This window comes from Metabacillus idriensis (assembly GCF_050483325.1).
Taxonomy (GTDB): domain Bacteria; phylum Bacillota; class Bacilli; order Bacillales; family Bacillaceae; genus Bacillus_P; species Bacillus_P idriensis_A.
In genome coordinates, this window is the sequence record NZ_JBCMYF010000011.1 from 57,672 (window position 1) to 288,357 (window position 230,686).

Consider the following 230,686-nt stretch of genomic DNA (forward strand, 5'->3'; position numbering starts at 1 on the left):
ATTGCTTCGATGGTTGTACTGGAAATACGTTTCTGTGCGGTAAAAGTTTCACATATTCAAGTTGCTGAACCTTTAAAATGTTCTGGTTTTCAGGTTGGGATATCCCGCTGTCACTAGTATAATTATGGTAAAGAGGTGAGCGGGTCTATGAAGAAGAACTACACAGTTATGTTTCTTATGCTTTTTTCAGCATCCATTACGGGCGGAATAGCAGCAAAGAATCTTTTTGATTATTCAGCGATAGCGGGATGGGGACTGGGAATACTATTCCTTTTATGTGCAGCATATTTTGCAGGAGAGAATGAAAAGAATCGAAAGTCACAGTAATATAAATTGCTGTGACTTTTTTGTTGTTCGGTCCGAACTTTGATGTGAAGCCATTTAAGGTTAACAGTGGCTAAAAAAAAGACCGGCCCAATTTGGTCCAGTCTCACTAAATCACTATAAAGACGTACACTAGCGGTTTTCCCGTCAATACACACTGCATTCCCTATTCACATGATGGCGTCCAATCGGCACCACAGAGGGAGAGCCGGAGACCGGGTCCGGTATGACGGTGCAGTTGAGGCCGAAGATGTCTTTGATCAGTGTGCTTGTGATGACCTCTGACGGTGTGCCTTCTGCGACAAGCCTTCCCTGTTGAAGCGCAAAGATGTGATCGGCATAGCGGGCGGACAGGTTGATGTCATGAAGGACCATGACGATTGTCGTGCCGTGCTTCCTGTTCAGGTCTGTCAGCAGGTCAAGAATTTCAATTTGATAGGTGATATCCAGATAAGTTGTCGGTTCATCGAGAAACAGGATGTCTGTTTGTTGTGCAAGAGCCATCGCAATCCAGACACGCTGTCTTTGGCCGCCTGAAAGCTCGTCAATACTGCGGTCGGCAAATTCCGTGATGTTCATGATTTCCATGGCTTCGGCAACCGCTTCATAGTCCTTTTTTGTCCAGCCTTTCAGAAACGTCTGATGAGGGTACCTTCCGCGACCTACCAAGTCTGCAACCGTTATACCCTCAGGAACAATCGGGGATTGCGGCAATAGCCCGAGAACCCTTGCAAGCTGTTTTGGCGGGATTTTGCTGATGGGTTTTCCGTTAAGGGTCACTTGGCCGGAAGCAGGTTTAATGAGCCTTGCCATTGTTTTAAGCAGGGTTGATTTTCCGCAGCCGTTTGCTCCGATCATAATGCTGATTTTATTGCTCGGAATGGAGAGGCTTACATCATGCAGAATGAGGTTGTTCTCATATCCAGCTGTGATTCGTTCGGATTGAAAAGTAAGTGCCGGTTTCATTATAAATCTCCTTTTCGATTCATTCGGATCAGCAGGTAAATCAAGTAGGGCGCTCCAAGAATGCCGGTAATGACCCCTACAGGGTACCTTGCAGTAAAGGTAAACTGTCCAACAAGGTCAGATGCAAGCACCAGGATAATGCCGGTGAGACCTGCCGGAATGATCGGTGAAAACCCTGCACCCGCCAGTCTTTTTGCGATAGGGCCTGAAAGGAATGCGACAAATGCGATCGGGCCTGTTGCAGCGGTTGCAAGAGCGATGATCAGAACAGAACTGATGATCAGGGCGAGTCTGGTTTTATCTGTATCCACACCGAGAGACGAGGCTGCCTCCTCTCCAAGCTCCAGCATATCCAGCCGTTTTGCAAGTCCGATAAGGACAGGAGTGAAGATAAGAACGGTGATCATCAGAGGATACAGGTTCTCCATCTTCGATCCATTCAGGCTGCCGCTCAGCCACCTGATGGCTGTGGGAATATCGTGCTCCTGACCGATTAGCAATAGATAGGAAATGACAGCGTCAAGCATGGCCTGAATGCCTATTCCGATTAAGATCAGCCGGCCGATTGAAAAAGAAGATCCTTTTGATAATAGGAAAATAACCAGCACTGCAGCAAGTCCTCCAAAAATAGAAGCAATGGAAACTACCGTATTGCTTGCGTGAAGGACAATGATGCAAAAAACGGCGGCTGCACTTGAGCCGGCGGTTATTCCGATGACATTCGGGTTTGCTAAAGGATTGCGCAGCATGGTCTGGAAGACAGCTCCTGCAGCTCCAAAAGCAAATCCGGCAAACAAGCCCGCAACCATCCTTGGGAAGCGGATTGTGCCCACTGCAAACGTGGCCCCTTTTACTTTTTCGCCCATGAGGACACTTATGACATCCTGAACGGGATAAATAGTGTTTCCAAGCATGAGCATAGCGCAGCAAAGGGCGAACGCTATGACTGCGAGGAAGGAAGTCACAAGGATAAATCGGAGCCGTCTCTTTTTTCTGCCTGACATAATAAGGTTGATCGTTTCATTCATCATAACGCACGCATTTTCGCTTTCATAGTTAGTAAGATTAAGATAGGAGCCCCAATAAAGGCTGTAACGACGCCGACTTCAAGCTCACCTGGTCTTCCGGCAAGTCTGCCGCACACATCGGATATGGTTAAGATAATGGCGCCGGAAAGAGCTGACATCGGAATCACATACCGCAAATCAGGTCCGATGACGAGCCGTATCACGTGGGTGGATAATAAGCCGATAAAGCCGATCGGGCCTGCCAGTGCCGTTGCAGCACCGCACAGCAGAACGCCGCCAAAAGCAGCAATCAGCCTGAGTGTGCCTGTCCGCACTCCTAAACCTGACGCAGCCTCGTCGCCTAAAGCCAATGCATTTAGAGCAGGGGCGGACAAAATGGCAATAAGGACTCCTGTGAGAAGAAAAGGAACAAACAGAGAAATAGAATCCCAGTTTCCTGCCCCGACACTCCCTACCTGCCAATATCGGAATTGATCCATCACGTTTGAACGGGGAATCATAATCGCCATCACAAGCGATGATAAGGCCGCACTTGTGGCAGCACCCGCTAAAACGAGTTTAAGGGGCGTGGCTCCGCCACTCCCCATAGAACCGATTCCGAATACAAAAATGGCCGTTATGATTGCCCCCGCAAGTGCAAGCCAGATATAGTGGCCCGCTGTACTGATATCTAAAAAGGTAATGCCGCAGACGACAAAGAGAGCCGCCCCTGTGTTAACTCCCAATATGCTCGGATCTGCAATCGGATTGCGCGTGACGGACTGCATCAGGGCGCCGGAAACGCCCAGTGCAGCACCGCACATAAGGCTGAACACCGTACGTGCCATTCTTTGGCGGACAACATTTGCTCCGTGGGACTGTACATCAGGATGGAACAGACCGTCCATGAGTTCCTTCCATCCAACAGTACGGGACCCAAAGATAAGAGAAGCCGCTGCGCATATGCCGAGCAAAATGATTGAAAGAATGAAAACCTTTATGAAATTCCTGGGTATCATCAGCTGCTTCTTTTCTGTAACGGACTGATTCATCATTTAGTTTAATTTGCTTGCAGCTTCTGAGAGTAATTTTAAGTATTCGTCAAGAGAATATTCAATCGCAAGCGGATTTGGAGTTCCAGCGGCTGCAAGCGGTGTGTTGTCTCCAATGATGACAACAGACCCTTTTTGAACGGCCGGAATTTTCCCAAGGATTGGATCAGCCTGCAATGCTTTTAACGTATTTTCATTGCCATAAGAGACAAGGATTTCAGCATCGTTAAGCATATCAGCATTCTCTGCGCTTAATTCCAGGTAGAAGCTTTCTTCGTCTTTTAACTGGCTTGTAATGCTTTCAGGGTATTCCATTCCAAGCTCACTAAGGAACTCTCCGCGCGGGTCTGCTGGAGTGTAAATGTAAAATTTAGAAAGATCATCAGCTGAAATGCTGACGAATGCCGCTTTTTTTCCTTTAAGTTCAGGGTGTTCACTTGCTTTATCCTGAATGAATTTCTCTGTATCGGCAATCAGCTTTTTGCCTTCTTCTTCCATTCCCATACCCATTGAATTGTAGGTAATTTGTTCACGCCATGAAGCAACCCAAGGAGCAGATTGGAAGGCAATAACCGGAGCGATTTCACTTAATGTATCGTATTCTTCTTGTGTGATGCCTGAGTAGGCAGCGAGAATCACATCTGGTTCAGCATCTGAGATGGCTTCAAAATCTAATCCGTCCGTATCCTGGAAGATATTCGGGTTTTCTTCACCAAGTTCTTTCACTTTATCTTTCGTCCAAGGCAGCATTCCGCTATCATCCTGAATGCCGTAGTTTGCTGCTGAAAAACCTACAGGCACCACACCTAAAGCAAGAGCAACGTCATGGTTCGCCCATGCAATCGTCGCAATGCGCTCAGGCTTCTCTTCAATGACTGTTTCGCCAAATGCATGCTTAATTGTGATCGGATATTGTGTGTTTGACTCTTCTGAATCAGCTTTCTTGGCAGAAGCTTTTTCCGAAGTGGCTGATTCCTCACTTGAGCAGCCTGCAAGTGCAATCATGAGCACAGCCATGAGAGAAAATGCCAATATTGAAAATCTGCGTCTTGTATTCATTTGTATTTCCTTCCTTAGCACTAGTTTATTTGATAATAATTATCATTATCATTAATTTATCCTCAATTTGACGGGTTGTCAATGAAAATATGAATCATTTAAATCTTGCTGAAACGGCGCGCTGAAGGTATTGGAAAGCTTTTAATTGAAGCGTTTTCGTGTTCCTGTTTATAAATGGAAAGTATTTTTTTGCAGAAAAAAGGGAAGAAATGCCGAAACACATAAATGAAAGGAAGCAAAAGAGATTTATGAAAATTCGTGAATCGTTCCACATGAAACAGTGATGTGGAACATTCTTCGTTTCTTCCTTAAAGCAGATGAATGGTTGACAAGGAATGCAGGACCCCCTACAATTAATCATTATTCAGAAATACTCAAATTTAATATAAAGCAAGCTATGATGGCTGTGGATCACACTACAGCTGGAGCAGCTTCTGGAGAGACCGCTTTGTTAGCGGCGCCGAAGGGTTCACAATCTCAGGCAAAAGGACAGGAGAGTATGGAAATTGGATTTGTTGTGCTCGTTATTTGCAGCCCAGCATATGCTATTTTAGTATTCTTCCAGAGAGATTGGGATTCTTCCAGTCTCTTTTTTTATTGGGTTTTTTTACATCTCAGAAGGAGGAGTTCAGAATGGCACAGCAGGAATTGAAGAGAGAGTTGGCGAACCGCCATGTGCAGCTGATTGCAATTGGCGGGACGATTGGTACGGGGTTGTTTTTAGGGTCGGGCAAGGCGATTCAGCTTGCGGGACCGTCGATAATATTCGCTTATTTGATTGTGGGAGTTGCGCTGTTTTTTATGATGAGGGCGCTTGGTGAGCTGCTGCTGTCCAAGGCAGGATATGAGTCGTTTACAGATATTTCCGAGGATTATCTTGGGCCGCGGGCGGCGTTTGTGACAGGATGGACGTATTGGTTCTGCTGGATCATGACGGCGATGGCCGATGTGATTGCGGTCGGTGTGTACGTGCAATATTGGTATGACATTCCGCAGTGGGTTCCGGCGCTTGTCTGTTTGCTTCTTTTACTTGGGCTCAATCTTTTAACAGTGAAGCTCTTTGGTGAATTGGAGTTTTGGTTTGCTTTGATCAAGGTGGTTACGATTCTTGCGTTGATTGTGATTGGGGCTGTTATGCTTGTAGTCGGCTTTCAGACAGATGCGGGAGCCGTTTCGGTGAACAATCTGTGGGGGCATGGCGGCCTGTTTCCTAATGGGATGACCGGATTTTTGCTTTCATTCCAGATGGTCGTATTTGCGTTTGTCGGAGTAGAATTGGTCGGGGTTTCTGCGGCGGAAACGTCCAATCCGAGAAAAAACATTCCGTCTGCCATTAATAAAATTCCGCTCCGCATTTTGTTTTTCTACGTCGGCGCTCTGATTGTCCTGCTCAGCATTAATCCGTGGACGGAATTGAATGCGGCGGAAAGTCCTTTTGTGAAGACATTCAGCTTAATCGGCATTCCGCTTGCTGCGGGAATCATTAATTTTGTTGTTCTGACGTCTGCTGCATCTGCCTGCAACAGCGGGCTGTTCTCGACAAGCCGGATCCTGTTTACGCTAAGCAAACGCGATCAGGCGCCGGCCTCCATGAGGAAGCTGACGAAGCAGCATGTGCCGGGAAATGCGCTGTGGCTGTCAGCTGCCGTCGTGTCAGCTGGTGCGCTTCTCAGCAAGCTGATTCCCGAGCAGGCTTTCGGCATTGTGACGACAATCAGCGCCATCTGCTTTATCTGGGTGTGGAGCGTGATTCTGATCTGTCATATAAAATACCGGAAAACCCGTCCGGATCTGCACGCAAAGTCAGCTTTTAAAGCTCCGTTTGCACCGTTCATCAACTATGCGGTTCTGGCGCTGTTTGGGCTGATACTGATTGTGATGCTCATGGCGGATGCGACCCGTCCTGCGTTAGTGCTGACGCCTGTGTGGTTTAGTTTGCTGTATGTTCTGTATGCATCTGGAAGAAAGTCCCCGTCTTCACACATGTGAAATAACAGGCAGCATTGAGGACCGTAAAATAAAGAGGCTGTCTGACAGTGGGGTTTCCCGCTGCAGGCGGCCTCTTTAAATAGAGCGGGTGTCTGTTTCTTCTTCATTTCTTTATAGAATGGTCATTCTTGAAATGTCCCTTCAATCCCTTCACCGCCTTCAAGCTCCATCAGTATTCTATCCCGATTATCTATTTTCTTTTTAACAAGTATCTTCAGCCTTTTATCAGAACCATCTGCTCTTTTTGCGTTTATGATCCATTCATCCCCATTCCGTTTTAGCTGGACAGCAGCGGGCTGATTTGTGCTGATAGTGATATCATCAGCGGTTTTAAGTGTATCTGCTTTCCAGAATACAGCTTCTGTTACCGCGAGTTTTGTGTTTTCAGCCGCTTGAACGCCGCCATGATTGCTAATGATTTTAATGAGGGATTCTCCTTTTATCTTTTCGAATTCCTCTTTAGTGGCACCAGGGGCGACAATATATTGGTACTGATTGTTTTCTGGATTTTTTCCGTGATTGATCCACATGCCAAGGACTTTTTCTTTGACATGGGATTCTCCTTCGTACCGCTGATTGATTTTTTCCCAGCTTGCTTCCCGTTTGTTGAGCATAAGATGAATGCGGTCATTGTTTCCGGGAAAGATGTAGCCAATGCCGTTGTGGTAGACCCAGCCTGGCTTAGAGATTGTTTTGTGGGTGGAATCGTCCAGTTTGGGTGTTTCGGACGTTTCAACCGGCTGATTCCAGATCCGCTGGTCGATGGTTGTGACAATCGGATCCTTGCTCTCAGACGTTATGCCTGCTCCAAGTGCTGCAATGGTGTCCCCGAAAAAGAACCATGCTTTCTTGGCAGATAGGTTCTGGTTATTCAAGTTCATTGCCGTTATCCCGTTTTTACCGTCACTGAACATGAGTGTTTCATTGTTATCACCGGAAATCCGTTCTTTTTTTTCATCATTGTGCACAACAGTTGTTCCGGGGATTTTGCGCCAATCCCACACCGGGAAAATTCCTGCATACCCGTCGCCTTTTAAATAGAAAAGACTGGCTCCATCTGCCATATGGCGATTATTGAGTCCTTCGCCGTTGTAATACGGTTCACTTGAGTTCATTCCCTCAGGAAGGATTCGAACGGAGCTATAAGAATTCTTTTGATGATGAACCATCAGTCCGGAACTCTCATAAGCCCGATTGCCCGCAAACGGGGGACGTTTCCCTTCTAAACGTTCAATCATACGCTTGTAATCATCTTTCCGGCTTGTCGGAAGCTCTTCCATCATCTTTGCAGCGGCCATAACATCCTGAATTTGATTGTTTTTGCGGGTAATGCCTCTGCCCAATGAGGTATAGTCAATCGTGTTATCTGCTATAAACCACTGAATGCCATCCAGGATAAAGTGGGACAGCATTTGATAATCGTCACTTGAGAACGAGTAGGCCGTACCGTGAACTAAAGTAAACATGCCTGCTGTCTCGAGTGCGTACCGTATCCCGTATGTACCGGTTTGAACGGATTGTTCATGCTGATGAAAGGTCATATCCGGCTGTATACCGACGCTGCTCACGTTTAAAGTGGATTGCATGGAAGATACGGCGTGTTTAATCATGGAAGGATCCTCCTGGATCAACCCGCTGATATAGCTGATTTTCTCACTTTCGATTAAATTCACTCCATGGAGGGGAGGAGAGTCCGACTCAGTATATTCCTCCAGCATTTTGACAGAAGCCTGCGCTGTTTTTTCAGGGAGTTTTTCATCCATCAGAAACAAGATATTAACCAGGATCATCGGGATCCTCAGTCTGTTCCACCACCAATTTTCAGCCTGCACAGGATTTTGATTCCAATAGTCCAGCCCTGCCGTGATATCGTTTTTCAGTTTCTTATCCTGATAGCTTATGTGATTTTTAGATTGGTAGGCTTTGGCCATAGTCTCTAGCCGTTCAAGGTGACTGACTGTTTCCCTTGGATTTTCATCCTTGACTGTGTATGAAATGTCTGTGAATTTGCCTTCGCTGTTTTGTTTTTTCTGCAGGGAAAAGACGCTTTCAGTCATGCCGTCCGTTAAATAGGTCATATACCGTTCCTTTAGCTCTTGCAGAGGGTCTTCCTTAGGTGGAGTATCCCTGTCCAGCATGACAATCATAAAAATGGCCGCAGCCAGTATGATTGTCAGTGATATGATCATGTTCTTGTTGAATATGTGCAAATGCCTCACCTGTCACTTTAAGAAATGTAGTTCAACCATATCATATTGACGGGCTTTGCTGAGGGTATAAGACGAATTGAAAAGAGGATGTAAAAGAGCGGGAGAATTGTTACATTTGCAATAGATTCTTTACATGAAACCAAACCGCTTTTCATCCTGAATTAACAAAAATATCCTCCTGATAGCAGCTGCTTTCCTATTCAGCCTTAATCCCTGGACTTGTAGATTTGTCCAAGCTGTGATAGGTGTTTCCAGAAAGAGAAAGACCTTTGACATATGCGACCACATTAATGCCGTAACGGCCGTTTTTCAGAGAATTATCCCGGATGGAAATGTTGGAAAATCTGCTTGTGCCGTCATAGCCTTTATTGATGCGAATGACATCGGAGGACGGGGAAGCTGCACGATTGGCTATCTTGTTGCGGGTGACGCTCACATTATTTCCTCCAGCAATGTCAATTGCTGCCGAAAAACGGCCAGTTCCATCAATTGTATTGCCGGTGATGTCCACGTTATCACTGTAAACGGAGACAGCAGACCACATATCGTACTCGTTCGTTTCTTTGTATGTGTCATAAAAATTATTCTGATAAAAACTGTTCTGTATGTGATTATTAGCAATGACAGCACCGGGTGACTGAATTTTGACAGCCCGTTTATGATTTTTCTCAAATGTATTGTGCTTGATTGTGACTCCTACATTCTCTTTAAAACCCTGAACGACGATTCCGTCACCATCATCCTTTGGCCCGATTTCTGTTATCAGGGAATGCTGGATCGTGATGTTTTTGCTCGGCGGCTGGGATGATATGGCTGGGCTTATCAGAATTCCCCGCGCAACTAAATGATCCCAGCCGGAATTGAAGGTTTTGTTTTTGGCATAGACGTCCCGGATGGTGAGCTGGTCAAACAGCACATCTTGCACCCCGCCTTCGACACGGATGGCAATTGGCACGGATTCCGCCCACTTCGGATGTTCAGGCTGGCTGAAATGCTGCAGTTTAAGCTTGCTTGCTTGAAAGCCGATTGTGCCATTCATCACAGTCATACCGCGCAAAAACGTTTTATTTCCATCAATCGTCAAGTCATGGATGGAAATACCGCTGCCGTAAATTCGAAGCATAGATTCACCCGGTCCGTCAGCTTTTATGACAGCGTTCGATCCGTAAACTTCAGTCTTTTCCTTTACCGTCAGTGCCTCCTTAATCAGGTAGGTGCCTTCGGGAAAATAAACACTCTTTCCTTTCCCGCTGTAGAGTGCTTTTTTTATGGCCGCGGTATCATTTGTTGCACCATCGCCCGCAGCTCCAAAATCTTTGACATTTAGAATATCACTTTCTGCAGGAACAAAGCCTCCTGCAATCCAGACAGAACATATCAGCATAGCAGCAATAATCAGTCCTTTTCTTTTTCTCACACTTATTCCCCTTCTTTTGTGTAAAATGAAAAACACTATCCATCAAAAGTATCGGACGGATCTGGATTTTTTACACAAAAAAAGGAATTTATTAAATAGATTTTCCTGTTCCTAAAGACCTTTATATTTTATAAAGAAAGAGAGCAGCCATCTTGACTGCTCACATGTTTTACGCTGATGCTTTATGCTCCGGACGCACATCAGACTGCCGTTTCGAATTCTTTGTTTTCGGTACAGGAATAACAAATCCGCTGAGCGGGATAAACTGCAGGATCCGGATAAATAAGGATGCAATCAGCATGACCGCAAGGAACATCAGAGGGACATACTGTACCTGCCAGTACGTCTCTGGCAGATGACGGGCAAATAAGTAAAGAATCATCGGATGAATGAGATAGATACCCATGGAATATTGCCCAATGACCGTTAATGTTTTTTTCACGATGCTGAGCTTCGCAAGCAGCGGGTAGATTCCGATGATCGCAATGCTGAGTGCAGGGATGTTGAACAAGTTCGTCAATCTGCGGTTTGATACGTATCCTTTCGTCTGATACTCAACTACTGCCCCGGCTGAAACCAACAGAATCACAGCGAGCATTTTCCATGGCCGCTTCGTCGCAAACCGGACAATTTCATCCCAGAAGTACGCCATAAATCCGCCGAAGGCAAAATAGAAGATCCAGATGGGCATAAATGATTTGCCTGCGAGAAACTCGCCAAGCTTTCCTTCGATTCCGGGGTTGAAGCCGTAGAGATTAAAACTAATGATAAAAGAAAGAGCTGTAAAAATCAGCAGAGTAGTCTGCGTCTTGAAAATTTTCTGCAGAAATGGAAAAATGAGATAAAATTGCACGACAATTGCAACAAAATACAAATGATAGAAAGAATCCCCCATTAGAAATGTTGTCAGTTCTTCCGCAGGGTTTCCTAGAGCCTTGTTGTCGTAATAATAGAGAAGCAGGCGGTAGGCAGCACTCCAGATCAGAAATGGCAGGAGAATCTTTGAAAATCTTGACTGCAGAAATCGGTCAAGCTCAAATCCTTTTCTTTTTACTTGGTAAAAAAGGAGAAATCCGCTGATGACGGCAAAAATGGTGGTGCCAAACCGGCCATATTGATTCATGAAATAAGTGAACCAGTTCCATGTTTCATCATTCATTCCGTAATTAGTAGCCGAAACATGGACGCCTACAACCAGCAGGCAGGCAAATGCGCGCAAAAAATGAATTTCGAAAATGTACGTTTTCTGTTTAGGCTCTTGCTTAGTATGAGCTGTCATTGTAACTCCTCCTGCATGTTAGAAGTCGGGGCTGACTAGATGATGCTGATGACGCCAGCGGGTTTAACACATGATAGAATAGGAAAATAAATAACAAAAAGCGGGTACGTCTATGACTTATTTTTTTGAAATTTTCAGGTCAGTCTATCATTTCATCTATTTTTGCATCATGGTTACAGGCTGCTTTTTTATTTACTATCAGCTGTTTAAAAAGCGGTAGCTACAGATTCTGGTAAACTTTTAAAAAGGCATCATCAAGAAACCGGACGTTCGGATCATCGGTCAGGCAGCTTTCGGCAATTGTGTCCGCAAGCTCTCTGCACGATGGGATTTCAATGTTTTTTAAGAAGTGATACCGTGCCTTTTTCATCAAAAATTGAAGCTTCTCATCCTTCAATGCGGACAGGAGCTGCTGATCAATCGGCCGTTTCGGGTCAAGCCTGCGCGCCAGTCCTTCTGTTTCCAGATACTCCATGTTCTTTTCTTCCTGACCGGGAAGCACGGAATGAACAAAAACCGGAAGAGATTTTTTGATTGCTTCCCCAACCGTTATTCCTCCTGGCTTCGTAATCAGGGCGTCTGCCCAGTTATACAGTCTGTTCATTTGCTCTGCTTCTGTAATGTAGGAAATGCCGGTCATATTCGGCCTCCCTAAATCCATGATCTGCTGCAGCAATTCCTGATTGTGTCCGCAAAGGATTTTATACTTGATTTTGCTTGAAGCGGTCGTTTTGAGCAAAGATTGCAGGGAATCCCCAAGACCGAGACTTCCCCCGCTGACAAGAATATGAAGGGTGCCGTCTTCCGCTTCCGGCTTGCGTTTTTTATACTGATCATTCGTGACAATGCCGGAAACTTTGACAGAAGCGGGATCAGTACCTGCTTCGATTAAATGCTGCTTCATACCGGCTGTTGAAACAATGTGCATATCAATATGATCCCTGCCCCAGACGCCGTTAAGAAAGAAGTCGGTGTACACATTCACAACAGGCGCTGTTATCATGCCGTATCTTTTCAGCTTATCTGCTAAAAAAGAGGGGAAGCTGTGCGTGCAAATGATGACGTCCGGCTGTTTTTCACGGATAAGCTGCTCCATTTTTTCAAGAAAAAGAGTTTCATAAATAGAATGCAGCAAGCTTTTGTTTTTCTGGAAAAAAGACGAATACAGCCAGCTGTAGGCAGACGGAAATGCGGTGATCCAGTTTACGTAAAGCTGTGAGATGAATTTTTCCAGTGAAGAGCTTGCATAGTCAAGAATATCTACTTTTTCACACATAGTGGACGGGTCCTGGTGTGAAAAAGCTTCAATTAGTGCATCAGCAGTACGATGATGACCTGATTCCATCTGAAAAAGCGGCAAAACGAGTACTCGTTTCATTAATCAACCCCCCAAAAAAATCGTTACAAGATTTCATTTATTCTTTTCCTGAGCGTTCTTTTAACGGGCACGATGCCTGATGCGGCACCGATCAGAATACTTGCAGCAAGCAAAAGGAAGCTTCCTTCCTTTGACAGGCCTGGCTGTAAGGAGAAGTGCAGCAGCGAGTCACCGATTTCCCTCCCAAGCAGATCGCTTAAGGGCCATGAAAGTATACAAGCTAGTGCCCACCCAAGAAGAGCTGTGAGGATGCTTTCCCCGATAAACAGCCCGTAAATCCTGGTGTTCGAGGCTCCAAGGCTTCGTAAAATACCAATCTCTTTCGTTCGTTCAAAAATGGAGATGCTTGACGCAATCATGAGATTCGCCGTTCCGACGGCTGCAAAGAGAATTCCGGTGCAGGCAATCGTCCAAACGATAAGGCCGATCATTTCCTTTGGCCTCGAGGTGATGTCCTCCGCAGTTTCCGATCCTTCAATCAGAACGCCTGATGAAGACAGTTTCTGTTCCCCTTCCGCGAGGAGAGACCGGGTACTTTCCGATTTATGCTTGACTGCCAGAAGCCTGTTGACAGATTCCTGTCCGAGCCATTGCTGATAAGCGTCCTGATCCATATAGACAGCAGGTCCGGTCAGTGAATGTTTCATAATGCCTGCAATCTTCCACTCTCTGCTGTCCTTCCCGATCCTCAGTTTTACTGTATCCCCGGGCTTGAGCGGCCCAAGTCTTTCTACAAGCTCTGTATTAATCACGATGCCATCCGGCTGTGAGGCTTTCAGCCAGCTTCCATTCACTGTCCCGGGCTTAATTAAATCAGATGATGCCGGCAGCGAGTACAGCAGCGCATTTTGTTGATCAGAGGATGTGATAATCTCTGTATTTCTTTTTGTCCACCCTTCAACCGCACGGATGCCTTCCACTTTTCCGGCAAGTGATGTGATTTCATCTGCAGGAAGCGGGCTTTTTACAGACCACTCTACATCGTGCTGCCAGAAATTCTCCGTCTGGTTCATTTCCTGCTGCAGGGACTGATGAAGGGAATAGCATGCAAGAATGACCGCGCCGCCGAAAGAGAGCATCACAATGTTCATAATGGATTGCGCTTTTTTGGCAGAAAGGTTCCGGAATGACAGAAGAGACAGATGAAAGAATCGCCTGCGGCTTCTTCCCGCTTTTTTCATGTTCAGCTGTCCGGACCGCATAAGTCCCTCTCCAATTGGAGAAGAAATCAGCCTTCTTACAGGGAAAACGGCTCCTGCGAGCGGAAGAATAAAGGAAAAGATAACGAGCGTCAGCGCAACCTTTGGAGAGAGCCAGCCGGTTATGGTGCTGCCGAAATTCAGCTCTTCAAAAAGGACAGATACCAAATATCTTGAGAAAAGACTGATAACCGGCAGAGAGATTATACTGACAGTCATTCCAATAACGAAGATTAAGAGAGCATACTGCCGCCAAAGATGGGAAGTCCCTGCCCCGGTAACCTTCTGAATGCTGAGCGAATAAGCATCCTCAGACAAAATGCGGTAGAAAAGGTGTACGATCAGAATAAAACCGAGAACAGATCCAAACAAACCGAGTAGAAGAAGGATTGTAAAGAGCGTGTTCATCAAGGTTTCTCTCATAAAAAACGTATCAGAAGACATTTCGCTTCTATATACGGTAATACCGTTATCTTCAAGGTGCTTTCGGATGTTCCGGAGCGCCTCGTTCCTGTCTGTCCCATCCTCAAGCACAACATGAATCATGTTCTTAGATAGAGGAATATCAAGCTTCTTTGCTGCTGCCGCTGAAAGATACCCGTAGCCTGATCCGCTGTACTTCGCCGGAATTTTGGAGGGATCCCGAACGGTTTTGGTTACGGAAAGAACGGTGCTTTTTTGGTTTTGAGGCAGGATGATTTCCATTTTTTCACCAGAATCAAGCCCCGTGTGCCCGGCGGTTGTCGCTTCGATCCATATCTCGTGATCATCTGGCAATGAACTCCCGGCTTTCTCCATTTTATTAATAGCAAAGGGAGATTCGGGTAAGATCTGTACTTGCAGATTCATATAGGTGCCATCAAGCTTGGCCCGGCTTCTGATCTGCGTTTTTGCTTCTGCGATTTTGACTTCCGGCATAGAAGCGGCAAAATCTATATTCTTATCAAAAAGACCGGTGTAGTAAGTAATATCAGCAATGGAGGCTTCCTGCCGGCTTTTTTGCACCAGCTGTTCAAACAAATCATTTGAGTTTAGCAGTGTTCCCACTGATATAAAGCAAAAAAGGAAGGCGCCGATCATTAAAAACGCTTTTCCCTTTTGATGAAAAAAGCTTCTAAGTGCAAGTCTCAAATATAATGGCATCCGGTCACACTCCATTAAACGACTTCAAGTACAGATCCATCTTGAACCTGAAGTCTTTTTGAGACTTTATCGCAGAACTCAAGATCATGGGTAACGAAAAGAACGGTTTTTCCAGTACGGGCCAGCATCTGAAAGAGACTGAAAATGTCACTTGAGGTCTGTGAGTCCAAGTTACCGGTCGGTTCATCCGCTGCAATGATCGGAGGGTCATTTGCAAGAGCCCTGGCAATGGCTGTTCGCTGTCTTTCCCCGCCTGAGACAGTATCCGGAAACATATTCGCCTTCTTCAAGATGCCGGTCTGGTCTAAAAGCTCCAATGCACGCTGCCTCTTCCGTTTCCGGTTTGCCGAAAATTCCATCGGCAGCATCACATTTTCAACTAACGTCAGTGTTGGAATCAGATGAAAGGATTGAAACACGATCCCGACATGCGCGCCTCTCCATTTTGTGAGAGCCCGGTCTGATAATCCGGCAATGTTCACGCCATCGATCCTCACTGTTCCGGATGCAGGAGCCTCAATCCCTGAAAGAATGTTCAAAAGGGTGGATTTTCCGCTGCCGGATTTTCCGAAGATCCCAAGCAATTCACCTTTTTTCAGCTCAAAGTGAACGTCCTTTAATACGTATTCAAGCTCTTCTCCATTCGGAAATGTTTTTGACAAATCGCTTACTTCTATCATTAGGAGACTCCTTTCAAGGAAAAGTTCATCCCATATATAGCACTCCATTCATATACCATGCAACAAGGGCAGAATGCATGCACAAGAAACAATAGCCCTTTTTGCATAAGGCATATGCTTCAAAACTAGATAGAAATCTACAGGAAGTCTGCTGATCTATTTTCAAAAGGGGAGTTATATCACAATAGTTTTGGAAATAAATAGAATTGTAAGCGGATTAATAAAGAAGCACTTAGCCCTGATGTCTTATTTTTTTACAAAATGTGCGAAAAAATCTGCCAATAATGTTGAAAAAGCTCAAATTTTAAAAAATAGAAAAAAATTCAACTCCGCTGAGGCATTAAATATTACAAAAAGATAGAGTTTGTAAAGATGGGAGCTGACCGTTTGCGGTATAAAGGCATTTCATGAGAGAAAAGACTGGTTTAAAGACGTTCTGCGACAAATGTTTCAAATGTGTAACATCGTAAATGAAACATAAATCTTATTTTTGACATCGCTTCCAATCCTTGTGCACATAGGGTCATCGCTATTCTGGAAAACTAACAAGGAGGATAGTCGCAGGGAAGAAAGATAGATTGCAAGGCTTCATCACCTTTCATACACTCATTTGTGTGAACCACATCGTCACATTCATTCAGATTGGAGGAGCAGACAGCATTCAGTCGAATTACCATTTGAGAGGAGAATTAAAATGGCCAAAATGGAACAGGATCTTTCAAGCGGAATGGCATCCGTATCCCTTCAGACACAGAAAAAGCTATCGATGAAGGAGAAAACATTTGTTATTACACTGTTTTTGCTGACGGTATCAGCCCTTTTCTATGTAAACTGGACAGCTTCAGACAAACTGAATTTAACAATAGGCATATACGGGGCCGTGATGATCAGTTACTTATTAGGAAAAATGCTTTTATCTTTTAAATACCAGGAAATTATGGAAGACCCGCCTGACGTCAAGGTTTCGGTGATTATCCCTTCCTACAACGAAGAGCCAAACGCCGTGCTTGGAACGATTGAGAGTATTCTGAAGCAGGACTATCCGGTTCATGAAGTGTTTGTCATCGATGATGGAAGCAAAGATGTCTCTGCTTATCATGCTGCGCTTAAACTTCAGGATAACTTAAGAGCGGGAATTGGATCTGTACTGTCTGAACTTAAAAAAGACAATCCTTCTTTTCAGATGCCAAATCTTATCGTGCACCGCCTCCCGAAAAACCAGGGGAAACGCCATGCTCAAATCTGGGCATTTGAACGGGCTACCGGAGACATTTTCATTACGGTTGATTCTGACTGCACAGTCTTCCCAAATGCGGTAAGAGAGCTGCTTAAGCCTCTTAATGACAGTGAAGTGATGGCAACGACAGGCCACGTCAATATCAGAAACCGCACAGATAATATCCTGACACGTTTAATTGACATGCGCTATGACAATGCCTTCCGTGTTGAACGCGCAGCGCATTCTGTCACGAATAATGTCTTAGTGTGCAGCGGGCCACTCAGCGCTTACCGCCGCGAAGTTGTCATGAAAAATCTGGATCACTACGGCACTCAAACCTTCCTTGGACAGCAAGTGCAGCTCGGAGATGACCGCTGCCTGACGAACTATGCGATCAGAGAAGGAAAAACATTATATCAATCAACTGCAAGATGCATCACAGATGCCCCTACAAGTCTGAAAACATTAATTAAACAGCAAAATCGCTGGAATAAGTCTTTTTTCAGAGAAAGCATGATTGCCCTTAAGATTGGTTTGCAAAAGCCGAATGTATTCATCTGGGTTATGCTCGAAATGTTCTTATGGCTTGCTTTTGGAGTGTCTCTCATTTTTGCCATTTACTATACATCCACAACTATGGGATTGGTTATGCTTGTTTATTACCTGGCTTACGTTGTGATATCGGCTTATGCGCGAAACGTATTCTATGCCTACAAAAGGCCGTTTACATTCTTGCTGGCACCGGTCTATGGCATTCTTTTTCTAGTTATTCTTTGCCCGATGCGTTTCTGGGCACTGCTGACTCTCCGCTCTACTTCATGGGGAACTCGCGGCTAAAACCGAGCTTAACATATGATACGAATTTCTAAGGAGATGTTTATATGAGGGTCCGTAAAGCTATTATTCCTGCAGCAGGTTTAGGTACAAGGTTTCTTCCGGCTACAAAAGCACAGCCGAAGGAAATGCTTCCGATTGTCGACAAGCCGACCATTCAGTATATTGTCGAGGAAGCAGTAGCTTCAGGCATTGAAGATATTCTGATTATAAGCGGCAGAGGCAAACGTGCCATTGAAGATCATTTTGACAAATCCTATGAACTTGAAGAAACTCTCCTTAAAAAGGGAAAGCTGAGCAAACTGGATGAAATTCAGGACATTTCACGCCTTGCGAATATCCACTATGTCCGTCAGAAGGAACCAATGGGACTTGGTCACGCCATCAGCTGTGCGAGCCGTTTTATCGGAAATGAGCCGTTTGCTGTGCTGCTCGGAGACGATATCGTCCAATCCGACACACCTTGTCTGCAGCAGCTGATTAACGTTTTTGACAACTATCAGAATTCGGTTCTCGGCGTTCAGGAGGTGCCGGCCGATGAGGTATCCAAATACGGCATTATCGCACCTTTTGAAAGCATTCGGGAAGATCAGCTTGTCTCCATCACATCTGTTGTAGAAAAGCCTGAAATGCACCTTGCGCCATCGAATTTTGCCATTATGGGGCGCTACGTGCTGACTCCTGAAATTCTGCCGATTTTAGAGACTCTGCCGCCAGGGTCAGGGAACGAAATTCAGCTGACAGATGCCATCAAGATTTTAAACGAAACACAAAATGTCCTGGCTTATAACTTCTCGGGAAAACGGTATGATGTCGGAGATAAATTCGGCTTCATCAAAGCAACCATTGATTTTTCACTGAACCGGCGGGATCTGAGCCCGAATGTAAGAAGTTATTTGAAGGAGCTTCTTTCAGAACAAGAGCCCGTTGCAAGCTCTTGATTCATGGCTGACCTAAAGCAGGTGTGAGACAGCGATCATATTAGGAGGAATTTCAATGAAAATTGCTATTATTGGAACAGGTTATGTCGGTCTTGTAACAGGTGTCTGCCTTGCAGAAATCGGACATGAGGTAACTTGCATTGATTTGAATACCGAAAAGATTGAACAGCTTAAACGCGGCATGTCCCCTATTTATGAACCGGGGCTTGAAGAGCTGATGGAAAAAAATTATTCAGCAGGCCGCCTTGGGTTTACGACAAACAGCATCATCGGCCTAAAGGATAAGGATGCGGTCTACATTGCGGTTGGAACGCCTCAAAGCGAGGATGGCGCAGCTGATTTAACGTATGTTCTAAACGCTGCCAGAAGTATCGGTGAAAACATTACACGAGACGCAGTCATCGTGACAAAAAGTACAGTCCCGATCGGAACGAACGAAAAAGTGCGTCAGATTGTCCTGTCCAACCTTCAATTCAATGTAGGCGCGGAGGTTATTTCAAACCCTGAGTTCCTTCGTGAAGGATCGGCCATTTTTGATTCCTTTAACGGAGACCGCATCGTTATTGGGTCTGACCACAAAGAAGCGGGAGACCTCGTAGAAGAAATCAACAAGCCGTTCGGATTACCAATTCTGAGGACAAGCCTTCACAGCGCGGAAATGATCAAATATGCATCCAATGCATTTTTGGCTACTAAAATTTCATTCATCAATGAAATTGCCAATCTATCTGAAAAAACGAATGCCAGCATCGAAGAGGTAGCAAGAGGAATTGGTATGGATTCAAGAATCGGAAATAAATTTCTAAATGCCGGAATCGGCTATGGAGGCTCGTGCTTCCCTAAGGATACCCAGGCTCTGCTGAAAATCTCCGAAGACAACGATCATGATTTTCATCTCCTGAAGTCTGTGATTTCCATCAACGAAAAACAAAAAACGCTTCTTGTACGGAAAGCAAAAGAACGCTTTGGATCGCTAGAGGGCATGAAAATTGCCCTGCTCGGACTTGCCTTTAAACCTGAAACAGATGACATGAGAGAGGCAGCAAGCATTTCCATCGCTAATGAACTTGTGGAAGAAGGAGCAGAAGTCGCAGGTTTTGATCCAATTGCGGCAGAGAATGCAAAGAAAGTGCTCCCTGAGTGCGTGATGTATGCTGAACAAATTGAAGAAGCCATCAAATGGGCAGATGCTGTTTTCATTGTAACCGAGTGGAAAGAAATCGTGGAAAAAGCCCTTTTTATGACCAACCTGTTCATGGAAAAACCGATCATTTTTGATGGCCGGAACTGCTATACGGATGAAGACTTCTCCCATCTGGAGGTTGAATACATTTCCGTAGGCAGAGAAAAGGTTTCAAAAACATGGAAAACCAAGGTCGCAGCGGTCATCTGAACTGATTACTGGAAAAAGACTCATTCACAGATGAGTCTTTTTTCTTTGTGAGATAAGAAAATAATAAATCTTGCACACTGATGGCGAGCAGAAGCGCCTAGATCCCCCATCAGAATGAATCGTAAAATGCCAGCCCATGACTTTTCTGCCTGTCGGATCTGACAAAGGAGCTTTCGCTTTTCTGATGAAAACCCATAGATTTAATAGGTAATTACATACCGGTAGAGAAGTTCTCCTTTTTTACCAATTAAAAATAGTTTATAATTATCAGATAATAGTAAAATTTAATCTATTCATAATAGACTGTGATAAACTTATAAGAGAAAAAGAAAAGTGTATGTTCCAAGGTGGTGCCGGCTTTTTGAAACACCTAAGCAGGCGCCTGCTCGTTTTTGCAAATTTAGGGGATAAGGATGGGTAGCATGAGCAGCTTACAGAACAAAACAGACGTGATCTTGATTGGGGCAGGAGTCATGAGTGCGACTTTGGGCTCGTTATTGAAAGAGTTAGCACCGGAATGGGAAATCAAAGTGTTTGAGAAGCTCGAAAGCGCAGGAGAAGAAAGCTCGAATGAATGGAATAATGCGGGTACGGGCCATGCTGCACTGTGTGAGCTTAACTATACTTCAGAGAACTCAGACGGATCGGTAGATATTAGCAAAGCTGTAAAGATTAATGAACAGTTTCAGCTTTCCAGACAGTTTTGGTCTTATCTTGTAAACAGCAATCTGATTCGTAATCCGCAGGACTTTATCATGCCAATTCCTCATATGAGTTTTGTTGAAGGGGAAAAAAATGCCGCGTTTTTGAAAAAGCGTTTGGAAGCGTTGTCAGAGAATCCGCTGTTTCAGGGGATGGAATTTTCCGATAATCCAGAAAAACTGAAGGAATGGATTCCGCTTATGATGGAAGGCCGGACATCGAATGAACCGATAGCGGCAACAAAAATTGATTCTGGAACAGATGTTAACTTTGGTGCTTTAACACGCATGCTGTTTGATCACTTAAAGACTAAAAACGTTGAGATCAACTATAAGCATAGTGTTGAGGATATGAACCGTACGAGCGACGGCTCGTGGGAATTGAAAGTGCGGAATGTCGACAGTGGTACTGTTGAACGCCATACTGCCAAATTCGTCTTTATCGGAGGCGGAGGCGGAAGTCTTCCATTGCTGCAGAAAACCGGTATTCCTGAATCAAAACATATTGGAGGATTCCCGGTAAGCGGACTATTTTTAGTGTGCAAAAATCCGGAAGTTATCGCGCAGCATCATGCAAAAGTATACGGTAAAGCCAAAGTTGGCGCGCCTCCAATGTCTGTTCCGCATCTTGATACAAGATATATCGACAACAAAAAAACATTGCTGTTCGGACCGTTTGCCGGGTTCTCGCCAAAGTTTTTAAAAACAGGTTCGAATTTGGATTTGATCGGTTCAGTCAAACCGAATAATGTCGTTACGATGCTCGCAGCAGGCGTTAAAGAGATGGCTTTAACAAAATACCTGATTCAGCAAGTCCTGTTATCGAATGAAAAACGCATGGAAGAATTACGCGAATTTATCCCGAGCGCCAAAAGCGAGGATTGGGATATTGTGGTAGCGGGTCAACGTGTACAAGTTATCAAAGATACAGAGGCCGGCAAAGGAACCCTTCAATTCGGAACGGAAGTTGTCAGTGCCGCAGATGGTTCGGTTGCTGCATTACTCGGTGCTTCTCCGGGTGCTTCCACAGCTGTTCACGTAATGCTTGAAGTATTTAAAAAATGCTTCCCGCAGCATATGAACGAGTGGGAACCGAAAATAAAAGAAATGATTCCTTCTTATGGCGTGTCACTAGTGGACAACCCAAAGCTTTTCAATGAAATTGATGCTTCAACCGCGCAGACACTGGGTCTAAGTAAAAAAGAACTGGTCTATAGTTAACTCTTTGGCTGTTAGATACAAACGTATTTAATGAACACATTAAACATAAAATATTTGAAATAAAACGCAAAGCCTTTGATCTAATATTGGATTGAAGGTTCTTTTTTCAATATTCGCAGGTAGTATTAGAAAAATGAAACAGGTGGATAACGATGTCTAAAACAATTGTAGAAAAGTTAAACTTACAAAAATATAAAAAGGCTGCTGTCCTGCACTTGCCAAATGGTGCAGATTATTTAGCTGAATTAACGGAATATGATACAGAATTAGCTGATCAAGCTTATGACCTTATTTTTGCATTCGTATTAGATATAGACGCATTAAAGAAACTTGTAAAAACGGTTATCGATGGAAATCATTTAAAAGAAAACGGTTATCTCTTTTTGGCTTATCCTAAAAAGGGAAATAAAAAATATCCTACCTACATCCATCGGGATACGTTATTAGATGGATTGGGTGCAGATGAAAACGGCTATATTGGAACAAGCCGTATAAAATTTGCCCGGATGGTCGGATTGGATGATGTCTTTACGGTTGTTGGTCTAAAAGAAGACTCGAAAAGCAAAAATCAGACATCTGCAAAAGCAAGTCAATGTGTCGATGATTATATCGGATTTATGGCAGAAATAGAAAAAGATTTGCAGGATACTCCTGATTTTCTTGCCTTCTATCAATCACTCACCCAAGGATACCGTAAAGATTGGGCCCGATATGTGTATAGCGCTAAACAAGAGGAGACAAGAGCGAAACGGAAAGATGAAATGAAAATGATTCTTGGAAAAGGGTTCAAGAGCAGGGATTTATATCGCAGGAATAAATAATGATAGGAAAAGACGGCGCCTGCACTCCTGAATATATTTTTTTTAATAAAAAAAACGAGAACGGGTATTCTCGTCTAATCTTACTGATAACGCTGAACCGAAACTAATTAAAGTTCGGTTCATTCTCTTTTTATTTACCATTCTTTCGGCTCGTAATTTAATTCGCTGAATAGCTGAGTGCGCTCTTTTTTCGAGAGATCTCTCCATTGTCCTGGAGGAAGATTCCCTAGATGGATATTCATGATTCGGACTCTCTGCAGTCTTAAAACTTGGTATCCAAGCTCTTCGCACATGCGGCGGATTTGGCGGTTCAGTCCTTGCTTTAAAATGATTTTAAAATCATATTTTGAAAGCTGTTCTACTTCGCAAGGTAGGGTTTTTGTCCCTAGGATTTTTACGCCGCTTGCCATTTTCTCCAGAAATTCAGGCGTGATCGGCTTGTCTACCGAAACGTTATATTCTTTTTCATGAGCATTTTCGACACGCAGAATTTCATTTACAATATCTCCGTCATTTGTGAGGAGGATTAAGCCATCTGAATCCTTATCAAGACGTCCGATATTATAAATTCGCAAGGGGTGATTAACTAGATCAATAATATTTCCCTTTACGTTTTTTTCTGTTGTACTGGTAATGCCTACGGGTTTATTCAGTGCTATATAAACATTATTTCTAGAAACTTGGATCGCGCTCCCGCTGACACGGACATCGTCCCCGGGCTCAACCCGGTCCCCTATTTTTGCTTTTTTTCCATTGATCGTGACTCTTCCTTCTTCAATCAATTTATCGGCGCCTCGTCTGGAAGCTTTTCCAGATTCACTAATAAATTTATTAATACGCATGCTTATCACAGCCTTAAGTGAGAATTGTATAGTTAAGAATACCTTAAGTATTGCCTTGTTCTCAAGTGCTATTTATAACCCCGCTGTCTCAGATAACTGCAAAATACTATCTGTTTTCATTGAATGATTGATGATATGTTGAAATTCCCCATTAATAATGACATCATATAAAAGTTCCTTCCCAATAAATCATTTCCCAAAGGATAACTCTGTAAAAGGACTGATTTATTTGCACTAAGAATAGATTTTCGAGTAAATACTTTAAATGCAGCTTTGCATTTTGCGTCTGCTTTTTAATAGAAAGGGGTTAATTGCGTATGAAATACTTTAAATCACAAATGAAACAGCTGATTAAAGAAAACCAGGAATTGCAGCATAAGCTGAATGGATTGATGAATGAACATAGCCTTGAGAAAAACTTTGCCCTCAAAGCCCTATATCATTCAGAGGTTGCGGAAGGCGGTAAATATCAGCTTGCCTATCAAGCGCTGGACTTGCCTAAAAGGTAGGTCTTTTTTTAAGGCTCTTTTCTTAAGGATTGTTGTTTGTAGTGAGGGAATTGGTTGATTCCATTTTACAGCTGCCATTCTATAATTTTGTTCTCATAGCGTGAGGTTGATTCCACTATTTAGTGTAAAAACCAAAATGGTTGAAACAAAGCATGCGTTTGATTCCCCCTTACAGTGCAAAAACCAAAATGGTGGAAACAAAGCGTGCATTTGATTCTGAACAATAACTAAATTTATAGAGATAATCAAAAACAACAATCTATACGAAAACAGCCTTTTTAAAGAAGAAAATAATCAAATTGCTGTGATGCATTCGTCCAGCTCTTCAGGAGTCCAATGACATATGCATCACCGGATTTCGTTGTGGCTTCTCCATTAAAGATGATCTGCATCAGTAGATGAAAAGAATAATAAAACGATTTGCCTGAGACTCCATTTTTTATGGTTAAAATCGTAAAAATCTATATAATATAGGAAAAGATCTTTTCGAAAGGAGGGAGACATATGCAAGTCATTTGCGAAAAAAGAACTTATTCAAGAGAATTTCACTCACATCAGCACGATTTTGGGCAGTTTCTCTTTCCGTTACAGGGTTCTTTGGAAATCCATACAGACCTGCAGAAGCTCAATCTTAGAGAAGATTCATGCTTTTACATACCGCCCGACTTCACACATCTCTATCGTTCCAAAGACAGAAATGAATTTCTGATTTTGGACATTCCAACTCTTTATTTGCAAGGCAAAACAGAGAGTATGTATTTAAAGCTGGATCAGCAATGGTCCTCCATCCGGTTTTTGCTGCTGGAAGAAGCGGGCAGCAAGCGTGCAGGATTGAACGATCTCACAAGATATGTTGCTCAAAAACTGCAGAAGTCTCTTTCTCCTTCCATTGCTTATCTACATGAGCATTATAAGCGGCCTATCAAAATGGAAACCCTGGCGGGGATCGAACACTATCATCCGGTCTACTATTCATCCTGGTTTAAAGAGAAAACAGGAAAAAGCCTGAAAGCCTATATCTCTGAGCTGCGGATGAAGGAAGCGAAACGGCTGCTGATGGGTACTTCCTGGTCAATATCAGCCATAAGCGAAGAAGTCGGGTTTGAGAATGTTTCCTCTTTTACAAGATGGTTTACATGCTGCGAGGGCATTTCTCCAAAAGCTTGCAGAAAAATGAATAAAGGATAAAAAGAACCTTGAATTTGGTAAAGAAAAACAGTCTGTTTTTCTTTATGATAATGATATAGGTTCTTTTTTAAGAGATAAGAAAGTATAAAATTTCGCGTTTCGATGTCTAGCTCCATCGCCCAACTCCTCGGCCAGAACGTCTCAGCCTGAAAAGTCAAACCCGGACTTTCCAGTCTGAGCCTTATCTGTCTGTCGGAGCTAAACGGGCGCTTGCGCTTTTCTTATTGAGGTGAAAACGATGAAGCAAAAACTGGCTCCATTGTGGGTCCTGCTCGCAGGGGTATTATGGGGAACAACCGGAACGGCACAGACGTATGCTCCAGAAGCTGCACATCCAATTGCAGTCGGCGCGGCGCGTCTTGCGGTTGGAGGTATCTCCTTATTGATTATTGTTCTGCTGCTCGGTCAGTTAAATTTGCGTAAATGGCCAATCAAAGTGACATTCGCGGCAGCTTTATGCATGGCTGCCTATCAGCCGTTATTTTTCACAGCGGTTCAACTAACAGGAGTGGCAGTCGGCACGGTTATCGCTATTGGAAGCGCCCCTCTTCTATCGGGTGCACTGGAGTGGCTGGTTCAAAAGAAAAGTCCATCAAGAGGCTGGTGGTACGCAACGTTTCTATCCATCTTTGGATGCATCTTGCTATTTTCGAATAGTGACTCAATGAATGTTGCCCCATCCGGTATTGTCATGGCTCTCGGGGCCGGTTTATCCTTTGCTGTGTATACGCTGGTCAGCAGGAGGCTTGTGCAGAATTATCCTTCTTTACCGGTTGTAGCCGTTGTTTTTACTCTTAGTGCGGTCTTTTTATCTCCGTTTCTCTTTCTATATGATATGAGTTGGATTGCAGAGCCTGAGGGGCTGGCGGTAAGTCTCCATTTAGGCATTATGGCGACGGGTGTTGCCTACCTTCTTTTTGCTAAAGCCCTTTACTACGTTCCCTCCTCAACAGCGGTCACGCTCGCATTGGCAGAACCTTTAACTGCTGCTTTTCTGGGTGTGCTTCTCGTTGGGGAGCAGCTGGATTTGGTTTCTTGGGCAGGGGTATCATGTTTGTTGGCGGGGATTGGGTTTTTAATGTTTTTAAGAGCTAAGAAAGAAGCAGAAGTATCTGTAAGCTGATGATTGACCGCCTCAAAATGAATGATAAGAACAGGAAAAACTCCAGCCAGCCGGCTGGAGTTTTCTCTTATAAAGCCTCTTTAATCACTTTTTTAGAATACAGCACAGACAGCACTCCAAAGATCGAATAAAGCACCGTATACAAGCCCATCACAATAATCATCGGAGTCCAAACTTCAGCTCCAAATAAAAACCATCCAGACTGCACGGCGAAATAACTGTGGAGCAGCCCAATTACTAGTGGAATTCCAAAACTGAAGAGCTGTTTGGCCTGTATGCCTTTCAGCAAGTCACCCTGTGTAAAGCCAAGTTTCCGCAGGATGGTGTAATTCGGTTTTTCTTCTTCACTCTCGCCCATTTGTTTAAAGTAAAGGATGCATCCTGATGTGACCAGGAAGGACAACCCAAGGAAGCCGACGATGAACATGGCCATTCCCATGTTGCGTTTCTGGCTGTTCAAAACTTCAAGCTGGGAATCGTTTGGGGCGTTTTCACCTAGTTTTAAGGAGGTGAAAATGGTGTTAGCTTCTTTTACTTCTTCCTGGTCCGCTAATTCAACAGCAGTATAGGTAGATGTCGGCAGCTGAACATCAGGATTCATATCCTTCTTCAGCTGCTTAAAGACAGAATCATCGACAATGGCTGTCGGCATTCCCCCGGATGTGAAATACCAGGAGACTGGAGAATCTTTTTCCATACCCAAGTAAGTTTGCGGGAATTTTGTTGTTTTTCCAAGAAGAGTAACGGTTCCGCTCTCATCTAGCGGCATGAATTTTTGCAGCAGGTCGCTGTACCCTGTAAAAATCGTGTCGTCTTTAGAAACCTCCTTACCCACTGCTTTTTCACTGATGACAGGAAGAGTCATCTTGCTCGGGTCATAATTCAGTCCTTCTAGTTTCGCGCTGAATATGTCGCTGATATCCACTTCAGCCATGACAATGTCAATGGAGTCCGCTTCGTACGCTATCCCAGCAGAATCCAAAGCTTTTTCAAAGTGTGCAGCATCTTTGCTTTCAGTGAATGCAAAGTCAGCAGGCACTTGATTCTGTGCGGTTTTTTCCGCTGAATAATAAGAGATGTAGCTCAAGGAAAGCAACCCGATCGCGAGTGCTGAGACTGTCGTAATGATTGTCAGCAGCAGGGCATTTGATTTCATCCTGAACATGATGGATGAAAGTGATAGAACCTCGCCAACTTTCAAACATCCATCTTTTTTCTTTCTGATGAGATGGAAAATAAAGCTCACGGATCCTTTGTAAAAAAGATAGGTTCCAAGGATAACAGAACCGAGAATAAACAGCATGGCGCCATATAGGGCCATCATGGATTTAAAGTCGCCGCCAAAAAGCTTAGAGGATATATAATAGCCAGCGGCAATCATAATGATGCCGAGGATGCCAATGGCCATTTCGAAAAAGGACATCTTTTTCACTTTCTCTTCTGCTGATGAGAGCACTCTGAACAGAGAGAGGATGCTCTGTCTTTTAATAAACAGATAGTTCATCAGCATGATGAGCAGGTATATGACGATGAAGACAATCAGTGTCTGTATAAAGGCCTGGGCGGAAAAGTGTAATTTAGCTACGTCATCAACCCCGGTTATTTTGAATAAAATCATCATCACTAATTTTGATGCTGCAAAACCTGCGAAAATACCAAGAACAAGAGATCCAAAGTACAGCAGGAAGTTTTCTGCCGTTAAAAGGCGGAAAATCTTATGCTTTGTCATTCCAATCAGCTGAAACAGCCCAATCTCTTTGCTGCGGCGTTTAATGAAAATATTATTGGCGTAGAGCAAAAAAATCGTCACGATCGCAATCAGCAGGACAGATGCTGCCCGGATGCCGGCGCCGCCTTTGATGGAACCTTCTATCGCGTCCATAGAAGGATCATATTGCAGGGTGACAAAAGCAAAATACAGCACCACGCTGAAAATGAGGGCGAAAATATAGAGATAGTAGTTCTTTATATTCTTTTTCAGGTTTTTGATAATCAGCTGATTAACGTTCATCCTGAACACCGCCCAGAACGCCCTGCGTTTTCATGATGTCTTTAAAGAATTCCTGCCTTGTCTGTCCGCCTTTATTCAACTGAGTATAGATCTGTCCGTCTTTTATAAAAATGACTCTGCTGCAGTAGCTTGCAGCAGCAGGGTCATGGGTGACCATGACAATGGTTGCTCTTCGTTTTTTATTAAGCTCGGTCAATTTATTCAGCAGATCAGCAGCAGATTTAGAGTCGAGTGCGCCTGTCGGTTCATCGGCAAAAATAATGCTCGGTTCATGAATAAAGGCCCGTGCCGCAGAAGTACGCTGTTTCTGTCCGCCGGAAATTTCGTTTGGATACTTGTCTTTTAACTCGCTGATGCCGAGTTCATTTGCCAATGTCTGAAATTTTTGGTCCGCTTCTTTTTTAGGAACCTTTGAAATGGAAAGCGGCAGCAGAATATTTTCTTTTACTGTCAGTGTGTCCAGAAGGTTATAATCCTGAAAAATAAAGCCGAGATGATGCTTTCTGAATTCAGCAAGCTCCTTTTCCTTCATGCCCGTCATTTCTTTCTTTTCAATTTGAATGGTCCCGCCGCTCACTTTATCGATCGAAGACAGGACGTTCAGCAGTGTTGTTTTGCCTGAACCGGATGCACCCATGATGCTGACAAATTCGCCTTCTTGTATTGAAAGGTCAATCCCTTTAAGGACTTCCTGTTTATTAAATTTATTTCCGTAGCTTTTATGGAGCTTTGATGCTTCTAATATCGCCATACTTGTTTCCTCCTCTTCATTCATTACCTTTATTATAAAAAGGAGAAAGGTCCTTTTCCTTTTATTGTGCGAACAAAATAGAAAAGCATGTGACATTCTTGTCACACGCTAATGACGGCCGCAAAATCATTTCTTTTTGGAAAAGTTAACGTAAATGCTGTTTCTGCGTTGACGATTGACTGGGCGTGAATATCGATCAGAAGGGGATTGGCTGCTTTTTTAGCGAGATACAGCCCCATCCCTGTAGCAGCATGATCTTGATGGTTGACGGTCGATGTGAAGCCTTTATCGAATATGCGGGGCAGGTCTTTTTGATCAATGCCCCGGCCGCAGTCTTTCACCTCAAGCCTTGTTTGATCATCCTGCATCCAGCTTTTAATAGAAATGTCAGAGGCCTCGCTGTACTTCACTGCATTCGTTAATATCTGTCTAATCATAAATGCCAGCCATTTCGCATCACTGAGGACTTCCGTTTGATCAAGCTGGATGTCAAAGCCAATCCCTTTTTGAATACACCATGACTGCAGCGTCTTTATCTCATTAAAAACCACAATTTCCAAGTCGACTGTTTCAATATACAAATCGTTTTCTATAAACGGAATTCGTTTTTGATGCAGCTGCTGATCAAGCAGAAGGTGAATCCGCAGCCATTCATACGTTAATTGCGTTTTCATTGCATCGTCTTCCATGCGCTCGATCATTAAATGCATGGCAGTCAGCGGGGTCTTCACTTCATGAATCCAAGATAACAGTTCATCTTTTTCCTGTTCAAGCGAAATTCTGCTGTGCATGGCATCTTTTTTCAGCATCTCTGCCTGTTCGATGAGGGTCTTTTCAACCAGCTGTTCAAATGGACTATCCGGAGCTTTGATGCTTGATAAATCAAGGTTGTTTTCCCGGTCCTCAAGGCTTTTATAAAAAGCTGTTTCTTTATTGTACCGAACCGTTAAGAAAACAAAGAATGAGAGCATGGAAAGGAAAACAATATACAATACAGGCTTAAAGGGAATGGCTGAGTCGATGAAAGACACAAAGAGAATCAGGACATGGATAAAAATAAAAAAGAAAATCCAGCTGCACCGTTCTTTTAAGAAACGGCGGATCATAGCGTTTCCTCTTCAGCCGCAAGATAGCCCTGTCCTACTTTTGTCTCGATAAATCGGCCAAGTTCAATCTCCTCGAGCCGTTTTCGCAGGCGGTTCACATTCACTGTCAGCGTATTGTCGCTTATGAAGCGTTTATCATCCCAGAGACTGTTCATGAGTTTGTCTCTGCTGACAATCTTATTTTTTTGCTCAATCAAAAGTTTGAGAATGAACATTTCATTCTTTGTCAGTTCAACAGAGCCTGCATCATTCGTCACCGTATTTCGCTCATAATCAACTGCAGCATTGCACCATGTTTTCAGGCTTACCTGCTCTGTATTGTAGTTATAAACACGGCGGAGTATGGCCTGAATTTTTGCGATCAGCACATCAAAGTGAAAAGGCTTTTGGACAAAATCATCGGCCCCAAGCTGCATGGACATGACCATATCAGTCGGATGATCCCGCGAGGACAGAAAGATGATCGGCACATTTGAATGGGTCCGGATCATCCGGCACCAATGAAAGCCGTCAAACTTCGGCAGCTGAATATCAATGATGACCAAATCAGGTTTAATTTCTGAAAACTCCTGCATCACTTTATTAAAATCATTGATTCCATAAACATCATATGACCATTGGTTTAATCTTTCTTTCATTTCATTAAACAGGGTTAAATCATCTTCAATTAAAAGGAGTTTGAACAAGAACTTCACCACACTATAAGATTTCTTTTACAATTATTGTATAGGAAAACAGATTTGTATGCTATAGAGCGCATTGCACGGAATATTCATACTAATCTTGACATTGTTTCAATAGATTGCTATTGTAATAAAAAAATAATTTCTTATCCAGAGAGGTGGAGGGACTGGCCCTTTGAAACCTCAGCAGCAGGTCTATGAAGACACTGTGCTAATTCCAGCGGGTGAATGAACCTGATAGATAAGCATACCTTTATTTGTCAGCAGCGCACTCTTTTTAAAGAGTGCGTTTTTCATTTTTTTGGATTTGAAAAAAGGGGAGTAGAAATGGAAGGTCAGCAGCAATTTCAGAGGAAAATGCAATCTCGTCATTTAGTTATGTTATCGCTTGGAGGTGTCATTGGAACAGGTTTATTTTTAAGTACAGGCTATACGATTCAGCAGGCTGGGCCGTTTGGCACCATTCTGTCGTATCTAGTTGGGGCGCTGGTCGTTTATCTCGTTATGCTTTGTTTAGGGGAATTATCAGTACATATGCCGGAGACTGGCGCATTTCACAGCTATGCCGCTAAATATATCGGTCCAGGAACAGGGTACACAGTAGCCTGGCTGTATTGGCTTACATGGACGGTTGCGTTAGGTTCAGAATTCACGGCAGCAGGGCTGCTGATGCAAAGGTGGTTTCCATCCATTAACGTCTGGATTTGGAGCGCGGTATTTGCCTTGATCATTTTCTTATTAAATGCTGTGACGGTTAAGTTTTTTGCGGAGTCTGAGTTTTGGTTTGCATCAATTAAAGTCGTTGCCATAGTGATTTTTATTCTTTTAGGAGGAGCCGCAATTGTTGGCTTTATTCCGCTGACGGATTCGAGTTCTGCTCCATTTTTTACGAATCTTACAAGTGGGGGGTTATTTCCGAATGGTGCGTTTGCCGTGATCATGACGATGCTTGCTGTGAACTTTGCCTATTCGGGAACAGAATTAATAGGTGTTGCAGCCGGAGAAACGGCAGAGCCTCAAAAAACAATACCCATCGCGATTCGAACAACATTATGGAGATTGATCCTCTTTTTTGTAGGAACGATTGTTGTTTTATCGGCGCTGCTGCCTGCATCGGATTCAGGGGTTTTAAAGAGCCCTTTTGTTGCTGTTCTTGAACGGATTGGTCTTCCGTTTGCAGCAGATATCATGAATTTCGTTATCTTAACGGCTATTTTATCAGCAGCAAACTCAGGTTTATATGCTGCTTCCAGAATGCTCTGGTCTCTTTCAAATAAGAAAACCATAGCACCTATTTTTGCAAGAGTGACAAAACAGGGTGTACCTATATATGCTGTGATATTCAGCATGCTGGGCGGTACTTTGGCTTTATTCTCAAGTATCATTGCACCAGATACAGTGTATATCGTCCTTGTCTCCATTTCAGGTTTAGCTGTGGTTGTTGTCTGGATGAGTATTAGTGCGTCACAGTTTTTCTTCCGCAGACAATATATCAAAGAAGGTCATTCCGTAAAGGATCTGGTTTACCGGACCCCTTTCTATCCCCTGGTACCGATCGCATCTTTTGTGCTGTGTCTCGCATCATTAGTTGGAATTGCATTTGACCCCGCACAGCGAATTGCACTTTATTGCGGCATTCCATTTATTTTGATTTGTTATGGAAGCTACTATTTAACTCAGTATGTAAAGGAAAGAGGAGAAGGATATGCAGCAGAAAATCAATCCAATTGACGCTATATTACATGACCATTCTATTATGATTCTTGATGGAGCACTTGCTACAGAGCTTGAGCAGCATGGCTGTGATTTGGACGATCCCCTTTGGTCAGCCCGAATATTGCTTGAAAACCCGGAATTGATTTATCAGGTTCATTCAGACTATTTCCGTGCGGGAGCGGACTGTGCAATAACGGCAAGCTACCAAGCAACAATTGATGGGTTCTTAAAGCAGGGAATCGAAGAAATAGAAGCTTTGCAATTAATGAAAAAAACGGTGCTGCTTGCCAAAAAAGCTAGAGATGATTTTTGGAAGGAAGAAATGGGGGCTGTTAGACCAAAACCATTGGTTGCGGCATCAATCGGGCCTTATGGCGCTTATCTTGCAGATGGTTCAGAGTATACAGGCAGCTATGGTGTTACGGATAAAACATTAGAAGATTTTCATCGTCCTAGAATGTCAGCTTTGATTGGTGCAGGTGCTGATTTACTTGCATTTGAAACGATTCCTTCCCTTCAAGAAGCAAACGTATTAAGTTCTTTATTGAATGAATTTCCGAATACATATGCATGGCTGTCCTTTACCTTGAAAAATGAGAAAGCGATTAGTGATGGCACCCTCCTCGAGGTGTGTGCAAATACCTTCGGGTACAACGGGCAAATTGCCGCAATTGGCATTAACTGTGCACCACTGGAATTGGTGAATGAAGCCATAAAAGTGATCAGCAGCCATACAAAAAAACCGGTTATTGTATACCCGAATTCTGGAGAAGCCTATCATCCAGATACTAAAACATGGCATGGGCAAAAATCTTGCCTTGAACTGGATCAACAGTCAGAAGAATGGTACAAATCAGGGGCCCGCTTAATAGGGGGATGCTGCCGGACAGCACCTCGCCATATTGAGAAGATTACAAAAAAATGGCGGACGGGTGAAAAGTCAATTCTGAAGTTTAATAAATAGAACAGAAAAGGACATCCTCATTTGGAATGTCCTTTTTCTCACTGCTCTCATCTCATCATGCTGATGCAGAAGCATGAACTTTTGCCCACGCAGTCTTTTCTCTCTTCCCATGCAGATAATAATAAAGAAGTGAACTGGCAAGAACCGCAATTCCCAAAATCACATACAAGGTACTGTAGCCTGTCACCGGAATGACAAAACCAAGCAGATAGGGTCCAAAGCCTAAACCAGCGTCAAGAAAGATAAAGAAAGTCGAAGTGGCGAGCCCCATACGGTGAGGCGGCGTTAATTTTACGGCAATCGCCTGTGTCGCTGATTGCATGTTTCCAAATCCAAGACCGATCAGAACACCTGAAAGCAAGAAAATGAAGCTGATGCCTGCTGTGCTCAAAAGGAACATTCCCGCTCCAAATAAGAGGAAGGCTGGATACATAATGAAATTTGCTCCTTTTTTGTCCATTAAACGGCCGGTGAAGGGGCGTGATGCCAGAACAGCTGCCGCATAGACGATGAAAAAGAAGCTTGCTGTGCTGACAAGGTTAATGTCCATTGCGTAAAAATGAATAAAAGAAAGGACACTTGAATAACAAAACGCCACTGCAAGGGTGATAAATGCGATCGGCAAAGCTTTTGGCTCTACAAAATTTGAAAGTTTGAATCCTCGTACATCTGCTTTTTTTGCCGAAACATCAAGCGGGGGCAAATACAGGAAAAAGGCAATGATTAAACTGCTGACGCCTAATGCAACGCAGAAGGTAAAGATTGTTTGAAAGCTTGCGTTCTGGCTCAAGTACAGTCCGATGAATGGTCCAATGGCTGTTGCAAGAGTTGCACTCATGCTGTAGTACCCGATGCCTTCCCCTTTTCGCGAAGCGGGGATAATCTGTGCTACTATGGTGCCTGTAGCTGTACTGGCCATCCCCAGTGTGATTCCATGAATCAGACGATTGAAAAGAAGGAAGCCCAGGCCGAATTCAAAGAAATAAAAGGCTGTTGTCAGAGTAAACAGGATAAGCCCGGTATACAGGATTTTTTTTCGGCTGAACGTTACGATAAGCCTTCCTATTAAAAGTCTGCCAATCAGTGCGCCTATTATGAAAATTCCGGTTACAAGTCCCGCCGCGCTTGTAGAGGCACTGTACTCATCTACTGCAAAGACGGCAATGGTCACCATTAATAAGTAAAAGATTAACGTTAAGAAAAAATTGATGGACGACACGACAATAAAGTCTTTCGTCCATAGTTTGGATGCTGGCTGATTCACGTTTGTAACCACCTTACTCTCTGATATTGTTCCGGATATCTCCCATAATCCGGATAACTTCAAGCTGTTCTTCTTTTGAAATACCTTTTAAAATTTCCTGCTCATATTCATCAATTGTTATGCGGACATCTCCGTAAACCTTTCTACCAAGGTCTGTAAGCTGCATTCTCTTTTCACGCTTATCCTTTCCGGGAACATGTTCGACATAGCCCAGTTCCTCGAGGCGGCTGATCGTTCTTGTCACGGTAGGCTTTTCAACACTTTGATAATCAGCAAGCTCAACAAGCGTAGCTGTTCCGTAATTGGATAAGTAATGCAAAACGGACCATTGCGCTCTGTACAAATCGTGTTTGGCGAGCTCGATATTCAGTCTGTTTTCAAAAGGACGGTATAACAGCAGAAGCTGCTGAAAAAACTTTTGGTATGTTTTTATAGGAAACACCTCATTAAATAAATAGTTACCTTAGATAATAGTTACTCTAGGTAACTAATATAACAAAATCAGTCTGTATTTGTCTACCTGCTGAATTCCTAAGGTTATTTTCGTATAGATTGTTTTTGATTATAAATGTGTTCGTTTCTTTCCGCGGGGAGCGTTGAAGCCTCCTCGGCGAGCCTGCGGGGTCTTCCATTTCCCTCTATTTTTCCGCAGGAGTCAAGTTCCTGCAGCGGTGATCCACAAGTGGTTTTACCTATCTAGTCTTAAAGCAACAATGTTTACGAAAAGAGCCATTCCTCAAGATGATTATTGACACAAAACGGGAATATATGTTATTAAATTAGGGGTTGGCACTCTCATAAAAAGAGTGCTAAAAAGAAGTTTGAAAGGAGAATGACAATGGAAAAAATGCAGTTCAAAGCAGAGTCTAAAAGACTATTGGAAATGATGATCAATTCAATTTATTCTCAAAAAGAAATCTTTTTAAGAGAGCTGATTTCAAATGCGAGTGATGCGATTGATAAAATTTATTACAAAGCTTTAACAGACGACAGTCTATCATTCGACCAAAATCATTACTACATAAAAGTAAGTGCAGACAAGGAAAATAGAACATTAACAATCTCAGATACGGGGATTGGGATGACAAAAGAAGAGCTTGAAAATAATCTTGGCATTATTGCGAAAAGCGGCTCATTGGCTTTTAAAAGCGAAAATGAGCTGAAGGATGGCCATGACATTATCGGTCAGTTTGGGGTAGGTTTCTACTCAGCCTTTATGGTAGCTGATGCCATTACGGTCACAACGAAAACAATCGGCAGCGAAGAAGCTTACAGATGGCATTCTGGGGGAGCAGACGGCTATACGATTGAGCTTTGTGAGAAGGAAGAGGTTGGAACAGAGATTGTTCTCACCATTAAAGAAAACACAGAAGACGATTCGTACGATGAATATTTAGAAGAATACCGCTTAAAAGCCATCATTAAAAAGTACTCTGATTTCATCCGCTATCCAATTAAGATGGATGTAACGGAGCGAAAACGCAAAGACGGCAGCGAAACAGAATTTGAAGAAATTCAAGAAGAGCAGACAATCAACAGCATGGTTCCAATTTGGAGAAAGAATAAAAATGAACTCACCCCGGAAGATTACGAGAATTTCTATGCAGAAAAGCATTACGGGTTTGATAAGCCGTTAAAACATATCCATATCAGTGTGGACGGTGCCGTCAGATACAATGCGATTCTCTACATCCCTGAGCAGATTCCGTATGATTTCTACTCTAAAGAGTTTGAAAAAGGGCTTGAGCTGTACTCAAATGGCGTGCTGATTATGGAAAAATGCTCAGACCTGCTTCCTGACTATTTCAGTTTTGTAAAAGGAATGGCAGATTCTGAGGACTTGTCTCTTAACATCTCAAGAGAGATCCTGCAGCATGACCGCCAGCTGAAGCTGATTGCAAAAAACATCAAAAACAAAATTAAAAGCCAGCTGCAGAGCTTATTAAAAGATGAGAGAGAAAAGTATGAAACATTCTATCGCTCTTTCGGAAGACAGCTTAAATATGGCGTGTACAGTGATTTTGGAGCTAATAAAGAAGATCTTCAGAACCTGCTTATGTTCTATTCATCAAAAGAGAAAAAGCTGATCACCCTTGATGAATATGTTTCAGGCATGCCTGAAGATCAGAAGTACATTTACTATGCTGCAGGAGAAAGCTATGAACGAATTGAAAAGCTTCCGCAGACAGAGGTTGTGGCTGATAAAGGCTATGATATCTTATATTTCACGGATGAAGTGGATGAATTTGCGATCAGAATGCTGATGAATTATCAGGAAAAAGAATTCAAATCGATTTCAAGCGGTGATTTAGGCATAGAAGCAGGCGAGTCTGAATTGGGTGCAGAATCAGAAGAGAAAGATAACACAGAACTCTTTGAAGAAATGAAGACGATTCTTGCAGGCAAAGTGAAGGATGTAAGAATGTCAAAACGCCTCAAATCTCACCCAGTCTGCATCGCAACTGAAGGTGAAGTAACAACGGAAATGGAAAAAATCCTGAAGGCGATGCCGAACAGCCAGAACATTAAGGCGGAGAAAATCCTTGAGATCAACAGCAGCCACGAGGTCTTTGCTTCCCTAAAAGATGCATTGGCAAACGACAAGGAAAAACTTGCGCTGTACACGAACCTTTTATTTAACCAGGCCCTTCTAATTGAAGGACTGACAATTGAGGATCCGGTTGAGTTTACGAACGATATTTGCAAGATTATGGTGTGAAAAATGAAAGCCGGCAGAAACCAATTGGTTCCTGCCGGTTTTTTTTGGCTTGAAGCCTGTTGATGATAGTTTAAATGCAGCGGGATTATGGCATTGTCTGAATCGTCCCCCGCGAACCTGTTATTCGATATGGGAGGGTAAGAAAGCGTCCGCATCAAACGGTAAAGAACGGATCCCCAAAAAAGAGGCGGCATCCCGGGGAAAGCCGCCTCTTTTCACTGCCATTTTATTTTGGATGCATCTTAAATTTCAAAAACAGCTCGTTATAGTAAGCCAAATTCTTTTTGCCGAGGTTTTCATACACTTCAAGCTTTTCCGTCAGTTGGGGCGGCGGATAGAAGCGTTCATCGTTTACCATCTCTTCAGGCATGTACTTTAAAGCTTCTTTGTTCGGTGTTGAGTAGCTGACATATTCGGTGTTTTCTGCAGCGACCTCAGCATCCAGCATGAAGTTGATGAACTGATGGGCGGCCTCCACATTTTTGGCTGTTTTAGGGATCACCATGTTGTCGAACCATAAATTTGAGCCTTCCTCTGGAACGACATACTCGAGATCCTCATTTTCATACATGATCTCTGATGCAACTCCGGACCATACAAGGCCGATTGATGCTTCCTGATTTTCAAGCAGCATCCTGCTCTCGTCTCCAACTACTGCTTTGACGTTTGGGGTGAGAGAATCAAGCTTTCGTTTTGCTTCCTCTAAATGATCCTTATTTGTATCGTTAAGAGAATAGCCGAGGCTGTTGAGCCCCATTCCCATCACTTCTCTTGCGCCGTCAATCAGCAGGATTTCATTGCGCAGATCAGGATCCCAAAGGTCATTCCAGCTCGTGATTTTTTTTCCGTCTATCATCGAGGGATTATAGACGATGCCGACCGTACCCCAGAAATAAGGAATGGAATATCTATTTTCAGGGTCAAAAGGCAAATCCATAAACCGGTCATCAATATTTTTCAAGTTCGGAAGTTTTGAATGATCTAAAGGGATCAGCAACTCTTCCTGTCTCATTTTATCAATCATATATTCAGAAGGAACGGCAATATCATAAGTTGTTCCGCCCTGTTCAATCTTTGTCATCATCGCCTCGTTGGAATCAAAGGTCTCATAGATGACCTTAATGCCTGTTTCTTTTTCAAAGCGGTCAACGAGATCGGAATTGATGTAGTCTCCCCAGTTAAAGATTGTAAGCGTGTTTCCGCTTGAGTAGCCCTGTGAAGAGTTTAGTTCGGATACTGCATATAAAAGAATGCCTGACACGAGAATAATCGCGAAGAAAACGCGGACGAGCTTCTTCATTTTCTAACCCCCAATCCGCTTTGTTTATTTCGCTGCGTGATGAAGTAATAAACAATCACAAGCAGGACGGTGAAAAGGAAAAGCAGGGTTGATAAAGCGTTAATATTCAATGAAATTCCCCGGCGTGCGAGGGAATAAATCTCTACTGACAGGGTGGTGAATCCATTGCCTGTTACGAAAAAGGTAACAGCAAAATCATCAAGAGAGAACGTAAGCGCCATAAAGAATCCTGCAAAAATACCCGGTGTGATAAAGGGCAAGGTCACTTTAGTCAGGACATTCCAGCTGCTTGCGCCTAAATCTCTTGCTGCATCAAGCAAGGTAGGGCTCATCTCCATCAGCTTCGGCAGCACCATCAAGACAACAATCGGTACGCTGAATGCAATGTGAGACAAGAGAACCGAATAAAATCCAAGCTTGATTCCCGCCATCGTAAACAGGATTAAAAACGAAGCTCCAATAATAACGTCAGGGCTGACAATCAGCACGTTATTTAACGACAATAGTGTGTTTTTGGTTTGTCTGCTTTTAAACGAATGTATGGCAAGAGCTCCAAGGACCCCGATAATAGTCGAAATAAGAGCTGAAAGCAAGGCAATAACAAGGGTGTTAAGCACGATAATCAGCAGTCTTGTATCTGTGAAAAGCTCCTTGTACCAGTCAAGTGTAAATCCTTCGAAGTTGTACATCGTACCGCCGCTGTTGAATGAATAAAACACAAGGAAAAAAATCGGCGTATAAAGGATGAGAAAGATCAACATTAAAAAGATTCTGGATAGTGGGGATATTTTTTTATCCAACTTACATACCCCGCTTTCGATTTCCGGTAAGGAAGATAATCAGAAACATAAAAATAATCAAGAAGACAGCAATGGTAGAGCCCATACCCCAGTCCTGCGTCACAAGGAAATGCTGTTCAATCGCAGTGCCGAGAGTAATGACCCGGTTTCCAGCAATCAATCTTGTCAGCATGAAAAGAGATAGAGCAGGGATAAAGACCAGCTGGCAGCCGGATTTAACGCCGTCAATCGTCAGCGGAAAAATCACTCTGCGAAAAGCAGTCCAGCTTGATGCCCCCAAATCACGCGCTGCATCTAATAGGGTCGGATTTAATTCATTCAGTGAATTGAATATAGGCAAAATCATAAACGGTATAAAGATATAAACCGATACAAAAATAAAACTGAAATCGGTGAACAATAATTGCTGTGAACCAATGCCGATTGCGTCTAAAAAGCTGTTCGCAACACCGTATGTGCCGAAAATACCAAGAAAAGCATAGGCTTTTAACAGTAAATTAATCCAGGATGGGACGATAATCAGCAGCAGCCAAAGATGCTTATGCTTTGTATAAGTCAGTAAATAAGCCGTCGGATAGGCAATCAGCAGTGAAAGAGCTGTTATCAAAAAGGCATACCAAAATGAACTCAAGGTCATTTTCATGTAGACAGGTGTAAAGAAATTCTGGTAATTGGCAAGCGATAAATTTCCTTCAATATCAATAAACGAATAATAAAGAACAAGAACGATCGGCGCAATGACAAAGAGAGCAATCCAAAGAGCGTAAGGAATCATATACAAGTTTCGGGTCAGCTTAGTTTCCATGCTCTTCTCCATCTGCATAGGCTTCTAGGCGACGGTCAAATTCCTCTTCGGTCTCCCCGAATCTCATAACGTGTATCGCTTCCGGGTCGAAATAAAGGCCAATTTCATTTCCGACAGTGGCTTTCTTTGTAGAATGAACGAGCCATTCGTTGCCATCCTTGTCATAGCTGCTTATTTCATAATGAACGCCGCGGAACAATTGGGAATCAACGCGCACCTGGAGTTTTCCCCGTTCAAGTGATGTGATTTCCAAATCCTCAGGGCGAATGACGATCTCGATTGGTTCATTTGGGTTCAGACCCTGATCGACACATTCAAATTGTCTGCCTGTGAATTCCACAAGGTAATCCTCAAGCATCGTTCCTTTTACAATATTGGATTCACCAATGAAATCAGCAACAAACCGGTTGATCGGCTCATCATAGATATCCGTTGGCGTCCCGCTTTGCTGTATTTTCCCTTTGTCCAGAACGAAAATTTCATCTGACATCGCGAGTGCTTCTTCCTGGTCATGGGTGACAAAGATAAAGGTAATGCCAAGTCGCTGCTGAAGCTCGCGAAGCTCATACTGCATTTCAGTCCGAAGCTTTAAGTCAAGAGCTGACAAAGGTTCATCAAGCAGAATGACTTCCGGCTCATTGACAATCGCACGTGCAATCGCGACCCGCTGGCGCTGGCCTCCGGACATCTCCCTGATTTCCCGCTTTTCATATCCGTCAAGGTTTACAAAGCTTAAGGCTTCTTTTACTTTTGATTCAATCTCTTTATTGTTCATTTTTTTAATGCGCAGTCCGAATGCCACATTTTCAAACACGTTCAAATGAGGAAACAGGGCATAATCCTGAAAAACCGTATTTACTTGGCGCTTGTTTGCCGGAACATCGTTTATTTTTTTTCCGTTAAAGAGGATATCTCCTTCAGACGCTTCCGTGAATCCGGCAATCAGCCGCAGGATCGTTGTCTTGCCGCAGCCTGAAGGACCAAGAAGGGTATAAAATTTGCCGCGCTCGATTTCAAAACTGACATGATTGAGGACGGCAGGATCATTGTCGTATTGTTTCGTAACCTGCTTAAATTGAATAATTGTGTTAGTCATATCATTCTCCCTCTTAATTTGCTCGGATTTGAACAAAGAATTATTTATAAAATCGGTCTATTTTTCCATATTTAACATGAATAATTATACATGAAAGAAAGCAGGAATACGAAATGAATTGAAACCGCGGCAAGGCAAAAAAGTGTTTTTGTATAGACAGTAAAAAAAGCCTCCGCACCATTCGGAGGCTTTTAGGCATTCTATTCTCTTCCTACAGAAATCTTCTCAGTTTGGTTAGCTGGAACAGTTATTTCGACTTCGATATACTGCTGATCTCCTGCCTGATAGTTTTGAATGACATTCCCTGCAGAAGCGCTGTAATTCCCTGCAGTCATATAAAATGGAACTGTCACTGTGACAGGTTTATTTAAGCGGTTTGTAACCGTTGCTTCCTGAGTTGATGCCTGTCCGTTATTTGATGTTTGATATGTGGCTTCATAGGACATGGTTCCGCTTTTTGTATCTCCATTTTGATAGACCGGGGTAGAGTGACCGAGGTCATCATACTGATAGGAGCTTATTTCCCCGTCTTTCATTGTGAACTGTCTGAATCCAACCCATGGTTTTCCGGTCAGCTCAACAGCAGTTGTCGTTGTATAGAGAATACCGTCTTCTTTTGTAACATTGTCAATATGTGTATGGCCATGAAGGCTGAGGTTAACATGATTCTGTTTCATGATGTCAATGAGCTCATGAGCATTTTCCCCATGCCATTGCTGATCATATTTAATGCCGAGCTTTTCGCCAAGTAATAAGGTATCCAGGTTTTGCGGATTATTCTGGGCATCATATTCTTTCCAGTATTTTTGTACTTCTGCATCATTTTGCGGCCAGATATCACGATCGCGCCATAGCGGATTATGATGTGAAAACAGCCCTTTTACTTGTCCTGCAGGAGCATTGGCCGCATTGTCAGCCAGGTCCTTTTTAATCCAATCCAGTTGTTCTTTTCGGATCTGTCCTCCCCATGTCGGAACTGAAACCGTTCCATGGCCGCTGCGGTCAAATTCATGCCAGTCAAATGAATTGTATCCGATGAAATGTGCGAGTGGTCCGTAATTAAATGAAAAATATTGCGGACCGAAGTATTGCTCCCAATATTTTGCTCCGTCGGCAAGTGTTGCATCCTGGGCGTAATAATCATGGTTGCCAGGTACTAAATAGACAGGAACATTGAGTTTTTGAAGCATTTTATAGGTTTCTTCGTATTCATAAATATATTCTTGCGGATTCATCTGTCCATACATTAAATCACCTGTTACGACCACAAAATCAGGGTTGGCAAGATTCACTTCTTTAATGGCTTTTTGAAGGTATGCCCAGCGTTTTTCCGGGTCAGCATCCCACATTCCGGCTTCTTTTGCAATGGCCGGATCAACTCCTGAAGGATCTTCCGGGTCGCCAAGGTTTCTTGGTGAACCAATATGTGTATCTGTTAAATGAATGAAGGTAAAATCTTTCTTAAAATCATCTACTATTTTTACGGAGTGAGGCTGTTTGTCTGTGATGCGCTTTCCGTTCGCTGTGAAGGATATTTCTAAATCGTATAATTTTTCAGGCACGTCTGCCGGAATCTGAACAGTCACATCATAGATGGAAGAGCTTTTTTTCCAATGAGACTGTCCTGATACTGCCTTTTGAACGGGCAGATCATATTCTTTAGTAAGTGAAGAATGGTTGGTTTGTTTTAGTTTGACATTCCATTCTCCGGCTTCTTTTCCCTGGCTATCCACTTTCACTGTCAGGGTCTTGCCTTTCTTTTCGATAGCTGGTGTTCCAAAAAGAGGGGAAATGATTTGGTTTACTTTTGGATCTGCAGCAATCGTTGGTGCGCTGTCCAAGTAATGCGTGCTGTTGCCTATACCCCCGTCTCTTACACCAGAGGAGCTTGGCTGTGTATCAATTGCATATGCTGCAACCGGCATAAGCGTAAGTGCAAGTACTGCCAGAATAAATCGGTTAACCCTTTTCTTCATTTGTTAAGCCTCCTTTTCAAGGCAAGAATAGCAGGTGAATGTAAAGGGCATATGGATTTTTAATAACAAGATTAAGTATGAATAATTTACCAGCTTGCTAGGTATAAAAAAAGCTAACCCAATTCAGGTCAGCTTCTAAATCAATTATTCAGCCTCATTTTCAAATAATCTTGCTATCTCTACAATAACCTGTATGGCTTTTTGCATATTATCAACTGAAATATATTCAAATTTGCCATGGAAGTTCTCTCCGCCGGTGAAGATATTCGGTGTAGGAAGGCCCATGTAGGAGAGCTGAGATCCATCTGTGCCGCCGCGGATCGGTTCAACGATTGGCTGAATGTCCAGGTTTTCCATCGCACTGTATGCAATGTCGACGATTTGTTTAACAGGCTCGATTTTTTCGCGCATGTTGTAATATTGATCGTTCATCTCAAGGATGATGCGTTCGCTTCCGTATTTCTCTTTCAATTCATCAACAGCAGCGGCCATCATTTGTTTTTTCTGCTGGAACGTTTCCTTATCAAAATCTCTGATAATGTAGCTTAGCTTCGTTTGTTCAACATCTCCGCTGAAAGAGAGAAGATGGAAGAAGCCTTCATAGCCTTCTGTTAGCTCAGGAGCTTGTTCAGCAGGCAGCTTGTTTTGGAGTTCCATTGCGATTTTAATAGAATTCACCATTTTCCCTTTAGCAGTTCCAGGATGGATGTTGGTTCCTTTAATGGTTATAGAGGCTCCGGCTGCGCTGAAGCTTTCGTACTGCAGCTCGCCGAGAGGACCGCCATCCACTGTGTAGGCGTATTTTGCATCAAAGGCAGCAACATCAAATTTATGCGGTCCGCGGCCGATTTCCTCATCAGGAGTGAAAGCAACTCTGATTTTCCCATGTTTGATTTCAGGGTGCTTGATCAAATAATCCATTGCTGTCATGATTTCAGCAATTCCTGCTTTATTGTCGGCGCCTAAAAGAGTGGTGCCGTCTGTTGTAATCAATGTATGTCCTTTATAGTTTAAAAGGTTAGGAAAGTCCTTTGGAGACAGGGTTACTTGCCTTGCTTCATTCAGCTGGATGTCCTGTCCGTCATAGTTTTCATGAATCTGCGGATTCACATTTTTTCCGGTAAAATCGGTTGCTGTGTCAATGTGTGCGAGAAAGCCGATTGTTGGAACCTGTTTTTTTGTGTTAGATGGGAGAGTGGCCATTACATAACCAAACTCATCCATGCTCACATCCTCTAAACCTATTGCTGTAAGTTCTTTTACAAGGTGATGTGCAAGTGTCAGCTGACCTTCAGTAGATGGACATGTTTCGCTGCTGTCATTTGATTGTGTATCGATTTTTACATAGGAAGTAAATCGTTCAATGATTTCATTTTTCATTTTTATCAACCTTTCTTACCCTCTTAATTTTTCCAAAACATCCTGTGCCTGAAAACCTGCCTCAAAGTCAATAATCTCAGCTTCTTCGCCTTTCAGCGCTTTTACAAGCTCATCAATTAAAGATTTGGCAAGTGAGCTGTCTGCATCAATCTGTTGAATAGACTCTCCATGCCTGCCCCCTTCAAGGGCGGACCAGTTCAGCAAGGACAGAGTTCCTTCTGTTCCATAAGCCGTAAATCTGATTTCTTCTGTTCCTGCAATTTGGCTCAAGCCATCGAATATGACAGGCGTGCCGTCCTGCAGCTCCAGTTGAGCGAGAATGCCAATTTCAGAAGCTGCTGGATCTTCGGGATACTGAACCGATTTATTCATAACATGAACAGGTCCAAAGAGTTTTTGAATTTGCTGAATGTAGTGTACACCGACTTCGAGTACAAATCCGCCTTGCTCACGGCTTGCGACCCAGTCATTTTGCTGCCACAGCCGCGGCCATTCCGGAAAATGCATCTTTAACTCAATCCGTTTAAACTTTCCAACATACCCCTCTTTAATAAGGGAAGCAAAGGTGTTGCATCCGGCACTATAATTCAAAGGGAAATTCATTGCATGGATGATTCCAGTTTCTTTTGCCTGTATGTAAAGACTTTCGGCTTCTTCCAAGGTGTTGGCCAAAGGTTTTTCGCATAAGACATGCTTGTCCTTTGCAATCACATCCGTCACTATTTGATGGTGAAATTTGGGTGGAACGGCCACATAAACAAGATCGATTTCTGCTTCTTCAAGCATTTTTTTATGGTCAGTAAAAGAATCTGCATTTCCAAGTCTTTCAGATGTTTCACGTGTAACTTCAGCATTTCGGTCACATATAGCTGAAATCATAATATCCGGATGGTCTGTGAAATTCGTTATTAATCGCTGTCCAATTGCACCTAATCCGATTATGGCTGCCTTGATCATTTAATATCCGCCTTTCTGAAAATAAAACTGATAATTAATTATATTAAGAAATCTAGTATATTCATAGTATTCGTTTGAAAAAGAGAAAGACTGAGACCACACATAATCTGGTATCCTGAATAGGAGACAATTAAAAAGAAAAGTATTGGAGTTAAGAGCATGACTGAATATAACCGTGAGCAGCGCACCCATATCTCAAGAGTTCAAACTTATATCGAAGAAAATTTGCATTTGAAATTAACATTGGCTCATTTAGCAAAGGTTTCTACCTATTCTCCCTATCATTTTCATCGTCTTTTTACGGAATTTACAGGGGAAACACCTGCAGATTACGTAAAGCGGCACAGGCTTGAAAAGGCTGCACATACGTTAATCTATGAACCGGAAAAGCCTGTAACAGAAATTGCGATCGACTGCGGTTTTTCATCCCTGTCTTATTTTACATACTCATTTCATGAAGTCTTTCAGCACAGCCCAAAAGCCTGGCGTGAGGGTGCATACTTAGAGAAATTTCCAAGAGTCTATCTGGACAGCAAGAAATCTAAACAAGATAGCAGTAAAAGAAAAGAAGAAAATCAAAAAAGAGAGTACACTGAATTTCAATGGGTCGACCTGTCAAAAGTAAAAACAGTGGTATTGCCGGAACGTGCCATTGTATTGAAACATCGTCTTGGGGAATATTCAAAAGAGATTGAACAGACGTGGGAGAGCATCTACCGGTTTTGCCATGCAAGAGATCTGCTGCATGAGAAAACCATGATGATTGGTGTCCCAAGGAACAACCCCTATATCACTCCTGCAGAAAAGTGCCGCTATGACTGCTGTATTTCTATTGATGATTTTGGCAGTATTGGAGATGGGGATGAGAAGTCAGCCTTTCACGGCGGAAAATATGCGGTGTATGAGTTTGAGGAACCGGTTGATTACAGCAATCGGAAACTGCTGATTGAATCTTATTCAGAACTGTACAGCTTCTGGCTGCCAAAAAGCGGCTACCGTTATTTGGGCAATCCCATCGAGCTTGTTCAGATCGTACCAAGAGCGGGAACCTTTGAACTGGACTGTAAAATTACAGCCATTGCACTTGAAATTGAGCCAAAATAAATACGAGAGTGAGGTTTTATTGTGATCATCAATTTAATGGATTTGAACTTTTTAGCTGTCATTGCAGGAGGATTCTTGTATATGGCATTTGGAGCTTTATACTATTCTCCATTTTTATTTGGAAAGACATGGACGCGAATGAATCCAAGTGAAGTAAAAGATTCCGCAAAGTATGCGGGATCTGCTGCTGTTGCATTTCTAAGCTCATTTTTAATCGCAATCATCATTCATTCAATTGGAGCGGACGATGTGATGTCAGGTCTGATGACTGGATTAATCATTGGCATTCTGCTTGCGCTGGCCTATTTAAAAAATGCGCTCTTCGGATTAACAGGTTTAAAGGTTTATGGAATAGCTGTGCTGGATCATGTCATTGCGTTTTCGCTGCTGGGAATCCTGCATGCTATTTGGGGTTGAAAAATAGAGGGAGAGCGCATAGAGCGCTCTCCCTTTTTCTTTATGAAAGATAGGTTTGAAGCGGCTGCCAGTAGTTTGCGTGCCAGCCTGCATCAAGATGTTCACGCTGCTCTTCAGGGAAGGCAGTATGGTCAAACATTAAAATCGTTTCTGATCCTTTTTCAATGAATTCTATTTTGACGATTGAATAGAGACCCTCTTCCCAATTTCCTGGACGCCATGCTTGTACAATTCTCTTATTTGGAATGAGTTCAATATTTCTGCCGCTTATCATGCCGCCAAATAAGGAGAATGAACCGCCAGCCTCTGGGTGGATCTCTGCAGGAGCTCCTCCGGATAATTCACTGAATTGTTTAGAATCTGTAAGAGCTTCATATATTTTTTTTGCATCTGTATTGAATTTGATCTCTTGATGAATGACAGTATTATTCATTTTTTTGTTCCTCCATTTTCATTAATTTTTGTCAAGGATAGACCAAGGATCTATTCCTGGATCATGACCTTCAGCAAGTGATAAAAGTCTAGTCATGTAATGGACCCATCCTTCTATATGAGTAGGGATTTTTTCATCCGGCAGGTCATAATGCGTCAGCACCAGCAGTGTGCCGTTATTTTTAGGAATCAGTTTAAATTCCAGTGTGCTCGATCCTGGCGGGAGAACTTTGAGATTTTCCCATCCCCACGACATGACGATTTTCTCATAAGGACTAATTTCTAAATATTCTCCCATTGCTATGTCTGTGCCATTTATGTCAATCCGGTATTTTCCGCCAATACTGGGATCCAGCAAAATGTGGCTGCCCATCCAGCGAACCATTTTATCTGGGTCTGTAAAAAACGAGAATAAAGTTTCGGGGCGACATTTAATAAAGATTTCTTTTCGAATGGATTCATTCATCTGAACGCTCATTATTTCTCCTTTCTTCTTCTTCGGCAGCCTCTTTTAAAAGAAGCAGTCGATCATCCCAAAAACGGTCGATGTAATGCTTGATATCCTTAAATCCTTCCCTTCTGATTCCATAGTACCGTTTTGTTCCTGCTCTTCGGACATGAACGAGCCCGGATTTCTCAAGAACTTTGAGGTGCTGTGAAATAGCTGGTGCAGAAATATTAAATTTCGATGCAATTTCACTTGAAGTAAGTTCTTTTTCATGAACGAGATGTAAAATTTCTCTGCGGTTTGGTTCTGAAATGGCATGAATTATTTTTTCGATCATGCAATTAATTTAGCACAAACTTAATTAAGTGTAAACTTAAATTTAAATTTTTCTATGATTCGTCTAAAATAAAGGTAGAAAAAACTGAGTATGAACAGAGGTGATTACCATATGAATAAGCCTGTCCATTCGTCCTTTTTCAATATGCCCACAATTGAACTAGCTCAAGCTTTGCTTGGAAAGATTTTAGTTAAAGAAACAGCCGAGGGTATTGCTGCAGGAATCATTGTTGAAACAGAAGCCTATATAGGACCAGGCGATCAGGCTGCCCACAGCTTCAACAACCGGAGAACGGCAAGAACAGAAGTCATGTTTGGACCGGCCGGCTATACCTATACATATGTCATGCATACACACTGTCTTGTAAATGTTGTCAGCGGAGCGATTGATTCTCCTGAAGCAATTTTAATAAGAGGGGTAGAGCCGGTAGAAGGGCTGGAACTGATGTACCAAAGGCGCGGTCCAGTCAAAAGAGAGCAGGAACTGACAAATGGTCCCGGGAAACTGACGAAAGCATTGGGGATTGTAAAAGAAGATTATGGACGTCCTTTATGGGAGGCGCCCCTGTATATAGCAGAAGGCAATGAGCCTGAATTTACAGCTGCAGGACCGCGAATTGGAATCGACAACAGCGGTGAAGCCAGAGAATATCCATGGAGATTCTGGGTAAGCGGGAACCGGTTTGTGTCGGGTACGAAGAAGAACAACATAATAAAATAGTTTCTTTGAATAGCCCTTTAAAGTAAGGGTTATTTTTTATGAAAGGCTCTTTTCGTAAATATTGTTGCTATTGGATTAAATGTTAAAAATCATAAGTGGATTGCAGCGGAAGGAACTTGACTCCTGCGGGAAATAGAGCAAATTGGGAGACCCCACAGGCAAAAAGCCGAGGAGGCTCCCATGCTCCCCGCGGAAAGCAAGTTCCTGCAGCGGAAAGGAACGGACAACATTTAAATGGAAAATAACAATCTATGCGAAAAAAGCCTTATGAAAAGACTAGAAGTTGGCATATTGAAGCTGAACAGCCGTTTCCGCTTTTCTTACAAGATAAGAAAGTATAAAATTTTGCGCTTCGATGTCTAGCTCCATCGCCCAACTCCTCGGCCAGAACGGATCCGCCAGTAAAGGCAAAAAGCGCCTTTACTGGCGGATCCTTATCTGTCTGCCTGCGCTAAACGGGCGTTTCCGCTTTTCTTTTAAAAATTAAGAAATTCTTAAACATTACACAGACAAGGAGTTAAGAATTTCCTATTAGACTATAGATATCAGCCCGAGTCAGATATACTTTTGAAAGGAGTGTGAGCAAATGACAACTTATAACGTTTTAGTAGTAGATGATGATAAAGAAATCCGCGATGCGATTGAAATCTATTTAAAGAATGAAAATATAACTGTGATAAAAGCGAAAGACGGAATAGAAGCTCTTGAAAAACTGAATGAGCACGCTGTTCATTTAATTCTGCTTGATATCATGATGCCCCGTCTTGACGGCATCTCAACCACTTTTAAAATCCGTGAGAAAAAGAACATCCCAATTATTATCCTGAGTGCAAAGAGTGAAGATACAGACAAAATACTGGGCCTTCAGGTCGGCGCAGATGATTATGTGACAAAGCCGTTCAATCCGATGGAGCTGATTGCCAGAGTGAAATCCCAGCTTAGGAGATATGTGACGCTTGGTACATACGAAGGCGTGAAAAAGACCGTAGATCTGAATGGTCTTACCCTTGATCAAACAGCGAAAGAAGTGACGGTGCATGGCGAGAGCGTAAAACTGACACGCATTGAATACAGCATTGTCGAGCTGCTGATGCTGAACGCTGGCCGCGTGTTTTCAATCAATGAAATCTATGAAAGGGTATGGAACGAGCCCGGCTACAACGCAGAAAAAACCGTTGCCGTCCATATTCGCAAAATCAGAGAAAAAATTGAGATTGATCCTAAAAATCCGAGATATTTAAAGGTGGTATGGGGTATTGGGTACAAAATGGAAAAGTAGTCTGACGTTTTTTCTCATCATGATGCTGCTGACGTATGGCATCAGCGGTCTCTTTTCAGGTGCTGCCAATGGAGACAGGTACTTATTTAAAAATTATTTTCAGTCTGTCGAATTTCAAGAACGGCTAAATTACTTTACGAATCTTTTAAGCTTATATGAATTGAACGGCATGACTAAAGAAGAAGCCAAGGAAAAGATAACCGTATCAGCAGAGGAAATTGAAGAACACCGATATAGATACGGAAGATTATCCGACCAGATCATGAACATAGAAAGTCAGTATGAAGAAGAAATTTTCGCTGCTAAGGAAAATGGAAACAGCGAAGTTGAAAAAGTGCTGACGGAAGAAAAGAATAAAAAAATTGCAGACATCACGTTGAATTTTAAAGATGATGAGCATGTCCGAAAAAAGGTTATCGCAGAAAAAGAAAAGAAAATTGATGAATTCTTTGAAGAAACCTATAAGTATCCTAAGTCTGAATATGAAGCAAATAAAAATGAGTTTGTTTATTACTTGAAAAGCACCGATTCCAAAGAAGTTCATACCAACTTGCAAATGTCTGAGAAAGATGATCCAAAGGAGTTTATCAATCAAAAGGACATGTACTATATAGAAAATTATTCGGGGTCAAGAGGCTATATCTATTCAACTGATGGTTTTCATTATTTTGGAAGCAGTGATATCACCGAGGATCTTATCAGCGGAGAGGAAATAAGATTCACCGGACAAATCGCCCTGTCAAAAAATGCACCAGCAGACAGCGAAACCATGATTGAATTCCGGGATTTTCAAAAATCACAGGCTCTCTATTACGGACATTCACTCAGCGGCCTTGCAGCTCTTTTCATCAGTGTTTTCCTTCTAAGAAGACGTCCGAGGTTTGAACCTGTTTTGAAAAGCAAGTGGGCGCAAGTGTACATCCGCCTGCCTCTGGATGTGAGAATACTCTTCACCGGCATATCGTTTATAGGAAGCATTATCTGCATGTTCGGAGTGATCGACTATTATCCGTTCCGGTATGGATACGAATGGCTCTATTCGTTTATCTTTTTAATGATTGGAACGCTGTTTATCGCAGCACTCATCGTTCAGGCAGTCCTTCTCATACACCTATTTAAAACAGAGGGCCATTTCAAGGCAGAATGGAAAACAACAGTCCTTTACAAGATTGCTAAGGCTGTGGCAGACGCTTTTCTGATTCAGAAGGTAGGCATTCAGCTTTTGATATTGCTCGGCATTGTTTTCTGCTTTGGGGTTGGAGCGGCAGCAGCGATTGTTCAGCCCGCGTTCCTGCTCATCTACTTTCCTGCTTTTTTGCTCATTGGCCTTCCGGTTGTCCTGTTTATGTTCAAACGAATTGGCTATTTTAATAAAATTGTGGCGAATTCAAATGACATCATGCTCGGCAATCTGGAAACAGACCTGCCGGTAAAAGGGAAAACGGCCCTTTCCACACTGGCTTCGAATATGAATGCTCTGAAGCATGGGGTGAAAACCTCACAGCAAAAGCAGGTGAAAAGCGAACGCCTGAAAACGGAGCTGATCACAAATGTCAGCCATGATCTTAGAACACCGCTTACCTCTATAATCAGCTACACAGAATTACTGAAAAATCCTGCTCTCTCAGAAGAGGAAAGAGCTTCCTATGTGGAAATTGTCGACCGAAAATCACAGCGTTTGAAAATCCTGATTGATGATTTGTTTGAAGCTTCAAAAATGGCGAGCGGCAATATTGAGTTAATGAAACAAAACGCAGATATTGCCCAGCTCCTGCAGCAGGCGCTAGCTGAATACAATGAAGCCATCAGCCAGTCTTCCCTGCAGTTCAGGGTGACTCATGTGGATGAACCTGTTATTGCAGTCGTAGACGGACAAAAAATGTGGAGAGTGTTTGAGAATTTGATTGGCAATATTCTTAAGTATTCTTTAGAGAATACGAGAGTGTACCTTTCCGTTAAAAAAATCGGGGAGCAAGTCATGATCTCTTTTAAAAATGTCACCAAGTATGAGCTCAGCGAAAATACAGATGAACTATTTGAACGGTTTAAACGCGGAGACTCCTCGCGTCATACAGAAGGTTCCGGGCTCGGTCTTACAATTGCCAAATCGATTGTTGAGCTTCACGGAGGGCGGCTTGAGATTGATGTGGACGGAGATTTATTTAAAGTAACCATCATCCTGGACGCTGATTAAAAAAAGCAGGTTTCCGTACCAAGGGAACCTGCTTTTAGTATTTGCTTATTCAACATCTTCATCCGGACGGGCCCAGACAGAAACGCTCTGGCCGTTTACAGGGAACGTCGCAAAACCATCATCTTCAATGGTAATATGCTCTTCGCGGGTACCGGTTAAATCCACCCATACCTTACCTGCATGATGTTCGCCGACACACATCCGTTTTTCTCCTTCGTCGCCATTTGAAATGACAACAGCACAGCCGGAACGCTCAAACTCATCCACTCCGCGTCTTACCCAGCCGATTGTATTCGGATGGTCAAAGTAGTCTTCCTGCTCACCATAGGCTCTTGTCTGTCTTGCATAAAGGAGGGGATCAATCGCTTCTCTTTTACCGTCAATTGGATTGTCTCCGTCAATGCCGTAGTAATCGCCATAGAATACACATGGATATCCCTGCTTTCTCAGAAGAATCAGGGCATAGGCACTTTGCTTAAAGCAGTCCTCTACCCATGATTCGAGGGCCTCATCAGGCTGGGAATCATGATTATCAACAAATGTGACGGCATGCTCGGGATGGGAGCCGACAAGGGTATCCTCAAAGATTGTGGAGAGATCAAAATCATTTCCTTCCATGGATGCTTCATGAAGCTTGTAGTGAAGGGACACATCAAATAAACTCATTTTGTAGTCAATCTTATCAAGGAAACTCTGGCATTCTTTTAAATCAGACTTCCAGAACTCGCCTACAAAAAAGAAATCTTCTCCGCGGTCTTCATAAAGCTCTTCAGCAAATCTCTGTACAAACTCATGATTGATATGTTTAATGGCATCAAGGCGGTATCCGTCACACTGCAGCGTGTCTGCAAGCCACTTGCCCCATGAAATCATTTCATCCTGAACTTCTTCATTATCATAGTCAATGTTCGCAAACATTAAGTAATCATAATTTCCAAATTCCGCGTCAACATTCTCATTCCAGTCTTTATTGTCACCGACAATTTTAAAGACGCCGATTTTATCGTTTTTCGCATCGTAATCTGTCCCGTTGAAATGCTCAAAATTCCATTCAAAGGATGAATACTTTCCTTTTCGTCCCGGGAAGTTGAATTTTGTCCAGCCTTCAATATTAATCGGCTCGGATAATTCTTCCGTCCGGTCCTCGCGGTCTACTTCAATCACTTTAAATAATTCCGTCTCATCTGCTCCTGCTTTATGGTTCATGACCAGATCCACATAAACGGCAATGCCGTTGTCGTGACAGGCTTTAATAGCAGCAAGTAATTCCTTCTTCAAACCGTATTTAGTGCGGACAGAACCCTTTTGATTGAACTCTCCAAGATCATATAAGTCATACACACCATATCCGACATCATCTCCGGACTGGCCTTTTGTAACGGGAGGAATCCAAATGGAATCAATGCCTCTTTCCTTAAGCTCCGGCGCTACCTTTTTCAGCCTGTTCCAATGTGTTCCAGTAGGTCTTACATGCCATTCAAAAAACTGCATCATTGTGTGATTCTTTTCCATCCCGATTTCCCCTTTTCAGTGTGTTCTTTCTGTTATCCTACTTTCTACCCTTAATAACAGAAATTGAAGCGGAATTTTTAAAAAATTCAACACTTTATAAGTTTAAGCGTTTTCATTAAAGAATGACGGGTTGCGAAATAAACAGAACTCTTTATAATGAGAAATATTAAAAAATTCAGTTAAAGGAGATGAGAATGTCTATGGAACCAAACACAGCAGCAGCCGCAAACAGGAAAAACAGGGGATTATTTAATCGCATGCTTGACGGTGTAGAGAAAGCAGGAAATAAACTGCCTGATCCCGTTACCTTATTTATTCTGTTCGCCGTCATCGTCATTCTTGCATCTCATATTGCTTCCTTGTTTGAAGTGAAGGTTGAGAACCCGGCAACGAAAGAAAGTGTTGAAGCTGTAAGCCTGCTGACAAAGGATGGATTTCAGCAGATCATGACGAATATGGTGAAGAATTTCGCGGAATTTCCTCCGCTCGGACTAGTGCTTGTTACCATGATTGGTGTAGGGCTTGCTGAGGGAGTGGGGCTGATTTCTGCTTTGCTTAGAAAGCTTGTTCTTGGAGCCCCAAAAGGGATTATTACCTTTTCAATTGTTTTTGCAGGACTTCTTGCAAATATGGCAGGAGATGCCGGCTTTATCGTACTGCCTCCTATCGCGGCACTTGTATTTATGAGTGTTGGCAGACACCCGATTGCGGGGATGGTTGTCGCATATGCTTCTGTTGCAGGCGGATTCAGTGCCAATCTGATCGTCAATATGCTTGATGCTCTTTTAGCAGGATTTACACAATCCGCAGCAGAAATTGTCGATCCTGATTTTCAGACCAATCCTGCAATGAACTGGTATTTTTTAGCTGGGTCCTGTGTGTTTTTTGTGCCGCTTGCCATATGGGTCACGGAAAAGATCGTTGAACCAAGGCTGCCTGAATATAAAGGTCCCCGCATGCCGATGGAAAAGCTTGGACCTGAAGAATCCAAAGGACTTAGATGGGCTGGAATAGCAACACTCTCATTCCTAATCTTAATAGCACTAACGATTGTTCCAGAGAATGGCTGGCTCCGCGGCGAAGACGGCGCAATCATTACTTCACCATTCATGAACTCACTTGTTCCTATTATTATGGGCCTGTTTCTATTTCCCGGACTTGCATATGGGATTGCAGTTAAATCGATCCGTTCAGATAAGGATGTCGCCCAGGAAATCGCAAAGTCGCTTGGAACGATGGGGATGTACATGGCAATTGCCTTTTTTGCGGCCCAGTTTATTGCCTATTTTAACTGGAGTAATTTAGGGATTATAATGGCCATCTCTGGAGCGGATCTGCTTAAAGGTCTTGGACTCACAGGCTTGCCTCTATTAATAGGATTTATCTTATTCTGCGGAACTCTCAATCTCTTTATCGCAAGTGCTTCCGCTAAATGGGCCATTGTAGGTCCGGTCTTTGTTCCAATGTTCATGCTTCTCGGGTATGACCCGGCATTTACGCAAGTTGCCTATCGGATTGGTGATTCAATTACAAATCCAATTACGCCGATGTTTGCGTATTTTGCTATTTTGCTTGCAGGAGCTAAGAAGTTTGATAAGAATATGGGACTTGGCTCACTGATTTCCGTCATGCTTCCATACACCATTTTCTTTGGCATTGCATGGATTTTGTTCTTTATCGCCTGGTATTATCTCGGAATCCCGCTCGGTCCTGGAGCAGATATCCACTTAGACTAGAAGGAGGCAGCTTATGGGTGCTGTATTTTCAAAAGAACGATTGATTGAAGAACTGGATCAATGTCCTTCTTATGAAGGAATTGATCCGACAGAACTGGCTGATAAACTATCCGTCCTTTTTGAAATAGGAAAAACGCCTGAAGGCGGAATCACAAGGTTTCCTTATACAAAGGAAGAGAAAGAAGCAAAAGAAGTTTTTAAAGCCTGGATGATTGAAGCTGGTCTTGAAGTCAGAGAAGATGCAATCGGCAATTTATTTGGCACACTTCAAGGAACATCGAGAGAGCTTCCTGTCGTCATGACAGGCTCTCATTTGGACAGTGTTCCAAATGGAGGTGCATTTGACGGCCCGCTCGGATGCTTAAGCAGTCTGCTTGCCATCAAGGCCATTGCCTCTAAGGAAGAGAATCCGAAGCGTTCCATTGAGCTTGCCGTTTTTGTGGACGAAGAAGGAGCACGGTTTAAAAACGGCATTTTTGGAAGCCGCGTTATGATGGGTGAAGTTGGTGCAGCAGATTTCAAATTGTTTAATGATGATCAGGACAACGTTCTGTACGATGAAATGGTACGCTGCGGGCATGATCCGGAGCGAGTGCAGGATTCATTCAGAAAACCAGAGGATATTTATGCTTTTCTTGAACTTCACATAGAACAGGGCAGGCGCCTTGAATCGGAAGGGAAAGATATCGGTATTGTGAGCGGGATTGCAGGACCTTCCTGGACGTCCTATACGTTTATCGGTGAAACGGATCACGCAGGCAACACGCCGATGAAATTCCGGCAAGATACACTGGCTGCCGCAGCAGAGTTTATTCTAAAAGTGGAGCAGGCACCTTCAAGGTTCAGCCCAACAGCTGTTGCAACGGTTGGGAAAATAAATGTTTTTCCAAATGGAACGAACGTTATTTCCGGCAAAACAGAGGTCATTGTCGATGCAAGGGATATTGACCTGAAAGCAAGAGATGCCTTGATTGCCTCCTTAAAAGATGAAGCAGTGAACCTTTCAAAGGAAAGAGGAGTTGCGGTCGATATAAAAGCCGGCATTAATATCGCGCCTGTGATTGTTCCGGACCATATCCGGGAAGTTATCCAAACCTCTGCCGAAGCGAGTGGACTGACGTCGCTCTCTCTCCCAAGCGGAGCCGGTCATGATGCAATGACACTCGGAAAATACGTGCCATCAGGCATGGTATTTGTGCCAAGTTTGAACGGAAAAAGCCATTCACCTGAAGAATGGACGTCTCTTCCGGACTGCATCAAAGGGGTGCAGGTGATGAAAGATTCGCTTGAACAGCTTGCAAATAGGTAGTCAGGAAATCAATGACCCAAATCCAAGAATCCTCTCCCGCAAAATGGGGAGAGGATCTTTTATTGTCTGAATCAAATAGAAAAGGTCATACCTGTTATTTAAGAAAAGATAAAACAACAACATCGCTCGAAATTTAGAAATTGTTTAAAAGTAAATGAGTAATTACTCTCATGTATTTAGTAGTGATTTTTTTATTATTCTGGTTTCATATTGAACATCGGTGGGAAAATGTGGTAGTAATAAGGTGGATTACATATGAGATATCCGAAAGGAGCCTATCCATTGAAAAAAATAATACAGCTTGGTCTGGTTTTTATGCTGATCTTTACTGGGGGTTGCGGAATGAGCAAAGAAAAAGGAAACGGTAAAATAGATGCTTCAACTCTGCCGGAAACAGAAGCCTTTAAAGATGAATTTACACGGGAATTTATGGCTTCAAGCGAAGAGGTTGAAGAAGGGTATTATACATTTGAATCAAAGACAAAGGGCTATACGATGCTGTTTCCTGTGAATGCAGCTATATCATCCACATCCTATGACTCTCAAGAAGACTTTTTTGAAACATTTAACTTTGGCGAAGGCGTAAAGGAAAACAACCTATCAAGATATGTAACTATTACCTATGAAGACAAACCTACCACTAAAAATATTGAATTTAACTTAGATATGTTATCAGAGCATGCAGGATATGAAACATCTTTTGAAAAGATTCATAATGGAGAAAACCTTATCTATTACGGTAAAGGTTCTCAAACAATAAATGATACAGAGATAAAAAAGAAAGCAGATTTTTATGGGTATTTTGGATACATCCAATCACAAAAGAACGAAAAAGGAATTCAATTCTTTTATGAGGTTACATGTATGGACGCAGATCAATCTTGTAAAATTGATGTGAAGAGTGAAGAAGAAAATGCATTGTTGATCATGAAGTCAATTGATTTTACAAAGTAGGTTTTAGAGGTGAAACCAATGCAAAACGAAGAAGTTCTGAATAGTGACATTCTCCGGGTTAGGCTGACTGAGCTTGAATATTGCGGTGAAAAAAAATTCACTGTAGAAGAAGTTAGAAAAATCATAATAGAGGAAACGGGTAAAAGTCCACCTAGTAACATTGAAATCTTCCGTACAGATTCTCTTAAAGAATTTAAGGAACTAAAAAATGAAGGCAAAGATTCTGGTTTTGATGGTACAGCTATTCATTTTTATGATGCGGAAAAAGGAATTAATCAGACATACGTTATTACTAGAGGAAGCGAGAATGGAGAAAGTTTAGATGATAATGAAGAAAAAGGCGATCCATTAGACTGGATTTACAATTCGTTAGGTATTTATGCGGGTAAAGAGAGTAATCAATACAGGGATGCGAAGTTATTTGATTCATTAGTAAGTAAATATGTGGAAGAAAATGTTAAGTCGCATCATATAGAAATTGAAAATAAAAAATATGGACTTGGTCACTCATTAGGTGGAAATTTAATTCAGATGATTTCTTTAATGAATAGATCATTTGAAAAGGTATATGCTTTTAACGATGCACCACCAAGTGCCTATCAACTAGCTTTAATTGATAGCAGCTTTAGAAGAAAACTATTTTTAAGATTTGATCTTAATCCAAATTCATTTGATGAAATCTACACTATCCCCCCAGCAGAACTAAAAGCATTTGCCGAAAACTACTACAAAGAAAAAGGCCAAAACATTCACCACCTCACCAATGAAGAAGACATGCTGTTTGCAGCCTCAGATATCCGTGGTTTTCTTGATTTAGGAAGCCGGACAGTGCTGGATTCAGATCCGGATTTTGAGAGCATACGTGAAAGAATCAACAATCTATCAGATGAAGATTTGTATGAGATGCAAAAGTTCCTGGTGAAGTATGCGCCCGCGTATAAAACGGGAGGTTATAACGGCTTAATCAAAGCGATGACTGGCATTGATTTGGTGTTTTTACAGGAACTAAAAGACACTTGGACCAATATCAGCATAACGGATCATCCAGTTGAAGCTGCTGAAGCTGTTTTTGAGACGGTCAAAAAGTTTGACGAGATTGCTGTTAATCTTAAAGACTTTGCGATGCAGCTGCCGCAGTTGATCAAAAATCTTCCAGTCCTGTTGAGTATTTTTACTGATCTGACGAGTGGGGAAATTGACCTTATCGTGCATGAACTTAAAGGTATGGAGAAGGATGTAAAGGAAATCCAGAGCTTGATTGGAAGTTTTGCAGATTTGACAGCGATGGATGGGCTTCTCACACTTAATCCTATAGACTTTGTTCAAAAATTGTTTGCTCTTAAAGATCAATTTGATGCAATCGATGCTAAAATCAAGCAGCTTTTCGGGCGTTTCGATACCATCAAAGCCATCATCGGGGAGGCAAAGCTGGAATTTGGCGAGGCTGTAGAGGGGCACAGTCTTCAGCAGGTTTCCAATGCACTTGCTAAAAAAGGCAGGCGTTATGAAGGCGGAAGTCTCTTAATCTTTAAAACCGGCGGGCATGGACAGAAAATTGAAGTGAATCTCTCTTCAGCCGTGAGAATTTATCAATCAGGAATGGATTCATATGATGAGCAGGAGGCTGTTCTGAGAAGATATCAGAGAGCTTTTGAGACTGCTTTTTTTGAAGATTATGAGAGAAGAAAAGGAAATCTTCTGAGCCGGATTCATGATATGGAATCTAATCCGCGTTCTTATCACAAGCTGCTTGACATAGGAAACGGATATGAAGTGAAAAGCATTCATGTTCATGAACAAATTCAAGCGCTGCCTTCAGCCTTCCCAGACCGTTTAAATGAAACGGTTCATCATTTTCAGGATCAGTTCGATAAAGGGAGAAAACTCATTTCTTCCATAAAGACGTCCATTGAAAAGATGTTTCAAGAAGAAAAGGACATTGCTTCTATATTTGATCTCAGATAAGGAGGAATGAGTGTGAACCAGCTTTATAAGGAGCACGTGTTTGATTCTGCCAAGGATTTAAGATACAAAGCGGATCATCTCAATTTCCAGCTTGAATCGCTTGGTTCAGCAGGTGTTGAGCTTTCTAATATGATCAGAATGGAGCTTGCGGGCAGTACGGCAGAGTTTATTGATCAAATCTCCACCCAGCTGACCAAGCTTCTGTCTGAAAATGAAGCAGTCATCAGCCAGCAGACTTACAGCAATCATATGCTTGCGAATCAATATTCCAATTTTGTAAATGACATGAATGCTCAATATTTGACCATTCGATATGAGAAGAAGGAATCGATTGGATAAGAAAAATTCACGGAGACAATCACTATTCTACAAAAATCACTGTTTTTCATCATAAATATAACATATCCTCCAAAATTCACCTGGATGGTCCATTACAAATAACCCGGGAATCAAGAACGGGACTATCACCTTAAATGTATGGTAAATTTTATTAAAAATTTCCTTATTATAGGTTTTGTGGATAAATTAAATGGGTAAATATTAACGGGATCGAGAAATCTAGTAATAATCTTCCTCTATTGCATATATGTAGATAGAATGTACCATTTTACTAGTATTCTAGAAGTAACAATTGACCTTCATGGTCTTTGTTTATACAATTAATGTAAATTCGTGTAAAAGGAGAGATGAAAATGTCAGGAATTATTCGCGTTACCCCTGCTGAACTTGTCGATATGTCAAAACGTTATAACAATGAGGGTGGAGAGCTTGGTCTTTTGATCGGCCGCCTTGACAGCATGATCGGCCAATTGCAGGCTATGTGGGAAGGGGAAGCAAGCAACGCTTTCAGAGATCAATACGAACAGCTTAAGCCTTCTTTCGTTGACATGCAGCATTTAGTAGAAGATATTTCAAGACAATTAGAGAAGACAGCACACGCTCTTCAAGAGGCTGATGCAAACATTGCAGGCCAAATCCGCGGTTAATAGGATCTGACAATCTAATGAAGTGCAGAAAGGAGCGCCCATTCTAAATCAGATGACGGCGCTTCTTCATTTTTGAGGTGAAAAGGCATGTATATTGAAGTGACAATCGATTTGAAGCATTACACAGGAGAAACATTTGATCTGCGTCTATCAAATTATCACTCTGTGAAAAAAGTAATAGATATCGTATGGCAGGCAAGATGCATTTCTGACCCACCTCGAGAAGGGTATTGGGTGCGCGTTCCCAATAAGCAGATTGTCCTATCAGGCAGCCATAAGCTTGTAGAATGCGGAATTACAACAGGAGATCGTTTTGAAATCCTATGAAGGAGTCTTTCTCAATGTCAGAAAAAAAACAGACCTATTTAGAACAGCAGCTTGAGGCTGTCATAATGAAGGAAGATGGCTATACCTTCATCTTCCAAACAGAAAAAGTGAAACTGGATCAAGCAGCAGAAATCGAAATGCTGAAAGAAATGGATTCATCCATTAAACGGGAAATTACTCTGACTGAAGATGAATTAAGGGTTCATGTTCAGCCGCCTGAAACTTATTTGGGTTTTTCCAGTTTAAATAAAAAAGAAGAGCGAAGCAAGTGGAATTTTTCCTACCAGCTGGTAAAAAAGGTGAAAAACCATTCCTTTTCGAGGCTTCATCTGATTGTGTGTCCTGAAAACATTTCTTTTGATCAAAGCCTTACGCCCTATTTTCTTCATTACGGCGTAATGGAAAGCATTCCTCCTTATGAACAGGACAGTGACAGGCTTTTGCAGGAACTGAAAGCCTGTGTTGCAGCTGCTGTCGATTCCAACTATTCATTTGAACAGTATTTGAAATTCAGCGAAACGTTAGATATTTCTCAAGTATCCCGGGAATTGCTTTCAGCAGCAACTTATTCTGAATTGTTGACCCTGATTGAAACGAACATGAGGGAAGTCGATAACAAGAATGCATCCCTGGTATCCATTCCGGAAAAGAAATGGAAGCTTACACGGTACATAGCTCTCGGATTTCTTGTGCTGCTTGTTCCCGCACTTGTTTATACAGCCTATTCCCTTTTCTCCCTGCACCCTAAACAAGAAGCGTTTGTAGAGACAAATGAGTACTACCTGGGAAATGATTACAGTGAAGTGGTCAGCACCCTTTCAAGCTACAGCACAGGTGAAATGCCGAACGTTGTGAAATTTCAATTAGCATCGTCATACATAGTGAATGAATCTTTAACTGAAGACCAAAAAGAAAGCGTTCAAAACACGCTGACCCTCCAATCAGATCCCCAGTACCTTGAGTATTGGATTCATATTGGCAGAGGAGAGGCCAAAGAAGCTCTCGATCTTGCAAGAAATCTTGAGGATCGGGATCTGATTGTTTTTGGACTGATTAAATACCAGGATCAAATAAAAGCGGATACTGAAATGAACAGTGAAGAAAAACAGCAGGAACTTCAAAAAACAGATGCAGAAATTAAACAGTTTAAAGAAGAACAAGAAGCCCAGAAGAAAGAAGAAGAACAGAAGCTAGAGGAAGAACAGAAAGCGAAAGAGCAAGTGGAAGAACAGCAGAAAGCAGAAGAAGCGGCTAATGAAGCAGCTGAGCAGGCGAAAGCTGCAGAGAAAAAGCCAGCCGCTCCTGCAAAATCCGGTTCTGACTGAATGATTGGCAACAGGAGGTGATTTGATGAGTATTTTATGGATTTTTCACGGTGAATCCTATCAGCAATATCAGGCGGACGGAGAGGAGTTCCGCCCGATTTCGATCGGTTCTGAGGTTCAGCACACGCTGACAGTCAGGAATTTCCCTTTTTCTGAAGGAGCGCTTACCGTTGTAAAAACAGAGGAACCAGGCGAGTTTGTCATTATGCAAATTGACAGATCTATTGGAAAGGCATCAGAAAAAGAGCCTTTTCGGCTTTTGGATGATTCAGATCAGCTGACGATTTATTTAACACCAGCGCCTAAAAAGGCAGAGACGTACTATATTGGCTTTCAAAAAGAAATATCTATTTCAGCAGTCATTAAAGAAGCACATATTTACAAAGATAAGAGTGCCCTCCAGCTTCTGGGAAAGGGATCTGTCAGCCTGCTGAAAACAGACGCTCACTGGATGGTTTCTCCTGGGGATGAAACGGTCTATGTGAATGGCAGGAAGGCAGATGGCCTCACGGAACTGCAGATTGGAGACATTCTCTTCTGGCCGTTTATGACCGCCCGTCTTATTGAAGAAGATTTGCTGCAGGTTATGAGTATTGAAGAATTTCATTCAAATCTGCCGCATACGGAAAAACCAAGATCGGAAATGAGCAAAAAATATCCAATTTACCGCCGCACACCGCGGATGATTTATGAGCTGCCGAAAGAGAAAATATCTCTCACTTTCCCCGCACAGGAAGGGGACGACCAATCACGGAGCCTGTGGCTGATTATTCTGCCGCCTCTAGTCATGATGATTGCGATGGGAATCGTCGCTCTTATTGCTCCCCGGGGCATTTTTATTATCGTATCAATGGTTATGTTTGTGATGACGCTGATTACGTCAACCGCCCAATATTTCAGAGAAAAAGGCAATTACAAGAAGCGGAAAGAACGAAGGCTCAGGGTTTATACTCAATACCTTGAAAACAAGCGCCATGAACTTCAGGAAGTAGCTGAAAAACAGCGTCAGGTTCTGTCTTTCCATTTTCCTTCCTTTGAACAAATGAAGTATATGACACGGGAAATATCTGACCGGATTTGGGAAAGAACACCGGAAAGCAATGACTTTCTTGAGCTTAGAATCGGAACAGGCACCGTTAAATCAAGCTATGAAATTTCACTAAGCTCAAACGATATGGCGAACAGAGAAGTCGACGATCTTCTCGAACAGTCACAGCAAATGGAAAAAGTCTACCGGGAGATTCACTCTGTTCCAATCAGTGTAAACCTTGCACAGGGTGCAATGGGACTGATCGGGAAAGAAGCGATCATGAAAAATGAACTTCATCAATTAATTGGTCAGCTTGCTTTTTCCCACAGTTATCATGATGTCCGTTTTGTGTTTATTTTTAATGAAAAAGAATACAAGAGCTGGGAATGGCTTAAATGGCTTCCGCACTTTCAGCTTCCGCATGCCTTTGCAAAAGGCATGATTTATAACGAGCAGACGAGAGACCAGCTGCTTACGTCAATTTATGAAATGCTGCGTGAGCGGGATCTTGATGAAAAGAAGGAAAACACAAGGTTTGCGCCGCACATTATTTTTGTGATTACAAATCAGCAGCTTATTTCCGATCATGTCATTTTAGAATATTTAGAAGGCGAGTTTTCCCATTTAGGCATTTCCGTTATTTTTGCAGCAGAAGCGAAGGAAAGTCTGTCTGATAACATCCATACGCTTGTGAGATATGTAAATGATCAAGAAGGGGATATTCTCATTCAAGAGAAAAAAGCTGTTTCTGTTCCTTTTAAGCTTGATATACACAGGCATGAGGGAAATGAACCGTTTGCCCGGATGCTCCGCACGCTTGATCACCAAGTGGGGATGACAAATTCGATTCCAAAAAGTGTTTCCTTCTTAGAAATGGTGAATGTAAAAGAAGTGGATGATCTGCCGATTGAACAGAACTGGCTTACGCGGGAATCGGCAAAGTCTCTTGCCGTACCAGTAGGACTGAAAGGCAAGGAAGATGTAGTGGAGTTGAACCTTCATGAAAAAGCTCATGGGCCCCACGGTTTATTAGCCGGTACAACCGGTTCAGGTAAAAGTGAATTTTTACAGACATATATTCTGTCACTAGCCGTTCACTTCCACCCGCATGAGGTGGCTTTCCTTCTCATTGATTATAAGGGCGGAGGCATGGCGCAGCCGTTTAAAAATATGCCGCATTTGCTTGGCACCATTACTAACATTGAAGGCAGCAAAAACTTCAGTGCCCGTGCTCTTGCATCAATCAAAAGCGAATTAAAGCGGCGCCAGCGTCTGTTCGATCAGTATCAGGTGAATCACATAAATGATTATACAACTCTTTATAAACGCAATCAGGCCGAAGAACCGCTGCCGCACTTATTTTTAATTTCCGATGAATTTGCGGAATTGAAAAGCGAAGAGCCTGATTTTATCAGGGAACTTGTGAGTGCAGCGCGCATAGGACGAAGCTTAGGCGTGCATCTTATCCTGGCAACACAAAAGCCCGGCGGAGTCATCGATGACCAAATCTGGAGCAATGCGAGGTTCAGAGTGGCCCTTAAGGTCCAGGATGCAAGCGACAGCAAAGAGATTTTGAAAAATGCAGATGCGGCCTCTATTACCATTACAGGACGGGGTTATCTGCAAGTTGGCAATAATGAGGTGTACGAGCTCTTCCAATCAGCCTGGAGCGGAGCGCCTTATTTAGAAGAAACATCAGAGTCGGAGGATGAGGTCGCAATCGTAACGGATCTTGGCCTGCAGCCGTTATCTAATGTTGCGTCTTCTAAACAGCATAAAAAAGATGCGGAATCAGAGATTGAAGTGATTGTCGATAAAATTGAGGAACTGCAGGCTTCCATGGGCATCCGGAAGCTGAACAGCCCATGGCTGCCGCCGCTTGAAAACAGAATTTCACGCCATCAATATGCTGCTCAGCAGCCAGAGGAAATCTATCTCGGCCTAATTGATGAGCCTGAAAAACAAAGCCAGACTCCATATTCGTATCAGCTGATGGATGACGGAAACATCGCCATTTTCGGTTCGTCCGGATACGGAAAATCACATACTGTGATGCTCCTGCTTTTAAGCATCGCATCCAGACTAAGTCCTGAAGAAGCACACTATTACGTAATTGATTACGGAAATGGCACACTGCTGCCGATCAGACAGCTGCCGCATACAGCGGATTATTTCCAGCTGGATCAAGAGCTGAAAATTGATAAGTTTATGAGAATCGTTAAAGATGAAATTTCGCGAAGAAAACAATTGTTCCAGCATCAAGAGGTCAGCAGCATCAAGATGTTCAACTCACTGAGCAAAACCAAGCTGCCTCTAATGTATATCACCATCGATAATTTTGATCTCGTGAAAGAAGAAATGCAGGAACTTGAAACGCAGCTGATTCAATTTGCGCGTGATGGCCAGTCTCTTGGCATCTATATGGTTTTTACAGCGACAAGAGTACAGTCTGTCCGTCAATCTTTGATGAACAGCATGAAAACGAAAATTCTTCATTACCTTATGGATACGACTGAAACATATATGGCTATTGGAAAGGTTCCGTTTGCACCTGAACCTATTCCGGGACGCGCCATCATCAAGAAGGATCAGGCCTATTTCTCTCAAGTTTTCCTTCCCGCTGACGGCGGCGATGATTACGAGCTGCTTGATTCCATCAAAGATGATATTGGAATGCTGAAGGAGAAGTATAAAGGTGCCAAGCTTCCTCGTCCGGTCCCAATGCTTCCTGCTGAACTGACCATGATCAACTTTACACAGTTCACAGATGACGCCCAGAAAACAGGGGTTATCCCAATCGGACTCGATGAAGAGCATGTACAGCCTGTCAGTGTAAATCTGGCCAAAACGAAGCACTGTCTCGTACTCGGCCAGACTCAAAAAGGAAAGACAAATGTACTTAAAGTCATCCTGAACACAGCCCTGCTTCAGCCGGCCGAATCAATCGGCGTATTCGATTCGATTGACCGCGGCCTGTCAAGCTATGCTTCAGAAGAAAAGGTTGCCTATCTTGATACGAAAGAACAAATATCGTCGTGGCTCGATACAACAGAAGAACTTCTTAAAGACAGAGAACAAACTTATCTTACAGCTATTCAGCAAGGGGTTGTAAATAATCTCGCATTCTCCCCGGTCATGCTTGTCGTTGATGGATATTCAAGGTTCCAGCAGTCTCTTGACAGTATGCTGCAGGAGCGATTGACGAGATTCATGAAAAATTACAGCCACCTTGGCTTTAACGTGATTGTTTCAGGAAATAACAATGAGCTGACAAAAGGATTTGATGCATTCACAAGTGAAATCAAGCAAATCCGCCAGGCGCTCATCTTAATGAAAAAATCAGAGCAAACTCTGTACACCTTGCCATACAGCAGAAAAGAAAGCGATATACACCCTGGCTTTGGATATTATGTGGAAAATGGCAAAGAAACGAAAATACAAATTCCTCTTTGTGCCATTGAAAGGAAGATCTACACATGACAGATCAAAGAAAGCATACGATTAAAATGATAGCTGCGGTGCTGCTTATCTTGGCAGTGCCCGCTCTGTTCTTTCAATTCATCGGGGACAACCCGCTTGAAATAAAAGAGAAAGCTACGAGAAATATTGCTGTCGTTAATGAGGACATCGGAACGGAAAAAGCAGAAGGAGAAAATATAAAAGCTGAACCTGTTCAATTCGGCAAGGAAGTTGCAGCGATTCTTGATAAGGATTCCCAGTATGACTGGACAATCTTAAGCAGAAGTGCAGCAGTTAACGGGCTGAAAAACGGGCAGTATGACGCTGTTATTTATATTCCTTCCAATTTTTCTGCCAACATCTTAACATATGATGAACAGCAGCCTTCAAAAGCAGAATTTGAATATGTGGTCCAAAATCAGCTGAATGCTGAAAACAGACAAAGAGTGCTCCGGGCGCTTGAAGATGCGACAGGCCGCGTAAATAAGCAAATGTCATCCCTTTACTGGAGCTATGTCTCGCAGGACATGGAGAATGTCAGAGAAGAGTTTGACCGCATTCTTGAAAAGGAAATTGCCTTTCAAAATGCCATGCTGAATTTCTATAAACCAAGCTCTAAAGATTTGGCAGGGGAATTAAATCAGCAAAAACAAATGCTTGAGCAGCTCCAAACGACAATGAAACAGGCTGAAGAAAAGTCGCCGGAACGAAAAAACACGGTTCAGCAATTCGAGAAAAATTTAGCCTCATTTGTCAAGTATGTTGAAGAATATCAGGCCTATCAGGAAGATCAGCAGCAGCTATTGACGCTTGCTCAGCAGGAAAGCATTACAGCCATACAGGGCGGCAGTGCACAAGTCGATCAAATGCAGAATGAAACACAGCAGCAATTTAACGAACGAGGAAGCATGCTTGCTTCAAAAATGACGGACATTCAGCAGCAGCTTGATCAGAATCAGGAAACAGCTAAAGCATATGGGAATGTAAGGCTCAGCCAGACAGAACGCCAGGCAAGAGAGCTTGAAGCAGTTCATCGTAATTATGTAGATATGTATATTATGAAGGATAATCAGGATGCACTGAACCGTCTTGAAGGTGAACTTATTCCTCTCAGGGAAAGCCTTAAGCAAGGGAATCCAGGTGAGGAACCAGGCAACGGGGAGGAAGGACCGCCTGAAGATGGCGGAGATGTCACTCAGCCAGAAGCTCCAGGTGAAAATGAAAGTCCGGCTAACATGGAAGAGGAGCGGGCTAAGATTCTTGCTGTTTCAGAACAGCTTAAAAATCTCAAGGCCATTCTAGAAACGATTCCGGAGCCTAAACCAGAACAAGTAACACAAGCTTTAACTGAATTAGAAGACATGTCAGGAAAGCTTGCTGCAATCGAAGAATCAATAAAGTCAAAAGAAAATCAGAATTCATGGAAAGGCGAGTATGATAAATTGCTTGTTCTCTATGAAAAGCTGACAGAAGAAAATGCAAATCTATTAGAAGAAAATCAGCTTCTAAAAGATGAAATCAGCAAACTGGCAGAAAAGATAAACGTGCTGACAGATAATATGAACTCAGGTTCAGCATCCATCATTGAACAGGAACAAACGATACTTAACTTGCTCAGTCCTGAAAGAAAGCAAAGACTTGAGAGTGTGTTCAGCGGGCCGATCGGAACTGCATCAATGAACGATGTGCTGAAATACCATACGGTTTTATCTCAGTACGAGGCAGCCGCCAAGCGTATGAATACGACTTCAGATCCAGCCAAAGATGCTGTCCTTGCAGATGAGATGCAAAAAACAAAAGTAAAAACTATTCTATCTATCAATGAAACAGAACAAGGCGCATGGGACAAGCTGAATCAGGAGCTGCCGGCAACGGAAGAAGAAATGAAAGAAGTCCAGGCTTCCGCTCTTGCATTCATGGATGAATACAGCAAGGAGCTGGATGCTCAGCAGGCAGCTATACTAGAGGATCTTTCATCTATGGAAGAGAGCGCAAATAGCGTACTGAGCCAAGTTCAGGAATCAGAAAATACAGCTTCGGGAATGCCGCTTGAAAACTCGGACGGTACTGTCCTTGTAGTCAATCAGCAAAATATCAGCCAGGAATTAGTCATGATTACAGACTTGATGAATTCACTTGGAGAAAGACAGGAGACGGTTGTAAGCAGTACAGATGTCCTCCAGCAAAAAGTGAATGAAGTTCAATCTGAAGCAGACGTTTTAAATGATAAATGGGCGACAAATGTAGCCTCAACACAGCTTGTAAGAGATGACGTCTTCAGTATACTCGGCAATACGTTTGTAGACGGTCAGAACAACGGGTATGTTTATGAACATCTTGCCAATCCGCTGCAAATTAGCGGAGAAGCACCTGCTGCACAGGCTAAAGCGGTGCCGCCGGTCGTGATTCTTGTTATCATCCTTATCAGCAGCTTGCTGATCGGATTCTTCAGTCATTACTTCAAAGCAGCGCCGTTATTAGTAAGAGGCTCTATGTTTGGTCTATTAAACTTAATTGTCGGGCTCATCATCAGCGTGTTCGGTTTAAATATTTACACTCTCACTGATGAACGCGCGATACAATGGTCAATCTTTACTGTGCTGCTGTTACTTGCAGCATCAACAATCGTAAGAGTTTCGTTTTTGCTCGGCAATTTCGCAGGCTGGCTTGCAAGTGTAGGCCTCGTTGCCTTCTTTGTCAGTCCGCTGCTTGCTTTAGCCGCGCCAAACTTCACATACGAAGATCCGATGTCAGAGGTGTACATCTCGATTCAGTATGATGCAAATAATTTATTTACTCAGGGAGTGATGGTGCTTATCGGCATTATCCTTGTTCTGACCATCCTGCCGTTTGTTGTGAATGCTCTTAAAAACTCAAACGAAAAGGCCAATCAGGAACATGCCCATGAAGCGTAAAGCAGTCATATGGTTCTCCTTATTCCTGCTCATCTTTGTCTTTACAAGCTGGAGGCCGGGACATGCGGAGACAGTAACAAACCTTGAGGAGCTGGATCCTAATGTTTATGAGGAAAAAGAGCTTAAGGAAAACACGGAATATCTGCATGAGGAATCACTGTATGAAAAAAGAACCACTATACCGGAGGAGCAAAAAGATCTAACCTTTGAAAAGCCGTCCAGTGACCAAAAGGACGAGTTGCAGGAACAGCTCTTCACTGATTACACAAAAGAGAAAAACACGATTAAATCCAAAGCTGAACAACTGGATTTATTCTCAGGCAGTGCAGAACCATCATTGAGTATGACAGAAACGGTAAATTCTGATACAACCCAAAACTCGGGCTTAATGATGACGTATATTCTCCTGATTGCCATTGGCGTCATCCTGATGCTCGGACTTTTGATTCCAAAGATGACACAAAGTAAAAAACAGATTAAGAATTGAGGCAGCTTTATATAAGCTGTCTTTTTTTTCACGCTTCTTTGTCTAGGCACGCGATGGACAATTTTCGCAAAAAGACCTTTTTACTGCTTGTTGTATTCCCTTACTTATTTTGGATGTAGAGCAAAAAACATCCTTCGTGCTATGATGATAGGAATCTTAGAATATGAAAGTGAAACGATCCTATGAGAATAAATAAATATATAAGTGAAACAGGCTATTGCTCAAGACGTGAAACCGATCGGCTAATTGCCAACTGCCGGATTTCCATCAATGGAGTCACCTGTGAGGCCGGAGACACAGTAGCTGAAGGAGATATCGTTTTAATCGACGGCAGTCCTATCCCGTCTAAAGCCGCGCCAGTTTATTTGGCTTTAAATAAACCAGTGGGTATTACTTGTACAGCAGCAAAGGAGGTTAAGGGAAATATCATTGATTTTATGGCTTTCCCGGAACGAATCTTTCCTGTAGGCCGGCTGGATAAAGCGTCAGAAGGGTTAATTTTACTCACAAATGATGGATCGATCGTAAATAAAATCATGCGGTCTGAACATGGCCATGAAAAAGAATATCTCGTCAAAGTAGATAAGCCATTTGACCATGACTTTATTCTTGGAATGTCAGGGGGAGTAGAAATACTCGGAGTGACAACCAAACCGTGTACAGTTGAGAAAATCAGTGATTCTGAATTCCGCATTATTTTAACGCAGGGACTTAATCGTCAGATCCGCAGAATGTGCAAGGTGTTTGGCTATAAGGTAGAGAGGCTTGAAAGAAAGCGAATCATGAATCTTTCTGTAGAAGGTTTAAAGAGCGGAGAGTGGCGCAAGTTGACATCGGGTGAGATCGAAGAGCTGATGAGCAGCCTGGTTTAAAGAAAAAACCGCGGGACACATCACATGTGCTCCGCTGTTTTTTTATGCTCTGAAGCCTTCTTCATGCAGATAATTTGCAGCTTCTTTATAAGTGGTAAATGTGCCATCAAGGTTTAATCCGGCATACACATTCCACATATCATCTTCTTGGATCAAAATAAGAGTCTGTCCATCCTCATTTGTCCATGTTTCTTCTTCAAATTCTTCTGCTTGCGCGTCTTCCTGCACAGAAAGCGAATGAATGGATTTTTTGATAATGCTGCGTAATTCTTCTTCCGAGAAATCACGGATGTTAACCATGCCTTTATCATTCACGGCATATCCTTTTACAGATTCAGCGTATACGAATCCATTTCCATTTGGATGAAGATGATAGACCACATTTTTCTTATCGTAAATGCTATCTTCAAACTGAAAGTTGATTCTTCCAAGGGAAACGTTCTTTCTTTGCAATTCGTTAAATGTTTCAATAACAGCAAGCTTTTGTTCAAAAGTAAGCATATCTTTCCTCCGATAATCGATTCAATTTGCTTATTATATCACAAGCAGGCGAAAACCATTTATTTGCCTGGAATGAGTGAAGAAAATTATAGTAAAAGAAAGAAAGCAATATTAGGCAGCCTTTTCTGATAAACTAAATGCATAAAAATAGCTTGAGAGGAATGTTCAAATGAGAGCACTTGTATTCAATCAATTCGGCGGACCTGAAGTATTGACTTCAGCAGAGATTAAAAAGCCTGTTCCGGGACCGAAAGAGGTTTTAATCAGAATGAAAGCAGTAGGGCTCAATTTTGCGGATGTGTACCGCCGAAAAGGAAACTATCACTTAGAGGGAGAGCCTCCCTACATACTTGGATATGAGGGAGCAGGAATTGTTGAAGAAATCGGCAGTGAAGTAAGCGGCATTAAACCAGGTGACCGGGTTGGTTTTGCGGATGTTCCTCATTCTAATGCAGAGTTTACTGCAGCGCCCGTTGATAAGGTGATTCCTCTGCCAGATGAGATTTCATTTGAAACAGCAGCTTCAGTGCTTTTGCAGGGGCTGACAGCTCAATATCTTACGTCTGACAGCTACAAGATTAAAGCGGGTGATACGGCTCTCGTTCACGCTGCAGCCGGGGGTGTAGGCCAGTTGCTCGTTCAGATCATTCGCTTTTTGGGCGGCAGAGTCATCGCGCTTGTCTCTACTGATGAAAAAGCAAACATTGCAAAAGCAGCAGGTGCAGAAAAAGCCATTGTCTATACAGAAGACTGGAAACAGAAGGTCCTTGGGGCAACAGCAGGAAAAGGAGCTGATGTCGTTTATGATTCAGTAGGCTCAACGCTTATGGACAGCTTTGCTGCAGCCCGCATTGGCGGAACCGTCGTATTCTACGGTATGGCAGGGGGAGATCCGGTGCATATTGACCCGAGAATGCTGATGGATACGTCAAAAACACTGACTGGCGGTGATCTCTGGAATGTACTTACGTCCAGAGAAGAGCGCATCTCAAGATCGAATCAGCTATTCGGCTGGATCCAGGAAGGCTCACTGCGGATCGCTGAACCTGCCCGTTTTCCTTTAGAAGATGGAGCAAAAGCGCACCGTTATCTTGAGAGCAGAAAAAGCACGGGGAAAATTGTGCTAATTCCATAAGGGGGAGGCTGCTTTTTCAGCAGCCTCTTTTTTTATCTGCATATCATAAACAGGCACTTCCGCTTTTCTTGTTGCCCAGCTCCATCACCCAACTCCCCGGCCAGAACGTCTCCGCCTGTAATGGCAAAAAGCGCCTTTTCAGGCGGACCCTTATCTGTCTGTCGGAGCTAAACGGGTTCTTATTCCCACCTCACTTTCGCTCCAATCCCACAGCCTGGAGGCAAGCTCAATATCTCGGGCGCGCTCAGTCGGAAGCTCCATTTTTCTTTTATAAAAGTATTGCCCGGTTATATGTTCCACTTCAGAACTTTCTGCTAAGTAAATAGCTGTTTGTGCTCCTTGTTCTGGAGTGAGAAAGAAGGGTTTTAAAAGAGCAAAAACACCTTTTCCGAATCCTGTCTTTCGATTAACACCCAAACTTGTTGCTACTGCACCGGGGTGAAGTGCATTAACCGTTACTCCTGTACCCTGCAGTTTCTTTGCAAGTTCCGCGGTAAATAAAAGATTGGCAAGCTTCGATTGAGCGTACCCCTTCCAAACTGTAAAACCCTTAGTTAAATATGGGTCATCAAAATGAATGTTTCCGATTTTATGGGCACCTGATGAGACATTTATGATCCTGCCCTGCGGTGATCGTGTTAAAGCAGGGAGCAATAGGTTGGTCAAAAGAAAATGACCAAGATGGTTTACGCCCATCATGCTTTCAAATCCATCTTCAGTAAGCTCCCGTTTTATCGTCACAACACCGGCATTATTGATTAATACGTCCAAAGAATGATAGGCATCATCATATTGCCTTGCAAATTCCCTTATGCTTAAAAGAGATCCAAGATCACACTTCATAAGTTCAATTGCATTCGACTTGCTTTCTCTTTTGGCCTGATCAAGTGCGGCCTGTCCGCGTTCTAGACTCCTGCACACCATGATGACATGTGCGCCCTTCTTAGCCATCTCAATTGCAGCAGCTAGCCCCATACCTGAATTTGCACCTGTAATCATCACTTTTTTACCTTTCAAACTCTTCTCTCCTTTTCGCTTTCCACAAATGCTGTTATTTTACGCTCAGATGCCTCTGTAAGCTTTCATTTCGTTCCGGCTATAGGGAAACCAGATCCTCTATATATCCGCGCATGCAGCCCTGTTTCTGAAACATTTTGATGAACGTCCGTATTTATGCTTCGAATATATGAAATTTAAGGCCGAACGGATCCGTCACCATGACACTTTTTTCACTTATTTCCTTGGTTACTGTACAGCCTGCCTGCAGCAAAGAAGCTTTAGATTCTGAAAAAGAATCAACGGCAAATTCAAAAAAGACTCCATCAGATTTTTTGTTTTCGACATAAAAAAAGTTTCCATTCATGCTGAATTTTGTTTCTGATTCATTTGAGTACTCGGCGGTCATGCCAATTACTTTTTCATAGAACGAAATTGCTTTTTCATAATCCTCCGCAGCAAAAGCAATGTTGCCGGTCAATTGAAACGGGGTATGTTCATTCATTTTTTTAGATGGACGATAAGTATCCGATCCTGATGGGAGAAGGTCAAATAGGTGCCATACAGAACAAAAATCATCGCCTGGTCCAAAAGGAGCCTGTGAAACATGATATATGGCCCCATCAGCCTCTTTTTTGAAGGCTGAGACACCCGGATAATAAAGTCCGTCTTTTTCAAAACCGAAATCTTGTTTAAAAGAAGTGCCGGAAGTGGAAATGACAGGGAACTGCCATCTTCTTTCAGCGGCGAATGCATCTTGTATATGAGGTTCATCAGGTGTGGAAAGAACAAAAGCAGCTTTTTTTGCGATATGGGGATAGACACCATTGAAACCGTCTGCCCACATCGTACAGTAAGAACAGTTTTTCCCCATGTTGTGAACAACGAGAAGTTCATCTTTCTCTTTAAAAAGCTCGCTTAATGTGACAGAATGTCCATTAGAAGACGTAAACACATAATTTTCCGCCTTTTTCACCGTCTCTTTTTTCCTGAGTGCTGCAAGAAGCTGTTTTTTTTCAAGAAGTTCTTTTTCTAGAGAAGAAATCTCTTTCGCTAACGTATTTTGATTCATTTCCATACCTCCTTTGCTGTCTAAGTAGATACTTCGGGCGGTAAGGGTCTTTATCCTTTAAATAAATGCTATTTTAGAATGGAGTGTGCGTTTAATGACTGTTAAAGGAGTGGCGCTTGATGCAAATACAAGATGCCGTCACTATGGAACTGACAAAGACATTATTGCGATTAAATTTAAATGCTGTGAGACATTTTATGCTTGCTATGAATGCCATGAGCAGCTTGCGGATCACAGTCCGGAAGGATGGGATAAATCAGAGCGGGATATGCCTGCTGTGCTATGCGGTTCATGCCGCCATGTACTTGCCATTCAAGAATATATGGACAGCGGAAGCTGCTGTCCGAAGTGCGGTTCTGCCTTCAATCCGGGCTGTAAAACACATTACCACCTGTACTTTGGTTCTTAAGGTGTTTAGTATTCTTGCTTTGTGGGAAAATAAAAAGAAAAGAGGAGGAGTTTACCGTGAAAAAACTGATTCGAAAAGCGATAAAATATGCTCCAATCGTCTATCCTATTGTAAAGAAAATGCTTAATAAACGAAAAAGCGGCGGACGTACAACTTATTAATAAATGTAAGATTGCAGCTCAAAAGGCTGCGGTCTTTTTTTGCTGTTTTTTCAAAAAAACGCCTGCTGAATGTCAGCAGGCGTTCCGTTCTATTAATTAAGTTCTTTTGCGCATTGAACGCAATACAAGGCTTAATAAGAAAACAAAGATGATAGCTCCAAGCAATGCAGGGATAATAGCGATGCCTGCTAAGGTTGGTCCGAAAGTGCCAAGAAGCTCCCCGCCGATCCAAGCTCCAATAATACCTGCAATGATGTTTCCTATAATGCCTCCAGGTACGTTTTTACCAAGAATAACTCCCGCTAACCAGCCTATTAAACCGCCGACGATAAGATATAAAATAAAGCCCATTTTAATTTCCGCCTTTCTTAAGATAGTGTTAGGTATTTGTATCTTATCGTTGTTATTCCCCCGCCTATTAGAAAAGAAACATCTTGCTGTAAATTTTTTTATCTGCATCTCAAAAATAGCTGTCCATACCTCAATAAATCGTTTTGAACAAGGTGATTTCTAGAAACTGCAAGTTGTTTCATGTAGTATGGGTACTATAAGATAACGAAATTTTTTAAAGATGGGACGTAACTATGAAAACTGAGACAACGCTCACGATTAAATCTAAATACGTAAAGGAAATGAAAAACGGCAGCCCGCTGATTCAAAAGGATTCGGTCGTTAATCTTTCAGGCTTAAAGCATGAAGGCGAGCTCATCAGACTGGTTGATGAGCAGCAGCGGTTTATTGGAAGAGGATATTACGGGAAGCAGAATAAAGGGATTGGCTGGATTCTTACTTCAAGTGAAAGAGAAGAAATGAATCAAGCCTTCTTTGATCAGAAAATTCAAGCTGCCTTCCAGTTCCGCAACAACCTTTTCAGAAGCGGTGCTACGACAGCCTTCCGGGTTTTCAACGGTGAAGGGGACGGCATCGGCGGATTAACAATCGATTATTTTGACGGCTACTATCTGGTGACATGGTACAGCAAAGGAATTTACCAATTTAATTCCTTCATTTTAGAAGCCTTAAAGAAATATGCCGAAATTCGCGGGATTTATCAGAAAAAACGATTCGATTCTCAAGGAAAATTTGTTGAGGAGGATGGGTTTGTAGAAGGGCAAAGACCGGAATTCCCATTAATCGTAAAGGAAAATGGCGTGAATTTTGCAGTGTATTTAAACGACGGCGCCATGGTAGGGGTTTTTCTTGATCAAAGAGATGTTAGAAAGACCATTAGAGACCGTTATGCAAAAGGAAAAACCGTATTGAATCTGTTTTCTTATACAGGTGCATTTTCTGTGTTTGCTGCTCTTGGCGGGGCTGTAAAAACAACGAGTGTTGATCTGGCGAACCGGAGTCTGAGTAAAACGGTCGAGCAATTCAGCATTAATGAGGTTGATTATGAATCCCAGGATATTATTGTTGAAGACGTTTTTCATTACTTCAAATATGCTTTGAAAAAAAATCTAAAATTTGATCTTGTCATCCTTGATCCGCCAAGCTTTGCGAGATCAAAAAAATATACATTCAGCGCTGCAAAGGACTACAAGGATCTGCTGAAGGAAACCATTGCTTTAACGGAAGACAATGGCGTAATCGTCGCATCCACAAACTGCAGTACGTTTTCAATGAAGAAGTTTAAAGGGTTTATCGACACAGCCTTTAAAGAAACAGGAGAAAAATACAAAATAAAAGAAGAATTTTCCCTGCCGGATGATTTTAAAACGAAAAAGGAGTTTCCAGAGGGGAATTATTTAAAAGTCGTGTTTATAGAAAAGGTGAATCCAGTCAGATAATGACTGGGTTTCTTTTGGTGCAGCCTAAGACAGAATAATATTTGCTTTAAAAGAAACCCTAATAGAAAAATGATTAGGGGGAACACATAGAATATGGTTCACCATAATATCAATTTAACCACTCCGGAGATCTCTGCGCTATGGACAACTTACATGCAAGAGAGTGCATCTTTGTGCTTTTTGAAACATTTTTTTGAGCATGCAGAAGACGAAGAAATTCTACTTTTGGTCAAAGAATCTATTTTGCTGTCTCAAACTATTTTGCAAACTGTCACAACGATTTTTACCGGAGAAAACTTTCCAGTTCCTGAAGGTTTTTCTGACGGTGATGTTGATCTTTCTGCACCGCCGTTATATACGGATCTTTATGCATTAAGCTATGTGTACCGGACGAGCCAGCTTACATTGGTGAACGTATCTACTTTTGTTATTAATGTTGCGCGAGTTGATTTACTTGAGTTTTTTATTGAATATCAGCATAAAATAACTCGGCTTTACAAGATGGCAGTCAAACTTATGCTTACAAAAGGAATTTATGATCGTCCGCCGAAGATGACTTACCCTGATCAAGTTCATTTTGTCGCAAAAGACTCCTATCTATCAGGATGGTTTGGGGAGAGACGTGCGCTGAACTCTTTTGAACTGGGTGAGGCTTTTTTTATCATTGAAAGAAATTATATTGGTATTCTATTGCTTAAAGGACTTATTCAATCGGTAAAAGATAAAGAAGTAAAAAAATATCTGTTAAATGCAAAGGATTTAGCCCAAAAACAAATTGATGTATTCAATCTTCTTTTGAAAAAAGAAGGGCATTTAGGAACAATTCCTGTCTCTTTAGAAGTGACAGACTCTGATGTTTGTCCTTTTTCAGAAAAATTGATTATGTTTATGATTACTGCATCCACAGGAGCGGCTATTTCTCTAATTGGGCATTCAATATCCCTCTCGATGAGAAGGGATATTGCAGCGCATTACCTTCTTATTATGAAAGATATTATGTTTTTCGTTGAGGATGGGACAAAATTAATGATTGAAAGAGGCTGGCTTGAAAGACCGCCGCAGTCTGAAATCAAACCAATATAAGAAAAAAGCAGCATTCATCTATAGCTGCTTTTTATCCATTCTTCTTTGAGGAGAGAATGCATGATTACATCGCATGGAATATTGTCTTGAATAATATAATTTCTAAGCATTCCTTCCTCTTTAAAGCCTAAGGGCGCAAGAACCCTTCTGGAAGGGGAATTAGCAAGCAATACTACCGCCCCGATGCGAATCATCTCCATTTCCTCAAATCCAAAATCAAGTATCGTCTTAATGGCCTCGGTTGCATATCCTTTTTTCCAATGCAGATGTGAGATTTCATAGCCTACTTCAGCTCGTTTGTACTTCTGTGAGAGAGCGTGAAATCCGCAAGTGCCAATTAGTTCATTGGTTTCTTTGAGTTCAATCCCCCATCGTATGAGCTTATTCGACTGATAGCCAATCTGAAATGTATGAATCAGAGTCTCTGCTTCCTCTAATGTTTTAAAAGAATCCATGCCATAATACTTTGTTACCTCTCTATTAGAGAAATACTCAAATAATTTCACAGCATCTGAGTTTTCAATACTTCTTAGCTTTAATCGATCTGTTTCTAAATGCGGAAATGATGTCATTTTTCGTTCCCCTTCTACCTTCTTTAAAATGTTTCAGTTCGACATATATTGATAGATTTCCTCTTTTTTTTCTTCCAATTTACGCGATGAACAAAAAAGGTTTTGGCGGTGGATAAGATACGGTAATACCTTATTAAAGGAGAATGTTTACAAGTATACTGATAATGTATACTTGTAAACAAAATGTAATGAAATGTATACGTTATTTGTTTACATGTATACAAACACGTACGCATCCCGCCATATAAGGATGTATACAAATTAGTTACCTTGTGTACAAAAATGTCTACAATGTAAACAGATTTGTAAACATGTGTACAAAAATGTAATCATTCTGGTTCTATTGACGAAACTATCAATCTTTAATACTCTTTAAAAGAATGGATTTTTATACTAATTCATGAAGTGAAAGGAATGGTGTTCATGAGTAATTCTAGAATCGCAGCAATCGATGTAGGAAACGATGCAGTAAAAGCAATTTTCGGAAAATATGACTCTCAACTATACATACCGAATGTCATTGCAAGAGACATTGAAGATCGTCCGGTCATTGGAATTGAGGAATTAGACAGCAAGGATCCGTTAGATGGAATTCATATTAAGGTTCACTCCCCTGCTTTAAAAGAAAACAATGCCATTTATCGCGTTGGATCTCTTGCTACAAAAAGCGACAATGCTTCTGAGCTTGATCCGGGCAGCAGTAAATCTGAAGAAGATCAAACGCTGATTATGCTGTTTGCTTCAATTGCCCTTGATGCAGTAAAACCTGAAAATGAAAAAGTGTTCCGCAGAAATAATAAAGTCATTGATGCAGCATATACACTTGGCACTGGACTTCCGTTAAGAGAAGCTAAAGAAGGCAAAGATGTTGGTTACCGATCTAAGCTATTGGGAAATGTCCATCAGGTAGAATTTTTAATTACTCCAAAATATCAGGGTTTAAAAGTAAATATAAAATTTGATGAAGTGAAAGTCTATCCTGAAGGATTTGCAGCTTATATCAACCTGGTGATGGACAAGGATTTAAACATCATCAACAAAGATTTGATTGATAAGCGCATCATCATCCAGGATATCGGAGGCCTTTCTACTGATATCGCAGTCATTAAAAACCGCAACGTGGACGATGATAAAGCACAGGGCTTTAACCTTGGCGTAGTTGAATCATTAGAAGCAATCCGCGAAGAGATCCGTTCTAAGCACGGTGTTGAGCTTGACAGCCGCCGTGATGTAGTTGAAATCATCACTAAAAAAACGGACCGCAATCATATCTATGTAAGAGGCAGCCGCACAAGCGTTCATGATATTACGGACCGAATTTTATTAGATCTTGCGAAGAAACAATACCGCCACTTGCGCAACGTTTGGCAAAAAAATTCACAAACTGAAATCTGCTATTTTGTCGGCGGAGGAGCAGTTGTGCTGAAGGATTACCTTAAAACGCTTAATAATAATCTTGACGGCTACAATATTGACTTCTTTGAAGATGAGAATGAAAGCATCTGGATGATGGCGAATGCTTATTACAAGCTCGTTTTTGACTTTTACCGCAAAACAAACAAAGATAAAAGCAGCGAAGATAAAAAAGCGGCTACTACCAAATAATAGGGTGGTTTTATGAATAAAGGCGCTTCATCAGGAATTCAGAGGGGACAGGCGATCACGTTTCGCATCCCTTCAGATACTCCTGAGCACATAATAAAACAGCTGCAAAAGCTGAAAGAAACCGAAAAAAGGAACTTCTCAAGCAAAATTGCTGAATTTGTTTCACAAGGTGTCAGCGATTCTTTTGTTAAGGAGAAGGAGAGCATCACAATACCGCTTCCGCAAAAACTCAGCAAAGCTCAGAGAGACTGGATGAAACACGAGCACTCTGAAGCACTGCTTGGAAGCATTGTGTATCAAATTCTTGCTGATCCAATAAGAGCTGCTTCTCTTCTTGCTTCGTTTAACAGCAGGTCACTGGATATCGACGAGGCCCTTTACTTGCAGGAAACAGCCTTTCCGTCTAATAGCCGTCCTGCAGTGCAGGAACATGAGCCTGATGAAGGTTTTGATGATAACGCAGGACTGGATGATTTCGATTGGGAAAAAGCATTGCAGGAGTCAGCATCTTCATCAGAAGAAGAAACAAAAGAAGAAACAGCAGATGATTTGATTGGCGGATTTCTTTCTAAAATGAATAAATGATAAGAAAAGCGGAAGTGCCCGTTTAGCGCAGACAGACAGATAAGAAATCACCCTAAAAGTCCGGTTTTGACTTTTTGGGTGATTTTGTTCTGGCCGAGGAGTTGGGCGGTGGAACTAGACAATAAGAAAAGCGGAGGCGCCCGTTTTAGCTCGAGCTAGACATAAACGGGCAAAACTTAATACGCATCCTATCTTAGATAAAAGCTAACAGCAGACGTTAGCTTTTTTGTCTTTGTTTAAGAAAGAGTGTCGATATCTAAATTGACGTACCGCTGCATAAGATGGTACGAGGAGGGATTGCTCATGTACGAAGAGTTAACAAGACTTCAAAAAAAGCACCGCTTAAAGGCAGCTGAAATGCTTGCAGACTCATTCTTTGATAATCCGCTGTTTATTTACCTCTTCCCTCAGGAGGGGAAAAGAAAAAGAATTTTGCAAAATGTATACCGCAGTACTGTTGAAATTGTAGATGCCATCAGTGATACATATGTGACATCAGACAGAGTAGAAGGAATCTTCGCTGTAAGAAGAACTGGCTATCAGTCTTTTTCCCCTGCCCTATACATAGCGATTTTAAAGACAATTTTCAGAAGCCTGCTGCTAGTAAAAGACGTACAGATGGTTTCTTTTATTAAAAAAGCGAGAAGGCTGTCGGTCATTTCTAAGAGAATGACTTTTTATGAAAAACAAAAACCACATCTAGTACTAGACATGGTTGCGGTTGATAAGAAATACAGAGGTCAGAAGTATATGAGTCAAATGATTAGAGCGGCGCTGAAAGAGGCAGACATCAGGAGAACGTTTTGCGTTCTGGAAACGGAGACCACCCGAAATGTCCGGATATACGAACACTTTGGCTTCCAATTATCACAGAGCGTTGAGGTGATAAAAGGCCAGTTGACCGTTTATATCCTTGTTTATGATCCTCATCAGCAAATCATCTATGCTGATAAATCTTAAGGAGCATCTATTGATTTTACCCGGCCAACTTGTCCATCCTGAAGACGCACTTTTATTCCGTGGGGGTGAAAAGCTGATTTAGTCAGGATGTCTTTTACAACACCGCCCGTAAGCTTCCCGGATCGCTGATCCTGCTTCAAAACGATTTGAACAGGTGTACCTGGTTTTATATGTTCGCGGTTTTGACCGTTCATTTAAACACCCATTCTTCTGCGCTGATTATTTGTTTTCTTGGAAACCTGGCTCTTCATATTTTTCGTTTGATTCGAACCTTTCAAACTGCCATTTCCATTCGCTTGTGCCTGCTTTTTGCTGGCAAGCTTTTGTTTAATCGCCTCTTCGAGTGTCATTTTCTTTTCTGACATAGGACAAACCTCCTTTAAAAATAAGATGTACAGTCATTATACTATCATTCATTAAATAAAAATAGAACTCTCTCTCCAGGCATGCTTGAAACTGCTTAATCAGGCGGAGTTGCTGTATAATAGTGGTAACTAATCTGATAGAGGAGCATGGATATGACTGTATCTTTAGGCGGAAGCCAGCTTAGCAATTATTTAGCTTTTCGAAAAGACCCTCTCCGATTTCTTTTAAATACTCATACACTAGGTGACATTGTTGCCATAAATCCTCATTCCAGGAACACATCCTACATTATTCATTCCAGAGAAGCTGTTAAGCAGATTTTGACTATAAAAGAAGAGTGTTTTGAAAAAGGCTCTTCTGCACGGACGCTTGGGAAAACACTTGGAAACGGAGTTTTAACAAGCGAAGGAGAGGAGCACAGGCAGCAGAGGAAAATGATGCAGCCTGCCTTTCACAAGCGGAAAATCGCTGGATATGCAGAAATCGTCAATTCAATGACAGCAGACATGATTGGTTCATGGGAAAATGGTGAAACGAGGCCAATTCATGAAGATATGATGAATTTGACGCTTCGGATTATTGTCAAAACCATGTTTGGAGTTGAACTGTCCCAAAATACAGGTCATATTACGAATGCTGTCAACGATATCATTGAAAAAACAGCAAGCTCCCTGCTGACACCGTTTTCTCCGCCAGATTTTCTGCCTACTTCCCAGAACAGAAAATATAAAAGGGGTGTTCAAACACTGGATGAACTGGCTGATTTTCTAATGGAAGAAGGCTCGGTCCATTCTTCAGAGGATCATCTGCTGTCTTTGCTTCTCGAAACAAAATACGAGAACGGCCAGGGATTATCAAAGAGAGAAATAAGGGATCAAATCGTCACAATGTTAATAGCAGGACACGAAACGACCGCAAATTTATTAACGTGGGTCTATGCTCTTCTTGCCAGGCATCCAAATATTGAGGAAAGAATGCTGAGAGAGCTTGCCCTGTTTGATAACGGCTTAAAATTCGAGGATTTAAAAAATCTCTCTTTTTCCAATCAGGTAATACAGGAAACTCTCAGATTGTATCCTTCCGCATGGATTATGCTCAGGGAAGCAAAGGCAGATGCTGAAATCTTAAATGAGCTTTTTAAGAAAGGTTCGATTTTTCTGATCAGTCCTTATGTTATGCACCGAAATCCAGCTTATTTTGCAAAGGCGGAAGAATTTAACCCCGACCGGTTTTCAATTGAAAAGAAAGATGAAATCCCCATGTACGGCTATTTTCCGTTCGGAGGAGGTTCGCGCGGATGTATAGGAAGCCAGTTTGCCATGATGGAAGCTGTACTGATCTCTGCTGCAGTCCTTAAGCATTATCGATTGGAGCTTGCAGGAGATAAACACGAACTTAAGCCCGAACCGCTTGTCTCTCTGCGAATTAAAAATGGGCTGTCTATGACTGTATTAAAGAGATAAACTTATTTTCTGGGAAATAGAGGTTTACTTGGCCGGGTTTTTTCATGAAATACAGTGTACAATAAGAATCTACGCAATGACGGATAATAGAGAGGATACATGAAACGAATGACTTTTTCAGCATTAGGAATTTCCGATAGATTAACGAAAGCACTTAAACACCAGGGTATTTCAAGCCCTACTCAAATTCAGGAGAAAGCGATCCCTGCTGTGCTTGAAGGTGCCGATATCATAGCAAAGGCCCAGACAGGAACAGGAAAGACGCTTGCATTTGTTCTGCCAATCCTTGAAAAGATCGACACGGAGCACAAAGCTGTTCAGGCATTGATTGTCACTCCGACGAGGGAGCTGGCCATTCAAATCACAGCTGAAATAAAAAAGATTACAGACAGGCTGAATGAGACAGGAGTCCTCGCCATTTACGGCGGACAGGATGTGGAGCGCCAGATAAAAAAACTGGGTCGAGGCATTCACATTGCGGTTGGCACCCCTGGCCGAATTCTTGATCACATCCGCAGGGAAACGATCAATCTTTCAGAAGTATCCACACTTGTGCTTGATGAAGCAGATCAAATGCTTCATGCAGGCTTTCAAAAGGATATAGAAGAAATCATTGCTCAAACCTTCGATTCCCGGCAGACACTGTTGTTTTCTGCAACCATTACGAATAAAGTAAGAGACTTGTCCAAGCAATATATGACAAATCCTAAAGATATTACAGTGCAGGAAAAACAGGTTACCGTTGAAAAAATAACACAGCTTGTTGTTGAAACAAATGACAGAGCAAAGCAGGCAGCTCTTTTCCGCTTTCTGGATGAGCAGCGTCCTTTCCTAGCAATTATCTTCTGCCGCACGAAAATAAGAGCAGGTAGATTGTTTGATGCGATGAAGGCACGGAAGTACGAAGCAGAAGAGCTCCACGGTGATCTTTCCCAGGCGAAAAGAGAAAAGGTGATGAAGCTCTTCCGCGAAGCGAAAATTCAATATTTGATTGCAACAGATGTTGCGGCACGTGGTCTTGATGTAGAAGGAGTAACCCATGTCTATAACTATGATATGCCTCTCGATGCAGAAACGTATATCCACCGGATTGGAAGAACGGGACGAGCAGGTGACGAAGGAGTGGCTGTTACGTTTGCTGCGCCAAAGGATATGGACGACCTCCATACAATTGAAAAGGGAATTAAGCTAAAGCTGCCGAGGCAAAAAATCGACATTCCCTCTTCCGAATACACATCTCAGCCTAAAAACAAAGATCAGGTTTACCGCCCTGAAAAAGCAAAAAGAGGATCACAGTCCAATCGCGGAAATGCAAACAGAAGGTCAAGGTAAATCCTTTGGTAAATCCTTGGTCTCCTGAAAGATCGGTCTCAGAGTCCCTTGCTGTAAAGTTGATCACAAACGATTTCCCGCAGCTTCACCCTGTCCGTGCCAGGCTGCTTGGAAAGGGGTTCGACAATACTGTATTTGAAGTGAACGGCCGGTATGTTTTCAGGTTCCCGCGCAGGCAGATTGCTGTCGATTTACTGCAAACAGAAAAGCGGCTTCTGCCCATTCTGCCTGACATGGGAATAGCGATACCAGTGCCTGTATTCAGCAGTTCGCCTGGATTAGACTATCAGTGGCCGTACCTTGGCTATTCTTTTCTTCAGGGGAAAACACCTGCTTATCTGACAGAGAAGCAGCGCACTGACATGGCTATTCCATTAGCGAGGTTTTTAAAGACTCTTCATGCATTTCCTGTCGATCAAGCGCTGGGGGCAGGAGTTAAAAATGATACCCTTGGAAGGCTGGATATGGACAAACGAATTCCGATGATTCGCGAAACAGCAGAGAAGCTTTGCATGCTTCGTCCGGAAAGCCCTCATGTAATACAGCTGAAAAGCTATGCAGATCAGCTCGAACCTATTGAACATGAATCTGCAAAATGCCTCGTTCATGGAGACTTGCACATACGGAATATCCTGGTTGCGGAAAATGGGTCTCTGTCTGGGATCATTGACTGGGGAGACACTCATATTGGGGATCCTGCAGTTGATTTGTCAGCTGTATACAGCCTGCTTCCACCCGAAGCAAGACTGCTGTTTTTTGAAGAATATGGACGAATAAATGAAACAGCAGCAGCATTAGCAAGGTTTAAAGCTGTCTATACCCTTGCAGTTCTCCTTATTTACGGAATCGATCTAAAGGATTGGATTTTAGTAAAAAGTGCGGAGGAAGCCATAGAAATTGCGTTGATTTGATGACTGAGCACCGTTACAAGGGCTCGGTCTTTTTTTGTTTTGGAGAAAATATCCAAAAAGTAATTTACAACAAAACAATGTTATGTTACATTTGTTTTATAACGTAACAATGTTTTGTTCTTTAGGGAGGAGAGCTTTAGTGGAACAAAAGGTTATTTCTAAAAAAGAACTGCTTGATGCAACAGGAATATCATACGGTCAGCTTTACAGATGGAAACGGAAAAATATCATTCCGGAAGAGTGGTTTATTAAAAAATCAAGCTTTACCGGACAGGAGACCTTTTTCCCAAAAGAGAAAATCTTAGAGCGTATTGAAGCGATCAAAGGAATGAAGGATGCATACTCTCTTGATGATCTATCTGCTTTTTTTTCCCCGCGTCCAGCAGATGTTGCCTTATCGGGAGAAGTGCTTGCAGCACGTTCGATCCTGAAGCAGGAAACGTTGAAAGCGTTTGGGAACAGTACTTCAGACGAGCACTATGATTTTCATTCCATCCTTTTTTTGACGCTCGCTGAGGAGCTTAGAGGGAAAATCGATGATAAGAGCTGCTGCGAAATGCTTGATTTCATGAAGAAAAGCTATAAGTCAGCAGAGCATCAAATAAGTGAGTTGCTGGCATTTCAAAAACACAATGTGGTTATTTGGGCAATCATTAGCCCAGCTGCACATATATATTCAAGCTCGGAAATACTTGTAAAAGTAAACCTTGAAGACAAAGTAAACCAATTAAAGCAGCGGCTATCGGCAGTTCATTAATAGGGGGATGAGAGGATGGAACAGATGACAAAGCTGCATGATTTGAAAATAAATGGATCGGGATCTGCTGGCGGAGGCCATTTCAAGACGGTCTCTATTAGCGGAAGCGGAAAAATTGCGGGCGACATTGAATGTGAGAGCATGAAAATTGGCGGATCTGGCAAAGTAGAAGGCTCGATTTTTGCTGAGACAATCAAAATTTCCGGTTCTTCGACTTTAAAGGGGAAAATAGAAACAAAACTGCTCAATATCAATGGCAGTACAAAGCTTGAAGAAAGGATTTCAGCAGTAGAACTTACTGTAAATGGGTCTGCCAAGATGATGAAAGATGTAAAAGCAGGAGAATTAAAGGTGAACGGTTCTGCCAAGATATCCGGTAAGCTTCACGCTGATCGTATCGACGTAAGCGGAATGTTGACAGCAGCCGGTGATTGCGAGGCTGAGACGTTTCGTTCAAGCGGAGTCATACACGTGGGAGGTCTGCTTAGTGCCGACAATATCCATATATGCTTAGATCACTACTCAAAAGTGAAAGAAATCGGCGGTGAAACGATCACCGTCAGTATCGAGAAATCGTTTAACCTCTTTCGCCGCATGTTCAGGTTTTTGAATTCTGATCCACATCTTCATACGGAAGTGATTGAGGGCGATACGGTTCGTCTTCAGCATACGAAGGCGAAATTAGTTAGAGGAACCGACATTTACATTGGGGAAAATTGTGAAATTGGAACAGTCGAATATTCTGGAAGCCTCGATATTCATCCGAAAGCTTCCGTACACGATTCCGTGAAGGTGTAGCTGAACAGTATTTTACATCACCTTAAGTTCGGTAAAACGTCATTAAGAAATAAGCGGGATCCCTGCTTAAAAGAACCCTCAGCAACAAAAAATAAAAAGCATCCGGTATATCATGTCCCAACGGACATACATGCCGGATGCTTTTTATATACCAATTAAAAATTTTATGCCTGTTCTGCCCATTCTTCTACGTTCCAGACCTTTGTAATCCAGTCCTCATAAAAGTCAGGTTCATGGCATACTAGAATGACTGTGCCTTTGTATGCTTTTAATGCGCGCTTCAGCTCTTCTTTCGCTGTTACGTCCAAGTGATTGGTCGGCTCATCGAAAAGGAGCCAGTTGCTTTCATACTGAAGCAATTTACATAAGCGGACTTTTGCCTGTTCTCCGCCGCTCAATTGATTTAAAGGACGGGAAATGTGCTCATTCTTCAAGCCTACACGTGCAAGCATTGCACGGACCTGATGCTGATCAAGACCGGGGAATGCATTCCATACGTCATCGATCGGCGTGATGTTTTCCGCTTTTACTTCCTGTTCGAAGTATGAGGGGAAAAGGAAATCGCCAAGCTGAATGGTGCCGCCTAATGGCTTAATCTTCCCTAAGATCGTTTTGAGCAGAGTGGATTTACCTACTCCGTTGCATCCTGCAATCGCAATTTTCTCTCCGCGCTCAATCGTCATGGTGAGCTTAGGAAGAAGGGGGTGAGTGTACCCGATTTCAACATCTTTTCCTTCAAACACAAATCGGCTGCTGCCGCGTGATTCTTTAAATTCAAACGTCGGCTTCATCGCTGTTTCAGGCCGGTCAATCCGGTCCATGCGGTCAAGCTGCTTTTGACGGCTTTTCGCGCGTCCTGTTGTCGAATAGCGCGCTTTGTTTTTTGCAATGAAATCTTCTTGCTTTTTTATAAAATCCTTTTGCTTTTCATAAGCATGAAGGTGCTGGTTTTTATTGATTTCCGCAAGCTCCAGGAATTTTTCGTAAGTAGCTGTATAGCGAGTGAGCTTAGAGAATTCCAAATGGAAAATAACATCAACGACGCCATTCATAAATTCAGTGTCATGGGAAATCAGCAAAAATGCATTCGGATATTCTTTTAAATAATGGCTGAGCCACTGAATGTGCTCAACATCTAAATAGTTGGTAGGCTCATCCAGAAGGAGGACCTCAGGCTGTTCAAGCAGCAGCTTTGCCAAAAGAACTTTTGTCCGCTGTCCTCCGCTCAGTGCGGATACGTCACGGTCGAGCCCGATTGCATCAAGGCCAAGACCGCGTGCTGCTTCCTCTACCTTAATATCAAGGGAATAGAACCCGCCGGCATCAAGGTGGTCCTGAATTTCGCCCATTTTCTCGAGCAGCTCTTCCAGTTCTTCCGGACTTGCACTGCCCATAAGGCCAATGACTTCGTTCAATTCTTCCTCTTTTTTATATAGTGGCAAGAACGCGTCTCTTAACACGTCTCTAATTGTTTTTCCTTTTGATAACACAGTATGCTGGTCCAGGTATCCATAATGAACGCCAGGTGTCCATTCCACTTTGCCTGTATCATGGATCAGCTCTTTGGTCATGATGTTCATCATCGTCGATTTTCCGACACCATTTGCTCCGACCAGACCGACATGCTCTCCAGGCAAAAGTCTGAAGGAGACATCTTTAAATAAGGTGCGGTCTCCAAAGCTGTGGCTTAACTTCTCAATTGTAAGTAAACTCATGTTCTTCTTAACCCTCCGCTGCATTTTAAAATATTCATTCTTCCATCATACTAAAACCTTTTGCTTTAAGCTATACCGGAAACCCGGAACATTATGGCACCGGCCTGAGTTGTTTAATACTTGTTTACAAACAAAAAAGCAGCGGTTCCGCTGCTACAGGACATGCTTTTTCATTAAATCTTTGAGCATATAATCGATGCATCTTATAATGGTTTGCTTTGAGGTTTGCGAAGTTTCTTTTATAATAATACAGGTTTTGCCTGTAATTCGGGTTGCCAGGTCTTCATGGTAGGCTGCTACAATATTCGGGTCCATTACATAAAACATGAGTCCTTTTTGTCTGCTGGCATAGCCGGCAAGCAGCTCACCGTCCAGGTAATAAACGGGAAATCCATATTCAAATCCTTCTTTTGCACCGGGAAGGGCCGAGAGAATCTTTGTCCGGAGCATGCGCATATCCTCCAGATGTTCTTCTTTTGCTTTGCGGAAATAAAGCTGTACTTCGGAATGCATCAAGGTACCTCACTTTCTGCTTGTCAAAATCACGAATCACTATTCATTATGGTAACATAAAAGGGAAAACTTGGTTTAAGATGGAGGGGCAAAGATTATGAGAGAACCAGATTTAATCAAGTATTTTGACAGATTTACTCATATAGAAGTAATAGATAAAGGTTTCTCAAGCGACTTAAAGTTCTTAGCTGTCTGTAAAAGCGGAAAAAAATATGTCCTCCGTACGGCTGAACTGGAAAAGTACGAAGCGAAATTAAAAGAATTTGAGATTTTAAAAGAGATTGAGAAGCGAAAAATCAAATCCTCCATACCCGCCTGAATTCGGGAAAATAGAGCCCCTGAATAGCTGCTATATGCTTGTAGAATACATTGATGGAGAAGACGCTTTAGAGGAGCTTCCAAAGATTTCTATTCAAGAACAATATCAAATTGGCTATGAGGCCGGCCTTGACCTCTCTAAACTGCATACAATTAAAGCGCCATCATCGCCTCTTTCCTGGGATGACGCGGCCTCTGCAAAGCATGAACGCTATCTGAAAGCATACAGAGAAAGCGGAATTTATTTAGAATATGGCGAGAAAACAAACAGGTTCATCCATGAAAACCTAGTCTTCATGAAGGATCGGCCCCGCGTTCTTTTGCATGATGATTTCCATCCAGCCAATCTCATCGTCCGAAATGGGGAGTACGCAGGCTGCATCGATTTCAATCGCTATGACTATGGTGATCCTTATCATGATTTCTATAAAGTAGCTCTTTTCAGCAGAGAAGTGAGCATTCCCTTTTCAGTTGGCCAGATAAACGGCTATTTTCAAGATGAAGTTCCGGCTGAATTCTGGAGGCTTTATGCTCTTTATGCAGCCATGAGCATTTTCTCGGCAGTCGTCTGGACGCACAGAGAGACTCCGCATTTAATGGATGGCATGCTGAAGCGTATGAGCTTGATTGCTGATGATCACTCTGCGTTTGATCAGATTGAACCGAAGTGGTTCAATTCTTTTGGCAGCATTTTGTGATACCATATAATATCGAATGAAAGTGAGGAATGTGACTATGGGAAAAATTGTCGTTCTTGCAGAAAAACCCTCTGTAGGGAGGGACCTTGCAAGAGTTTTACGATGCGGAAAAAAAGGCAATGGATATTTTGAAGGCAGTACGCACATTGTTACCTGGGCGCTTGGGCATCTTGTGACACATGCAGATCCTGAGGCTTACAGTGATTCTTATAAAACGTGGAAAATGGAAGACCTGCCGATGCTTCCCCAGGAATTGAAGCTTGTCGTGATTAAAAAAACAAGCAAACAATTTCAGGCAGTAAAAGCATTATTAAACCGGAAAGACGTGACGGAAATCGTCATTGCTACAGATGCAGGACGGGAAGGCGAGCTTGTTGCAAGGTGGATTATTGAAAAAGCTCATGTCCATAAACCGATCAAACGTCTTTGGATTTCATCCGTGACGGATAAAGCCATTAAAGAGGGTTTCAAAAAACTGAAAAACGGCCGGGAATATGAAGATTTATACCATTCTGCAGCAGCTCGGGCAGAGGCTGACTGGATTGTCGGCATGAATGCCACCCGGGCTTTAACGACGAAATACAATGCGCAGCTTTCATCAGGGAGAGTTCAAACACCTGCGCTTGCTATTATTGCCAAGCGTGAAAATGAAATTAAGGCATTTCAGCCAAAGGCGTATTACGGTTTAAAAGCAAATACAAATACAGGTCTGCATTTAATTTGGCAGGATGCAAAAACGAAGGATATCAAGACATTTGATAAAGTGAAAATCGATTCATTGGCTGAAGGTCTTGCGAATAAAGACGCTGTGATTATTTCAGCAGACAAAGCATACAAAAAGACATTTTCACCAGGTCTGTACGATTTAACAGAGCTTCAGCGCGATGCCAATAAGCGATTTGGCTATTCCGCAAAAGAGACCCTTTCTATTATGCAAAAGCTGTATGAACAGCATAAAGTGCTGACATATCCGAGAACAGACTCGCGGTACCTCAGCTCAGACATTGTGGAAACGCTCAGTGAAAGAGTAAAAGCCTGCGGTGTAAAGCCGTATGCAAAAGCAGCGATGAAAATTCTTCAAAAGCCGATCAAAGGGAATCCCTCTTTCGTAGATGACAGCAAAGTATCTGATCACCATGCAATCATCCCGACAGAGGAAACCGTGATTGCGTCTGCGTTCAGTGATAAAGAAAGAAAAATATATGATTTGGTTGTGAAACGGTTCCTTGCTGTTTTATCTCCTCCATTTGAGTATGAACAAACGACTCTTACATGCAAAATTGGGCAGGAAACGTTTCTTGCTAAAGGAAAAGTGGTTATTTCCCAAGGCTTTAAGGAAGTTTACGAGTTTGAGGCGGAGGATGAAAAGGAAGGCCTCGCTGAACAAAAGCTGCCTGTATTGAATAAGGGAGACGTTCTTCAAGTTCAGACTCTTATCGAGACACAAGGAGAAACAAAACCGCCTGCTCGCTTTAACGAAGCAACTCTTCTGTCTGCTATGGAAAACCCGGCTAAATATATGTCCGGAAATGATGATTTAAAAAAGGTCATTGGTGAAACGGGCGGGCTTGGAACTGTAGCAACCCGTGCCGATATTATCGAGAAATTATTTAACAGCTTCCTAGTTGAAAAGAAAGGCAAAGAGCTGTTTGTAACATCAAAAGGAAAGCAGCTGCTGGATCTAGTGCCGCAGGATTTAAAATCCCCTGCACTTACAGCGGAATGGGAGCAGAAACTCACCCTGATTGCAAAAGGAAAGCTTTCAAAACAGGCTTTTATTCAGGAGATGAAGGGCTATGCGAAAGCTGTCGTCCAAGAAGTGAAAAACAGTGATAAGAAATTCAAACATGACAACATAACAGGACGCAAATGCCCGGAGTGCGGAAAGCTTCTGCTTGAAGTAAACGGCAAAAAAGGCAAAATGTTTGTCTGTCAGGACAGAGAATGCGGATATCGCAAAGGAGTGTCCCGGACAACAAATGCAAGATGTCCCGTCTGTCACAAAAAGCTTGAACTCAGAGGAGAGGGTGAAGGACAAATCTTTGTCTGCGGATGCGGCCACAGAGAAAAGCTCTCTGCGTTTACAGAAAGAAAGAAAAAATCCCAAAACAGCAAAGTATCCAAAAAAGAAGTGGCAAATTATATGAAAAAGCAAAATGATGAGCTCTCTAATCCTGCTTTAGCAGATGCTTTGTCAAAATTGAAGTTTGACTAAAAACAGCTTCCCTGGTTTTTAAACCAGGGAAGCTGTTTATTTCAAATCATTTACAGTTACCAGTTATCTATACTGAGAGTTTGGAAGACTTATGCCCGTTTGATTCCTGAGAATACAGGGTAAAGAAAGGTTTGACAAACCATTGTATAACTTATCCTTAAAAAGAAAAATTTGCATTAAAGCACTTTCAATTCCAATAAAAGAAAGGAATTACATAAATATGACTAAAGTATGATAAAAATGTGACATTTGTTTGAACGACTGATGAAATTCTCGTGACATTTCAGAATTGGCATCACATCAGGAAGCTAGCTCTGCTAGCATATAGAGGAAAAGAAAACGAAAACATCGTTTTTTTGAAATAATTTAAAGGGTTGCTTTTTTTGGCATCCAGATTATAGTGAATCAGTAATTAATTAGGAAGGAAGGTGAACCTGGTGTTCAAGCTGTTTAAACCATTTTTAGCGTTAGGTCTATTACTCTCTGTTTTTTTACTCGGCGGATGCAGTGAACTCGTCATCCTAGATCCGAAAGGCCCAGTTGCAGCTGCACAAAGTGACCTTATTCTCTTGTCGATAGGATTTATGCTATTCATTCTTGCTGTTGTTTTTGTCCTATTTACTCTCATTGTAGTGAAGTATCGCGAACGCAAAGACAATATGGAATATGAGCCGCCTGAAATGGAAGGAAGCAAATTCCTTGAAATCGTATGGACGGTTATTCCAATCATTATCGTTATTGCACTATCAATACCAACAGTGCAAACCATCTATGCACTCGAAGAACCGCCTGAGTCATCAAAAGACAAGGCACCTTTAGTCATACATGCAACATCTGTTGACTGGAAATGGATTTTCTCTTATGAAGAAGAGGGGATTGAAACAGTTAACTACTTAAACATTCCTGAAGACCGTGCAGTTGAATTTAAACTATCATCAGCTGATACGATGACAGCATTCTGGATCCCTCAACTAGGCGGACAGAAATATGCGATGTCAGGAATGCAGACTAAGCTATACCTGCAGGCAGATGAGCCTGGAACATATGCAGGACGCAATGCAAACTTTACAGGTAAAGGTTTTGAAAGACATACATTCAATGTAGAAGCTATGCCTGAAGATAAGTTCGAAGACTGGGTAGAGGAAACGAAAGCATCTTCTCCTGAATTAACACAGGATCAATACGATCAATTAATGCTTCCTGGTACAACTGGGAAAATGACTTTCTCTAATACTCATCTTGCCTGGGTCGACCACTCAAAAGATTCAGAGTATGCAGTAAGAGTCCGTGAGCAATCCGGCTATGAACTGCACAAGCATGATGAAGTAGATCATTTAGAGAAATTAGATCCAAATAAAGAAATGAACATCGATCATTCTAAAAAATCAGAAGGTCATTCAGAACATGGAGAAGACCACTCCAAAGATGAAACAGATCATTCAGAACACGAATCAGAAGAACAGACTGAAGATCATTCAGCACACGATTCTCACTGAGAAGGGAGGAAACACCAACTATGAAATGGGATGAATTTATTGTAACCGGCGACCCGTTGATTTTAGGAGCGCAGATCTCTATTTTATTAACGTCGATTGCCGTTGTATTCGTACTTACTTATTTTAAAAAGTGGAAATGGCTCTGGACAGAATGGATCACAACTGTCGACCATAAGAAGCTTGGGATTATGTACATCATCGCTGCCATTCTGATGCTGTTCCGCGGAGGGGTAGACGCGCTGCTTATGCGTGTTCAGCTGACTCTTCCGGATTCAGAGTTTTTAAACTCACAGCATTATAATGAAATTTTCACAACACACGGAACGATCATGATTATCTTTATGGCGATGCCGTTCCTGATTGGATTAATGAACGTTGTTGTTCCTCTCCAAATTGGAGCACGCGACGTGGCATATCCATATCTTAACTCATTAAGTTTTTGGACATTCTTTGTTGGTGCCATGCTGTTTAACATTTCTTTCGTTATTGGCGGATCACCTGATGCGGGCTGGACGAGCTATACCCCTCTCGCAGGCAACGAGGCAAGTCCTGGACCTGGACAGAACTATTACCTCCTTGGCCTTCAGGTTGCCGGGATCGGAACGCTGTTAACAGGTATTAACTTCATGGTCACGATCTTAAAAATGCGTGCACCGGGTATGACGCTTATGCGCATGCCGATGTTTACTTGGACATCTTTAATCACTTGTTTGATTATTGTGTTCGCTTTCCCGGTATTAACGGTTGCACTTGCGCTGATGTCGTTTGACAGGCTGTTCGGAACAGCTTTCTTCACCCTTGAAAATGGCGGTATGCCGATGCTTTGGGCCAACCTGTTCTGGATTTGGGGACATCCTGAGGTTTATATCGTTATCCTGCCTGCGTTTGGGATTTTCTCAGAAATCATCTCAACGTTTGCACGAAAAACATTATTTGGGTACAAAGCGATGGTTATCTCTATCGTGGCTATCTCTGGCTTGAGCTTTGTCGTTTGGGTCCATCACTTCTTTACAATGGGTTCAGGAGCGCTTGTTAACTCCTTCTTCTCGATTACGACAATGGCGATTGCCATCCCGACAGGTGTTAAAATATTCAACTGGCTCTTCACGCTTTATAAAGGAAGAATCAGATTTACTGTGCCGATGCTTTGGTCACTTGCGTTTATTCCAAACTTCGTTATCGGCGGGGTTACAGGAGTTATGCTTGCGATGGCTGCAGCAGATTACCAGTATCACAATACGTACTTCCTGATTGCTCACTTCCACTACGTATTGATTGCAGGTACCGTGTTTGCTTGTTTCGCAGGGCTGATTTTCTGGTATCCGAAAATGTTTGGCCACAAATTAAACGAAAAAATTGGGAAAGTCAGCTTCTGGCTGTTCACAATTGGTTTCAATATCTGTTTCTTCCCAATGTACTTCCTGGGTTTAGCTGGTATGCCTCGCCGTATTTCAACATATGGTGCAGCAGACGGCTGGACTGGACTGAATGTTGTTGCATCTATCGGTGCAGCTGGAATGGCTTTAGGATTCGTAGTTCTTGTTTATAACATCTACTACAGCTTCCGCTACTCACCACGTGAGCAAACAGGAGATGCGTGGGATGGACGTACGCTTGAATGGGCTACAACGACTATGATTCCGCCTCACTATAACTTTGCGGTTACACCTGAGGTGAAAGGTCTTGATGCATTCTGGCAAATGAAAATGGAAGAAAAAGAAACAGGCAAGAAAAAAGAAGTGGTATACAAACCGATCCACATGCCTAACTACTCAGGCAGACCATTTATCATGTCTGTGTTCTTCGGCATCAGCGGTTTCGCACTTGTTTTCCACTGGTGGATTCCGGCTATTGTCGGGTTAATTGGAATTTTTGCATGCATGATTCTCCGCTCTTTTGAAGAAGATCATGGCTACTATGTAAGTGTTGACGAAATAAAAGAAACAGAACAAAAAATATCTGTGTAAAGGAGGCGTGAATTATGGAACATGCACATCATCATGAAGAACATGATCCAAATGTGCCTCTTGAATATCAATCGGAAATTGGCCGCTTGAATATTCTTGGCTTCTGGATCTTCTTAGGTGCTGAAATTGCGCTGTTTGCAACGCTCTTTGCCACCTACTTTGTATTAGCACCGATGACAGCGGACGGACCTCTGCCAACTGATCTTTTCAAGATTGAAGGCGTACTGATCATGACGTTCCTGCTGTTAACAAGCAGTTTCACATGTGGACTTGCTATTCACGAATTGCGTCGTCATAATCAAAAAGGCGTTATGTTATGGACGATAATCACATTGGCATTAGGTTTAGGTTTTGTTGGCTATGAAATCTATGAGTTCGTAGAATACGTTCACCATGGTGCAACATTGCAGTCTAGTGCAATGTGGTCTGCATTCTTCGTTTTGGCAGGAACCCATGGACTTCACGTCACCATCGGGATATTCTGGATTAGCTTTATCTTAATGCAAGTAAAGAAACGCGGTTTAACACCGCAAACATCTGCGAAGCTGTTTATCTCAAGTCTTTACTGGCATTTCCTAGACGTTGTCTGGATCTTCATCTTTACAGGAGTGTATTTGCTTCTTATGATGGGAGGATTAAGTCCGCATGGCCACTAATCAGCAAAAAACAGCAGAGAGTCACAATCATTTTCCTTGGAGTCACGTAATCGGCTTCATCTCATCGATTGTTCTGACGCTCGTAGCTTTATGGCTTGGATTATACACTGATTTTGCATTATCTGTAAAAATCGCTGTAGTTTTCACCCTTGCATTCCTTCAGGCTGGCATTCAGCTATTCATGTTCATGCATATGACGGAATCAGAGAGCGGAAACGTTCAAGTAGTCAATACAGTATTCGCGATCTTTGTTGCGGTTGTAACAGTTCTAGGGTCTGTATGGGTTATGAATGACCATTAGAATTCAATTAAAAAACGCCCTTGGCCGGAAAAAGCCAGGGGCGTTTTTTTGCTTATTTAATTATATCAAGGTTGCTTTTAGGTTCTGCTTTACGTTTTAATATCGGCTTTGCATAAATCAGGTAGGCTGCAACGTGAGCAAAGATTAGATTAATGAAGAAGAGAGATCCTCCAATCACATGAACGGCCATACTCAAATCCATTGTTGCATACATGCCGAAGTAGCCCCACAGCAATAAGATAAACGGTATGTGAAGGAGTGCCAGATTCTTGCGCTGATCCCACAAGAACAGAGGTGTGGCACTTACAATAAGTAAATATACGAAAAATACATCCATTTTTAACAACTCCCTTTTATATAGTCCGTGTCAACGCTTACATTATTTTAATTGTGACAAACTCAGAAACACTTTGTGAACGTTTTGTTACAATTAGTATATCATATCAGGTTTTAAATTCCAGTACTTCTAACTATTTCTTGTAAATAATTTTTGAAAATACTGAAAATAACAGCAGTCTTTTCTCGCTATGCCATATTCTATGCCTGTTCACCGTGGTTTATATTTGTTTCGGAATCCATTATTTAGACTGTTTTTACATAGATAGTTGATTTCGGTTAAAAATCATTACTTTCCTCGGTCCGGGTGGGAGCCTCGTTGGCATGCCGAGGGTTCTCCCATTTTGCTTCATTTCCCGCAGGAGTCATGTTTTCCGCTGCAATCCACTTACTATTTGTAACATTGGACAATCCCATATTGGAAAAGATAATCAACATGGAGGCGCAGTTAATTATTTATGAAAGTAATACTTAAACAGATAATCAGCTCCGGGAAAATAAGGGGTAGGACTAAAAAAAGCATGGACCTAAAAAGGTCCATGCTTTTTTTGCAGGTATTAAAACAGCAAATGTGCAATCCCGACAATAACAGGAAGCGTAATTAATGTGCGAAGAAGGAAAATGATCACTAAATCCTTAAATGAAACAGGGATTTTTGAACCGAGCAGCAGCCCGCCGACTTCAGACATATAAATAAGCTGGGTAACAGAGACACAAGCTATAATAAATCTGGTCATTTCACTCGTAATTTCACTTGCTAATACTGTAGGAAGGAACATATCGGCAAAACCAACCACAAGTGTTTTGGATGCTTCTTTTGCTTCTGGTATTTGCATCAGTTCAAGCAGGGGAATGAACGGCATTCCAAGCCAATCAAATACCGGAGTGAACTCTGCTACCATTAATGCAAGTGTTCCAAGTGCCATGACGATAGGGGCAACCCCCATCCACATATCAAGAACATTTTTTGTTCCGTCCTGAAAGAAAGAAAGGACACTCTTATTTTTATCTGCCTGAACAAGTGCCTGTTTATAGCCCCAGCTAAATGGAGTATATCCTTCAGGAACAGCTTCAGTAATCTTTTCATCCTGACCGTGATAGTAAGTATCAGGTTTAGTGGAGAGTGGAGGAATTCTAGGCAGGACTAAAGCTGCAATAATTCCTGCAAACGTAACAGTCAAATAAAATGGGACAAACATATGTCCAAGGTCTACCTGAGAAATGACAACTAAACTGAAGGTAATCGATACAACTGAGAAACTTGTCCCAATTATGGCAGCTTCACGCTTTGTATAGAAGCCTTCTTCATACTGTTTACTTGTGAGCAATACACCAATCGTTCCGTCACCAAGCCAAGATGCGACGCAATCAACAGAGGATCTGCCAGGCAATTTAAATACAGGTCTCATGAACTTGGCAAGCAGCGATCCAAACAGCTCAAGCAAACCAAAGTTCAGTAAAAGAGGCAAGAGCAATCCTGCAAAGAAGAAGACTGAAAATAAAATCGGAAGCAAATCATTTAGAAGAAGTCCGCCGGTATTTTCAGACCAGATCCATTCGGGTCCAATTTTAAATAAGGTCAAAACGGCAAAGACAGCTCCGATCAATCGGGCGATCATCCAAATAATTGGGACATCCAATAATGCTGTAAAGAAAGGGCTTCTTTTTACAAAATCGGGTTTAGCCGCTTTGGCTAGAATGGTGCCAATTAAAGTCAGAATAATAATCGCTGTCATGATGGCAGGCAAATAGTTCCCAAGTGCATCCTGAAGGATTCCTGAGAAAATCGCAATCGGAATCGTGACATCTCCATTGTATTTAATTGGAACCATAAATAATAGAATCCCAAGCATGGAAGGGATGATAAATTTCATTGTGTTTTTCGTCTGTGAAGTCAATGTGTGTGCTCCTTACATCTAGTACATATTTATGTAACCTGTGTTATTTTAATGCAATTTGACCAAAAAGCCAATGCTTTTATGTAAATTTCCTGTATTTTCTCGTATACAATACCCGGTACAAAAGTTCCTTAATCTTATTATCTGCAAAATGATCAAATCTTAGGTAAGATAGGTAAAACAAATAATAAAGGAGACCTAAAATATGAACAAAGTCATCGATACGATCTTATCTCACCGCTCGATTCGGAAGTTTGAAGAAAAACAGCTGAGTGATGAACAAATCAAAACCATTATTGAGTGTGCACAGGCGGCCTCCACTTCAAGTTTTATTCAGGCGTATTCCATCATTGGCGTGAAAAATCCCGCAACTAAACAGAGATTGGCGGAGCTTGCAGGCAATCAGTCATATGTCGCTCAGAACGGGCATTTCTTTATATTTTGCGCGGATTTGCATCGTCACGAAGTTTTAGCAGAGATGGAAGGCGTAAATTTAGATGATACACTTGAGAGCACAGAAAAATTCATGGTGGCGGCAATTGACGCTTCGCTCGCAGCACAAAATGCTGTCATTGCCGCTGAATCGATGGGACTTGGAGCGGTTTATATCGGAGGACTGAGAAACAGCTTGAACGACGTCTCTGAGCTGCTTAAAACACCAGACAGAGTTGTGCCTCTATTTGGGCTTGCTGTAGGCTATCCGGCTCAAAATCCCGATAAAAAGCCAAGAATTCAGCCTGAACATATTTACCATGATGAAGCTTATGAAACTGACAGCGAAACCTATATCAGGCAATTAGAAGACTATAATCGCGTAATTTCTGCCTACTACCATGAAAGGACCGAGGGGCAGAGAGCGGATACTTGGACAAGCCAGATGGCAGCCATGCTTTCTAAGCCGACCAGAATGTACATGAAAGAGTTTGTTGAATCGAAAGGGTTTAATAAAAGATAAGCGGATGGAAAGCTTGTTACTGGACAAAATCCGCAGTCAAGTGAAAATGCGGCAAAAGAATTTGTCATAGTTTTATCAAAATAAACTGCTGAAAAAGACCTTAAATGGTCTTTTTTTGTTGGTTTTTGTTTCACGTGGAACGTTTTGTTTGAGAAACGTTTACATTTGAATAGATGCTATGATTATAATGTAATTATTATTTGGAGGGTTATTGTTTCTTCTGATGAAAGTGGTGGGGAAAATGAAAATAGATGAGATTGACAGGAAAATCATAAAATTATTAACGGAAAATGGCCGCATGTCGTATGTGGATATTGGAAAACAATTAGAACTTTCCCGAGTGGCAGTACGGGAAAGAGTCAATCAATTAATTAGTGAAGGTGTCATTGAAAGGTTCACTGTAGTCGTAAATTCAGAGAAGGTCGGCAGAGCTGTATCTGCATTTTTTGAAGTGGATTGTGAACCTGCCTTTTTAGTAGAGGTTGCTGAAACGCTTGCAGACAATCCTAAGGTAGCCAGCTGCTATCAAATGACAGGGCCGAGCACTCTGCATATGCATGTGCTTGTTGAAGACTTTACGGCGCTTGAAAAATTTATTAACCACGAGCTTTATGCTCTGGAAGGAATCACGAGAGTTGAAAGCCACATCCTGCTCAGAAGATTTAAGAGCCGGAATGGACTGAAATTATAATATAAGCAGCTTTTTGTATCTTAAATAGATTGAATATTTAACGTATTCAGATATAATTTGAAATAGAATATGTATATTGCAAAATGTAACCTATGTAAGTCAAATACTTAACAAATGTTTGATTCTTAATTAGTTTTTAAACAATATGATTATAAGGAGATCTGTTATATGAACTTCGATTATTTAAATCATCCATATCCCTCAGAGCGGCAGACTGTATTTGCGAAAAATGGAATGGTCGCCACTTCTCAGCCCCTTGCTGCACAGGCTGGTTTGGATATTCTGAAAAAAGGCGGAAATGCGATCGATGCTGCGATAGCAGCGGCTGCCGCTTTAACAGTTCTTGAACCAACCTCTAATGGCATTGGAGGTGATGCATTTGCACTGGTTTGGACAAACGGAAATCTTTATGGCCTAAATGCAAGCGGTCCTGCTCCATCGGGGCTCTCTATAGAAGCAGTTAAAGCTAAAGGATACACAAAAATGCCTGTACATGGAGTAACTCCTATAACCGTTCCAGGCGCTCCTGCTGCTTGGGTACAGCTATCAAAGCGCTTTGGACGTCTGCCTCTTCAAGATGTGCTTGCCCCTGCAATTGCATATGCTGAAGAAGGATATCCTTTAACTCCCATTCTAGGGAAATACTGGGCTATGGCATATGAAAAATTTAAAACGGCTCTGACAGGTCCTGAGTTCGAGGCGTGGTTTGCTGCTTTTGCACCAAACAAGCGGGCCCCTAAAATCGGTGAAATCTGGCGTTCTGCGGATCATGCAGCTACTTTAAGAGAAATAGCTGAAACGAATGGAGAAAGCTTCTACCGCGGACGACTAGCAGAGAGAATCAGTGCTTTTATTGAAAAACACGGCGGTTTTCTATCTAAAGAAGATCTTGCCTCCTATGAAGCAGAATGGGTTGATCCAATTTCGGTGCATTACAAAGGGTATGATGTGTGGGAGATCCCGCCAAATGGCCAGGGGATTGTCGCTTTGCTTGCGCTTAATATAGTAAAGGGCTATACAATGACAGAAAAAGACAGTGCAGATACATATCATAAACAAATTGAAGCGATGAAGCTTGCTTTTACAGACGGGAAAGCATATGTAACAGATCCAAAAGAGATGAAGATCTCTGCAGAAGAGCTTTTGTCAGCACAATATGGAGAATTGAGAAGAGCGGAAATAACGGATGAGGCGATACTGCCTGAAGCCTATGAGCCTGCAAAAGGCGGCACTGTGTATTTGGCCGCTGCAGACGGAGAAGGCAATATGGTTTCGTTCATCCAGAGCAATTACATGGGATTTGGCTCGGGTGTTGTCATTCCTGGAACGGGAATCTCCATGCAAAACCGGGGACATGATTTTTCTCTTGATGAAACACATCCGAATGCATTAAAACCGGGCAAGAAAACCTACCATACTATTATTCCAGGTTTTTTGACAAAGGATAATCAAGCTGTAGGCCCATTTGGAGTAATGGGAGGTTATATGCAGCCTCAGGGACATCTTCAAGTAGTCATGAACACGATTGATTTTCACCTGCATCCGCAGGCAGCGCTTGATGCACCGCGCTGGCAGTGGATGGAGGGTAAAAAGGTGCTTGTTGAGCCTCATTTTCCTTCGCATCTAGCACAAGCTTTAGTCCGAAAAGGGCATCAAATCCAAAAGACAGTGGATACAGGCCAATTTGGACGCGGACAGATTATATGGAGGGATCCTGATACAGGTGTGCTGACTGGAGGAACAGAGCCAAGAGCAGATGGATCGATTGCATCGTGGTAAGGGAAGAATTTGAGGTGATTTATTTGTGAAACAGTGGAATATTTTCATCGCATTTTTCAGGTCAGGCATGCTTGGATTTGGGGGAGGCCCCTCGACAATTCCGCTAGTGCATAAAGAAGTGGTTGAGAGATTTAAATGGATGAATGATGATGAATTTTCAGATGTACTGGCCCTCGGAAATACACTTCCGGGGCCAATTGCAACGAAAATGGCCGGGTACATCGGATATCGGATCGGGGGCTATGCAGGCATGCTGACTGCTGTTATTGCAACGGCTCTTCCAACCGTCATTTTGATGATTTTGCTGCTGACAACCTTAAATGCATATAAAGATGAAGCATGGGTCAGAGGAATGTCCCAAGCCGTTCTGCCGGTCGTGGCTGTCATGCTTCTTACTCTTACATGGGATTTTGCGAAGAAATCATCACAGTCCTTTGGTTTGCTTCAAACGGTTATCCTTATGGGGGCATCCCTTTTCTTAATGGAGGCCCTCCATGTTCATCCAGGTATTTTAATTGGTATTCTGCTGCTTTGGGCTATTTTTTATAAAGGGAAAAGCAGCGGGAAGAAAATGAAGGGGATGGATTCATGATTTACTGGCACATTTTTTTGGCCTTCTTCCTGCCTGGAATCCTCGGATACGGGGGAGGTCCAGCTTCCATACCTCTAATTGAAAAAGAAGTAGTTGACCGCTATGAATGGCAGACAGTCAGTGAATTCAGTGAGACACTGGCACTTGGAAACGCGCTTCCTGGCCCGATCGCAACAAAAATGGCAGGTTTTATCGGCTATCAGGAGGGCGGCTTTCTTGGGGCGGCGGTTGGGCTGTTTGCCACGATTGCACCCTCACTGATTTTAATGCTGATTCTTTTAAAGGTTCTCATGAAGTATAAAGAATCTCCTCAGGTAAAAAGACTATCCACAGTGGTAAGGCCTGTCATCGCGGTAATGCTTGGAGTAATGACCTATCAATTTCTGGATAATGCAGTGCTTGGTTTTGGAATATGGCATACCCTGCTGCTGTTTGTCCTTAGTTTCGTCCTGCTTGAAAAAATGAACGTTCATCCTGCATTTGTCATTGCAGGAGCGCTTGTTTATGGTGGAGTCTTCCTTTCATAGTTTGTTCTGTCCCTCTTCAAAAATGAAAGAGGGTTTTTTTGAATAAAATTTAAGATAATCACAATAGTTTTAGACTTATCAACAGACCTGTGAATAATCGCATTTTCTCTGTATATATAGTGGCGAACAATTGTACCCACACAAAATGTGGATAGAAATTGTGGATATGTTGATAACTTCTGTTGATAACTGTTGTCGAATGGTGGAATAACATGTGAATATCTAATAATTTTACAAAAAAATTAAAAACGTTTACATAGATTTACAAAATGCACATGTATTTGTGCTTTTTCAGCATTTTTGGCATGATGATGTTACAATCACGCAGACAGGAAGGAATGGACCTTTGAGAATTTATAAAATCTTAAACAATAATGCTGCAGTCGTTCTTGATAATCAGCAGGAGAAAATTGTAATGGGTCCGGGAATTGCTTTTCAAAAAAGCAAAAATGATATTATACCGGCCGGCAAAATTGAAAAGATATTTGTGATGAGAGAAGAAAACGAAAAATTTCAGCAGCTGCTGCAAATGGTCCCCGAAGATCACGTCGAGCTTGCCGAGGAAATCATCAGCTATGCGGAAGGCCGTCTGATGTCGCCGCTCAGCAATCACATTCACATAGCTCTGACAGATCATCTGTCGTTTGCTATAGAAAGAATTCAGCAAGGATATCAAATTCAAAATAAATTGCTGAATGAAATTAAAGTTCTCTACAAAAAAGAATTTGAGATTGGACAATGGGCAATCCAAAAGGTGCAGGAAAAGCTTGGCATAACTCTTCCGGAAGATGAAGCGGGACACATTGCCCTCCATATTCATACGGCGAAATTAGATTCTGCTGATATGACAGTTACTCTAAAGCATACGTCCATTATTAAAGAATCAATCAGCATAATAGAAGAGCATTTCGGACTAAAGCTCAGTGAAAATTCCATTTCCTATCAGCGTCTGCTGACTCACCTTAGATTCGCCTTAAATCGCCTCGAGCAGGACGAGGAATTTCATGTCATGGATACAGACATGCTGAGCCTGATTCAGGAAAAATACAAGTTTTCCTATCAATGTTCAATAAAGATTGCCGATTATTTAAGCGAGGAATACAATCTGCATTTTCCAGAATCAGAGATCGGCTACATTACTCTTCATATTCAGAGATTAAGCGATTAAAAAAATCTTGACGCACACGCTTTCATCCCATACAATGAAAGCGGATTAAAAAACTTGATATCCGGGATTGTGACTGGTTATGCAGGCAAGACCTAAAATTTGTAAAGAGATCAATGGAGAACCTCTGTCTATGATACCTTTATAAGTTTTAGGTCTTTTTTCTATTCTAAAGGAGGATTAACAATGAATTACAAAGACGCTGCAGAAAAAATTGTTCCGCTGCTCGGCGGAAAAGAAAATATCATCAGTGCCACTCACTGTGCTACAAGGCTCCGTTTGGTTTTGCAGGATGAAAGCAAAGCCGATAAAGCGGAAATAGAAGAGGTTGAAGGGGTTAAAGGCGCATTCGCAAGTTCCGGGCAATTTCAAATTATATTTGGTACAGGGAATGTGAATAAAGTCTATGAACAGCTGCAGCCAATGATCGGAAGGATCGATGCAGATACCGTATCGCATGCTGAAGCTGTAAAGCAAAAAATGAATCCATTTGCCCGGTTTGCAAAAACACTGTCGAATATCTTCGTTCCGATCATTCCGGCAATCGTAGCAAGCGGTTTATTAATGGGTCTGCTTGGGATGATGAAAGCATTTGAGTGGGTTAGTACAGACAGTCCATTCATTGTTTTGCTTGATATGTTCTCAAGTGCAGCATTTATCATTCTGCCGATTCTAATTGGTGTCAGCGCATCCCGCGAGTTTGGAGCAAACCCCTATTTAGGGGCAGTCATCGGGGGGATTTTGACACACCCTGCCCTGCTGAATCCGTGGGGACTGGCTGAAGCGAAGCCGGAGTATTTGAATTTTGCGGGAATGGATATCGCGATGCTTGGCTATCAGGGAACCGTTATTCCCATTCTTCTTGCTGTATATATGATGAGCAAAATTGAGAAAGGGCTTCGAAAAATTGTACCTAACTCGATTGACTTGCTTGTGACACCATTTTTGACGATCATCTCAACAGGTTTTATCGCTTTAATTGCTATTGGCCCTATTGGCCGCGGATTAGGAACTCTGATTACGACTACGTTAACTTACGTATATGATACAGCTGGTTTTATGGCGGGGCTGATCTTTGGAGGAACCTATTCTTTAATCGTACTGACAGGTGTTCATCACAGCTTTCATGCCATTGAAGCAGGCCTGCTTGCAGATCTTGGGAAGAACTATCTCCTCCCGATCTGGTCAATGGCAAACGTTGCCCAGGGCGGAGCGGGACTCGCCGTTTTCTTCATGACAAAGCGTGCGAAAACAAAAGAAATTGCATTGCCTGGAGCATTCTCGGCTTTCTTGGGAATTACCGAGCCGGTTATTTTCGGAGTCAACTTGCGCTACAGAAATCCATTTATTGGCAGTATGATTGGCGGAGCACTTGGCGGAGCATACGTTGTCTTTACGAATGTTGCGGCAAATGCCTATGGATTAACGGGCATTCCGATGATTGCCATTGTTGCTCCATTCGGAACATCGGCGATCATGAATTATCTGATCGGATTTGTCATTGCCGCAGCGGGTGCTTTCATTGCAACACTGCTTCTGGGATTAAAAGAAGAAGAGACAAAGTAGGACTTGCTATTTAAAACAAGAATTAAGTAAGCTATAACTAAAAATCAGGCAGTTGGATGCCTGATTTTTCTTTCACTTGAGAGGAGAGCTGCTTCCATGAAAAAAGGGATTATCAGTTTAGGAGAGGCATTAATCGATTTTATACCAGTAGATTCGGATAATTTAATCTATCAAAAAAGTCCGGGAGGCGCGCCTGCAAACGTTGCAGTCGGTTTAGCGAGACTTGGAGCTGAATCAGCTTTTCTTGGAAAAGTGGGAAATGACGTGCTCGGGACTTTTTTAAAAGATACTCTAGCTTCTTACGGGGTTCGTACAGATCATATGCTGCTGTCAGATGAAGCGAAAACAGGTGCTGTATTTGTTACATTGGCAGAAAATGGAGAGCGTTCGTTTGATTTTTATATCAATCCAAGTGCAGACCGTTATTTGAAAAAGGAGGAACTGAACGAATCGCTGTTTGAGAGCAGTAAAATCCTTCACTATGGTTCGATTTCTATGATCAGCGAGCCTTCTAGAAGTGCGACTATTAAAGCGGTTGATCTTGCCAGAAAGAACAAAATGCTTGTTTCATATGATCCCAATTTAAGATTGAGCTTATGGGAAAACGAGGAAGCTGCACGAGAAACCATCCTTTCTATGTTTGGCTCGGCCGATTTAATCAAGATTTCAGAAGAGGAACTTGAATTTTTAACGGGAGAAGCAACGATTGAAAAAGGGGTGGAAAAACTCTCAGCTTATAACATTCCATTATTGCTTGTAACACTGGGAAGCGAAGGAAGCTATGCATTTACACAGAATGTGACTGCAAGAATTCATGCAATGCAGGTAAATGCAGTTGACACAACCGGTGCTGGAGATGCTTTTGTATCAGGTGTTTTATATCAATTAAACGAGTATGAGGGAAATCCAGCCTCTCTTACGGAGATGGAATTACAGAACATCGGCCGGTTTGCAAGTGTCTCAGGAGGACTTGCTGCATCGGTTAAGGGAGCCATGACAGCATTGCCTACAATACAAGAGGTTCAAGGCATTCTGCAAAACTCATAAAGGAGAGATGGATGTGAAATACCGTGATTCAGAGTTAAAAGAAGCTGCTTATCAAGAGGCTGAAGCAAGCCGGGAAACAGTTGAGAGTGATCCCTATCGGCTGAAGCATCATATTATGCCTCCCGTCGGGCTTCTTAATGATCCTAACGGCTTTATTCAGTGGAAGGGAACTTACCATCTTTTCTATCAATGGATGCCGTTTAAAACAGGACATGGAGCAAAGTTCTGGGGTCATTATACCTCAAGCGACCTTGTGAATTGGAAGCATGAACCGATTGCTCTTGCTCCTAGCGAGTGGTATGAAAAGAATGGCTGCTACTCAGGCAGTGCCATTGAAGCTTTTGATAGACTTCACCTGTTCTACACTGGAAATGTGAAAAATGAAAATGGTGAAAGGGAAACCTATCAATGCCTTGCCGTCTCAGAAGATGGAATCCATTTTGACAAAAAAGGTGTTGTAGCTGAACTTCCGGACGGCTATACGGCCCATTTTCGCGATCCAAAGGTGTGGGAGCATGAAGGAAAATGGTATATGGTTGTTGGAGCTCAAACAAAAGAGCTGGTTGGCCGTGCGGCGCTGTTCTCCTCTGTGGATCTCTATAATTGGGAGTACCTGGGCGATGCTGCCGGTTCCAAAACCGGCATGCTGGGTGAGTTCGGCTATATGTGGGAATGCCCTGATTTATTTCATCTTAGCGGGAAAGATGTCCTGATCGTTTCTCCTCAAGGTTTGGAGCCGGACGGAATTCTTTATCAGAACGTTTATCAATCCGGCTACTTTGTCGGGGAGCTTGATTACAAGACGGCAACATTAAAGCATGGTGAGTTCACGGAGCTTGACAGAGGCTTTGATTTTTATGCTCCGCAAACAACAGTTGATGAAAAAGGCAGACGCTTATTAATTGCCTGGATGAGTGTACCTGACCAAGATGAGGACAAGCATCCGACCATAGCAAAGAAATGGATTCACACTATGACATTTCCGAGGAAATTGTCGATAAAAGGTGAAAAATTGGTGCAGGAGCCTGTCGAAGAATTAAAAGCTCTCAGAAAAAATGAACAGGTCCATGAAAATATTAGGGTGGTAAATGAAGAAGTTCATTTGTACGAAGCAGAAGGTTCTGTTTATGAACTCCTTCTTGAACATATAAAAGTAGAAGACTCCTTTAAAATTTCTATTAAAAAGAATGCTGAATTGCATTATTCGCGCAGGGATAGGCTGTTTACATTAACTAGAATCAGTTATGCTGACGGGCTGCCTGAATCAAGAAAATGCCATTTGGCAGAGCTGGCCAAACTTCAAGTTTTTGTAGATGCATCATCGATTGAAATTTTTATAAATAATGGTGAAGAAGTATTTACGGCGAGGATCTTCCCGAATGCTGAAGACCGAAGCATTGTTTTTTCTTCAAAAGGAGAAACAGCATTTGATTTGGAGAAATGGGATTTGTAATAGAATGGATAGCTGCCTATTTAATGGCGGCTTTTTTTATTTAAGAGTAGAGAAAATAGTCGATTTGAGGATAATTGCTTAAATAGTAATAGCGTTGGATGAGAAGAAAACGTGCATTTTCTGGGAAGATTTTACGTCACAGGTCCAACAGGCAGGGCAGATCCACCCACTGGATCCGCCAAAGCAAAAAGCGCCTTAATTGGCAGGCCTTATCTGAGATGCCTGCCAATTAAGGCGCTTCCGCTTACTTATTCACTTTCGTATAAACGCAGTGCAGCATGGTTTGTCGGCCCAACGTACTCGTTAAGAGGGAAGGAATGACGAATCGCAGCTGTAATAAACTGTTTAGCTGTATAAATGGCTTCTTTAACAGATGCACCTTTTGCAAGTTCCGCCGTAATCGCAGCTGAATATGTGCAGCCTGCACCATGTGTATAGGAAGTATCGATGCGCTCGCCTTCAAGAATCTGAAATTCTGTTCCATCATAAAGAACGTCCACTGCTTTTTCATGCTGAAGCTTTCCGCCGCCTTTTACAAGCACATATTTAGCGCCCAAATCATAAATTTTGACTGCCGCTTCTTTCATCTGATCAACAGTTGTAATGGTCCCGATGCCGCTTAATTGGCCTGCCTCAAATAAGTTTGGAGTAACAACTGTTGCAAGCGGTGTAAGGATTTCACGCAAGGCATCCGCTAGGTCGGGATACAGTACTTCGTCCGCTCCTTTACATACCATAACAGGATCCACAACTACGTTTTGAAGGTCATTCTTTTTTATCGTTTCTGCCGCAAGTTTAATGATATCTACAGTTGGAAGCATGCCGGTTTTCATGGCATCCACACCGATTCCTTCAACGATGGTTGCTGCCTGAGCTTTAATGGTATCTAATTCCACGGGAAATACTTGATGGTGCCACTCATTGGCCGGGTCCATCGCTACAACGACTGTTAAAGCAGTCATTCCATATACTCCGCGCTCTTGAAATGTTTTTAAATCTGCCTGAATTCCAGCACCGCCGCTGCTGTCTGATCCAGCAAATGTTAAGGCTTTTTTCATTGTCATAAATATGTGTACCTCCATCCAGGTGATTGAAAACGACTCTTACACAGCTATTATAACAATTTAGAAAAAGGTTAGCCATTGATGCGAAATAGGTTGATAAATGGATAAGATACCCATATACTATTATTGAACAGTGGTTAAATAAAGGGGAGTGATGCATATGGCAGCAAGAAGAGCAGTCGATCAAGAACTTACGCGGGAATCCATCATGCATGCTGCACATCAGTTATTTAATGAAAAAGGCTATCAAAACGTTTCCATGAGACAAATTGCCAAAGAACTGAATTACAGTCACGGAGCTATCTACTATCATTTTAAAAACAAAGCTGAGCTTTTTTATGCGCTGGTGAAAGCGGATTTCAACCTTCTGGATGAAAAATTGATGAATGTTTTGGATCAGGAAGACTTGAGCAATAAAGAAAAAATACAAAAAATACTTGAGAGCTACATTGAATTCGGCTTGAGAAATCAAAGCCAGTATGAACTTATGTTTTTAACCAAAGATGAAGAGGTAATTAGCTATATGATTCATGAACCTAATGCTAGCTACGATAAATTTGCTCAAGCCATTTATGTGTTATCGGATCAGCAGCTTTCGGCAAATGTCATTTGGTCTGTTTTTTTGTCTCTGCATGGATTTGTAACGCATTATTGCAAGACAGGAATGACATTTGAAGAGGTGGAGCCTCTGGTGAAGACACATGTTCTTTTTTTAATGAAGGGGTTATCTTAATTTTTCGCCTTTAATTGAACGGTGGTTAATAAAAGGGAGGAAAATCAAAATGAATGCAATTGTTTTTGGGGCATCAGGCGGAATGGGTTACGCACTTGTCATGGAACTTGTCAGCAGAGGGTTTGAAGTTACAGCTTTCGCGAGAAATGAACACAAGTTAAAAAAACTTTTTGGCCATATAAAAGAAGTGAAGATTCATCAAGGTGATGCAATGAACGCTGATGAAGCAGCAGAGGCATGCAGGAAGAAAGAATTTATTTTTCACAGCATTAATATTCCTTATCCTGAATGGGCGGATGGACATCCGCGTATTATGCAAAACTTGCTGCATGCTGTTAAACAAGAAAATTCACGCTTCATACTTGCAGACAATATATACGCCTATGGAAGACAATCAGAGGCTGTCACAGAAGATGCCTCAAAGGATCCGCATACTAAAAAGGGGAAAATCAGACTTCAGCTTGAACAGATGGTGAAGTCAGCAGAAATTCCCTATCTCATTCTTCATTTTCCGGATTATTATGGTCCAAATGCTGAAAATACCTATATCCATTATACACTGGGTCAGATGCTGCAAAATCAAACCTCTCAATTTGTCGGCTCTTTAGACCTTGAAAGAGAATATATTTATACTCCTGACGGTGCGAAAGCTGCGGTTGAACTTGCCCTCACTCCACATGCTTATCAGCAAAATTGGAACATTCCCGGAGCGGGGACAATGACTGGAAATGAGTTCGTTGAAATGGTACGCGGCGCAACTGGATACAGCAAAAAAGTGATAACGGTTAAAAAAGGCATGATTTCATTCATCGGTCTTTTCGACAAAATGATGAGGGAATCAGTTGAAATGATGTATTTAACAGAAAAACCAGTTCTTTTATCCGGATCCAAATATGAAAAAGAAATTGGCCCGGTTCCGAGAACGCCCTATGACAAGGGAATAAGAGCAGTCATTTCCTCCATGCAAAAAACCAGCTGATCAGCTGGTTTTTGGGGAACACGAAAGATCCATTTTAATGTGAATATCCGGAAAATAAATACGGCCTTGTATTTTCCTTTTCATACAGGTTAATGGATCTTCTTCTTCAGGTTCCGTTGCTGCTGGCTTTGGTTTTTCAACAGGTTCGGGAGCAGGTTCTTCTTCAGCCGGAGGCTCCGGGTTCTTTTCTTCCTCAACTGGTGCTGAATCTGCGGGTACAGTATTTGGATAGTTGTTTGCGGCAGCTATTGCTTCAAAGGATTGGTTTGAGTGAAGAATGATAACAGAGGTGCCTGTGTGTACTAGGTCGAATAAATAGCGGATGTCTTCATTATACATACGGATGCAGCCAGCGCTGGCATAAGTTCCGATGGAATTTGGATTGCTATTGCCATGGATGGCATAGGTCGTTCCATTGGTGCCAAGTGCATGAAGACCGAGCCATCTGTCTCCAAGCGGATTTCTGCTGTCGCCCCCCGGGATCTTGTCTTTGTAATAAGGACGATTTTTTATCTTGTTTACAATCGGAAACGTTCCTTCCGGGGTAAACGAATTATCTCTCCCTGTTGCGACATTAAATACTTTAACTAGTTTACCGCTGTCAAAAAATGCGAGTTTATTCGTGCTTTTGTTAATGATAATCAGCTGTGGTACAGCATCTGCTTTAGCTGGTGCGGCAAAGGATGCAAATAAGAAAAGAGCGGCAAACAGCATGAACCATTTTTTCATTTCTCTCTAGTCCCCTTTTATTTAGTAGCAGAAAAGTCAAATCCGGACTTTTCTTCCGGATTCTTACCTGTCATGCCTGAGCTAAACAGGCAGCTCCGTTTTTCTGATTACAAGAAAAGATTACCAGACACAGACTGAAGAACATGTAGAATCTTCTTGTCGAAAGCTGACAATGAAAGGAGTTTCATTTTTTTCCTTCTTTCATAGCATAAGACGGGAAGAGGTGTTAAATTGTTCCGTGAAATATAAAAAAGGCGGGTCTCATGAGACATGAGACCCGCCTATACATCTATATTAGTAGGGGGAAATATAGATTGTATGAATTATTGGTGTGCTACGATAACTACTTTGCCTTTATCAAGTTCTTCTTCCATATGAGCTGCTTCATTCTCTGTTAAGCCAAGAGAAACCATTTTTGAGCGTAGCTCATCTCCGCGTGAACGGAATACGTTTTTCATTGATGAAAAGACGCCTTGTTCTGATAAGCCGACACTTTCAGTATCTGTACCGGAAGTAAGATGTTTTGAACGGGTCGGGTCATGTGCGAATAAATAAATATCGTCTTTCACAAACCCTTCAACTTCAAGGTGATTGATTTTTTCTGTTGCTTGAACACCATTTTCAACTACAAATGTTTTCATTTTAATCTCTCTCCTTATATGTGCTGATAGTTAATAGATACCCAATAATCTAAATTTAAAAACTAAGAAGGTTATAAATGGGTCTAAAGGTTCAGCCTAGAGAAATCTTTTCCTTTTTATGATTTAATGATCAGTAGAAATAATCAAAGAAATGAGGAGATCTCTATTGCGAGTTTCGGTCGTTATTGTGACGTATAACCGTCTTTACACTCTTGCTGAGCTTCTGGAATCAATTGCCCGTCAAACATACCGTCCGCACGAAATTATTATTGTGAACGATGGAGGAGAGCCGGCAGACTCTTTAACATCTGCCTACGATGATCTGCCGATTCGGATGATGAATCTAGAAGAAAATACAGGACATGTTCATGCCCGAAATACCGGAGTATTTCAGGCAGAGGGCGATGCCATTATGCTATGTGATGATGATGATTATTTCGCCCCTGAGCATATTGAAAGAATGGTGCATGAACTGACAGATGCACATCTTGTTTATTCAGATGTTGAAATTGTCGAATTTAAAGTTCAAAATAACGTCCGTGTGCCTGTTAGCCGCAGGTTATTCGCCTATTCCTATGATGCAAAGGAGATGAGGCGCTTCTCAACGTTTGTACCGTCAGGAAGCTTGTATCTGAAAGAGGTGCATCAGTCGATTGGATATTATGACCCCGAGGTCCATAATTATTGGGACTGGGATTTCTTTTTAAGGGTTTCAGAAAAATTTCAAGTAAAGCGGGTTCCTGTGGCAAGCGTTATTTATGCTTTTTCTGATACAGGCAATCATCAATCCGCAGCTCTTAATGAGAGAAGACAATCTTACCTTGAAAAGCTGAGTGAGAAACATCAATTGGGAGAGCTTCCTCAAAAAAACTTCTTTGTTTTGTTAGAAGAACCCGAGTTAAAAGCAAGAGAAGCGCTGAGCTTGCTTGTTTGGGACGGGAAGCCGATGATATCCAGAATAATTACCTGACTCCTGCTGCGGCGGGAGGTTTTTTAGTTTGCAAAGAATCAGCCTCCGTGATATCGTATGTTTAAACATTTAAACAAATGAACTAAAAAGGGGTTAAATATATATGAAAACCGTTTTAATTACAGGAGCATCAGATGGAATTGGAAAAGAACTCGCATATAAGTATGCGCATGATGGGTACCGTTTAATCTTGACGGCAAGAAATGAAACGAAACTGATGCAACTTGCAGGCGAACTTAATCATACGACAGCAATCGTCAAAGCCAAGGACTTAAGTGATATGAACCAGATTCATGAGTTGTTTCAGGAATTGCAGGATGAGGGGATTCATGTTGATGTTTTGGTGAACAATGCCGGCTTTGGACTGTATGGGGATTTTAAAAACACGTCTGTATTAGATGAGCTGAACATGATTGATTTGAACGTAAAATCTCTTACACTGCTAACCAAGTTATTTTTGCCTCATATGATATCAAAAAAATCCGGTCAGGTATTAAATGTTGCCTCCACTGCCGCTTTTCAGCCGGGACCTTTGATGGCTGTTTATTACGCGACAAAAGCTTATGTGTTATCATTTAGTGAAGCAATTGAAAATGAACTAAAAGGCACTGGTGTAACAGTCTCTGTCTTATGTCCCGGCCCTACTGAAACAAGCTTCAGCGAACGGGCAGACCTTGGACAATCCAAGCTCTTTAAAAGCGGAGTAATGGATGTGAAAACGGTTGCCGATGCGGCATTTGAAGGGATGAAAAAAAGACAGACGCTGATTATTCCAGGCTTTAAAAATAAGATTCTTGCAGCAGCTGTACGGTTCATGCCGCGAAAAACAGTAACAGGCATTGTGAGGAAGACGCAAGAGCGCGCGTAAGAAAGGTGTGAAGCAAAATGGGAGAACAAGCCATTGATACATTTCGTTCATGCATCCCATTATTCCATGCTCTCGGGGATCCGGGGAGACAGGATATTATTCTTTTATTAGCTGAAACAGAACGTCTGACTGTGAATGAAATAGCCGATCAGTCCAGGCTTTCAAGACCAGCCATCTCCCACCATCTTAAAATTTTGAAGGATCAGGGATTGGTAAGCATTGAACAGCAGGGAACGAAGAGGTTTTATTCATTAGCACTTGAAGATTCCGTTACCTTGCTGAAAAAATTAATTACATTAGTAGAAGAAACCTGTATTTAACCTCAGAAAGGGTGGAAACAGATGAAACAGCTGCTTCATGACGGTTGGTGGACATGGCTCAAGCCGGAATTTGAAAAACCCTATTATCAGAGGCTGAGAGAATTTTTGAAGACAGAATATGAAACAGAAACGATCTATCCAGATAAGGAAGATTTGTTTAATGCACTGCAATTCACTTCATATGAGGATGTAAAAGTCGTGATTCTTGGACAGGACCCTTATCATGGACCAAATCAGGCACACGGACTCAGCTTCTCTGTTCAGGAGGGAGTTAAGCTTCCGCCTTCTCTCCGCAATATTTTTCTTGAACTGAAGGATGACCTTGGATACAATCCCCCTAATCATGGATCACTGGAAAAATGGGCGGAGCAGGGTGTGCTGCTGTTGAATACGGTTTTGACAGTGAGAAAAGGCATGGCTGCCTCACATAAAGGACAAGGCTGGGAAACGTTCACAAATCGCATTATTGAGCTTCTGAATGAGCGAGACCTGCCAGTTGTGTTTATATTATGGGGAAAGCATGCAGCAGAAAAGAAATCACTGATTGATACCGGAAAGCATATTGTGATTCAATCGCCGCATCCAAGTCCTTTTTCCGCCAGAAAAGGATTCTTTGGAAGCAAACCGTTTTCAAAAGCGAACGAAGCACTCAAGGAAATGGGCCGGAAGGAAATTGACTGGGAAATAAAATAGTAAAGAGGAGGTGCGGACTGCACCTCCTCTTTACTGACGGGATAAGAAAGTATAAGATTTTGCCCATCGCTCAAAAAGGCAAACCCGTTTTTTTCTGGCTGAGACTTATCTGTCATGCCTGAGCTAAACGGGCGATTCCGCTTTTCGGTTACACCCAGCCCGTTACACGCTCATGATCTGTAACAAGCAATAAGATTTTACCTTCATCGAGCTTTTCTTCATAGCGTTCTGCTTCTGCAGAGCTGAATCCGACTTCCTCTAATTTCGTGCGGAGCTCATCGCCCTTTTTGCTGAAAATGTTGCCGACCGCACTTCCGAGACCTAATTCAGAGATGCCGATCGTATTTGCTTCAGCGCTGTTTGCTACACGGTTTGTGCGCTCGTCATCATGTGAGAGAATATAAATGTCGTGCTTGTCGACACCTTTATTTTTCAGGTCCATCACGTCATTTTTCAATAATTCGTCATTTGTATATTCTTTTACAGCTGGTTTCATTACTATTCACTCTCCTTTTAGGTTTCATAGTAATTAAATAGCACGAATCGTACATGGTTAAACCTCTTTTTTTACAGGCGATGATCTGTAACTTTGATATAATAGGCTGTAAAGACGATAAAAAAGGCAGGATATAAAATGAAGAATCAGCCGATTAACTGTTTAAAATGCACGTATTATTATGTCACTTGGGACAGGGATTTTCCAAACGGCTGCAGAGCTTACAGGTTTAAATCTGCTGCAAGACCTTCCGTAACCGTACTAAAATCATCAGGTGAATCCTGTTTGAAATACACACCAAAAAGATAATGTCCCAGGATTGCAGAAATACCAAAGTAATGGAGGAATGATAAGGATGGATATACATATTTCAAAACTGCTTGCGAAAATGGAAAAAGAAATTCACCGCGCGATGCACGGATCAAATGATGCAGAAGTAAGAGAGAGGCTGCTTGCGGTGAAAACCCTCTGTGATCTGGTGCTTGAAGAGCAGACGGAAGAGCGCTATGAAACGAAGCAGCAGCCATCTCATCATCAAGTGGATGCTCTTCAGCTGCAAAAAATGATGGGGACATCCAATTTGGGCAAGAAAAAAGAAGAGGACGGCGTGAACGGGGATTCTATTTTTGATTTTTAAACAGGAGGCGGTTTTATGAGTCCGAATGATTTTGTAAATCTAGCCGTCATTTCATTTCCACTCATAATTATCATCCTGGTTTTCATAGGGTTATATAAAATTTTTGTCAAAAAGCAGACAGTAACAACGTATTATACTCCTTTTGATGAAATAACCGGCCAGGCACCCGTCGCCTTTCACGAGGAAAAGTATATGGAGGAGGATGAGGGCGGCCAGAGTGATGACAAAAATAAAAACAAGAATCCAAAGATTTGAACATCTGTTGACGAATCCGCTGTCTGTCTTGATTTAAAGAATGGATAGGGTAAGATGAAAACTAGCGGCTGATTTTAAAATCGAGGAGAAGATAATCGTGAAACTATTTTTAATACTAGCAGCAGCAAACGCTTTTCTTGCTGTTGCATTAGGCGCATTCGGAGCTCACGGGCTTGAAGGGAAAGTACCTGAAAAATACTTGAAAATCTGGCAGACTGGCGTCACCTATCAAATGTTTCATGCCGGCGGTTTATTTGTGATCGCCTTTTTAATCGACAAACTTCCGCAGGCAGGTATGCTGACTTGGGCGGGCTGGCTTATGTTTATCGGAATTCTCTTATTTTCCGGAAGCCTGTACATTTTAACCGTTACTCAAATCAGTGTGCTCGGCGCAATCACACCGCTCGGCGGCCTTTCCTTTTTAATTGCCTGGGTAATGATGATCATCGCAGTTGTGAAATTTTTATAGAATGAATGGGGGAGTCCTTAAGTGGGCTCTTTTTTATTTGACTAAAATCACTAAATAGATCTGTTTCGATATCAAAATATAAAATTCGATAAATAGAGCAGTCCATATCAGAATCTGACGACAGAAAGAATAGTCAACCTTGTAAACTCTTATTCTAACCGCACAATACATGGTAAAATAGGGAAAAAGAAGGGTGGCGCAAAAGTGTGAAGAAAATTCTTTTAATCCTGGGAAGTTTGATGATTTTATCTGGTATCATAGGTGCCTTAAATCATGTATCTCTTATTTTTAAGTCAATGGAAGAAGAGTTTGGTGAATATGGAACCCCTGGTACTGCGTCACTCATCATATGGCAGTACATTCCGTCCTTTACGGTCTATGTAATATTACTTGCAGCCGGCAGCCTATTGCTCGGTCTCACAGCTTTATTGAAACAGCAAGAGAAGCGCAATGTTCTGATGGAACACCTTATAGATGCTGTAAAAGCAAATGAGGTTCAGGCAGCAAGGCCAGCAGCTGAACCCGCTTCTGATGTTGAAAAACAGACGCTTGCCCTGTTTCAAAGCAGAAATGAGCGTGAGGTTGACGAACCACATCAGGATCCCGGTGAAGATGAACGGTACTACTGGAAAGGATGAGCATCCATAAAAAAGAGCATACATTAAATGTATGCCCGGTGCCCGAGTTATCTAGGAGGAGAAGAAGCCATATCATAAGGATAATAATAGGCAATTTCCTCATCAAATGTAATATAGTCTAAATAAACCATTAACAGCAGGTATCTTTTCGATGTTTTTTGATCGCTTAAAATAATATGATCTCGCCCTGCGGCTTCGATGACGCCTTTAAAGATCTTAGAGTTCCACTCTTTGCTTGCCTCAAACGTCATATAGATGGTTGCTACTTTCCCTCGATTTAAACGCAGTATATTTTCAATGTACGATTCTTCTAGCGGCAGCATTCCGCCCTGTGCCTGAGTGGGAGTCTGCTGCTGCATTCCCTGCATTCCCTGCATTCCTTGCATCCCCTGTTGCTGAGGATATCCAAATTGCGGCTGCTGCTGTCGATAATCATAACCGGCTCCATATGGATTAAAGCCTGCTCCAAACTGATTGTACGCTGAATTCATGTTTTACCTCCTTAAGTAGAAAAAAATTATAAAACGTCAGGACAATGCGAAAAGAAACAATCCGCTTTAAACCTTCCCGTATTCTGCTGGTCATACCAGCTGTCTTGGACATTCTCAGGAAGGATTGAAAAACCAAAGAAAGTTGGCTGCTCTGAATGATACTTGGACATGCAGCACGAACCCGGCTTACTCCCGCATTTCCAGCCGCGAGCATGCTTAGCTTGCCATCTCCACTCTGCACGGATCAGTACTTCCTTTGATGTATAGGGAATCACTCCCATTTCATCACCTGCCTTATGAAAAAACATCTGGTTGTATAAGGTGATTAGATGTAAAAAATTCAACTTCACTCATTTATAGGTATGTGGGGAAAGGCTGTGATATGACACTAAGAAAAGCGGAAATGAATCTGTCCGGGGGATTCATTCAAAACGGAGAGTCAGGCGCTTGCACTAGATGCGGAGGTGCATATTCAGTGTCTCTTTATATAAAAAAAGCCCTTGCCGGCTTAGGCAAGAGCTTCAAATTAAATATGAAAATATCCGTACAATTTATCAGCCGGAAGAATGTTTCCAACAAAGAATGTGCCAAACTCGCCGTAGCGTGCGCTGACTTCGTCAAAGCGCATTTCGTAAATAAGTTTTTTGAACTGAAGCACATCATCTGAGAAAAGTGTAACACCCCATTCAAAATCATCAAAACCGACAGAGCCTGTAATGATCTGCTTTACTTTTCCTGCGTATTGGCGGCCGATCATGCCGTGGCTGCGCATAAGGCTTTTGCGCTCATCCATCGGAAGCATATACCAGTTATCTTCGCCATTGCGGCGTTTATCCATTGGATAGAAGCAGACATGCTTTGCTTCTGGAAGTGATGGATAAAGACGGGCAAGCACTTGAGGATTTTGATATGGATCTTCACCTGCAGGCAAGTAGTTGCTGAGCTCTACTACAGATACATAGGAATATGCAGGAAGAGTATAATCAGCAAGCTTCGATTTATTAAACTCTGTTTCAATAACATTTAACTCTTCCATAGTAGGGCGCAAAATCATCAGCATAAAGTCAGCTTTTTGTCCGACGATCGAATATAGTGCCTGACTGCCTTGCTTTTGATCTTCAGCAATTCCCCATTTTTCAAGCAAACCCTGAAACTCATAAATTGCTGCTTGACGCTCGTCACTGCTCACCGTTTTCCATAGCGCCCAATTCATTGCGCGGAAGTCATGTAAACAATACCAGCCATCTAACGTTTGTGCAGCTTCACTCATCTAAGTTCACTCCGTTTCATCATTCGTAAATACCTTTTAACTATACCATAGTTTGACCATTCCATAATGGAAACAGACTTCATTGTCCATATTATAAAAAAAGTACATACGTATAGATGTTAGTTAATTTGGAAAATAAAGAATTTAAGGTGTAAGCGCTCTATCAGTCCGCCGCTGTTTGAATTTGCCTGCAAGTGGAGTATCCTTAAATATAGAGCAATGGTTTTTAACTAATTAGGAGGTTTTTTAATGTCTGATTTATTTACTCTTTTAAAAGAAAAAGTAACTGGAAAAGAGCTTAAAATCGTTTTTCCTGAAGGAACAGATGAACGTATTCTGACTGCTGCAAACCGTTTGGCAGGAGAAGGAATCCTTAAGCCTATTCTTGTAGGCAGCAATGATGAGATTACGAAAAAAGCTATGGAGCTGAATCTTACATTAGATGGCGTCGAAGTTTATGATCCAAAAACATTTGAAGGCATGAATGAACTTGTTCAGTCTTTCGTAGAACGCCGCAAAGGCAAAGCGACAGAAGAACAGGCACAAAAAATTCTGCTTGATGAAAACTACTTCGGAACGATGCTTGTGTACACAGGACAAGCTCACGGATTAGTAAGCGGGGCAGCTCATTCAACAGCTGACACCGTGCGCCCTGCACTTCAAATCATCAAAACAAAAGAGGGCATCAAGAAAACATCCGGCGTCTTCATTATGGTTCGCGGCGATGAGAAATATGTATTTGCAGACTGTGCAATCAATATTTCACCAGACAGCCAGGATCTTGCTGAAATTGCTGTTGAAAGTGCAAAAACAGCTGATATGTTTGATATCGAGCCAAGAGTGGCAATGCTTAGCTTCTCAACAAAAGGCTCTGCCAAATCACCTGAAACAGAGCGTGTGGCTGAAGCGGTAAAAATCGCAAAAGAAATGGTTCCAACCCTTGTTTTAGATGGCGAGTTCCAATTTGACGCTGCATTTGTACCGTCTGTTGCAAAATCAAAAGCGCCGGATTCAGTCATCAAAGGCGATGCGAACGTATTTGTTTTCCCAAGTCTTGAAGCAGGAAACATCGGATACAAAATTGCACAGCGGTTAGGAAACTTTGAAGCAGTCGGACCAATTCTTCAAGGATTGAATGCACCTGTGAACGATCTTTCACGCGGATGTAATGCTGAAGATGTTTATAAGTTAGCATTGATTACTGCCGGACAAGCGGTTTAATAGTAAGAATGGAGAGACAGCCTGATTTTGGCTGTCTCTTTTTATGCCTCTGTAAATCCATTCGTTCATGCTATAATAAACATGCTTATAAACTCGAGGGAGTCCATCAACATGTCATTTGAAACTTTATTAAAACAAGATGAATGGAAGATTGTCGACCAGTCCAGTCTCGGACCTCATTTTGATGCGAGGCAGTCCTTTGCGATGGATGATACGTTATGTGCTGCGGTCGGGAACGGAACTTCTCCGGCAACGGCCCGGACGTGGGTTCATCACAAAACGATTGTGCTTGGCATTCAAGATACGAAGCTTCCATATTTAGAAGACGGAATCTCTTATTTAAAAGAACAGGGGTACCGGGTTATCGTCAGGAATTCAGGCGGCCTTGCTGTTGTTTTAGATGAAGGGGTCCTTAATATATCACTGATTTTTCCTGAAACGGAAAAAGGAATCGATATCAATCGCGGCTATGATACAATGTGGGATCTGATTAAGCGGATGCTTGCGGGCTATGGTGCTGAGATAGAAGCGCGGGAAATTACAGGGTCATATTGTCCCGGCAGCTATGACTTAAGCATAGGCGGGAAAAAATTCGCCGGGATTTCACAGCGGAGACTGCGCGGCGGAATCGCTGTTCAAATTTATCTCTGTGCTGACGGCAGCGGAGCAGAGCGGGCGGGACTTATACGCAGGTTTTATCAGCTTGCGAAAAAAGACGAACCAACAAAGCTTGCATATCCTGAAATTGTTCCAGAAACTATGGCATCCTTGAGCGAGCTTCTCTGCGATGAGATCAGCGTTCAAACCTTGATGCTTTCGTTTTTGCAAACCTTGAAGGAGCTGAGCGGCAGAATGTATGCAGCTTCACTGTCAGTCGATGAACAGGTGCTGTTTGAAAAAAATCTGCTTCGTATGTATGACCGGAATGAAAAAGTGTTTGGGACGGTTCAATAAGCGGGGCGGTATCCCTAAAAAAGCAGGCAGGAGGATTCTCCTTGCCTGCTTTTTTATTGTTTGTGGAAGTTGGTGTCTCTAGACGGGAGTAATGTGATGATCTAAAATCTTCCCTTAGTTTGTGATGTATACGTCTTTTTAAAGCACTAATCGTCCCTCTCTGTCCATCGTTTGGGCTGTAAGCGCACTTTTGGAGCACTTACGTATTCACGCCATTTAGAGTATGTGCTGTAAAGCCCTTTTAAGAGCACTTGCGCTTCCTCACCGTACGGGGTTTGTGCAGTAAACATCGTTTAAGAGCACTTACACTCTTTCACCACCCAGCGTTTCTGCTCTAAAAACATCTTTCAATACATAATGTCCACGAGATGTGTACTCAACTAAAAAAGATGCCAGTATAGGCATCCTTTTTTAACTATTTCTGCGCATCGGTGTCTTACTCCAGCGCTCAGGCTCCTCTGCCAGAACGGATCTGCCATGCCTGCGCTTTTCTCATTCAGCTAACTTTTCCAAATTTCCATTCCGGTCCATTTTAAACTTCGTAGCCGGACGTTCTTCTTCCTCAAATAAAACTAGTTTTCTCGCACGGTTCATAATCTTCATTAATGTTTCATAATCTTCTTGAACCATCACAGTATCCTGTTCAAGCTGAGAAACCTTTACGGCCAGATCCTGATTGCGTCTTGAAAGCTCATAGTTTTCGCGTTTCAATCTCTCATTCTCAAGTTTTAAGGCAGTGACATGTTCATTGTTCGAAGAATAAGATTCTAAAAATGCGATAACCTGGTTCATTGTGATTTCAGCAGATGCGGCAGGTGTTCTGCGCGCAGTGTATGGGATTTCATAAGTCTCTTCCTGATAGACATCCTCTTTGTAAACAGGATGAGTGACTGCAGGCAATTCTTCATTATCAGTCTCAAAAGCTTCAACTTCTGTCATTGCAGGTGCTGCTTCTGATTCCGGCGGAGAATACAGCAATTGCTTTTTGGCAGGCTGTCCCTTGCCGGTTGCTCTCATTTTTTGCTTGCGCTGTTTTTTTGCCAGCTGAAGGGCTTTTTCATAGTTATGTCTTACAACTGCGTTCCAGCGGAAACCGCAGGCTGCTGATGTACGATTGAGTTTGTCTCCAACTTCTTCAAATGCATTCAGCTGTGTGCTTCCTTCCCGCACGTGACGGAGCACGGTTTCAGCCAATAATAAATCATCTTCTTCTGACCAGGCATCTTGTCTTTGCTTCATGGTCTCAACTCCCTAATTAGTTATAAAGTTCCCGAGCTTAGATGGCTATTGGAATCGCCGGCTCCTCGAGCAGAATCATGTTAAGCATGGCGATCCGCTTTTCTTAGATAGATAGTTGTGTATTTTCCTGTTATCATTTTGACCAGAAACATTGGGCTTTATACAAAAATATTAGAAGGATACTAGATTTTCCTTCCATTTTTCCTTTTTGGCTGTAATAGAAGTTATTTCCCCCGGCTTGCAATGAAGATCGATTAACGGTAAAATACCAAATAGTGTTTGAACGTGATTTAACAGAAGGAAAGGGTTGTAAATAAGGTGGCAAATGAATTCAGAATATGCGACGATTGCCAGGCAACCAATATTAAGACGTTGCTCCCCCGCCTGAAAAAGGTTGATCCCGAAGCGAAAATTGACATCGGGTGTCAATCATACTGCGGTCCGGGAAGAAAAAAATCGTTTGCATTCGTAAATAATCGTCCGCTCTCAGCACCTAATGAGGACGAATTGCTCGTAAAGATTGAAACAAAAATCAGTAAATAATATCACCATTGGCACATTTATGCAGTGGTGATTTTTTTATCCAGATTCAGTAAAAAAGTGGTTGTTTGCATAGAAATAGAATCGATATAATGGAAACAAGTCAAGATGGAAGAGGGAAAGCGATGGCCTATCGGAGCGGGAAGTTATCTGAGGAAAAAGTGTTTAAAGATCCTGTTCACAGATACATTCATGTGCGGGACAAGCTGATCTGGGATTTAATCGGAACGAAAGAATTTCAAAGACTCCGCAGAATCCGTCAATTAGGGACGACCTATTTAGTATTCCACGGAGCAGAGCACAGCCGTTTTAATCATTCGTTAGGAGTCTATGAAATTGTACGGAGAATTGTAGATGATGTGTTTAAAGGACGTCCTGAATGGAATGAGGATGACCGTCTGCTTTCGCTTTGTGCGGCACTTCTGCATGATCTCGGACACGGTCCGTTCTCGCATTCTTTTGAAAAAGTGTTTCATTTGGATCATGAAAAGTTCACGCGTGACATTCTTGTGGGAGACACCGAAGTAAACGAAGTGCTCCGGCGCATGGGCGACGACTTTCCAAAGAAGGTATCTGAGGTTATTGAGAAAACCTATGAAAACAAACAAGTCGTAAGTCTGATTTCAAGCCAGATTGATGCCGACCGCATGGACTACCTGCAGAGGGATGCGTATTTTACAGGTGTCAGTTATGGCCATTTTGATATGGAACGGATTCTGAGGGTGATGAGGCCCCGCGAGGATCAGGTCGTGATTAAGCAAAGCGGCATGCATGCCGTTGAAGATTACATTATGAGCCGCTACCAGATGTACTGGCAGGTGTATTTCCACCCTGTGACCCGCAGTGCAGAGGTCATCTTAACGAAAATCCTTCACCGGGCGAAACAGCTGCATAAAGATTACTACACCTTCAAACAGGATCCCATTCACTTTTACTCGATTTTTGAAGATGAAGTGACAACTCATGATTATCTGAAATTGGATGAGTCTGTTGTGCTGTACTATTTTCAGCAGTGGCAGGAAGAGGCAGATCCTATATTGAGAGATCTTTGTTCAAGATTTATGAATCGGAATCTATTTCAATATGCCGAGTTTAATCCGGCAGCCACGATGGAAATGAAAAAGCTGATGGAGCTTACCTCCCTTTTTAAAAAAGCAGGTATTGATCCGGACTATTACTTAGTTGTTGATTCATCTTCAGACCTCCCGTATGACTTCTATCGTCCAGGTGAGGAAGAGGAGCGGCTGCCAATTCACTTGCAGCTGCCGAATGGGGACCTGCGCGAGCTTTCCCGCCAGTCTGAAATAGTAGATGCGATTTCCGGAAAACGCAGAACAGACCATAAGCTGTATTTTCCATTAGATCTCATTCAGGATATGACAGCAAAACGAACGGCCAAGAAACGGATTTTGGAATTGTTAAACCTATAAAAAGAGAGAGATCGTGTGAAAATACAAGGTTAGGAGTGTTGGGGTTTGCTTAACGAACACGCAAAGCTGATGAAGGTGTTCTCTTCATCAGGAGAAATTACCGGACGGAAAAAGCTGCAGAAGATGATCTATATCGCCAAAAAGATCAATCTTCCTTTTTATGAGAAGTACGACTTTCACTTTTACGGCCCTTATTCAGAAGAGCTTACTCTCAGAATTGAAGAGCTTTGCAATTTAGGCTTTTTAAATGAAATGCATGAAAAAAAAGGCGGCTACTTTCAATACCGATACTCCCTGACAGAAACGGGCGAGGAGTTTTTAACTCATTACGATCTTGAGATGCCTCCGCTTAAAGAGTGTATGGAAGACTTGAACAGCCAATCAGCAAGATTCCTTGAGCTGGTATCTACGGTTCTATTCTTCGACACTCTTGAAAAAGAAGAAGTGATGGAGAAAGTATTTACCCTGAAGAGCAAGCAGAAGTACACTAAAGAAGAAATTGAACACGCTTATGCGTACATAGAGTCCATCCGTACGAAGGTTGTTCAATAAGAAGATTCCGCGGTCTAATTAGGCTGCGGAATTTTTTTATGCGGGGATTGAATTTCAATGGATCAAACCTGGTTAAGGGAAGCAATGAATCCTGTATTTTCTTGTTAGCGGTGGAGAGTGGAATCGAAGGTGTACGATGATTCCACAATTTTGGTTGTTTGCGTTGGAAAGTGGAGACAAAGGTAAGCTATGATTCCACAATTTTCGTTATTACGGTGGAAAGAGGAATCAAAGGCATGCTATGATTCCACCAATTTGGATTTCACGCCGAAAAGAGGAAACAAAGGTGTGCGTTGATTCCACAATTTTGGTTTTTGCGGCGGAAAGTGGAATCAAACGTATGCTATGATTCCACAATTTTCGATTTTACGGTGGAAAGAGGAATCAAAGGCATGCCATGATTCCACCAATTTGGATTTCACGCCGAAAAGAGGAAACAAAGGTGTGCAATGATTCCACAATTTTGGTTCTTACCGAGAAAAGAGGAATCAAAGGCATGCTATGATTCCACCAATTTGGATTTTACGCCGAAAAGTGGAATCAAACCTATGCATTGGTTCTACCAATTTGATTTTTACCCCGGAAAATGGAATCAACCGTACGCTATATTTCTTCCAACCCAAAGCGGTAAAATGCAATCGTTTGCGCTTTCGAAATCTTGCAAATATTTTATTTTCCCTATTGTAATCGTTTTCAAACGGGAATATAATAAATCCATTGAAACGTTTCGATTGAGATTTCTGAATTTTTTTTGAATTCAAATTGAAACGTTTCAATATTCTTTTAACTGCTATTGAAACGTTTCAATGAAAGTGGTTAATTTCCTAAGGGGGGAGCTCTTGGTAACTCTAAAAGATGTCGCAAAGCGGGCAAATGTCAGTTTATCTACAGCCTCTTATTCTATGAATGGCAGTCCGCTGATTACGAATGAAACTAGACAAAAAGTTCTGACGGCAGCAGAAGAGATTGGCTATCGTCCGAATGGTATGGCGAAAAATCTCAAGACGAAGAAAACAAACATCATCGGTTTATTCTTAAGCGGCTTCACGGGACCATTTTTTAATGACATGGTTGAAGGAATTCAGGACGTTGTGATGGAGCACGGCTACGAACTGGTTGTATGTGCCTCAGTTGAAACACATCGTTTGCTTGTAGAACGCTATGTGGATGGAGCTATTATCTTAAACTTTCATATGGAAGATCAGCTGCTGCAAACCTTGGCGAACGAAAAAATGCCGATTGTCGTGATGGATCGGGAAATTCAAAATCCTTATATAAAGAACATCCTGCTTCCTAACCATGAGGGAGCAAAAATGATTGTTGACTACTTGGTTCAAAAGGGACATGCCCGAATAGGCTTTGTCGGCGGTTCAGAAGAATCCTATGACGGGGAAACACGTTTAACTGGCTTTATGAAAGCGCTGAGCAGCCATGGCATGATGCTTGAGGAGCAGGATTTAATCAGGGCAGATTTCACGGAAGAGAGCGGATACTTAAAAATGAAAGCTTTTATGGAGAAGAAATCTTCCCTTCCATCCGCATTTGTTTGTGCCAATGATGAAATGGCGATGGGAGCAATCCGGGCAGCCAGAGAAAATGGGATAAAGGTTCCTGAAGAGCTTGCAATAACAGGATTCGATGATATTTTCGTATCGCGCCACTTTACCCCGTCTCTTACAACTGTAAAAGTACCGAGAAAAGAATGGGGAACCATCGCTGCTCAGACATTGTTTAAAATGCTGAATAAAGATTTTGACTATACCCCTGAAGGACTGAAAGTTGAATTGATGAAAAGAAATTCAGGATAAGAAGCGGCCGCCGCTAATTGACCGCAAAAATTTTTAAAAATGAAAAGGGAGTGAAGTTTCACATGAAAAAGCTTGTTTCCTTATTAGCCATTATGACATTAGTTTTCACGCTTGCCGCATGTAATTCAGACAAGGCTTCAACAGATAAAAAGGAATCAGATAAAGAGCAGATCACGTTATCTTACGCGAACTGGACACTTGGAACAGAAGAAGAGCAGAACTTAGAAAGAGTCATGATTAAAGAGTTTGAAAAGAAAAACCCGAATATCAAAATTAAAATTGACGAGTCGATTGCTGCAACGGACTGGAACGGTACATTATCGGCAGCAGCAAGCGGAGGAAAAATGCCGGATGTATTCATGCTTGCGCAAATCCCGCTTCCTTTATCAAACGATTGGTTATTGGATCTAACAGAAATGACTTCAAAGGATGAGGATTTCAAAAAGATTCCGGAAGTGATTCAGCAGTCTGCTGCATACAGTGACAAGGTATATGCACTTCCATATGCACAGCACTTTCTTGGATATTTTGTCAATAAAGACCTGTTCAATGAAGCAAACCTTGATTACCCGGAATACGGCGCTTCATTTGACGAATTTATGAGTGCAATAAAAGATGTGACAAACATCAATAATGGCGTTGCCGGCATCAACCACCCATTCTCTATTCCAGATTGGTATCCATCAGCTGTAAATGAGGATCTTGGCTGGTACACATATAAAGATGGCGAATATCAGCTGGACAGCAAAGAGTTTATTAACGGTGTAAATACCGCAAAAGAGATGAATGCAAACGGCTATGCTTATGAAACATTGACGGATGACCAAAAAGCGAAATTCAAAGGGGAAAATCCGGAAGAGGTCTGGATGCAAGGACAGGTTGCAGTTAAGTGGGATGGAACATGGGGAACAGACAGCTTAACTCAAAACGCAGGCTTTGAATGGGATTTCATCGGCATTCCGGGAGGAAGAACGATTGTAACAAATGACTTTCTGGGAATCTCCAAATCAACGGATCATGCTAAAGAGGCGTACGAATTTTCAAAATGGATGTCTTTTGGCAAAGAGGGCTTTATGAAACGTCTTGAGCTGGTTGAAAAAGAAGACAAAGCAATGAATACATTGCCTGTAACAAGTGATGAAGAAGTTTTAGAAGCTTATTTTGAACTGAACGAAGTTCCAGGTATCCGTACAGCTTATGAAAACCTTGATAACGCCATCGTTGAACCGGTTAAAACGGTCCCTGGATTCGTTGAATCAAGATGGGAAGCTCCAACGGGCGTTAAAGCAGGAGAAAATGAAAATGCAACAATCGGACAGATGATTGACAGCTTCTGGAAAGGTGAGCTGAAAGTAGAAGATTATGCAAAACAGCTAGATGAGCTTGCAGATCAAAAGAGCAAAGAAGCAATAGATGCACTAAATAAATAATTTTCATTTCGCATTTAGGAGGATGATTGGCATGAAATCTAAGATACTCGTTTGGTCGGTCCTATTGCTGTTCGTACTGTTCCAACACCAACACATTTTTGCTGAAGAAAAGAAAAGCACTGGCCAAGTCGTAGAAGAAAGATATCATTCCATCCTCTCCGCATGGTACGAGAAGGGAATCACAGCCGCCTCAGAGTCTGAGATGGCTGTGCTGCCTTCTGACTTTACTGAAGCAGATTCAAAAAATCTTTTGCCTGATGCAAAAAGCAAAGGGTATGGCGATCGTGTCTTCTATTGGCATAATCAGCAATCTTTTTCTTTTCTGATTGATGTAAAAGAAGAAGGTTTATATGAGCTTGGATTTGATTATTATCCGCTCGGCAACGAGGTTGTGCCAATAGAGGGCGCAATACAAGTGAACGGAAGCTTTCCTTACTATGAAAGCAGGAGAATTGTCTTTCCTGCAGATTGGAAAAATGAGAAAAATACATTTGACTCAGACCGTTTCGGCAATGACATGCTTCCTAAGCAAGCGGCAAGCCCTTCCTGGAAAAAAACAAAAGCTGAGGACGCAAGCGGTCTGCAGCCGGAAGCGCTGAAGTACCATTTGAAAAAAGGAAAAAACAAAATTACAGTAACCAATTTAAGAGGCGAAATGCTTGTCGGAAAGGTTTACGCATCGGCGCCTGTACCGCTTAAAACATACAAAGAATATGGAGCGGAAGCAAAAAAAGCCGTTTCGTCTTTAAAGGCATATGAAGCTGAAAAAATCTTAAAAAAGAACAGCTCTTACATACGTCCAGAAGCAAAACAGGATTCATCGGCTGTACCGAGTGATCCAAAGCATCTGCTTTTAAATACACTTGGCGGAGAGTCATGGAGTACTAGCGGCCAAGGTGTCTCCTGGAAGATAGATGTCGAAGAGGACGGCTACTATCAGATAACCTTTAAAGTTCTGCAAAATAAAGAAACGGGCGGAACGGTTTTTCGAAAAGTGAAAATTGACGGAGACATTCCTTTTGCAGAGGTTGCTCATTATCCTTTTCCATTCAGCAAAAAATGGGCCAATGAAACACTTGGCAGCAAAAAAGGAGAGCCATACTTGTTTTATCTGAAGAAGGGAAGCCATGAAATTGAGTTAGTGGCGGATGCTTCGCCGGCGGAAAGAGTCATCGCAAAAACCAATGAAGTGATGAAAGAAATGGAAGAGCTTTCCTTATCGATCCGGAAGCTGACAGGAAATCAAACTGACCGCTCCCGCAGCTGGAAGATAAGCGAGTTTATCCCTGATATCGATAAACAGGTGCTGACATGGGCAGATGAGCTTGAAAGAGAAAGCGTTTACCTGGAGGGGCTGAGTGATTCAGAGGAAGAGTCAAAAGAAATTGTTTCTATTAAACTTGCAGTTAAAAAACTTAGAACGCTTGGGAGCGAACCTGACAAAATTCCAAACCGTATGACGGAGTTATCAGAAGGATCAGCGTCTGTTGCACAGCTGCTTGGGAATTTCCTGCTTGATATTCAAAAACAGCCGCTTGCCATTGACCGTTTTTATGTGCATGGCGGCAAGGAAGTTCCTCCGGCAGAAGCAGGGTTCCTTACACAAGCTGCAGACGGAGTGAAGCGATTTTTCCTCTCCTTCTCAAAGGGCAACTATTCTGCATCAGAAGCAGATGAAAAAACAATTGAAGTCTGGGTAAACCGCCCAAGACAATATGTGGAGCTGATTCAGAACACGGCTGACCGCACATTTACACCGGAAACGGGTATCAGAGTGAAATTTTCAATTATGCCTGATGAACAAAAGCTGATTTTAGCAAGCGCAGCTGACAAGCAGCCTGATGTGGCGTTTGGTATTAGCAACTGGCTGCCGTATGAATTATCCATGCGTGATGCAGCCGTTGATTTACGGCAATTTGACGATTTTGATTCATTCAGCAAGCAGTTTTCACCCGGAGCGTTTCTGCCGTTAATGATTGATGATTCCGTCTATGCACTGCCCGAGACACAGGATTTCTTTGTGCAGTTTTATCGCAAGGACATCCTCGAAGCTTTAAATTTGCCTGTACCGGATACATGGGATGATGTCGTAAGCATCCTGCCGGAATTACAGCGGTACGGTATGAATTATTATACGCCGATTTCAGGATCGGGCGGGTTCAAGGCTTTTCAGACGACAGCCCCATACATCTATCAATTTCAGGGAGATCTGTATGGAAAAGACGGGATGACGACAGCGATAAACAGTGAGGAATCGTTAGAAGGCATTCAGTTTATGACGGATTTAAATACGATATACAGCATGCCGCTTCAAGTTCCGAATTTTTATAACCATTTCCGTTATTCAACCCTGCCGATTGGAATCTCTACGTTTACAACATATATCCAATTAACAGCTGCTGCGCCGGAAATCGCAGGATGGTGGGACATTGCACCGCATCCGGGCGTTAAGCAAAAGGATGGAACCGTTGAACGCTGGGCAACTGGTTCAGGACAATCTGCGATGATATTCAAGGGATCGAAAGATAAAGAGGCATCATGGGAGCTTTTGAAGTGGTGGATGAAGGAAGAAACACAAACGGAATTTGCGACAAGCCTTCAAACTCTTTACGGACCTGAGTATATGTGGAATACAGCTAATTTGGAAGCCTTTAAAAAGCTTCCTTGGCCGGAAGAGCATAAAGCAACCATTTTGAAACAGTGGGAATATTTAATGGAAGTTCCAAAGACTCCGGGCGCTTATATGGTTGAGCGTGAACTGAGCAATATCTGGAACCGCATCGTCTTTGACGGAGAAAATACAAGATCGGCAGTTGATGATTCTGTTATTGCAATCGACAGAGAGATCAGCCGCAAGATGGAAGAGTTCGGATATATGAAAGATGGCAAGATGGTGAAGCCGTATCGGGTTCCTTCAATAGAAACTGTAGAAAGTTGGGCGGTCGATGAAAATGAAGAGTAAACAGCGGGACAGAAGCCAGTGGGTTTTCCTGGCACCATATTTGATCTTTTTCTCTGTTTTCATCATCATTCCTGTAGCTGCTGCAATAGTATTATCCTTCACTTATTTTAATGCGATTGAATCACCATCCTTTATTGGATTAAGCAACTATGTGGCTTTGATGACACAAGATGAGGTTTTCATGCAGAAGGTCCTTCCGAACACATTGACCTTTGCGTTAATTGTCGGGCCGGGTGGATACATTCTTTCCTTTATCCTGGCATGGGCGCTTGCTCAAATTCCTAAAAAACCGAGAACCGTCCTCGCACTCATTATTTACTCGCCGTCCATGACGGCAGGAATCGCGATGTCTGTAGTGTGGACGATTATCTTCAGCGGAGATGAAACAGGGTATTTAAACAGTCTGCTGATTACAATGGGCATGCTTTTAGAGCCGATTCAGTGGCTGCAGTCACCGGAATATTTAATGAAAATCATGATTTTTGTCACACTATGGGGCAGCATGGGGGTCGGATTCCTTGCGATGCTGTCTGGTGTGCTGAATATCAACAGCGAGATTTATGAAGCGGGATACATCGACGGCATTAAAAATCGATTCCAGGAAATTATTTTTATCACGATTCCTTCAATGAAACCGCAAATGCTTTTCGGAGCAGTCATGGCGGTTGTCGGAACCTTTCAGGCAGGAGCGATCGGAGTGGCGTTATCAGGTGCAAATCCGACGCCTCAATATGCCGGACAGCTCATGGTCAACCATTTGGAGGATTACGGGTTTATCCGCTACGAAATGGGCTATGCAGCTGCTGTTTCTGTCGTTTTGCTCCTTGTCGTCTATGCATTTTCTAAAGTGGCCTGGAGATTATTCGGAGAGAAAGATTAAACGAAAGGGAGTGGAACCGTATGTCAGCTTTTCAGGGAACTAAAATTAATCCGTCGAAATTTCATATCAGCCAGTGGAAGTTTTTCCTTTTTCTGATTCCGCTTGCGGCGTTCATGGCACTGCCTATCGTTTATATCTTTTTCCACGCGTTCAAACCGATAGACGAGCTGTTTGCTTATCCGCCGCGGTTCTTCGTGCAAAAACCGACGCTGCAGAACTTCGCTGATCTTTTTGCACAATCGACAGCGAGCGGGGTTCCGATGTCGCGGTATTTATTTAATAGCATTGTCATTACGATTATCGTTGTTTTTTTAACTGTCGTCATTAGTACAATGGCGGGCTATGCCCTCTCAAAAAAAGAGTTCAGGCTGAAAAAAACCATTTTTGAAATCAATACAGTCGCTTTAATGTTCGTTCCGGCTGCTGTCGCCATTCCAAGATATCTCCTGATTGAGGAGCTTGGTTTGATCAATGTCTTTGTCGTACATATCTTTCCGCTGCTTGCCATGCCGATCGGTCTGTTTTTGGTGAAGCAGTTTATCGATCAAATTCCAAATGAGCTGATAGAAGCGGCAAAGCTTGACGGAGCAACGGATGCCCAGATTTTTTTAAAAATCATCATTCCATTAGTGAAGCCTGCGATTGCCACCATTGCGATTCTGTCGTTTCAGCTTGTTTGGAACAATATTGAGACATCCACACTCTATGTGAATGACGAAGGATTGAAGACATTCTCTTTCTTTATGTCAACGCTCGCTTCACAGGTGACGGGAAATACAGTGGCAGGTCAAGGGCTTGCAGCTGCTGCATCATTAATCATGTTTGTACCGAATTTAATCATCTTTATCATCCTTCAAAGCCAGGTTATGAACACGATGGCTCATTCAGGAATCAAGTAACAGATAGGGGGGAGGGAAATGAAGCGGTTTACGAAAGGAATCATCTGCGCTCTGCTTGTCTGTCTGCTGCCTTGGCATACAGCAGCGGAGGCTTCTGTCCCTTATACGACAGAGACATTATCTGCAAATGGAGATCTTACCAAAACACAGACAGCCTATAAGCCTCTTGGACAGTTAACGCTTGGCAATCAGGAAATGACACCGGAAGATCTTTTCATTGATCAAAAGGATCAAATCTATCTCGCAGATTCAAAGTCTCAGAAAATCATTGTGTCGAATCTGAATGGCGAGATTGTCAAAGAGATGGGCGAGGGGATTTTGAAAAATCCTACTGGCGTGTTTGTGGATGAAAACGGAGAAGTTTACGCTGCAGACTATGAACAGGAGAAAGTGTTCAGGTTTTCAAGTGAAGGAAAGCTATTAAAAGAGTACGAGAAGCCTGATTCGCCGCTGTTTGGAAGCAAGTCTCCTTTTAAACCTCAGAAAATTGGCGTTGATAAGCGCGGAAACTTGTATATCATCGGCGAGGGCTCAACAAACGGGATTATCCAGCTCAGCCGGGAAGGGAACTTTCTTGGGTACTACGGAGTAAACAGCACGAGGTCTTCAATCAAGTCATTCCTGCAAAACGCGCTGAATGCAAGCGGGAAAATGAAGCTGTTTATGAAAACTCCTCCGGCTCCGGACAATATAGCCATTGACGAACAAGGCCTTATTTATTCCATTACAGAGGGAACGAAGGAAGAAGTCATCAAAAAACTGAATGTGGCAGGGAAAAACATGCTTGCACCGGATATTTCAGACGTGGCTTCCCTTCAGGATATTGCAGTCGATCCGCTTGGAAACATATTTGTTTCAAGTGCAAACGGAAAAATATATGAATACGACAGCTTTGGCAATCTCTTATTCATCTTTGGCGGAAAAGACGATGGGACAAACCGCATCGGTCTGCTCAAACAGCCATCAGGAATTGCCGTCGACCGAAATGGGCGGCTGTATGTGGCTGATAAAGAAAGAGGCATGATTCAGACGTATGATACGACATCCTTTTCTGTCAGCGTTCATGAAGGAATTGCCCTCTTTAAAGAAGGGTTATATGTAGAAAGTCAGCAATACTTTGAATCTGTTTTAAGGCAAAATTCTTCCTTCGGGCTTGCACGGACTGCAATGGGAAGGGCGTACTACAAACAGCAGGATTATGAGGCTGCATTGGAAGAATTCAAGTTTGCAGAAGATATCGGCGGGTATTCCAATTCATTTTGGGAAATCCGTCATGAATGGATGCAGAAAAACCTGGGAACGGTTTTGTTTTTCATCATCTTAGCCGGAATCTTTTATTCTGTTTTTAACCATTTCGATAAAAAACGAAATCTGTTAAAAGGTCCTAAAGAACGAATGGGACGATTGAAAAAAAGGAAACGGATAGCGGAGCTTTTCTTTCTTTTTAAGTTTTTCCGTCATCCGATTGACAGCTTTTATTATTTGAAACGGAAGAATCATGCATCTGTCTTCTCGGCGACGATTCTCTACGTTCTCTTATTTATTGAATATTTATTTGCCACGTACCAAACGGGATTTATCTTTTCCCAACGGGGCGGGGAAGAGGCCAATCTGTCAATGGAATTGCTGAAGGTGTTTGTGCCGCTTGCCCTGTTTATCATCATTAACTATCTCGTCAGCACAATCAATGACGGGGAAGGGCGCTTTGCTGATATTTACAGAGGAACAATTTATTCGCTTGCGCCGTATCTTGTGTTCAGCATTCCTATTACATTGATTACAAATATCCTGACGCTGAATGAGTCATTTATTTATGAATTTTCCATCCAAATTATCTACGCATGGTGCGTCATCATTCTGTTTATCATGATAAAGGAAATTCACAATTATACGTTCAGCGAAACGGTGCGCAACATTTTCATGACGCTGTTTGGAATGGTCATCATGCTGCTGGTCATTTTCATCATATTTGTGCTGTTCGATCAAGTATACGATTTCATCTATTCTATCATTCAGGAGGTCATCTTACGTGTATAAGAAATTAATGGCTGGATTACTGGTTCTGATGATGCCGCTGCAGGCCTTTGCTGCTCCTGATGAGAAGAAAGAAGATCTATTAAAATACAGCTCAAGCGGGTTCACCCAGCCTGAGAAGCAAGTGAAGGAACAGGCTCAGTCAGGCACGGTTGAAGGGTTTGAGAAGGCTGCTGAAAATGAGAATCTCATTTTATATGTAAATGAAGAATCTCTTGCTCTTAAAATACTGAATAAGAAAACAAAGTATATTTGGAATTCAGGCATCGATCAGGTTGAAGATGTCCGGCTCAATAAAACGTGGGAACAAATGGCCCAGTCGGCGATCACAATTGAGTACAGCGACCGCCGCGGAAAAATCAAGTCAGAGAGCATTCAGACAAATGATTCACGGCCGAATGTGAAAATCAAAGATAACGGCTTCAGTGCCAAGGTTTATATGAATGGATCGAAAATCAGCCTTGAGCTGAGTGTCACGCTAGAAAAAGACAATATTGCCGTCAGCATCCCTGATAAGGAGGTAAAAGAAGGGAAACGGAACAAGCTGATTTCGATGAAGGTCTATCCTTTCCTGGGGGCGGTAAATGGTGACGAACGGAATGGCTATATGTTTATTCCGGACGGAAGCGGTGCTCTTATCCGCTATGAAAAAGGCAGTAAAGCAGATGCTCCATTTAAAGGCGCTATATACGGCGCAGATGCGGGTTTTCAAAAGTCATCCGATAAAACAGAAGAAAAAACAGTTCCGGCTAAACAAATCAGCATGCCGGTGTTCGGAGCGGTGCACGGCATCAAGAAAAACGGGTTCGCTGCAGTAGTGGAAAAAGGTGCGGAGTACGGGGACATCCTTGCCTATCCGTCCGGCGTATCAACCGATTTTAACTGGACGGCCGCCCAATTCAACTACCGCTATGAATATTACCAGCCGACAAGCAAAAGCATGAGCGGCACAAACGTTTACCAAAAAAATAAGAATGCATTTGATATCTCATTAAGATATTACTTTCTGTCCAATGAAAAGGCAGATTATGTCGGCATGGCCAAGCGCTATCAGGAGCATCTCATAGAAACGAAGCAGCTGACAAAAAAAGAAGACCGGGCAGAAGTGCGCCTAGAATTCCTGGGAAGTGAAACAAAAAAAGGGCTGTTCTGGGATTCGGTCATTCCAATGACACCTGTAGAAAAACTGCCTGCTTTTGCAAAAGAATTGAAAAAAGAAAAGGTTCTAGACATGTTCATGATTTACAAAGGCTGGTCAAAGGGCGGTTTGACAGGCACACTGCCTTCGAAGTTTCCGGTTGAGAAAAAGCTTGGAAGCAAAGGGGATGTGAGGGATTCCGCTGAAGCACTTGAAAATGAAAATGTCCCGCTGTTCTTCCAGACAGATTACACCAAGGCTTATGAAAATGCAGGAGGCTTCTCCGGAAGAAAAGATGTGAGCAAAAAGATCAGCTCTGAAACCATCTCTTACAAGAAGGATGATAAAACGTACTACTATTTATCACCGGACAAGTCTCTGAAAATAGCAAAAGAGGATCTCAAGCAATACAAAGAGTACGGCATGAAAAATGCAGCAGTGGATGGAAGCTCAACGATCCTTTTCTCTGATTACACAAAAGGGAACAGGTCCTCGAGAATTCAAACAGCACAAACGTATAACAAGTTATTTTCACAGCTTCATAAAGCGGGAGAGGTAGCACTCTATAACCCGAATGCGTATGCATGGGGGCAAACAGACCGCTTTCTCGATGCTCCGATGACATCGTCAAATTATATCTTTGAAAGTGACACTGTGCCTTTTCTGCAAATTGTATTGAAGGGCTATATTCCGTACTATGCAGAATTCTCAAATTTCCACTCGGATGCTAAGGACGATGTGCTGCGAATGATTGAATACGGGGCCTATCCATCTTTTTACCTGACGGATGAGCCGTCCCATTTACTGATGAAAACACCTTCTAAAGATCTTTATACATCGGAGTTTGACAGCTGGAAGGATGAAATCGTAAATCAGTATAAAATGATGCAGGACAGTCTTGGCGCAGTTGAAGGTGAAACCATTGAAAACCGTACTGTTCCGGCAGTCGGGATTGTAGAGGTCTCTTACTCAAACGGCAAGACAATCATCGTGAATTACACGAACACGCCATACCGTGCAGGCGTCCATGAAATTCCTGCAAAAGGATTTATTGTAACCGATGGGGGGGATAAGCAGTGAAGCCGTTACTGAAGTCAAAAAACAGCATGATCGGTTATCTCTTTATTTCTCCTTGGATTATCGGCTTTTTGGTTTTTACCGCCATTCCCATTTTTTATTCTTTATTCTTGAGCTTTCAGGAAGTCAAGATTACGACAGGTGGAATTGAAACGGAGTTCGTGAAATTTGAAAACTTCAAGTATGCTTTCGGAGTCGATGCCCTATTTTTAGAGTACATGGGAACGTATTTGAAGGAAATCATCATTTCCGTGCCAATCATCATTGTATTCTCTTTAATCATCGCGCTGTTGCTTAATCAAAAAATTAAATTCCGCGGACTGTTCCGGACGATCTTTTTCCTGCCCGTCATCATCGCGAGCGGTCCCGTAATCAAAGAACTGATTGACCAGGGTGTCACAACGATTCCTTCTATCGAGCAGTATGCAATCTATGAAGTTCTGAATGCGAATCCGGATGCGTTTTTCAACGGCATTCTGCTTTACTTAATTAAAAACCTGATTATGATTCTCTGGTTCTCAGGCGTGCAAATCTTAATTTTCCTTGCAGCCCTTCAAAAGATCGATAAACAGGTATATGAAGCGGCTAAAATCGACGGCGCTTCAAACTGGGAGTCATTCTGGAAAGTAACCCTTCCGAGCCTCGCACCTATGATTGTTGTGAATACGATTTATACGATCGTAACGTATTCCGTCTTTTCATTGAATCCGATCATCGGCCATATTCAAAAAAATATGTTCAAAGTTGATACAGGCTTTGGATATGCTTCAGCGCTGTCATGGATTTACTTTCTGACAATCGCCGTCATTCTGGCGGCGGCTGTTGGCGCCATGACGTTAAAAGGAAAGAAAAGCTATACATAAGGAGGAGCCGGCATGAAACGTGAAAAGCTTGAGAATAGTCTAGTAAAAATAAAACGCATTTTCATGGGGATGCAGGGAACAGATGGCCTGCTCTTTAAACTCCTCACATATGGCTTGCTGATTGGAATTGGTTTTGTTTATCTATATCCGCTTTTATACATGGGATCGTTCAGTTTTAAAAGCCTGGATGATCTGCTGAATCCATTGGTGAACTGGATTCCGACTGAACTTTATCTTGGAAACTACGAAAAAGCGAATGAAGTGCTGAATTTCTTCTCCATACTGCTTGAAACATTATATGTAACGGTTTTGCCTGCTTTGGCGCAAACGGCCGTTGCAGCTGTCATTGGATACGGATTTGCAAGATTTGAGTTTAAAGGAAAAAAGGTGCTTTTCGTGCTTGTGCTTGCAACCTTTATCATTCCTCCTCAAGTTACGCTGATTCCGAGATACATCTTTTTCAATGAACTGAATATTCTTGGCAGTCTGCAGGCCTTTCTTTTGCCGGCAGCCTTCGGACAAGGGTTAAACAGTGCGATATTTATTTTGATTTTTTATCAGTTTTTCAGAATGGTGCCAAAAGCGCTTGAAGAGGCTGCACAAATCGATGGAGCAGGGCACTTGCGGATTTTCTTGACGATTGCCTTGCCAATGGCGGTACCGGCCGTCATTATTTCCTTTCTTTTCTCGTTTGTATGGTATTGGAATGAAACCTATTTGGCGGCAATCTACTTTGGAGATCAGCTCACAACACTACCGCTGCAGCTGCAGAAATTTGTGGCCACGTTCCAGAAGATGTTCCCGGCAGAAATGGGACTCTCAGGAAATCAATTAAATGAAGGAATCAAAATGGCCGGCACCGTGCTGTCTATTTTGCCGCTGTTAATTGTTTACTTTATTACCCAGCGCTGGTTTGTCGAGGGCGTCGACCGTTCAGGTATTACAGGAGAATAACAAGGGGGAACTTTGACTATGAACAAGTATGAAATCGTTGCGAAAGAAGCAAAAGGATGTTTTGATTTTTTTTGGAAGGAAGCGAACACAGACCCTGAAAGTCCTGGATATGGCTTGATTCTCGATCAATCCGCGAATAAAAAAGTGGCAAGTATTGCCTCTGTCGGTTTCGGATTATCAGCGATCATTATCGGCATTGAAAAAGGCTGGATTACGTACGAGCAGGGATTTGAGAGAACAAGAGGCACGCTTCACACATTTTTGCACAATGTGGAACACGAAGGCGGATTCTTTTATCATTTTCTGAATATGGAAACAGCCAAAAAGAATGAAGAATTCTATGACTGTGCATCCATTATTGATACCTCGCTCTTTTTGAACGGGGCCATTACGTCTGCTGAGTATTTCGGCGGAGAGATCAAAGAGCTGTTTGAGCAAATCTATCAGCGCGTTAACTGGAATATGTATTATGACAAAGAAAAGAATCAGTTTTACATGGGCTACAGACCGGAATCAGGCGGCTTCGGCCACTGGGATATGTATGCAGAGCAAATGATGCAGTATATTCTTGGCGTTGCCTCTCCGACTCACGCCGTGCCGGCTGAAATCTATCAGGGCTTTGAGCGCAGGCTTGGCAAATACGGGGAGTATGAGTTCTATAATTGCCCAGGAGGAAGTCTCTTTACCCATCAATATTCCCACGCATGGTTTTCTTTTGAAGGATATGTGGATGGGGATGGAATCGACTGGTTTGAGAATTCCGTTAAGGCGAGCCTTGCAAACCGAAAGTACTGCATAGATAATCCGGATGGCCTGAAAACGTTCCATAAGGATTCATGGGGCCTGACGGCTTGTGCGACACCTAAAGGATACGGCACACCGGGCACACCTCCATATCATCCTGATGTTCAGAAAGAAAATGATGGGACAGTCGCTCCGGCTGGTGCTGCAGGATCCATTGTGTTTACAAAAGAAGAATCGATTGATGCCATGAATTATTTCTACAATCACCATCCAAAGCTTTGGGGTGAATACGGTTTCCAGGATGCCTATAACCTCGATGTAAGCCCTGAATGGTATGCAGATCATGTTATCGGCATCGATAAGGGAATTACGCTTTTGATGATTGAAAACGAACAATCCGGATTAATCTGGGATTTATATATGAAAAATGAGCATGTGAAGCGCGGAGCTGCCATGCTTAACTGGAAAAAGAAAAACTAGTTTAAAAGGGGATGGCAGAATGATTGAAATCAAGAATAAGCAAATTATGATTGATGGCAAGCCTGAGCTGCTGATGTGCGGCGAAATTCATTACTACCGGCTCGACCGCGGTGACTGGCAGGACCGCATCGATAAGCTGAAGCAATCAGGATGCAATGCGGTCGCTACTTATGTTCCCTGGCTTTGCCACGAACCATCAGAAGGCGAATTCGATTTAACGGGCAAAACAAGGCCGGAGCTTGATCTCGCAGCCTACATTGATCTCTGTAAAGAAAATGGCCTTTATTTCTTCGTGCGTCCGGGTCCCTTCATTATGGCTGAAATGAAAAATGAAGGCCTGCCATACTGGGTCTATGAAAAGCATCCTGAAATCATCCCTTCCGGCTGGGACGGAAATCCTGCAACAACAAAGACAGTCGACTATCTTGCACCCGGCTTTTTAAAAGATGTCCGCAATTGGTATAAAGCGGTTATGGAAATCGTCACTCCGCGCCTTCATACAAATGGCGGCAATATTATTGCGTTTCAGCTTGATAATGAAGTTGGCATGCTTTCATGGGTCAGCAACTGTCCGGATTTAACCGATCATCTTCTTCAAGATTTTAGGCACTGGCTGAAAAATCGCTATGACAGCAGCATGCTTTTAGCCAGATATCCGTTTGATTTAAATGATCATGAGACTGCGAACAGCCTTTTGCGCTCACCTCAGGAAGAGTTCGCCGGTGAACTGCTTCATGATCTTGGTTATTATATGAGAAACCGCTTTGCCCGTTATATCGCTGTTTTGCGTGAATACGCGGAAGAATTCGGCGCGCGGGATATCCCATTTGTCGTAAATATTCATGGAACAGGCGGAGGACGAGGCTTTACTTATCCAATCGGGATCAGCCAGCTCTATGAATCGTATACTCAGGCGCCTGGGTACATCTCAGGATCTGATATTTATTTCGGAGACCTGGACATGAATACGTTTCAGGATCTCTATTTAATAAATGGTTTTATGGACAGTGTGCATCTCGAAGATCAGCCGCTGACATCTGTTGAGTTCAACTGCGGGGACGGAAACTTCGGAAATACCTTTGGCGGCCGCTACGATCCGTCTGCGGTCGATTTTAAAACGAGAATGTGTGTAGCACAAGGCAATCGTCTCATTAACTATTATTTATTTGCCGGCGGGAAAAACTACCGCTTTGATACAGAGCTTAAGGACGGGAATGACCGCGTTGCTTTTACAGGCGAGCATCACGGCTTTGCTGCACCTGTGGGACCAGAAGGGAAGCTTAACTACACGTATCCGAAAATGGCAAGCGTGATTCAGGCGATGATGGCTGTATCGGACAAAATCGCAGCTATGAACGAGGAGCATGATGAGGTTTCTTTTGCCTTTATTCCGGACTACTATATGACCGAGTACCGCTATCCAAACAGCAAACTCATGGAGGACATTGTTCGGAACCTTGAAGCGAACCGTGCCTCAGGCTCTTGGGAAATCATGGCCCGCTCGATGCTCCTGCTTGGATACCGCTTTACATCTGCGGACATTCAAAATAGAGAACTGACACCGGCTAAAACAAAGGTGCTTGCTCTTCCTTCAGCAAGATACATGTCAGCTGATATTCAGAAGAAGCTTGTCACATACATGAATGAAGGAGGCCGCATTCTCCTTTACGGGGAAGTGCCGATGTTTGATATGGAAGGCAAGCCTTGTACAATCCTTGCTGATACACTCGGCGTAAAAGAAAAAAGTATTCACCGCGATTCGGGAAGTTATTTCCTTTCTCTACAGGCAGAAAATTGGGCAGCAGGCAGGCCTGAGGTTCGCTCCCATTTCGCACAAGTATTCGACGCGGGAGATACCACTCCGATTCTGAAAGTGTACGGGACAGATGAAGTCTGCGGATTTGAAGCGCGCGTTGGAGACGGGACAGCTGTCGTTCTCAGCACAGCCTATCCTTGTGACCTCACATTCTTTAAAATGATATTTGAACAATTAGGTGTCACTCCAAAGCTTGTTCACGATTGCGAAGAGCATGGCATCTTCATGACATCGACAGCAAATGAAGCGGGAGAACGGTTTATTCACCTCCTAAATCTTGACGGATTTGACAAAAATGTTCACATCTATGATCAAGGCGAAGTCATGTTTGAAGGAAAAGAAATCGTGCTCGGACGAAAAGAAGGGCTGATGCTGCCTGTTCAGCTTGAGGTTGAGGTCGGAAAAATTGTCTTTTCAACTGCTGAAATCGTTGGACGTTCAGAGAACGCGATCGTGTTCAGGCTGACTCAGCCGGAGGACATCATCGTTTTTGAAACAGACCGTGACATCCTGTCCAGTGAAGAGTACGAAGTTGCAAGCAGCGGAAATCAGAAGACAGTGAGATCTAAGAAACACAGCAGAGTGGACGATCAATTGAGAGTTCTGTTTGCATGAAAAAAGCCCGCATAGCGCGGGCTTTTTCAGTGTGTTCGCATGTCAAAGACATAGCCGGTTTTCCATATATGTACTCATCCCTCGTCGCTTAGACGCTTTCCGTTCACCGCATAATGATTCTTGCTCATCTCCTCAATGAAAACCGCAATTTTTTCTGGCTGAGCACCTGTAGTTTCAGATACAGCAGCCGTTACTTTTTCGACTAGAGCCTTTTTTTGTTCTTCTGTGCGGCCTTCGAGCATTTTTACTGTTACATATGGCATGTTGATCTCTCCTTTTTCTATCGTAGATGGATTCTTCTATAGTATACTTGATGGAGAATAGAATGTTTAGCGAACCCGCTTATAAAGGAGAATGATTGGTGGAGTTTTTGGCGTTTGATTTAGAGCTTATACCGTATGTGGTGATTGTTTTGGCGATTGCGTTTACGGTTCATGAATTTGCACATGCTTATGTAGCATATAAATTTGGAGACCCCACGGCAAAGGATCAGGGGAGGCTGACGCTGTCGCCGCTCGCCCATCTTGATCCGATCGGAACCCTGCTGATCTTCATTGCCGGCTTTGGCTGGGCAAAACCGGTGCCTGTGAATCGTTTGTATTTTAAAAATCCGCGACTTGCGGGAGTTCTGGTTTCTGTGGCAGGACCGCTCAGCAATCTGGTCATCGCTTTTATTGGGCTTGCTGTTTGGTATATACTTTTAAGTACAGGTGCGCTATCTTCTTTATCATCTGGGACTGCGGAGAGCCTGCAGCAGTTTTTCAACATCTTAATCTTTTTGAATATTACGCTGTTCATTTTTAATCTTTTTCCGTTTCCGCCGCTTGATGGATACCGGATTATTGAAGATCTGGCGCCTTCAGGCATCCGGGCTAAAATGACGCAGTTTGAAAGCTACGGTATGGTTGTTTTTTTAATTTTAGTACTGACACCGCTGGATAAATACACGATACAGCCTGCATTCTCATATGGGACTGATATCGTGATGACTGTTTTTGAATCGATACTTAACCCGTTTTTCTAGGAGGTCATTTTTTTGGAACAAGATAAAAAGAAAAAGAAGATTGGTTTTAACATTATTAAAAGTGATCCGACAGATGGCCACGGCGGCTACGGAGTCGGTGCACTCAGCCTTGATAACATTTCACCGGTTTTCGTAGATGTAACCGAAGGGGAAGCATTTGTGGACATCGGCGCGATGCACGCAAGAAGTGTGGTTGAAAAAGGCATCAAATTTCTTCCGAACAAAGAAGATGTTCCGAACGGAAAGCCGTTCTGGCTCGTATGGGTGACTATCGACCGCAAGCCTGAGGGACCTTATTATGCAGGGGTTACAGCCTGTGAAATGACCGTCGACCGTTCGATCAGAAGGGGCTACAAATCTCTTCCGGAACATGTGAACAAAATGGATAAATCGTTAAAGCGCCACATTATGGTTGAGCATATGGATGATGCTTCAAAGGGCATTCTGATGAACTTCCTGAAAAATCATAATGCGGATATGTGGAAAAATTCCACGCAGGATCTAAAAGCAGGGCTCGGTGAAGGGTGACAATTCTGTGACGTTTATGTGAACAAATTGTCAAATTCTTGAGCTTTAAATCGCTTATTAGTAAACTGAAAATAGCTTATGAAGCTAGGACACGAAAAACCCCGGACCGTATGAGGTCCGGGGTTTTTCATTAAGTTAGATGTATGCTGCTGAATAAACAAAGGGTGCTTTTCTCCTAATCCCACCATCTCAATACCTTCTTATACCAGGTTTCATCCTGATTTTCAGCATCTTTTTCAGGCTGGGATTGATCCCCATGCTCCAAATGCTCAGTACAGTACTCTTTCGGTTCAGTTCCCCTTACAAAATAAGCAAATCGCTTAACCGGGCAATCGTCTGAGGCTAGCTTGCCTGTTTTAGGATTGATATAAACGCCTATAACCCCTTTAGGAGGATTAAATGCTTTAACGGATTGATCTTCTAATGCTTCTTCCATAAAATCGGCCCAAATTTGTTTGGCGTAGCCTCTTTCAGCGACAAGGTCAATCGTTTTATCTTTATCATAGCCCGTCCAGATGCCTGCCGCGAGCTGCGGTGAAAAGCCGATCATCCAGCTGTCCGCTTTAGTCGTTCCCGATTTCCCTGCATACTCGCGCGACAGTTTAGGAATAATGGTGTGGCCCGTTACGGACGTATAATCATTCAATTGATCATCAAACATGCCTGTCATCAAATGGGAGGTAACGAACGCAGCCTCTTTGTTTAACAGCTGTTCATGCTCTTTTTCATTTTGATAGATCACGTTTCCTTCTGCATCTTCCACTTTTTTAATAAATGAAGGTTCAATCTTCTTGCCTCCATTTGCAAGCATTCCGTAGCCGTTCACCATTTCACTCAATCGGACAGGTGAAGTTCCAAGAGCAAGTGATGGGACATGTGGCAATTTACTTGTTACTCCAAAGCTTTTAGATGCCTGAATCAGCTCATCCATACCGAGAAAAAGATGAGTCTTAACGGCATAAATATTATCAGAGAGCGCGATAGCCTGAGCTAATGTGATATCGCCGTTTGCATAATACCCATTGTAATTGCTTGGTTTATAGCTTGATTTGCCATCTTCAAACGTAAATGTGTAAGGTTCGCTCCTTAATAGCGTAGAAGGGGTGAAGCCTTTATTCACGGCAGCATAATACAGAAACGGCTTCATCGTTGAGCCGGGCTGCCTTTTAGCCTGTGTTGCACGGTTGAACGTGCTTTTTTCATAATCACGTCCGCCTACAAGAGCCTTTACGCTTCCTGTTTTAGGGTCCATTGCCATGAAACCGACCTGGATGTCAGATGCTTCATCAATGACATCTTCAATCTTATTTTCAGCGATCTTCTGCATATCGGGATCTAAAGTAGTGAAAATTCGTAAACCTCGTGTTTCGATCGTTGTCTGATCAAGATTCAGTTTCTTTGACAGCTCATTCATAACCGCATCCTGAAAATAAGGAGCAATATCTGCTGTTTTTACATCTTTCACAGAACGGTAGCTGAGAGTTTCATTGTATGCCTGATTTGCTTCTGCCTGGCTGATTATGTTTTGATTCACCATCGTTTTTAAGATAAGTTCCTGCCGGCTTTTTGCACGCTTTTCATTTTCAAGCGGGGAATAAAGGCTTGGCGCTTTTGGAATACCTGCAAGCATGGATGCTTCGCCCAAGGATAATTCACTTGCGGATTTGTCAAAATAATAAATGGCGGCAGCCTCAATGCCATAAGCGCCATGTCCGTAATAAATCGTATTTAAATAGCCTTCTAGAATTTCTTCCTTACTGTAGTTCAGCTCAAGGCGAATCGTGTAGAAAGCTTCTGTCAGCTTGCGTTTCCAGGTTTTATCGTGGCCCAAAAACAGGTTTCGGGCATATTGCTGACTGATTGTACTCGCTCCCTGAACTTTTGCCATTGCTTTTAAATCAGCAAGAGCGGCTCCCGCGATCCGTTTATAGTCAAAGCCGTTGTGATCATAAAAATGACGGTCTTCTATCGCAACAGCTGCCTGGGTTAAGGAAGGAGAAATTTCATCTAAATCAACCCAATACCTTTTTCCGCCGTTATGGGTTTTGCCCATCTCAGAACCATCATTTGCGTACATAATTGAAGATTGCTGAACGGTCAGGGAAGGAGCTCCCTGCCATTTCGCCGTGAGCAAAATCGATGCAAGGACGATTGATCCCAGGAAAAAGAAGATAAGTCCGATAAAAATAGCGGCTCGAACAGTTTTAATTGTGATTTTCAGCCGTCTGGGCGTGATGATTTCCAATTTCTCCACCTCGTTTCCTCATCTGTTCTTTTTCTTTTTAATCAGTATGAGAATATTCATCTATTTTTAAACCTTCTCTATTAAAATTCTTCTTGCAATTTTGCTAGATTCATCTATACTTTTTCCTGAGGTTTTGAACTCGAATTTTGACGAATTGTATTTATTGATTAGGGTATAATCGTAACTAGGGCTTTAAGAAAAATTGATATAGAAAGGAAGTTTTAAAATGGGAGGACATTGGTTTACAGAAAAACAAACCGAGAATTTCGGCATCACGATCAAAATTAACCGCACTTTACATACAGAGCAAACAGAATTTCAAAAATTAGAAATGGTAGAAACAGAGGAGTTTGGCAACATGCTTCTTTTAGACGGCATGGTCATGACTTCACAAAGAGACGAATTTGTTTACCATGAAATGGTTGCTCACGTTCCTTTATTTACACATCCAAACCCTGAAAACGTACTTGTAGTCGGAGGCGGAGACGGCGGGGTAATCCGTGAGATCATGAAGCATCCAGGCGTTAAAAAAGCAACGCTTGTTGATATTGACGGCAAAGTCATCGAGTACTCTAAAAAGTACTTGCCTGAAATTGCAGGGGAGCTTGAAAACGAGCGCGTTGAAGTAAAAGTGGGCGACGGTTTTATGCATATCGCAGAAAGCAACAATGAATATGATGTCATCATGGTCGATTCTACAGAGCCTGTTGGCCCAGCTGTGAACCTTTTCTCTAAAGGCTTCTACGCAGGCATCTCAAAAGCGCTTAAAGAAGACGGCATTTTTGTTGCACAATCGGATAACCCATGGTTCACACCTGACCTTATCCGCAACGTACAGCGCGATGTAAGAGAAATCTTCCCGATTACGCGTCTTTACACTGCAAACATCCCGACATATCCAAGCGGTCTTTGGACATTTACAATCGGATCAAAAAAATATGATCCATTAGAAGTAAGCGAAGAGCGTTTCCATGAAATTGAAACAAAATACTATACAAAAGAGCTTCATAAAGCAGCGTTTGCCCTGCCTAAATTTGTAGCAGACTTAATTAAATAATTAGGAGGGAAGACAAATGCGATTTGATGAAGCCTATTCAGGCAACGTTTTTATAAAAAGCCATCCAACATTTGAAGACAGTGAAGCAGTCCTATACGGCATGCCAATGGACTGGACTGTAAGCTACCGTCCGGGTTCAAGATTCGGTCCAGCCCGCATCCGCGAGGTTTCAATCGGCCTTGAAGAATACAGCGCGTATTTAGACCGCGAGCTTGAAGAAGTGAAGTATTATGATGCAGGCGATATTCCGCTTCCATTCGGAAATCCGCAGCGAAGCATCGATATGATTGAAGATTTCATAGATAAGCTTTTGGCTGAGGACAAGTTTCCACTCGGTATGGGAGGAGAACACCTTGTATCATGGCCTGTCATCAAAGCGATGTACAAAAAATACCCGGATCTTGCGATTATTCATATGGACGCACATACTGATCTGCGCGAGGAGTATGAGGGAGAGCCTCTTTCTCACTCAACGCCAATCCGCAAGGCGGCTAATCTGATCGGACCATCAAATGTTTACTCGTTCGGCATTCGTTCAGGAATGAAAGAGGAATTCCAGTGGGCGAAGGAAGTCGGCATGCACATTTCTAAATTTGAAGTGCTTGAGCCTTTAAAAGAGGTGCTTCCGAAGCTTGCAGGACGTCCTGTCTATGTAACCATTGATATTGATGTCCTCGATCCGGCACACGCACCTGGCACAGGTACGGTAGATGCAGGCGGCATTACATCAAGAGAATTGCTTGCATCGATCCATGCGATTGCAAACTCAGATATTAACGTCGTTGGCGCGGATCTTGTAGAAGTAGCTCCAATTTACGATAACTCTGAGCAGACGGCTAACACGGCTAGCAAATTAATTCGTGAAATGATTTTAGGATGGGTGCAAAAGCGTCCTTAATTTGAGGAGAAGCTCCAGATGTGACTGGGGCTTTTTTCTTATTTTGGGATATTTAGCGAAAAGCGTATAAATAATCCCAGAACGTCAACCATGAATACGACCCGCCGTCCTATTGAACTTTTTTCATGAAATCTTTATACTGGATAAGTTAATAGCGGATACTTTAAAAGGATGTGTCAAAATGACGGCTAGTAAACCAGTACAAATTATCGTAAAAACCGAAATCAGCCAGGGGGATGATTCAGAAAACCTGGAGCTTTTTACGAGCGGTGAACACTATGTTAAAAATAACGCCTCCTATTTAAGCTATCACGAGGAACACGAGTACGGAAAAGTAAAAACAGTCGTGAAGTTCAAAGACGACGAGGTTTTCATTATGAGGTCCGGCTCTATTTCAATGAAACAGCGCTTTATTGAAGGCACGGAAACCATCACGAATTATCAGACACAATTCGGACAGCTTCAGCTGGAAACCAACACTACAGCGATTTCCGTCCGCACGATGGAAGGCAAATCAAACGGCATCATTAAAGTGGATTATGAATTGCAGATTGGCGAAGAAGATTCGCATTTACATACTTTACATATCATGTTTAGGGAGGAAAAAGGATGAACATCGTTGATCAAGTAAAAGAACGGTTAAAAGGTGAAATTAAAGCGGCAGTGCTAAAGGCTGGCCTGGCAGAGGAAAGTCAAATTCCGGACGCTATTCTCGAGCTTCCTAAAGATAAAGCTCACGGAGACTATTCTACAAATATGGCGATGCAGCTTGCACGCGTTGCTAAGAAAGCACCCCGTGCCATTGCAGAAGACATTGTTGCTTCTTTTGATAAAGGAAAAGCATCGATTGAAAAAATTGAGATCGCAGGACCGGGATTTATTAATTTTTATATGAACAACTCTTACTTAACAGATCTTATTCCATCTATTCTTCAAGCTTCCGACACTTATGGCGAGGTCAATATCGGCAACAAAGAAAAATTGCAGGTTGAATTTGTATCGGCTAATCCGACAGGAACGCTTCATTTAGGACATGCGCGCGGCGCGGCAGTCGGCGATTCTCTTTGCAACATTCTAAGTAAAGCAGGGTATGATGTTTCACGTGAATACTACATCAATGATGCAGGAAACCAGATTAATAACCTTGCTCTTTCTGTTGAAGCCCGCTATCTTCAGGCTCTCGGACAAGATGCAGCCATGCCTGAGGATGGCTATCACGGCCAGGATATCATCGAAATCGGCAAAAAGCTTGCGGATGAATTCGGCGATCGTTTTGCAAATGAAAGCAAAGAAGAGCGTCTTGCCTTTTTCCGTGAATACGGCCTGAAATTTGAGATGGATAAATTGAAAAAAGACCTGGAAGCATTCCGTGTGCCATTTGATGTTTGGTATTCAGAAACATCCCTTTACCATAACGGCAAAATCGATCAGGCGCTTCAAGTTCTTCGTGAAAAAGGACACATTTTCGAAGAAGACGGCGCTACATGGTTCCGTTCAACTGTATTCGGAGATGACAAAGACCGTGTATTAATTAAAAATGACGGTTCTTATACGTATTTAACACCTGATATCGCGTACCACAAAGATAAGCTTGACCGCGGATTTACAAAGCTGATCAACATTTGGGGCGCAGATCATCACGGTTACATCCCGCGCATGAAGGCGGCAATTGAAGCACTTGGCTATGAAAAGAACACACTTGAGGTTGAAATTATTCAGCTAGTTCACCTATACAAAAACGGCGAGAAAATGAAAATGAGCAAACGTACAGGCAAAGCCGTTACAATGCGTGACTTGATGGAAGAAGTCGGTCTTGACGCTGTTCGCTATTTCTTCGCAATGAGAAGCGCGGATACTCATATGGACTTTGACATGGATCTTGCCGCATCACAATCCAATGAAAACCCTGTTTTCTATGCTCAATATGCACATGCACGGATTGAAAGCATGCTGCGTCAAGGAGCAGAGCAAGGATTATCATATGACGCTGTTCAGAATTTCACTGACATCTCATCTGAAAAAGAAATCGAACTTCTGAAAATACTGGGTGAATTCCCGCAGGCAGTGGCAGAAGCAGCAACAAAACGCATTCCGCACCGCATCACAAATTACGTGAATGATGTCGCATCTGCTCTGCACAGCTTCTATAACGCAGAAAAAGTACTGGATCCGGAAAATGAAGAGAAAAGTAAAGCGCGCCTTGCCCTAATGAGAGCAACGCAAATTACCCTTAAAAATTCATTATCGCTGATCGGTGTTTCTGCACCTGAAAAAATGTAAGAATGAAGAACGAACGGCTAACCGCCGTTCTTTTTTTTTGTTTAGGAAATGCAGCGCAAGCACCTAGATCCTCGATCACACAACGAAACCGCCCAAAAAGCCGGGACGCGGACTTTTTTTGCGGATTCTTAATTGCGTGTCGGAGAGGGCATTGAAATAACAGTATGGGGGGAAGGAGGCGTTCGAATCGTACCCTGAAAAATCGTGAAACGATATGGAAGGGTAATCAAGTGTCTGAATCGTACCTCTTTAAACCGCTGAATCCTTTTCTTTTCCTGTAGGGGCAAATTGTTTAAGACAACATTCCGCCACCAAAAACGGGTTTAAAACCATGACAAATTGTGGTAAAAATAAAAGGATCATTAGAGAGGAGTAATACATAATGGGATGTTTGAATGCACTGATAAAAATTCCGGTTACCATCGTTATAGCGGCAATCTTCTGGATGACGTTTTCTGGCATGTTGAACTTTATTTCTGCAAATGAGACAGGGAAAGCTTTTGCATGCGGTCTGTTCCTGGCAGTACTGGCAGTAATCCTTTACATGCTGTGGGGGAGAAAGCGATTAGAAATGAGGGAAAGAGTAAGTGATGCAGGTTTCTTTCTGCTTATGCTAGTTTCTTCAATCCTGCTGGCTGTCGGCACATTTAACGGTTTTGCTGAGGGTGAATGGCTGCTGGCTTCGGCTGCCGCGCTTTTCTGCCTGGTAGCTGCAGCACTGTGTATTGGTTCCTTTTTCAGCATATTTGAAAAGAAAAATGAAAATCACGGGGCATAACCCCGTGATCTTACCTACCAATTAATCGAACCGCCGCTCAGCCTTTTGACCCCCCGGATAGCTGAAATTTCCTCAACCAGCCTTAAAGCGGCCCGGTCCTTTTGCTTTGCCTCAATCATGAAATCGCAATCCATTTCCATCTCCTTCAGTTTTTTCAGCAAGGGCATAATAAAATTCAGATCAACATAATCAGCATGGCTTCTGAATTCTTTTTCAGATTTAGGAGAGGAAACATGGATTTTAGGCTTGGCCTGTCTGCCTTCCCATGTTTTCGCAAACCGCACAAGCAGTTCCTCTAAATCATCTTCATCCGATTTGTTTGCACAGTAGTGATGATAGTCAAACATAAGCGGAATACCTTCATTTTCACAGATGGCAAGCGTTTCAGAAGTTGTGTATGTTTTGTCATCATTTTCAAGGGTCATTCGCTGCTTGATGTCCTCAGGGAGAGCTTTAATATTGCTGTAAAAACGCTCAGTCGCTGTGTCTTTATTCCCATAGGCACCGCCGACGTGAATGTTAATGAAACCTTCTTTTTCAAGTCCCATCCCTTTTAGAAGATCATAATGGTACTGCATATCGATTACTGCGTTTTCCGTAATATGCGGCTTATCGCTTGTAAATAATGTGAACTGATTTGGATGAAAGCTGGTTCTCAAACCATTTTTCCGGACCAGATCGCCGATTTCTTTTAAAAGATCGGAAAACGGAGTGATGAAATCCCATTTCACATCTGGATGAGTGGCAAGCGGCACAAGGGATGATGAAAACCGGTAAAGCTCAATTTGATGTGCAATATTGTAATGAATCATCCGCAGAGTATGCTCCAGATTCTGTTCTGTCACCGACAGGAGCGCGTTAGTTCGAGCCTCTCCATCAAGCTTTGAATAACGGGCATACGTCAAGGTTTTTGCAGGAGAGCAGTCCCACAGGTTTAATGCATTTGAAACGTAGCCAAAACGAATAAACATATGACGCTCCTTTTCCTCATGAAATTTCTACAAGAAATGCGAGACCAGTGTGGCGACGGCTTCTAAACCTTTTTGTGTGATGGGTCTTTCAGTGAATTTTTCGTAGGTCAGCTTCACGGACCCTCGTATGTCTTCATTCACGGTAGATTTCACGTACTTAATAAAATCCTTATCATAAATTAGACAATTCATTTCATCGTTTAAATAAAGGCTCCGCTTATCAAAATTAGCGGTTCCAATGTCGCAGAGCACATCATCGACTACAATGACCTTTGCATGATAAAAACCATAATAATATTGATAGATTTCACAGCCTGAAAGAATCAGGGGGCCGAAGTATGGAAAAGATGCTTCCTTGACCAAAGGATGGTCTGCTCTCATAGGGACGAGCACTTTAATATCTACACCTCGCCTGCGTGCTTTAATAAGCTCATCCTGTATTTGTTTGCCTGGAATAAAGTAAGGCGTGCAAATCATCAGCTCTTTTTGTGCCTGCCTGATGAATGATAAAAAATGTCCTTCTAAGCTTTGCCCGTAAGTAGAAAGAAACTGATGTTCAATTGTACCTTTCGGGAGGGATGGAAAGTAAGCTTGAACCGTTTTCAGGTCTTCATTTGTCGCTTCATGCCAATCACGCAAAAATTGTGTTTGGAGATCCTTCACACCTTCACTTGTTACGCGCAGATGATAATCCCGCCAGAAGCCAAGCTTAGGGTCCTTCCCTAAATATTCTTTTCCAATATTGAATCCTCCTGAATAACCGATATTGCCGTCAATGACCGTAATCTTGCGGTGATTGCGTGCCTGAAGAGTGTAAAAAAAGAAAGGAGGTGAAGGATTATGTGTATAGGAAAAACAAACGCCGCTCTTTTTTAACTCTGCAATTTTCTCTTTTTCAAGGGATTTGCTGCCGACGTAATCCAAAAGAAGCCTGACTTCAATCCCCTTTTCAGCTTTCTTCATGAGAAGGGCAAGAAATTCATCGCTGTCAGGATCATTTTTTACAATATAAAATAACACATGAATCGAATGTGTGCTATTTTCAATGTCCTCAAACAATCTTTCATAAAAGCGTTCACCCACAATATATAGGTCGATATCACTTTTTCTCAGAGGGTATTTCAGTTCATTTAACTTGCTGAGGTGTTTTTTTCTGCCGAAAAAATAGTCGAGCCGCAGCCAAACAACGAATATCAAGATCATTAGTCCTATTAGTAACATGCTGTTCAACGTAAGCCCTCCTTATCATCTACCTATTATGTTTTACGTCGGGATGAAAAATTATCAGCATAAAATCATTGACTGAATGCTCATTCATTATTATCATGTAATTATAGGGTAAGATTCAGAAAATTATATGGATTTTAAGTTTTTTGAATGATGGGGCAATGGGAGAATTCATCACAGAAACGGGGGAGACAAGATGGAAGCACTGTTATGGATCAATTTTGCTGCATTTATACTTGTAACCGCTTACGGTGCAAGTTTGTTTATTTACTTGATCCGTTCAAGAATGGCCTACATCAAGCTCGGGAAGAAAACAGAGTTTGATCAGCAATTAAATGAACGACTGAAGAACATTATGGTCAATGTTTTCGGTCAAAAGAAGCTCCTTAAGGATAAAAAGAGCGGCATCATGCATGTGATGTTCTTTTACGGGTTTATTCTTGTACAGTTTGGAGCACTTGATTTTATTATTAAAGGCTTATTGCCCGACAAGCATCTTCCGCTAGGACCGCTTTATCCGGGCTTCACTTTCTTTCAGGAAATCGTCACTTTGATGATCCTGGTTGCGGTTGTATGGGCTTTTTACCGCAGGTACATTGAGAAGCTTGTTCGGTTGAAGAAAAACTTTAAAGCCGGGCTTGTTTTAATCTTTATCGGCGGACTGATGCTGTCCGTTCTGCTTGGCAACGGAATGAACTTAATCTGGCACAATCATGAACTGACATGGACAGAACCGATTGCTTCATGCTTCGCTTATTTGCTGAGCTTTGTCGGCGAAACCGGTGCCGCCGTAATCTTCTACGTTTCATGGTGGGTGCATTTGCTTATTCTTTTAACATTTTTGGTTTATGTGCCTCAATCAAAGCATGCTCACTTGCTTGCAGGTCCGGCGAATGTTTACTTTGGCCGTCTTTCAAACCCTGGAAAACTTGAGAAGATTGATTTTGAGGACGAGTCACAGGAAACATTCGGTGTAGGAAAAATTGAAGATTTCAAACAAACACAGCTGATTGATTTATATGCATGTGTCGAATGCGGACGCTGCACGAATATGTGTCCTGCAACCGGAACAGGCAAAATGCTTTCTCCGATGGATTTAATTTTAAGACTGCGTGATCATTTAACGGAAAAAGGGGCAGCTGTAACGTCCATGTCTCCGTGGGTGCCAACTTACGCTTTTGCCGGCACTAAGGGCAATCAGCTTGCTGCCATGGCATCAGGTCAGGGGTCACAGGAAGCAGCTGCCGCGCTTGAATATAATCCAAGCCTGATCGGCGAAATCATCACTGAAGAAGAAGTCTGGGCATGTACGACATGCCGCAACTGTGAAGATCAGTGTCCGGTAATGAACGAGCATGTAGACAAAATCATTGATATGCGTCGTTATCTTGTTTTGACAGAAGGTAAAATGGATCCGGATGCACAGCGTGCGATGACTAACATTGAGCGCCAGGGAAATCCATGGGGCCTTAACCGAAAAGAGCGTGAAGACTGGCGCGAGGCGCGCGACGACGTTCATGTTCCAACTGTAAAAGAAATGAGTAAAGCAGGCGAAGAGTTTGAGTACCTGTTCTGGGTCGGTTCAATGGGATCGTACGATAACCGCAGCCAAAAAATCGCATTATCTTTTGCTAAGCTTTTAAATGAAGCTGGAGTGAAGTTCGCGATTCTTGGAAACAAGGAAAAGAACTCGGGAGACACGCCCCGCCGCCTTGGAAATGAATTTTTATTCCAGGAGCTTGCGACGAAAAATATTGATGAATTCGAGAAAAATGAGATCAAAAAAATCGTCACGATTGATCCTCATGCGTACAATATTTTCAAAAATGAATATCCTGATTTTGGACTCGAGGCGGAAGTATATCACCATACAGAACTGCTCGCTAAGCTTGTAGAAGAGGGAAGACTTGTTCCTAAATTTGAAGTGAACGAGACCATTACCTTCCATGACTCCTGCTACTTGGGACGCTACAACGAAGTATATGAGCCGCCTCGCGATATTCTGAAGTCCATACCGGGTGTGAAGCTTATTGAAATGACCCGAAACCGGGAAACGGGAATGTGCTGCGGAGCAGGCGGAGGACTCATGTGGATGGAAGAAGATGCCGGTTCACGGGTAAACGTCGCAAGAACAAACCAGGCGCTTGAAGTAAATCCGACAGTCATCAGTTCAGGCTGTCCGTACTGCTTAACGATGCTTAGTGACGGAACGAAGGCAAAAGAGGTTGAAGAAACCGTCAGCACGTATGACGTAGCAGAGCTGCTTGAAAAAGCGGTGTTTGGGGATAAAAAAGAGAGCGTTGCTTAAAAGGAATTTCAGCATAAATGAAGAATGAAAGAGATAGACATATAGGAGGGTGAAGCGGTTTCGTTTCACCTTCTTCTCTGGAAACAACCTGAGCGAGCGTTCAATCGGAATTTTGTAACCGTTTTCTTATACTTAATTTGAGGAGATGAAGATATGAATCGAACTGTAATCGTAAGCGGTGTTAGAACGCCATTTGGAAAATTCGGGGGCGGTCTCAGCTCTCTTACAGCGTCAGAGCTAGGAGGAATCGCTATCAAAGAAGCCTTAAAGCGTGCAAATGTAAACGCAGAAGAGGTGGATGAAGTAATTATGGGTTCTGTTCTGCAAGGCGGTCAGGGGCAAATTCCTTCCCGTCAGGCTGCAAGACATGCTGAGATTCCCTGGAGTGTAAAAACAGAAACGATCAACAAAGTATGTGCATCAGGAATGAGAAGTGTCACGCTTGCTGATCAAATCATCCGAGCCGGAGACGAAGAGGTCATAGTAGCAGGCGGAATGGAATCCATGAGCAATGCACCGTACTTCATGCCTAAAGCAAGATGGGGCCTCCGCATGGGAGATGCGAAGGTTCAGGATTTAATGGTTCACGACGGTCTTACATGCAGCTTTACAGGGGTTCACATGGGGACATACGGAAATGAAACAGCATCAGATTTAGACATTTCAAGAGAAGCACAGGACGTGTGGGCGTTAAGAAGCCACGAGCGTACAGTCGCAGCGATGGAATCCGGGAAATTAAGCGAAGAAATCGTCAGTGTTGAAATTCCGCAGCGTAAAGGCGATCCGCTTAAAATAGAACACGATGAAGCAACGAGAAAAGACACATCGATTGAAAGGCTGTCTAAATTGAAGCCGGTTTTTAATCAAGCAGGCACTATAACGGCAGGAAATGCACCGGGAGTCAATGACGGCGCGGGAGCTCTTGTACTGATGAGCGAAGAGCGAGCAAAACAAGAAGGAAAGCAGCCGATTGCGGCGATCATCGGACATACATCCATTGCACTTGAAGCAAAGGACTTTCCGAAAACACCCGGACTTGTCATTCTTGAGCTTTTGAAAAAAACGGGCAGGAAGCTTGAAGACATCGATTTGTTCGAAATTAATGAGGCATTTTCAGCGGTCGCTTTAGCAAGTAATCAGCTGGCAGGACTGCATCCTGAAAAAGTAAATGTAAACGGCGGAGCTGTTGCACTCGGACATCCGATTGGAGCAAGCGGGGCAAGAATCATTATTACCTTAATTCATGAGCTGAAAAGACGCGGGGGCGGAATCGGCATTGCGGCGATCTGCAGCGGCGGAGGCCAGGGCGACGCCATCATGGTTGAAGTATAAGTTTTCAAACGAACAAGGGGGATGTACATGAGTATTCAAAACGTAATGGTTATCGGGGCAGGTCAAATGGGTTCAGGCATTGCGCAGGTTTGTGCAATGGCAGGGTATAAGGTTTATTTGAATGATTTAAAAGAAGAATTCGTTCAGAAGGGATTCGCTTCGATTGATAAAAACCTTCAAAGACAGGTAGATAAAGAAAAAATAACAGCTGAACAAAAACAGGAAATTTTAAGCAGACTGACAGCTTCAACAGATCTTCAGGATGCTGCAGAGACGGATTTAGTGATTGAGGCAGCTGTTGAAAATATGAAAATCAAATCAGACATTTTTGCAAAGCTTGATGAAATTACACCAGAGCAAACCATTCTTGCGACAAATACTTCTTCTTTGCCAATTACAGAAATCGCAGCGGCCACAAAGCGTCCTGAAAAGGTAATCGGCATGCACTTCATGAATCCGGTGCCTGTGATGAAGCTGGTTGAAATTATCCGCGGCCTCGCAACAAGCGATGTAGTCTATCAGGCGATTGAGGATATGACGAAAACACTGAAAAAAGTTCCGGTTGAAGTGAATGATTTTCCCGGCTTTGTTTCAAACCGCATCCTCATGCCGATGATCAATGAAGCCATCTACACTCTGTACGAAGGGGTTGCAGAGAAAGAAGCGATTGATGAAGTGATGAAGCTCGGAATGAATCATCCGATGGGACCGCTCACTCTTGCTGACTTTATCGGACTTGATACGTGTCTATATATTATGGAAACGCTGCACGAAGGCTTTGGCGACGATAAATACCGCCCATGCCCGCTTCTTAGAAAATATGTGAAAGCAGGATGGCTCGGCCGCAAAACAGGCAGAGGATTTTATTCTTACGAGGGTTAATCAGACATCACAGGGGGACGGAACATGAATATTCGCTTCACAGAAGAACAGGAAATGATGCGGAAAATGGTGCGGGATTTTGCTCAAACAGAAATTGAGCCGTTTGTTGAAAAAATGGAGCAGGGAGAATTCCCAAGAGAAATTCTCCGTAAAATGGGCTCACTTGGTTTAATGGGGATTCCGATCCCTGAGCAATACGGGGGAGCGGGTATGGATTTTACCTCCTATATTATCGCGATCCATGAGCTTTCTAAAGTTAGTGCGACAGTCGGGGTTATTCTAAGCGTTCACACATCAGTCGGCACGAATCCGATCCTTTATTTTGGATCAGAAGAGCAGAAAAAGAAGTATATTCCAAAGCTTGCAAGCGGCGAATACTTAGGGGCTTTCTGTTTAACTGAGCCGGGATCAGGATCTGATGCAGGCAGCTTAAAAACAAAGGCTGTTAAAAAAGACGGCAACTACATTCTGAATGGATCAAAGGTATTTATCACAAATGGCGCAGAGGCTGACACGTATATCGTGTTTGCGTCAACAAATCCCGAGGCAGGTACAAAGGGGATCTCAGCATTTGTGGTTGAAAAGAATACGAAGGGCCTTGTAATTGGAAAAGATGAGCACAAAATGGGGCTTTACGGCTCACGGACTGTCCAGCTTTCCTTCGAGGATGCGGAGGTTCCGTTTGAAAACCTTCTTGGGGAAGAAGGAGACGGATTTAAAATTGCCATGGCTAATCTGGATGTCGGGAGAATTGGCATTGCAGCACAGTCGCTCGGCATCGCGCAGGCTGCACTTGAGAAGTCCATTCAATATGCAAAAGAACGTGTTCAATTCGGCAAGCCAATCTCTGCTCAGCAAGGCATCGGCTTTAAACTGGCTGATATGGCGACAGCGGTTGAATCCTCGGAACTCCTGACATACAGAGCTGCTTTCTTAAGGGAAAACGGACTTCCGTGCGGAAAAGAAGCGTCAATGGCAAAGCTGTTCGCCTCAAAAACAGCGATGGAGGTTGCTACAGAAGCGATTCAAGTATTCGGCGGCTATGGCTATACAAAGGACTATCCAGTTGAACGCTACTTCCGTGACGCAAAAGTTTGCGAGATTTATGAAGGAACAAGCGAGATTCAAAGAATTGTCATCAGCAAACATGTCTTAAATTAAAACAATAGGGGATGAAATAGATGTTTTTTAAACTATCAGATGAGCATGAAATGATCCGGAAAATGGTAAGAGACTTCGCTAAAAATGAAGTAGAGCCGACAGCTGCAGAGCGCGATGAAGAAGAACGTTTTGACCGCGGACTTTTCGATAAAATGGCAGAGCTTGGGTTAACGGGTATTCCATGGCCGGAAGAATACGGCGGCATCGGCAGCGATTACTTGGCTTATGTCATTGCAGTTGAAGAGCTTTCAAGAGTGTGTGCATCAATCGGGGTCACCTTATCTGCCCATACATCACTTGCAGGCTGGCCTGTTTACAAGTTCGGAACAGAAGAGCAAAAGCAGAAGTATTTGAAGCCAATGGCACAGGGCGAAAAAATTGGCGCTTACGGCTTAACTGAGCCAGGATCAGGCTCTGACGCAGGCGGCATGAGAACTACTGCTAAATTAAACGGCGACCATTACGTTCTAAATGGCTCTAAGATTTTCATCACAAACGGCGGAATTGCGGATACGTACATTGTGTTTGCAGTTACAGATCCTGAAAGCAAGCATAAAGGCACAAGTGCATTTATCGTTGAAAAAGACTTCAAAGGCTTCTCTGTGGGCAAAAAAGAAAGCAAGCTCGGCATTCGTTCCTCACCGACAACAGAAATCATCTTTGAAGATTGCATCGTACCAAAAGAAAACCTTCTTGGCCAAGAAGGAGAAGGCTTTAAAATCGCCATGATGACACTTGACGGCGGCCGTAACGGAATTGCCGCACAAGCTGTCGGAATCGCACAAGGCGCTCTTGATGCTTCTGTTGCCTATGCAAAAGAACGCCAGCAGTTCGGAAAACCGATTGCTATGCAGCAGGGCATCGGCTTTAAATTGGCTGACATGGCTACAACGGTTGAAGCATCCCGTCTGTTAACCTATCAGGCTGCATGGCTTGAATCAGAAGGGCTGCCTTATGGAAAAGAATCAGCCATGTCGAAGCTTTTTGCAGGAGATACGGCAATGAAGGTGACAACAGAAGCTGTACAGGTGTTCGGCGGCTACGGCTACACGAAAGATTACCCTGTTGAACGGTACATGAGAGATGCAAAAATCACTCAAATCTATGAAGGCACACAGGAGATTCAAAGACTGGTTATTTCAAGAATGATCACAAAATAAGAGAGAAAAAACAGGGAGGCGGTGGAAGATGACGAAACGGGAAGTGCATGCTTCTGTCAAAGATGAGCGGCTTGTTCAAAAACGCCGTGACCAAATGATTAAAGGTGCGGTAAATCTCTTTAAGCAAAAAGGATTCCACCGCACGACTACAAGAGAAATTGCCAAGGCAGCCGGCTTCAGCATCGGCACGCTGTATGAATACATCAGACAAAAGGAAGATGTGCTGTATCTTGTCTGTGACACGATTTATGACCAGGTTCGCGACAGGCTTGAGAAAGACATTGATATTAAGCAGGGAACGATTGAAAGCTTAAAGGTTGCCATTGCCAACTATTTCAAAGTGGTGGATGAAATGCAGGATGAGGTGCTTGTCATGTACCAGGAGGCAAAGTCACTGTCGCGTGACGCTCTCCCCTACGTCCTGCAAAAAGAAATTGAAATGGTCGGGATGTTTGAAAAAGTGATTGCAGGCTGCGTGGATAAAGGGGAAATCTCGCTTACTTCCAGGGAGCGGGAACTATTGGCGCACAATATATTTGTTCAGGGACAAATGTGGGGTTTCAGAAGATGGGCTCTGCAAAAAAACTATACGCTAGAAGAGTATATTGAAGTTCAGACGAAGCTGATTCTTCAAGGGGTAGAAAAAAAGGGAATCTAACGAAATAACGAGAGCAAAGGGGATGCGGGACGCATGCATACACAGGAGACCTATAAACCGAAACATGCCGTTCGTTTTGTAACGGCTTCAAGTTTGTTTGACGGGCACGATGCTTCGATTAACATTATGCGGAGAATTCTGCAGGCGAGCGGAGCAGAGGTTATTCACCTCGGACACAATCGTTCGGTTGAAGAAATCGTAAATGCAGCCATTCAGGAAGATGCACAGGGAATTGCCATCTCTTCTTATCAAGGCGGGCATGTTGAATTTTTTAAATATATGTATGACCTTTTAAAAGAAAGAGGAGCCTCTCATATTCGTTTGTACGGAGGGGGAGGCGGTGTCATCATTCCGCGTGAAATAAAAGAACTGCATGAATACGGGATTGCGCGGATTTTTTCTCCTGAAGACGGCAGAGAGCTCGGACTTCAGGGAATGATTGAGCTCATGATGAAAGAGTGCGATTTTCAAACCGTTACGAAAATTGAAGACGAAATCGAAAAGCTGAAAACGGGTGATGCTGGGGCGATTGCTAAGCTGATTACGGTTGCTGAATCACAGCTCGGAAGCAAAAATGAAGCAGCGGCAACAGCTGAAAAGGTGATTTCAGAAGTGAAGCAATTGTCTTCAGACGCTCCTGTGATCGGGATAACAGGTACTGGCGGCGCCGGAAAAAGCTCGCTTACAGACGAACTGATCCGCAGATTTCTAAATGAAGTTCCTGAAATCAAAATTGCTGTGATCTCTATCGATCCGACAAAGCAAAAAACGGGCGGAGCGCTGCTGGGTGACCGCATCCGAATGAACGCTATCTTTTCACCAAGAGTATATATGAGAAGTCTTGCAACAAGACAATCAAGATCAGAATTGTCTCTTGCGATCAATGATGCGATTGCTGTTGTCAAAGGTGCAGGATATGACCTGATTATTGTTGAAACGAGCGGAATCGGACAGGGTGATGCAGCCATTACAGAAATTTGTGATCTTTCTTTATATGTCATGACAAGCGAATTTGGCGCCCCGTCCCAGCTTGAAAAAATAGATATGATCGATTACGCAGATCTGATTGTGATCAACAAGTTTGAGAGAAAAGGATCGCAGGATGCAAAGCGCCAGGTGCAAAAGCAATATCAGCGCAGCCATATGCTGTTTGAAAGTCCATTTGAAGACTTGCCGGTGTATGGAACAATTGCCAGCCAGTTCAACGATCCCGGCACAAACACATTGTTTGTGGCGCTTTTAGATCTGATCAATGAAAAGGCAGGGAAAAGCTGGTCTTCGACTCTTCCAGTCGTGAAAGATGTAGAAAAGCAAAACGTCATTATCCCGACAGACCGCCGCTATTATTTAAGAGAAATCAGCGAATCTGTACGCACCTATCATCAAAAAGCTGAATATCAGGCTGACGTTGCGAGAAGGTTATTTCAGCTGCAGGGCGCGATCGAAAGTGTGAAAGAAAGAGACGCTGCACCAGAAGTGCTGGAATCATTGGAAGCAATTAAAATGAGTGTAGCAGAAGAACTTTCACAAGAGTCAAAACGGATCTTAGATACATGGGCTGATTTAAGAGAAAAATATGAAGCCGATCAATTCGTGACCAAAATCCGCGATAAAGAAATCGTGACAAAATTAAAAACGGTTTCCCTTTCAGGATTATCCATTCCTAAAGTATCTTTGCCGAAATACAAGGATTACGGTGAAATCTTGAAATGGGTATACAAAGAAAATGTTCCGGGATCCTTTCCGTATACGGCAGGCGTTTTCCCATTCAAACGCGCAGAAGAGGATCCAAAGCGCCAGTTCGCAGGAGAAGGAACACCTGAACGGACCAATCGCCGTTTTCACTATTTGTCAAAGGATGATCCGGCGAAGCGCCTGAGCACAGCATTTGACTCTGTTACACTTTACGGGGAAGATCCTGCTTACCGTCCTGATATTTACGGGAAAATCGGGGAAAGCGGAGTAAGCATCTGTACACTGGATGATATGAAAAAGCTTTATGCCGGATTTGATCTGTGTGCACCTGCAACTTCTGTTTCAATGACCATCAATGGTCCTGCGCCTATCATTCTTGCAATGTTCATGAATACAGCGATTGAACAGCAGATTCAAAAACAGGGAACAGAGCTTGGCCGCGACCTTACTGCAGATGAGCTGAAAGCAGTGAAGGAAAAAACCCTGCAAACAGTGCGCGGCACCGTTCAGGCAGATATCTTAAAAGAAGATCAAGGTCAAAACACATGTATCTTCTCAACGGAATTCGCACTTAAAATGATGGGTGATATTCAGGAATACTTTATCAATGAAAAAGTAAGAAACTACTATTCTGTTTCGATTTCGGGCTATCATATCGCTGAGGCCGGAGCTAATCCGATTTCCCAGCTTGCCTTTACGCTTGCGAACGGCTTCACTTACGTTGAATATTATTTAAGCCGCGGCATGAAAATCGATGATTTCGCACCAAATCTCTCTTTCTTCTTCAGCAATGGACTAGATCCTGAGTACACGGTGATTGGACGCGTCGCACGCCGCATCTGGTCAACGGTAATGAGAGAAAAATACGGCGCGAACGACCGCAGCCAAAAGCTGAAATATCATGTTCAGACATCAGGCCGCTCCCTGCACGCACAGGAAATCGACTTCAACGATATCCGCACGACACTGCAGGCATTAATGGCCCTGCAGGATAATTGCAACTCGCTTCATACGAACGCTTATGATGAAGCAATTACAACACCGACGGAAGAATCCGTGCGCAGAGCGATGGCGATTCAGCTGATCATTACAAAAGAGCACGGGTTAACCAAAAATGAAAATCCGCTTCAGGGATCCTTTGTTATTGAAGAATTAACAGATTTAGTAGAGGAAGCCGTCTTGAAAGAGTTCGATTCCATCAATGAACGAGGCGGTGTTCTCGGCGCTATGGAAACACAGTATCAGCGGGGGAAAATTCAGGATGAGTCCATGCATTATGAAATGCAGAAACATTCAGGACAGCTGCCGATCATTGGCGTAAATACGTACATCAATCCAAATAAGCCGTCTGAGGAATCAGTCGACAACATGGAAATCGCACGCGCATCAAAAGAAGAAAAAGAAACACAAATTCAAAACTTAAGAGCGTTCCAGGAACGCAACGAAAAATATGCAGCAGAAGCAATCGACCGCCTAAAACAGGCAGCTGTCCACAATCAGAATATTTTCGCTGAATTGATGGAGACGGTAAAATATGCAAGCTTAGGTCAAATCACGCAGGCTTTGTATGAAGTCGGCGGGCAGTATCGCCGCAATATGTAAGGATTAGATCCTCTCCGGATATTCGGGGAGGATTTTTTTCTGAACAAGAGTTTGCGGTCAGGATGTTTTGGATCAAACATATCCGAATCTCTTTATGACAGCACAAAACTACTTCCTGAATTTTTCATTTAGTTCATGCCAAATTTAGTATAAAATGAAAGAACATAGAAAACTTCGGCACAAGCTGAAGAGAGGGGTTTTCATAAAATGAGTACATATAAAATCTGGTTTAACCGCTGGTTCTCAGTTGCCTATCATTACATCGACATGATCCGGGCAAATGAAGACGGCATAAAGTTCGAAGTGTACGGAACGCACCCTGACCCTGAGCACGTGATGCTTGCCAACTGCGATTATTCTGAAGTTGAGCCAAAGCTTGATACAGACGATGAGTATGTTCGTTATTGTCTGAATTTTTGTAAAAAACATGGAATTCAGCTGTTTGTTCCAAGATATAAAATGCTTCCGATCGCAAAAGCCATAAGTGAGTTTGAAGCAATCGGCACAAAGGTATTAGTAAATAGAGATGCAAATCTATTAGAGACAATCGAAAATAAAGATGAATTCTATGATAAATGCAAAGAAAAAGGCATCTTTGAAATTCCCTCTTTTTATACGGCAAAGACAGCTGATGAATTTAAAGAAACCTATGAAAAACTGAAAAACGAGGGTCTTGGGGTTTGCTATAAACCGGTAGTAGGAGAAGGCGGCTACGGTTTCCGGATTATTGATGATGAGCTCGATCCTTTGAAAGAAGTAATGGCGCCGAGCTACCGGATTCCATTTCAGAGAGCATATGATGGCTTGAGTGCTGTCCGGGAATTTCCTGAACTTATGGTGATGGAGTTTTTGGAAGGGGAAGAATACAGCATTGACTGCCTCGCTTTTGACGGGGAATTGCTGGCAGCGGTTCCGCGGAAAAAAGGCGGGGGCAGAATCCGGATATTGGAGGATAACCAAGAGCTCATCAGACTTGCCGAGGATTTCACTAAGGAATTTAAATTGGACTATATCTTTAACATTCAGGTGAAATTTGGTCAAGGCCTGCCTAAATTGCTTGAGATCAATCCGAGAATGTCAGGCGGACTTTATTTCAGCTGTTTATCAGGGGTGAACTTCCCATATCTTGCTGTCAAATTGCTCCTTGGCGAAAAAGTGGAAAAACAGGAAGTGACACTTGATATTAAAGCGACTTTCCTCGAAAAAGAAATCATTTTGTAAGCATTTAGTTGAAACTTTTTTTCCCCTCGAATCGTATGAAAGATTAATGCCTTCTAAAAAGGTTTTTAGTTTAAATTTTGTTAAAATATTGGTAGTATTAAACTTGTGGTCACGTTATCGTGATATCAGGCCAAAAGATCTATTTTTTCCAAAAAATAATGTTGGCCGCGGTTTCAGACTTGCAAGTTTCCACATTACCCAAGAGGGAGAGTGAAGAAATGGCAATTACATTACAAAAGGGTCAGAAGATTGATTTGACTAAAGGCAATGCAGGCCTGAAGAATTTGATGGTCGGCCTTGGCTGGGACCCTGTACAGCAAAAAAGCGGCGGGCTGCTTGGCAGTTTATTCGGCGGCGGCGGAAGCAATGTAGATTGTGACGCATCTGTCATGATGCTTGATGAAAACGGCCGTCTGCTTGATAAGAAAAGTGTGATTTATTTCGGCAACCTTACAAGCAAGTGCGGTTCTGTCAAACATACAGGCGACAACTTAACAGGCGAGGGCGATGGAGACGATGAGCAGGTTTTAATCGACTTGAGCAAAGTGCCGTCAAACGTTCATAAGCTTGTGTTCGTTGTAAACATCTATCAGGCAGTTCAAAGAAAACAGCATTTCGGCATGATTCAGAATGCATTTATCCGTGTAGTAGATTCAGCAAGCAGAACAGAGCTTGTTCATTACAACCTGTCTGAAGACTATTCCGGTTTAACTTCTCTTATTCCGGGAGAAATTTACCGTCACGGCGCCGAGTGGAAATTCGCAGCAGTCGGATCAGGCACAAAAGATGCATCCATTACTGAAATTGCAAATCGCCACGCGTAAAATTTAAAAAATAAAACTTATACATAAAAGGAGTCGAATCGAAATGGCAATCAGTTTATCTAAAGGTCAAAAAATCGATTTAACAAAATCTAATCCTGGTTTATCTAAAGTATTAGTAGGTCTTGGCTGGGACACAAACAAATATGACGGCGGTAATGACTTTGACTTAGACACGTCTGTTTTCTTATTAGATGCTAATGGAAAAGCTGCAAGCGAAGCAGATTTCATTTTCTACAACAATCTTGTAGGCGGCAACGGTTCTGTTGAGCATACTGGCGACAACCGTACAGGCGAAGGCTCAGGCGATGATGAAGTTATCAAAGTAAACCTTTCCGAAGTTCCATCAACAATCGATAAAATTGCGTTCACAATCACAATCCATGACGCTGAATCACGCAGCCAAAACTTCGGACAAGTTTCTAATGCATATGTACGCATTTTAAACGAAGAGAGCAACCAGGAATTAATCCGCTACGATTTAGGAGAAGATTTCTCAATCGAAACAGCGGTTGTAGTTGGCGAATTATACCGTCACGGCGCTGAATGGAAATTCAATGCAATCGGAAGCGGCTACCAAGGCGGCTTAGGTTCCCTAGTAAAAGACTACGGTCTGGACGTTTAAGAACCGGACTTAAAAATAATGATGAGAGGTGCGTTGTTTTCATAAACAACGCGCCTTTTTAAAAAATGAAAAGTGTAAAGGACTGCCTGGGTTTCCCCGGGCGGTTTCGCTTTTCTAATGTCTAGCTGCGGCGCCTAACTCCTCGGCCAGAACGGCTCCGGAAGTATTGGCAAAAAGCGCCTTTTCTGCCGGATCCTTATCTGTCTGCCTGCGCTAATCAAGGCGCCTCCGCTTTTCTATTTTTCAGTAAGAAATTTACCACCTAGTACATCACCACGCAGAGGGTCTGAATGGAGGAACAAGCTTGAAGCATTTTCAATATTTATCTAAAGAAAAGCGCAATGAAATCTTTTTATACGAACCAATCCATTTTTCAAAAGAAACAGAACGGGAAACCCTGGCCTATACGTTAGGCGCGACTCTCTACATGCCTGGTAATCGGACAGTTATTTCAAACGATGTACTATCTGGTAAATTTCTTAATGGAAAACACGAAGGATTAACTTCAATGGTGATTTGTCTCGAGGATTCAATCGGTGATACAGAAGTAGAATCAGCAGAAGAGAATACAGTCAGACAAATCGAAGACATCTCAAACAGCATCTTAAAAGGCACGTTTGATCAGAGAAATCTGCCGCTTATATTTGTGAGGATTCGAAATGAAGGACAAATGAAACGCCTTGCTTCAAAGCTCAAACACCATATCCAGCTGTTAAGCGGATTTGTCTTCCCTAAATTCACTTCTGAAAATGGAAGAGGCTATTATGCAGCCCTTGAGGAAATCGCCCTTCTTTATTCTGTCACATTGTATGGGATGCCTATTTTAGAGACGAAAGAAATTATTTACAAAGAATTAAGAATGGAAGAATTGCTTGGCATTAAAGAGATTCTTGATGATTACTATGAACTCGTCCTCAATGTCCGCCTTGGAGGAACAGATTTATCAGGGCTGTTTGGAATCAGAAGAAGCCGAGATACAACGATTTATGATATTTCCGTTATTCGCGACTGCATAACAGACATTATTAATGTGTTCGGCAGATGTGAAAAAGAATATGTCATTTCAGGTCCCGTTTGGGAGTATTTTGGCGGCGGCCAGCGGATTTTAAAGCCTCAAATCAGACAGACGCCTTTTCAGCAGGCGAATGGCACCGAGGGTCTTGAATTCAGGGCGAACCTGATCGACCGTTATGACGATGGCCTGATCCATGAAATCGTCCTTGATAATACAAATGGACTTGTAGGCAAAACGATTATACATCCGCTGCATATTAAAATCGTAAATGCACTGAATGCAGTGACAAAAGAAGAGTATTTGGATGCGTCAGCCATTCTTGATCAGGCACAATCTTACAATGGCGTCATCAGAAGTGAGTTTTCAAATAAAATGAACGAAATCAAACCCCATTACAATTGGGCGCGGAAAATCATCTTGAAATCAAAAATATACGGGGTGTTCCATGAGCAGCAATCATTTATTGACCTTATCAGCGAAACAACAAACGAGCAATTATACATTTGATTTATTAGGGAAGCTTTCTGTGGAAATTGAACTGACAAGCAATCCATATCTTCTGCCTTTGGAAAGCCTGTTTTCTATGGCAGCGCGGATTAATAAAAAACGCGGCTTCTTATTTGTGAGCAAAGTCCTCGGCAAACATATTCCTGTTAATCCAGCGCTTGCTCTTCTTACTGGACAAGCCCTTGCAGCCAGGTATATGGAAGTTGTGCATGGTGAAACACATCCCAAAAGAGATCAGATTCTCGCTGCATTAAACGGAGAAGCAATTCCAAATAGCGAGTACCGTCATGCTTTGGATGAACCGGCTCTTTTCATAGGGTTTGCTGAAACAGCAACGGCCCTTGGACACGCAGTCTTTGAAAATTTTGAACATGCCGCTTTTTTTCATACAACAAGGGAAATGGTATCTGGAATGGATTCCATCATCAATTTTGAAGAAGAGCACTCTCATGCAACCTCTCACCGCTGTTATGTGGACGAGAGTCTATTTGAAAATGCAAGCCCCATTGTTTTAGTAGATGATGAGGTAACAACGGGAAAAACAGCGCTGAATATCATCGAATCAATCCAGGAGAAATATCCGCGCCGCGAATATACAGTCGTGTCGATTCTGGATTGGCGTTCAGAAGAAGACCAGCAGAGATTCAAAGAAACAGAGAAAAGACTTGGTGTTAAAATCCACACAGTTTCTTTAGTAACAGGTCTTATTACAACAACAGGCAGCCCGGTAGCAGAGAATCAGGGAGAGAAAGAAGAATCATCTGTATCTGAATCAGAGATAAACGAAATCTATTTATCTAGTGAAGATGGCGTAACTCCGTATTCTTCCGAACTTCTATCTGCTCCTTATTTAGTGCACACCGGCAGATTCGGTCTTACAGATCAGGAACAGCTTAGTGTGGATGAGTATTGTCAGCATGCAGCTGCAAGTCTCCTTAAATTCCGCAAGGGAAAGAAAACGTTATGCCTTGGAACAGGAGAATTTATGTATGTCCCGATGAAGACGGCGTCCTTTATGGGAGAAGGGATTTTCTATCAATCTACTACCAGAAGTCCGATTCATCCGGTGGAGCGTGAAGATTACGCAGTGAAAAGCGCTTATCCCTTTACAAACCCGGAAGACGGGGAAACGGCTAATTATTTTTATAATGCAGAGCAGGATCAATACGACGAGGTTTTCGTCTTTTTTGAACGGTCTGTTTTAGGGGACCATTTGCAATCTATGATGAAACAGCTGAAAAGCGTTTTTCCGATTATCCATCTCGTTTTTTTCAGTACTAACAAAAAAGGAAGTGGTTCAGATGAATAAGGTGGAGCAGCAATTGCCAAAGCCGGCAGCAATGGGAAGCTACTCGGAGCAGGATGTGATCTTCTTATTGAAGGACCTGAGTGATGTTACCCTTGAAAAATCAACATTAGAAAGAGAACAGGCTGTACAGAGCGGAACTCATTATTCAGAAATGCTTCCGATAGAATACAAGCCGACAGATGAATATTTACAGCTTTTTCATCATTCTTTAGATATGTACAAACAAAAATTGGCGGTTGCAGTAGGAACAGTGGCTGAGCGCATCCTGCAAGTGAAAGGGCGAAGCATCGTTCTTGTATCTCTTGCAAGGGCAGGTACGCCAATCGGAATTTTAATGAAAAGGTATCTTATGCAAACTTATCATCTCAATGTTCCTCATTACAGTGTTTCCATTGTCAGAGGACGCGGCATCGATGAAAATGCCATGAGGTATATTGCTCAAAATCATCCGAATGAGCATGTTCAATTTGTAGACGGATGGACTGGAAAAGGGGCTATTACAAGTGAATTGACAGAGGCGATGGAGGACTTCAACAGCAAACACGAAATGCACATCGATGATTCACTTGCCGTCTTGGCGGATCCAGGTTATTGCACAGAGATTTACGGAACTCGTGAAGACTTCTTAATTCCAAGTGCCTGCTTGAATTCCACCGTTTCAGGATTGGTAAGCAGAACCGTTTTAAATGATCAGTTCATTGGGCCTGATGATTTTCACGGAGCGAAATATTATTCGGAACTGCTTCCTGAAGATGTGTCGAACCACTTTATTGATGTTGTCGTCTCGGAATTTGCACATGCTGCTGAAGCAATCAGCGAACAGCTGTTAAAGCTTGAGGCAGAAGACAAAGAGCCGACATGGAAAGGCATCCAGGATATTAAACAAATTCAGGATGATTTCAGCATAGAAAATATTCATCATGTAAAACCGGGGGTCGGCGAAACAACGCGGGTGCTTTTACGCAGAATACCTTGGAAAATTCTTGTGAAAGGCTTGAATAATAAGGACCTTGAACACATTTTCCTGCTTGCAAAAGAGCGAAACGTACCGGTCATTGAATACAAGAAGATGTCATATTCATGCTGCGGCATAATAAAGCCCCTAAACTAGGAGGAACAATCTGTGATTTTTGCAAGTGATCTTGATCAAACTCTCATTTATTCAAGAAGATCCTTCCGTGAGCCTGTGAGCGAATCTGATATTCGTCTGATTGAAATGCTTGACGGTCAGGAAATCTCATTTATGACGAAAAAAGCGATTTCCATGCTAAAGGAAATTGCGGAGCAAATGACCTTTGTTCCTGTTACGACAAGAACACCTTCACAATACGGGCGCATCACTGTTTTCCAGGAAGAAATAATCCCGGGCTACGCTGTCACGAGCAATGGAGGACATGTGTTCAAGAACGGAAAGCTTGATGAGGAATGGAAACAGCATTTAGAAAACCTGATGAAAAATGAGTGCACAAGTTTAGAAGAGGTATCCCGCAAGTTTCAGGAGATTGCAGCAGATGATTGGGTTTTAAAACAAAAAAATGCTGAAAATCTTTTTCTTTATAATATTATCGACCGCGCTCTCATTCCTGAGGTGCGTCTGCAGGAATTTATTCTATGGCTCGACCGTAACGGCTGGAAGCACTCGCTTCAGGGCAGAAAGCTCTACTTCGTACCAAAGCCGATCAACAAATGGGATGCCGTTGCTTATGTCAAAGAAGCGATTGGCGCAAAAACCGTGATTACTGCTGGAGATTCATTGCTTGATCTATGCATGCTTGAAGAGGCAGATCATGCTTTTTCACCGCTGCACGGAGAATTGGGCGAATCAAATACACGATTAGCAGAAACGATTAAAAGAACGAACAAAAACGGGATTTTTGCATCCGAAGAAATTTTGGAGAACGTACTTTCAAAAATAACTCCGGCTCCTGCCTGAGTTGTAAAATAGAAATATTTACCTTGTGCTGGTACAATAATAATAAGGTGTTTCCGAGTCAAATGGCTGAACGATTTGATTTTCTTTAGATATTATTGGAGTGAACGTATTGGTTACATTAGAAAAGAACCATACAAATTTATTGGATAAAAATATTATGAGTTCCTCTCAGGCCTGCCGGGAATGGGGAATTGACGATTCAACCCTGCGGAAACGAATCGATCAGTTCCCCAAAGGCACCATTCGGAAGTTTGGGAAAACATGGGTTGTGACGAGTGAAGGAATGCAGTGCGTATTTGGCGAAAAGAGAACAGCCAGATAGCTCTCTTTTTAAATTTCTGTTTAAACAAATCATAAAAATAGATTGCTGGATGTTACTTTGGGGGAGGGAAGAGAGATGATTCGAACATATCAGCCAGTTGCAGCGGCTAATCTTGAAACAGATTGGCAAGCGCTTCTTTTTAAGCCGTTATCTGAGCGCTCGGGATTTGTGAAAACTCCCTCTGAAATGAAAATCCCTCAAATAGCCATTCGCATGCTCGGAACACCTTTAGTGGAAGACGAATATTTTCAAACGCTATACGATCTTGTTCACAATGATGAGCTTGAGATTCACTTTATCAGTGAAAATCTCGATAAAACCATTCCTCAGGAAAAATTCCAGGCGATTCAGAACTTATTGATTCTGCATGGAAAAGAAAAGCTGTCAGTGAACCGGTTTGTTGCGTTTATGGACCGTGACCAGCTGCTTCCAATGCTTAAAAATCCTGAATTGAACCGCCATTTGAGAGCTTGTGTCATCAAGGTGCTGACTCCCTTTTTTGAAGAGCGCAAGGATGAAACAGGAGATTTCAGAAGAGTCATTGTGGATCTTGTTAAATGGACGTGGAATCACTTATATAAAGAGCTTGAAAAAACAGCGAGCCAAGAAGATAGAATACCGGCGTTTTTCTGGTACGGAAATGCGACGCCAAGCGAGCAGCACTTCCTTAAGTTCCTCATCCTGTTCGGCTGCGATGTCATCGTTGCGCATCCGGAAGGAACGGATATACTGGCTGATGCAGATCCGGATGAAGCAATCAGCAAGATCATTCGCTATCCGGGGACTCATCAACTGACAGCGTTTCCAAAAATAAGACCGGAGCGGACTTCTACTATTGCCTATAAAGCATCGAAAGAAATCGATCAGGTTCTGCATTCCGATGATTCCATGCTTTATAAGCCTTGGCAGTTCAGAAATTATTCTCCTAATGCCATTACGCTGAAAACAACATATGATGAACTTTTTATTCTTATAAAAGAAAGAGCCTTTTTAAGGCCGAATTTTGAAGTGCGAAACAATACAGTCAATATCCCGGCCATTTTTTCGAAAGTTTTCGGCATGACTAAAAACCGGCGGGCCTACTGGAGCAAAATTCAGGACTTGATCGATTACGAATATGCAGAGGTTATTAAGCAATTTCCTTTTACTTGGGAAGCGAAAGGAAACCCTCACTTTCATTATCAGAATGCCCTCGGGGAAAGCGGGGAGCTGCAGGCTGATAAAATGATGAACAGCCACTGGTGGAGATACAGCAACCTGCCGACTGGCCTGCAGAAGGGAATTGCTGAAGCGATCTCGAGGTACTGCGCGCATCCTAAACTTAAAAAACAGGATCAGGAAAGCTTATATGATCTGCAGCTGTATTTGTTTAATCAAGCTATGAATATTCCAAACAGCATGATCAAGCTGATGCAGAATTTCGATTACTCTCAATATGTGCCGCGGATTGTGCTTTATAACAATGAGAATAACGGCTTCATGACCCGTGCTGATGCAGCCATACTGCTGTTAATGAATGAATTCGGACTGGATATCATCCTATACAATCCGCCGGGCCATAACGATATTGAAAATTTTGCTGATGAACGATATTTTGACAGTCATTGGCTGGATGAGATGAGCTTCGGTGAAGAGTTCCAGGAGCCTTCACGTCTGAAAAAATTCATCCGGAAAATGTTTTAATTTAAGGCTCTTTTCGTAAACATTGTAGTTTTTAGACGAGATGTAAACCTATATGTGGATTGCAGCGGAAGGAACTTGACTCCTGCGGGAAAATAGAGCGAAATGGAAGACCCCGCAGGCTCGCCGAGGAGGCTTCCACGCTCCCCGCGGAAAGCAAGCGGAAAGGAACGGGCAGCGATATTAATCAAAAACAACAATCAATGCTAAAACAGCCTAATTCTATGATCAAGGGAGGATACCACTATGTCACAAGTACCAGGACTCAGTAAAGTGGATCAAATGGAAGAGGTTTTGCAAGAAGGGCCAAACAGCATGAAGGTGCAGCTGCAAAAAGAACCTGAAGTTCAAAAACTTGCACAAATGATTGACCACCGCAATCAAGTCGGCATGCTTGAATACGGAAAAGCGCCGGCAGATGAAATTTCCGCTTTTTCAGGAAAAATATTAAATACCATGCAATCAAGCAGCATGGAAGAGTCGAGCGCGCTTCTAAAACACCTCGGCAAAATCATGGACCGCTTTGATCCAAAGGATTTTGCGGAGCAAAAAGGGTTTATGAAGAAAATCTTTAACCGCGGGCAGAAGATGGTAGAGAAAATCATGTCCAAGTACCAGACAATGGGCGGGGAAATTGATAAAGTGTACATGGAAATCGTTAAATATGAAGATGAGATGAAACGCTCAACCAATACACTTGAACAGCTGTATGAACAAAATTTCCAATTTTACTTGGAACTTGAAAAATATATCGTGGCCGGGGATATGAAAGCAGCTGAGCTGAAACAGCAGCTGCCTGCTTTAGAAACAAAAGCGTCATCAGGAGATCAGCTTGCACAAATGGAGCTTGATACGATGCGCAACGCGGTAGAAGTACTCGAACAAAGAGTATATGACCTGGAGCTTGCTAAACAGGTTGCTTATCAGTCAGCGCCGCAAATTCGCCTCCTTCAAAGAGGAAATACAAAGCTGATTGGAAAAATCAACTCCGCTTTCGTCACAACTATTCCGATCTTTAAAACAGGTCTCATCAACGCCATTGCTGCAAAAAGACAGAAGCTTGTGGCTGATTCGATGAACGAGCTTGAAAAACGCACAAATGAAATGCTTGTCCGCAACGCTCAAAATATATCAAAGCAAAGTGTTGATATTGCGAGACTTTCAGGAAGTCCAAGCATTAAAATGGAAACAATCGAAGAAACCTGGAGCATTATCCTGAAAGGAATGCAGGAGACAAAAGCCATTGAAGATGAGAACAAACAGCTTCGCGAACAAGGCCGTGTAAGGCTTCAGGAGCTTCAGAATAATTTTAAACAAATCAAAAACAGCCGCTGAAAACTCGGAAATTCTTCCGGGTTTTTCTTTGGAGTTCTAAATTTTAATAGAAATGATAAAAATTATTCTGATTTATTACAAGGAAGAAGATTAAGGTAGCATAAAGTGTTAGAATTTGTTTATAATGAATGGTATGACTTGAATACATAGGATTCGGACGGTGCTATCAATCTCACTTCCGAATTTCTTATAGGGTGAAAAAATCACCTTCAATATAGATGAACGACGAGAAAGGGAGTGCCTCACTTTGAGTATTTCACAATATTCCAAGGACCAGCTTAAAGAATTATCAATGGTTGAAGTTGCATACGACCTGATGACAGACAAGAAACAGCCATATCTTTTTAAAGATTTAGTAAAAGAGATCAGCCAAATTATCGGCCTGACACAAAGCCAAGTTGAAGATAAAATCTCTCAATTCTACACAGATCTGAATATCGATGGACGTTATATTTGTGTTGGGGAAAATACTTGGGGGCTGCGCAGCTGGTACCCATACGAGCAAATCGAAGAAGAGGTAGTGCCGGTCGCTAAGCCTAAGAAGAAAAAAGCTAAAAAAGCGGTTGCGGAAGATCTTGAGCTTGAAGACTTCGATGAGGTTGATGAAGAAGAATTAGAATATGATGACATCGAAGAGTACGAAGACGACACAGACGATGATCTTGATGATGATGACGATCTTGATGACGATGCAGAAGAAATCGATGAAGTCATTGAAGATGAAGACTTCGATATTGAAGAAGAAGAGTTAGATGAAGACCTGGATGAGGACCTTGAAGAAGACGAGGAAGAAGATTTATAATCATCTTGACTTTCATGTACCAACTAGGTAGAATCTTATTTGGGCTCTTTAAAAGCAAGACCTATGGATTCTATATACCATGCTCCCTTTCGTAAAGCGGAAAGGGAGCTTTCTTATTTTTATGAAGCGCGAATGATTTCGGGCTCCAAATATAAGCATCCGGAAGCTCGCACATGTCCTGCTGGGCAAGGCGATTTCTCTATATTTATATCCCCCCAGACAAATCTTATAAAGTAAAATCGTTCCCATTGATTGGGAATGTTTTCTTTTGTGCACATTAATCTTATACATCACTCGAAGGGAGAAGAACACATGACGAAGTATATTTTTGTTACAGGAGGAGTTGTATCCTCATTAGGAAAAGGGATTACAGCTGCATCTCTTGGACGTTTGCTGAAAAACCGCGGATTAAAGGTGACAATCCAAAAGTTTGATCCATATATCAACGTGGATCCGGGAACGATGAGTCCTTATCAGCATGGAGAGGTCTTCGTAACGGACGATGGTGCTGAAACAGACTTGGACTTAGGTCACTATGAGCGTTTCATTGATATCAATTTAAATAAATACAGCAACGTAACGACTGGTAAAATCTACTCTTCTGTATTAAAGAAAGAGCGCCGCGGCGACTATCTTGGCGGAACTGTACAGGTTATCCCTCACATTACAAATGAGATCAAAGACCGTGTCTTCCGTGCAGGAAAAGAAACGAATGCGGATGTTGTTATTACGGAAATCGGAGGAACAGTAGGGGATATCGAATCCCTTCCATTCCTTGAGGCAATCCGTCAAATGAAGAGCGACATTGGCCGTGACAACGTGATGTACATCCACTGTACACTTGTTCCTTACATCAAAGCTGCAGGTGAAATGAAAACAAAGCCGACACAGCACAGTGTAAAAGAATTAAGAAGCTTGGGCATTCAGCCAAACGTAATCGTTCTTCGTACAGAGATGCCGATTTCACAGGACATGAAAGACAAAATTGCCTTATTCTGTGACATCGATACAAACGCAGTTATTGAATGCCGTGATGCAGATACGCTTTACTCGATTCCATTGGCGCTTCAAGAACAGCATCTTGATCAGATCACTTGCGATCACTTAAAACTTGATTCACGCGAACCAGAAATGTCTGAGTGGATTGAACTTGTTCAAAAAGTAACGAACCTTTCTAAATCTGTCCGCATCGGAATCGTCGGTAAATACGTAGAGCTTCAAGATGCTTATATCTCTGTTGTTGAAGCATTGCGTCATGCAGGCTATGCATTTGATGCAGACATCAGCATCAAATGGATCAACTCTGAAGAGGTTACAGCATTAAACACGGATGAACTTCTTTCAGACGTGGACGGAATCCTCGTTCCCGGAGGATTCGGAGATCGCGGTGTAGAAGGCAAAATCCTTGCGACTCAATATGCACGCGAAAACAAAGTGCCATTCTTCGGAATCTGTCTTGGCATGCAAGTAGCTTCAATTGAATATGCACGCAATGTGGTTGGACTGCAGGGTGCACATTCATCTGAGCTTGATATTGCAACACCATACCCGGTTATCGACTTGCTTCCTGAGCAAAAAGATATCGAAGACCTTGGCGGCACACTTCGTCTTGGCCTTTACCCGGCTAAGCTTGATCCTTCGTCCCGTGCATTTGAAGCCTATCAGGATGAAGTCATCTATGAGCGTCACCGTCACCGCTATGAGTTCAACAATGAATACCGTCAAGCGATGGAAGATGCAGGCTTCATCTTCTCAGGTACAAGCCCTGACGGCAGACTTGTTGAAATCATCGAACTTAAAGATCATCCTTGGTTTGTGGCTTCCCAGTTCCACCCGGAATTCACATCTAGACCAACAAGACCGCAGCCATTATTCCGCGAATTCGTGAATGCATCATTGATGGCTTCTGAAAAATAATTTGAAAAAAACCTGACAGCTTGAGCTGTCAGGTTTTTTGTTTGAGTTAATAGTAGAATTAGCTTTTCCGCCTGACCCTTATCTGTCTGCCTGCGCTAAACAGTCGGCTCCGCTTTTCTATTCATATTCACTAATGATCTCTTTCAAAGTAAAACTTAGCGCATAGTAAGCAAATAGAGAAGTCATTAAAGCAGGATAGCCGTAGCGGCTGCCATCTTCATCCGGAATGAGGCCTTTTTTGAGCTTTGAATCAATGTGAACGTCAACAATTTCATCTAGTCCATTTTCTGCACCCTTCATCAAGCATGAGACGCCAACTGTGCCGGCACCGATTTCACGCAGCATCTCGGCAAGCTCGATTGCTTTTGGATCATTCGACCGATGGGTAAAGAGGAGCACACGGTCTCCATCTGTCAGTTTGTTCATAGTGCCGTCAGCCAGAAACAAAGGTTTTGCACTCGGCAGAGGCTCAGAACTTAAAACGGCTTCTCCAATAATGCCGCCAAGCTCATCAAACCCATGTATATAAATGGTGCCGCTTCCGACTGCAGCCTGGGCGAGCAGTCTTGCACCGTCTTCAATTGCAGGTTCTTCCTGCTCGTGAATTCGGTTGAAATGGCCATTCAGTTGTGTCATAAAAATTTTCATCATAGTAAAAACACACTCCTTTACAACCATCATTATAGCTAATAATAAAGAGATCTCCTAACAGCACTTTCAGAATTTGTCGATAAAGTTCTTTTAATTGAAGCAGGAATAAGAATGCGCAAAACCGAATAAATAATCGTATGTTTCAGCGGACTGCCTTATACTAGAGAGAAAGCTTTCCGCAGCTTTCAGTAAGCGTAGCTTTTTTCACACCGGTTGTTGTTTGGCAGTAAGATCCTTCCGTATATAATGAGCTTTCTTGCTCTAAAGCTAAGGATCTTTTCGTAAATATTGTTGCTTTTAGACTAGATGTATAAATCCATTATTGGATTGCAGCGGAAAGGAACGGACAACATTTATAATCAAAAACAACAATCTATGCGAAAACATCCAAAGCTAAAGACCGAGGCGACTTATCTCTGTCAATTAAAGCAGAATTTCAGGAAAGAGCTTCAATAAAAAAATGATCGGCAGTTTTTGCTATATAATCCTAATATGAAGAGGTGCAGGCACATGAATGAAAAAATATTAATCGTGGATGATCAGTACGGAATCCGAATTTTGCTGAATGAGGTTTTTCAAAAAGCGGGATATCAGACGTTTCAGGCGGCAAATGGGTTTCAGGCGCTGGAGATTGTAGACAAGCATAAACCGGATTTAGTGCTTTTAGATATGAAAATTCCTGGAATGGATGGAATTGAAATCCTAAAACGCATGAGGGTCGTTGAACCTGACATTCGCGTTATTATTATGACTGCTTACGGTGAGCTGGATATGATTCAGGAAGCGAAAGACCTTGGCGCGCTTACGCATTTCGCAAAACCGTTTGATATAGATGAGATTCGCGACGCTGTAAGAAAGTATCTTCCAATCCGTTCAAATTAAATAATGACAGAAAATTCAGATTTATGTCGAAAAGTTGCCGTTTTTCTCATAAGTTGGTATGCTAGTGAGTGAGAAAAGCCCGTATATCATTTCATCAGATTACATACATTGCAATCGTTCTGGTCATGCTAGATGTTACGTAAGCTTTTCGGTTTAGCAAATTAGCTGCATAGGGAGGATATTTCGACATGCCTTTAGTATCAATGACAGAAATGTTGAATAAAGCAAAAAGCGAAGGTTACGCTGTAGGTCAATTTAACCTGAACAACCTTGAGTTCACTCAAGCGATTCTTCAAGCTGCTGAAGAAGAAAAATCACCAGTAATCCTTGGTGTATCTGAAGGCGCTGCACGTTACATGAGCGGCTTCAAAACTGTTGTTAAAATGGTAGAAGGACTTATGGAAGACTTGAAAGTGACTGTTCCAGTTGCCATTCACCTTGACCATGGTTCAAGCTTTGAAAAATGTAAAGAAGCAATCGACGCTGGATTCACTTCAGTTATGATTGACGCTTCTCACCATCCGTTTGAAGAGAACATCGAAACAACTGCTAAAGTTGTGGACTATGCTCATTCAAAAGGCGTTTCTGTTGAAGCTGAGCTTGGAACAGTTGGCGGACAAGAAGACGACATCATTGCTGAAGGCGTTATTTACGCTGATCCTAAAGAGTGCGACGAAATGGTAAAACGCACAGGCATCGACTGCCTTGCACCAGCACTTGGATCTGTACACGGCCCTTACAAAGGCGAGCCTAACTTAGGCTTCAAAGAAATGGAAGAAATCGGCAACCTTACAGGCATGCCTTTAGTTCTTCATGGCGGAACTGGTATCCCAACTCACGATATCAAAAAAGCGATCTCTTTCGGTACAGCTAAAATCAACGTTAACACTGAAAATCAAATCGCTTCTGCTAAAGCAGTGCGCGAAACATTGGCAGCTAAGCCTAACGAATACGATCCTCGTAAATACTTAGGACCTGCTCGCGATGCAATTAAAGCTACAGTTGCAGGCAAAATGAAAGAATTCGGTTCTGCAGGAAGAGCTTAATTTTTTCAGGAAAGATCAAACCGCCTTTGATACACACCAGAAACGACGAGGCGGTTTCTCTTTAAATAACAAGTAAGCGTAAACAAGTTATATTTTTCTGATATCTTAGGAGGATGGCAGAATGTTATTTTTCATTGATACGGCAAATGTCGAAGAAATTAAAGAAGCACAAGCTCTCGGGATTTTATCAGGTGTTACAACCAATCCGAGTTTAGTAGCAAAAGAAAATGTATCCTTTCATGATCGTTTAAGAGAGATTACAGCTATCGTTCCAGGTTCAGTCAGTGCGGAAGTTATTTCCCTGAAGGCAGAGGAAATGATTGAAGAGGGCAAGGAGCTTGCTGAAATTGCACCGAACATCACCGTAAAAGTTCCAATGACGCCAGACGGCTTGAAGGCTGTCAAAGCATTAACAGATCTTGGCATAAAAACGAATGTTACGCTGATTTTTAATGCAAATCAGGCATTGCTTGCAGCAAGAGCAGGTGCTACATATGTATCACCTTTTGTAGGCCGTTTAGATGACATCGGACAAAATGGCATGGAGCTGATTTCAACAATCGCGCAATTGTTTGATATTCACGGGATTGAATCTCAAATTATTGCAGCTTCGATCAGACATCCAATGCACGTGACAGAAGCAGCTCTTCACGGTGCACATATTGCCACGATTCCATTCAATGTTATTAACCAGCTTTGCAAGCATCCTTTAACAGACCAAGGAATCGAAAAGTTTTTAGCAGACTGGAATAATCGTAAACAATAAGATTGCAATGACTATAGATTAAATGAATGGCAAGCATAGCGCTTGCCATTTGTCTCTTAAATTAAGAACCTTCCATTCGCTTATTATCTGCCCCTGTCAAATGACCCCTTCATCAAATTAATGGGTATCTAAAAAAATTTCATATGTCATAATGAATAAAAGAAAAAAAACTTGAACTTGTATTCTTTGCCGCATTAATGGAAAATATTTGTTGAAAAGAGATCTTTTCCTGTTTCTCATTCATTTTCTGGTCATGCAGGCTAGTTCTTTTTAAATTTAGAATGACCATTTTAATCTCATAACACGATGGCTTTTAGCACCATCAAAAAGTCAACTTCTCTGAGAAAGGAGACTATCATGGAAAAGTTAAAAATAGCAGGCGGATATCCTTTAAAAGGAACGGTTAATATCAGCGGTGCCAAAAACAGCGCAGTTGCGTTAATACCGGCGACAATCCTCGCTCAATCACCCGTGACGATTGAAGGTTTACCCGATATTTCAGATGTACATATTTTAAAAGGGCTTCTCGAAGAAATTGGAGGGACCGCAGAATTTAAGGATAATGAAATGTATGTGAATCCTGCAGAGATGATCTCCATGCCTCTTCCAAGCGGAAAAGTCAAAAAGCTGCGTGCTTCCTATTATCTGATGGGTGCCATGCTTGGACGCTTTAAAAAGGCAGTCATCGGCTTGCCTGGAGGATGCCATTTGGGTCCGCGTCCGATTGATCAGCATATTAAAGGATTTGAAGCATTGGGAGCACAAGTAACAAACGAACAGGGTGCCATCTATTTGCGTGCTGAGGAGTTAAGGGGTGCGCGAATCTATCTCGACGTTGTAAGTGTAGGGGCAACCATTAATATTATGCTTGCTGCTGTGCTTGCTAAAGGACAGACGATCATTGAGAATGCGGCGAAAGAACCGGAAATCATTGATGTTGCTACCCTTTTATCGAGCATGGGCGCAAGAATTAAAGGTGCCGGTACAGATGTCATCCGTATTGATGGTGTTGAAAGTCTTCATGGCTGCAGACACTCAATCATTCCGGACAGAATTGAAGCCGGAACGTATATGATTATTGGGGCAGCAATGGGTCAGGAAGTGCTGATCGATAATGTCATTCCGCTTCATCTTGAATCTCTGATTGCGAAATTCAGAGAGATGGGCATCCGCGTAGAAACAAATAATGATCAGATCTGGATTGTCGGCGGTCAGAAGGAACTAAAAGCAGTCGATATCAAAACGCTTGTTTACCCGGGTTTTCCGACAGATCTGCAGCAGCCGTTCACGTCCTTGCTGACAAAGTCTACAGGGACAAGCGTTGTAACAGACACCATTTATTCAGCCCGCTTTAAGCATATTGATGAATTGCGCCGCATGGGTGCAAAGATTAAGGTGGAAGGCAGATCAGCAATTGTGTCAGGTCCAACAAAGCTCCAGGGTGCAAAAGTAAAGGCGAGCGATCTTCGTGCAGGAGCCGCATTGGTGGCAGCAGGTTTGATTGCAGAAGGAGTAACAGAGGTTACAGGGCTTGAGCACATTGACCGCGGCTACAGCCAGCTTGAAGAAAAGCTGACGAGCCTCGGAGCAACAATCTGGCGTGAAAAGCTGACAGAGCAGGAAATTGAACAGCTTCAAAGTTCATAATATATATAAAAATCACATCAGGGGATACATGGGGAGGAACGATCAATGGAAAGAAGTTTATCGATGGAACTAGTTCGCGTAACGGAGGCAGCAGCACTTGCTTCTGCACGCTGGATGGGAAGAGGCAAAAAAGATGAAGCTGATGATGCAGCGACATCGGCAATGAGAGACGTGTTTGATACCATTCCGATGAAAGGTACTGTCGTAATCGGAGAAGGAGAAATGGACGAAGCACCAATGCTCTACATCGGCGAAAAGCTTGGGACAGGCTATGGCCAGCGTGTAGACGTTGCTGTAGATCCGCTTGAAGGCACAAACATCGTTGCATCAGGGGGATGGAATGCACTTGCTGTCATTGCCATTGCAGATCACGGCAATCTTCTGAATGCGCCGGATATGTACATGGATAAAATTGCGGTTGGTCCTGAAGCGGTTGGCTGCATTGATATTAACGCACCAATCATTGATAACTTAAAGGCGGTAGCAAAAGCCAAGAACAAAAACATAGAAGATGTCGTTGCAACCATCCTGAACCGCGAAAGACATGAGCATATTATAAAAGAACTCCGCGAGGCGGGCGCCCGCATTAAACTGATCAATGACGGTGATGTTGCCGGTGCGATTAATACAGCATTTGATCATACAGGTGTCGATATCCTTTTTGGATCAGGAGGAGCACCTGAAGGCGTTCTCGCTGCAGTAGCGCTAAAATGCCTTGGAGGAGAGATTCAGGGCAAACTGCTTCCTCAAAATGATGAGGAACGTGAAAGATGCGAGAAGATGGGCCTCGACGTTAACAAAGTACTCCGCATGGAAGACTTAGTGAAAGGCGAAGACGCTATTTTTGCAGCAACAGGTGTAACAGACGGGGAACTCCTTAAAGGTGTTCAGTTCAAAGCCTCTATCGGAACAACTCAATCACTTGTCATGCGTGCAAAATCAGGAACTGTCCGTTTCATCGACGGCACACACAGCCTAAGCAAAAAGCCGAACCTTGTCATGAAATAATTTTAAAAAGTTCCTGCGGGAAATAGAGCAAAATGGGAGGCCTCACAGGCTAAGCCGAGGAGGCGCCCATGCTCCCCGCGGAAAGGAACGAACACCGTTTATTATGCAATACAAAACAGCCTGATAGAAAAAAGCAGAGCGGCTCCGGCTGCTCGCTTCTTTTTTGTAGAATAATTAAGCTGTTTTCCGCTTTTCCATCTTTATTTCAAAATCATTTCAATATGTGAAATATATTGATTATATTCATCAAATAAGGTAAAACTAAAGAGTGCTGCGTAAATGAAAGATTATCTTTCACACTGCTTTTCCTACTTCAAGCCTATCTTCTATTTCTTCTCTATATCTGATCCATTTTCTCGTTTTTTCACGAATATAGATGGAAGAACAACGTTTTTTATAATTTATAAAGTGTGGTGTTGACATGAGCGAGGTTTCAATTTCCAATCTCGAACATATGAAATTAAAAGAATTATATGAACTTGCGCGTCATTATAAAATTTCATATTACAGTAAACTGACAAAAAAAGAATTAATCTTTGCTATCTTAAAAGCTAACGCTGAACAAGAGGATTTATTGTTCATGGAAGGCGTTCTTGAAATTATCCAATCTGAGGGATTTGGGTTCCTAAGACCGATCAACTACTCGCCAAGTTCTGAAGATATCTATATTTCAGCTTCGCAAATCCGCCGTTTTGATTTAAGAAATGGGGACAAGGTTTCCGGTAAAGTACGTCCGCCGAAGGAAAATGAACGCTATTACGGATTGCTGCACGTTGAGGCAGTCAATGGGGATGACCCTGAATCTGCAAAAGAGCGCGTTCATTTCCCGGCATTGACACCGCTGTATCCTAACAGACAAATTATTCTTGAAACAAAACCAAACGATCTTTCCACTCGCATCATGGACGTGATTGCTCCTGTTGGATTCGGTCAGCGCGGACTTATCGTTGCACCGCCTAAAGCGGGTAAAACGATGCTCTTAAAAGAAATTGCCAACAGTGTGACAACGAATCATCCTGAAGCGGAACTGATTGTTCTTCTGATTGACGAGCGCCCTGAGGAAGTAACGGATATCGAGCGTTCTGTTGCAGGCGATGTCGTGAGTTCAACATTTGATGAAGTTCCTGAAAACCATATCAAAGTGGCAGAGCTTGTGCTTGAGCGTGCAATGCGGCTTGTTGAGCATAAGAAAGACGTTATCATCCTCATGGACAGCATTACGCGTCTTGCGCGTGCTTATAACCTTGTGATTCCGCCAAGCGGACGTACGCTTTCCGGCGGTATCGATCCTGCAGCGTTTCATCGTCCGAAGCGATTTTTCGGGGCGGCAAGAAACATTGAAGAAGGCGGCAGCCTGACGATTCTTGCAACTGCTTTAGTAGATACAGGTTCACGCATGGATGATGTCATCTATGAGGAGTTCAAAGGAACAGGCAACATGGAACTTCACCTTGACCGTTCACTTGCTGAAAAACGCATCTTCCCGGCAATCGATATCCGCCGTTCCGGTACGCGTAAAGAAGAACTGCTTATTCCTAGAGATCACCTTGAAAAGCTTTGGGCAATCCGCAAATCAATGTCAGATTCACCTGATTTTGCTGAAAAATTCCTTAAAAAATTGCGTAATTCAAAGTCTAATGAAGAATTCTTCAGCATTTTAGATGCTGAATGGAAAGCGGCAGGCGTTTCGGGAAAACGATTGTAAATTTTATTCCGAACTAGTTGCAAATAAATTGGAAGCTTGTTATAATTTTTTTATGTGCTTTTCCGGAAGACAATCTTCTGGAATTGATAACTCTGTTTCGACAAACGATTCAGGGCGGAAGGAGATGAAACGGAATGAAAGCAGCTATACATCCTAACTACAAAAAAGTTATGGTTAAATGTGCTTGTGGAAATGAATTTGAAACTGGTTCTGTAAAAGACGAGGTGCGCATCGAGGTTTGTTCTGAGTGCCATCCATTCTACACAGGACGTCAAAAGTTCGCTTCTGCTGACGGTCGTGTTGATCGCTTCAACAAAAAATACGGTCTTAAATAATCATAGATTGAAGGAAACAGGCAAGATTTCTGTCTTGCCTGTTTTTTTACGCCATTTCCCGTGAATTATTGGGGAAAACAGCCATAATAAGAGTGGAAACAGCACTTTTACATATGGGTTACATGAATCCTGATAAACTGATTTTAGTTTATTTTATAATAGAAATCTGACGTCATAAAGGGCGCTCAACCATAGAAACAAGGGTTAATTAAGAAGGGAGAGGCCGTTTTCATGTATGTTATGAAACAAAGCGGATGGCTTGAGGTCATCTGCGGAAGCATGTTCTCGGGGAAATCTGAAGAGCTGATCAGAAGAGTCCGCCGGGCGCAATTTGCCAAACAGCAAGTTAAGGTGTTCAAGCCTGCCATCGATAATCGCTATAGTGATGAAGAGGTTGTTTCACATAATGGGACTGCGATGATCAGTCATGCCGTTGCCTCTTCAAGTGACCTATTTAAATATATTACACCTGAAACAGACGTCATCGCTGTTGATGAAGTTCAGTTTTTTGATGAAGATATCGTTGATGTTATCACGACACTTGCCAATCAGGGATACCGTGTCATTGCTGCCGGCCTTGATCAGGACTTCAGAGGAGAGCCATTCAGCACGGTTCCAGCGTTGATGGCTGTCGCTGAGCTCGTGACAAAGCTTCAGGCTGTCTGCTCTGTCTGCGGTTCTCCTGCAAGCAGGACACAAAGACTGATTAATGGCAGTCCGGCATCATACAACGATCCAATCATCCTGGTCGGTGCTTCTGAATCGTACGAGCCAAGATGCCGCCATCATCATGAAGTTCCTGAAAAGCCTGCCAAAGCACTTCAAAGTGAACAGGAAACTAAGAACTTATAATTCAAGAAAAGCGGAATCGCCCGTTTAGCGCAGGTATGACAGATAAGGATCCGCCAGAAAAGGCGCTTTTTGCCGATACTTTCGGATCCGTTCTCGCCGAGGAGCCTGAGCGATTCCGCTCGCCATCAATGCGCAAAACATATAAATTCTGATACCATTGCAAAGCTGCCGATAAATTTTATCAGGCAGCTTTTTTTATGGAGAATTTGGGCACCTTAAAAAATGGAGGTGTTCATCATGAAAGTTTTATGTATGTTAATAGTCCTGCTTATCCTGGGTGCATGTGCAAATCCCAGCAAGCAATCCGAAATTCAGCCTGAGTCGCATAAGGGCAGTGAGCTGAAACAAACAGGTAAAGGTGTCTCAAACGATCGCGGTACGACTGAACAGAACCCCAACTTTTTAAACCTGTCAAAAAACCGTGAGCAAAACGAAGATGAAATGGATAAACTTCACGAGGCGGTCCGGAATGACAAATCTCTTAAAATCGACAATGTCACAATGAACGGAAACACAATCTGGGTGGATGTCCATTCTGATCGAAAGCTCACGGACAATGAAAAACAAAAGAAGCAGGCAGAGCTTCAGTCGAAAATGCAGAATATCATTCCGAGGTATGACATTAAAGTGAATCTGGACACAAAATAAAAAACTCGTTTCTGAATAAACGAGTTTTTTTATACTAGAAACTGAAGATAGAGCTGATCAGGTTTCTGCGCTTTTGTTTTTCGGGTGCTTGAATATGGTCAAAAACAAGGGAATGCTCGATTGGATGCTTGTCTTTTTGTTTTTCCAGACGGTCAATCTTAGCTTCCAGGTCATCGATTCTGCTGTTTAATTCCTCAATCTCCCTGCGATGCTGGAGAAGCTGGTAAGACACCACACTGTCTGCTTTGCTGTTCACTTTTTGATCAAGCGCTGCAATCTTCAGTAAAATTTCATCGAAATCGGGGTTCGCTTCGGCTGCTTCGGTTTTCACCATTCCCTTTCTTGGAGGTTTCTTTTCCGCAACTCTTACTTCATGAAAAAGGATTCCCTGATTTAATTGATCTTTAATATCTCTTAAGGTATTAATATCTTCATCAGTAAACAAGTAATGCCCGAGCTCGTTCCGTTCCATCTGCAAATTCAGCTGCTTCACCCAGCGCTGGACAGTTTTCGGAGATACACCAAGAAGCTTTGCGACCTGGCTTGTATTCATTTGTTTTCCCCCTATCTTAATCGATCCAAAACACGATATTCAACAAGTTCGATAAGATGGAGCATCATCCCTTCTATGCAGACAAAAGAAGAATGGATTCGTCAAAGAAAGTGCTGATTTTACGAATTGTGACTTTGTGATTCGACGGGATCCTCATACAATTCCAGAGGCAGATCATCCGGATCTTTGAAAAAGGTGAAGAGTCTGTTTGTAAAAGGATCGACCCGGATCGGCTCCGTTTCAATTCCCAGTTCATTTAAATGACTCACTGCCGCGTGGATATTTTCAATGGAAAAAGCCAGATGTCTAAGACCTGCTGCTTCTGGGGCTGAGGGCCGATCAGGGGGAGACGGGAAAGAAAACAGCTCAATTTGAGTGTGATTCCCTACAGCTAAATCCAGCTTATAAGAATCCCTTTCTGCGCGGTAAAACTCATGAATCACTTCAAACCCGAGCTTATTGACATAAAAGTCCTTTGAGACGTCATAATTGGTACAAATAACAGCAGCATGATGCACTTTTCTTATTTTCATTTTTCTTCCCTTTCTTTCCTTGAGTTTCAAGAACGAAATTAATCTTAGCGCTTCTAACTCCGTGTCAGCAATAAAGGCCGGAACTTTATCTGTCATGCCTGCGCTAAACGGGGCAAATCCGCATTTCTTGGTGTCCAGCTCCGCCTCCTAGTCCTTCTGTCAGAACAAAATCCCCGAAAAAGTCTAAACCCGGACTTTTCCGGTGATTTCTTATCTGACTGCCAGGCCTGAACATTCGGCTCCGCTTTTCTTGGTGTCCAGCTCCATCGCCCAACTCCTCGGCCAGAACGGATCCGTCAGCAAAGGCAAAAAGCGCCTTTACTGCCGGATCCTTATCTGTCTGTCGGAGCTGAACGGGCGATTCCGCTTTTCTGGCAATTTGCTTTTGACGCTTTGATTAACCTATACTATAATTATAACGTTATGGACGAAAATTGAGGTGAATAACGTGTTAGATCGCTTACAATCAGTGGAAGACCGCTACGAAAAATTAAATGGACTGCTGATGGATCCTGATATTATCAACGATTCTAAGAAGCTTCGTGAATATTCAAAAGAACAATCTGACTTGCAGGAAACTGTTGAAGTTTATCGTGAATATAAATCTGTGAAAGAGCAGATTGATGACGCAAAAGTGATGCTTGATGACAAGCTTGATTCAGAAATGCGCGAAATGGTGAAAGAAGAGCTTTCTGAGCTTCAGTCTCAGGAAAAAGCGCTCTCTGAACGTTTGAAAATCCTTCTTGTTCCAAAAGACCCGAATGATGACAAAAACGTAATCATGGAGATTCGCGGTGCAGCAGGCGGAGATGAGGCTGCATTATTTGCAGGCGATCTTTACCGAATGTACAGCCGTTTTGCAGAAGCGCAAGGCTGGAAAACAGAAGTAATGGAAGCGAACACAACAGGAGTGGGCGGCTACAAGGAGATCATTTTCATGATCAACGGACGCGGCGCATTCTCAAAGCTGAAATATGAAAACGGTGCACACCGCGTGCAGCGTGTACCTGAAACCGAATCAGGCGGAAGAATTCATACATCTACAGCAACTGTTGTCTGCTTGCCTGAAACAGAAGAAGTAGAAGTAGAGATTCATGACAAAGACATCCGCGTTGACACATTTGCATCCAGCGGACCAGGCGGACAGAGTGTTAACACGACGATGTCAGCCGTACGCTTAACGCATTTGCCGACAGGAACCGTTGTATCCTGCCAGGATGAAAAATCACAGATCAAAAACAAAGAAAAAGCCATGAAAGTACTGCGCGCGCGTGTATATGACAAATTTCAGCGCGAAGCACAGGCTGAATACGATCAAAACCGCAAGCTTGCTGTCGGTACAGGTGACCGATCAGAGCGGATCCGCACGTACAACTTCCCGCAAAACCGTGTAACAGACCACCGCATTGGCCTGACGATCCAAAAGCTTGACCAGATTCTGCAAGGAAAACTTGATGAGTTTGTGAATGCTCTTATCGTTGAAGATCAATCGAGCAGACTCGATCAGGCAGACCAGTAAGCATGATTAAGATATATGAAGCCCTGAAGTGGGCTTCTTCTTTTTTGGCAGAAGCAAAACGGGATCACAATGCGGGAGAACTCCTTTTGCGCCACCATTTAAATATGAGCCGGGCAGAAATGCTGGCTAACCTTAGAACCGATCTTCCTGAGGGTGTCTGGGAAAGCTTTAAGGCAGATGTAAACCATCATGCTGAGGGAATTCCGGTTCAGCACATGATTGGATCAGAAGAATTCTACGGACGATCATTTATCGTTAACAAAGAAGTCCTCATACCCCGCCCTGAAACCGAGGAGCTGGTTGAAGGAATCTTGCTGAAAGCAAAATCCCTATTTAATGGATACTCTTCAGTGGAAGCGGCGGATATCGGAACGGGCAGCGGTGCCATTGCCATTTCCCTTGCATTGGAAAATCCGCTCTTCAAGGTGAGTGCGGTCGATATTGCACAAGAATCACTTGAAGTTGCTCAGCTGAATGCAAAAACGCTGGGAGCAGAAGTCCAATTTTTACATGGAGACTTGTTATCCCCGATTTTAGAAAGCGGCATGAAGCTTGATGTCGTCGTATCGAATCCCCCATATATCCCGGATGCAGATATTCTGGAGCTGTCACCAGTTGTGAAGGACCATGAACCCCTCCGCGCACTTGCAGGAGGTGCAGACGGACTCGATTTCTACCGCAGACTTGCAGCAGAAATTCCGCTTGTCATAAACGGACGCGCCCTGATCGCATTTGAAGTTGGAGCGGGACAAGGGGAAGATGTAAAAACACTGCTGCTGGACAAACTGCCGCATGCAGAAGCAGAAGTAAAATACGACATAAACGGCAAAGATCGTATGGTATTTGCAGTAGTGAATGAAACGTCTCAGTGATGAGGCGTTTTTGTTTTAGCTTAGGAGATGGGAAAACCTTAACGGCCGCAGATTAAGTTCCCGTACTCTGTACAAAAAATAGATTACTAGAAATCAAAAAACTAGTTTAAGAATTTAAATCCCTGTCCATACTGTTTCCTAGAAGGGGATGGTGATGGAAATGAAGAAGCAGCAAATCGCATTTATCTATATTTTATTATTATTACTTGGTGCAATTATGAACGTATATAAAGAACCGCTTTCGGCAGGTGCACAGCAGCAAAGCTCAGAACCGGTTGTGATTCCGGAAGAAGCGATTCGTCTCCGCATTTTGGCCAACAGTGATTCTGATGAAGATCAGGCCTTAAAACGCAAGATTCGCGACGAAGTAAACAAAGAGATTACGGTGTGGGTGGAAAAGCTCACTTCTATAGAGGCAGCACGTGAATTAATTCAGTCAAGACTTCCTGAGATTGAGAAAATTGTACAGTCTGTTTTAGTGAAAGAGGGAAAGGAACAGGAATTCAGCGTTGATTTTGATAATGTCAGCTTCCCTACAAAGATGTACGGAAGCTACATTTATCCTGCAGGTGATTATGAGGCAATCTTGATCACACTTGGCGAAGGGAAGGGCGCCAATTGGTGGTGTGTACTGTTCCCGCCCCTTTGCTTCCTTGATTTTTCTAACGGACAGGCAGTGCAGGCAGCAGAGTTAGAAGAAGAGGATAAAAGTGCAGAAGCTCAAAAAACAGCTGAGGAGCTTAGTGCTCTAATTGTAGATGAAGAAGAAGAAAAGGAAGAAACAGAGGTCAAATTCTTTTTGGTTGACTGGTTTTCAAACCTATTTTCATGATCGAGGCTGGGACAAAAGGTTCCAACCAAAGAAAAATCCGAACTATTATGTGAAATTCCAACTTGAATTTCGTTAGTTCAGATTTTTTTCTTTGACTAAATGATAGAAACCTTAAGTGGATTGCAGCGGAAAGGAACGGGCATTATTTATCATGAAAAACAACAATCTATGCGAAAATACCAATTTCTTTTAATGGTTTTCGCACATTTCAATGTTCGGCTTTCATTCAGGAGATGATTGTTATGTCCCAGCCTCTTTCTTTTTTTCTAGCAATCCGTGCATAAAAGGGATTCCCCGTCATAGATTTGAAGTAGAAAACAAAAACGGGGTGATGAAATGTACTATCAATTGCGGGTTGCGGAGAAAAAAGATGTACAAGCTATAAAATCATTTATTGAAAAAGCGGGCTTGAGCTCTGAAGGAATAGAGGAAATCGCCGATTGCTTTGTTATAATGGAAAGTGATGAAAATACGATCGTTGCAAGCCTTGGAATCGAGCCGGTAAATGGAGACGGTTTGCTGCGCTCGCTTGTTGTGTCAGAAAACATCAATCAGGCTCATCTCCTGTCCTTGTTTGAAAGCATCCATGCATTAGGAAAGGAAAAGGGGCTTCTCGGGAGCTATCTCGTCACCAATAAGAAAAATTCAATTGAATTTCTAAAGATCATAGGTTTTCAGTCAGTTGAACAAAACGAGATTCCTGAACACTTATTACAGTCGGCGCATTTTAAAGAATCATTGGAAAAGGAAGATGCAGTAGTAATGGTAAAAACCTCCTGATGTGGATATATCCACATAGTTATCCACTGATTCACAAGCTTTATCCACAAAATGTGGATAAAGCTTGTTTTATTTAGGGTCATCTTTTATACTTTCATGAGGAATGGAAGAAAAGGTCGGGAAATACAAAGTTATTCACATGTTAGACAGGAGAGTTATAAGAATGGAAACAAAAGTTTGGATTGTGGATAATTTGAAGGATTTATCCTTAAGTTATCCACAAATAGCACAGGCAGCAGCCGAATTAAGAGAGAATGAGGTTGTTGCGTTCCCAACAGAGACTGTATATGGCCTTGGCGCCAACGCGAGATCGGATCTTGCTGTGGGCAAGATTTATGAAGCGAAGGGAAGACCGAGTGATAATCCGCTGATTGTCCACATTGCAACAAAAGAACAGCTGCATGATATTGCGGCAGACGTACCTGATTATGTGGAAAAGTTAATCAATGCATTGTGGCCGGGTCCGATTACATTTGTCTTGCCGAAGAAATCGGGCCTGTCTGATCGTGTAACAGCGGGACTTGATACTGTAGCTGTAAGGATGCCTGATCATCCGCTTGCGCTTGCGCTGATAAAAGAAGCAAACTTGCCGATTGCTGCACCCAGTGCGAATCTTTCCGGAAAGCCGAGTCCTACACGCGCTGCTCATGTATTTGCTGATTTAAATGGCAGAATCTCAGGCATTATGGACGGTGGCGCAACCGGTGTAGGTGTGGAATCTACTGTCCTTGATTGCACACAGGAGATTCCGGTTATTTTAAGGCCGGGCGGAGTGACGCAGGAACAGCTTGAGAGTCTGATTGGAAAAGTGGAAATGGATCAGGCTTTAATAGAAGAAGGGCATACGCCAAAGTCGCCTGGAATGAAATATACCCACTATGCGCCTGCAGCACCCTTAACCATTGTTGAAGGATCTTTGCCTTTTTTTCAAAAAACCATTGATGCAGCAAGACGTGAAGGTAAAAAAGTAGGTGTGCTTGCTACAAAAGAAAATGCTGATAGCTATCAAGCCGATGCTGTTTTAATGTGCGGAAGCAGAGAAGATATGGAGACAGTTGCGGCTGGGCTCTACGACGTGCTTCGTGAATTTGACGCGGCGGGAGTCGACTGTATTTACAGCGAAAGCTTTTCAACTAAAGGTGTCGGTCAAGCGGTGATGAATCGTCTGCTGAAGGCTGCCGGACACCGGATTGTAAAGGAATAAGATCGCTCTAGAAGATGTTCTAAGCAAACTCGGACGTGCATAAGTTTGAATGAGGCGTGTCCGAGGAGGCTTTAGAATGAATATAGAGGCATTAATTGGGGAACTCATTACCTTATTTATGATGGCATTTGCTCTTGGAATGGATGCTTTTTCAGTCGGACTTGGGATGGGGCTGATCAAACTCCGGTTAAGGCAGATTTTTTATATTGGCCTGACAATTGGACTGTTTCATATTTGGATGCCGCTTGCCGGAATGTGGATCGGAAAAGTGCTCTCCAGTACGTTTGGGAATATCGCCTCAATAGCTGGCGGCGCCCTGCTGATCATTCTCGGAGTGCAGATGATTTTCGCTTCGTTTAAAAAAGACGATGAACCTATGATTACACCGGTTGGTTTTGGGCTCCTTTTTTTTGCGCTCAGCGTGAGCCTGGACAGCTTTTCAGTCGGTCTGAGTCTTGGTATTTACGGTGCGAGAACATTCTTGACGATTGCGATGTTCGGAATCGTCAGCATGGTGCTGACGTGGACCGGCCTCCTGATTGGGAGAAGAGTTCAAAACTTTCTTGGTACATACGGTGAAGCTCTCGGCGGAAGCATTCTTTTAGGATTTGGCCTGAAGCTGATTTTTCCTATATAAAAAGTGGATAACAGGTCTGACTGAGGCCTGTTTTTGTTTTTTTAAAGGCTGTTTTCGCATAGATTGTTGTTTTTGTATATATTGTGCAGAAAAGTAGAATCAAATGAATGCTATGATTCCACCATTTTGGTTTTTGCACGGAAAAGTGGAATCAACCTCATGCTATGATTACACCATTTTGGTTTTTACAACGAAAAGTGGACTCAACCGCATGCTATGATTCCACCATTTTGGTTTTTGCAATGAAGAGTGGAATCAACCGCATGCTTTGATCCACCATTTAAGGTTTTGCAATGAAGAGTGGACTCAACCGCATGCTATGATTCCACCATTTAAGGTTTTGCAATGAAGAGTGGACTCAACCGCATGCTATGATTCCACCATTTAAGTTTTTGCACGGAAAAGTGGAATCAACCTCATGCTATGATTACACCATTTTGGTTTTTACAACGAAAAGTGGAATCAACCGCATGCTATGATTCCACCATTTAAGGTTTTGCAAGGAAGAGTGGAATCAACCGCATGCTATGATTCCACTATTTAAGTTTTTGCAATGAAGAGTGGACTCAACCGCATGCTATGATTCCACCATTTAAGTTTTTGCACTGTAAAGTGGAATCAACCGCAATCTTTGATTCCACCATATAAGTTTTTGCACGGAAAAGTGGAATCAACCAATTCCCTCTATTCTCCAGAAGAAGTCAAGTTCCTTCCGCTGCAGCTCTCTTATGATTATAACTTCTAGCCTAAAAGCAACAATCCTTAAGAAAAGAGCCTTTCTTAAAAAGCTCAATGACTACTTTCCAAACTCTATTTGGATTATAATAAAAACAAAGGAGGTAAATGAATGATTAATGTCCTTTTTGTTTGTACCGGAAATACATGCAGAAGCCCCATGGCTGAAGCGTTATTGAATCATATGAAAGAAAATGATCACCTGTCGGTCAAATCTGCAGGTGTGTTTGCAGGCGAAGGCGGCGATGCTTCTCTTCATGCAAAGCAGGCGCTTGATGAGAAAGGGATCATATGCAATCACCAGTCGGCTCTTTTGAATGAAGAGCACATCCGGTTTGCAACGTACATTTTAACAATGACTGAAAGCCATAAAGAACTGATTTTTGAACGATATCCGCAGGCGATTGAAAAAACCTTTACTCTTTCTGAATTTGTGATGGAGGATGGACAGGACCGGCGCGATGTCATGGATCCGTTCGGCGGATCTCTTGAGATATACAGAATGACCCGTGAAGAATTGGAAAAAATGATAAAGCTGTTAATAAAAAAGTTAAAAAACTAAGCGTTCTGGAGGGTTAAAAATGAAAATTGCAATTGCTTCTGACCATGGCGGGCTGAATCTCCGCGAGGAAATCAAGCAGCTGATGGATGAAATGAATATACAATATGAAGATTTTGGATGCGAGTGTGAAACTTCGGTTGATTATCCTGATTACGCATTGCCGGTAGCAGAAAAAGTGGCAAGCGGAGAATTTGACCGCGGCATTCTGATTTGCGGCACGGGAATCGGCATGAGCATTTCTGCCAACAAAGTAAAAGGGATCCGCTGCGCGCTTGTACATGATACATTCAGTGCAAAAGCAACAAGAGAACACAATAACAGCAATATGCTTGCAATGGGAGAGCGTGTAATTGGCCCCGGTTTGGCACGTGAAATCGCAAGGATCTGGCTCACAACTGAATTTGAAGGCGGCAGACATGAAAACCGCGTCAGTAAAATCACTGCTTTTGAAAATAAAGTCCAAGGGTGAGCGAAATGACATTGATTGGAGAGTGGAAGAATCAGCTTAGCACCATGCTTGCTGATTTAGAAGAGCAATCTTCTTTTCGCGCGGGAAACATCTTTGTGGTTGGCTGCAGCACGAGTGAAGTGATTGGAGAAAAAATAGGGACGGCCGGTACGGTAGAAGCGGCCGAAATGATTTTTAAAGAATTAAAAGCATTTCAGGAAAAAACAGGCATGCATCTCGCTTTTCAATGCTGTGAGCATTTGAACAGAGCCCTCGTGGTTGAGAGTGATACAGCCGAATCTTATCATCTTGAAGCAGTAACGGTCACACCTGTCCGTGAGGCTGGCGGAGCGATGGCGTCATATGCTTATTCAGCTTTCAAACACCCAGTTGTGGTTGAATTCATCAAAGCTGACGGCGGCATTGATATCGGCGATACCTTTATTGGCATGCATCTTAAGCATGTAGCAGTTCCGGTCAGAAGTTCTGTGAATCAGGTTGGACATGCCCGAGTTACAATGGCGAAGACGCGCCCGAAACTGATCGGCGGCGAAAGAGCTGTTTATGCAGCCAAGGAAGAAAACAAAACGTGCACGTGATAAATACGAACGAAATGAAATAGACGCTGATTATCATTCGTGATTTTAAGGCGTTTTTTTCAAATATCACCGTTCTTGATAAAAAATAAACAGAAATCTATTACAATCTTCACCGTTAACGTGTACAATAAAATTGAAATGAATGTGAAAGTTGTCTGCAAAATCAAGTGAATTTGGATAGGGGGATTTTAAAGCATGAAACATTTAATCAAGCAGGATACAAGCGTATTTGAAGCAATTCAGGACGAATTACAGCGTCAGCGCACGAAAATCGAATTGATTGCTTCTGAAAACTTTGTAACAGAAGCCGTTATGGAAGCGCAAGGATCAGTCCTTACGAACAAATATGCGGAAGGCTACCCTGGCCGCCGTTATTACGGAGGCTGTGAGCACGTGGATGTTGTGGAAAATATCGCAAGAGACCGTGCTAAAGAAATTTTCGGTGCGGAGCATGTTAATGTTCAGCCTCACTCAGGTGCACAGGCAAACATGGCTGTTTACTTCACAATCCTTGAACACGGAGATACAGTTCTTGGCATGAACTTATCTCATGGCGGTCACTTAACACACGGAAGCCCTGTTAACTTCAGCGGCGTGCAGTACAATTTCGTTGAATATGGCGTGGATAAAGAGACACACCGCATCAACTATGAAGATGTATTAGAAAAAGCCCGTTTACATAAGCCGAAGCTGATTGTTGCTGGCGCAAGTGCATATCCTCGTGCAATTGATTTCAAGAAATTCCGTGAAATTGCGGATGAAGTTGGAGCATATTTCATGGTAGACATGGCTCATATCGCTGGACTTGTAGCGGCAGGCCTTCATGAAAATCCTGTTCCTTATGCTGATTTTGTTACAACAACAACACATAAAACATTGCGCGGACCTCGCGGGGGAATGATCCTCTGCAAAGAAGAATTTGCGAAAAAGATTGATAAGTCCATTTTCCCTGGCATCCAGGGCGGACCGCTTATGCACGTAATCGCTGCAAAAGCTGTTTCATTTGGAGAAGTCCTTCAAGACGACTTCAAGACATATGCATCCAACATCATTGCGAATGCAAACCGTCTTGCTGAAGGCTTGAAAAACCAGGGATTAACGCTTGTATCAGACGGTACAGACAATCACTTGATCTTAATTGATGTGCGTTCTCTTAACCTGACTGGAAAAGTGGCAGAAAAAGTATTGGATGATATCGGAATCACAGCGAACAAAAACACGATTCCATTTGATCCTGAAAGTCCATTCGTAACAAGCGGCGTCCGCATCGGTACAGCTGCTGTAACAAGCAGAGGCTTCGGTCTAGAAGATATGGATGAAATTGCTTCCATTATGGGCCTTGCACTCAGCAACCCTGAAGATGAAGCGAAATTACAAGAAGCAAAGAACAGAGTAGAAGCGTTAACTTCTAAATTTACTATGTATGAGCAACTTTAAATAAGATTGGGCTGACTTGTTCAGCCTTTTTTTTGATCAAAAAAAGAGCAAATCCGCTCCATCTGGATTTGCTCTTTTCCCTTATAGAAAAACAAAATAAATCACTGCAGCTAAAATAATGCGGTAAATGGCAAATGGCACAAGTTTAATTTTGTTAATTAAGGCAAGGAAGAAGCGGATTGAAATTAAAGCAACGACGAATGCACTGATAAATCCTGCAATAAAGAATGGCAGTGCATCGATCGTGAAGTACTCCCAATTTTTAAGGAGAGAAAGTCCGCTTGCTCCCGCCATAATTGGCACAGCCATGATGAAGGTAAAGTCAGATGCCGTTCTATGATTCATGCCAAGCATAACGCCTCCGGAAATGGTCGATCCAGAACGGGAAAATCCCGGCCATAACGCCAAACATTGAATCAGCCCAATAAGCAGTGCCTGTTTATAGGTGATTTTATCCACGGTCTCTGTTGTAATGGTTCTTTTGCGCTGAATGAAATCAGCAGCTAACATTAAGAATGCCCCAATTACCAAGCCGATTAAAACCGTATGAATAGAAAATAAGTGTTCATCGATATAATCTTCAAATAAAAGTCCAAGTACAGCAGCAGGCAGCAAGCCGACAATGACTTGTGTTAATTTCAACTTCGTCCGTTTTTCTTCAGCTGTTTCTTTTTTCAGGCCGAGCAAGCTGATAAAACGCTCTCTGAAAATGATAACGACTGCAAGAATCGATCCTAGCTGAATCACGATCTTAAACGTATTGGCAACAGGCGCCCCAAAAAGCTCTTTAGACTGAAACAGCAAATCATCAAAAATAATCATATGTCCGGTAGAGGATACTGGAGCAAATTCCGTTAAACCTTCAACCGTTCCTAACACAACAGCAACAAAAATCTCCCATAAATTCAAGTTTATATCCACCTCTTTAACTAGTTCATTTAAAAAACACTCTTTGATGATTTTAAACGTTTCATAGATAGAAGTCTATGAATTTCATAAAATAGGTAATCTATGTAAAGTGGATTTGGCCGGGAATAGGTCAAAATACTTACTGTCAGGAAGCGGAAAATGAGTATTTAGAATATTGTTTTAACGGTTAAATCTATTTAATATCATTCTTAGATAACTGCAACCAGTACCAGCAACATAACCCGAGGGCTATGCATTGTCCTGATATGGACAACAACCCCGTTATTCTTTATGAATAACGGGGTTTTATTATGGAAAGGAGGAAGGAGTTAAAGGGTCGGCAGGAAAACATGATCAAGGGAGAGATGACTGGATGGTAAAAAAAGGTGTGAGTTTAACAGTTGCATTTGTTCTTATTTTCAGCTTATATGGGCCGTTTGCGGACAATTATGCAAACGCTTCCATAAATAATAAGGTAAACTATGCAAATGATGTTATCTATCAAATTATGACGGATCGATTCAGTGATGGGAACACTAATAACAACCCGGCTGGCAATTTGTTCAGCGCAGACTGCTCGAATTTAAGAAAATACTGCGGCGGTGACTGGCAGGGGATTATTAATAAATTGAATGATGGATATTTTACGGATATGGGGATTACGGCTCTATGGATTTCCCAGCCTGTTGAAAATGTCTACACTGTTTTAAATGATGCGGCAGGCACAACCTCTTATCACGGATATTGGGCACGGGATTTTAAAAAGACAAACCCGTTTTACGGTACGATGCAAGAGTTTCAGACCCTTATCAATACAGCGCATCAGAAGGGAATAAAGGTCATAATCGATTTTGCGCCTAATCACACTTCTCCGGCATCTGAAGACACTCCGTCTTATATGGAAAACGGAAAGCTGTATGATAATGGAACCCTTGTGGGCGGCTATACAAATGATACGAAAGATTTATTCCATCATAATGGGGGAACGAATTTTTCTTCTATTGAAGATGGGATTTACAGAAACCTCTATGATCTGGCAGATTTCAATCATCAGAACCCGACAACAGACAAATATTTAAAAGATTCTGTGAAGCTATGGCTCGATATGGGAATTGACGGAATCAGGGTAGATGCAGTGAAGCACATGCCTTTCGGCTGGCAAAAGACATTTATGGAAACGATCTACAGCTATAATCCGGTGTTTACATTCGGAGAATGGTTCCTTGGGGAAAATGAAGTGGACCAAAACTATTACACCTTTGCCAATACGACAGGAATGTCCTTGCTTGACTTCCGGTTTGGCCAAAAACTGAGACAAGTATTAAGAAACGGTTCTGATAACTGGTATGGCTTCAACTCGATGATTGCCGAGTCGGAAGCGAAATACGAGCAGGCTGCCGATCAGGTCACTTTCCTCGATAATCACGATATGGACCGTTTTCACTTTGTAGGGGCGGATGTGAAAAATACGGATCTTGCTTTAGCTGTCATGCTCACTTCAAGAGGTGTGCCGAACGTTTATTATGGAACCGAGCAATATATGACCGGTAATGGAGACCCGAACAACAGGAAAAAACAAACATCATTCAATAAAACAACGAAGGCCTATCAGATCATCAGCAAGCTTGCAGCTCTGCGCAAGTCGAACCAGGCCTTAGGCTACGGTAAAACAAAAGAGAGATGGATCAATAATGATGTCTATATCTATGAAAGAACCTTTGGCAAAGATACTGTATTGGTAGCGGTAAATAAAAGCAAAACCACATCTTACACTATATCAAATCTCTCAACAACTCTTCCTGCAGGGAATTATACGGATCAGCTGACATCCCTTCTAAATGGAAACAGCATATCAGTTGGAAGCGGCGGTGCTGTCTCTGCGTTTGATCTTTCACCGGGTGAAACAGGCGTCTATTCTTTCAATGGAACCGCATCTGCGCCGGTAATTGGGCAAATTGGGCCGGTTATGGCAGTGCCTGGAAGCACCATTACAATCAGCGGAGAATCCTTCGGCACTTCCGCAGGCACGGTTAAATTCGGAACCGTAAATGCTTCCGTATTATCATGGTCGAATACAGAAATTAAAGCACAGGTTCCTGCTTTAACAGGAGGCAATTATCAAGTATCTGTTCTAACATCAGGCGGAAATGGGAGCAATACGTACGGTCCTGTTGAGGTACTATCTGGTAATCAGTCATCTGTCAGGTTCATTGCGAACAATGCATCAACAAGTCCTGGCCAGTCTATTTATATAGTAGGAAATGTAAGTGAGCTTGGAAACTGGGATGCAGCGAAGGCGGCGGGACCGATCTATAATCAGGTGATCACAAAGTATCCGGGCTGGTATTATGACGTCAGTGTACCGGCTGGACGCACGATTGAATTTAAGTTTATAAAAAAAGATGCAAGCGGAAATGTTGTCTGGGAAAGCGGAACGAACCATGTATACACGACTCCATCGAGTGGTCCGGGAACCTCTATCTCAAATTTCCAGAACTAAAAAAACAGCTCACCCGCTGAAAGGGTGAGCTGTTTCTGGTTAAACGGGCTGGAAAAATGCTCATCATTTAAAAAACCGGTCAAAAATTGCTGTCTATCCGGCCATTGATAAAAATCCTGCAAATAAATCTCCCATCCTTCTTGAAACGTCTCTTCTTTTTCTGTAAAATCTATTGAAGTGTCATAGAAAAGGAGATGAGCCGATGGGCAAAGTATACGTTTTTGATCATCCACTTATTCAGCATAAGCTAACATATATCCGTGATGTAAAGACAGGTACGAAAGAGTTTCGTGAGCTTGTTGATGAAGTTGCGAGCCTGATGATGTTTGAAATTACAAGGGACATGCCGCTTGAAGAAGTGGAAGTTGAAACACCGGTGCAAGTAGCAAAATCAAAGGTTTTGGCTGGCAAAAAGCTTGCGATTGTTCCTATTCTCCGAGCTGGTCTTGGAATGGTTGACGGAATCATTAAACTGATCCCGGCTGCTAAAGTCGGACACGTTGGTTTATACCGCGATCCAGAAACGTTAAAGCCGATCGAGTATTATGTGAAACTCCCTTCTGACGTGGAAGAGCGTGAATTTATCGTTGTTGACCCAATGCTTGCAACCGGCGGATCTGCTGTTGAAGCAATCAACAGTGTGAAAAAACGCGGCGCCAAAAATATTAAATTCATGTGTTTAATTGCAGCTCCAGAAGGTGTGGAGATTGTAAAGGAAGCACATCCTGATGTTGATATTTACATTGCAGCACTTGATGAAAAATTAAATGATCATGGATATATTGTCCCTGGCCTGGGTGATGCCGGAGACCGCATGTTCGGAACAAAATAAATTGAAATGAAATCCTCCTTTATAAAAAGGGGGATTTTTTTCATGAAAAAACATCTCTTAGAAAAGAATAAGAAAGAGGTGACAAAAATGGTCCGAACATGCACGCTCTTTTTCTTGTTTTTCACGCTGATTTCTTTTTCAGCTCAGGCAGAAACGTTTCCGGAGATCCCGCCTATTCCTGAAGAATCACCGGATAAGGCAGAAACCATCATACTTGTTGTTGAAAAAGAACATGCAGCTGCTTTCTCGAAAAAACTAAAGCAAGCATATCCAAACGTTCACATTCGCCGCACGTTTAAAAAGGTATTCAGCGGCTTCACCCTGGCTGGCAGGCATAATGATCTTGAAGCTATCCAAAAGGAGCCTCATATTGTGCACGCTGGCCCGGTTTCAGCCTATCATGTGGATCTTGAAGAAAGTGTCCCGTTTATCGGCGGGGATGAAGTGCGCGGAAAATTCGATGCCAAACATGAACGGCTGACGGGCAAGGGTGTAAAGGTGGGCATTATTGATACCGGCATTGATTATACACATCCTGATTTGTCCAGAAGCTATCACGGGGGAGCTGATCTCATAGATGGAGACAGCGATCCGATGGAAACAAAAGCGAAAGATGGAACAGAAACACTGCACGGAACACATGTGGCCGGAATCATTGCAGCGAATGGAAAACTTCAGGGCGTAGCACCGGAAGCGGAAATCATTGCTTACCGGGCGCTTGGTCCTGGGGGATTTGGCACCAGCGAACAAGTGATAGCGGCTATTGAAAGAGCAATTGAAGATAAAGTGGATGTGTTGAATTTGTCGCTTGGGAATACAGTTAATGGACCTGACTGGCCGACAAGTCTCGCTTTGGATCGTGCAGTTGAACATGGAATTGTGGCGGTCACATCAAGCGGGAACTCCGGTCCTGGAGTATGGACAATCGGCTCGCCGGGCACATCAAGCAAATCTATTTCCGTCGGGGCATCCACACCTCCTCAGAAAATCCCTTATCTAAAGCTGAGCGGAGCGGGGAAAATGGTTCCGATTACAGCCCTTGCCGGGTCCAAAGAGTGGAAGATGGGTCAAGCGGAAGAAATCGTGTTTGCGGGCATTGGTGAAGAGCACCAATATAAACCAGATATGAAAGGGAAGATTATTCTCGCAGAGAGAGGCAAAATCACGTTTACTGAAAAAGCGCTGTTTGCCGAAAAAGCAGGGGCTAAGGCAATCATTATCTACAACAACATGAAAGGCAATTTCGCAGGCAGCCTTGAATTAGAAGCAGGCATCCCTGTGGTTTCCATTTCAAAAGAGGATGGATTATGGCTTAAAAAGAAAATGAACAATAGCGCGCTCGTCCGGACAGTCTATCAGCATGAATCCGACCAGCTTGCAGATTTCAGTTCAAGAGGTCCTGTCACCTATTCGTGGGAAATCAAACCGGATGTGGTAGCACCGGGTGTTGCAATCGACAGCACCGTTCCGGAAGGGTATTTAAGCCTGCAGGGAACAAGCATGTCGGCGCCCCATGTAGCTGGAGCAAGTGCTCTTTTAAAACAGGCGCATCCTGATTGGAACCCAGAGCAAATCAAAGCTGCCTTAATGAATTCAGCAGAACCTCTGAAAAACAAAAACGGAACGTACTATGAACCGATCGAGCAGGGAGCGGGAAGAATCAATTTGACCCGTGCACTGGAAACGGACTTTCTCCTGTATCCCGGTTCGTTGTCATTCGGACAAGTTCCTCTGCGCGGAGACCGAATTCAGAAAGAAATAAAGCTGACTCTTGATAACCAGTCGGATGAAAAAAAGTCATACACTTTCATCTATCCTTCATATAAAAAAGGTCTTCAATGGAAGATTCCGAAAAAAACGGAGGTAAAACCAAAACAGCAAAAGGATGTATTCATCACTTTGGATATTTATTCAAACGGGATGGAAGCAGGACTGCACCAAGGATGGATTGAGGTGGAAGAGGGAGGGCGTATTGAAAAGATTCCATATCTATATGTAGTGGATGAACCGGATTATCCCCGCGTGATGGGATTTGAATTTGGATTCGGTGATACAGCAGGGACGTATAAATACGAGTTTTATCTGCCGGGAGGGGCCGATGAAATGGGAATTGCCCTTTATGACCCGGATACACTCAGATTTGCGGGCTTTCTTGACTGGGGCAGGAATCTTCAAAGAGGGGTTGTCAGCAAGACATTCAAAAAGGAGGATCTTAAGCTGAAAGACGGACTCTATAAAGCGGTCATCTTTGCGAAAAAAGGCAGCAGGGAGGATACGATTGAAACAGATCTAATCCTTGAAAATCCTGGGGATAAAAGGCATTGATGTTCAATTGTGAACTTTTTGTGATAGGCTTTTCTGATTGTCAAGTTTTTGGTTTTAAAGCAATTGACATTGACTATTGCCTATTGTATGCTAGACGAGGGTAAATGATAAGGTTTTCATAAGCCTTTCATTTCCAGTTTTTATCCCCAGAAAACCCTTTATTAATCTATTAGCGAGGACTTGTGAATGCGCAAAAAAGAGCGTCATCCAATGCAGGCCATGGCACTAATGACAGGCATTCTGTCTCAGCTAGTCGGTTCAACACTAATTGGCATCTTTTCAGGAAGATGGCTCGACCGATATTTCCAGACTGAACCGCTTTTTATGATCATAGGACTGTTCATTGGGCTCGGAATCGGCATTTCCGCGATGATTAAGCTAGTCCACCACTTTTTTTCAGGAGACTGAATCATTCATGTTTGATTTGCACCAGATGTACCACAGATATCGAAAGTATATGTTCTACCTATTGTCCTTTTATGCCATAGGCTGGGGATTTACCGGGTATCAGTCTGTCTTTTTGGGACTGGCGCTTGGAACAGCACTCAGTTTGTTCAACTTATGGTCAATGGTGCGCAAGCAAGTTCAGTTCGGTGAAGCGATTCAGCAGAACAGGAAGGTCAGGTCACTCGGCACTGCATCACGGTTGGCGTCAGCTGGTTTAGCTGCCCTGCTCGCGATCAAGTTTCCCGAATATCTGAATATGGTTAGTGTCATTATTGGATTAATGACAGTTTACATTGTCATTATGATAGATTATGTTTTTCAACACTCACGCGCTTAGCCGGAAGAGAGGTGAATCTATTGCATCACGGAGCTCCTATAGTAGAGTTTTTAGGCCTTACTTTTAACTTATCCAACGTTTTAATGATCACTGTTGCAAGTGTTATCGTTTTCTTAATAGCGGTACTGGCCACTCGCAAATTGGCAATGAAGCCGACAGGGATGCAGAATTTCTTTGAATGGATCATGGATTTCGTCAAAGGAATCATCAACAGCTCCATGGACTGGCATACAGGCGGGAAATTCCTTACGCTTGGCGTTACGCTCCTAATGTACATATTTGTATCAAATATGCTCGGGCTGCCGTTTTCAATTGCTGTAAACCATGAACTATGGTGGAAATCACCAACAGCAGATCCAACGATTACTCTGACTCTTGCAGTTATGGTCGTGGCATTGACACACTACTATGGTGTGAAAATGAAAGGCACAGCTGAGTATGGGAAGGATTTCTTCCGACCTATGGCGTTCCTTTTCCCGATTAAGATCATTGAAGAGTTTGCAAACACATTGACTCTTGGCTTGCGTCTTTACGGTAACATCTACGCTGGTGAAATCCTTTTGGGACTTCTCGCAGGACTTGCAGTAACTGGTCCGGTCGGCATTTTATCTGCCGCAGTGCCAATGATGTTATGGCAGGCATTCAGTATCTTTGTAGGTTCCATCCAAGCATTTATCTTTGTAATGTTAACAATGGTTTATATGTCTCACAAAGTGAGCAGCGACCATTAATTAATATGTTTCAACCGTATCATCAGAATCAAAAAACTTTTTAATATTTTGAGAGGGGATTTATATAATGAATTTAATCGCAGCTGCAATTGCAATCGGTTTAGCGGCACTTGGTGCCGGTATTGGTAATGGTCTTATCGTTTCACGTACAGTAGAAGGTGTTGCTCGTCAGCCGGAACTACAAGGCAAGCTTCAAACAATCATGTTCATCGGTATCGCGTTAGTTGAGGCACTTCCGATCATCGGCGTAGTTATCGCGTTTATCGTATTAGGAAGTTAATAAAGAGACAGGTTCTCTACATAAATGGCGAAGATCGTTTTTTACCCTTCTTCGCCATTGCTTTATGTTTCTATTTAAAATATGCGGCCGAGAAGCAAACAGAACAATCTCGTGCTTTTTTTGATAGTAACCCATCATGGAACTCTTGAAGGGAGTGAAACCGGGCAATGTTAACGTCAAATCTAGTAGTTGGTGCAGGTTTATCTTTAAATACTGGAGACATTGTATTCCAGCTGGTTATTTTCTTAATCCTACTTGCATTGCTGAGAAAATATGCTCTTGGACCTGTAATGGGCATCATGAAACAGCGTGAAGAGCACATTGCATCTGAAATCAATGCGTCTGAAGCACAGCATGCGGAAGCTAAGAAGCTTGCTGAAGAACAGCGTGAACTATTAAAGCAGGCAAGAGTTGAAGCACAGGGTTTAGTGGAAAGTGCGAAGAAGCTTGGTGAAAAGCAAAAGGAAGAAATTGTCCTAGTAGCTCGTTCAGAAGCAGATCGCCTGAAGCAGTCTGCACTTAAAGAAATTGCTCAGGAAAAAGAGCAAGCTGTTGCCGCTCTTCGTGAGCAAGTAGCTTCATTATCTATTTTAATTGCTACAAAGGTTATTGAAAAAGAATTAAACGAGAAAGAACAAGAAAAGCTTATCCAAGATTATATTAAAGAGGTAGGCGAAGGCCGATGAGTAAAGAAATAGTTGCAGCTCGCTATGCATTGGCTCTTTTTCAAATCGCCAAGGAAAACCGCACGATTGACAAGTTCGAAGAGGAATTGCTTTTGATCGAAAAGGTCACAAAAGATAATCCTGGACTATTAAACGTGCTTACACATCCAAAAGTGCTTCTAGAAAAGAAAAAATCCATGATGAGTGAAGCGTTTGCTTCTTTATCTCAACCTGTTTTAAGCACCATTCTCCTCTTGATTGAACGTCAGCGAATCAGTGTGATTCCTGAGCTTGCCGAGCATTTTGTGAAGCTTGCAAATGATGAGCGCGGAACAGAAGACGCAATTGTCTACTCTGTCAGATTATTAGATCAAGATGAATTAACAGCGCTGTCTGATACGTTTGCCAAAAAAATCGGCAAAACATCTCTTCGTTTAAGAAATGTTATCGATCAAAACCTGATCGGCGGAGTAAAGCTTCGTATCGGCAATCGCATTTATGATGGAAGTATAAGCGGAAAGCTTGAACGTATAGAGCGACAACTTGTTGCAAAAAGATCGTAGATAGGGGTGAAACTCATGAGCATCAAAGCAGAAGAAATTAGTGCACTGATTAAAAAGCAAATCGAAAGCTATCAGTCTGATATCAAAGTTAGTGATGTAGGTACAGTTATCCAGATTGGTGACGGTATCGCCCGTGCTCATGGCCTCGACAATGTCATGGCTGGAGAGCTTGTTGAATTTTCAAACGGCGTAATGGGTATGGCTCAGAACCTTGAGTCAAACAACGTAGGTATCATTATCCTTGGACCTTACACTGATATCCGTGAAGGTGACGAAGTTCGCCGCACTGGACGCATCATGGAGGTGCCGGTTGGTGAAGCGTTAATCGGACGCGTCGTAAACTCTCTAGGACAGCCTGTTGATGGCCTTGGTCCAATCGAAACTACACATACACGCCCAATTGAGAGCCCGGCTCCAGGCGTTATGGATCGTAAATCTGTTCATGAACCATTACAAACAGGAATTAAAGCGATTGACTCGCTGATTCCAATCGGACGCGGACAGCGTGAGTTAATCATCGGTGACCGTCAAACAGGTAAAACATCTGTTGCCATCGATACAATCCTAAACCAAAAGAACGAAGATATGATCTGTATCTACGTTGCAATCGGACAAAAAGAATCAACTGTCCGCGGCGTAGTTGAAACACTGCGTAAAAATGGCGCGTTAGATTACACAATCGTTGTTACTGCATCTGCTTCACAGCCTGCACCGCTCTTATTCTTAGCTCCTTATGCCGGTGTAACAATGGGTGAGCATTTCATGTACAACGGCAAGCACGTATTGGTTGTTTATGATGATTTAACAAAACAAGCATCTGCTTACCGTGAACTTTCATTATTATTACGCCGTCCTCCAGGCCGTGAAGCATATCCTGGTGACGTATTCTACTTGCATTCACGCCTTCTTGAGCGTGCTGCAAAACTTAGTGATGCAAAAGGCGCTGGCTCATTAACAGCTCTTCCATTCATTGAGACACAAGCTGGCGATGTATCAGCATACATTCCAACAAACGTAATTTCCATCACTGATGGCCAGATTTTCTTGCAGTCTGACTTATTCTTCTCAGGTGTACGTCCAGCGGTTAACGCCGGTCTTTCTGTATCCCGTGTTGGAGGATCTGCACAGATCAAAGCAATGAAAAAAGTATCAGGTACACTGCGTCTTGACCTTGCTTCTTACCGTGAGCTAGAAGCATTCGCTCAATTCGGATCTGACCTTGATAAAGCAACTCAAGCGAAATTAAACCGCGGAGCGCGTACTGTTGAAGTCTTGAAGCAAGGCTTGAACAAACCTCTTGGCGTTGAAAAGCAAGTTGCGATTCTTTACGCATTAACTAAAGGATTCTTAGATGATATCCCGGTTGAAGATATTAAACGTTTTGAAGAAGAGTACTATGTATTCTTGGAGCAAAACCATAAAGCATTGCTTGATCATATCCGCACAACTGGCGGACTTCCGGAAGACAGTGACTTCCAGGCTGCTATTGCTGCATTCAAAAAAACATTCGCGATTACTGAATAATGAGGTGAAGTATGAAGGCCGGCCTTCATACTTTATCTTAAGATAATGAATCAGGTTGATTTTTATAAAAAGGTGGTGAGAACCTTTGGCATCATTACGCGACATTAAATCAAGAATCACCTCAACGAAGAAAACAAGCCAGATTACTAAGGCAATGGAGATGGTTTCAGCGGCAAAGCTGAACCGCGCCGAAAACAACGCAAAAGCGTTTGTGCCTTATATGGATAAGATACAAGAGGTGGTTGCAAACATAGCTTTAGGAAGTACGGGTGCGTCCCATCCAATGCTTGTCAGCCGTCCCGTTAAGAAAACAGCCTATCTTGTGATCACATCTGACCGCGGATTAGCTGGTGCCCTTAACAGTAACGTTTTGCGTGCCGTGCACCAGGCAATTCAAAAGCGCCACACGTCGAAAGATGAGTACGCTGTAATTGCAATCGGAAAAATCGGCCGTGAATTCTTCAAGAAACGCGGTGTTCAAATCGCTCTTGAAGTGACAGGTATTGCAGATGACACATCATTTGCTGAGATTAAAGATATTGCAACAAACACAGTTAATATGTTCAACGATGGAACGTTTGACGAAATCTATGTGTATTACAATCATTTCGCAAGTGTTATACAGCAGGACGTGACAGAAACGAAGCTTCTTCCTCTTTCTGACCTAGCCGTCTCTACTAAGAAAACATCTTACGAATTTGAACCTTCTGAGGAAGAGATTTTGGAAGTGTTATTACCACAATATGCTGAAAGTCTCATCTACGGAGCACTTTTAGACAGTAAAGCTTCTGAGCATGCTGCGCGTATGTCAGCGATGAAAAATGCGACAGATAATGCAAAAGAACTTATCAACAGTCTTACACTTTCTTATAACCGTGCACGTCAGGCTGCGATTACACAGGAAATCACTGAAATCGTCGGCGGAGCTGCGGCACTCGAATAGACATACAGGCCCAATAGATGGGTTTCAAAGACAGAAATGTTCTGCACTAGCAAGTTAGGAGGGAAAACGATGAATAAAGGACGCGTTACTCAAGTTATGGGTCCGGTTGTTGACGTAAAGTTCCAAAGCGGTCAGCTTCCTGAAATCTATAACGCCCTTAAAGTTACATTCAAGGGACGCAGCGAAAACGAAGCAGCGTCAGAATTAACATTGGAAGTTGCCCTTCACCTGGGTGACGACACAGTTCGTACCGTTGCGATGGCATCAACAGATGGCCTTGTTCGCGGAAGTGAAGTATTAGATGCAGGTGCACCAATTTCTGTACCAGTTGGTGATGTTACACTTGGACGTGTATTTAACGTATTAGGTGATAATATCGATTTGGAAGCAGCAATTCCTGCTGAATCCCGTCGTGATCCAATTCACAGACTCGCACCTAAATTCGATCAGCTTTCTACTGAGGTAGAAATTCTTGAAACTGGAATTAAAGTAGTAGACCTTCTTGCACCTTACATCAAAGGCGGAAAAATCGGTCTTTTCGGTGGTGCCGGAGTAGGTAAAACAGTACTTATCCAGGAGCTTATCAACAACATCGCTCAAGAGCATGGCGGTATCTCTGTATTCGCCGGTGTTGGAGAGCGTACTCGTGAAGGAAATGACCTTTACCATGAGATGACTGATTCTGGCGTTATCAAGAAAACAGCGATGGTATTCGGACAAATGAATGAGCCGCCTGGCGCACGTATGCGTGTTGCACTTACAGGTCTTACTATGGCTGAATACTTCCGTGATGATCAAGGACAGGACGTTCTTTTCTTCATGGATAACATCTTCCGTTTCACTCAAGCAGGTTCAGAGGTATCAGCCCTTCTTGGCCGTATGCCATCTGCCGTTGGTTACCAGCCGACACTTGCTACTGAAATGGGTCAATTGCAAGAGCGCATCACGTCTACAAACGTTGGTTCTGTAACGTCGATTCAGGCAATCTACGTTCCTGCCGATGACTATACGGATCCGGCTCCTGCAACTACTTTCGCTCACTTGGATGCAACAACAAACCTTGAGCGTAAACTTTCTGAAATGGGTATTTACCCAGCGGTGGATCCGCTTGCTTCAACATCTCGTGCATTATCTCCTGAAATCGTTGGAGAAGAGCACTATTCTGTTGCACGTCAAGTACAGCAAACACTGCAGCGCTACAAAGAATTACAAGATATCATTGCGATCCTTGGTATGGATGAGCTTAATGACGAAGATAAATTAGTCGTGTCACGTGCACGTCGTATTCAATTCTTCTTATCCCAAAACTTCCACGTAGCTGAGCAGTTTACTGGTCAAGCAGGTTCTTACGTTCCTGTTAAAGAAACAGTTCGCGGCTTCAAGGAAATCCTTGAAGGCAAATACGATCATCTTCCAGAAGATGCTTTCCGTCTTGTTGGACGCATTGAAGATGTTATCGAAAGTGCGAAGAACATGGGTGTAGAAGTATAATTTTGGGACGCAGGAGGGTATAGAGTATGAAGACAGTACAAGTCAATGTCGTTACTCCCGATGGCCCAGTTTACGATGCAGACGTCGAAATGGTAAGCGTAAAGGCTCAAAGCGGTGAGCTCGGAATCTTGCCAGGTCATATTCCGTTGGTTGCTCCTCTTCAAATCGGAGCAGTTCGGTTAAAAACAGGAAAATCCACGGAACTCGTGGCTGTTAGCGGCGGCTTTTTAGAAGTACGGCCTGACAAAGTCACAATCTTGGCACAAGCTGCTGAGACTGTAGAAGATATTGATTTAACTCGTGCACAATCTGCGAAAGAACGCGCTGAACAGCGTCTGAACAAAAGTACAGACGATATCGATTTCAAGCGTGCTGAACTTGCTTTGCGCCGGGCAATGAATCGAATTAACGTTTCACAGAATAAAATCTAATCATGAAATCCCCGGGAGATCCGGGGGTTTTTTTGTTTTTTGCCGCAGTGGCCAATAGTTAAATCACATAATACCTCTTTATCTACTAAAGGCCTCTTCTTCATCAAAATGAACCACAATTAGATACATTCGAAACAAACCACACCAAATATAAGCGTTTACAAAAATCCGCAAACCCTTATAATTAATTAAAAAGTCCTATGAAATGGTGATTCTATGAAGCAGCGATTAAAGCTCTCTCTGTTTGTTTTATTGCTGATCTCTATTTTTCCTCTCTACCAGCTTTTTCAAATCTATCAATCCAGTCAATCTTTTTCAGCTCAGGCAGATGCAGAGGAGTACAGGTACCGGCTTGTCTTAATTTCACCTTATCTTGGTGATGCATATTGGAATCAGGTAATTAAAGGGGTAGAAGCAGCGGCTGAGAAACTCCAAGTAAGCATTGATATTAAAGGGACTAATCTTCCTGATAATGAAGAGCTGCAAAAAGCAATGAATATGGCGATTTCCTCACAAGTGGATGGAATCATGCTCCTTGGAATTGATGATCCTTCGTTTACAGAAATGATTCAGAAGTCCACGATGAATGGAATACCAGTTGTTACGATTATGGCGGATCTAAAAGGAAGTCTCCGGAAAGCTTTTATCGGATCCAATCATTATGAAACAGGTCTGGAACTGGGGAATTATATAAGAAAGGCAGTAAAAAACAATGAAACCATTGGAATTATCAAGGGGAACAATGTCACTTCAATTGAAACCCAGAGAATAAAAGGGTTAAAAGACAGTTTGAAGGGATCCTCTATTAAACTGGCTGAAACAGACCGACAGCATGCAGAGGAACAGACAAATGACCTTCTAAATCAGTATCCATCAATGAAGATACTGATTGGAACAGGAATAGATGATGGCGATTTGATTGTAAGAACGATTGAATCAAGATCTGCTCTGTCGGGTTTTGAAATTTATACGTTTGATGATACCCAGGAAACGATGAATCTTTTAAGAAGAGGCAAGATTGCCGGGACCATCCATCACAGCCATTCTTTAATGGGAATGAAAAGCGTTGAAACGATTGTGAAATGGCTTGAAAAGGAAGATTTGCCGCTGCCTGTCTCCACTTATACGGAAACAAATGTGATAACGGAGGGGAGCAGGCCGTGACACGCATTCAGAGAAAAATCCTGACCATGTCGCTCATGATCATTCTGATTATGGGGGCATTTTGGACAGCGATCAGCTATATTAACCAAAAATCTATTTATGAGTATAACAACATTCTCGAGCGCTATTTGCTTTTAAATCATGTTTCTACAACTAGCGGGACAGCTCTGTCAAAGCTTAGCGCGTATATCAGCACGCCGTCTCCTGAAAATCAGTCCCGCTATGAAACCTCCAGGGATCAGCTGAACGCCTCAAAGAAGAAACTGAATCAGCTGAAAAATCAGGCCAATGCGATTGCGTTAACCGACTATATTTACATGCTGGACAGCCAGGTTGAAGCGATGGATTTAACCGTTATGATGCACAAGCTGGACAAGCGGCAAAATGCACAGGCTGCATACGATGAAGCCCTGCAAATATCTAAATTTATTGACGAAACAACTCTTCTTTTATTCAAAAAAGAGCTGACCAATCAAAAGCAGTTTTATGAATCTATGATTGAAGTGACAAACCATCTTCGGTCACTTGGTCTATGGATACTCGGCATTGTCCTGATTATATCGGTTGCCTTTTCCTATTGGTTTTCAAAAGGCATTACCCGTTCCATCTACCTCCTGACTCAAGGAGCGAAAGAGGTGGCAGCAGGTAACTTTGACCATCCGATCATGGTCAGCAGCAATGATGAAATCTCGTTTCTCGCAAAAACCTTTGACCGGATGAGGGAAAATATTAAAGAGCTTGTTGCCGAGATAAAAGAGAAAGCGAAGCTCGAAAAAGAGATTAAAGAATATCAGCTCCTTTTGAAAGAGAGTGAATTAAAAAGGCTGCATAATCAAATCAATCCGCATTTCCTCTTTAACACCTTAAACACCCTCTCAAAAAAAGCCTACTTAGAGGATGCATTTGAGACGAGCGATCTGATATCGACCGTTGCCAATCTGCTGAGATACAATCTCAGAAGTGTGGATGAGAACGTGACGATCCGTGATGAACTTGATTTAGTAAAGGAATACCTGACGATTTTAAAAGCGAGGTTTTCATCTCGAATTTCTTATCGTTTTGAAATTGAGGAAGCGTGTCTGGAGACGCAGGTTCCTGCCTTTTTTCTTCAGCCGATTGTGGAAAATGCGTTTAAATACGGGGTAGAGCCCCATGAACAGGGCGGGTCCATTGTGGTTCGTGTATTCAGAAAGGACAATGAGATTCATGTCACTGTGCAGGATGAAGGCTGCGGGATGTCTGATGAGGTAAAAGAGCAGGTCCTCTCAGATATACAGGCGGATTCGATCAAAAGCAAGTCGACAGGCATTGGACTTCGAAATGTTGTTCAGCGCTTGCGTTTATTTACCAATAAGCATGATGTGATGGAAATTCGTGCGGATGGAAACAAAGGGACACTTGTTTCCATAAAATTCCCTGTAACCCTAAAGGAGTGAGGAACATGAAGCTGCTCATTACGGAAGATGAAGAAATTGAAAGACTGGCATTGAAAAAAATGATTGAAACCGACTTTAAAAACATTTCAATTGCAGGCCTGGCTGAAAACGGGAGAATGGCGATAGAGCTAGCCTCAGAGCACAGACCGGATATTATTTTAATGGATATCAAAATGCCTGGAATTAACGGGCTTGAAGCCATTAAAGAAATTCAGAAAATCGTCCCGAAAGCCAAGATCTTAATTGTCTCCTCTTATGATACATTCGATTATGCCCAGCAGGCGCTAAGGCTCGGCGTGAAGGATTATTTATTAAAGCCCAGCAAGCGGGAAGTCATTCTATCAACCATTCAAAAGGTGATCAATGATATCGAGCTTGATTTATTGGAATCCGAAAAAAAGCAAAAAACAGAGGAACGCATTCAAAAAATGATTCCGATTGTAGAAGCCGATCTTGTCACCCAGCTTCTTTTTGATCACGTACATGATGTCCATCTTCATGAATGCATGAATCTGCTCGACGTCGACCAAACGCAGCCATCCTTTGTCCTTTTGGTTCACTTTTCTCAAGATTCACTGACAGGTCCAATTGAGCAAATGTACGGAGAGCTTAAAAAAACCATTCAGCTCCACTCAAAAGGGTGGGTCGGTCCGATGTCAGGACTTCAGGTCCCGATTATTGTTTTCGCAGAAGGAGAGCTCCGCCATTACCGCAGAAACGCCATTGCCCTCGTTCAAAAAATCTTAAATAATCTCAAAGGCACATTCTCAGCATCTGCAGCAATCGGAATCGGAAAGGCATACCCGTCGCTCGAACAAATCAGACAATCCTATTACGAAGCGCTCCGTGCCTCTATAACTGCAGGTTCAGGTGCCAGGTACAGCTTTTACAGCGATATGATCTCCAATGAAGAAATGAAAGACAGAGAAATGCATCACATTGAAGAGCTCATCCTTGAGGAGTTGCGGATCGGCAAGTGGGAAGGAGTCCGCAGTCATTTTCAGACGATGACCGGATACTTTGAAAAATTTCAGCACCCGCTCGCTGAAGCGGAGCAAAAAGTCTATGACACGATGACATTAATGATCCGCTACTTGGATGAAATGGGCTTTGTCATCAGAAAACCAGTCTTTTCTTTCAGTGCACAATCCTATTTGCAAATGAAAACAGAAGTGAATTTTATTCTTGAAGATGTGATCAGTCAATACAAACAGGCGACTGAAAATCTTCAGGACGATATCCCGAACCGGATGAAGCAGCACATCAAGAAAAACTGCCACACCGATCTGTCGCTTGAGGCGATGGCAAAGGAGTTCAGCCTCTCTCCGCAGTATGTCAGCAAAATTTTCAAAGAAGAGCTTGGCATCAGCTACATCGATTATTTAACAAAATGCCGAATCGAAAAAGCCAAAAAGATGATGGAAAAAGGCTCCCACAGCTTAAAAGAAATTGCCTTTGAAGTCGGCTACAATGATCCGAACTACTTCAGCCGTGTCTTCAAAAAAGTGTGCAAGAAGTCTCCCAGTCAGTATAAGGATTCGCTTTTGACTAATAAAATTGGTCAGAGCTAGAATCTGGTTCGGTTGTAATGAAATGCTGTCCAGAAAATGTGTTTCGCAATATTGCCCGTCCCTTTCCGCTCCAGGCTAAAAGCCGAGGAGGGTGTGATCCTCCTCGGCTTTTAGCCTGTGGGGTCTCACATTTCCCTCTACTTTCCCGCAGGAGTCAAGCGCCTTCCGCTACAATCCACTTGGGATTCTTAACGCATAGTCGATAAACAACAAAGTTTACAAAATCAGTCTACAGAAAAAAGCAGGCAGGAAATAACATTTGTTTTGCCTGCCTGCTTTATTTTAGGGACTTATCGGAAAGCTTATTATTATACTTTTAAATTCCTATACTAGTACCATTAATGGAAATTATTGCTCTTATCGGCCCCAGCTATTTTATGATTCTGCCATTTTGAAATAACGACAACTGCCGCGATCATGATCATAATAGCCGCTCCAAGGGAAAGGACACTTGAAGTTATACCTGCAATCAAGTAAGCAGCAAGTGCAGCAGCACCATTTAATAAGGCATAGGGTAGCTGTGTCTTTACGTGATCCATATGGTCAGAGCCTGCACCTGTAGAAGATAGGATGGACGTATCAGAGATTGGTGAACAGTGATCACCGAAAATCCCTCCTGACAACACGGCACCAATGCAGACATAGATTGAAGCATCAAGATGTACAGCCATCGGAATAGCAAGCGGCATCATAATAGCGAATGTGCCCCAAGACGTTCCCGTGGCAAATGACATACAGGCGCCACCCGCGAATAAAATAACGGGGATCAAATAGACTGGAATGTTTCCATCCATGATTTCAACCACATAGTTTGCTGTTCCTAAGTTTTTCATGACTGTTCCAAGGGACCAGGCCAGAACAAGAATGGCTGCTACAGTCATCATTCTTTGCATGCCTGACAAATAGATATCGAACACTTCATTGAATTTTTTTACTTTATAGAAAACCATCAACCCAATCAATACGATAGCTGCGAATAAGTAGGCAGTTGTTAAAGCGACACGGAATGCGCTGCCATCAATTTTTTCAAATGGAAACCCGAGAGGAATCAGCATTCCGAATAATGTAACAAGTAATACAAGGAGAGGAACAAAGATTAAGCTTGCCTTGCTCTTTGTATTCTGAAGTTCTGTCATATTATCGGGCTTTCTCATTGGTTTTGAGTTCGGCCAAAATAAAGCGCCGGTCTCCTGAACTCGCTTTTCAGCTTTTGCCATTGCGCCAAACTCAAGCTTGGTTAAGGCAACAAGCGGAACTATCAATACTGCTAAGATTGGATAGAATTGAAAAGGGATCGCCTGTATGAATGCATCCCAATCCGTTTCGGCAATTTTTAAGCTGTCATACTCTTTTTGAATCAGACCCATGATATAAACGCCCCATCCGATAAATGGGATCAGTACGGCGACTGGAGAAGCGGTAGAATCAATAATCCATGCTAACTTTTCTCTTGAGATTTTTGCTTTATCAAATATTTTTTCAAATATCGGGCCTACCAATAGCGGTGTGCCAAGATCCGAGAAAAAGATGATAATCCCGCCAAACCACGCGGCTAATTGTGTTTTTGCCTTTGAATTCAAAAATCGGATGACCTTTTCTGCAAAGGCTCCGGCTCCACCTGACTTTTCCATCAGTGCCACAAACCCTCCGATAAAGACAAGCAGTACAAGTACTCCGGCATTATATCCATCTGTTAATTGGAAAAATAAATAATCGCTGATGATGGTTTTAGTTGCACTAAGCGGCATACCCCCAGTTAAAATTAAAACTCCGGAAAAAGTCCCTATAAATAATGATATAATAACGTTTTTTGTCACAAGTGCTGCCACAATCGCTAATAGTGGCGGAATAATTGAAACCCATCCAAGATGTTCCATCCGGCTGTCCTCCTTAAGTGATAGTGAAAAATAATATATACATAATCTTGCATTAATTTGTATTTATATGCAATAGTTTTTTAGAGATATTTATAGAAAATAGTTGTAAATGCAACTAAAATAAGAGTTTTGATTGCGTTTGTGCTAATATTGGATGTATGAAAATACACATATATACAACAAATGCCAGTGGGGATATAAGGTGGTAATAAATCAATCAAAGAATCAGTGATTCCTTTCTTAACGAAACTTCCTTCTTTTTTGTTAAACTAAAGAAAGGACAGTTCCCATAAATCGAGTAGGAGTTAACAAAGATGAAAAATTTTTTAACGGCCGCTATCGGTCTTTTGATCATAGGAAGTATTGTATTTGTTTTTGTCATGAGTATGCAGCCTGAAAAAGAAGTGAGAGAGCCTGAAAAACAAGAAGCTTCTGAGAAAAAAGAAGAACCATTGGCAAATGCCAAAGAGTATCTAGAAGATCCTGACGGCTATATGGAAAAGCTGGATGAAAAATATAAACCTGAGATAGAAGATGATCATCATGCGGAAGACAAGCCTGATGAATATTATGAAGAACAAAAGAATGAGTTATTGAAGATGGATAAAATCATCCTTTCTAATGAAAATTACATCTCTATTTTGGATGTTCTAGACCGTTTTCCAAAGGAGTTTGCGGGAAAACAGGCTGAACTGACTGGATTTGTTCACCGCGAAAAGGATTTTTCGGATACGCAATTTGTGGTGGCAAGAAGCGGCGATCCGTGCTGTGTGGATGAGCATGACGGGTTTTACGGTCTTCTTTCCACGGTAGAAAAGGCAAAAGATTTTCAAGATAATCAGTGGATCACCGTTTCAGGGGAGTTAAGCACAACTGCTTATTCATCCGCTGAGGTGCCATATCTGCAAATTAAGAAGATCTCTAAAATTAAACCTCCCGCACAGCCATATGTTCATGAGGAAAAAGATGAAGATGCTCATTCTCATTGACAGACAGAATAAAAAGGCTGTATCGCTGATAAACAGGTAGCGGTACAGTCTTTTTTTGGAAAAATGAAAGCGATTTCTCTCATTCTGAAAAAAATGCTATATATCTTAAAAAAGTGCAGAAATCACTTTAAATAAAACGCTTACACAGATGATAAAGTTAGTCTTGTAAGATGGAATGTCCAAAGGGGGATGGGGAATGAAGAAGTTTTTAATGCTGTTTATGCTGATGGTTTTTGTGTTTGGTCTGGCTGCATGCAATAACTCAGGATCTGAGCCGACTAAAGGGGATGGCGGCGGTTCTAAAGATGATGATGAATTGGTTATTGGATTCTCGATGGATACGCTTGAGGAAGAACGCTGGCAGCGCGACCGTGATTTGTTCGTAGAAAAAGCGGAATCACTTGGCGCGAAGGTTAATGTACAGGCAGCAAATGGCGACGATGCAAAGCAAATTGCACAGGCTGAAAACTTAATCAGCCAGGGCGTTGATATTTTAGTAGTAGTTCCTCATAACGCAGAAGTAGCGGCTTCGATTGTTGAAATGGCTCATCAAGAAGATGTAAAGGTTATTTCATACGACCGCTTAATCAAAAATTCAGATGTGGATTTATACGTTTCTTTCGATAATGAGCGTGTAGGGGAAATGCAGGCAACAGCGATCACGGAGCTTGTTCCTAAAGGGAACTATGTCTTAATTGAAGGGGCAGACACAGATAACAATGCCCATCTTTTCAAAAAAGGGCAGATGAACGTGCTTCAGCCGTTAATTGACAGCGGCGATATTAAAGTCGTTTACGATCAGTGGACAGAAGAATGGGATCCTGCGAACGCTCTTGCCAATATGGAAAATGCTTTAACGGCAAACAACAATAAAGTCGATGCTGTAGTGGCAGCGAACGATGGGACGGCTGGAGGCGTTATTCAGGCACTTGCAGCACAAGGATTGGACGGGAAAGTTCCGGTATCAGGCCAAGATGCAGAGCTTGCAGCTGCCCAGCGCATTGTAGAAGGCACACAGACAATGACCGTCTACAAACCAATCACACTGATTGCTGAAACAGTAGCTGACTTAGCTGTGAAAATGGCGAACGGCGAAAAAGTGGAAACGAACGGTAAAGTGAACAACGGGAAAATTGACGTGCCATCTTTATTGCTCGATCCGGTTGCAGTAAACAAAGATAACATCGATGACACCATCATTAAAGACGGCTTCCATAAAAAAGAGGACGTTTATAAATAAACAGGAATGAAAATGCGGAATGCACTGTATTCCGCATTTTTTTCTAGAAAAAATCGAAAAAAATGAATGACGGCGGAGCAGCTTGTTCCCGCCCGCTAAAGGAGGACCTGCGGTGTCATCAGTATTAGAAATGAACGGAATTACAAAAGAATTTCCCGGCGTCAAAGCACTCGACAACGTGACATTTAACGTGAAAAAAGGAGAAATCCATGCACTATGCGGTGAAAATGGTGCTGGGAAATCGACCTTAATGAAAGTGCTGAGCGGTCTTTACCCAGCGGGAACATATACAGGTTCCATCTCTGTTGAAGGAGTGGAGCAGTCTTTTAAAACGATCAAGGATGCAGAAAAAGCAGGCATCTCAATTATTTATCAGGAGCTTGCTTTGGTCAGACAAATGACGGTAGCTGAAAACTTAATTCTCGGAAATGAGCCTGCCACATTTGGCATCATTGATCAGAATATGATGATTCAGGTGTGTGAAAAATGGCTGGCGGAGGTTGGTCTAAAGGGTGTCAGCCCAGATACGGTTACCGGGACGCTCGGCATCGGCCAGCAGCAGCTTGTCGAAATCGCCAAAGCTCTCTCCAAAAATGCAAAAATACTCATTTTGGATGAACCGACTGCCGCTCTTACGGAGCAGGAGGTTAAAATCCTGCTTGCTATTTTGAAAGAATTTAAAGAGCGGGGCGTAACATGCATCTATATTTCTCACAAACTTGGAGAGGTGTTTGATATCGCAGACACCATCACCGTTTTGCGGGACGGAAAAACCGTAACCTCTCAAAGAGCGGAAGACATGACAGAGGATAAAGTGATTGCGTACATGGTAGGGCGTGAGATTAAAGACCGGTATCCCCGCATGATCGCAAATCCGAAAGAAACGATGCTGAAGGTGGATGATTACAGTGTCTATCATCCGGAATTGCCGGGAAAAAAAGTCATTGATTCTGTTTCCTTCCAAGTCAGAAAAGGAGAAATCCTCGGCATTGCAGGACTGATGGGATCTGGCAGAACAGAGCTGGTCATGAGTTTATTCGGGGCATATGCCGGTTTATCTCAAGGGGCTATTGAGATAGACGGTAAAACCGCAAAAAACAAATCAGTCAAACATGCCATCGAAAACGGCCTCTCGCTCGTCTCGGAGGACCGCAAGAAATTCGGGCTCGTTTTAAACATGGATATTCAAAATAACGTGACTCTGCCAAGTCTGAGGCGCATCTCATCGTACGGCATGATCAATCAGAATGAAGAGATTCACAGCGGAAATCAGTATTTGAAGCAGTTAAGGATAAAAGCTCCTTCAGTAGAAACGGTTGTCGGGACACTGAGCGGAGGAAATCAGCAGAAGGTGGTTATCGGAAAGTGGCTGATGACAAAGCCGAAGGTGCTGATTCTGGATGAACCGACAAGGGGAATTGATGTTGGTGCCAAACTTGAAATCTACAATATTATGAACGAGCTTGTCAAAGAGGGCGTGGCTATTATCATGATTTCGTCAGAACTGCCTGAGGTACTGGGCATGAGTCACCGGATTTTGGTGATGTCTGAAGGAAGGTTCACAGGTGAATTTCAGGCGGAAGAGGCGACACAGGAAAAGATCATGAGAGCAGCGACAGGAGGACTTGCAGGATGAATACGAACTTGACTATCAATAAACAGCAAACACCGATTAAAGAAAAAAAGATCAGTCTTTTTACAATTGATATCCGCGCCTATTCCATGATTGGGGCATTAATCGTTATCTGGATTTTATTTTCTGTATTAAATGATACCTTTTTAACACCCAGGAACTTATCCAATCTCTTTTTGCAAATGTCTGTTACCTCCATTTTAGCAATCGGCATGGTCCTGATTATCGTATCGGGTCAAATCGATCTCTCTGTAGGCTCGCTTGTCGGATTGACAGGGGGAGTTGCAGCGATTCTGAATGTGTGGCTAGGCTGGGATACCGTGCCGGTCATTATCGCAACGGTGTTATTAGGAGCGCTGATCGGTTTATGGCAGGGCTGGTGGATTGCTTACAGGGCGGTGCCTGCTTTTATCGTCACTCTTGGAGGCATGCTGATCTTCCGCGGTATTTTAACGGGGATTACAGGCAGTATGACAGTCGCCCCGCTTTCTCCTGAGCTGAAATTTATCGGTCAGGGATATGTGCCTCCTGCGGTTGGTCTTGTGATTGGCGCCATCGCCTTTATTCTTGCCGTCTTCTTTTTAATCAGACAGCGCAATGCGAGAATAAAGTACGGATTTGAAGTTCTCTCTATGAACTGGACGCTTATAACATCTGTTGGATTTGGTTTGCTGATCTTTACTTTTGTTTACTTGATGAATCAATATCAAGGTATTCCAATTCCGTTTATCACCGTCATTTTGCTCGCGGTCGTGTTTCATTTTATTGCAAAAAAGACCGTGTTTGGCAGACAGGTCTATGCGATTGGGGGGAATCCGGAAGCAGCGGTCCTGTCGGGGATTAACATGAAACGGAGAATCCTGCTTGTCTTCGTTCTCGGGAACACACTTGCAGCCATTGCAGGTCTTGTGCTTACAGCGCGCGTTAATGCGGCAACAGTTGGGGCTGGGAACATGTATGAACTAGATGCGATTGCAGCCTGTGTCATCGGCGGAACGAGTTTGATGGGGGGCATAGGAACCATTCCTGGCGCAATCATTGGAGCACTGGTAATGGCAAGCCTTGATAACGGAATGAGCATCATGAATATTGATGCGTACTGGCAGCTGATTGTAAAAGGAAGCATCCTGGTCCTTGCCGTGTGGTTTGATATTTACAGCCGCAATAAGAAGAAAAGGTAACATCTGAACGCTTGCATCTTTGGTGCAGCGTTTATTTTTTTGGAGATATAAATAAAGTGAAAGCGCTGTCGATATAAAAAATAGAAGATCTTGACTGCAGGGGAGAAAGATGATGACCGCTATAGAAAAAGTGAAATATGAAGATTTGAAGAAAAAGAATAAGCTGATGCTCCTTACATTTGGAACGTCCGCACTTTTGGCTTTTATTTATGTCCTTGTCACAAAACAATTTGAACAAAGTCCAGTCTATTTAACGGAACTTATTTTACTCATTTTGTTTTATGTGCTATTCCACTTCATTATAAAGAAAGAATACTTATTTCCGTATTTCAGTGTTGTGATGATCTATTGTGCTACTATAGTGTCGATTTTTATTACAGGGGCGAATCTTTCATTGGTTGCCATTTTGCTGTTTCTGGCCATCTTTTCAGCGGTTCAATACCATCCGATTGTGTTTGCGATCGGTTATATAGCCGGATTTATTGGACTAATAGTGAATGCACTTGTCCCCTCTAAGGAACAAACCATTATTCTGGACAGCATCGGGGCGATCATGATCACATATATCCTGGCCGGCGTTCTTCTGGGTGTTTTAATCCGCTTAAACAATAAGCAATTTAAACAGCTTCAGGACTTTATTGCAGGTGCAGAGGCTGATGCAAAATTGAAAGAAGAGCAAAAACAAAACCTTGAAAGAGAAGTAGGCAGTATCGCTGATCACATTTCAAAAGTGAATGACCGTGTGCAGCAAAATGCAAGGGCGCAGGCGGAAATGACGATTGCCATTCATGAGGTATCTGCCGGAAGTGGGATCCAAAGCGAACAAATCAGCGAGATTGCCGAAAACGCACATAATAATATGCTTTCGATCAAAGAATTGAGTGAAATATCAGCACGGTTGAATCAAGATTCCAAACAGGCAAGCGATATAGCTGACAAAAGCGGTGAAAAGGTCGTCCAGCTTTCAAACCAAATGGATCACTTGCAAGTGGTGGTAGTCGCCTTAAATGAGACTTTCAAACTTCTTAATTTAAAAATCGAAGAAACGAATCAATTCACAAATAACATCAGACAAATCACAGAGCAAACAAATTTACTTGCATTAAACGCTTCGATTGAAGCGGCAAGAGCGGGAGAAGCAGGAAAAGGATTTTCTGTTGTCGCACAGGAAATCCGCAAGCTTGCTGAACTGACGAATGACACAACGAAGAAAATCACTGAGAATCTAAAACAAGTCAATCAAACGAGTGCAGAGGCAGAGGAGAAAATGACCGTAAGCAGCACTAATCTTTCAAACAGCGTTCAGTTTACAAAAGAAGTTAGGGCAAGCTTCCATCAATTGAAGGAGAAATTACAGAATATCACCGAGAGCTTCAGCGGGTTTGAAGCTATAGCGCAAGATGTTGAAGAAAATACAATCGGTGTCGAAAAATCAACAAACGAACTTGCCGCCATCATAGAAGAAGCTTCAGCGAGCTTAGAAGAGATGAATGCAACAATCGAAACACTTAACGACGACAATAAGAAAATCGCAAGCATCATGAATGAAACAGCTCTAAGTGCAGAAAATATTCAACAAAGCACGCAGCAATAAAATTTTATGTTTTGTGTATTTTGAGAGCGGGTAAGTAGTAGTAAGCAACAAATTGCGAGACGAAAGGAGCAACTTGTATGAGACAGAAAACATTAATTTCAGGTATTGCCTTATCAACAGTCGGAGTCGGAGTAACATCCTATTTATTAAAGGATAAGTCTAACCGTCAAAAGGTAACAGGATTCGTTAACAGTGCCAAAAACAAGATTCCCTACTTTGCGCGCAAAAACGTTGATTCATTCCCGGTTGAAAAAGCGGGTCATCCAGATCCTCAAGATATTGATGATAATAACATGGTCTCAGAAGGCTCCATGTATCCCGTTCAATACTATGATGAAAAGAAGAAATAAATCGAGCAGCATTGCCGGGTGGCGGTGCTGTTTTTTTGGTATTTTTGCATGAAAAAAGGGGCTGTCAATAAATTTGACAGCTCCTTTTTTGGCGACCTTGCCCCGCCAAAGCGGCAGCACTAAGGCGAGTGCCGCCATTTTTAATGAGTTGGACCGCTGGAAGTGGCAGCATTAAGGCGAGTGCCGCCACTTTTAATGAGTTGTACCTTTGGATGTGGCAGCACTAAGGCGAGTGCCGCCATTTTTTATGAGTTGAACCGTTGGATGTGGCAGGATTAAGGCGAGTGCCGCCAATTTTAATGAGTTGTACCTTTGGATGTGGCAGCACTAAGGCGAGTGCCGCCATTTTTGATGAGTTGGACCGTTGGAAGTAGCAGCACTAAGGCGAGTGCCGCCATTTTTTATGAGTTGGATCGCTGAAAGTGGCAGCACTAAAGTAAGTGCCGCCATTTTTAATGAGTTGGACCGCTGAAAGTGGCAGCACTAAGGCGAGTGCCGCCACTTTTTTATGAGTTGGACCATTGGAAGTGGCAGCACTAAAGGGAGTGCCGCCATTTTTAATAAGTTGGTCCGTTAAATATGGCAGCACCAAGAAGACTCCCGCCATTATCTGTCCAACCTAACAATCTCTGCATCAGGGTGAGAATCATAAAGAATCAGATCCTTCAAGATCTCAGCGCCAAGCATGGAATAAACGGTTCCATTTCCGCCAAACCCTAGACAGTAATAGACGTTTTCTTTCTTTGGATGCTTTCCGATGAACGGCAATCCGTCGTCTGATTCGCCGAAGCTTGCGCCCCATACGGAATCTACTTCCATTTCATAGCTCGGATAATGCTCTTTGATTTTATCCAAAAGCCGCTGACCGCGTTCGCGGATGATTTTCTCGCTGCTTGGAGCTTCCATTTTTTCTTCATCCAGTCCTCCGGCTACAATTCTGCCGTCAACCGTTGACCTCATGTAGAAATAGGGACGTTTTGTTTCCCAAATCAGGCTCCGCTCTTCCCAATGATCAAGAAACTTCACTGGTGTTGTCACAATCGCATATGTTCTGTTCACTTCGGCACCAAGTTTTTTCGCAAAAGGGATGGTTTCATACCCGGTCGAATAGATCACTTTTTCAGCAGCAATTCTCCCGTGCGGGGATTGAAAATAGACGTATTTATCATCTCTGTCAGTCTCTTCAATTTCGGTGTTCTCAAAAATGCGCACACCTTTGTGATGAGCGTCTTCCATTAAAGCTTGAATGAATTTATATGGGTTCACCTCAGCATCGCCGTCTGTCAAAAGTGCAGCCGGCTTCTCAAACCCGAATCGCTCTTTGATTTCATCTTTTTTTAAAAATTCTACAGGAAAACCATGCTTAGATAGAGCTTTAAACTCTTTTTTCAGTTTTGATTTGTCGAGAGAAGTGCTTGCATAGTACAAGCTTTTTCTTCTGATGAAATCGACATTCCTGGGCAGGTTTTTAGCTGCAAGTTCAAGCTCATCTACCGCTTTTAAGCACATTTTATAAAAACGGACAGCTTGTTCTTCACCCAATTTTTTGATGAATTCATGCAGCATCGTGTCATTTGAGAACTGCAGCAGCCCCGTATTGGCACTTGAACTGCCGCCGCCGACGGTTCCTTTTTCGACAACAATTGTATTTAAATCATATTTTGAAAGGGTGTGGGCGCACAAAGCACCTGACATTCCGCCTCCAACGATGAGTACATCGCATGTGATTGTATCTTGAAGTTCAGGGTATGCCTGAACGTCATTGACCGTTTTAGGCCAGTATAGAGAGCCGTTATGCAGCTTCATTCTTTTTCCTCCTTAAGATGATAACAAGCATATTCCCTCTTTTATCCAAATAAAAAACCTCACTAATTAAATTTTCTCCAAAAATAGAAAAGGAAATCAGGTGTCCGAAAAGGAAGTTACTATATGTAAAGAAAACTTCCGGGAGGGAACAAAATGATTTCAGTCGCTATGCTTAGCAAATGGCACGTACATGCCGTTGATTATGAAAGAGATATACATAACAGTTCTAAATTGAACATTACTCAAGTGTGGGATGAGGACAAAGAAAGAGGGCAGCAATGGGCAAATGACCTGAATGTTCCATTTGAACCTGAGCTTTTAAAGGTGCTCAGCAACCCTGCCATTAAAGGGGTTGTTGTTGATACACCGACAAGCATGCACAAGGATGTCATCATCAAAGCAGCAGAGCATGGAAAGCACATTTTCACAGAAAAAGTACTGGCGTTAACAGCAGCGGATTGCAAAGAAATCTTTGAAGCTGTCCAAAAAGCGGGAGTGACTCTTGTAGTTTCGATGCCAAGACTGAGCGCTGATTATTACCTTTATGCTGAACAAGTGCTGAAAGAAGGCAAAATCGGAGAACTCAAAATGGCAAGATGCCGTGTCGCACATAACGGTTCAGTGCCGTCAGCGGAAAACCCTGAAGGATGGCTTCCGGCGCACTTTTACAATGCCGAGCAATGCGGGGGAGGCGCCCTGATCGATTTAGGCGCACATCCGATTTACTTGCTCAACCGTCTAGCAGGAAAACCTGTAGAAGTGTCTGCTCATTTTGATTACGTCTATTCAAAGGAAGTCGAAGACCAGGCGTCTGTCCTCGTTTCCTATGAAAACGGCGTAACTGGAGTGCTCGAAACCTCATTCGTTTCACATGGAAGTCCGTTTTATCTTGAATTGTACGGAACTGAAGGGTGCCTGCTGATTCAGGATGGAAAAGTGGAACTAAGAAATGGCGAAGGCACCCATGTGATCGAGCAGCTGCCAAAAGAGCTGCCAATACCAATGGAGCAATGGGCAGACGCGATCCTGTCTGGAAAAACACCATTTATTTCGAATGAAGATGCTTTGCTGCTGACAGCAGTGAATGAAGCGGCGATTCAGTCGAATGTGGAAAAACGGAGAATTTCAATCCAATTATAAAAAGAAAACAGCTGGAGAACTCTCCAGCTGCTTTTCCATCACTTTTTCCCTTTTTTCTCATAACGCTTATACAAATTGT

At 42.6% G+C, this 230,686-nt stretch carries 210 protein-coding genes, 1 pseudogene and 2 riboswitches (1 of these 213 running past the window's edge); of the genes and pseudogenes, 152 read left to right on the top strand and 59 right to left on the bottom strand.

Translation table 11 applies throughout. From position 1 onward, the window contains the following. Positions 1–147: 147 nt before the first annotated feature. A complete protein-coding gene (locus tag ABEQ24_RS07360) occupies positions 148–327 on the top strand; it encodes a hypothetical protein (RefSeq protein WP_430006170.1) in 180 nt (59 codons plus the stop codon). A gap of 144 nt (positions 328–471) precedes the next feature. Here the strand turns inward: ABEQ24_RS07360 and ABEQ24_RS07365 are convergent, their stop codons facing one another. The 4 genes from ABEQ24_RS07365 to ABEQ24_RS07380 are packed head-to-tail and all read right to left on the bottom strand — an operon-like array spanning position 472 to position 4,408. Continuing rightward, on the bottom strand, positions 472–1,290 hold the full coding sequence (locus ABEQ24_RS07365) for an ABC transporter ATP-binding protein (protein WP_430006171.1): 819 nt from the start codon (positions 1,288–1,290) through the stop codon (positions 472–474). Beyond that, positions 1,290–2,321: a FecCD family ABC transporter permease gene (locus ABEQ24_RS07370; RefSeq protein WP_430006172.1), complete on the bottom strand. Its 1,032-nt coding sequence runs from the start codon at positions 2,319–2,321 to the stop codon at positions 1,290–1,292. Before ABEQ24_RS07370 ends, ABEQ24_RS07365 begins: the two co-directional genes overlap by 1 nt. Beyond that, entirely contained in the window at positions 2,318–3,352 is a 1,035-nt protein-coding gene (locus tag ABEQ24_RS07375; RefSeq protein WP_430006173.1) for a FecCD family ABC transporter permease, read from the bottom strand. Before ABEQ24_RS07375 ends, ABEQ24_RS07370 begins: the two co-directional genes overlap by 4 nt. Further along, on the bottom strand, positions 3,353–4,408 hold the full coding sequence (locus ABEQ24_RS07380; RefSeq protein WP_430006174.1) for an iron-siderophore ABC transporter substrate-binding protein: 1,056 nt from the start codon (positions 4,406–4,408) through the stop codon (positions 3,353–3,355). Between the two features lie 424 nt (positions 4,409–4,832). Further along, positions 4,833–4,911, top strand: a riboswitch (glycine riboswitch). Positions 4,912–5,041: 130 nt separating this feature from the next. On the opposite strand from ABEQ24_RS07380, the gene ABEQ24_RS07385 reads away from it, so the two are divergent. Further along, positions 5,042–6,397: an amino acid permease gene (locus tag ABEQ24_RS07385; protein WP_430006175.1), complete on the top strand. Its 1,356-nt coding sequence runs from the start codon at positions 5,042–5,044 to the stop codon at positions 6,395–6,397. A gap of 122 nt (positions 6,398–6,519) precedes the next feature. On the opposite strand, the gene ABEQ24_RS07390 is transcribed toward ABEQ24_RS07385, so the two are convergent. The 6 genes from ABEQ24_RS07390 to ABEQ24_RS07415 all read right to left on the bottom strand — a co-directional run bounded on the left by ABEQ24_RS07390 (position 6,520) and on the right by ABEQ24_RS07415 (position 15,703). Then, positions 6,520–8,607, bottom strand: a complete 2,088-nt coding sequence (locus tag ABEQ24_RS07390) for a polysaccharide lyase family 8 super-sandwich domain-containing protein (protein ID WP_430006176.1) — start codon at positions 8,605–8,607, stop codon at positions 6,520–6,522. Between the two features lie 196 nt (positions 8,608–8,803). After that, on the bottom strand, positions 8,804–10,024 hold the full coding sequence (locus ABEQ24_RS07395) for a glycosyl hydrolase family 28-related protein (protein WP_430006177.1): 1,221 nt from the start codon (positions 10,022–10,024) through the stop codon (positions 8,804–8,806). Positions 10,025–10,193: 169 nt separating this feature from the next. Beyond that, the gene (locus ABEQ24_RS07400; protein WP_430006178.1) at positions 10,194–11,303 is read right to left on the bottom strand and encodes an acyltransferase; all 1,110 of its coding nucleotides are present in this window, start codon (positions 11,301–11,303) and stop codon (positions 10,194–10,196) included. Between the two features lie 220 nt (positions 11,304–11,523). Further along, positions 11,524–12,681 (bottom strand): MGDG synthase family glycosyltransferase, encoded by a 1,158-nt coding sequence (locus ABEQ24_RS07405; RefSeq protein ID WP_430006179.1) that lies wholly within the window; start codon positions 12,679–12,681, stop codon positions 11,524–11,526. Positions 12,682–12,704: 23 nt separating this feature from the next. Beyond that, complete coding sequence (locus tag ABEQ24_RS07410) at positions 12,705–15,023, bottom strand: FtsX-like permease family protein (protein ID WP_430006180.1); 2,319 nt, start codon at positions 15,021–15,023, stop codon at positions 12,705–12,707. A 14-nt stretch (positions 15,024–15,037) separates the two neighbouring features. Next, complete coding sequence (locus ABEQ24_RS07415) at positions 15,038–15,703, bottom strand: ABC transporter ATP-binding protein (protein WP_430006181.1); 666 nt, start codon at positions 15,701–15,703, stop codon at positions 15,038–15,040. Positions 15,704–16,397: 694 nt separating this feature from the next. Here ABEQ24_RS07415 and ABEQ24_RS07420 point away from each other — a divergent pair. The 5 genes from ABEQ24_RS07420 (at position 16,398) to ABEQ24_RS07440 (ending at position 22,833) form a co-directional block, all read left to right on the top strand. Further along, positions 16,398–17,759, top strand: a complete 1,362-nt coding sequence (locus tag ABEQ24_RS07420; RefSeq protein ID WP_430006182.1) for a glycosyltransferase family 2 protein — start codon at positions 16,398–16,400, stop codon at positions 17,757–17,759. Between the two features lie 44 nt (positions 17,760–17,803). Next, positions 17,804–18,697 (top strand): UTP--glucose-1-phosphate uridylyltransferase GalU, encoded by an 894-nt coding sequence (gene galU / locus ABEQ24_RS07425; RefSeq protein WP_430006183.1) that lies wholly within the window; start codon positions 17,804–17,806, stop codon positions 18,695–18,697. 55 nt (positions 18,698–18,752) lie between these two features. After that, a complete protein-coding gene (locus ABEQ24_RS07430) occupies positions 18,753–20,090 on the top strand; it encodes a UDP-glucose dehydrogenase family protein (RefSeq protein ID WP_430006184.1) in 1,338 nt (445 codons plus the stop codon). Positions 20,091–20,512: 422 nt separating this feature from the next. Next, positions 20,513–22,012, top strand: coding sequence for a malate:quinone oxidoreductase (locus ABEQ24_RS07435; protein WP_430006185.1), 1,500 nt, complete (start codon positions 20,513–20,515; stop codon positions 22,010–22,012). Positions 22,013–22,164: 152 nt separating this feature from the next. Further along, complete coding sequence (locus ABEQ24_RS07440) at positions 22,165–22,833, top strand: YdeI/OmpD-associated family protein (protein WP_430006186.1); 669 nt, start codon at positions 22,165–22,167, stop codon at positions 22,831–22,833. A 134-nt stretch (positions 22,834–22,967) separates the two neighbouring features. Here ABEQ24_RS07440 and rluF read toward each other — a convergent pair whose 3' ends face one another. Further along, complete coding sequence (gene rluF, locus ABEQ24_RS07445; RefSeq protein ID WP_430006187.1) at positions 22,968–23,675, bottom strand: 23S rRNA pseudouridine(2604) synthase RluF; 708 nt, start codon at positions 23,673–23,675, stop codon at positions 22,968–22,970. A gap of 317 nt (positions 23,676–23,992) precedes the next feature. Between rluF and ABEQ24_RS07450 the strand changes: the two genes are divergently transcribed. The 3 genes from ABEQ24_RS07450 to ABEQ24_RS07460 all read left to right on the top strand — a co-directional run bounded on the left by ABEQ24_RS07450 (position 23,993) and on the right by ABEQ24_RS07460 (position 26,495). Beyond that, positions 23,993–24,184, top strand: coding sequence for a hypothetical protein (locus ABEQ24_RS07450; protein WP_430006188.1), 192 nt, complete (start codon positions 23,993–23,995; stop codon positions 24,182–24,184). Between the two features lie 504 nt (positions 24,185–24,688). Next, positions 24,689–25,372 (top strand): AraC family transcriptional regulator, encoded by a 684-nt coding sequence (locus ABEQ24_RS07455; protein WP_430006189.1) that lies wholly within the window; start codon positions 24,689–24,691, stop codon positions 25,370–25,372. Between the two features lie 238 nt (positions 25,373–25,610). Then, positions 25,611–26,495: an EamA family transporter gene (locus tag ABEQ24_RS07460; RefSeq protein WP_430006190.1), complete on the top strand. Its 885-nt coding sequence runs from the start codon at positions 25,611–25,613 to the stop codon at positions 26,493–26,495. A 67-nt stretch (positions 26,496–26,562) separates the two neighbouring features. Here the strand turns inward: ABEQ24_RS07460 and ABEQ24_RS07465 are convergent, their stop codons facing one another. The 4 genes from ABEQ24_RS07465 to ABEQ24_RS07480 all read right to left on the bottom strand — a co-directional run bounded on the left by ABEQ24_RS07465 (position 26,563) and on the right by ABEQ24_RS07480 (position 31,049). Further along, positions 26,563–28,506 (bottom strand): FtsX-like permease family protein, encoded by a 1,944-nt coding sequence (locus tag ABEQ24_RS07465; RefSeq protein WP_430006191.1) that lies wholly within the window; start codon positions 28,504–28,506, stop codon positions 26,563–26,565. After that, positions 28,496–29,257, bottom strand: a complete 762-nt coding sequence (locus ABEQ24_RS07470; protein WP_430006192.1) for an ABC transporter ATP-binding protein — start codon at positions 29,255–29,257, stop codon at positions 28,496–28,498. The genes ABEQ24_RS07465 and ABEQ24_RS07470 overlap by 11 nt, the downstream gene beginning before the upstream one ends. Before the next feature lie 101 nt (positions 29,258–29,358). Further along, entirely contained in the window at positions 29,359–30,363 is a 1,005-nt protein-coding gene (locus tag ABEQ24_RS07475) for a sensor histidine kinase (RefSeq protein WP_430006193.1), read from the bottom strand. Further along, positions 30,360–31,049, bottom strand: coding sequence for a response regulator (locus ABEQ24_RS07480; RefSeq protein ID WP_430006194.1), 690 nt, complete (start codon positions 31,047–31,049; stop codon positions 30,360–30,362). Before ABEQ24_RS07480 ends, ABEQ24_RS07475 begins: the two co-directional genes overlap by 4 nt. 140 nt (positions 31,050–31,189) lie before the next feature. Next, a riboswitch (SAM riboswitch) is annotated at positions 31,190–31,294 on the top strand. Positions 31,295–31,373: 79 nt separating this feature from the next. On the opposite strand from ABEQ24_RS07480, the gene mmuP reads away from it, so the two are divergent. Beyond that, positions 31,374–32,777 (top strand): S-methylmethionine permease, encoded by a 1,404-nt coding sequence (gene mmuP / locus ABEQ24_RS07485; RefSeq protein WP_430006195.1) that lies wholly within the window; start codon positions 31,374–31,376, stop codon positions 32,775–32,777. Beyond that, positions 32,752–33,726 carry a homocysteine S-methyltransferase gene (gene mmuM, locus ABEQ24_RS07490; RefSeq protein WP_430006196.1) on the top strand — a complete coding sequence of 325 codons (975 nt, stop codon included), beginning with the start codon at positions 32,752–32,754 and terminating at the stop codon, positions 33,724–33,726. Before mmuP ends, mmuM begins: the two co-directional genes overlap by 26 nt. 55 nt (positions 33,727–33,781) lie before the next feature. Here mmuM and ABEQ24_RS07495 read toward each other — a convergent pair whose 3' ends face one another. Both ABEQ24_RS07495 and ABEQ24_RS07500 read right to left on the bottom strand, forming a co-directional pair. After that, on the bottom strand, positions 33,782–34,990 hold the full coding sequence (locus ABEQ24_RS07495) for an MFS transporter (RefSeq protein WP_430006197.1): 1,209 nt from the start codon (positions 34,988–34,990) through the stop codon (positions 33,782–33,784). Positions 34,991–35,003: 13 nt separating this feature from the next. Beyond that, complete coding sequence (locus ABEQ24_RS07500) at positions 35,004–35,432, bottom strand: MarR family winged helix-turn-helix transcriptional regulator (protein ID WP_430006198.1); 429 nt, start codon at positions 35,430–35,432, stop codon at positions 35,004–35,006. Positions 35,433–35,828: 396 nt separating this feature from the next. Between ABEQ24_RS07500 and htpG the strand changes: the two genes are divergently transcribed. Beyond that, positions 35,829–37,709 carry a molecular chaperone HtpG gene (htpG, locus tag ABEQ24_RS07505; RefSeq protein WP_430006199.1) on the top strand — a complete coding sequence of 627 codons (1,881 nt, stop codon included), beginning with the start codon at positions 35,829–35,831 and terminating at the stop codon, positions 37,707–37,709. A gap of 226 nt (positions 37,710–37,935) precedes the next feature. Here the strand turns inward: htpG and ABEQ24_RS07510 are convergent, their stop codons facing one another. The 7 genes from ABEQ24_RS07510 to ABEQ24_RS07540 all read right to left on the bottom strand — a co-directional run bounded on the left by ABEQ24_RS07510 (position 37,936) and on the right by ABEQ24_RS07540 (position 46,023). Next, positions 37,936–39,009, bottom strand: a complete 1,074-nt coding sequence (locus ABEQ24_RS07510; protein ID WP_430006200.1) for an ABC transporter substrate-binding protein — start codon at positions 39,007–39,009, stop codon at positions 37,936–37,938. Then, a complete protein-coding gene (locus ABEQ24_RS07515) occupies positions 39,006–39,809 on the bottom strand; it encodes an ABC transporter permease (protein WP_430006201.1) in 804 nt (267 codons plus the stop codon). Before ABEQ24_RS07515 ends, ABEQ24_RS07510 begins: the two co-directional genes overlap by 4 nt. 1 nt (position 39,810) lies before the next feature. Next, positions 39,811–40,614 carry an ABC transporter permease gene (locus ABEQ24_RS07520; RefSeq protein WP_430006202.1) on the bottom strand — a complete coding sequence of 268 codons (804 nt, stop codon included), beginning with the start codon at positions 40,612–40,614 and terminating at the stop codon, positions 39,811–39,813. Further along, positions 40,604–41,710, bottom strand: coding sequence for an ABC transporter ATP-binding protein (locus ABEQ24_RS07525; RefSeq protein WP_430006203.1), 1,107 nt, complete (start codon positions 41,708–41,710; stop codon positions 40,604–40,606). The genes ABEQ24_RS07520 and ABEQ24_RS07525 overlap by 11 nt, the downstream gene beginning before the upstream one ends. A 200-nt stretch (positions 41,711–41,910) precedes the next feature. After that, positions 41,911–43,686, bottom strand: a complete 1,776-nt coding sequence (locus ABEQ24_RS07530; RefSeq protein ID WP_430006204.1) for a metallophosphoesterase family protein — start codon at positions 43,684–43,686, stop codon at positions 41,911–41,913. A gap of 144 nt (positions 43,687–43,830) precedes the next feature. Further along, positions 43,831–45,066 carry a peptidase T gene (pepT, locus tag ABEQ24_RS07535; RefSeq protein ID WP_430006356.1) on the bottom strand — a complete coding sequence of 412 codons (1,236 nt, stop codon included), beginning with the start codon at positions 45,064–45,066 and terminating at the stop codon, positions 43,831–43,833. 15 nt (positions 45,067–45,081) lie between these two features. Further along, positions 45,082–46,023 (bottom strand): Gfo/Idh/MocA family protein, encoded by a 942-nt coding sequence (locus tag ABEQ24_RS07540; RefSeq protein ID WP_430006205.1) that lies wholly within the window; start codon positions 46,021–46,023, stop codon positions 45,082–45,084. Between the two features lie 159 nt (positions 46,024–46,182). On the opposite strand from ABEQ24_RS07540, the gene ABEQ24_RS07545 reads away from it, so the two are divergent. Together ABEQ24_RS07545 and ABEQ24_RS07550 are read left to right on the top strand one after the other, a co-directional pair. After that, the gene (locus ABEQ24_RS07545; RefSeq protein WP_430006206.1) at positions 46,183–47,127 is read left to right on the top strand and encodes an AraC family transcriptional regulator; all 945 of its coding nucleotides are present in this window, start codon (positions 46,183–46,185) and stop codon (positions 47,125–47,127) included. Positions 47,128–47,148: 21 nt separating this feature from the next. Then, positions 47,149–47,544 carry a DUF1761 domain-containing protein gene (locus ABEQ24_RS07550; protein WP_430006207.1) on the top strand — a complete coding sequence of 132 codons (396 nt, stop codon included), beginning with the start codon at positions 47,149–47,151 and terminating at the stop codon, positions 47,542–47,544. A 40-nt stretch (positions 47,545–47,584) separates the two neighbouring features. On the opposite strand, the gene ABEQ24_RS07555 is transcribed toward ABEQ24_RS07550, so the two are convergent. Genes ABEQ24_RS07555 through ABEQ24_RS07565 form a run of 3 tightly spaced genes read right to left on the bottom strand, consistent with a single transcriptional unit; the run spans position 47,585 to position 48,761 of the window. After that, entirely contained in the window at positions 47,585–47,977 is a 393-nt protein-coding gene (locus ABEQ24_RS07555) for an SRPBCC domain-containing protein (RefSeq protein WP_430006208.1), read from the bottom strand. Positions 47,978–47,998: 21 nt separating this feature from the next. Beyond that, entirely contained in the window at positions 47,999–48,454 is a 456-nt protein-coding gene (locus tag ABEQ24_RS07560) for an SRPBCC family protein (protein ID WP_430006209.1), read from the bottom strand. Next, complete coding sequence (locus tag ABEQ24_RS07565) at positions 48,435–48,761, bottom strand: ArsR/SmtB family transcription factor (protein ID WP_430006210.1); 327 nt, start codon at positions 48,759–48,761, stop codon at positions 48,435–48,437. Before ABEQ24_RS07565 ends, ABEQ24_RS07560 begins: the two co-directional genes overlap by 20 nt. Positions 48,762–48,872: 111 nt before the next feature. Here ABEQ24_RS07565 and ABEQ24_RS07570 point away from each other — a divergent pair, with 111 nt between their 5' ends. The 3 genes from ABEQ24_RS07570 (at position 48,873) to ABEQ24_RS07580 (ending at position 52,954) form a co-directional block, all read left to right on the top strand. Beyond that, positions 48,873–49,481: a DNA-3-methyladenine glycosylase gene (locus tag ABEQ24_RS07570; protein WP_430006211.1), complete on the top strand. Its 609-nt coding sequence runs from the start codon at positions 48,873–48,875 to the stop codon at positions 49,479–49,481. A gap of 586 nt (positions 49,482–50,067) precedes the next feature. Further along, positions 50,068–50,760, top strand: coding sequence for a response regulator transcription factor (locus ABEQ24_RS07575; protein ID WP_309193436.1), 693 nt, complete (start codon positions 50,068–50,070; stop codon positions 50,758–50,760). After that, positions 50,738–52,954: a histidine kinase dimerization/phospho-acceptor domain-containing protein gene (locus ABEQ24_RS07580; protein WP_430006212.1), complete on the top strand. Its 2,217-nt coding sequence runs from the start codon at positions 50,738–50,740 to the stop codon at positions 52,952–52,954. Before ABEQ24_RS07575 ends, ABEQ24_RS07580 begins: the two co-directional genes overlap by 23 nt. Positions 52,955–52,999: 45 nt before the next feature. Here ABEQ24_RS07580 and ABEQ24_RS07585 read toward each other — a convergent pair whose 3' ends face one another. Further along, positions 53,000–54,466: an alpha-amylase gene (locus tag ABEQ24_RS07585; RefSeq protein ID WP_430006213.1), complete on the bottom strand. Its 1,467-nt coding sequence runs from the start codon at positions 54,464–54,466 to the stop codon at positions 53,000–53,002. A gap of 200 nt (positions 54,467–54,666) precedes the next feature. Here ABEQ24_RS07585 and ABEQ24_RS07590 point away from each other — a divergent pair, with 200 nt between their 5' ends. From ABEQ24_RS07590 to ABEQ24_RS07645, 12 genes are all read left to right on the top strand, one after another. After that, on the top strand, positions 54,667–56,202 hold the full coding sequence (locus ABEQ24_RS07590; RefSeq protein ID WP_430006214.1) for an AbgT family transporter: 1,536 nt from the start codon (positions 54,667–54,669) through the stop codon (positions 56,200–56,202). 13 nt (positions 56,203–56,215) lie between these two features. Continuing rightward, a complete protein-coding gene (locus ABEQ24_RS07595; protein ID WP_430006215.1) occupies positions 56,216–57,511 on the top strand; it encodes a Zn-dependent hydrolase in 1,296 nt (431 codons plus the stop codon). A 255-nt stretch (positions 57,512–57,766) separates the two neighbouring features. Then, positions 57,767–58,465, top strand: a complete 699-nt coding sequence (locus ABEQ24_RS07600; RefSeq protein WP_430006216.1) for a hypothetical protein — start codon at positions 57,767–57,769, stop codon at positions 58,463–58,465. Positions 58,466–58,483: 18 nt separating this feature from the next. Then, the gene (locus ABEQ24_RS07605) at positions 58,484–60,430 is read left to right on the top strand and encodes a DUF6792 domain-containing protein (RefSeq protein WP_430006357.1); all 1,947 of its coding nucleotides are present in this window, start codon (positions 58,484–58,486) and stop codon (positions 60,428–60,430) included. Between the two features lie 12 nt (positions 60,431–60,442). Further along, entirely contained in the window at positions 60,443–60,769 is a 327-nt protein-coding gene (locus tag ABEQ24_RS07610) for a hypothetical protein (RefSeq protein ID WP_430006217.1), read from the top strand. A 353-nt stretch (positions 60,770–61,122) separates the two neighbouring features. Beyond that, positions 61,123–61,416 (top strand): WXG100 family type VII secretion target, encoded by a 294-nt coding sequence (locus ABEQ24_RS07615; RefSeq protein WP_223438755.1) that lies wholly within the window; start codon positions 61,123–61,125, stop codon positions 61,414–61,416. Positions 61,417–61,503: 87 nt separating this feature from the next. After that, positions 61,504–61,743, top strand: a complete 240-nt coding sequence (locus tag ABEQ24_RS07620; RefSeq protein ID WP_430006218.1) for an EsaB/YukD family protein — start codon at positions 61,504–61,506, stop codon at positions 61,741–61,743. A 14-nt stretch (positions 61,744–61,757) separates the two neighbouring features. Next, a complete protein-coding gene (gene essB / locus ABEQ24_RS07625) occupies positions 61,758–63,068 on the top strand; it encodes a type VII secretion protein EssB (protein ID WP_430006219.1) in 1,311 nt (436 codons plus the stop codon). Between the two features lie 25 nt (positions 63,069–63,093). Continuing rightward, entirely contained in the window at positions 63,094–67,578 is a 4,485-nt protein-coding gene (gene essC / locus ABEQ24_RS07630) for a type VII secretion protein EssC (RefSeq protein WP_430006220.1), read from the top strand. Then, positions 67,575–70,472 (top strand): type VII secretion protein EsaA, encoded by a 2,898-nt coding sequence (gene esaA / locus ABEQ24_RS07635; protein ID WP_430006221.1) that lies wholly within the window; start codon positions 67,575–67,577, stop codon positions 70,470–70,472. The genes essC and esaA overlap by 4 nt, the downstream gene beginning before the upstream one ends. Next, positions 70,462–70,959, top strand: coding sequence for a type VII secretion protein EssA (gene essA, locus ABEQ24_RS07640; RefSeq protein WP_430006222.1), 498 nt, complete (start codon positions 70,462–70,464; stop codon positions 70,957–70,959). The genes esaA and essA overlap by 11 nt, the downstream gene beginning before the upstream one ends. Positions 70,960–71,141: 182 nt before the next feature. Beyond that, on the top strand, positions 71,142–71,831 hold the full coding sequence (locus ABEQ24_RS07645) for a pseudouridine synthase (RefSeq protein WP_430006223.1): 690 nt from the start codon (positions 71,142–71,144) through the stop codon (positions 71,829–71,831). A 42-nt stretch (positions 71,832–71,873) separates the two neighbouring features. Here ABEQ24_RS07645 and ABEQ24_RS07650 read toward each other — a convergent pair whose 3' ends face one another. Then, positions 71,874–72,332, bottom strand: coding sequence for a hypothetical protein (locus ABEQ24_RS07650; RefSeq protein WP_430006224.1), 459 nt, complete (start codon positions 72,330–72,332; stop codon positions 71,874–71,876). Between the two features lie 169 nt (positions 72,333–72,501). Between ABEQ24_RS07650 and ABEQ24_RS07655 the strand changes: the two genes are divergently transcribed. Further along, on the top strand, positions 72,502–73,467 hold the full coding sequence (locus ABEQ24_RS07655; protein WP_430006225.1) for a quinone oxidoreductase family protein: 966 nt from the start codon (positions 72,502–72,504) through the stop codon (positions 73,465–73,467). 150 nt (positions 73,468–73,617) lie between these two features. On the opposite strand, the gene ABEQ24_RS07660 is transcribed toward ABEQ24_RS07655, so the two are convergent. Continuing rightward, entirely contained in the window at positions 73,618–74,484 is an 867-nt protein-coding gene (locus ABEQ24_RS07660) for an SDR family oxidoreductase (protein ID WP_430006226.1), read from the bottom strand. A gap of 154 nt (positions 74,485–74,638) precedes the next feature. After that, on the bottom strand, positions 74,639–75,535 hold the full coding sequence (locus ABEQ24_RS07665) for a DUF899 family protein (RefSeq protein ID WP_430006227.1): 897 nt from the start codon (positions 75,533–75,535) through the stop codon (positions 74,639–74,641). A gap of 94 nt (positions 75,536–75,629) precedes the next feature. Here ABEQ24_RS07665 and ABEQ24_RS07670 point away from each other — a divergent pair, with 94 nt between their 5' ends. Next, complete coding sequence (locus ABEQ24_RS07670; RefSeq protein WP_430006228.1) at positions 75,630–75,944, top strand: CHY zinc finger protein; 315 nt, start codon at positions 75,630–75,632, stop codon at positions 75,942–75,944. A gap of 257 nt (positions 75,945–76,201) precedes the next feature. Here the strand turns inward: ABEQ24_RS07670 and ABEQ24_RS07675 are convergent, their stop codons facing one another. Then, positions 76,202–76,456 carry a GlsB/YeaQ/YmgE family stress response membrane protein gene (locus ABEQ24_RS07675; RefSeq protein WP_430006229.1) on the bottom strand — a complete coding sequence of 85 codons (255 nt, stop codon included), beginning with the start codon at positions 76,454–76,456 and terminating at the stop codon, positions 76,202–76,204. A gap of 233 nt (positions 76,457–76,689) precedes the next feature. On the opposite strand from ABEQ24_RS07675, the gene ABEQ24_RS07680 reads away from it, so the two are divergent. Beyond that, positions 76,690–77,895: a class I SAM-dependent rRNA methyltransferase gene (locus tag ABEQ24_RS07680; RefSeq protein ID WP_430006230.1), complete on the top strand. Its 1,206-nt coding sequence runs from the start codon at positions 76,690–76,692 to the stop codon at positions 77,893–77,895. A gap of 93 nt (positions 77,896–77,988) precedes the next feature. Then, positions 77,989–78,978 carry a DUF3231 family protein gene (locus ABEQ24_RS07685; RefSeq protein ID WP_430006231.1) on the top strand — a complete coding sequence of 330 codons (990 nt, stop codon included), beginning with the start codon at positions 77,989–77,991 and terminating at the stop codon, positions 78,976–78,978. A 14-nt stretch (positions 78,979–78,992) separates the two neighbouring features. Here ABEQ24_RS07685 and ABEQ24_RS07690 read toward each other — a convergent pair whose 3' ends face one another. Next, complete coding sequence (locus tag ABEQ24_RS07690; protein ID WP_430006232.1) at positions 78,993–79,550, bottom strand: GNAT family N-acetyltransferase; 558 nt, start codon at positions 79,548–79,550, stop codon at positions 78,993–78,995. A 423-nt stretch (positions 79,551–79,973) separates the two neighbouring features. Here ABEQ24_RS07690 and ABEQ24_RS07695 point away from each other — a divergent pair, with 423 nt between their 5' ends. From ABEQ24_RS07695 to ABEQ24_RS07705, 3 genes are all read left to right on the top strand, one after another. Further along, entirely contained in the window at positions 79,974–81,155 is a 1,182-nt protein-coding gene (locus tag ABEQ24_RS07695; protein ID WP_430006233.1) for a ParM/StbA family protein, read from the top strand. A 12-nt stretch (positions 81,156–81,167) separates the two neighbouring features. Beyond that, a complete protein-coding gene (locus ABEQ24_RS07700) occupies positions 81,168–81,740 on the top strand; it encodes a hypothetical protein (protein ID WP_430006234.1) in 573 nt (190 codons plus the stop codon). Between the two features lie 303 nt (positions 81,741–82,043). Next, entirely contained in the window at positions 82,044–82,700 is a 657-nt protein-coding gene (locus ABEQ24_RS07705) for a GNAT family N-acetyltransferase (protein ID WP_430006235.1), read from the top strand. Here the strand turns inward: ABEQ24_RS07705 and ABEQ24_RS07710 are convergent. Together ABEQ24_RS07710 and ABEQ24_RS07715 are read right to left on the bottom strand one after the other, a co-directional pair. Further along, a complete protein-coding gene (locus ABEQ24_RS07710) occupies positions 82,697–82,894 on the bottom strand; it encodes a YwbE family protein (protein ID WP_070878839.1) in 198 nt (65 codons plus the stop codon). The genes ABEQ24_RS07705 and ABEQ24_RS07710 overlap by 4 nt on opposite strands. Next, positions 82,895–83,065: a hypothetical protein gene (locus tag ABEQ24_RS07715; protein ID WP_165971023.1), complete on the bottom strand. Its 171-nt coding sequence runs from the start codon at positions 83,063–83,065 to the stop codon at positions 82,895–82,897. It abuts the gene before it with no gap. 153 nt (positions 83,066–83,218) lie between these two features. Between ABEQ24_RS07715 and ABEQ24_RS07720 the strand changes: the two genes are divergently transcribed. The 5 genes from ABEQ24_RS07720 (at position 83,219) to ABEQ24_RS07740 (ending at position 88,327) form a co-directional block, all read left to right on the top strand. After that, a complete protein-coding gene (locus tag ABEQ24_RS07720) occupies positions 83,219–84,529 on the top strand; it encodes a cytochrome P450 (protein WP_430006236.1) in 1,311 nt (436 codons plus the stop codon). A 99-nt stretch (positions 84,530–84,628) separates the two neighbouring features. Continuing rightward, entirely contained in the window at positions 84,629–85,861 is a 1,233-nt protein-coding gene (locus ABEQ24_RS07725; protein WP_430006237.1) for a DEAD/DEAH box helicase, read from the top strand. 5 nt (positions 85,862–85,866) lie between these two features. Next, the gene (locus tag ABEQ24_RS07730) at positions 85,867–86,772 is read left to right on the top strand and encodes a phosphotransferase (RefSeq protein ID WP_430006238.1); all 906 of its coding nucleotides are present in this window, start codon (positions 85,867–85,869) and stop codon (positions 86,770–86,772) included. A gap of 139 nt (positions 86,773–86,911) precedes the next feature. Further along, the gene (locus ABEQ24_RS07735; RefSeq protein WP_430006239.1) at positions 86,912–87,529 is read left to right on the top strand and encodes a DUF4004 family protein; all 618 of its coding nucleotides are present in this window, start codon (positions 86,912–86,914) and stop codon (positions 87,527–87,529) included. A 15-nt stretch (positions 87,530–87,544) separates the two neighbouring features. Beyond that, complete coding sequence (locus tag ABEQ24_RS07740) at positions 87,545–88,327, top strand: polymer-forming cytoskeletal protein (RefSeq protein WP_430006240.1); 783 nt, start codon at positions 87,545–87,547, stop codon at positions 88,325–88,327. Positions 88,328–88,491: 164 nt separating this feature from the next. On the opposite strand, the gene ABEQ24_RS07745 is transcribed toward ABEQ24_RS07740, so the two are convergent. Together ABEQ24_RS07745 and ABEQ24_RS07750 are read right to left on the bottom strand one after the other, a co-directional pair. Next, positions 88,492–90,042 (bottom strand): ABC-F family ATP-binding cassette domain-containing protein, encoded by a 1,551-nt coding sequence (locus ABEQ24_RS07745; protein ID WP_430006241.1) that lies wholly within the window; start codon positions 90,040–90,042, stop codon positions 88,492–88,494. A gap of 153 nt (positions 90,043–90,195) precedes the next feature. Further along, positions 90,196–90,555 (bottom strand): DUF1801 domain-containing protein, encoded by a 360-nt coding sequence (locus ABEQ24_RS07750; RefSeq protein ID WP_430006242.1) that lies wholly within the window; start codon positions 90,553–90,555, stop codon positions 90,196–90,198. Between the two features lie 97 nt (positions 90,556–90,652). Between ABEQ24_RS07750 and ABEQ24_RS07755 the strand changes: the two genes are divergently transcribed. The 7 genes from ABEQ24_RS07755 (at position 90,653) to qoxD (ending at position 98,206) form a co-directional block, all read left to right on the top strand. Then, on the top strand, positions 90,653–90,874 hold the full coding sequence (locus ABEQ24_RS07755) for a hypothetical protein (protein ID WP_430006243.1): 222 nt from the start codon (positions 90,653–90,655) through the stop codon (positions 90,872–90,874). 34 nt (positions 90,875–90,908) lie between these two features. Beyond that, positions 90,909–91,571 (top strand): aminoglycoside phosphotransferase family protein, encoded by a 663-nt coding sequence (locus ABEQ24_RS07760; protein WP_430006244.1) that lies wholly within the window; start codon positions 90,909–90,911, stop codon positions 91,569–91,571. Positions 91,572–91,608: 37 nt separating this feature from the next. Further along, positions 91,609–93,786 (top strand): DNA topoisomerase III, encoded by a 2,178-nt coding sequence (locus ABEQ24_RS07765; protein ID WP_430006245.1) that lies wholly within the window; start codon positions 91,609–91,611, stop codon positions 93,784–93,786. A 437-nt stretch (positions 93,787–94,223) separates the two neighbouring features. Next, entirely contained in the window at positions 94,224–95,282 is a 1,059-nt protein-coding gene (qoxA, locus tag ABEQ24_RS07770) for a cytochrome aa3 quinol oxidase subunit II (protein WP_430006246.1), read from the top strand. A gap of 20 nt (positions 95,283–95,302) precedes the next feature. Next, positions 95,303–97,249, top strand: a complete 1,947-nt coding sequence (qoxB, locus tag ABEQ24_RS07775) for a cytochrome aa3 quinol oxidase subunit I (protein ID WP_133312905.1) — start codon at positions 95,303–95,305, stop codon at positions 97,247–97,249. A 14-nt stretch (positions 97,250–97,263) separates the two neighbouring features. After that, positions 97,264–97,905, top strand: a complete 642-nt coding sequence (qoxC, locus tag ABEQ24_RS07780) for a cytochrome aa3 quinol oxidase subunit III (protein ID WP_430006247.1) — start codon at positions 97,264–97,266, stop codon at positions 97,903–97,905. Beyond that, positions 97,895–98,206 (top strand): cytochrome aa3 quinol oxidase subunit IV, encoded by a 312-nt coding sequence (gene qoxD, locus ABEQ24_RS07785; protein ID WP_430006248.1) that lies wholly within the window; start codon positions 97,895–97,897, stop codon positions 98,204–98,206. The genes qoxC and qoxD overlap by 11 nt, the downstream gene beginning before the upstream one ends. A gap of 52 nt (positions 98,207–98,258) precedes the next feature. On the opposite strand, the gene ABEQ24_RS07790 is transcribed toward qoxD, so the two are convergent. Both ABEQ24_RS07790 and ABEQ24_RS07795 read right to left on the bottom strand, forming a co-directional pair. Further along, positions 98,259–98,543 carry a spore morphogenesis/germination protein YwcE gene (locus tag ABEQ24_RS07790; RefSeq protein ID WP_430006249.1) on the bottom strand — a complete coding sequence of 95 codons (285 nt, stop codon included), beginning with the start codon at positions 98,541–98,543 and terminating at the stop codon, positions 98,259–98,261. Between the two features lie 556 nt (positions 98,544–99,099). Further along, entirely contained in the window at positions 99,100–100,416 is a 1,317-nt protein-coding gene (locus tag ABEQ24_RS07795; RefSeq protein ID WP_430006358.1) for a YjiH family protein, read from the bottom strand. 229 nt (positions 100,417–100,645) lie between these two features. On the opposite strand from ABEQ24_RS07795, the gene nfsA reads away from it, so the two are divergent. From nfsA to ABEQ24_RS07840, 9 genes are all read left to right on the top strand, one after another. Beyond that, positions 100,646–101,395, top strand: coding sequence for an oxygen-insensitive NADPH nitroreductase (gene nfsA, locus ABEQ24_RS07800; RefSeq protein WP_430006250.1), 750 nt, complete (start codon positions 100,646–100,648; stop codon positions 101,393–101,395). A gap of 241 nt (positions 101,396–101,636) precedes the next feature. After that, entirely contained in the window at positions 101,637–102,086 is a 450-nt protein-coding gene (locus ABEQ24_RS07805; RefSeq protein ID WP_430006251.1) for an Lrp/AsnC family transcriptional regulator, read from the top strand. Between the two features lie 168 nt (positions 102,087–102,254). After that, positions 102,255–103,865 carry a gamma-glutamyltransferase family protein gene (locus tag ABEQ24_RS07810; RefSeq protein WP_430006252.1) on the top strand — a complete coding sequence of 537 codons (1,611 nt, stop codon included), beginning with the start codon at positions 102,255–102,257 and terminating at the stop codon, positions 103,863–103,865. A gap of 25 nt (positions 103,866–103,890) precedes the next feature. After that, entirely contained in the window at positions 103,891–104,457 is a 567-nt protein-coding gene (locus ABEQ24_RS07815; protein ID WP_430006253.1) for a chromate transporter, read from the top strand. Then, positions 104,454–104,984: a chromate transporter gene (locus tag ABEQ24_RS07820; protein WP_430006254.1), complete on the top strand. Its 531-nt coding sequence runs from the start codon at positions 104,454–104,456 to the stop codon at positions 104,982–104,984. Before ABEQ24_RS07815 ends, ABEQ24_RS07820 begins: the two co-directional genes overlap by 4 nt. A 346-nt stretch (positions 104,985–105,330) precedes the next feature. Continuing rightward, complete coding sequence (locus ABEQ24_RS07825) at positions 105,331–106,152, top strand: PRD domain-containing protein (protein ID WP_430006255.1); 822 nt, start codon at positions 105,331–105,333, stop codon at positions 106,150–106,152. 183 nt (positions 106,153–106,335) lie between these two features. Next, positions 106,336–107,715, top strand: a complete 1,380-nt coding sequence (locus ABEQ24_RS07830; protein WP_430006256.1) for a sucrose-specific PTS transporter subunit IIBC — start codon at positions 106,336–106,338, stop codon at positions 107,713–107,715. Between the two features lie 96 nt (positions 107,716–107,811). Next, positions 107,812–108,762, top strand: coding sequence for an aminoimidazole riboside kinase (locus ABEQ24_RS07835; RefSeq protein ID WP_430006257.1), 951 nt, complete (start codon positions 107,812–107,814; stop codon positions 108,760–108,762). A gap of 13 nt (positions 108,763–108,775) precedes the next feature. Next, positions 108,776–110,215: a glycoside hydrolase family 32 protein gene (locus ABEQ24_RS07840; RefSeq protein WP_430006258.1), complete on the top strand. Its 1,440-nt coding sequence runs from the start codon at positions 108,776–108,778 to the stop codon at positions 110,213–110,215. A 248-nt stretch (positions 110,216–110,463) separates the two neighbouring features. Here the strand turns inward: ABEQ24_RS07840 and ABEQ24_RS07845 are convergent, their stop codons facing one another. Next, entirely contained in the window at positions 110,464–111,279 is an 816-nt protein-coding gene (locus tag ABEQ24_RS07845; protein ID WP_430006259.1) for a bifunctional hydroxymethylpyrimidine kinase/phosphomethylpyrimidine kinase, read from the bottom strand. Between the two features lie 160 nt (positions 111,280–111,439). Between ABEQ24_RS07845 and ABEQ24_RS07850 the strand changes: the two genes are divergently transcribed. Together ABEQ24_RS07850 and ABEQ24_RS07855 are read left to right on the top strand one after the other, a co-directional pair. Further along, positions 111,440–112,012: a TetR/AcrR family transcriptional regulator gene (locus ABEQ24_RS07850; RefSeq protein ID WP_430006260.1), complete on the top strand. Its 573-nt coding sequence runs from the start codon at positions 111,440–111,442 to the stop codon at positions 112,010–112,012. 49 nt (positions 112,013–112,061) lie between these two features. Then, positions 112,062–112,991 (top strand): SDR family NAD(P)-dependent oxidoreductase, encoded by a 930-nt coding sequence (locus tag ABEQ24_RS07855; RefSeq protein WP_430006261.1) that lies wholly within the window; start codon positions 112,062–112,064, stop codon positions 112,989–112,991. Here ABEQ24_RS07855 and ABEQ24_RS07860 read toward each other — a convergent pair whose 3' ends face one another. Together ABEQ24_RS07860 and ABEQ24_RS07865 are read right to left on the bottom strand one after the other, a co-directional pair. Next, the gene (locus ABEQ24_RS07860; protein WP_430006262.1) at positions 112,992–113,720 is read right to left on the bottom strand and encodes a L,D-transpeptidase; all 729 of its coding nucleotides are present in this window, start codon (positions 113,718–113,720) and stop codon (positions 112,992–112,994) included. A 323-nt stretch (positions 113,721–114,043) separates the two neighbouring features. Then, the gene (locus ABEQ24_RS07865; RefSeq protein ID WP_430006263.1) at positions 114,044–114,361 is read right to left on the bottom strand and encodes a general stress protein; all 318 of its coding nucleotides are present in this window, start codon (positions 114,359–114,361) and stop codon (positions 114,044–114,046) included. A gap of 166 nt (positions 114,362–114,527) precedes the next feature. Between ABEQ24_RS07865 and ABEQ24_RS07870 the strand changes: the two genes are divergently transcribed. From ABEQ24_RS07870 to ABEQ24_RS07885, 4 genes are all read left to right on the top strand, one after another. After that, entirely contained in the window at positions 114,528–115,331 is an 804-nt protein-coding gene (locus ABEQ24_RS07870) for a glycosyltransferase family 2 protein (protein ID WP_430006264.1), read from the top strand. 103 nt (positions 115,332–115,434) lie between these two features. After that, positions 115,435–116,199, top strand: coding sequence for an SDR family NAD(P)-dependent oxidoreductase (locus ABEQ24_RS07875; RefSeq protein WP_430006265.1), 765 nt, complete (start codon positions 115,435–115,437; stop codon positions 116,197–116,199). 17 nt (positions 116,200–116,216) lie between these two features. After that, complete coding sequence (locus tag ABEQ24_RS07880) at positions 116,217–116,519, top strand: ArsR/SmtB family transcription factor (RefSeq protein WP_430006266.1); 303 nt, start codon at positions 116,217–116,219, stop codon at positions 116,517–116,519. Between the two features lie 21 nt (positions 116,520–116,540). After that, entirely contained in the window at positions 116,541–117,212 is a 672-nt protein-coding gene (locus ABEQ24_RS07885) for a uracil-DNA glycosylase (RefSeq protein WP_430006267.1), read from the top strand. Between the two features lie 148 nt (positions 117,213–117,360). Here ABEQ24_RS07885 and ABEQ24_RS07890 read toward each other — a convergent pair whose 3' ends face one another. After that, positions 117,361–117,708 (bottom strand): general stress protein, encoded by a 348-nt coding sequence (locus ABEQ24_RS07890; protein ID WP_430006268.1) that lies wholly within the window; start codon positions 117,706–117,708, stop codon positions 117,361–117,363. 355 nt (positions 117,709–118,063) lie between these two features. Here ABEQ24_RS07890 and ABEQ24_RS07895 point away from each other — a divergent pair, with 355 nt between their 5' ends. The 4 genes from ABEQ24_RS07895 to ABEQ24_RS07910 all read left to right on the top strand — a co-directional run bounded on the left by ABEQ24_RS07895 (position 118,064) and on the right by ABEQ24_RS07910 (position 119,707). Then, positions 118,064–118,345, top strand: a complete 282-nt coding sequence (locus tag ABEQ24_RS07895) for a YwdI family protein (protein ID WP_430006269.1) — start codon at positions 118,064–118,066, stop codon at positions 118,343–118,345. A 15-nt stretch (positions 118,346–118,360) separates the two neighbouring features. Beyond that, positions 118,361–118,600 carry a DUF3951 domain-containing protein gene (locus tag ABEQ24_RS07900; protein WP_430006270.1) on the top strand — a complete coding sequence of 80 codons (240 nt, stop codon included), beginning with the start codon at positions 118,361–118,363 and terminating at the stop codon, positions 118,598–118,600. 97 nt (positions 118,601–118,697) lie between these two features. After that, on the top strand, positions 118,698–119,069 hold the full coding sequence (locus ABEQ24_RS07905) for a DUF423 domain-containing protein (protein WP_430006271.1): 372 nt from the start codon (positions 118,698–118,700) through the stop codon (positions 119,067–119,069). Positions 119,070–119,275: 206 nt separating this feature from the next. Next, positions 119,276–119,707 carry a hypothetical protein gene (locus ABEQ24_RS07910; protein ID WP_430006272.1) on the top strand — a complete coding sequence of 144 codons (432 nt, stop codon included), beginning with the start codon at positions 119,276–119,278 and terminating at the stop codon, positions 119,705–119,707. A gap of 47 nt (positions 119,708–119,754) precedes the next feature. Here the strand turns inward: ABEQ24_RS07910 and gerQ are convergent, their stop codons facing one another. From gerQ to hemQ, 3 genes are all read right to left on the bottom strand, one after another. Continuing rightward, on the bottom strand, positions 119,755–120,198 hold the full coding sequence (gene gerQ, locus ABEQ24_RS07915) for a spore coat protein GerQ (RefSeq protein ID WP_430006273.1): 444 nt from the start codon (positions 120,196–120,198) through the stop codon (positions 119,755–119,757). Between the two features lie 26 nt (positions 120,199–120,224). Next, complete coding sequence (locus ABEQ24_RS07920; protein ID WP_430006274.1) at positions 120,225–120,479, bottom strand: hypothetical protein; 255 nt, start codon at positions 120,477–120,479, stop codon at positions 120,225–120,227. Positions 120,480–120,724: 245 nt separating this feature from the next. Then, complete coding sequence (hemQ, locus tag ABEQ24_RS07925; protein WP_430006275.1) at positions 120,725–121,468, bottom strand: hydrogen peroxide-dependent heme synthase; 744 nt, start codon at positions 121,466–121,468, stop codon at positions 120,725–120,727. A gap of 249 nt (positions 121,469–121,717) precedes the next feature. Here hemQ and pta point away from each other — a divergent pair, with 249 nt between their 5' ends. Together pta and ABEQ24_RS07935 are read left to right on the top strand one after the other, a co-directional pair. Then, complete coding sequence (pta, locus tag ABEQ24_RS07930) at positions 121,718–122,689, top strand: phosphate acetyltransferase (protein ID WP_430006276.1); 972 nt, start codon at positions 121,718–121,720, stop codon at positions 122,687–122,689. Positions 122,690–122,800: 111 nt separating this feature from the next. Next, the gene (locus tag ABEQ24_RS07935; protein WP_430006277.1) at positions 122,801–123,643 is read left to right on the top strand and encodes a lipoate--protein ligase family protein; all 843 of its coding nucleotides are present in this window, start codon (positions 122,801–122,803) and stop codon (positions 123,641–123,643) included. A gap of 492 nt (positions 123,644–124,135) precedes the next feature. On the opposite strand, the gene ABEQ24_RS07940 is transcribed toward ABEQ24_RS07935, so the two are convergent. Continuing rightward, on the bottom strand, positions 124,136–124,882 hold the full coding sequence (locus ABEQ24_RS07940; protein ID WP_430006278.1) for an RsfA family transcriptional regulator: 747 nt from the start codon (positions 124,880–124,882) through the stop codon (positions 124,136–124,138). A gap of 318 nt (positions 124,883–125,200) precedes the next feature. Here ABEQ24_RS07940 and ABEQ24_RS07945 point away from each other — a divergent pair, with 318 nt between their 5' ends. The 14 genes from ABEQ24_RS07945 (at position 125,201) to ABEQ24_RS08010 (ending at position 145,104) form a co-directional block, all read left to right on the top strand. Then, complete coding sequence (locus tag ABEQ24_RS07945) at positions 125,201–125,425, top strand: DUF1450 domain-containing protein (protein ID WP_430006279.1); 225 nt, start codon at positions 125,201–125,203, stop codon at positions 125,423–125,425. 122 nt (positions 125,426–125,547) lie between these two features. Beyond that, a complete protein-coding gene (locus tag ABEQ24_RS07950) occupies positions 125,548–126,852 on the top strand; it encodes an HD domain-containing protein (RefSeq protein WP_430006359.1) in 1,305 nt (434 codons plus the stop codon). Positions 126,853–126,897: 45 nt separating this feature from the next. Beyond that, positions 126,898–127,404 carry a YwgA family protein gene (locus ABEQ24_RS07955; protein ID WP_430006280.1) on the top strand — a complete coding sequence of 169 codons (507 nt, stop codon included), beginning with the start codon at positions 126,898–126,900 and terminating at the stop codon, positions 127,402–127,404. Positions 127,405–128,243: 839 nt separating this feature from the next. Further along, positions 128,244–129,212, top strand: coding sequence for a LacI family DNA-binding transcriptional regulator (locus tag ABEQ24_RS07960; RefSeq protein WP_430006281.1), 969 nt, complete (start codon positions 128,244–128,246; stop codon positions 129,210–129,212). Between the two features lie 62 nt (positions 129,213–129,274). Then, on the top strand, positions 129,275–130,642 hold the full coding sequence (locus ABEQ24_RS07965) for an ABC transporter substrate-binding protein (protein ID WP_430006282.1): 1,368 nt from the start codon (positions 129,275–129,277) through the stop codon (positions 130,640–130,642). Between the two features lie 31 nt (positions 130,643–130,673). Beyond that, on the top strand, positions 130,674–133,604 hold the full coding sequence (locus ABEQ24_RS07970; RefSeq protein WP_430006283.1) for an extracellular solute-binding protein: 2,931 nt from the start codon (positions 130,674–130,676) through the stop codon (positions 133,602–133,604). Then, on the top strand, positions 133,594–134,484 hold the full coding sequence (locus ABEQ24_RS07975; RefSeq protein ID WP_430006284.1) for a carbohydrate ABC transporter permease: 891 nt from the start codon (positions 133,594–133,596) through the stop codon (positions 134,482–134,484). The genes ABEQ24_RS07970 and ABEQ24_RS07975 overlap by 11 nt, the downstream gene beginning before the upstream one ends. Positions 134,485–134,504: 20 nt before the next feature. Then, entirely contained in the window at positions 134,505–135,383 is an 879-nt protein-coding gene (locus ABEQ24_RS07980) for a carbohydrate ABC transporter permease (RefSeq protein WP_309193360.1), read from the top strand. Between the two features lie 18 nt (positions 135,384–135,401). Further along, positions 135,402–137,420, top strand: coding sequence for an SMP-30/gluconolactonase/LRE family protein (locus ABEQ24_RS07985; protein ID WP_430006285.1), 2,019 nt, complete (start codon positions 135,402–135,404; stop codon positions 137,418–137,420). Continuing rightward, on the top strand, positions 137,413–139,635 hold the full coding sequence (locus ABEQ24_RS07990; protein ID WP_430006286.1) for a DUF5696 domain-containing protein: 2,223 nt from the start codon (positions 137,413–137,415) through the stop codon (positions 139,633–139,635). The genes ABEQ24_RS07985 and ABEQ24_RS07990 overlap by 8 nt, the downstream gene beginning before the upstream one ends. Then, positions 139,632–140,495 carry a carbohydrate ABC transporter permease gene (locus ABEQ24_RS07995; RefSeq protein WP_430006287.1) on the top strand — a complete coding sequence of 288 codons (864 nt, stop codon included), beginning with the start codon at positions 139,632–139,634 and terminating at the stop codon, positions 140,493–140,495. The genes ABEQ24_RS07990 and ABEQ24_RS07995 overlap by 4 nt, the downstream gene beginning before the upstream one ends. A 12-nt stretch (positions 140,496–140,507) precedes the next feature. Further along, a complete protein-coding gene (locus ABEQ24_RS08000) occupies positions 140,508–141,449 on the top strand; it encodes a carbohydrate ABC transporter permease (protein ID WP_430006288.1) in 942 nt (313 codons plus the stop codon). Positions 141,450–141,467: 18 nt separating this feature from the next. After that, a complete protein-coding gene (locus ABEQ24_RS08005; protein ID WP_430006289.1) occupies positions 141,468–142,673 on the top strand; it encodes a glucoamylase family protein in 1,206 nt (401 codons plus the stop codon). A 19-nt stretch (positions 142,674–142,692) separates the two neighbouring features. Beyond that, complete coding sequence (locus ABEQ24_RS08010; RefSeq protein WP_430006290.1) at positions 142,693–145,104, top strand: beta-galactosidase; 2,412 nt, start codon at positions 142,693–142,695, stop codon at positions 145,102–145,104. A gap of 74 nt (positions 145,105–145,178) precedes the next feature. On the opposite strand, the gene ABEQ24_RS08015 is transcribed toward ABEQ24_RS08010, so the two are convergent. Continuing rightward, positions 145,179–145,367 (bottom strand): 2-hydroxymuconate tautomerase, encoded by a 189-nt coding sequence (locus tag ABEQ24_RS08015; protein WP_430006291.1) that lies wholly within the window; start codon positions 145,365–145,367, stop codon positions 145,179–145,181. A 95-nt stretch (positions 145,368–145,462) separates the two neighbouring features. On the opposite strand from ABEQ24_RS08015, the gene ABEQ24_RS08020 reads away from it, so the two are divergent. Together ABEQ24_RS08020 and ABEQ24_RS08025 are read left to right on the top strand one after the other, a co-directional pair. Continuing rightward, positions 145,463–146,128 carry a site-2 protease family protein gene (locus tag ABEQ24_RS08020; RefSeq protein WP_430006292.1) on the top strand — a complete coding sequence of 222 codons (666 nt, stop codon included), beginning with the start codon at positions 145,463–145,465 and terminating at the stop codon, positions 146,126–146,128. Between the two features lie 12 nt (positions 146,129–146,140). Further along, positions 146,141–146,656 (top strand): YwhD family protein, encoded by a 516-nt coding sequence (locus ABEQ24_RS08025; protein WP_430006293.1) that lies wholly within the window; start codon positions 146,141–146,143, stop codon positions 146,654–146,656. 175 nt (positions 146,657–146,831) lie between these two features. Here ABEQ24_RS08025 and ABEQ24_RS08030 read toward each other — a convergent pair whose 3' ends face one another. Then, positions 146,832–148,901, bottom strand: a complete 2,070-nt coding sequence (locus tag ABEQ24_RS08030; RefSeq protein WP_430006360.1) for a transglycosylase domain-containing protein — start codon at positions 148,899–148,901, stop codon at positions 146,832–146,834. A gap of 226 nt (positions 148,902–149,127) precedes the next feature. Between ABEQ24_RS08030 and speE the strand changes: the two genes are divergently transcribed. The 5 genes from speE to ABEQ24_RS08055 all read left to right on the top strand — a co-directional run bounded on the left by speE (position 149,128) and on the right by ABEQ24_RS08055 (position 153,914). After that, the gene (speE, locus tag ABEQ24_RS08035; protein WP_430006294.1) at positions 149,128–149,958 is read left to right on the top strand and encodes a spermidine synthase; all 831 of its coding nucleotides are present in this window, start codon (positions 149,128–149,130) and stop codon (positions 149,956–149,958) included. A gap of 16 nt (positions 149,959–149,974) precedes the next feature. Beyond that, entirely contained in the window at positions 149,975–150,856 is an 882-nt protein-coding gene (gene speB / locus ABEQ24_RS08040) for an agmatinase (RefSeq protein ID WP_430006295.1), read from the top strand. Positions 150,857–151,037: 181 nt separating this feature from the next. After that, entirely contained in the window at positions 151,038–151,469 is a 432-nt protein-coding gene (locus tag ABEQ24_RS08045; protein ID WP_430006296.1) for a DUF1934 domain-containing protein, read from the top strand. Beyond that, the gene (gene argS, locus ABEQ24_RS08050) at positions 151,466–153,136 is read left to right on the top strand and encodes an arginine--tRNA ligase (protein ID WP_430006297.1); all 1,671 of its coding nucleotides are present in this window, start codon (positions 151,466–151,468) and stop codon (positions 153,134–153,136) included. The genes ABEQ24_RS08045 and argS overlap by 4 nt, the downstream gene beginning before the upstream one ends. Positions 153,137–153,518: 382 nt before the next feature. Next, positions 153,519–153,914, top strand: a complete 396-nt coding sequence (locus ABEQ24_RS08055) for a hypothetical protein (protein ID WP_430006298.1) — start codon at positions 153,519–153,521, stop codon at positions 153,912–153,914. A gap of 14 nt (positions 153,915–153,928) precedes the next feature. Here the strand turns inward: ABEQ24_RS08055 and uvsE are convergent, their stop codons facing one another. Next, a complete protein-coding gene (gene uvsE / locus ABEQ24_RS08060) occupies positions 153,929–154,885 on the bottom strand; it encodes a UV DNA damage repair endonuclease UvsE (protein ID WP_430006299.1) in 957 nt (318 codons plus the stop codon). Between the two features lie 27 nt (positions 154,886–154,912). After that, on the bottom strand, positions 154,913–156,106 hold the full coding sequence (gene cls / locus ABEQ24_RS08065) for a cardiolipin synthase (RefSeq protein WP_430006361.1): 1,194 nt from the start codon (positions 156,104–156,106) through the stop codon (positions 154,913–154,915). A 202-nt stretch (positions 156,107–156,308) separates the two neighbouring features. On the opposite strand from cls, the gene ABEQ24_RS08070 reads away from it, so the two are divergent. From ABEQ24_RS08070 to ABEQ24_RS08160, 19 genes and pseudogenes are all read left to right on the top strand, one after another. Further along, a complete protein-coding gene (locus tag ABEQ24_RS08070; protein ID WP_430006300.1) occupies positions 156,309–158,420 on the top strand; it encodes a heterodisulfide reductase-related iron-sulfur binding cluster in 2,112 nt (703 codons plus the stop codon). A gap of 153 nt (positions 158,421–158,573) precedes the next feature. Beyond that, the gene (locus ABEQ24_RS08075) at positions 158,574–159,752 is read left to right on the top strand and encodes an acetyl-CoA C-acetyltransferase (protein WP_430006301.1); all 1,179 of its coding nucleotides are present in this window, start codon (positions 158,574–158,576) and stop codon (positions 159,750–159,752) included. Between the two features lie 27 nt (positions 159,753–159,779). Further along, entirely contained in the window at positions 159,780–160,634 is an 855-nt protein-coding gene (locus ABEQ24_RS08080) for a 3-hydroxybutyryl-CoA dehydrogenase (protein WP_430006302.1), read from the top strand. A 24-nt stretch (positions 160,635–160,658) separates the two neighbouring features. After that, entirely contained in the window at positions 160,659–161,795 is a 1,137-nt protein-coding gene (locus ABEQ24_RS08085) for an acyl-CoA dehydrogenase (RefSeq protein WP_430006303.1), read from the top strand. A 20-nt stretch (positions 161,796–161,815) separates the two neighbouring features. Next, positions 161,816–162,955 (top strand): acyl-CoA dehydrogenase, encoded by a 1,140-nt coding sequence (locus ABEQ24_RS08090; protein ID WP_430006304.1) that lies wholly within the window; start codon positions 161,816–161,818, stop codon positions 162,953–162,955. A gap of 28 nt (positions 162,956–162,983) precedes the next feature. After that, positions 162,984–163,613, top strand: coding sequence for a TetR/AcrR family transcriptional regulator (locus tag ABEQ24_RS08095; RefSeq protein ID WP_430006305.1), 630 nt, complete (start codon positions 162,984–162,986; stop codon positions 163,611–163,613). A gap of 33 nt (positions 163,614–163,646) precedes the next feature. Beyond that, positions 163,647–166,910 (top strand): fused isobutyryl-CoA mutase/GTPase IcmF, encoded by a 3,264-nt coding sequence (gene icmF / locus ABEQ24_RS08100; RefSeq protein WP_430006306.1) that lies wholly within the window; start codon positions 163,647–163,649, stop codon positions 166,908–166,910. A 207-nt stretch (positions 166,911–167,117) separates the two neighbouring features. Continuing rightward, positions 167,118–168,131, top strand: a complete 1,014-nt coding sequence (locus ABEQ24_RS08105) for an ATP-grasp domain-containing protein (RefSeq protein ID WP_430006307.1) — start codon at positions 167,118–167,120, stop codon at positions 168,129–168,131. A 218-nt stretch (positions 168,132–168,349) separates the two neighbouring features. Further along, entirely contained in the window at positions 168,350–168,955 is a 606-nt protein-coding gene (locus ABEQ24_RS08110; protein WP_430006308.1) for a TerD family protein, read from the top strand. A gap of 43 nt (positions 168,956–168,998) precedes the next feature. Continuing rightward, positions 168,999–169,577 (top strand): TerD family protein, encoded by a 579-nt coding sequence (locus tag ABEQ24_RS08115; RefSeq protein ID WP_430006309.1) that lies wholly within the window; start codon positions 168,999–169,001, stop codon positions 169,575–169,577. A 304-nt stretch (positions 169,578–169,881) separates the two neighbouring features. Next, on the top strand, positions 169,882–171,099 hold the full coding sequence (locus ABEQ24_RS08120; protein WP_430006310.1) for an HpcH/HpaI aldolase/citrate lyase family protein: 1,218 nt from the start codon (positions 169,882–169,884) through the stop codon (positions 171,097–171,099). Further along, positions 171,038–172,408: a phosphoribosyltransferase family protein gene (locus ABEQ24_RS08125; RefSeq protein WP_430006311.1), complete on the top strand. Its 1,371-nt coding sequence runs from the start codon at positions 171,038–171,040 to the stop codon at positions 172,406–172,408. The genes ABEQ24_RS08120 and ABEQ24_RS08125 overlap by 62 nt, the downstream gene beginning before the upstream one ends. Beyond that, positions 172,401–173,519, top strand: a complete 1,119-nt coding sequence (locus ABEQ24_RS08130; protein ID WP_430006312.1) for a cysteine protease StiP family protein — start codon at positions 172,401–172,403, stop codon at positions 173,517–173,519. The genes ABEQ24_RS08125 and ABEQ24_RS08130 overlap by 8 nt, the downstream gene beginning before the upstream one ends. Positions 173,520–173,531: 12 nt before the next feature. Continuing rightward, positions 173,532–174,341 (top strand): HAD family hydrolase, encoded by an 810-nt coding sequence (locus tag ABEQ24_RS08135; protein ID WP_430006313.1) that lies wholly within the window; start codon positions 173,532–173,534, stop codon positions 174,339–174,341. A gap of 136 nt (positions 174,342–174,477) precedes the next feature. After that, positions 174,478–174,663, top strand: a pseudogene (locus tag ABEQ24_RS08140) (helix-turn-helix domain-containing protein); the annotation flags it as partial. A gap of 75 nt (positions 174,664–174,738) precedes the next feature. Next, positions 174,739–176,346, top strand: coding sequence for a YceG family protein (locus ABEQ24_RS08145; RefSeq protein WP_430006314.1), 1,608 nt, complete (start codon positions 174,739–174,741; stop codon positions 176,344–176,346). Between the two features lie 243 nt (positions 176,347–176,589). After that, the gene (locus ABEQ24_RS08150; RefSeq protein ID WP_430006315.1) at positions 176,590–177,678 is read left to right on the top strand and encodes a toxic anion resistance protein; all 1,089 of its coding nucleotides are present in this window, start codon (positions 176,590–176,592) and stop codon (positions 177,676–177,678) included. 247 nt (positions 177,679–177,925) lie between these two features. Next, positions 177,926–178,480: a DNA-directed RNA polymerase subunit delta gene (gene rpoE / locus ABEQ24_RS08155; protein ID WP_430006316.1), complete on the top strand. Its 555-nt coding sequence runs from the start codon at positions 177,926–177,928 to the stop codon at positions 178,478–178,480. Positions 178,481–178,792: 312 nt separating this feature from the next. Then, positions 178,793–180,397, top strand: coding sequence for a CTP synthase (locus ABEQ24_RS08160; RefSeq protein WP_430006317.1), 1,605 nt, complete (start codon positions 178,793–178,795; stop codon positions 180,395–180,397). A gap of 117 nt (positions 180,398–180,514) precedes the next feature. On the opposite strand, the gene ABEQ24_RS08165 is transcribed toward ABEQ24_RS08160, so the two are convergent. Beyond that, positions 180,515–181,048, bottom strand: a complete 534-nt coding sequence (locus ABEQ24_RS08165) for a DUF2529 domain-containing protein (RefSeq protein WP_430006318.1) — start codon at positions 181,046–181,048, stop codon at positions 180,515–180,517. 510 nt (positions 181,049–181,558) lie between these two features. Here ABEQ24_RS08165 and ABEQ24_RS08170 point away from each other — a divergent pair. The 9 genes from ABEQ24_RS08170 to ABEQ24_RS08210 all read left to right on the top strand — a co-directional run bounded on the left by ABEQ24_RS08170 (position 181,559) and on the right by ABEQ24_RS08210 (position 189,937). Then, positions 181,559–181,930 carry a response regulator gene (locus ABEQ24_RS08170; RefSeq protein WP_029283300.1) on the top strand — a complete coding sequence of 124 codons (372 nt, stop codon included), beginning with the start codon at positions 181,559–181,561 and terminating at the stop codon, positions 181,928–181,930. A 188-nt stretch (positions 181,931–182,118) separates the two neighbouring features. Next, positions 182,119–182,976, top strand: a complete 858-nt coding sequence (locus ABEQ24_RS08175; RefSeq protein WP_430006319.1) for a class II fructose-bisphosphate aldolase — start codon at positions 182,119–182,121, stop codon at positions 182,974–182,976. A 121-nt stretch (positions 182,977–183,097) separates the two neighbouring features. Further along, positions 183,098–183,742 (top strand): fructose-6-phosphate aldolase, encoded by a 645-nt coding sequence (gene fsa, locus ABEQ24_RS08180; RefSeq protein ID WP_430006320.1) that lies wholly within the window; start codon positions 183,098–183,100, stop codon positions 183,740–183,742. A gap of 357 nt (positions 183,743–184,099) precedes the next feature. Then, the gene (locus ABEQ24_RS08185; RefSeq protein WP_070877993.1) at positions 184,100–185,389 is read left to right on the top strand and encodes a UDP-N-acetylglucosamine 1-carboxyvinyltransferase; all 1,290 of its coding nucleotides are present in this window, start codon (positions 184,100–184,102) and stop codon (positions 185,387–185,389) included. A 45-nt stretch (positions 185,390–185,434) separates the two neighbouring features. Beyond that, positions 185,435–186,397 carry a class II fructose-bisphosphatase gene (glpX, locus tag ABEQ24_RS08190; RefSeq protein ID WP_070877995.1) on the top strand — a complete coding sequence of 321 codons (963 nt, stop codon included), beginning with the start codon at positions 185,435–185,437 and terminating at the stop codon, positions 186,395–186,397. Between the two features lie 421 nt (positions 186,398–186,818). Further along, entirely contained in the window at positions 186,819–188,102 is a 1,284-nt protein-coding gene (rho, locus tag ABEQ24_RS08195) for a transcription termination factor Rho (protein WP_307429165.1), read from the top strand. 134 nt (positions 188,103–188,236) lie between these two features. Next, a complete protein-coding gene (gene rpmE, locus ABEQ24_RS08200; protein WP_029283312.1) occupies positions 188,237–188,437 on the top strand; it encodes a 50S ribosomal protein L31 in 201 nt (66 codons plus the stop codon). 231 nt (positions 188,438–188,668) lie between these two features. Continuing rightward, on the top strand, positions 188,669–189,289 hold the full coding sequence (locus tag ABEQ24_RS08205) for a thymidine kinase (protein WP_430006321.1): 621 nt from the start codon (positions 188,669–188,671) through the stop codon (positions 189,287–189,289). Between the two features lie 237 nt (positions 189,290–189,526). Further along, positions 189,527–189,937 (top strand): hypothetical protein, encoded by a 411-nt coding sequence (locus tag ABEQ24_RS08210; protein ID WP_430006322.1) that lies wholly within the window; start codon positions 189,527–189,529, stop codon positions 189,935–189,937. Between the two features lie 34 nt (positions 189,938–189,971). Here the strand turns inward: ABEQ24_RS08210 and ABEQ24_RS08215 are convergent, their stop codons facing one another. Then, positions 189,972–190,490 (bottom strand): MerR family transcriptional regulator, encoded by a 519-nt coding sequence (locus ABEQ24_RS08215; protein WP_430006323.1) that lies wholly within the window; start codon positions 190,488–190,490, stop codon positions 189,972–189,974. A 119-nt stretch (positions 190,491–190,609) separates the two neighbouring features. Next, entirely contained in the window at positions 190,610–191,023 is a 414-nt protein-coding gene (gene gloA2 / locus ABEQ24_RS08220) for an SMU1112c/YaeR family gloxylase I-like metalloprotein (protein ID WP_430006324.1), read from the bottom strand. Positions 191,024–191,471: 448 nt separating this feature from the next. Here gloA2 and prfA point away from each other — a divergent pair, with 448 nt between their 5' ends. From prfA to glyA, 10 genes are all read left to right on the top strand, one after another. Beyond that, a complete protein-coding gene (gene prfA / locus ABEQ24_RS08225; protein WP_430006325.1) occupies positions 191,472–192,542 on the top strand; it encodes a peptide chain release factor 1 in 1,071 nt (356 codons plus the stop codon). Between the two features lie 5 nt (positions 192,543–192,547). Further along, positions 192,548–193,414 (top strand): peptide chain release factor N(5)-glutamine methyltransferase, encoded by an 867-nt coding sequence (gene prmC, locus ABEQ24_RS08230; protein WP_430006362.1) that lies wholly within the window; start codon positions 192,548–192,550, stop codon positions 193,412–193,414. Between the two features lie 160 nt (positions 193,415–193,574). Further along, on the top strand, positions 193,575–194,246 hold the full coding sequence (gene spoIIR / locus ABEQ24_RS08235; RefSeq protein WP_430006363.1) for a stage II sporulation protein R: 672 nt from the start codon (positions 193,575–193,577) through the stop codon (positions 194,244–194,246). 336 nt (positions 194,247–194,582) lie between these two features. Then, positions 194,583–195,026, top strand: coding sequence for a hypothetical protein (locus ABEQ24_RS08240; protein ID WP_430006326.1), 444 nt, complete (start codon positions 194,583–194,585; stop codon positions 195,024–195,026). Positions 195,027–195,189: 163 nt separating this feature from the next. After that, positions 195,190–196,230, top strand: coding sequence for an L-threonylcarbamoyladenylate synthase (locus tag ABEQ24_RS08245; protein ID WP_430006327.1), 1,041 nt, complete (start codon positions 195,190–195,192; stop codon positions 196,228–196,230). Between the two features lie 76 nt (positions 196,231–196,306). Next, positions 196,307–196,867: a manganese efflux pump MntP family protein gene (locus tag ABEQ24_RS08250; protein WP_430006328.1), complete on the top strand. Its 561-nt coding sequence runs from the start codon at positions 196,307–196,309 to the stop codon at positions 196,865–196,867. An 847-nt stretch (positions 196,868–197,714) separates the two neighbouring features. Beyond that, complete coding sequence (locus ABEQ24_RS08255) at positions 197,715–198,164, top strand: low molecular weight protein arginine phosphatase (protein ID WP_430006329.1); 450 nt, start codon at positions 197,715–197,717, stop codon at positions 198,162–198,164. Between the two features lie 19 nt (positions 198,165–198,183). Further along, positions 198,184–198,633 (top strand): ribose 5-phosphate isomerase B, encoded by a 450-nt coding sequence (gene rpiB / locus ABEQ24_RS08260; RefSeq protein ID WP_430006330.1) that lies wholly within the window; start codon positions 198,184–198,186, stop codon positions 198,631–198,633. Between the two features lie 5 nt (positions 198,634–198,638). Next, positions 198,639–199,211 carry a TIGR01440 family protein gene (locus ABEQ24_RS08265; protein WP_430006331.1) on the top strand — a complete coding sequence of 191 codons (573 nt, stop codon included), beginning with the start codon at positions 198,639–198,641 and terminating at the stop codon, positions 199,209–199,211. 195 nt (positions 199,212–199,406) lie between these two features. Next, positions 199,407–200,648, top strand: coding sequence for a serine hydroxymethyltransferase (glyA, locus tag ABEQ24_RS08270; RefSeq protein WP_430006332.1), 1,242 nt, complete (start codon positions 199,407–199,409; stop codon positions 200,646–200,648). 81 nt (positions 200,649–200,729) lie between these two features. Here glyA and ABEQ24_RS08275 read toward each other — a convergent pair whose 3' ends face one another. After that, positions 200,730–201,557, bottom strand: a complete 828-nt coding sequence (locus ABEQ24_RS08275; protein ID WP_430006333.1) for an undecaprenyl-diphosphate phosphatase — start codon at positions 201,555–201,557, stop codon at positions 200,730–200,732. Between the two features lie 373 nt (positions 201,558–201,930). On the opposite strand from ABEQ24_RS08275, the gene ABEQ24_RS08280 reads away from it, so the two are divergent. The 16 genes from ABEQ24_RS08280 (at position 201,931) to ABEQ24_RS08355 (ending at position 218,797) form a co-directional block, all read left to right on the top strand. Further along, on the top strand, positions 201,931–204,057 hold the full coding sequence (locus tag ABEQ24_RS08280; RefSeq protein ID WP_430006334.1) for an alpha-amylase family glycosyl hydrolase: 2,127 nt from the start codon (positions 201,931–201,933) through the stop codon (positions 204,055–204,057). A 202-nt stretch (positions 204,058–204,259) separates the two neighbouring features. Continuing rightward, positions 204,260–204,889 carry a uracil phosphoribosyltransferase gene (gene upp / locus ABEQ24_RS08285; RefSeq protein WP_070877078.1) on the top strand — a complete coding sequence of 210 codons (630 nt, stop codon included), beginning with the start codon at positions 204,260–204,262 and terminating at the stop codon, positions 204,887–204,889. 42 nt (positions 204,890–204,931) lie between these two features. Beyond that, positions 204,932–207,214, top strand: a complete 2,283-nt coding sequence (locus ABEQ24_RS08290; RefSeq protein ID WP_430006335.1) for a S8 family serine peptidase — start codon at positions 204,932–204,934, stop codon at positions 207,212–207,214. A gap of 186 nt (positions 207,215–207,400) precedes the next feature. Further along, positions 207,401–207,622 carry an AtpZ/AtpI family protein gene (locus ABEQ24_RS08295; protein ID WP_070877080.1) on the top strand — a complete coding sequence of 74 codons (222 nt, stop codon included), beginning with the start codon at positions 207,401–207,403 and terminating at the stop codon, positions 207,620–207,622. A gap of 7 nt (positions 207,623–207,629) precedes the next feature. Further along, the gene (locus ABEQ24_RS08300) at positions 207,630–207,998 is read left to right on the top strand and encodes an ATP synthase subunit I (protein ID WP_070877081.1); all 369 of its coding nucleotides are present in this window, start codon (positions 207,630–207,632) and stop codon (positions 207,996–207,998) included. A 20-nt stretch (positions 207,999–208,018) separates the two neighbouring features. Further along, positions 208,019–208,729 carry a F0F1 ATP synthase subunit A gene (gene atpB, locus ABEQ24_RS08305; protein WP_430006364.1) on the top strand — a complete coding sequence of 237 codons (711 nt, stop codon included), beginning with the start codon at positions 208,019–208,021 and terminating at the stop codon, positions 208,727–208,729. 67 nt (positions 208,730–208,796) lie between these two features. Further along, positions 208,797–209,009 carry a F0F1 ATP synthase subunit C gene (gene atpE, locus ABEQ24_RS08310; protein WP_029283354.1) on the top strand — a complete coding sequence of 71 codons (213 nt, stop codon included), beginning with the start codon at positions 208,797–208,799 and terminating at the stop codon, positions 209,007–209,009. Positions 209,010–209,176: 167 nt separating this feature from the next. Then, on the top strand, positions 209,177–209,695 hold the full coding sequence (atpF, locus tag ABEQ24_RS08315; RefSeq protein ID WP_430006336.1) for a F0F1 ATP synthase subunit B: 519 nt from the start codon (positions 209,177–209,179) through the stop codon (positions 209,693–209,695). Continuing rightward, complete coding sequence (locus ABEQ24_RS08320; protein ID WP_430006337.1) at positions 209,692–210,237, top strand: F0F1 ATP synthase subunit delta; 546 nt, start codon at positions 209,692–209,694, stop codon at positions 210,235–210,237. Before atpF ends, ABEQ24_RS08320 begins: the two co-directional genes overlap by 4 nt. Positions 210,238–210,252: 15 nt before the next feature. Beyond that, a complete protein-coding gene (gene atpA, locus ABEQ24_RS08325) occupies positions 210,253–211,761 on the top strand; it encodes a F0F1 ATP synthase subunit alpha (RefSeq protein WP_430006338.1) in 1,509 nt (502 codons plus the stop codon). A gap of 85 nt (positions 211,762–211,846) precedes the next feature. Next, complete coding sequence (gene atpG, locus ABEQ24_RS08330; protein WP_430006339.1) at positions 211,847–212,704, top strand: ATP synthase F1 subunit gamma; 858 nt, start codon at positions 211,847–211,849, stop codon at positions 212,702–212,704. A 69-nt stretch (positions 212,705–212,773) separates the two neighbouring features. Then, the gene (atpD, locus tag ABEQ24_RS08335) at positions 212,774–214,195 is read left to right on the top strand and encodes a F0F1 ATP synthase subunit beta (RefSeq protein WP_430006340.1); all 1,422 of its coding nucleotides are present in this window, start codon (positions 212,774–212,776) and stop codon (positions 214,193–214,195) included. A gap of 26 nt (positions 214,196–214,221) precedes the next feature. After that, positions 214,222–214,626, top strand: coding sequence for a F0F1 ATP synthase subunit epsilon (locus ABEQ24_RS08340; protein WP_070877088.1), 405 nt, complete (start codon positions 214,222–214,224; stop codon positions 214,624–214,626). A gap of 216 nt (positions 214,627–214,842) precedes the next feature. After that, positions 214,843–215,790 carry a sugar ABC transporter substrate-binding protein gene (locus ABEQ24_RS08345; RefSeq protein WP_430006341.1) on the top strand — a complete coding sequence of 316 codons (948 nt, stop codon included), beginning with the start codon at positions 214,843–214,845 and terminating at the stop codon, positions 215,788–215,790. Continuing rightward, entirely contained in the window at positions 215,787–217,226 is a 1,440-nt protein-coding gene (locus ABEQ24_RS08350; RefSeq protein ID WP_430006342.1) for a sensor histidine kinase, read from the top strand. The genes ABEQ24_RS08345 and ABEQ24_RS08350 overlap by 4 nt, the downstream gene beginning before the upstream one ends. Before the next feature lie 5 nt (positions 217,227–217,231). Next, positions 217,232–218,797, top strand: a complete 1,566-nt coding sequence (locus tag ABEQ24_RS08355) for a response regulator (protein ID WP_430006343.1) — start codon at positions 217,232–217,234, stop codon at positions 218,795–218,797. Positions 218,798–219,135: 338 nt separating this feature from the next. On the opposite strand, the gene ABEQ24_RS08360 is transcribed toward ABEQ24_RS08355, so the two are convergent. Then, positions 219,136–220,674, bottom strand: a complete 1,539-nt coding sequence (locus tag ABEQ24_RS08360; RefSeq protein WP_430006344.1) for a Na+/H+ antiporter NhaC family protein — start codon at positions 220,672–220,674, stop codon at positions 219,136–219,138. A gap of 314 nt (positions 220,675–220,988) precedes the next feature. Here ABEQ24_RS08360 and ABEQ24_RS08365 point away from each other — a divergent pair, with 314 nt between their 5' ends. The 6 genes from ABEQ24_RS08365 to ABEQ24_RS08390 all read left to right on the top strand — a co-directional run bounded on the left by ABEQ24_RS08365 (position 220,989) and on the right by ABEQ24_RS08390 (position 227,661). Then, entirely contained in the window at positions 220,989–221,663 is a 675-nt protein-coding gene (locus ABEQ24_RS08365; protein ID WP_430006345.1) for a TIGR03943 family putative permease subunit, read from the top strand. A 196-nt stretch (positions 221,664–221,859) separates the two neighbouring features. Beyond that, positions 221,860–222,903, top strand: coding sequence for a D-xylose ABC transporter substrate-binding protein (gene xylF, locus ABEQ24_RS08370; RefSeq protein ID WP_430006346.1), 1,044 nt, complete (start codon positions 221,860–221,862; stop codon positions 222,901–222,903). 130 nt (positions 222,904–223,033) lie between these two features. Further along, positions 223,034–224,539, top strand: coding sequence for a xylose ABC transporter ATP-binding protein (locus tag ABEQ24_RS08375; RefSeq protein WP_430006365.1), 1,506 nt, complete (start codon positions 223,034–223,036; stop codon positions 224,537–224,539). Beyond that, entirely contained in the window at positions 224,536–225,717 is a 1,182-nt protein-coding gene (locus tag ABEQ24_RS08380) for a sugar ABC transporter permease (RefSeq protein ID WP_430006347.1), read from the top strand. Before ABEQ24_RS08375 ends, ABEQ24_RS08380 begins: the two co-directional genes overlap by 4 nt. 109 nt (positions 225,718–225,826) lie before the next feature. Further along, on the top strand, positions 225,827–227,311 hold the full coding sequence (locus ABEQ24_RS08385) for a methyl-accepting chemotaxis protein (protein ID WP_430006348.1): 1,485 nt from the start codon (positions 225,827–225,829) through the stop codon (positions 227,309–227,311). A 77-nt stretch (positions 227,312–227,388) separates the two neighbouring features. Then, positions 227,389–227,661 carry a hypothetical protein gene (locus ABEQ24_RS08390; protein WP_430006349.1) on the top strand — a complete coding sequence of 91 codons (273 nt, stop codon included), beginning with the start codon at positions 227,389–227,391 and terminating at the stop codon, positions 227,659–227,661. Between the two features lie 379 nt (positions 227,662–228,040). Here the strand turns inward: ABEQ24_RS08390 and ABEQ24_RS08395 are convergent, their stop codons facing one another. Then, positions 228,041–228,268: a hypothetical protein gene (locus tag ABEQ24_RS08395; protein WP_430006350.1), complete on the bottom strand. Its 228-nt coding sequence runs from the start codon at positions 228,266–228,268 to the stop codon at positions 228,041–228,043. Further along, positions 228,268–229,467 (bottom strand): NAD(P)/FAD-dependent oxidoreductase, encoded by a 1,200-nt coding sequence (locus ABEQ24_RS08400; protein ID WP_430006351.1) that lies wholly within the window; start codon positions 229,465–229,467, stop codon positions 228,268–228,270. Before ABEQ24_RS08400 ends, ABEQ24_RS08395 begins: the two co-directional genes overlap by 1 nt. A 153-nt stretch (positions 229,468–229,620) precedes the next feature. Between ABEQ24_RS08400 and ABEQ24_RS08405 the strand changes: the two genes are divergently transcribed. Further along, entirely contained in the window at positions 229,621–230,607 is a 987-nt protein-coding gene (locus ABEQ24_RS08405) for a Gfo/Idh/MocA family protein (RefSeq protein ID WP_430006352.1), read from the top strand. Positions 230,608–230,645: 38 nt separating this feature from the next. Here the strand turns inward: ABEQ24_RS08405 and ABEQ24_RS08410 are convergent, their stop codons facing one another. Continuing rightward, on the bottom strand, positions 230,646–230,686 hold the 3' portion of the coding sequence (locus ABEQ24_RS08410; protein ID WP_430006353.1) for a hypothetical protein. The gene runs 451 nt beyond the window's last position; only the last 41 of its 492 coding nucleotides appear in the window; its start codon lies off the right edge, out of view — the gene reads right to left on this strand; the stop codon is at positions 230,646–230,648.

Bases quoted from the DNA above. Each gene is read 5' to 3' on its own strand.
- ABEQ24_RS07360 (WP_430006170.1), top strand. From the start codon at position 148: ATGAAGAAGAACTACACAGTTATGTTTCTTATGCTTTTTTCAGCATCC.
- ABEQ24_RS07365 (WP_430006171.1), bottom strand. From the start codon at position 1,290: ATGAAACCGGCACTTACTTTTCAATCCGAACGAATCACAGCTGGATAT.
- ABEQ24_RS07370 (WP_430006172.1), bottom strand. From the start codon at position 2,321: ATGATGAATGAAACGATCAACCTTATTATGTCAGGCAGAAAAAAGAGA.
- ABEQ24_RS07375 (WP_430006173.1), bottom strand. From the start codon at position 3,352: ATGATGAATCAGTCCGTTACAGAAAAGAAGCAGCTGATGATACCCAGG.
- ABEQ24_RS07380 (WP_430006174.1), bottom strand. From the start codon at position 4,408: ATGAATACAAGACGCAGATTTTCAATATTGGCATTTTCTCTCATGGCT.
- ABEQ24_RS07385 (WP_430006175.1), top strand. From the start codon at position 5,042: ATGGCACAGCAGGAATTGAAGAGAGAGTTGGCGAACCGCCATGTGCAG.
- ABEQ24_RS07400 (WP_430006178.1), bottom strand. From the start codon at position 11,303: ATGACAGCTCATACTAAGCAAGAGCCTAAACAGAAAACGTACATTTTC.
- ABEQ24_RS07405 (WP_430006179.1), bottom strand. From the start codon at position 12,681: ATGAAACGAGTACTCGTTTTGCCGCTTTTTCAGATGGAATCAGGTCAT.
- ABEQ24_RS07410 (WP_430006180.1), bottom strand. From the start codon at position 15,023: ATGCCATTATATTTGAGACTTGCACTTAGAAGCTTTTTTCATCAAAAG.
- ABEQ24_RS07415 (WP_430006181.1), bottom strand. From the start codon at position 15,703: ATGATAGAAGTAAGCGATTTGTCAAAAACATTTCCGAATGGAGAAGAG.
- ABEQ24_RS07420 (WP_430006182.1), top strand. From the start codon at position 16,398: ATGGCCAAAATGGAACAGGATCTTTCAAGCGGAATGGCATCCGTATCC.
- galU (WP_430006183.1), top strand. From the start codon at position 17,804: ATGAGGGTCCGTAAAGCTATTATTCCTGCAGCAGGTTTAGGTACAAGG.
- ABEQ24_RS07430 (WP_430006184.1), top strand. From the start codon at position 18,753: ATGAAAATTGCTATTATTGGAACAGGTTATGTCGGTCTTGTAACAGGT.
- ABEQ24_RS07435 (WP_430006185.1), top strand. From the start codon at position 20,513: ATGAGCAGCTTACAGAACAAAACAGACGTGATCTTGATTGGGGCAGGA.
- ABEQ24_RS07440 (WP_430006186.1), top strand. From the start codon at position 22,165: ATGTCTAAAACAATTGTAGAAAAGTTAAACTTACAAAAATATAAAAAG.
- rluF (WP_430006187.1), bottom strand. From the start codon at position 23,675: ATGCGTATTAATAAATTTATTAGTGAATCTGGAAAAGCTTCCAGACGA.
- ABEQ24_RS07450 (WP_430006188.1), top strand. From the start codon at position 23,993: ATGAAATACTTTAAATCACAAATGAAACAGCTGATTAAAGAAAACCAG.
- ABEQ24_RS07455 (WP_430006189.1), top strand. From the start codon at position 24,689: ATGCAAGTCATTTGCGAAAAAAGAACTTATTCAAGAGAATTTCACTCA.
- ABEQ24_RS07460 (WP_430006190.1), top strand. From the start codon at position 25,611: ATGAAGCAAAAACTGGCTCCATTGTGGGTCCTGCTCGCAGGGGTATTA.
- ABEQ24_RS07465 (WP_430006191.1), bottom strand. From the start codon at position 28,506: ATGAACGTTAATCAGCTGATTATCAAAAACCTGAAAAAGAATATAAAG.
- ABEQ24_RS07470 (WP_430006192.1), bottom strand. From the start codon at position 29,257: ATGGCGATATTAGAAGCATCAAAGCTCCATAAAAGCTACGGAAATAAA.
- ABEQ24_RS07475 (WP_430006193.1), bottom strand. From the start codon at position 30,363: ATGATCCGCCGTTTCTTAAAAGAACGGTGCAGCTGGATTTTCTTTTTT.
- mmuP (WP_430006195.1), top strand. From the start codon at position 31,374: ATGGAAGGTCAGCAGCAATTTCAGAGGAAAATGCAATCTCGTCATTTA.
- mmuM (WP_430006196.1), top strand. From the start codon at position 32,752: ATGCAGCAGAAAATCAATCCAATTGACGCTATATTACATGACCATTCT.
- htpG (WP_430006199.1), top strand. From the start codon at position 35,829: ATGGAAAAAATGCAGTTCAAAGCAGAGTCTAAAAGACTATTGGAAATG.
- ABEQ24_RS07510 (WP_430006200.1), bottom strand. From the start codon at position 39,009: ATGAAGAAGCTCGTCCGCGTTTTCTTCGCGATTATTCTCGTGTCAGGC.
- ABEQ24_RS07520 (WP_430006202.1), bottom strand. From the start codon at position 40,614: ATGGAAACTAAGCTGACCCGAAACTTGTATATGATTCCTTACGCTCTT.
- ABEQ24_RS07525 (WP_430006203.1), bottom strand. From the start codon at position 41,710: ATGACTAACACAATTATTCAATTTAAGCAGGTTACGAAACAATACGAC.
- ABEQ24_RS07530 (WP_430006204.1), bottom strand. From the start codon at position 43,686: ATGAAGAAAAGGGTTAACCGATTTATTCTGGCAGTACTTGCACTTACG.
- pepT (WP_430006356.1), bottom strand. From the start codon at position 45,066: ATGAAAAATGAAATCATTGAACGATTTACTTCCTATGTAAAAATCGAT.
- ABEQ24_RS07540 (WP_430006205.1), bottom strand. From the start codon at position 46,023: ATGATCAAGGCAGCCATAATCGGATTAGGTGCAATTGGACAGCGATTA.
- ABEQ24_RS07545 (WP_430006206.1), top strand. From the start codon at position 46,183: ATGACTGAATATAACCGTGAGCAGCGCACCCATATCTCAAGAGTTCAA.
- ABEQ24_RS07555 (WP_430006208.1), bottom strand. From the start codon at position 47,977: ATGAATAATACTGTCATTCATCAAGAGATCAAATTCAATACAGATGCA.
- ABEQ24_RS07560 (WP_430006209.1), bottom strand. From the start codon at position 48,454: ATGAGCGTTCAGATGAATGAATCCATTCGAAAAGAAATCTTTATTAAA.
- ABEQ24_RS07565 (WP_430006210.1), bottom strand. From the start codon at position 48,761: ATGATCGAAAAAATAATTCATGCCATTTCAGAACCAAACCGCAGAGAA.
- ABEQ24_RS07570 (WP_430006211.1), top strand. From the start codon at position 48,873: ATGAATAAGCCTGTCCATTCGTCCTTTTTCAATATGCCCACAATTGAA.
- ABEQ24_RS07575 (WP_309193436.1), top strand. From the start codon at position 50,068: ATGACAACTTATAACGTTTTAGTAGTAGATGATGATAAAGAAATCCGC.
- ABEQ24_RS07585 (WP_430006213.1), bottom strand. From the start codon at position 54,466: ATGGAAAAGAATCACACAATGATGCAGTTTTTTGAATGGCATGTAAGA.
- ABEQ24_RS07590 (WP_430006214.1), top strand. From the start codon at position 54,667: ATGGAACCAAACACAGCAGCAGCCGCAAACAGGAAAAACAGGGGATTA.
- ABEQ24_RS07595 (WP_430006215.1), top strand. From the start codon at position 56,216: ATGGGTGCTGTATTTTCAAAAGAACGATTGATTGAAGAACTGGATCAA.
- ABEQ24_RS07600 (WP_430006216.1), top strand. From the start codon at position 57,767: ATGAGATATCCGAAAGGAGCCTATCCATTGAAAAAAATAATACAGCTT.
- ABEQ24_RS07605 (WP_430006357.1), top strand. From the start codon at position 58,484: ATGCAAAACGAAGAAGTTCTGAATAGTGACATTCTCCGGGTTAGGCTG.
- ABEQ24_RS07615 (WP_223438755.1), top strand. From the start codon at position 61,123: ATGTCAGGAATTATTCGCGTTACCCCTGCTGAACTTGTCGATATGTCA.
- ABEQ24_RS07620 (WP_430006218.1), top strand. From the start codon at position 61,504: ATGTATATTGAAGTGACAATCGATTTGAAGCATTACACAGGAGAAACA.
- essB (WP_430006219.1), top strand. From the start codon at position 61,758: ATGTCAGAAAAAAAACAGACCTATTTAGAACAGCAGCTTGAGGCTGTC.
- essC (WP_430006220.1), top strand. From the start codon at position 63,094: ATGAGTATTTTATGGATTTTTCACGGTGAATCCTATCAGCAATATCAG.
- esaA (WP_430006221.1), top strand. From the start codon at position 67,575: ATGACAGATCAAAGAAAGCATACGATTAAAATGATAGCTGCGGTGCTG.
- essA (WP_430006222.1), top strand. From the start codon at position 70,462: ATGAAGCGTAAAGCAGTCATATGGTTCTCCTTATTCCTGCTCATCTTT.
- ABEQ24_RS07645 (WP_430006223.1), top strand. From the start codon at position 71,142: ATGAGAATAAATAAATATATAAGTGAAACAGGCTATTGCTCAAGACGT.
- ABEQ24_RS07650 (WP_430006224.1), bottom strand. From the start codon at position 72,332: ATGCTTACTTTTGAACAAAAGCTTGCTGTTATTGAAACATTTAACGAA.
- ABEQ24_RS07655 (WP_430006225.1), top strand. From the start codon at position 72,502: ATGAGAGCACTTGTATTCAATCAATTCGGCGGACCTGAAGTATTGACT.
- ABEQ24_RS07665 (WP_430006227.1), bottom strand. From the start codon at position 75,535: ATGAATCAAAATACGTTAGCGAAAGAGATTTCTTCTCTAGAAAAAGAA.
- ABEQ24_RS07670 (WP_430006228.1), top strand. From the start codon at position 75,630: ATGACTGTTAAAGGAGTGGCGCTTGATGCAAATACAAGATGCCGTCAC.
- ABEQ24_RS07675 (WP_430006229.1), bottom strand. From the start codon at position 76,456: ATGGGCTTTATTTTATATCTTATCGTCGGCGGTTTAATAGGCTGGTTA.
- ABEQ24_RS07680 (WP_430006230.1), top strand. From the start codon at position 76,690: ATGAAAACTGAGACAACGCTCACGATTAAATCTAAATACGTAAAGGAA.
- ABEQ24_RS07685 (WP_430006231.1), top strand. From the start codon at position 77,989: ATGGTTCACCATAATATCAATTTAACCACTCCGGAGATCTCTGCGCTA.
- ABEQ24_RS07690 (WP_430006232.1), bottom strand. From the start codon at position 79,550: ATGACATCATTTCCGCATTTAGAAACAGATCGATTAAAGCTAAGAAGT.
- ABEQ24_RS07695 (WP_430006233.1), top strand. From the start codon at position 79,974: ATGAGTAATTCTAGAATCGCAGCAATCGATGTAGGAAACGATGCAGTA.
- ABEQ24_RS07700 (WP_430006234.1), top strand. From the start codon at position 81,168: ATGAATAAAGGCGCTTCATCAGGAATTCAGAGGGGACAGGCGATCACG.
- ABEQ24_RS07705 (WP_430006235.1), top strand. From the start codon at position 82,044: ATGTACGAAGAGTTAACAAGACTTCAAAAAAAGCACCGCTTAAAGGCA.
- ABEQ24_RS07710 (WP_070878839.1), bottom strand. From the start codon at position 82,894: ATGAACGGTCAAAACCGCGAACATATAAAACCAGGTACACCTGTTCAA.
- ABEQ24_RS07715 (WP_165971023.1), bottom strand. From the start codon at position 83,065: ATGTCAGAAAAGAAAATGACACTCGAAGAGGCGATTAAACAAAAGCTT.
- ABEQ24_RS07720 (WP_430006236.1), top strand. From the start codon at position 83,219: ATGACTGTATCTTTAGGCGGAAGCCAGCTTAGCAATTATTTAGCTTTT.
- ABEQ24_RS07725 (WP_430006237.1), top strand. From the start codon at position 84,629: ATGAAACGAATGACTTTTTCAGCATTAGGAATTTCCGATAGATTAACG.
- ABEQ24_RS07740 (WP_430006240.1), top strand. From the start codon at position 87,545: ATGGAACAGATGACAAAGCTGCATGATTTGAAAATAAATGGATCGGGA.
- ABEQ24_RS07745 (WP_430006241.1), bottom strand. From the start codon at position 90,042: ATGAGTTTACTTACAATTGAGAAGTTAAGCCACAGCTTTGGAGACCGC.
- ABEQ24_RS07750 (WP_430006242.1), bottom strand. From the start codon at position 90,555: ATGCATTCCGAAGTACAGCTTTATTTCCGCAAAGCAAAAGAAGAACAT.
- ABEQ24_RS07755 (WP_430006243.1), top strand. From the start codon at position 90,653: ATGAGAGAACCAGATTTAATCAAGTATTTTGACAGATTTACTCATATA.
- ABEQ24_RS07760 (WP_430006244.1), top strand. From the start codon at position 90,909: ATGCTTGTAGAATACATTGATGGAGAAGACGCTTTAGAGGAGCTTCCA.
- ABEQ24_RS07765 (WP_430006245.1), top strand. From the start codon at position 91,609: ATGGGAAAAATTGTCGTTCTTGCAGAAAAACCCTCTGTAGGGAGGGAC.
- qoxB (WP_133312905.1), top strand. From the start codon at position 95,303: ATGAAATGGGATGAATTTATTGTAACCGGCGACCCGTTGATTTTAGGA.
- qoxC (WP_430006247.1), top strand. From the start codon at position 97,264: ATGGAACATGCACATCATCATGAAGAACATGATCCAAATGTGCCTCTT.
- qoxD (WP_430006248.1), top strand. From the start codon at position 97,895: ATGGCCACTAATCAGCAAAAAACAGCAGAGAGTCACAATCATTTTCCT.
- ABEQ24_RS07790 (WP_430006249.1), bottom strand. From the start codon at position 98,543: ATGGATGTATTTTTCGTATATTTACTTATTGTAAGTGCCACACCTCTG.
- ABEQ24_RS07795 (WP_430006358.1), bottom strand. From the start codon at position 100,416: ATGAAATTTATCATCCCTTCCATGCTTGGGATTCTATTATTTATGGTT.
- nfsA (WP_430006250.1), top strand. From the start codon at position 100,646: ATGAACAAAGTCATCGATACGATCTTATCTCACCGCTCGATTCGGAAG.
- ABEQ24_RS07805 (WP_430006251.1), top strand. From the start codon at position 101,637: ATGAAAATAGATGAGATTGACAGGAAAATCATAAAATTATTAACGGAA.
- ABEQ24_RS07810 (WP_430006252.1), top strand. From the start codon at position 102,255: ATGAACTTCGATTATTTAAATCATCCATATCCCTCAGAGCGGCAGACT.
- ABEQ24_RS07820 (WP_430006254.1), top strand. From the start codon at position 104,454: ATGATTTACTGGCACATTTTTTTGGCCTTCTTCCTGCCTGGAATCCTC.
- ABEQ24_RS07830 (WP_430006256.1), top strand. From the start codon at position 106,336: ATGAATTACAAAGACGCTGCAGAAAAAATTGTTCCGCTGCTCGGCGGA.
- ABEQ24_RS07835 (WP_430006257.1), top strand. From the start codon at position 107,812: ATGAAAAAAGGGATTATCAGTTTAGGAGAGGCATTAATCGATTTTATA.
- ABEQ24_RS07845 (WP_430006259.1), bottom strand. From the start codon at position 111,279: ATGACAATGAAAAAAGCCTTAACATTTGCTGGATCAGACAGCAGCGGC.
- ABEQ24_RS07850 (WP_430006260.1), top strand. From the start codon at position 111,440: ATGGCAGCAAGAAGAGCAGTCGATCAAGAACTTACGCGGGAATCCATC.
- ABEQ24_RS07855 (WP_430006261.1), top strand. From the start codon at position 112,062: ATGAATGCAATTGTTTTTGGGGCATCAGGCGGAATGGGTTACGCACTT.
- ABEQ24_RS07860 (WP_430006262.1), bottom strand. From the start codon at position 113,720: ATGAAAAAATGGTTCATGCTGTTTGCCGCTCTTTTCTTATTTGCATCC.
- ABEQ24_RS07865 (WP_430006263.1), bottom strand. From the start codon at position 114,361: ATGAAAACATTTGTAGTTGAAAATGGTGTTCAAGCAACAGAAAAAATC.
- ABEQ24_RS07875 (WP_430006265.1), top strand. From the start codon at position 115,435: ATGAAAACCGTTTTAATTACAGGAGCATCAGATGGAATTGGAAAAGAA.
- ABEQ24_RS07880 (WP_430006266.1), top strand. From the start codon at position 116,217: ATGGGAGAACAAGCCATTGATACATTTCGTTCATGCATCCCATTATTC.
- ABEQ24_RS07885 (WP_430006267.1), top strand. From the start codon at position 116,541: ATGAAACAGCTGCTTCATGACGGTTGGTGGACATGGCTCAAGCCGGAA.
- ABEQ24_RS07890 (WP_430006268.1), bottom strand. From the start codon at position 117,708: ATGAAACCAGCTGTAAAAGAATATACAAATGACGAATTATTGAAAAAT.
- ABEQ24_RS07895 (WP_430006269.1), top strand. From the start codon at position 118,064: ATGGATATACATATTTCAAAACTGCTTGCGAAAATGGAAAAAGAAATT.
- ABEQ24_RS07900 (WP_430006270.1), top strand. From the start codon at position 118,361: ATGAGTCCGAATGATTTTGTAAATCTAGCCGTCATTTCATTTCCACTC.
- gerQ (WP_430006273.1), bottom strand. From the start codon at position 120,198: ATGAATTCAGCGTACAATCAGTTTGGAGCAGGCTTTAATCCATATGGA.
- ABEQ24_RS07920 (WP_430006274.1), bottom strand. From the start codon at position 120,479: ATGGGAGTGATTCCCTATACATCAAAGGAAGTACTGATCCGTGCAGAG.
- hemQ (WP_430006275.1), bottom strand. From the start codon at position 121,468: ATGAGTGAAGCTGCACAAACGTTAGATGGCTGGTATTGTTTACATGAC.
- pta (WP_430006276.1), top strand. From the start codon at position 121,718: ATGTCTGATTTATTTACTCTTTTAAAAGAAAAAGTAACTGGAAAAGAG.
- ABEQ24_RS07935 (WP_430006277.1), top strand. From the start codon at position 122,801: ATGTCATTTGAAACTTTATTAAAACAAGATGAATGGAAGATTGTCGAC.
- ABEQ24_RS07940 (WP_430006278.1), bottom strand. From the start codon at position 124,882: ATGAAGCAAAGACAAGATGCCTGGTCAGAAGAAGATGATTTATTATTG.
- ABEQ24_RS07950 (WP_430006359.1), top strand. From the start codon at position 125,548: ATGGCCTATCGGAGCGGGAAGTTATCTGAGGAAAAAGTGTTTAAAGAT.
- ABEQ24_RS07965 (WP_430006282.1), top strand. From the start codon at position 129,275: ATGAAAAAGCTTGTTTCCTTATTAGCCATTATGACATTAGTTTTCACG.
- ABEQ24_RS07970 (WP_430006283.1), top strand. From the start codon at position 130,674: ATGAAATCTAAGATACTCGTTTGGTCGGTCCTATTGCTGTTCGTACTG.
- ABEQ24_RS07975 (WP_430006284.1), top strand. From the start codon at position 133,594: ATGAAGAGTAAACAGCGGGACAGAAGCCAGTGGGTTTTCCTGGCACCA.
- ABEQ24_RS07980 (WP_309193360.1), top strand. From the start codon at position 134,505: ATGTCAGCTTTTCAGGGAACTAAAATTAATCCGTCGAAATTTCATATC.
- ABEQ24_RS07985 (WP_430006285.1), top strand. From the start codon at position 135,402: ATGAAGCGGTTTACGAAAGGAATCATCTGCGCTCTGCTTGTCTGTCTG.
- ABEQ24_RS08000 (WP_430006288.1), top strand. From the start codon at position 140,508: ATGAAACGTGAAAAGCTTGAGAATAGTCTAGTAAAAATAAAACGCATT.
- ABEQ24_RS08005 (WP_430006289.1), top strand. From the start codon at position 141,468: ATGAACAAGTATGAAATCGTTGCGAAAGAAGCAAAAGGATGTTTTGAT.
- ABEQ24_RS08010 (WP_430006290.1), top strand. From the start codon at position 142,693: ATGATTGAAATCAAGAATAAGCAAATTATGATTGATGGCAAGCCTGAG.
- ABEQ24_RS08015 (WP_430006291.1), bottom strand. From the start codon at position 145,367: ATGCCATATGTAACAGTAAAAATGCTCGAAGGCCGCACAGAAGAACAA.
- speE (WP_430006294.1), top strand. From the start codon at position 149,128: ATGGGAGGACATTGGTTTACAGAAAAACAAACCGAGAATTTCGGCATC.
- speB (WP_430006295.1), top strand. From the start codon at position 149,975: ATGCGATTTGATGAAGCCTATTCAGGCAACGTTTTTATAAAAAGCCAT.
- ABEQ24_RS08045 (WP_430006296.1), top strand. From the start codon at position 151,038: ATGACGGCTAGTAAACCAGTACAAATTATCGTAAAAACCGAAATCAGC.
- argS (WP_430006297.1), top strand. From the start codon at position 151,466: ATGAACATCGTTGATCAAGTAAAAGAACGGTTAAAAGGTGAAATTAAA.
- ABEQ24_RS08055 (WP_430006298.1), top strand. From the start codon at position 153,519: ATGGGATGTTTGAATGCACTGATAAAAATTCCGGTTACCATCGTTATA.
- uvsE (WP_430006299.1), bottom strand. From the start codon at position 154,885: ATGTTTATTCGTTTTGGCTACGTTTCAAATGCATTAAACCTGTGGGAC.
- cls (WP_430006361.1), bottom strand. From the start codon at position 156,106: ATGTTACTAATAGGACTAATGATCTTGATATTCGTTGTTTGGCTGCGG.
- ABEQ24_RS08070 (WP_430006300.1), top strand. From the start codon at position 156,309: ATGGAAGCACTGTTATGGATCAATTTTGCTGCATTTATACTTGTAACC.
- ABEQ24_RS08075 (WP_430006301.1), top strand. From the start codon at position 158,574: ATGAATCGAACTGTAATCGTAAGCGGTGTTAGAACGCCATTTGGAAAA.
- ABEQ24_RS08080 (WP_430006302.1), top strand. From the start codon at position 159,780: ATGAGTATTCAAAACGTAATGGTTATCGGGGCAGGTCAAATGGGTTCA.
- ABEQ24_RS08085 (WP_430006303.1), top strand. From the start codon at position 160,659: ATGAATATTCGCTTCACAGAAGAACAGGAAATGATGCGGAAAATGGTG.
- ABEQ24_RS08090 (WP_430006304.1), top strand. From the start codon at position 161,816: ATGTTTTTTAAACTATCAGATGAGCATGAAATGATCCGGAAAATGGTA.
- ABEQ24_RS08095 (WP_430006305.1), top strand. From the start codon at position 162,984: ATGACGAAACGGGAAGTGCATGCTTCTGTCAAAGATGAGCGGCTTGTT.
- icmF (WP_430006306.1), top strand. From the start codon at position 163,647: ATGCATACACAGGAGACCTATAAACCGAAACATGCCGTTCGTTTTGTA.
- ABEQ24_RS08105 (WP_430006307.1), top strand. From the start codon at position 167,118: ATGAGTACATATAAAATCTGGTTTAACCGCTGGTTCTCAGTTGCCTAT.
- ABEQ24_RS08110 (WP_430006308.1), top strand. From the start codon at position 168,350: ATGGCAATTACATTACAAAAGGGTCAGAAGATTGATTTGACTAAAGGC.
- ABEQ24_RS08115 (WP_430006309.1), top strand. From the start codon at position 168,999: ATGGCAATCAGTTTATCTAAAGGTCAAAAAATCGATTTAACAAAATCT.
- ABEQ24_RS08125 (WP_430006311.1), top strand. From the start codon at position 171,038: ATGAGCAGCAATCATTTATTGACCTTATCAGCGAAACAACAAACGAGC.
- ABEQ24_RS08130 (WP_430006312.1), top strand. From the start codon at position 172,401: ATGAATAAGGTGGAGCAGCAATTGCCAAAGCCGGCAGCAATGGGAAGC.
- ABEQ24_RS08145 (WP_430006314.1), top strand. From the start codon at position 174,739: ATGATTCGAACATATCAGCCAGTTGCAGCGGCTAATCTTGAAACAGAT.
- ABEQ24_RS08150 (WP_430006315.1), top strand. From the start codon at position 176,590: ATGTCACAAGTACCAGGACTCAGTAAAGTGGATCAAATGGAAGAGGTT.
- ABEQ24_RS08160 (WP_430006317.1), top strand. From the start codon at position 178,793: ATGACGAAGTATATTTTTGTTACAGGAGGAGTTGTATCCTCATTAGGA.
- ABEQ24_RS08165 (WP_430006318.1), bottom strand. From the start codon at position 181,048: ATGATGAAAATTTTTATGACACAACTGAATGGCCATTTCAACCGAATT.
- ABEQ24_RS08170 (WP_029283300.1), top strand. From the start codon at position 181,559: ATGAATGAAAAAATATTAATCGTGGATGATCAGTACGGAATCCGAATT.
- ABEQ24_RS08175 (WP_430006319.1), top strand. From the start codon at position 182,119: ATGCCTTTAGTATCAATGACAGAAATGTTGAATAAAGCAAAAAGCGAA.
- fsa (WP_430006320.1), top strand. From the start codon at position 183,098: ATGTTATTTTTCATTGATACGGCAAATGTCGAAGAAATTAAAGAAGCA.
- ABEQ24_RS08185 (WP_070877993.1), top strand. From the start codon at position 184,100: ATGGAAAAGTTAAAAATAGCAGGCGGATATCCTTTAAAAGGAACGGTT.
- glpX (WP_070877995.1), top strand. From the start codon at position 185,435: ATGGAAAGAAGTTTATCGATGGAACTAGTTCGCGTAACGGAGGCAGCA.
- rho (WP_307429165.1), top strand. From the start codon at position 186,819: ATGAGCGAGGTTTCAATTTCCAATCTCGAACATATGAAATTAAAAGAA.
- rpmE (WP_029283312.1), top strand. From the start codon at position 188,237: ATGAAAGCAGCTATACATCCTAACTACAAAAAAGTTATGGTTAAATGT.
- ABEQ24_RS08205 (WP_430006321.1), top strand. From the start codon at position 188,669: ATGTATGTTATGAAACAAAGCGGATGGCTTGAGGTCATCTGCGGAAGC.
- ABEQ24_RS08210 (WP_430006322.1), top strand. From the start codon at position 189,527: ATGAAAGTTTTATGTATGTTAATAGTCCTGCTTATCCTGGGTGCATGT.
- ABEQ24_RS08215 (WP_430006323.1), bottom strand. From the start codon at position 190,490: ATGAATACAAGCCAGGTCGCAAAGCTTCTTGGTGTATCTCCGAAAACT.
- gloA2 (WP_430006324.1), bottom strand. From the start codon at position 191,023: ATGAAAATAAGAAAAGTGCATCATGCTGCTGTTATTTGTACCAATTAT.
- spoIIR (WP_430006363.1), top strand. From the start codon at position 193,575: ATGAAGAAGCAGCAAATCGCATTTATCTATATTTTATTATTATTACTT.
- ABEQ24_RS08240 (WP_430006326.1), top strand. From the start codon at position 194,583: ATGTACTATCAATTGCGGGTTGCGGAGAAAAAAGATGTACAAGCTATA.
- ABEQ24_RS08245 (WP_430006327.1), top strand. From the start codon at position 195,190: ATGGAAACAAAAGTTTGGATTGTGGATAATTTGAAGGATTTATCCTTA.
- ABEQ24_RS08250 (WP_430006328.1), top strand. From the start codon at position 196,307: ATGAATATAGAGGCATTAATTGGGGAACTCATTACCTTATTTATGATG.
- ABEQ24_RS08255 (WP_430006329.1), top strand. From the start codon at position 197,715: ATGATTAATGTCCTTTTTGTTTGTACCGGAAATACATGCAGAAGCCCC.
- rpiB (WP_430006330.1), top strand. From the start codon at position 198,184: ATGAAAATTGCAATTGCTTCTGACCATGGCGGGCTGAATCTCCGCGAG.
- ABEQ24_RS08265 (WP_430006331.1), top strand. From the start codon at position 198,639: ATGACATTGATTGGAGAGTGGAAGAATCAGCTTAGCACCATGCTTGCT.
- glyA (WP_430006332.1), top strand. From the start codon at position 199,407: ATGAAACATTTAATCAAGCAGGATACAAGCGTATTTGAAGCAATTCAG.
- ABEQ24_RS08280 (WP_430006334.1), top strand. From the start codon at position 201,931: ATGGTAAAAAAAGGTGTGAGTTTAACAGTTGCATTTGTTCTTATTTTC.
- upp (WP_070877078.1), top strand. From the start codon at position 204,260: ATGGGCAAAGTATACGTTTTTGATCATCCACTTATTCAGCATAAGCTA.
- ABEQ24_RS08290 (WP_430006335.1), top strand. From the start codon at position 204,932: ATGAAAAAACATCTCTTAGAAAAGAATAAGAAAGAGGTGACAAAAATG.
- ABEQ24_RS08295 (WP_070877080.1), top strand. From the start codon at position 207,401: ATGCGCAAAAAAGAGCGTCATCCAATGCAGGCCATGGCACTAATGACA.
- ABEQ24_RS08300 (WP_070877081.1), top strand. From the start codon at position 207,630: ATGTTTGATTTGCACCAGATGTACCACAGATATCGAAAGTATATGTTC.
- atpE (WP_029283354.1), top strand. From the start codon at position 208,797: ATGAATTTAATCGCAGCTGCAATTGCAATCGGTTTAGCGGCACTTGGT.
- atpF (WP_430006336.1), top strand. From the start codon at position 209,177: ATGTTAACGTCAAATCTAGTAGTTGGTGCAGGTTTATCTTTAAATACT.
- ABEQ24_RS08320 (WP_430006337.1), top strand. From the start codon at position 209,692: ATGAGTAAAGAAATAGTTGCAGCTCGCTATGCATTGGCTCTTTTTCAA.
- atpA (WP_430006338.1), top strand. From the start codon at position 210,253: ATGAGCATCAAAGCAGAAGAAATTAGTGCACTGATTAAAAAGCAAATC.
- atpD (WP_430006340.1), top strand. From the start codon at position 212,774: ATGAATAAAGGACGCGTTACTCAAGTTATGGGTCCGGTTGTTGACGTA.
- ABEQ24_RS08340 (WP_070877088.1), top strand. From the start codon at position 214,222: ATGAAGACAGTACAAGTCAATGTCGTTACTCCCGATGGCCCAGTTTAC.
- ABEQ24_RS08345 (WP_430006341.1), top strand. From the start codon at position 214,843: ATGAAGCAGCGATTAAAGCTCTCTCTGTTTGTTTTATTGCTGATCTCT.
- ABEQ24_RS08355 (WP_430006343.1), top strand. From the start codon at position 217,232: ATGAAGCTGCTCATTACGGAAGATGAAGAAATTGAAAGACTGGCATTG.
- ABEQ24_RS08360 (WP_430006344.1), bottom strand. From the start codon at position 220,674: ATGGAACATCTTGGATGGGTTTCAATTATTCCGCCACTATTAGCGATT.
- ABEQ24_RS08365 (WP_430006345.1), top strand. From the start codon at position 220,989: ATGAAAAATTTTTTAACGGCCGCTATCGGTCTTTTGATCATAGGAAGT.
- xylF (WP_430006346.1), top strand. From the start codon at position 221,860: ATGAAGAAGTTTTTAATGCTGTTTATGCTGATGGTTTTTGTGTTTGGT.
- ABEQ24_RS08375 (WP_430006365.1), top strand. From the start codon at position 223,034: ATGAACGGAATTACAAAAGAATTTCCCGGCGTCAAAGCACTCGACAAC.
- ABEQ24_RS08380 (WP_430006347.1), top strand. From the start codon at position 224,536: ATGAATACGAACTTGACTATCAATAAACAGCAAACACCGATTAAAGAA.
- ABEQ24_RS08385 (WP_430006348.1), top strand. From the start codon at position 225,827: ATGATGACCGCTATAGAAAAAGTGAAATATGAAGATTTGAAGAAAAAG.
- ABEQ24_RS08390 (WP_430006349.1), top strand. From the start codon at position 227,389: ATGAGACAGAAAACATTAATTTCAGGTATTGCCTTATCAACAGTCGGA.
- ABEQ24_RS08395 (WP_430006350.1), bottom strand. From the start codon at position 228,268: ATGGCGGGAGTCTTCTTGGTGCTGCCATATTTAACGGACCAACTTATT.
- ABEQ24_RS08400 (WP_430006351.1), bottom strand. From the start codon at position 229,467: ATGAAGCTGCATAACGGCTCTCTATACTGGCCTAAAACGGTCAATGAC.
- ABEQ24_RS08405 (WP_430006352.1), top strand. From the start codon at position 229,621: ATGATTTCAGTCGCTATGCTTAGCAAATGGCACGTACATGCCGTTGAT.